The organism is Maribacter aurantiacus, from assembly GCF_005780245.1.
GTDB lineage: Bacteria > Bacteroidota > Bacteroidia > Flavobacteriales > Flavobacteriaceae > Maribacter > Maribacter flavus.
Genome location: NZ_VBUK01000001.1, coordinates 519,045 through 749,730, shown reverse-complemented (window position 1 = coordinate 749,730; position 230,686 = coordinate 519,045). Strand labels below are relative to the sequence as shown.

Here is a 230,686-nt window from a genome sequence, read left to right as displayed (position 1 = left end):
CGTCCTGGTCATCGTTTTTGTGTTGCTATCCAACCTAAACCTTGTTAAGAGCAAGTATGCCTGGCTTAGCGTTTTGGTTGCCTTACTCTGTTATGCCCCACATTTTTACTGGCTGTATGAAAATGATTTTGTCAGTATCAAATACCATCTTTATGAACGACCCAACGATGCCTATCAGTTCGAGAAATATACGCTGGGCTTCTTTGTAAACCTGATTGCACTGTTTGGGCTTACTTTCCCGCTTATTTATTATGCCTTATTAAAAACCAAGGGCAAGGACTTGTTCAATAGGGCGCTCTTGTTCTTGACATATGGCGTAATCCTGTTTTTCTTTATTTCCAGCTTCAACAGAAGGGTACAGACCCAATGGATCATTATTATCTGCATTCCCCTGGTGGTCATCGTATATAATTTCATGTTGGAACATAAACAGGTCCTCAAATGGATGGTTCGCTTGGGCATCATCAACGCTTTCCTGATTCTTTATTTACGAGCCGGACTCATTTACCAACCTTTACTTTTTGATTTCCATTACGAAAGTCATGGCAACAAGACCTGGGTCGATGGAATTCGCGAGGAGGTTGGGGAAATTCCCGTGGTTTTTGAGAATTCTTATCGTAACGCACCCATGTACGAATTTTATTCGGGAGGAATACCTACCTTCTCCCTGAACAATGTGATGTACCGGAAAAACCAATATTCCATTGATACCTCGGAAGAACGGGTACGGGGGAAAAAAGTGGCTTATCTTTCCAAATATATCAATGACAACACCTTTTCCTACACCAAGCCTGATGGCTGGGTTTATAAAGGCAAGTATATTTCGGATTTCGACTCCTACAGAAAACTTGAATGCACACTGAAGGAGGAAACTGTTTCCTTGGATGGTTCCGATTATCATCTACAGGTATTCAATCCCTACAATTTTGACATTGAACTGTCCAAACTTAAATTTTCTGTAGCCTATTTGAGTCCCTATAAAAATACCTTGGGCCTAAAACGGATTGCCCCGAAGCCCGTGGAGGAAAACCTGCCCTTCCTAACCAAAAAGGACACAACCCATTTTTTAGTGGAAATACCTCAGTACGATACCGAAAAAGTAGGTTATATTAGAATCGTGATTTCGGAAAACGGATTGTATCCGGGCTTGAATTCAAAACCAATTCCCGTAAATTAATGGAGCCAATTAACAGGTTTACCGAAAACTTAGACTGGATTACCCTCATTTTGTTTGGCAGTCTCCTGTTGGTCGCTATTGCCAAAAAAATATTCTATGCCAGATTTTTGAATTTTATCATTCTTCCCTTCAACAACAAGTACATCATCATGTACAACAAAAAGGAGAAGCTTTTCAATTGGTTCCATATACTACTCACCGTTTTCCAGATCATCAATATCTCGCTGTTCGCCTTTCTAGCATGGAAAAGTTATGCAAGTCCGGAAATATCCGTGTCCAATGTCACTTTTTTGGCGATCATTGGATTCCTTTTTCTTTTTGTGCTTATAAAGATGTTCCTACAACTGGGGAACGGTTTCATTTTTGGATCCTACGCTACCATTAATGAACTACTGTTCAAAAAAACGTCCTATTTGAATTACAGCAGTATTGTTCTTTTTCTGGCCAATATTTTTTTGACTTTTGTATTTATTAACTCGATTACCGTTGTTTTGGCAGCGTTTGGGCTCTTTCTGCTAATTAATATTATAGGCTGGGTTTCAGTGATTAGGATTCATCAAAAATACATTAGTTCCTACTTTTTCTATTTTATTTTGTACCTTTGCGCACTCGAAATTGCACCCCTAATCATATTGGGAAGCTTTCTAAAATAGTGTAACCTATGAAAGTAAAAACAATTTTGGTCTCTCAGCCCGAGCCAAAAATGGAAAATTCTCCCTATTCCAGGCTCATCGACAAGGAAAAAGTAAAGGTCGATTTTAGACCCTTTATTCATGTGGAAGGAGTAGATGCCAAAGGTGTCCGTCAACAGAAAATCGACCTAAAGGATTTCACCGCCATTATTCTTACAAGCAGGAATGCGGTAGACCATTTCTTTCGAATTGCGGAGGAGATGCGTTTCAAGGTGCCGGATACGATGAAATACTTTTGTCAGTCCGAGGCTGTGGCATACTATCTTCAGAAGTACGTGGTATATAGAAAAAGAAAGATTTATGTGGGCAAACGCTTGTTTTCCGATTTGTCCCCGATGATCAAAAAATACAAGGATGAAAAGTTCCTGTTACCATCCTCTGATGTTCTTAAACCCGAGGTTCCCGAGACCTTAAACGCGCTCGATATAAGCTGGAAACGGGGTATTTTCTACAAAACGGTCATAAGTGATCTATCCGATTTAAGGGATGTATATTATGATATTTTGGTATTCTTTAGTCCATCCGGTATTGAATCCCTGTTACATAACTTTCCGGATTTTAAGCAGAACGATACTAGAATAGCGGTTTTTGGTAATTCTACCGTAGAAGCTGCTACTGGTGCCGGACTTAGAATTGACATAAAGGCACCCACTCCAGAGACACCGTCCATGACCATGGCACTTCAAAAATATATTACGAACGCAAACAAATAAGAGTTGCTTCTGAATCTATAACAAAAAGGCCCTGCAAAATGCAGGGCCTTTTTTCATGTTTAATGGTGCTTCTAAAAAGCGTACCGTTGCGGTCCACCACGTCTAATTTCCTCATTGGCATATTTTTCAAACTTTTTAAAGTTTTCCCTAAAGGCATTGGAAAGCTTAAAGGCCGTGGTGTAATATTTTTCGTCATTGTTCCAAGTCGCCCTTGGACTCAACACACTGGTAGGCACTCCGGGGCATTCCCTAGGTTGTGCCACCCCAAAAACGGAATGAATGTGGTAGGTATCATAGGAGTACAACCCTAGATCGCCATTGAGTGCCGCACTGATCATGGCACGGGTGTACTTTAACTTCATACGGGTACCAACACCATAAGGGCCGCCGGTCCACCCCGTATTCACCAACCATACGGCCACCCCTGTCTCCTTCATTTTCTTGCTCAACATCTCCGCATATTTTGTGGGATGCAAGGGCATAAAAGGTGCTCCAAAACAGGCCGAAAAGGATGGTTGTGGCTCAACGACCCCGGCTTCCGTGCCGGCAACCTTGGCCGTATATCCAGAAATAAAATGATATGCGGCTTGAGCAGGGGTCAGTTTGGATATTGGAGGCAACACCCCAAAGGCATCGGCCGTTAAAAAGAAAATGTTCTTTACATTTTTCCCAATGGAAGGCTGCTGAATGTTATCTATATGGTAAATAGGATAACTTACCCGGGTATTTTGTGTTATGGAGGTATCCGCATAATCCACATTGCCGTCCTTGTCCAAAATCACATTTTCAAGAATAGCTCCAGGTTTTATGGCTTTGTAGATTTCGGGTTCCTGTTCTTGGGAAAGGTTGATGACCTTGGCATAACACCCTCCCTCAAAATTGAACACTGTATTTCTGCTGGTCCAGCCGTGCTCATCATCGCCGATCAATTTCCTATTGGGGTCTGTGGACAAGGTTGTCTTCCCGGTCCCTGACAACCCGAAGAATATCGCGGTATCCCCGTCTTCCCCCACATTGGAAGAACAATGCATGGGCAAGGTTTCCTTAAATACAGGCAATATAAAATTGAGCGCCGAAAAAATTCCTTTTTTTATCTCGCCGGTATAGCCTGTGCCACCAATTAGGGCGATTTTTTCAGTAAAGTTCAGTATGGCGAAATTGTGTTGCCTTGTTCCATCTTCTTCGGCATTGGCCATGAAGCCAGGTGCGTTTATAACCGTCCATTCCGGACTGAAATTCTCCAATTCCTCGTCGGTTGGCCGTAAAAACATATTATAGGCGAACATGTTGGACCAAGGGTATTCGTTTATGACCCTGATATTGAGTTTATACTCCGGGTCCGCACAGGCATAGCAGTCCCTCACGAAAAGTTCCTTTGTGTTCAAATAAGCAATAACCTTGTCATACAACGCCGTAAACTTTTCCGGTTCAAAGGGAATGTTTACCGAACCCCACCAGATTCTATCCTTGGTAATAGCATCTTTTACGATAAAACGGTCTTGTGGAGACCTACCCGTAAATTCCCCCGTATTGACGGCAAGGGTACCATTTTTGGTCTCCGCTCCCATGCCAAGGTCGATAGTAGCCTTCTGTAGTGCTTGAGGCGATTCCTGATAATGAAAATTATCATGGTCAATTCCATAATTCTTTAAAGATATCATCTTCGATTGGTAGGATGAACTATGCATAACTCGAAATTTTATTTCTCCAAAGCTATTAAATTTAACCTTGAAGCCCTTGGAAATCAAGAGGTATTCATGTATTTATCGGCAAGAAATATGAAATCTACGATGAATGATTGAATTTTCAACAAATAAACATCGGTTTAAACACTATTTAGTAAACAAATTGCAAATTACTAGGTACTAAAATATTAAATCGATAAAATAATATGGATTTACTGCCGATTACATAATTAAAAACGAGCGGCTTTCCAAAATGTATGAACCTAGATTAAGGATTTAAAATACTCATATACCCTTCTTTGAAGCAGGTCCTTGGCATTTTGCATATTGTATCCCAACGATTTGTTGGGGTCCCCAATTTCAATAACATCTTGAACGCCACTTGAAGTAAGCCTTTCTAGGGGAACGTCCAATTTGCCACAAACGGCCAGCACTGGAATATTGTAACTGTTGGCAAGTTCCATAACCCCTTGAATCAATTTTCCATGAAGGGTCTGATCGTCGATTTTGCCTTCACCGGTCACGATATAATCGAATTTTTGGGTATCCAACACTTCTTTTATACCGGATAGTTCCAAAATAAAAGTGATTCCACTGAGAAAATCGGCCTTAAAAAAGGCCTTGAGACCAAATCCGGTTCCCCCGGCAGCTCCTGAACCTGGTACTTCGGAAAAATCGGAACCAAATTGTCTTTCATATACTTCCGATAAATTTCGCAATCCTTTGTCCAACTCCGATATCATGGCAGCATTGGCACCTTTTTGGGCGGCGTATACAAATGCGGCCCCATCTTTTCCGAATAGCGGGTTTTTGACATCGTTGATGGCAAAGAATTGTATCCCTTTTATTTCCATATAATTATAGGATTGGGTAATCTTTTGAACCTCACTTAAATTCTTTCCAATGGGTTCCAGCGGATTGCCATTAGAATCCAAAAATTCAAATCCTAAGGCATTTGCAATGCCAATTCCCCCATCGTTGGTTGCACTGCCCCCCAAACCGACATATATTTTTTTGGCACCTTTTTTTATGGTGTCCGCAATTTGTTGGCCGCTGCCAAAGGTCGAGGTCAAGGAGGCGTTTCGCTCCGAAGGTTCCAGAAGTTCCATACCAGAGCTATTGGCCAGTTCTATGTAGGCCGATTTTGATTTCGCATCCAACAGATAGTACGAGGAAATTTCCCTACCCAAGGGATCCAAAGTTTTCATTGCTACCCTTTTGCAGTCCTTGTACATTGAAATGGCGTCCAAGAAACCATCGCCCCCATCCGATGCCTTTACAAAGTGAAAGGACGCATCGCTTAGGACTTGCTCCACTCCCGTTCTGAACGATCGGTATACCTCTTCGCTCGTCATGGAACCTTTAAATTTATCGGGGATGATCAGGAATCGCATACGTTTAAATACATGTTAACTATTTGATAATTAAATATTTATATTCATAGAGGTATTAAACTTGCCATGATAAATCCCTCGATGAGGGTTTCATTTTTTTAGACTTTCCGGAAATCCATTAATGACAATGTCCCACAGTTGGGGCAATAAAAAATAAACGAAAAGGCTCAGCACTATGATGGACATGATGTTCATAAAAAAGCCTTTTCGGACCATATCTGGAATCCGTAGGTAACCGGAACCAAAAACCACCGCATTGGGCGGGGTGGCAATGGGCAACATAAAGGCACAGGAGGCTGCCACGGCGGCACCCACCATTAACACGAACGGATGTACATCTATGGAAAGGGCCATGGGCGCCAAAACAGGCAACAGCATGGCCGTTGTGGCCAGATTGGAGGTAATCTCGGTCAGAAAATTTACCGCAGCGATCAATACCAGCACCAAAATGAAAATTGGTAAGCCGGACAAGGAGGTCATCTGCCCACCGATCCAAACGGCCAAACCACTTTCGTCAAAACCCTTGGCCAGTGCCATTCCACCTCCAAAAAGCAGAATGATTCCCCAAGGCATCGTAACGGCCTCGTCCCAATTTAGCAGCTGTTCCCCCTTTTTTTTGGCCGGAATCAGGAAAAGTAAAATGGCAAAAAAGATGGCGATGATGGTATCGTCCAGACCCGGTAACAGTTTCTGCAGCAGAAAGGAGCGTGTAATCCAACAAAAGGCCGTGGCCCCAAAGACGAGGGCTATCAATTTTTCCTCATACGTGATTTTCCCCAGGCCATTCTTAAGTCTTTTTATTTCTGCCCTTCCTCCGGGAAATTCGACTTGTTTGAAAGAAAAAGCAAAGCGCGTCAAATATTTCCAACAGATGAAAATCAGCACTACGGAAATTGGCAGTCCGAACATGAACCACTGCATGAAGGTAATTTCATAACCGTAGGTGTCCAGTACCACCCCTGCCAACACCAGATTGGGCGGGGTACCTATCAAGGTTGCCATACCACCAATGGAAGCACTGTAGGCAATTGCGAGCATCAGGGATTTTCCAAACAACAGGTTCTCGTCCTCCACCGTAGCCGGATTATCCTTTAATTGTTTGATAATGGCGAGCCCAATGGGCAGCATCATGACAGACGTTGCCGTATTGGAAATCCACATGGATAAAAAGGCCGTCGCCACCATAAATCCCAAAATAATTTTACGGATATCCGCACCTATCAAATGAATAATGTTCAGGGCGATGCGTTTGTGCAGGTTCCATTTTTCGATAGCAATGGCGATAACGAAACCGCCCATATAGAGAAACACGTATTTATGCCCAAAAGATCCTGAGGTAGCGGTAAGGTCCAAGCCGCCAGAAAGTGGGAAAAGCACGATGGGCAGAAGTGCGGTAATGGCAATGGGAATGGCTTCCGTAATCCACCAAATGGCAATCCAGGCCGTGGATGCCATAACGGCGTTCGCTTCCTTGGACAATCCCTCAGGATGAAAAAAACTAAGGATCAATATAAACGAAACGGGACCTAATATGAGTCCCAAAAGCTTTGTATTGTTCATAATCTATATGTCATTTTAGGGTCGATGTATAGATTTGAAATCCCAAAAATCCCCAAGCTGCCAACAAAAGTGTTCCGCCAATAGGCGTAATAAATCCAATGGTCGTAAAATCGAAGGCCGTAATACTGTTTATGGCCAACAAATAGATGGAGAAGGAAAAGAACACAACTCCAATAAGGGTCAGCCAATATGTTATTCTTTGAGCCTTTGGGGACAAACCTGGCAACAATCCTAAAATGAACAGAAAAAAGGCATGGTACATTTGGTAGCGGACACCCGTTTCAAAAGTAGTTACGGCATCCGGGGGAACCAATTTCTCCAATCCGTGGGCTCCAAAGGCGCCCAGGCCGACCGCTAAAAAACCAAAAATACATGCAGTAATCAATATTGTTTTCTTCATAACACCAAATCTACTGGAAATACATGATTTACGTTATAGTTTATTTAATTGTTGGACAGTCATTCAAAGTTGATAATATAACTTTATTGATACATATTCTTAAATATGTAACAAATTGATACCTTAGTAGCAACATTCAAACTTAAAAGTACGCAATAAGCATGGTGCGAAAAATTTTGATCATAGGGGCAGGCAAATCCACTTCCTTTTTGTTGGATTATTTATTGGAAAAATCGGATTCAGAAAATCTAAAAGTGACCATTGGCGACCTGGATACGGCTTCCATCCCAGAGCATATTAAATCGCACCCCAATTGCTCGGTTCGCACCTTGGATATCTTCAAGGAAGATGAAAGAACATTGGCCATACAGGAGTCGGATTTGGTCATTTCCATGTTACCGGCGCGCTTTCACATCAAAATTGCGGAGGACTGTCTAACGTACAAAAAGCATCTGGTAACCGCATCCTACATCAGCCCAGAACTTAAAAAACTGAACGAAAAAGTCACCGAAAGCGGTTTGGTCTTTATGAACGAAATAGGCCTTGATCCGGGCATTGACCACATGAGCGCTATGCAGGTCATTGACCGTATACGGGATAAAGGCGGAAAAATCCTATTGTTTGAATCGTTCTGCGGTGGACTTGTCGCGCCCGAATTCGATAACAACCTATGGAACTACAAGTTTACGTGGAACCCCAGAAACGTGGTGCTGGCCGGCCAAGGAGGTACGGCGAAGTTCATACAGGAGGGCACATACAAGTACATTCCCTACCATAAATTATTTAGACGTACAGAATTTTTTGAAGTAGAGGGATATGGCAAGTTTGAGGGCTATGCCAACAGGGACTCCCTAAATTATAGGGAAGCTTACGGTCTACAGAACGCGCTCACCATTTATAGGGGTACGATGCGCCGCGTTGGCTTTTCAAAGGCTTGGAACATTTTTGTGCAACTGGGGGCCACGGACGATACCTATACTATCGAGGATTCGGAAAATATGACCTATCGGGAATTTATCAATCTCTTTCTTCCCTACTCACCTACGGATTCTGTGGAACTGAAACTGAGGCATTATTTAAAAATAGATCAGGACGATAGTACTTGGGAAAAGCTTGTGGAACTGAACCTTTTCGATAAAACGAGGACTATTGGTATCCCTGATGCTACTCCGGCACAGGCTTTACAGAAAATTTTGGAAGACAAATGGACCTTGGGCGAAACCGAAAAGGATATGATCGTTATGTACCATAAGTTTGGATACAAATTGAACGGCGAAAAAAAACAAATCGATTCCAAATTGGTCGTGATTGGTGAAGATCGGGTGCATACCGCCATGGCCAAAACGGTAGGCTTGCCCGTAGCCATCGCCGCCTTAAAAATCCTGAACGGAAAAATCACCACGCCCGGAGTTCAAATGCCCATTTCCAAGGAAGTCTATCAACCCATCCTCAAGGAATTGGAGACCTTGGGTATCAATTTCAAGGAATACGAAGTTCCCTATTTGGGCTATAATCCCGATTCCGTAGCGAGTTAAACTCACATATTCATGGTGTTTACGTATTTTTGATTTCAATTTGAAATTGTAATCATGAAGCCCGATAACAAAAACACTAAGATTGACGGAATAGACAAGAAAATATTGCGCTTTTTAATGGAGGATGCCCGGAAACCGGTATTGGAAATCGCCCGAAGCATTGGTATTTCCGGTGCCGCCATTCATCAACGACTGCGCAAACTGGAAGCATCGGGATTATTGAAAGGCTCCAAGTTTATTATAAACCCAAGGGCCATGGGCTATACTACGATGGCCTATATCGGTATTTATTTGGACAAGGCCATGAGCAATCCCGCTGCGGTGAAACAATTGGAAAAAATCCCCGAAGTTTTGGAATGCCATTATACTACGGGCAACTGGTCCATCCTTATCAAAATTCTTTGCAAGGACAACGAACATTTGATGCATGTCCTCAACAAGGAAATCCAACAAATAGAAGGGGTTTCCAGAACGGAAACCTTCATATCGTTGGCACAGCAAATAGACCGACAGATTACCATATAAAACCCTCATCAAGGGATTGACTATCACAACCGAAACAATTTCATAAAAGGAAATGGTTCATAATCCAATGCCTGCCTAAAATTTGAACAAATAAAAAGCCTTCCCAATCTTGGAAAGGCTTTGAAAATTGTATCGAGAGAAGTTAATCCCTTCCTCCAAAAACCTGAAGTCCCCAGTATACCAAGGTGGCCAAGGAACCAATGGCCGCTACCAAATAGGTCCTAGCGGCCCATTTTAGGGCATCTTCAGAACCTGCATATTCTAACTGAGTCACCATATTCCTATTCTTGAGCCATGCCAAAGCGCGGTTACTGGCATCATATTCTACCGGTAGGGTGATAAAACTGAACAAAGTCGCCATTCCCATCATGATCAATCCGGCCACGGCAACCCAATATCCAAATCCTACTCCTGCAGCGGCACCTAGGGCCAATCCGCCAAAAACGACCCACGTGGACATTCCTGATGTTACACTGACTACTGGCACCAGTTTCGAGCGCATGGTCAACCACTCGTAGGCCTGTGCATGTTGTACAGCGTGGCCTACCTCATGCGCTGCAACCGCGGCTGCTGCGGCATTTCGCTGATTATACACACCTTCACTCAAGTTCACCGTTTTATTTTTTGGATTGTAATGGTCCGATAACATCCCAGGTGTGGAAACCACCTTAACATCGCGAATACCATGATCCGCCAACATTTTTTCGGCTATCTCGGCACCGCTCATGCCATTTTGTAAATGGACTTTAGAGTAATGTTTGAACTTACTTTTTAATCGGCTACTTACAAGCCAACTTACCAAGGCAATAGCACCGATCAATATATAATATCCCATCATAACGTTTCAATTTTTAGTTTCAATAAATATACATAAGATTCCCTTTTTTACGGGAATCGAATACTGAAAAGCAAAAACCCCGCCAAACCCGTAAATTAGTCGGTACGGGCTGTTGGGGTCTTCAAAAACTGACAATTTGTACGATTAGGCAAAGGCCTCCTTCCAACCAAAGGCCTCTATGATTTCTTCATACACCACCTTACCGGCCACAATGTTCAATCCCTTTGCCAAGGAAGCATCTTTTTTACATGCGGCTTCCCAACCCAAGTTTGCGAGTTTGAGCGCATATGGCAAAGTAACATTGGTCAATGCCATGGTAGAGGTATATGGAACTGCACCGGGCATATTCGCGACGGAATAGTGCACCACATCATCTATGATGTATACCGGGTCTTCATGAGTGGTAGGTCTTGTAGTTTCTACACATCCGCCTTGGTCTACGGCCACGTCCACTATTACGGTTCCGGGTCGCATGTCTTTCAACATGTCCCTAGTGATAAGGTTCGGAGCTTTTGCTCCTTTTAATAGCACCCCACCAATAATTAAGTCGTGGGTTTTTATATGCTTTCTGATATTAAACTCGTTTGAAAATTCGGTGACCACATGCGGTGGCATCACATCGTTCACGTAACGCAAACGCTTCATATTGATATCCAAAATGGTGACGTGTGCGCCCAGACCGGCTGCCATTTTAGCAGCTTGTATCCCAACGACACCCGCGCCTAGCACCAATACCCTACCCGGAGCAACCCCGGGAACGCCCCCCAATAGTACACCGCGACCTTTAACAGGTTTCTCCAAATATTTTGCCCCTTGCTGAATGGCCATTCTACCCGCCACTTCAGACATTGGGGTCAACAACGGCAATGTCCCATCTTCGTCCTCCACGGTTTCATAGGCGATGCAGATGGCTTTCTGACGGATCATGGCCTTGGTCAATGCTTCGCTCGATGCAAAATGGAAATAGGTGAACAAAATCTGTCCCTCTTGAATCAGTTCGTACTCTTCTTCTATGGGCTCCTTGACCTTGACGATCATTTCACTCATGGCATATACCTGTCCGATGGTATCCAAAATGACGGCCCCGGCCTGTTGATAATCCTTATTGAAAAAACCGCTTCCTTTCCCTGCACCGGACTGTACATACACGGTATGGTTGTTCTTTACCAATTCAAAAACGCCGGCCGGTGTCATCCCAACCCTGCTTTCGTTGTTCTTAATCTCTTTTGGAATACCCACAATCATACTAGTCTATTTTATAATTATGGGGTAAAGGTGCGATAATTTTAATTTTTACAGAACAATTATTCGATAAAAGGAGGGGTTATTTCGAATTAAATGCCATTTTAAACCATTCACCCCTAAAAATATATAGGGGTATGTTAAAAATAAATATAATAATAAAGAAAACACCCTCCCTCTTTAGTATACCTCTAAAGAAGGTGGGTGCCTTTAAAATTCGATATGCCTTTTAGTGCTAGGAGAAGCGGGAAACCCTTTTAACCAACAATGTTTACAATTTTTCCCGGAACTACGATGACCTTCTTTGGGGTTCTCCCTTGTAATTGTTGTTGGGTTTTTTCATGGGCCATTACGGTAGCTTCAATTTCCTCCTTGGTCATACCCATAGGAAGTTCCAACGTAAACCGCGTCTTCCCGTTAAAGGAAATGGGGTATTCCTTGCTACTTTCCACCAGATACTTTTCCTCGAATTTTGGGAACGGCGCTGTGGAAATGGACTCAATGTGGCCCAATTGCTCCCAAAGTTCCTCCGCGATATGTGGCGCATAGGGCGACACCAAAATGGCCAAAGGTTCCAAGATGGCCCTGGAATTGCATTTTTGCGCGGACAATTCGTTCACACAGATCATAAACGTGGATACCGATGTATTGAAACTGAAGTTCTCGATATCCTCCTCTACTTTTTTGATGGTCTTATGCAAGGTCTTGAAAGCCTCCCCAGACCCCTCCGAGGGAGGGGCGTCCGACACGTAGAATTCTCCGTTAGGACCAGAGTGATATAGCCTCCAAAGCTTTTTCAAGAAGGAATGTACACCTGTAATCCCTGCGGTATTCCAAGGTTTGGACTGCTCCAAGGGGCCCAGGAACATTTCGTACAACCGGAGACTGTCCGCCCCATATTCCGCACAAATGGCATCTGGATTGACGACATTATATTTGGATTTGGACATTTTTTCGATTTCTCGAGAAACAATTATGCCTCCATCAACCTCAGGAATTATGTTATATGCTTTAACAAATTTTAAAGCAATATCTAATTTGTCATATTCAATCTTATTATTAGCTTCATTAATGAATGATATATCCAAAGAAGCTTTTCTTATATTAAAGGGTAAACCACCAACTGGCATTATCATTTTATGCTGTTGACAAATACGTTCAATTTCCTTGATTAAAAAATTGAATTTATCACGCTCCTTTTCATCAAAATTTTTGAAAATCTCTTTCCTGTACTCGATGTTTTTAATATAATAATCTTGAATTTTCTTTGTGTTAGCTTTATAAAAATCTGATAACCCTTTACTTATAACAGTTTGATATTCATAACTCCCACATTGAGCTCCTTCTTTGTCATAAAACTTAAGTTCAATTATATCAACATACGCACTCGTCCCCGTAATCATCCCTTGATTGATCAGTTTTCTGGCAAACTCGTCCTTGGGTACTAAACCTTTATCGAACATAAACTTTTGCCAAAATCGGGAATAGAGCAAATGCCCGGTAGCATGTTCGCTACCGCCAATATATAGATCCACATCCTGCCAATAGTTGATGGCTTCTTGGGAGAAAATTTCTTCGCTGTTATGCGGGTCCATATAGCGGTTAAAGTACTGCGAACTCCCCGCCCAGCCTGGCATGGTGTTCAGTTCTAAAGCCCCTCCCATCCTCCCCAAAGGGGAGGAGTTATCAAATTCCTCTTTAGATACTACTTTTCCATCGTTGCCATACTGCAGCCAATGCCATTTTTTGGCATTTCCCAAGGGTGGTTCACCGGTTTCGGTGGGCAGGTATTTGTCCACCTCGGGCAATTCTAAGGGCAAGAATTTTTCATCCAGCATCTGGGGCATACCATCCGCATCATAATAGACCGGGAAGGGTTCGCCCCAATATCTTTGTCGACTGAAAACCGCATCTCGCAAACGATAATTCACCTTTCCTTTTCCCTGTCCTATTTTTTCAAGTTCAAAAATTGCGCGCTTTACCGCTTTTTTGTACGGCAACCCGTTCAAGAAATCGGAATTGGCGATTACCGTATTATCCTTATCCGCAAAGGCTTCTTCTGAAATATCCACCCCTTCGAATATATTGGGAATAGGAATATCAAAATGTTTCGCAAAATCGTAATCCCGCTGATCACCACAAGGAACGGACATCACCGCACCTGTTCCATAACCGGCCAACACATAATCCCCGATCCAAATGGGTACAGGTTCTTTGGTAAAAGGATGCTCCGCATAGGCACCCGTAAAGGCACCTGTGATGGTCTTAACATCCGCCATACGATCACGTTCGGATCGTTTCGACGTTGCCTCGATGTAGGCCTCAACCTCATCCTTTTGTTCAGGGGTAGTGATTTTGGACACCAGTTCATGCTCCGGTGCCAAAGTCATGAATGATACACCGAAAATGGTATCGGGACGAGTGGTGAAGACCTCAATGTAGAGTGCAGAATTATGAGTGTTGAGTGAGTTGTCTATTTTATCAACTTTTGATTTTGAACTTTGAACTTTGAACTTAACGGAAGCTCCCTCACTTCTTCCAATCCAATTGGTCTGGGAATCCTTTAGAGGCTGCGGCCAATCGATTTTGTCCAGCCCGTCCAGCAAACGTTGGGCATAAGCGGTGATGCGCATGCTCCATTGCGTCATTTTTTTTCGGATGACCGGATGGCCACCACGCTCGGAAACCCCGTTCACAATTTCATCATTGGCCAATACGGTTCCCAAAGCGGGACACCAGTTTACCTCACTTTCCGCAAGGTAGGTCAGCCTATATTTTAACAACATCGCCTGCTTATCCTTGGGGGAAAAGGAATTCCAATCCTCCGCGGAAAATATCGGGGTGTCGTCGTCACAAACGGCATGTACGCTTTTGTTACCTTCGGTTTCAAAAATTTTGGTCAGCGTCTCTATATCCTCGGCCTTATCGGCATCGGTATTGTACCAGGAATTGAACAGTTGAATGAAAATCCACTGGGTCCATTTATAATAGCTGGGGTCCGAAGTACGCACCTCCCGGCTCCAATCGAACGAAAAGCCTAATTGGTCCAACTGCCTCCTGTATGTCTTGATGTTCGCCTCTGTAGTAATGGCAGGATGTTGCCCAGTCTGAATAGCGTATTGCTCTGCCGGCAGACCAAAGGAGTCATATCCCTGCGGATGCAACACGTTGAACCCCTTATGCCTTTTATAACGGGCATAGATATCACTGGCGATATACCCTAACGGATGTCCCACATGTAGTCCTGCTCCTGAGGGATAGGGAAACATATCCAACACATAGAACTTCTCCTTGTCCGATACATTTTCGGCTTTAAAGGTTTGATTATCCTCCCAATATTTTTGCCATTTGGCCTCAATTTCGTTGAAATTGTAATTCATTCTTTCGATACTAATACAGAGGTCCAGCCAGATTATAGCCACATAACTATCACATTCCAGACCTTTATTTTGTTAGGCCACAAAAATAGACCTATTCGACGAAAGTTGAAAAGATATTGACGAATTACCCCTTTAACTTCATTGAACCAAAAAAGCGCTGCTTTCTTTTCCAAAAACGTACCTTTAGTACCGTGAATACCAAAAGTCCCAAATACTTTCTTTGTTTTGTCCTCTTTCTGGTTTTGGCGGCCGTGAAAGGAAGGGCGCAGTTAGGTTTTTGTACGGGCAGCTCTGGAGACCCCATTTTTACGGAGGATTTTGGTTCTGGTACGGTGGACGGACCTGAACTTCCGCCCGGGACCACTACCTATAATTTTACCACGGGAACGCCCAACGATGGCGACTATACCATTTCCAGCACTACCAATTATTTTGATTGGCAGAACGTACAGGACCACACTCCCGGAGACACCAATGGAAAGGCTTTTATCGTAAATGCCAGTTTTACGGCCGGAGAATTTTATCAGCGTGCCGTAACAGGTCTGTGTGAAAATACCACCTATGAATTTTCCTCTTGGCTCATAAATCTGCAGCGTACGGGTGGTTGCGACGGAAACAATATTCCCATCAACGTTCGCTATCAGATCTGGGACGAAACCGACACCAATCTTTTGGCCCAAGGGGATACTGGAAATATTCAGGCCATGACCACGGCAGCCTGGCAACAATTTGCCTTGGTATTCCAGACCCTGCCCGGGCAGACCTCCGTCATCCTCAAAATGCGGAACAATAGCAATGGTGGGTGCGGTAACGATCTCGCCATTGACGATATTGTCTTTAAATCCTGTGGCGATAGCGTAAGCGTGGCCACGGACCAAGCCGAGGATTTCATTGTAACCTGTGAAAATCAAGGTTCGGTATCTGCAATATTGGTGGCCAATCCTGATAATTCCATTTTTTCTACCCATGCCTATCAATGGCAGGAAAGTACGGATAATCAAGTTTGGACCGATGTACCCGGTGAGACCTCAAACACATTTACCACCCCACTGATAAATTCGACCCGTTTTTACCGCGTAAAAGTAGCGGAGGACCCGATCAACGTATCCAATGACCTTTGTAATGTGCTATCCGATGTTTTTGAAATCAATATCGTGCCCATACCGCCACCACCCACAAACAATGGCGACGTGTCCGTATGCGAGAATGAAACCGCCACTTTAATCGTGGATAGTGCTGATATTTATAGTGTAAATTGGTATGATGCCCCTACTGGGGGAAACCTACTTTTGGAAAACAACAGGGAGTTTTCCCCCACCGAAGCAGGCACCTACTATGCGGAGGCGAATTCGAGTGAAGTCGATTGTCCATCCGCTACCAGAACGGCAGTCACCCTGACCTTTAATCCTTTGCCCCAAGTTTTTGACAGCACTGAAACTTTTTGCGAGGGGGATACGGCCTTTTTATCGGCTGAAATTGACAATGTTAGTTATACCTGGAGTACAGGAGAGACTACACGCGATATTTCGGTTAACGCTCCCGGGGAGTATTCCGTGACCGTCACTGATAGCAATGGATGTTCCAGTACACGGACCATTACATTGAACCAAATTGATGCACCAAGATTGGATTCGATTACTTCCAACGGACGCTCCATCATCATTACGACCCAAAATTCAGGGGATTTCGAATACTCTTTGGATGGAAGTAGTTTTCAGGACAGCCCCGTTTTTGAGGCCGTTACGGGAGGGCCGTATACCATATCCATTAGGGACAAGACCAACTGTGGCATCGTCACAACCGATTATCTCCATATTGTTGTCCCCAATTTCTTTACACCGAACGGCGATACCTCCAATGACCTTTTAATTCCGGAAGGCATCGAGTCCTTTAACAATGTGGAGCTTTCCATCTATGATCGGTATGGGAAATTATTAAAATTTGGCAGTGGTACAAATGCCTCTTGGGATGGAAACTTCTTGGGCGCTCCCATGCCGGAATCGGATTATTGGTACCGGATAAAATTGGACACCTTGGTCCGTACCGGGCATTTCACCCTAAAGCGGTGAGTGTTCCTATTTTTTATGATTCAATTCACATTACTTTTCTATTTTTACATGCCGATACGTTACTATGAGCAAAGCATTTGAAAGATATCAAAGAAGGAAATTGATCTCGTCCTATTTCTCGGTCGTATTGAGTATCGCCTTGGTACTGTTTCTTTTGGGCATTTTGGGATTGCTGGTCCTAAATACCAAAAAAATGGCGGACCGATCCAAGGAGCAGATTACCATTTCCATTTTTTTAAAGGAAGATGCCAAGGATATGGAGGTGGAGCAATTGCAGAAAACATTGGCAATGTCTGAATATACGAAGTCGGCCACCTATGTATCCAAAGAAGAGGCCGCAGCCCAGCACAGCAAGGAAATAGGGGAGGATTTTGTGGATTACTTGGGCTACAATCCGCTTAAGAATTCCATAGACGTTAAATTGAATGCCGATTTTGTCACGGCCGAAAAGGTCGCGGAAATAGCCGCCACCCTGGAAGAGAAAAGTTATGTGGACGAGGTAAGCTACGATCGGGTATTGGTAAGTATGGTCGCCAAGAGTGTAGAAAAAATAGGATTTTGGATTTTGGTGGCTAGTGCCATTTTTACCGTAATCGCGGTATTATTGATCAACAGCTCCATACGGTTATCCATCTATTCCAAAAGGTTCATTATCAAAACCATGCAAATGGTAGGGGCCACAAAAAGCTTTATTCGAAAGCCCTTCCTATGGCAGAACATCAAATTGGGTATGTTGGGGGCGCTCCTTGCGCTTTTGGCCATTGCAGGGGTAATTTATTACGTGAACACCAATTTTCAGGACTTGGGACTTTTGGAAGACCCTATCATCCTGGTTATTCTCCTGGTTGGTGTGTTTCTTTTGGGAATTGTTATCTCCCTCCTCAGCACCTACTTTGCCACCCAGCGTTTCTTAAATCTCAGAACAGACGAATTATATTACTAAATTTGCCAAATGAGTAAGAAGGACAAAGTAAACCAGAACCCTAGACGGGAATTTATTTTTCAGAAAAAGAATTACCTTTTCATGTTCATTGGCGTTGCGTGTATCGCCTTGGGATTTATACTGATGAGTGGCGGTGGTAGTGATGACCCAAACGTTTTTAACCCGGAGATCTATAATTTTAGAAGAATCCGCCTGGCACCTACCTTGGTATTGATTGGCTTGGGAATAGAGGTCTACGCCATATTATTGAATCCTCACAAAAAGAAAGACTAAGTTGGATATTTTAGATGCAATCATACTCGGAATCGTTCAAGGTTTGACCGAGTTTCTTCCAGTTTCCTCTAGCGGACATTTAGAATTGGGCAAGGCAATTTTGGGCGACAATTCCGTTCCCGAGGAAAGTTTGCTGTTTACAGTGGTGCTGCACTTTGCCACGGCTTTGAGCACCATTGTGGTGTTTAGAAGGGACATTGGGGAAATCATTAGGGGACTATTTCAATTTTCATGGAACGAGGAAAGCCAATTCAGTGCCAAAATCATCGTTTCCATGATTCCCGCAGTTTTGGTGGGCCTGTTTTTTGAAGAACAGTTGGAGGCTTTTTTTGGGGGTAATGTTATGTTCGTTGGTATTATGTTGTTGATTACGGCCGTATTGCTCTATTTTGCCGATAAGGCGAAGGACACGGATAAAAAGGTAGGCTTTGGGAGTGCCTTTGTCATAGGAATTTCCCAGGCCATTGCCATGCTGCCCGGGATATCAAGGAGCGGGGCCACCATATCCACATCGGTACTTTTGGGCGTGGACAAATCAAAATCTGCCAGGTTTTCCTTTTTAATGGTGGTACCCCTGATATTCGGTAAAATCGCCAAGGACCTGTTGGGGGGCGAACTTACGTTTAACGGCGAAAACAATATGGCCATGGGAGCCGGATTCTTGGCCGCCTTTGTTGCAGGACTGGCCGCTTGTACCTGGATGATTCAACTGGTGAGAAAAAGCAAGCTTTCTTATTTTGCCATCTATTGTCTAATCGTGGGCCTAATTGCTATCATCTTCGGAATTGCAAACCCATAAACCTTAAATACAAAACCTTAATGGAGACCTTGACCAAGGAAGATTATTTGAACGGTCAGCTATTACTTATAGACAAGCCTTTGGGCTGGTCCTCATTTCAGGCGGTGAACAAGTTAAAATGGGCGATCCGGAAGAAATTCGGACTTAAAAAAATAAAGATTGGCCATGCCGGTACGCTAGACCCCTTGGCCACAGGACTACTTATTATCTGTACCGGAAAGTTCACCAAAAGAATTCCGGAGTACCAGGGTCAGACAAAGGAGTATACCGGCACTATTACCTTGGGCGGTACCACACCTTCCTACGATTTGGAAACGGAAATTGATGAAAAATTTGCCATAGACCATATTACGGAAGCGCAAATCATTAAAACAACTTCAGGGTTCATTGGGGAAATCGAGCAGGCGCCGCCTGTTTTTTCGGCCATAAAAAAAGGTGGTAAACGCTTGTATGAATACGCAAGGGAAGGAAAAGATGTCGCCATCAACAAAAGAAAAGTGCACATCCATTCCTTTGAAATAACGGAAGTTCGATTGCCTGAGGTCGACTTTAGAATCTCCTGCAGCAAAGGAACGTATATACGTTCCATAGCGCATGATTTTGGCAAGGCCTTGGGCTCTGGCGGGCATCTCTCCGGGTTGAGAAGAACCAAAATAGGCGATTTTAACGTAGATATATCCCAGGACCCATCGGATTTATCGGAACGGATTTTGCAGTAATCGTTATATCGATGAATTTTTAGTAAATTCCCGTTCGTCGATTTACTGAAATATTTTTGGGAAAAATCGGTTATATACACATGAATCTCAACAGACAACAACTCTCTTTTTTGATTACCCTGTTTTCTATGGGTATCGTTGTCTTGACATTGTACAATATCCATTTGGGCGGCCAAGAGGAAGATGATGACGACTACGTGGTTGAGATGGTATTGGAAGAACCTGAGGAACTTACAAAGGAGGAGGAAGAATTGCTGGAAGAACTTGCCAAGACCGAAGCCATAAAAAGTCATATGGCCTTCAATGAAACGGCCAAACCGAATGTTGGCAATCCGGAGCCTTTGCAAACTCTAGAGGAACTCATGGAGGAAAGGGCCATGGAAAATAATGGGGAACTGGCCGAAAACCTTATGTCTGACGGCGATTTTGTTGAGCGTGTTAAGGAACTCGCAAAGAAAAGAGAGGAAAAAAAGCAACTATTGGGTGAAAAAGAGGCAAAAAAAGAGGAATACACCAACTACCTCGCGAAAAGGCGTACGTCCATTTCCTTTTCCTTGATCGATAGAAACGGATACCGTTTACCCCCACCTATTTATACGTGTATTGAAGGCGGAAAAGTAGTGGTGAATATAGAAGTCAATAACCTTGGTCAAGTAACCGATGCCAGTTTTAACGAAAAAAGCTCCGGCACTTCAAACGGCTGCTTGGTAGACAATGCCATTGCCTATGCCTATAAGGCACAATTTAGCGTTTCCGATAAGCCAAGTCAGAAAGGCACGATCACGTATCTATTTCAAGGAAAGTAGGAGTAAAAGGTCCTCCAGTATACTCTGTCCCTTATCCTTATTGTACCATATCTGAAGCTGCTCCCTAAAGGCAGCGGTCAAAGTACCATGCTCCTTTTTAAAGGCCTCTACCAATTGGGTCGCGTTGGACGAACGGGGACCCCAGGTACCAAGAACCCTATTGGATTCAGGTTCAAGTTGTACGACTTTTGGAATGGACCATACACCATTGGTCAAAAATTGCCGCATAAGCTGCGGATGTTCGTCCCTTAAAATGATTTTAAGGGAAATGTTGGGATTGATTTTTGCAATCTTGTTCATAACGGGCAATGCGGGCGATGCGTCCCCGCACCAACTTTCCGTAAACACCAACCAATTTACCTTATTTGGGAAGGATTTCAAGAGGCTCACAGATTCCTCGGAAAATTTTAAGGTCTTATCCCATCGCTGCATGCGCTTTGCGTTCAACTTGGTATAGTTTATATAAGCCTCTGTAGCATCCTCTCCCGTAGATTTTCCCTCGCTTGCCAAGCTCTTCACCAACTGCGAATATTGATTATATGTAAAAGCGACTTCAAGTGCTTTGGCCAAAGATGTCTTTGTAAATACTTTCATCTGTATATTTTTATTGATTTTCATAGGTCAGATGCAATTATTCACATCGCTGTTTATTGTATTTCCAAAAGGTGTTCATGAATCTTTGATTTAGTTCATTATTTACTATTTGCTTTTCAGCGGTATTCATGAAACTTCGTTTTCGCCAATAATCACCCCGGTTGGTATCAAGACTTGTTATGGCTCATTTCATAGTATCTTAAATTCAAAATTGATTGGTTGGGAATATTTACCAAACCTTACATTTTATTCCGGACAAAAGAAAGGGCCGGTCTTTAAAGAAGAAACAAGACCGGCCCAAACTAACCAAACCAAACAAAACTCACATTCCCAAATAAGGATTAAAATTCTTTGGCAAATAAAGTGAGGTATCAAAACCAAGGTCTACCTCATCCTCATCCTCCATAAGTATTAACGAATCAATGTTCAATTCCATACCAAAATAAGGGTCGAAATCCGGGGACAGAAACAGGTAGGGGTCAAAACCAAGGTCTACCTCATAGTCCACCTCTATTAATGACGGTCCCTCGTTTATTAACAACTTGGGGGTGCTAAGGGCTCTACAATCCAATAGTTCGCATTCCTTGGAGACCTTGCTATGTATAGGTTCAACGTTTTGATCTAGCTCCTTGGCATGGACCGTTGAAAAAGTTACACACGAAATCAACAAAAAATAAAAATTATTCTTCATATATATTATTAATTAATACTGTGCAAAGATAGTGACAGCAAGAAGAATTTAAAATATTTACTATGTTAATTGGGTGTTAAACTTTCTTTTTTAATAGTATTACTATTATTTTATATTTCTCTTTTTGATCATGCCACCCCGTGTGTCGTTTATCTTGCTCATAACTACGAAGGCCTTTGGATCTATTTTGGATATTTCAATATTCAATTTCCGAATTTCCAACCGCGTAATTACCGTAAAAAGCACATCGTATTCGTTATGAGCGCCATTCTTTCCATATCCTCCCTTTGCGGGATAAATAGTCACTCCCCTTCCCAAAACATTGATGATCATATCCCGAAGCTGTTCGCTATGATCTGAAATTATGGTAACCCCTGTGTATTCCTCGATACCTTCTATTACAAAGTCCAAGGTTTTGGATGCCGCTAAATAGGTTAACATGGAGTACAGGGCGGACTCCACTGAAAGCAAATACGCTGCGGCCATAAAAACCAAAACATTGATGAGTATGATGATGTCCCCAATGGTCGTTCCCATCTTCCTACTCAAGTAGATGGCCAAGATTTCAGTTCCATCCAATACACCACCACCCCGAACGGAAAGTCCTATACCTGCGCCCAGAAAAAAACCACCGAAAACGGCTACCAAAAGTTTGTCTTGGGTAACTTCTGGGAAATCCAATGTTACCAAAACAAAAGCTAAACCAACAATGGCTATGGTGGTCTTAATCGTAAATTGTCTTCCTATGACCTTATATCCCAAAAAAATGAAAGGTATATTAACAAGAATGATCAGTACATACAAAGGTATTTCATAGACCTCAGCCAAGAGTAAGGAGATACCCGTTGCACCACCATCAATAAATTGATTTGGCAATAGGAAACTTTCCAATCCAAATGCGGCAGCGAGAATTCCGCCTAACAAAAAAAAGGCGTCCTTGACAAATTGCTTAAGATTTGGGCCTATATGTACATTTGATAATGCCATAAACGGGAAAATTAAAGATTCACGGGATTCACGGCCAAACTGTTGAAAAGCTTTGCCTTGGCCGTATAATATTTATTCTGGACTTCATTCTGTTTCAGTACCGCATCGATAAGTTTACTTTCCCTTGAATTTATTAGGAAAAGAGAGCTCTCACCAAAACTGAACTTTCGTTCTTCGGCCGTCAATAGACTTTGATAGTTTGTAACAATATCCAAAATCAAACGGTTTTGATCTTCAAATGAATCCAACTCATTATATATGGCTATTACCTTATTTTGTATGGCCACCTCTGCATTGTCATATTCCAACCGTGCATCCTGTAATTTGATTTTCGCCAATCGTAAATCGCCGCGTTCCTTTCTAAGGAATAAAGGCAACTGAAAGGTTACTCCTCCTTTGTAATAATCAGTCTGAAGTGAATTTGCCAATTCCGGAGTTTCCGTTAGCAGGTTATAATCTACATCAATGGTAGGCAGGAGTTTATTTGTTTTCAATCTTTTGTCCACAATGAGTCCATCGACCTTAAACCCCAGACTTTTCAATTTTGGGTGGTTTTCCAAGGAAAAACTGTCCAAGGGTTTGCCTAAAATTTCAAAAGTTTCATCGATTTCCAAGTCCAGATTGTCCTCTGGAATTACGTTGGACTGCAAATTCACAGGGATATTATCGCCCAACCAAAGGAAATTAGAAAGTTCCATAGATTTGTTCACCAAAGTAACCCGTGCCTGTTCCAGTTCCAAGGCCCTATTCTGTACCGCAATTTTCGCTTCTACCGTATCAATGGCGGCGATATCACCTGCAAGGGCACTCTTTTTTATTCCTGTAAAACGGATCTGGGCATTTTCCAAAAAATTCGAATATACTTGACTATCCCTATAGGCCTGTAACCATTTAAAGTAAGCCAAAGAAGCATCGAACAATATTTGGTTCACGAGCAAATCCCGGTCTGCTTTACTTTGTTCCCTGAAAAACTTGGCTTGTTTTAGGGTTGCCATACGTTCGTTTATCCAAGAACCACGTCCAAGTGATAGGGAGATACCAGCGCTATACAGTCCGTTTTCCGGTACGGATTCCTCGGGGTTTATAAACTCGCCCTCATTCTGCTCAAAATTACCCTTGAGTTCTATACCATACCATGTGGGTATCTTGAAGGTCGCGTTTAAACGGTCATAATACTCTGTACCCTTAAAATCCTTACGTTCGTAATCCACATCCAACTTGGGGTCAAAACCGCCCCTTGCCTTTAACAAGTTTGCCTGACCCGTACTTAAGGCAAGTTCCGCCTGCTTGGCAATAGGATGAAATCTTTTGACATATCCAAGATATTCGTTGAACTTAAGGACCAACGTATCGTTTTGCTGCCCATTTACCAAAAAACTACAGAAAAATAGTAGTATTAGGATAAAATACTTATTCATAGTTATTTTTTGACCGGTTCCGCTTTCGCCCCCTCCGGTTGGTAATAATTTGGAGGGAAGCCATTCAATTGTCTCCATAGTTCAAACCAAATAGGAACATCATCCAATAAGGCTATAGTATTGGCACCTGAACCCACTCTAAGATCTTTCGGCCATGGATGGTCCTCAGGATCTGGGGCCAACAAAATTCTGTATTTTCCATTTTCGCTGATGAACGTTTCAATGGCAACGACAACCCCTCCATAGGTACCGTAGGATACATTTGGCCATCCGCTGAAAATAATGACGGGCCATCCGTCAAATTCTATTCTTGCTTTCTCTCCTAGGTGCATCAATGGCAAATCTATGGGCTCTATAAAGGTTTCCACCGCCATATCATATTTTGCCGGCATAATGCCTACCAAACGATCTCCTTCTTTAAAGGTCTCTCCTATACCAGCTTGAATGGCCTTGTTTATAAATCCGCTTTGCGGTGCCCTAATATAATAGAGGTCGTTGCGGATGGAATAATTGGTAAACTCGTTCTCTAACTTGGTCACCTGTGCCTCAGAATCGAACTGACTGGACTGCGCAGTAAACTTATCGCTACGGGCCTTTGCAATCTTATCAGCATATTCTGCCTGTACCCTTGTAATTTCCACTTGGGCATTCAAAACTTCGTTTTTACTGGCCAACAACTTATTTTCCTGTGAGATCAGTTTCGCTTGGGTTTCCTGCAACTTCAATCTTTTTTCCTCTACATCGGTTACGGCCTTAAGGCCTTCAGACTCCAATTGGGTGGTACGGTCAAATTGTCTTTGTGCAATGGTGATGTTAGTCTTTGCAGCTTCCAAGTCAATACTATCGCTCTGTACTTTCAACCTTGCCTGAAGCAATTTGTTCTGTGCCTGTTCCAATTTCAAGGAGAGTTCCTTGTTCAAGGCACCTATCTGGGTTTCTAGTGCCTTCACTTTTTCCTGATATGAGGTGACAGACATTTCCTTTGCTTTGATCTGCATTCCGGTTCGCTCCACCAACCTTGGATCAAAATATTCGTTTTTTACTTCGGATATATGTAATATGGTATCCCCTTTTTCCACAAAGTCGCCCTCTCTTACAAACCACTTCTCTATACGCCCAGGAATTGGTGATTGTATGGTCTGAGGCCTTTGATCGGGTGTTAGGGTGGTCAAAAAACCCCTTCCGCGAACGTTCTGGGTCCATGGTAAAAAGAGCATGATAATAAAGATTACCGCTAGCACAATCAGAAAACGGTTGAAATGTTTATTGTACTTGTGTTGGCTGACCCTTTGCACAGCTTTGTAACCAGATAGGTCCACGCTTCTATTTAATACGGTTTTAGATATATTCAACATAGCGCTATTCGTTGTTTAAAATTTTACCATCGGCCAAATTGATTATACGGCCACACCTAGTTACCCATTTTGGGTCATCACTTACGACCATTAGACTCCATGGCCTATCCGGATGGGTGAGATAATCCATAATGCGATCCGCCTCTTCAGCATCGAATTGATCTAAGGGATCGCGAAGAACCAGTAGCTTGGGCCGTTTGACCAAACTTCTGGCCAACACAATTTTCTTGGCAACGGTATAGGAAATTTGCTTGCCTTCGGGAAAAATCATGGTATCCAGGCCATTGTCCATTTCCCTAACGATATGGCTAAGTCCCGTAACCTCCAAAGCCCATAAAATATCCTCCTTAGGTATGGTAGTATCATTAAAGGTTATATTGTTCAACAATGTACCTTCAAAAGGAGTCTCCAACTTTAAGGATTGCCCCACTTTTGACCTAAAGTGATTTAGGTTTTCTGCCTTTAGTCGTACACCATTTACAAAAATATTTCCTTTAGTTGGCTCTATGAGTCCGGAAACAAGATGTAAGACACTGGATTTTCCGGCGCCATTCGTACCTCTTATCAATATTCTGTCCTTTGGATTTATCTGAAGGGAAATACCATCCAAAATGGGCTTTTGCCTGTCCGGTACCGAGTAGGTAATAGTATCGAGCTCTACTTTAAAATCCTCTTGGTCCAGAAGTTCAAGGTCCTTCTGCTGAGGTTCTATTTCCATATCGACCACCTGTCCCAATTTTTCAAGAGCGGTCAACACATCATAAAAGGACTCGAGACCAACGATTAACTTTTCTACGGAACTAATAACCAGTAGGATTATAATTTCCGCAGCTACGAACTGGCCAATATTCATTTCCTGATTGAGTACCAAAAGTCCACCAATGATCAATAGTCCCCCAGTAACCAAAATTTTGAAACCTACCATTTGGATAAACTGAAGCACCAAAATTCTAAAGTGGTTTTCCCTTGCTTTTAGGTAACCTTCAGTCAGATAGTCGTTCTTTTCAAGGGCGTGACTTGTCTTCCCCGATAATTTAAAGCTTACGATACACCTGGCCACTTCCTGAATCCAATGGGCCACCTTGTACTTTTGTTTGGATTCCAGTAAACTTGTTTCAAGACCCTTTGTAATGGTGTACTTAAAGACCACATAGATCAAACCCAACAATAGAATTCCGTAGGCGATAAAAAACGGATGATAAAGACTTAACAGCAATAGACCGAAAATAATTTGAAGTAATGCTGTGGGAAAGTCAATCAATAATTTTGAAATTCCTTTTTGTATGTTCAGTGTATCGAAAAAACGGTTGGCCAGTTCCGGTGGATAAAAATTACGTAGTTCTGACATTTTTATCTTTGGAAAACGATAGGCAAATTCAAAGGAACTTCTAGTAAATATTTTTTGTTGGATATTTTCAATGATACGTATCTGCATCAATTGGAGCGCTCCTTGAAATGCCACGCCCAAGGTTACCAAAATCACGAGGATAATCCAGGAGGTAGTTACCTGTGCCCCCTGAATCAAATTGATTATGGCCTGTATTCCCAAAGGCAAGGTCAAACTGACCAAACCGGCAAAAATTGCATAATAAAATACTTGGCGGACATCCTTTTTGTCCAATTTTAGCATCCTTATTAAGCGTTGCCATGCGGTAATTATTTTTTTAGCCATTAGTGTGATTTAAAACGTTAAAGACTAGGTCGGTCAAATATTCTGTAGGTGTAACTTCATCACCACAATCCGTCATCGATGAAAAATGATCTTTTAAGAAGTGTTGGTGCAGGGCACCTCCTAATATGGTACTCGCCAAACTGGATGGGTACTTGTAGCTTGGATTGTACTGCTTTATCATTTCACTTAACCTTTTTGCCAATCTCTTATAGCTGGCAAAATAACCTTCCTTATCTTCCTCGTCCACCTCTTTGGTCAAGTAGGATTTTGAATACTCGTTAATGACGATTCTATTTAGAAGAACCTCATTGATATGGGAAAAATTGGAATCCTCCGTGATTTCCCTGGAGATCATATAAATGGCCTTGGTCAGTTTTTCGCCAGGCTTTGGAATGTTATGGGTAGCAAAAACAAGTTGGTATTCCATCCATCCCCAGTACCATGAAGTGAGATACAATAAAAGCTTGTGCTTGTTCTCAAAGTAGCGATAAATGGAACTCTCATTGGAACCTATTCTTTCGCCCAATTTTCTAAAATTGAATTTTTCGAATCCAAGCTCTCCCATCATAACGATACTCATCTTTACAATGGACTTCCCAAGCTCAGACGATTCCGGGTCTTTGACAAATAACTTATCGTTCACACGAATTTTTACACCTTGAAACAGCTCTTCCATTCCATAATTTTAATAGTTATTACTGGCGAATATAATAGCAATACTATCACAAAATAAAAGTTTAACTTTTTTTAACAGAAGTAATGCTTTTATGATAATTAGATCTTTTATTTTTGAAATAAGAAATAACAGGTGTTATTTTATGGATATGATAATTTGAAAAGTTTATAATTTCGAATTTCATATAGTTCATGGAAATTAAACTGTTTTAACAACCTAATTTGTGAACCTTAAATTGATTGTATTATGAAACATTTAGTATCATTTTTAACATTGTTTTTAGTGTCTTTTGGTGTTTTTGGACAAACCGAATCTGCCGACGTTAAGGTTGGGGATATTTTTACCATACAAAAAAGTACGAACCTACCTTTTGACCATATTCATTTTCCAAGGGCAAATTTCATCATAAAACGTGGTGGCGTTGCCAATTACAAAAGCCTGGATGATGTAAAGGTCAAAGTGGTAAAGGTAATGGAGGATGACATGGTCCAACTTACGGCCGTTGATGGCAAGAAATTCTTTAACTCCTATAAATTTGTAAAGGCCGATATGGCGAAAGCACTGGAAGCAGGAGAATTGGAATATCTTGATTTGAGAAGCAAAACCACCGTAGCGAACAATTAGTCCTGCTTTAAAGAAAGTAACATTTGTTTACTTCCCTTAAAATAAAAGGTAATAAAAACAAAAGTCCCGCCGCAAAAATACTTGTGGCGGGATTTTTTACTTTTGTCCCTCATGTATTTTTGATATGCACAGTGATAAAACAGAAGTAAAAAGGTGTGGGTGGTGCTTGGGAGATGCCTTATACGAGGCCTATCACGACACGGAATGGGGCGTTCCGGTTAAGGATGATGCCACCTTATTCGAGTTTCTCATATTAGAAACATTTCAAGCCGGCCTAAGTTGGATAACCGTTTTAAGGAAACGTGAAAATTTCAGGATTGCCCTGGACAATTTCGACTATAAAAAAATAGCCCGGTACGATCAAAATAAAATAAACGAACTTTTAGAAAATCAAGGTATCATAAGAAACAAACTGAAGGTATATGCCACTGTTTCCAATGCCCTTGCATTTATTAAAATACAAGAGGAATTTGGAAGTTTTAGTAATTATTATTGGGGGTTCGTAGCCAACAAACCCGTTAAAAACAAAGTCGAAAATTACAGGGAGGCCCCTGGGACGACTCCGCTTTCGGATACCATTAGCAAAGACCTCAAAAAAAGGGGCTTCAAATTCGTTGGAAGTACCGTGGTCTATGCCATGATGCAAGCTACTGGGATGGTCAACGACCACGAAAAAAGTTGTTTTAGATATGAAGAGCTATAGTTTACTTACATTATTGATTCTTATTGGATGTTTTGTGAACGCCCAAAATAAATATGAACGGGAATACCGGATCAGAAAAAGCCAATTTCCTTCAACGGCAATGGACCTTATCGATGACACGTTAGACGATGCTAAAAGAATCCGTTTCTACAGGGAAACGGACAGTACCAAAATTAGCTATGAGGCAAAGTTCAAAAAGGACAGGTTATGGTACAGTGTTGAATTTGATGAAGACGGAACCTTGGAGGATGTGGAAATACTTATCAAAGAAGTGGATATTCCATCGGACCCCTTGGAAAAAATATTGAAATATCTCGATAATTCCTTTACCAAATATCGTATCAAAAGAATTCAACAGCAATATCCTATTTCCAAAGAAGAGCCTACGGAGAAAACGATTCGGAATGCGTTTCAAAACCTGATCCTGCCCAGCATAAACTATGAATTCATCGTCGCGGGAAAAAAGGATAAGGAATACTTTGACTACGAGCTGCTTTTTGGGTCCGATGGTAGTTTTAAGAAAATGAGAAAGTCCCTACCTCCCAACTACGACCATGTCCTGTATTAAACGCATTTCCATACTACATGTTCTGATTGTTTTTATGGCCCCTTTCGTAAACTTGGCCCAGGACAACCTTACGGGCTATTGGAATCCACAGGTGGCCCTGAATTATGATGTAACGTCCAATTATTCCCACAACTTTTCAATTGAAAACCGGTCCTTTCTTTATAGGGACTCCAATGTTCAACTTACGGTCCGGCAAATGGACATCAACCATTTTTCCAATCTTAAAACAAGGGACAACCAAAGTGTTGGTTTTGGCATAAAATATAGAATCCGAAATTCCTTTGACAACAACGCAAACAATGAACTACGACTCACCCAACAGTTCAACGCCACCTTTAAAAATGGAAGTATTCGGTACGGAAACCGATTTAGATCTGAACAAAGGATTTCCAGTGATAATACAGTACATAGATTTCGGTATCGGTTTGCGGCCGATTTCCCTTTGATGGGGGAAAAACTGGATGTTGGCGAACCTTATCTGGTAATCTCTACAGAATCCCTTTTAAGCGTGGGCAGATCCATTACCCCGGAATATGACCAAAGGATAACGCCAAAATTGGGATGGGTGCTTACTCCAACGACCAAATTTCAGATAGGTGGGGAATATCGGGCCGAAAATTATACGACCAAAGTAGAAAACGTCCTGTTCTTTTTAACAGAACTTGTGCTAAGCCTTTAACTGTTCCATAAAGGATTCCCTAGAAATTTCCCTTGCCCCCAAACTTGCCAGGTGATCTGTGTACAATTGGCAATCTATAAGCTTGTAGCCCTTTTGCTGTAAATCCTGTGCTAGCCGGATAAAGGCGACCTTTGAAGCGTTCGAAACTTTACTGAACATACTCTCACCACAAAAAATATGGCCCAAATCTACCCCGTAAAGACCCCCTACCAGACTGCCCTCTTCCCATACCTCGTAGGATTTGGCAATTCCCCTTTCATGTAATTTGAGGTAGGCCGATTTCATTTCATGGGTGATCCACGTTCCGTTTTGCCCTTCCCGTACAATGGACGCGCAGTTTTCAACCACGCTTTCAAAACTGGTGTTTACGGTAACGCTAAAATTATCGGATTTAATAACCTTTCGCATGCTTTTTGAAATACGTATCTCTTCTGGGTAAAGCACCATTCTGGGGTCTGGGCTCCACCACAAAATCAGGGAATCCTCGTTGAACCAAGGAAAAATTCCACTGCTATAGGCGAGTAGCAATCTTTCCGGGGAAAGGTCACCGCCAACGGCCAATAAGCCTTCAGAATTTGCCTTCTCTACCGGTGGAAAATACAGTTCCTGGTCCAAAAAATAAATAGCATTTTGTCCTCGCTGCACTATAAATTCTTTTTTTTCAAATTACACAATAGCCCAAAAAAGCGAAAACTTGTTTAACCTTTTCAGGTCGAACAAGTTCCCGTATATCGAAGTAATTTTAAAAAATAGCTTTCGTAAATCTACTTAAAAAGGTAGATCGTCATGGTCCTCCTCGTTAAGACTGTCGGCAGGCTCAAAGGCTTCCATGGGCGGTACTGGAGGCATACCTTCCGGTTGGGAAGGTGTCAGGTTTTCAATTCTCCAGCCTTGAATGGAATTGAAATATTTGGTTTCGCCTTGGGGATTTGTCCATTCCCTACCTCTTAGATTGATACTGATCTTTACATCCTGTCCAACCTTGTAGTTGTTCAACAAATCACATTTGTCCTGTACAAACTCAACCATAAGATGTTGGGGATATTGCTCGTCTGTAGTGACTACAACTTCACGCTTTCTAAAACCGTTATTACCAAATGTTTGGGTATCCCCAATCATTTTTACCTTTCCTTCTATTTCCATCTTAATGCTCTTTTAATAAATAGAAATCAAAAATAAACAAAATGAACGGGGAATAAAACTGTAGGACAATCAATACACAACAAATAATCGCATTTTGGGTTATCTTTAGTAGTACAAAATTTCTGGATGAATTTTAGTCCTAAAAACAAGATGTCCAATATATTCCTTGTTGTTGGCTCCTTTATCGTTGTGAGCCTGATACTTTGGAATACCAATAGCTTTTTTAAGACCTTTAAGGAAGAGGAACGTCTAAAGATGGAGATTTGGGCCACGGCCCAATCAGAATTCCTACAATCTGCGGAGGATGTTGATTTGGGCAGCCTGCATTTAAAGGTTTTCCAAAACAATACATCAACGCCCATGATCCTTATCAATAAGGACAGCTCCATTAGAACGAACAATATACCCACGGAACTGGCCAAGGATTCCCTTTACATTTCGAAAAAACTAAGGCAGTTCCAGGACGAGAACGTACCCATTTCCATTGATCAGCAGGGCGAACATTTGGCCACGCTCTATTATGGAAATTCTGAAGTATTGAACAAATTGAAGTTTTATCCTATTGCCTTACTTCTCATCATTCTGCTATTTGGGGCGGTAATCTATTTCCTGTTCAAAACGAACAAGGCATCGGAACAGAACAAATTATGGGCGGGCATGGCGAAGGAAACTGCGCATCAAATAGGCACCCCACTTTCCTCCTTGCTGGGATGGAACGAACTTTTGAAAACCGAAAATATCAATCCGGACATCACCAAGGAAATTGAGAAGGATATTGCCCGATTGCAGACCATCACGGAACGGTTCTCAAAAATTGGCTCCCTTCCAAAACTGGATGCGAGCGACATTGTCGTTGAAACCAGGAATGCCTATGACTACCTTAAAAGGCGGAGTTCCAAGCTTATCCATTTTTCCTTCAACTCAAAAGTGGAGAATGCCCAGGTTTTATTGAACAGGTCGCTGTATAATTGGACCATTGAAAACTTGGTGAAGAATGGCATCGATGCGATGAAAGGCAAGGGAAGCATCGCCATAGAGATCGTTCCCAACGGAAAATATGTGAATATTCTCGTGGCCGATACCGGTCACGGAATCCCCAAAAGTAATTTTAATACTATTTTTAACCCCGGCGTGACCACAAAAAAACGAGGATGGGGCTTAGGGCTATCCCTCGTTAAACGAATCGTGGAGGAATATCATAACGGTAAGATAAAGGTACTCTCCTCTGGCAAAGAGGGAACCATCATGCAAATTACGCTTAAAGTACACCAATAGTCATGGCAAAGGAAAAACTGAAAGTAATCAAGGAAGCGGACTTGACCAATAACTGTCCGGAGTGTTTTAACCAGGACCTAAAGTTGACCTTTTATCAAAAACATACCTACGGACGTTTTTTCCACAAAACAACGAACGAAATAAGCAACCAGATTGTCTGCAGAAAATGTAGCTCGATGATCTATCCAGTTAAATGGACCGATGATATAGAGCGTCTGTTCGATTATTATCAAAAGACGGTCGTGCCCGAAAAGAAATCCACCAAACCCACCTTCCTATTTTTTATAATCCTTTTGCTGATGATCGCGATTGTGGGTATTGGGGTGTACTTCTTTTTGGGAGGAACAATCAAAGTTTAGCAGCGATCGCTTTGGCTACCTGCTTGAATTCCTCTTCCGATAGTTTCACCTTTTTTTGAAAGGTAGCGTCCTGCATGGTGTTCAAAGGAATCAAGTGCACATGTACGTGCGGTACTTCCAAGCCAATGACCGTTATCCCCACCCGTTTACATTCCACGGCCTTTTCAAGAGCCTTTCCAACCTTTCTAGAAAACGCCATAAGCCCCATATAGGTAGCCTCGTCCAAGTCCAGAATTTTGTCTACCTCCACCTTGGGGATGCATAAGGTATGGCCTGTTGCATTTGGGTTGATATCCAAAAATGCCAAGAAATTTTCATCCTCCGCAACTTTGTAGCATGGGATTTCTCCGTTGATGATTTTAGTGAATGGGGTTGCCATGGTTTTAATTCTTAAATAAAAGTATGATAGTTTAATTTAACTTTTAACGATGGCGCTATGATCTGTGGTCCTTTTTCAGGCTCATGCTTTTGGGCCATTGATCATAACGCGTGTTGGTCGTAGTTTTTTTTAATTTTATTTTCTCCTAAAATTAGGAATAAAAACTACGGATAGTTTGCCATAAGACAATGACAAGGTCTCTTTTCTTCAAGATTCCCGTTTTATATTGATGTATACATTGCGTGTATGATCAGTCTAAAACGGAACTAAAACTCCCCTAAATGAATGAAAATGAACAACAAAGAGTATAGTAACAAGTTACTATATTCCTATTTTAGGTGTAAGATACTTATTTTCTAATGTTCATAAAGGATACCAAAAGAACAGCATAGTATTTCCTTTGAGTCACTAAACTAGTTCTCCATACTGGTCCATAATAGCATATAGCAAAACAAAAATCCCACCATGGTTGCCATGGTGGGATTGGAATTTGATGATTCAAATTTACTATTCCCGCGTGATTTCAAGAATGTCAAATTTCATGGTGCCGTTGGGTACGGATATTTCCGCCACTTCGCCCACGCTTTTTCCCAACAACCCTTTTCCAATAGGCGAGTTCACGGAAATTTTCCCAGATTTTAGATCGGCCTCACTTTCCGCTACCAGTTTATATTTCATCTCCATACCGTTGGTCTGGTTCTTTAACTTTACGGTAGAGAGTACCAAAACTTTTGAGGTATCCAATTGGGATTCATCTATCAATCGGGCATTTGCCAAGGTCGCCTCCATTTTGGAAATCTTCATTTCCAGCAGTCCCTGGGCCTCCTTGGCGGCATCATACTCCGCGTTTTCGGACAAGTCTCCCTTATCTCGGGCATCCGCAATGGCCTGGGAAGCCTTGGGCCGCTCCACATCCCTCAAGTAATTCAATTCCTCCTTTAACTTTTTAAGTCCCTCAGCAGTGTAATATGATACGTTACTCATTAGTTCATCGTTTTATAAATAGCAAAATCCTCTATAACAGCCATATACCCATGACTTTTTTAGAGAGGATTTCCCACAAATATATATAATTTTGTACAAATTTAAGTATCGAATCCCCAAACATTCTTACAGCATGAAACGCGTATCCCTTCCTATTCTTTTTCTGTTTTTTCTGGCCTGCGACAACAACACCACAAACCGCAATCCCTATCTGCAGGAAATCAATTTTAGGTTCGATGCCAACCTTAACCTTCCCCTTTTCAACCCCTTGACGAATACGGGAAGTGCGGTCTTGGTAACACAGGATGGCGTGGGTACCCGTGGGGTTTTTATAATTAACGCCGGATTTAACCAGTTTCGAGCCTTTGAGGCCAGTTGTCCCAACCACGCGCCCAACGATTGTTCCACCATGACCTTGAACGGTCAGGTAGCGACCTGCTCCTGCGAGGACTATGAATACAGTCTTTTTACGGGACAGATGCTCAACAGACCGGACGATGGCAATCGCTACTATGACATGTTGGAATATAGAACGAGTTTTGGGGGCAATACTGTTTCCGTGACGAATTAAGCCTTTTTTACAAATAAGAAAGACCCCAAAGGTTTAAAAAACCTTTGGGGTCTTGATTTTCAAACTGTTTCCAAAATAAAAGTCAAGACCCTATTTGGAATAATAATCCATACTTTCTGTTTCATCCTTTTTTTGTGATGGCCCAACAACAAAATAAACTAGAGATCCTATAATTGGTAGGAATAATACTATTAGTACCCGTATCAACTTACTATTATTTTCCTTGAACTCACTCCTTAAAATATTTATTATTGCAATCAAGGGTAGAACAAAAGATGAAACAATTAATAAGAGTAAAAAAGTCTGCCAAATTCCCATGCTCATTTTGATTTTGTTTTAGATTATCCTAATAATTCACAATATAATTAATTTCGATACTAGGTCGACTTCTTAAAAATTAAGGGTTGCTCCCAATAAAAAATTGATACCCGCCTGTGGATAATATCCTGCTCCCTCTATGGTGGTAATCACTCCGGGATTTGAAAAATCATCATCGAAGGTAAAGAAATAACCATTTGATACAATATCCGCATCGAATAGGTTATTTACCAACCCCGAAAACACGATACTCTTCAAAAACCCATTGAACGGAATTTCGTACTGAAAATTCAGGTCGGTTTGGGTGTAGGCGTCCAATACGGAACTTTCGGCATCTATATTCCCCATATACTGTTTGCCCACATATTTGGACAACAAGGAAATTTGGAATGCTTCCGCCGGACTGTAGGTTATCAGGTTTCCGGCTATGATATCCGGGGAATAGGCGATATTGGTATTTCCCAAATTTTGCAACACTCCATCCCTCTGGAACACAAAATCCCTGTTTTTATTGGTACTCAACGTAAGGTTAGGTCTCCAGGTAAATGTATCGCCAAATCGCACTTGTGCATCAACTTCCAGTCCCAACCGATAGCTATCCCCCACATTGGCCCTTAAGGGGGCGCCCACATCATTGAGTTCCCCTGTAAGCACCAATTGGTCCTGATACTTCATGTAGTACAGGTTCGTGTTCACTTGAACATCTGGAGAAATGTAACGCCACCCCAATTCCCAATCGTCTAATTTTTCCGGTCTGGGGCTGCCATTTTCATAATCGTTCCGGTTGGGTTCCCGGTTGGCACGGGCATAGGAGAAGTAGAAATTGTTGTTTCTGTTCAAATCATAGGTAACCCCCGCTTTGGGATTGAAAAAGTTGAAGGTATCATCTACCAAACCCGTGTCCTCACCATTGGCCCGGTACCCTACCGCTCTGTACTGCAAATCTCCATAAAGTGACCAACGATCGTTCAGCTTATAATTTGCCTTGGAATAGATATTGAAATCGGATTTTTTAGAGGTATCGTCGTAATAGCGGTCCCTGTGCTCACTGTTGCTGGCAAACCTTGCCCAGATGATTTCGCCAAAGTGGTCTCCTTCGTAGTTGTTCCATCCGCCCCCAAAAATCAGGTTCAGGTTTTCCCTATCATACGTTGTGGAAAAAACGGTGCCGTAAAAATCATTGTCCAACCAACGTCGGCGGATCAGGTCAGTGGTGTTCACTTCTTCCCCGTTCACGTTGAGGGGTTCAAAACCGTAGGTTTCAAAAGCATCGTCCTCCCTAAACTGCTCAAAAAATCCCCTCCCCCGGGTATAATGCAGGGCGATGTTGGTACTCCAGGAATCGGACCATTGTTCGTTCCATAAAAGTTGGGCATGGTCCTGTTTGTAGTCGTCCACCTCGTTTTCATAGAATTGAATGCTGCCATTTTCATCGGTATAAATTCCTGACGGATTAAAGGTGCGGTCCGTCCGTAAGGTCTCCGCATCGATACCGTACCAAGCTTGGTAGGTGATTTCATGCCCCCCAAAAAGCAGGGCCTTGATCAGGGTAGTATCGTCCTTATAGGCCCCTTGTAAAAAATAGGAATCCAAATCAGACGAGGCCCTGTCGATATACCCATCGGAATTTATACGCGAAAGCCTCCCGGAAATTTCCACGATATCGTTTAGGAGACCCGTGCTGAATTTAATATTGCGCCGAAAGGTATTGAAACTGCCGTACGAGGAAGAAATTTGCGCATAGGCATCTTCGGAAAATCCATCGGTCAACAAATTGAGACTGGCACCAAAGGCTCCGGCCCCATTGGTAGAGGTTCCCACGCCTCGCTGTAACTGCAGACTCTCGGTAGAGGAGGCAAAATCGGGCATGTTCACCCAAAAGGTTCCCTGCGATTCCGCATCGTTGTAGGGAATTCCATTGATCGTTACATTTACCCGTGTGGCATCGCTACCGCGTACCCGAATACCGGTGTAGCCTACTCCGGCCCCTGCATCGGAAGTAGTAACCACCGAAGGCAAAAAGTTCATTAAAACAGGAATATCCTGACCCAAATTTCTGGGCTTGATTTCTTCCTTTGTCAAATTTGAAAAGGTCACGGGGGACTCCTTGGTAACACGTACCGCTGAGACAAAGACCTCGTCCAGTACTACTTTCTTCCCTTCAAGGGAATCCGTTTCCGTTGGTTGTTGTTGGGCGTAAGAGCCCATGGTTAGGCCCAAAAAGGCCAAGGTTGTGAACATAGAGTTTTTCATTCGTAAAAGTTTTACGAATAAAAGGGGCTATTATTCTAAATTAAACATGAATTTTTGTCCAACTAAGGACCTTGATAATCCTAATGTGGCGATTGCCATCCCTTGGCAGCATTACCTGCCCAGGTTCATTGGGTATAATCTCAGCTTCCTCCTTGTTAGGATTCGGCACCCCTTTGAGATGGGGCAAAAATACACTGCTTGATTTAATAAATCGATATAGGACGACAAAAAAATAACCCAATAAAAAAGGGAGCCGACTTACCAGCTCCCTTTACCACCATCAAGATCAATTCCAGGACCAAAACTAGGGTACAACAACCAAAACCTTATGAAAACTACCAAAACACAACTACCACAACTTGTAATAGCCCGTTTTTGTTGAATCGTCCTGAAACTTAATGGCCCCTTTACAGTTAACGGTTAGTGTTTGACTTTCGAGGGTTTTTAAATTTCTTTACATCTTATAGGACACAGTTTTAGCCCTGAGGTCACCTTACCAAAAAATAAAAAGTGAAACGTTTATTTTTGTTGTTTGAAAATCAATGATTTACGAAGTGTGTTTTTTTATTTTGTCAATAATCTTTGAAAAGAAAATCTTTAATACGCATTTAAAAAATAAAAAAGGCTGCCGTGGCAGCCTTTTATAAATCTATGAATACAGTATTCATCATCTCTTCTTATTGGTAATCCAATTCCCATAAGGATCAATATAGACCGTACGCCTGGTACCACTTTTCAATACCATGACCAACTTAAATATTCCTTTAGAATTTCTATAGGCCGCTCCCAACTTTGATGTTGGATATTCCTTTAAAATTTCTTCCACTACGGCGGGGGTCAACTCACTAGACGGAATTCTTTCATAATCGTCGTTTACCATTTCAATTTTTGAAACTTTTTCCATTTGGCAGGAATATGCATGGGCGCTCATTATCGTTGCAAAAACCACTATGCTAAATAAGATATACTTTTTCATTAGATATTTTTTGTTAATGATTCGTACTTACTTTTATTTACGGGGTCATTGCCGAGTTGGATGTTTGACTATAAAACTTTACTTTTTTTTAACGCAAAAAGAGGTTATACCCAGTATGTCTCAAAAAAACATGGGCATTATTCATTATGTTAAGACTTATGTTCTTTGAGATAAAAAAGTGCGTAACAAGTACACACTTTTTAAACTTACTTCTTGGTTATTTTAAGCTTGATGCGAATCCTTTAAAAGATCCAATACCGTCTTCACCGGGTTGAAGGTTACCAATGGAACTTCTACGAAAATGGTGTTCCAGTTCGCCATGGCTCCGTTCCATAAACCAGGAAGCTCCAAAGCCTTCAATTCCTTGCCATTCATGGTCTTACCGGTGATAAACCCCTGTTTGGCGTCCACAAAATCCAAGAGATTGTATTTGTTTCCTTTGAAGTCGCGAATACCACAGACCAAGTCCACCGGATTGAAGTGGGTCGAATTTTGTAGAATTTCCACTTGCTTTGGGTTATCCATATCGATTTGGGCAGATTCTATTATCTGTAATGAAACCTCACCATGGGCATTCTTTATCCAAAACGGACCGCCACCCGGTTCGCCTTCGTTTTTCACCATACCACAAATGCGGATGGGCCTATTGATTTTGGATTTTAAAACATGCGTCTTTTCCGTATTGGATAGACTATGGAAATCCATCGAAAATTTTACATTCAGTTCTTCGGATAAGAAAACCCTTATTATATCCAGTTCTTTTTTGGAGACACTTCCCTCATCTAGCATTTTAGCATATTCAAAAGCTTTTTTCTGGACTTTCAGCAAGACACCTGCCAAGGTCTTTTTGCTGTCCGCGACCGCTTTTGCATCCTGCATTACGGCCACGTTATCGATATTCTTTATGAAAATAACGTCGGCATCCTGTTCATTTAAATTCTCTATCAAGGCACCGTGCCCACCTGGTCTGAACAAAACGGTGCCATCCGGATTCCGAAAGGGTTCATTGTTCATATCTACGGCAATGGTATCCGTTGAAGGTTTCTGAAACGAATAATCCACGGTATAGTTTATCCCCGTTTCTTTGGAAACCCTTTCCCCAACCTGATCCAATTCTGTCTGGAACATTTCTTCATGCTGTTCGGATATCGTAAAGTGCAGTTTACTGCCACTAGAGGAACTTGCATACAGCGCACCTTCCTTTAGGTGTTCCTCAAAAGGTGTCGCCGTATTTTCTTCATATTTATGAAATGGCAATAATCCTTTGGGATAAAATCCATAATTCAACGCATCCTCGCCTAATAGTTCCTTTACGAACAAATAGACCTTTTCCCCTTCAGAATTAAAACTATTGGGAAGCCTGTCCATTACCTTTCTATAAAAGGGCATTTGTTCCAAACCTTCGGAAAGCTTTTTGATATCCTTGTCACCCGTCCTCTCCAGGTAATCCTCAAGGGATTCGTTGGCAGGGTTATAGCTATCCAAAAAAGAAAAAAGTGCCTTGAACATTCTGGAAGCCGCACCGGATGCAGGCACGAACTTAAGTATATCCAAGTGCTTAACTTTGGATTCGTAATGGTCGATTAACTCCCTTTCTTCCACCTCCGTAAAACGAAGAATCCCGTTACCAACAACGGCGGCACTTTGCAAATCCACAAAGGGAATTCCTTCCTTAAATGTGTTGATTTGGTCCTCCACTTTTTCCTTGGCAATCCCCTTGTTTGCCATTTGTTTCATATCCTGTTCCGATAGTGCTATCATTTTCTGCGTAAATTATCTATGAGTTCAACTGCACGCTTTAGGCGCTCTTTTTTATTCCCTTTTAAGATACTAAAATTGCGATGATACTTTTCCAACGTCGCCCTAAAATATTCGAACATTTGTTCCCTCTCGTTGGGTTTGTCCCTAAGGTCGTCCGCTTCCCAAGGTGTATCGATATAGGTCAGCAAATAAAGATCATAGGAATTCTCTAAAGCATACTTTTCCAAAATAGGGTCACAATCCCCAACGTAATAGGCCTCTGAATATACTTTGGTTTCCAAGAGATCGGTATCGCAAATAAGAATTTCCGTTGCTTTTTTGGTGAGTTCGTTTTCCAGGCGCATTTGACCTTCGGCAATGGGCAAGAGGTCTTCCGGTTCACAGGTTTTACGTTCGTTGTCCCATTTGTTCTGTAGGTACTCCCGCGCATATTCCGGCACCCAAACCGTATTATAATGTTTGGCCAATTGTTGGGACAAAGTCGTCTTTCCCGTGGATTCAGGCCCAAAAAGCACTACTTTTAGGATGCTTGAAGGTTGTTGTCTATACTTTTCTTCCATTCAAAATAGCCTTGGATAGCCAAGATGGTAAATATAAGATATTGCAAGGATAGCATTCCCCAACCCCTGTAGGCATAAAGTGGAACGGTAATGACATCCGCCAAAATCCAGAGCGTCCAATTCTCCAGTTTTTTAAGTGCCATATACCACATTCCAGTGAAGAAAATGCCCGAGGTGATAATATCGATATAGTTCGATGGACCCACCTCCACATCAAAAATTCGATATACGATATAGGTAACGACCATGGTCAGCAGAAAAAGTCCAAAACCGATGCTTTTTTCCCTTGCACTGGTCCTTGAAATCTGGACAATCTTTTTATCGTTCTTGGTCCTGGCCCAATTCCACCAACCGTAAACGCTCATGACCGAAAAATAGAAGTTCATCATCATATCACCCAGCAATCGGTCCCTATATAAAAGATACACAGTGAGGACCGTAGCGACCAAACCCGTTGGGTACACCCAAATATTTTCCTTCTTGGCGTACCAAACACTTAAAATGCCGGTTACGAAGACAATGGCTTCAATGACTATGATAAAGGTCTCCTTATCCCGGTAGGGCCCAAGGAAAAAATCAAAAATGGGGCTCATAGGCGCTTCTGTCGGACTTTACCAATTTCATGTACATCAAGCCCTTGTCCATGAGTTCAAAGGCAATTTTTACTTCGGTCTTCAGCACATCCATAACAGTTTCATAGGGTCCGAAAACCTGCGTACTTAAGGGATTTTCCAAAACGACCAGTCCGGAATTTCTAAGTTTTTTGATAAAATTGATGATATGTTCCTCAAAATCGTCCTGTAATGGGGAAAAAGTAAGTTCTACGGATATGTCCATATAAAATGTTTTTGGTAAAGATATTTGATTGTAGGTGCAAAAACTACCCCATTTACTTCTTAATGGCATATACAAGGGTAAAACCTTCGAACTCCAAAAAGTGTACGTCATAATGGGACACATCCCCATGGTAAAGGATTTCGGCCGTAGTTTGGTTTTGGTCAAAAGAGAAATCGGCCACATTGATATGATGCAAAAAACTGATGCCCTGTTGGCCGTAAATTTTGTAAAGGGATTCCTTGGCACCCCAAACAATGGTCAGTTTCCGAATTATAGCCTCGGTATTCGCCAAGGTCCTGTACTCCTCAAAAGGGGTAAACTTATGGGCTATCCGGAGAATTTTTTCCCTGTTCTTTTCTATATCGATCCCTACTTCCTCCGTTTTACTAATAATAATTGCCGTAAAATGGTGGGAGTGGGTGATGGAAATATAGTTCCCGTCTTTCAAATGGGGTTTTCCAAATTCGTTGTAATATAAATCGGTGTCCTCATAACCGTAAAGTGCCAATAAGTGCCTAATGCTTAAAAATGCCCTTCGATGCAATTCGGATTTCATGCCATTGAATCGAGTTTGACAATGGTCTGTCAATTGGATTCCAATCCATAGGTCATCTTCAGATTCGTCAACTTTCCAAACAGCGAAGAAACTATCCTTATTAACGGTTATGAACTTGTAAACCGGCATAAATTAATTGGTATTTTGTACTTTTGCAAGGCAATTAGGAGTTCAAGAGTTGCATATATAAAAATAAAAAGAATAAAAAAATGAGCACCACTACCATACCGTTTGTGCCTTTCAAAGTTAAAGATATAAGTTTAGCTTCTTGGGGAAGAAAAGAAATTGAATTGGCAGAGGCCGAAATGCCCGGTCTTATGTCCTTGCGTGAAGAATACAAAAATGTGCAACCTTTGAAAGGGGCGCGTATTGCAGGTTGTTTGCACATGACCATTCAAACGGCGGTATTGATAGAAACGCTCGTTGCTTTGGGAGCAGAGGTTACCTGGAGCTCCTGTAATATTTTTTCCACTCAGGATCAGGCGGCAGCAGCCATTGCCGAGGCCGGTATTCCCGTATATGCTTGGAAGGGAATGAACGAAAAGGAATTTGACTGGTGTATTGAACAGACCCTTTTCTTTGGGGAGGACAGAAAACCATTGAACATGATTTTGGACGATGGTGGGGACCTTACCAACATGGTATTGGACAGATTTCCCGAATTGGCCAGTGGTATCAAAGGCTTGTCCGAAGAAACTACGACCGGGGTACATCGCTTGTACGAGCGGGTTAAAAAGGGAACCTTGCCCATGCCTGCTATCAACGTGAACGATTCCGTAACCAAATCCAAGTTCGATAACAAATACGGCTGTAGGGAAAGTGCCGTGGATGCCATAAGAAGGGCCACGGATACCATGCTCGCCGGAAAAAGGGTGGTCGTAGCTGGTTATGGTGACGTAGGAAAAGGAACCGCTGCTTCTTTCAAAGGAGCCGGCTCTATCGTTACCGTTACGGAAATAGACCCTATTTGTGCGCTTCAAGCGTGTATGGACGGTTTTGAAGTGAAGAAATTGGAAACGGTGATTGGTACTGCCGATATCGTTATAACGACCACCGGAAACAAGGATATCATTAGAGGGGAGCATTTTAAGGCTATGAAGGATAAAGCCATCGTTTGTAACATTGGCCACTTTGACAACGAAATCGATATGGCATGGTTGAACAAAAACTATGGCGATACCAAGGACGAAATCAAGCCACAGGTGGATAAATACACCATCAATGGCAAGGATGTAATTGTTCTTGCGGAAGGAAGATTGGTAAACTTAGGATGTGCCACCGGCCACCCAAGTTTTGTAATGAGCAATTCCTTTACAAACCAGACCTTGGCGCAAATAGAACTTTGGAACAACAGTGAGAATTATGAAAACCAAGTGTATATGCTGCCCAAGCATTTGGACGAAAAAGTTGCGAAACTACATTTGGAACGCCTTGGTGCCGAATTAACGGAACTTAATGAAGAACAGGCCGAATATATTGGGGTTACGGTAGAAGGACCGTTCAAACCTGATTATTACAGATACTAAGCCGAATACTTTCAAAATAAAGCCCTTACCAAAAATAAGGGCTTTATTTTTTTATCCTAATGGTTTTTCTTTATTGGATTATCCGTTAAATTCACATTCCATAATCTAAAAGCCTCATAGCGGTGCTACGCAAAAAAAGAAGCTAATGAACAAAATTATTTTGGTTGCCTTGATAGTCTTTTGGTCCCTTCAAAATTCAAGGGCCCAGGAAGCAGTCTCCATCGACAAAAAATTTACAAAGGAAATTGAACGGCTTGCCAAGGATAAAAAGGTTGCGTCGGCATTCAAATTCATAGAGGAACAAAGGGAGCAGACCACTCAGGACCACATTGCCCTCACCGAAATTCTCGCAGCGCCTTTTAAGGAAGACAAAAGGGGTATCGCCTTTGCCAAACTACTCGAAGAAGCAGGGGTGGACAGTCTCTGGACGGACAAGGTGGGCAATGTCATCGGTCTTAGAAAAGGTACGAGCGGGGAATCTGGCTACGTGGGGATTGATGCCCACTTAGATGTTGTTTTCCCTGAAGGTACGGACGTTACCGTTAAAAAGTTTGGCGATACCTTAAAAGCACCGGGAATTGGGGATGATACAAGGGCTTTGGCAAATCTTATTTCCATGCTTAGGGGAATGAACAAAGCTGGAGTCAAAACTGATAAGGATATTCTTATTGTTGGCTCGGTGGGTGAGGAAGGATTGGGCGATCTCCGAGGCATGAAGTTCATATTCAACGAATCCGGCATGGACATTGATTCCTGGATTGCCATTGATGGGGGCAGTATGGGAAGGATCAGTAACGCAGGATTGGGCTCCAAACGATATAAACTACTTGTAAATGGAAAGGGCGGGCATTCATGGGGCGCTTTCGGACTTGCAAATCCACATCACGCCCTAGGCAAGGCCATCGATATTTTTTCAAAAGCGGCTTGGGAATATACTTCGGGAGATATCTCCAAGACGAGCTTCAATGTGGGTAGAATTGGTGGCGGGACTTCCGTCAACTCGATACCGTTTGAATCCTGGATGGAGGTGGACATGCGGGCCATCAGCCCAAAAAACTTGGATGAGATCGAAGAAATCTTTAAACAATCCGTAGAAAGGGCGATAAACGAATACAATTCCAGCGGTATACAGGGCGAAGTAACCTATGAGCTCATCAAGATTGGTGACAGGCCTTCGGGAGAACTGTCTGCTGATATCCCCTTGGTTCAAAGGAGCATGGCCGCTACCGAATATTTTGGGGGTACGCCCTCATTGGGCAGGGGCTCCACCAATATCAACATTCCCATTTCCAAGGGCATACCGGCCGTATGTATCGGCAGGGGCGGATCTGGAGGTGGGGCGCATTCCTTGCACGAATGGTATGTGAACGACGAGCCATCCGAAGAATCGATAAAACTGGCCCTCTTGATCACATTGGCGCAAGCAGGATTGGACAAATAATATAATTTTTATTTTATGACGATATATGTGGATATGGACGAAGTCATAGCAGATACATATGGCGCCCATATTGAGATTTATAATGAAGAATTCAATGCCATGCTCACCGAGGAGCATTGTATGGGTAGCGAAGTCTGGCATAAGGTTCCCGAAGCCCATCAGGACAGTGTACGGAACCATGCGCGACGCCGCGGTTTCTTCAGAAATTTAAAACCGATAGCCGACAGTAGGGAGGTCCTGAACGAACTGGCTAAAAAATATGAAGTATATATAGCCTCCGCGGCCATGCAATTTCCCAATTCACTGGAAGAGAAAAGCGATTGGTTGGATGAACATTTTCCTTTTATACCTTGGCAAAATAGAATCCTCTGTGGACATAAGCATATTTTAAAAGGCGATGTTCTGATCGATGACCGAAGTTATAACCTAACCCATTTTGCTGGTAGACCTTTGCTTTTCACATCACCCCATAACATCCATACCACGGGAATAGAACGGGTGAATTCTTGGAAAGAGGTGGCAGACAAATTACTGTAGAACAGCATAAAAAAACCCTCACAATGTGAGGGTTTTATTTTTTATAGAGAACTATTTCTTAAGCTTCAAACGGCTCAATGGAAACATAGGATTTCCCTCCTGCTTTTTTCTCGAATTTTACAAGTCCGTCAACACGGGCATGCAATGTATGATCTTTACCGGCATACACATTCTCACCTGGATTGTGTTTTGTACCTCGCTGTCTAACGATGATGTTACCGGCAATAGCAGCCTGGCCACCAAAAATCTTAACGCCCAAACGTTTCGATTCTGATTCCCTACCATTTTTTGAACTACCTACACCTTTTTTATGTGCCATAATTTTAAGGTTTTATATTGTTATACTTAGAAAATAAAGAATCAGGATTCTTTACCTCCGTCTAATTCATCTTGCCACTTCTTCAACTCATCCCATTTACCCTCAGCGGCCAATTTGGCTTGCGCTGGCCAAGTATCGGTTACGTGGTTACCACGAACGTCTGCGATGATTTTAGAAATTTTCTCCGGAGTGGATTTTGCCAGTTCTGCGAAGGTTGTGATGCCAGCGGCATTCAAGGTCTCTGCAATCTTAGGTCCAATTCCTTCTACCTTTTTAAGGTCATCGGTTGATGCTTTTGCTTTGGCGGCCTTTGGTTTTGATGCAACCGACTTGGCTACGGGAGTTTCCTGCTTAGCGGCTGGCTTCTCCTCTTTTTTGGCCGGTTCGGCTTTTTTAGCACCTTTGGCTACGATGGATTCGATTACAATCTCCGTAAGGGATTGTCTGTGACCATTTTTCTTTTTGTAGCCCTTACGTCTTTTCTTGTGAAAAACGATTACTTTATCACCTCTAAGGTGCTTAATGACTTTGGCCTCAACAGCGGCACCGTCTATAGCTGGGGCGCCAACGGTAACGTTCTTACCATCATCCAAAAGAAGTACATTATCAAAAGTTACCTTTTTACCTTCTTCTGTCTGTAAACGGTGAACGTACACTTTTTGGTCTTTCGCAACTTTAAATTGCTGCCCTGCCATCTCTACAATTGCGTACATATCGTTAAAAATGTATTGTTAAAACCTACTGGATTTTTTCCAAAGGCGGGTGCAAATATACTGCTTATTACGTAACCTACAAGGGTTTTTTAATGATTTTATCCCTTTCCTCGCTTTAGGTTATTGGAGGGTTTAAAAAGCTGCATAAAGGAAAGCGTAAGTACCAAGGAGGTAACAAAACCCATGGTGGCGACCACCAAAAAAACGATGGCCTCAAAATTTTCGTACTCCTTTGCCCATTTCGTGGAAAGCTCTTCCAAAAATCCAGGAGACAATTCTGTTGAATAAAAAGCAAAAAACAACGTAAAAATAAGTGTGGCGACCCCGCCCGTTACAAGCCCGGCAACAAAACCGGTACTATACCCAAAAGTCTCTGGACTCTTCACTTTCAGGTATTTAATGGTTTCGTAAACACCAAAGCCAGTTATTATCATATTAAACAGACTATAAAAAACATTGGTGTGTAGGCCCAAGAGCGCCAAAATCAAAAAATAGGCGATAAGACAGGCGCTAGTTACAATTCCGAATCTAATAGGGAGCGTATAATTTTTCATCTGTTTATTTTTCCACATAAGTTAATGAATCTTTATCTAAATCGTAACTCAAAACGATACTCTTTATGAAGATTAGCACAACATAAAACGTATTTTAGTGTAACAAACTCCAAAAATCCATACCAATGGTTTGGAAGAACACTAAACATTAAAAAAATGAAGAAAAAGCTATTTGCGGTTTGCACCCTTTTATTTTCATGCACATTATTGCTTGCCCAAGAAGTCCAATATGAGGAATATGACCTTGACAATGGCCTGCACGTCATCCTTCATAAGGACAATTCCGCGCCCGTGGTCACAACTTCGGTCATGTACCATGTTGGGGGAAAGGATCGTACCGAAGGTAGGACAGGTTTTGCCCACCTCTTTGAGCACCTGTTGTTTGAAGGTACCAAGAACATAGAAAAAGGAAAATGGTTTGAGATCGTATCCTCGAACGGAGGTACCAACAACGCGAACACTACGCAGGACAGAACCTATTATTACGAAGTTTTTCCATCCAACAATTTGGAACTGGGCCTTTGGTTGGAGTCGGAAAGAATGCTTCATCCCGTTATCAACCAGGATGGAGTGGATACGCAAATCGAAGTCGTAAAGGAGGAAAAGAGGCTACGGTATGATAACTCTCCTTATGGCCAATTGCTTCCGGTCTTAGGGGAAAACCTTTTTGAAAAGCACCCTTATAAAGACCCCAATATAGGGTATATGAAGGATTTGGAGGCCGCTACCTTGGAGGATGTTAAGGCATACAATGAAAAATACTACGTACCCAACAATGCAGTGCTGGTAATAGCGGGAGACATCGATATAGCGAAAACGAAAGGTCTGGTACAGGATTACTTTGGGCCGATTCCAAAAGGTGCCGATGTTTCCCGGAACTATCTCAAAGAAACCCCAATTACTACGGAAAGACGGGTGCAATTCTATGACCCTAATATACAGATACCCGCTGCCGGATTGGCCTACAGAACACCTGGATTCAAGGAACGGGATGCCTATGTTTTGGATATGATATCGACCTATTTAAGTGATGGTCCCACTTCCAAACTTTACAAAAAAATGGTGGACGATCAAAAACAGGCCTTGCAGGTGGGGGCTTTCAATATTCCACAGGAGGATTATAGCATGTATTTTGTCTTTGCCTTACCCGTTGGGGAGACGCCATTGGATACCTTGATTTCCGAGATGGATGAAGAAATTGCCAAGGTGCGCACAGTACCCATTTCAGAAAGAGATTACCAAAAACTTCAAAATAAGTTTGAAAATCAATATGTAAATTCAAACTCCAGTGTGGAGGGCATCGCCAGTTCCTTGGCCAGAAATTACATGCTCTATGGCGATACGGAATTGATCAATAAGGAAATCGAGATATATCGTTCCGTAACCCGAGATGAAATCATGGAAGTGGCCTCAAAGTATTTAAAGCCCAATCAACGCGTAATTATCGACTATTTACCTGAAGAAAAACCTTCAAACTAAAAAAATGAAAAAGCTATATACCCTATTATTCAGCATATTGGTGGCAACTGCCACACAGGCGCAAGTGGACAGATCCACGATGCCTAAACCCGGACCCGCCCCGGAGATAAACCTGGAAGAACCCCAAAGTTTTAGCCTAAACAATGGGTTAAAGGTAATGGTGGTTGAAAACCATAAGCTTCCAACGGTTTCTATTCAACTGACCATAGACAACCCGCCCATTTTGGAGGGTGATAAAGCTGGCGTGTCCAGTTTAACAGGTTCGTTGATGGGCCAAGGGTCAAAGAACATTCCCAAGGACGAATTCAATGAGGAGGTCGATTTTCTTGGGGCCCGACTTAGTTTTGGGGCACAAAGCGCCTTTGCCAGTTCACTTTCCAAGTATTTTCCAAGAATGATGGAGTTGATGGCCGATGCCGCCATAAACCCCAATTTCACTCAGGAGGAATTCGACAAGGAAAAGGACATTTTAATTACTGCATTAAAGGCCGAAGAAAAAGATGTTTCCGCAATCAGTGGAAGGGTTCAACGTGCACTTGCCTATGGAAAAGACCATCCTTACGGGGAATTTACGACCATTGAAACGGTCAACAATGTGAAGTTGGAGGATGTGAAAACCTTCTACCGGGATTATTTCGTACCGGCGAACGCCTACCTGGTGGTAGTGGGAGATATAAATTTTGATGAAGTGAAGGAATTGACCGAAAAGTATTTTACATCATGGACCAAAGCGGTTCCCCCATCGTTCACTTACAGCAAGCCTAAAGATGTTTACAATACACAGATCAGTTTTGTGGATATGCCAAACGCCGTACAATCTGAAATTACGGTTCAGAACATTTTAAACTTGAAGATGAAAGATCCCGATTATTTGCCGGCCTTACTAGCCAACCAAATATTGGGAGGCGGTGGTGAAGCCAGATTGTTCCTGAACCTACGTGAGGATAAAGGGTATACCTACGGATCTTATTCCGCCATAGGCGACGACAAATATGAACCATCCAGGTTTAGGGCCACGGCCAGTGTACGAAATGCCGTAACCGATAGCTCAGTTGTTGAGATTCTAAAGGAAATCGATAGGATCATAACCGAACCGGTATCGGAAAAAGAATTAAAAAACACCAAAGCCAAATATGCTGGTAGGTTCGTTATGGCGCTGGAGCAACCCCAGACCATTGCCAATTACGCCTTGAACATAGAAAAAGAAGGGCTGCCAAAGGATTTTTACAAGACCTATTTGGAAAGACTGGAAAAGATAACCGTTGAAGATGTCCAAAAAGCGGCACAAAAATATTTTAGCTCCTCGAATGCGCGCGTGGTTGTGACAGGGAAGGGAAGTGAGGTCTTGGAGAATCTTGAAAAAGTGGAGTTCAAAGGAAAAACTCTACCCGTCCTATTTTATTCAAAAACCGCGGAACGTACTGAAAAGCCAGATTACAATGCCGCATCTCCGGAAGGATTGACAGCGGAAACCGTGATTGAAAACTACCTAAAGGCCATAGGCGGTAAGGAAACTTTGGAAAGTGTATATTCCTATTCGATGACCGCAGAAGCGGAAATGCAGGGAATGAAACTGAATTTGGAACTAAAGAAAACATCCAAGGACCAGTTCATGCAGGATATCCAGATGATGGGGAACTCCCTGAGCAAGCAGGTTTTGGACGGTGATACCGGCTATATGGTGGCACAGGGACAGCGCAAGGATTTTTCCGAAGAAGAAATCACGAAAATCAAAGAAGAATCGGCACCCTTCCCGGAATTGAACTATTTGGCCGCCGGGGGCCTTACCTTGGAAGGAACCGATATGGTTGGTGATACAAAAGCTTACAAGGTAAAGATTACGGACAACAAGACCGTTTTTTACGACACTGAAACCGGACTAAAATTGCAGGAAGTAAATGTCATCGACATGCAAGGACAGACCATGCAACAGACCATGATGCTGGAGGATTATAGGGAAGTATCGGGCATCCTATTTCCGTACAAGCTCATACAAAGTATGGGTCCACAGAATATTGAGTTCATTGTATCGGAAATTAAGGTCAATGAAGGGGTTACCCCAGCTGATTTTGAGTAACCTTTCCAAATAATTAAAAAGCCCGCTCCAAAAAGGAGCGGGCTTTTATTATTTTAAATCTTATAACTGGAGTTTTAGTATCTATAGATAATAACTCTATTTGGTATCTTTGCAACTTAAATGACTTTTCGCTTTAATACGAATATCTTCATGAAAAAATATTTTATCCGAATCTTAAGTTGCTTCTTGCTTTTTATCTCATGCAAGGAAGAAAAAAAAGAAACTTTGCCTTCCCAAATGGAACAAGTTATGGCAATACATGACGAGGTTATGCCCAAAATGGGAAAATTGGGAAAACTGGTGGGTCAGTTAAAACCGATGGCGGATTCCTTAGGAACGGATTCTCCCCAGGCCAAGGCGATGCGCGATTTACAGGATGCCAACAAATCCATGATGGATTGGATGCAAGGTTTTGGAGACAGGTTCGAGCCCGAAGAAATCATGGATGGCAAGGAACTGAGCGAGGAAAAAAAGCAATGGTTGAAAGAGGAGGAAGAGAAGGTCAAGGAAGTGAAGGAAAAAATAAATTCCAGTATTGCCAATGCCGAAGCGCTTTTGGGCAACAATTAATCGACATTCTTCCACCAAACTCCACCATTGGAAGTAGGTTCCGCCAAATAAATGAATTCACCAATTTTAGGTGTAACAATCGGTAGATTTAATTCCTTTGCCTTATCGCTTACCCGTATGACAGGGTCGGTCCAAGGATGCATGGCCAATTTAAAGGCGCCCCAATGAATGGGCATGATTACCTTGGCCTTCACATCTACTCCTGCCTGGGCGGTTTCCTTAGGCATCATGTGGATTTCATGCCATAGTTTGTTATACTGTCCGCATTCCAACATGGCAAAGTCAAAAGGGCCATACTTCTCGCCAATTTCGGTAAAGTGGCCTCCATAACCGCTGTCGCCGCTAAAAAATACATTGGCACCATCGTTCTTGATTACCCACCCACTCCACAAGGTCTTGCCCCTATCTGAAAGGCCACGGCCAGAAAAGTGTTGCGCCGGAACGCATTTTATGGAAAAGCCTTCAAAGGAAGTTTCGCCCCACCAATCCATTTCCTTGATCCTATCTTCGGCTACACCCCATTCCACCAAATGTGCCCCTACCCCCAAGGGTGTAAAGAACATCTGTACCTTATCCTTCAATTTTAAGATAGATCCGTAATCCAGGTGGTCATAATGGTCATGGGACAAAACCACAAAATCAATTTGCGGCAGTTGTTCAATGGCTATGGGAAGTTCTTCGCTAAATCTTTTGCCTCCTAAAAGAGGATGGGGGGCAGGAACCGGTCCCAACATGGGGTCTATCAAAATATTCCTTCCATACGACTGATATAAAAAAGTGGAATGCCCAAACCACACCATCCTTGCAGGTCCTTTATAATTGGCCAGTTCCAAAGCGTCCAATGCGTTAATAGGAACGGCTCCCTTTGGCCTTGTATTTATTTGCGGGCCAAAAAAGCCTTTCAATCCCTTTACATAATCGCCAAATCCCATGGACATGGTAACACCGCCCAAGTTCTCAAAAACACCGTCCTTGTAGTGTTCCGATTTTGAAAATTGTTCCTTTTGCGAATCCGAAATGGTACCACCAAACTCCGGACTCAAATTTATGAAAAGTGCCCCCAAGACAACAAGTACAATGATGATGGAAAATATAGCAATGAACATTCGTTTCAGTATCCGCTTTAGTGTTCGCATTTAAAATGGCAACTGATTCAGATCTACATTACCGCCGGAGATAATAATGCCTACTTTTTTGTTTTGATAGTCCGACGGAATTTCTTGGCAATCCCTAATTAGGGCCGCCAATGTAACGGCACTTGAAGGTTCAACGATGATTTTCATTCGCTCCCAAACCAGGCGCATGGCCAGAACTATTTCCTCCTCCGTAACCCGAACGATTTTTGAAACATTTTCCTTGATTATCGGGAAGTTGATATCTCCCAAGGTGGTTCGTAAACCATCGGCGATGGTATTGACCGTCTCATTTCCCTCAATCTTTCCAGAAATCAAGGAACGGTATGCATCATCGGCCTCAAAGGGCTCGCCCCCCACAACCTTACAATCCTTTCCAAAATATTTGGCGGACAAGGAGCAACCGGCAATGAGGCCTCCCCCGCCTACGGGACAGAAAATAAAGTTCAAGTCGGGTTGCTCAGAAAGCAATTCGAGAGCAGCGGTTCCCTGTCCAATGATCACGTTCAGATCATTGGAAGGATGCAAAAACACCGCACCTGTTTCGGCAGCGATTTTATCGGCCATGGCCTGCCTGGCCTCAACGGTAGGTTCACATTCATAGATTTGTCCACCATAGGCAACAACCCCTTCCTTTTTAACTTTAGGTGCCGTAGTGGGCATCACAATATGTGCAGGAACCCCCAAACTCTTGGCGGCCAAGGAAACGGCCTGCGCAAAGTTGCCCGAAGAGTGGGTAACCACACCGTTCCTACGTTGAGCATCGCCCAGATTCAAAATGGCATTGGTAGCGCCCCTTATTTTGTAGGCCCCCGCCCTTTGAAAATTTTCACATTTGAAAAACACCTTACATCCCAAACGTTCATTGATCAAGGTCGATGTAAGCACGGGGGTATTATGTATGAAAGGGGCGATTCTTTTGTGGCAATCCTTTAGTATAGTCTTGTTCATCCCTTTATTGAATTACTTCCATTCCAAGGTTTCTATGATCCTTCGAATATCGTTCTGCAGATAAGCGGCCGCGGGCAATATGGAATCATAATTGGGTTTTACGTAAAAATAAACGGACCCCGTCAAAAAATGTTCCGTACTATCGGTCACAAAGAACTGAGATTGGGAGGCCGCGTTCCCCTGCACTTCGAACAAGGAACCATAAACTTGTTTATCGGGGTTTACATAGGGCTGCTCCACAATATTATCGGCCTTTACGGCGTGCTCGTAACTAAGTCGCTTGGCGTCAACGATCAGTTTTTCCAGGTTGCCATCTATCTTTTTATAACTTAAGAAAATAGCGCCCTTCATGTCTGGGTATTCCAATGAAAATGCGGTTTCCGATTCCAGATTGGGCGTTGCCAATTCATTGTAATCGAAGCTGAAATTTTCGGTTTCCAAGGGTGAAGAGGCTCCTTGAGGATATTCTAAACGCATTTGGGCCTTTGGCTTGGGTATGGGTTGGTCTTCACACGAGCCTAAAAAAACAATAAAGACAAAAAGGAGTACCATAATCTTATATCTCATGGGGCAGTGTCACTTTAATTTGTTTTAACCTCTTTTTATCAAAACTCTCCACAACAAATTTATAATCCTGAAAAACAACTTCCTCGCCTCTTTTTGGAAAACTTCCGGCCATTTCCAGAACAAAACCGGCGATGGTTTCAGATTCCCCTTTGTTTTCCTCAAAGATATCCTCATCAGATAATTTTATGACCCTGTAGAAATCTTTCAAGGTAGTTTTCCCCTCAAAAACATAATTGTAATCGTCCAATTTTGAGAAAACCAGGTCCTCATCATCAAATTCATCGCTAATATCCCCCACTATTTCTTCTATGATATCCTCCAAGGTAACGATACCGGAGGTACCCCCGTATTCATCTACCACCACGGCCAAATGGTTCTTTTTTGCCTGAAAATCGGCCAAAAGGTCATCCAATTTTTTGTTCTCAGGTACAAAATAAGGTTCTCGAATCAAGGTCATCCAATTAAAGGACTTTCTATCCAAGTAGGGCAAAAGGTCCTTAACATACAATACGCCCAGTACATTATCTATATTTTCCGAAAAAACGGGAATCCTAGAATAGCCGTTCTTTTTGATTTCCTCCAAAACTTCGGGAAACTTCATTTGATCGTTCAAGGCAAAAATGTCTATCCTGGGTCTCATGACCTGTTTGGTATCGGTATTTCCAAAAGTTACGATACCCTGTAAAATCTTTTGCTCCTCCTTGGTGGTATCGCCCTCTGAAGTAAGTTCCAATGCCTGGGATAGGTGATCTACACCAAAACTGGATTTCTCCTTTCCCAACTTATTGTATAAAAAAATTGTTCCGGAGCGCATGGGAAGGCTTAACGGGGAAAAAATAAAATCCAAGACACGCAGGGGATAGGCCATGAAGTTGGAGAAGCTCAATCGATTTCTATTTGCATAAACTTTTGGCAGTATCTCCCCAAACATTAGAATCATAAATGTGGCTACCACCACCTCCAGCAGAAACCTCACCGAAACGATATTGAAAAGCACCGCGTTTATTTCGGAAAAAAGGGTATCGCCTATCAAATTGAAGATCAAGACCACCCCAATATTGATGGCGTTGTTGGCAATAAGGATCGTGGCCAATAATTTCTTGGGACGTTCCAATAACCGAATAAGAATAGTGCTTTTTTCCGTTTTCTGGTCCTTTATTTCGTTTATTTCGGTAACCGAAAGTCCGAACATGGCCACTTCTGCCCCAGATATAAGCGCAGAACAGATCAGCAGTATGACCAACATGGCAATATTAAGCGCAAAGGCACTTTCCATCACCAGAAAATGCAAGGCCAGCGGTAAAGGGTCTGGGTCCACTTACTATTAATTAATTTCCAAATTAAAATGGTAAATCGTCTTCATCGTCCTGACTTAATGGTGCGGGAGATTTGGGCAGTGTCCTGTCGTCGTGCCCTTCCTGTTGCTGCTGGGAGGACTGTCCGGAACTATTAGCCATACTTTCCTGTTTTGTGGTCAAAAAGGTAAAGTCCTGAACATGGACTTCCGTCGTATATCTGGTATTACCATCTTCCCCCTGCCATTGGCGGTTCTTTAAACGTCCTTCAACATAGACTTTATCCCCTTTGCTCAAGTACTTTTCGCAAACTTCGGCGGCCTTGTTCCGTACTACGATATTGTGCCAATCCGTATTGGTGACGCGCTCGCCCGTCTGCTTATTGGTATAGGTCTCGTTGGTGGCCAAAGGAAAACGCCCAATGCATCCTCCGCCCTCAAAATAGTGCATCTTCACTTCGTCTCCCAAATGCCCGATCAGCATTACCTTATTTAATGTACCACTCATATTTTTTCACCTTTATATGTATGCAAACTGCCTGAAATTAAGGTCTCCCTTTGGAATAATCAGGTAGTTCGACTTGCTGATTCCCATACTACGGAAATCCATAGTTCAAAAGTACTAAAATTTAAATGTTTTCATGAATTCCGCTATCAATACGGGAACCGGATAATTTTCAAGATTGGATACGGGTATGGTATTGGTCCGAAAAAAGGGTCCTTCCAATATCCAAAACCTGGTATGCAAATGCTGGTGTGAAAGCTTGTGGACGATGGAATCCGAATTAAAAAGGCTGATTTCAGGTGGTCTTTTGAACTTTAGTACCTCGGAATGCCGAATTTCAATGTCTTCCAAACTGACTTCCCGTTCCGTTTCCAACAAGGGAAATTCCCAGAGATTTTGCCAAATACCCTTTCCTTTACGCTGTCTCAATTGTGTAAGGACCTCATCGTTTTTCCGATGCTCCAAGGGTACCAAATAGTTGAAAAAGCGCTTTTTGATTTTCGTCTTTCCAATTTTGACAGGCAAATCCTTTACGATGCCCATTTCCAAGGCCACACAACCACCGGCCAGAGGACAGGTAGAACAATTGGGGCTTTGGGGCGTACATTGGACCGCACCAAATTCCATGATGCCCTGGTTGTAATCCCTAATATTGGTAGGATGCAAGACCTCAAGGGCCAACTTTTTAAAGGATTTTATCCCTTCCGTGCTATTGATCGGTGTTTTCACACCAAAATATCTGGACAAAACCCGGTATACGTTTCCATCGACCACCGCCTGCGGTTCGTTAAAACAAATGGAGGAAATGGCGCTCGCAGTATAGTCCCCAACACCCTTTAGCTTTAGCAAACCGGCATAGGTTCTGGGGAAGGTCCCATTGAATTCCCCAACGACCATTTTTGCGGCTGCGTGCAGATTTCGGGCCCTGGAATAATAACCCAGTCCTTGCCAAAGTTTTAGGACCTGTTCCTCATCGGCTATGGCCAAATCTTCAACCTTGGGAAAGGCTTCGATAAACCTATGGTAATACGGAATGCCCTGGGCAACACGGGTCTGTTGCAAAATGATTTCCGACAACCAAATTTTATAAGGGTCCAAGGTATCGCGCCAGGGCAAATCGCGCTTGTTTTCAAGGTACCATGTCAAAATTTTATCGGAAAAAGACATTCGCAAAAATACTAAGCGGCAAAAGTATCAGTTTAAATACTTAAAATTAGATTATTAGAAAGAAAGATTGAATTTAATTTATATATTTGCAACCCGAAAAAAATACAGAAAATCTAATATTGTAAGATGACGAAAGCGGAAATTGTATCGAAGATCTCAGATAAACTGGGAATTGAAAAAGGAGATGTACAAGCGACAGTTGAATCCTTTATGGAAGAAGTAAAATCTTCTTTGGAGAGTGGAGATAACGTGTACCTAAGAGGTTTTGGAAGTTTTATCATCAAGACCAGGGCAGAGAAGACCGGAAGGAACATCTCTAAGAATACAACCATCAAAATCCCCGCCCACAACATTCCTGCATTTAAGCCGGCAAAGGTTTTTGTAGAAGGTGTAAAAAGCAACGTACAAGTAAAATAATAATCTAAAAGAAGAACTTTATGCCGAGCGGTAAGAAAAGAAAAAGACATAAGGTAGCTACCCACAAGCGTAAGAAGCGCAGAAGAGCTAACCGACACAAGAAAAAGTAGTTTTAGAAACTACTTTTTCGCTTTAATACCTACGTTCCTTGACATAGAGATTCCAAAGCGAGTCTCGGCAGATTTTATAAATCTGTTTCCAGCATTGTTTAATCCATCTATCCTATATTCTTTGGGATAGATACAAATACATTCAGGTGAATAGAGAATTAATCGTAAGATCTAGTTCCAATGCCGTTGATTTTGCCTTGCTAAAAGACGGAAAACTCACTGAGCTCCACAAGGAGGAAGACAATAACAATTTTTCGGTCGGGGATATATTCCTGGCCAAAATTCGTAAGCCCGTAACGGGCCTAAATGCAGCATTCGTTAATGTTGGCTACGAGAAAGACGCGTTCCTACATTACCATGATCTGGGACCACAACTGTCTTCCATGTTGAAGTTCGTTAAACAAGTGAGTACGGGAAAACTAAAGGATTATTCCTTAAAGAACTTTCCCTTCGAAAAAGATATTGACAAAGATGGCGTCATTACCGATGCCATAAAGGCCAATCAATCCCTTTTAGTTCAAATTGTAAAAGAACCCATTTCCACCAAAGGACCCAGAATAAGTTCCGAGCTTTCCATAGCAGGACGATATTTGGTCATGGTGCCCTTTTCAGATCGTGTCTCGGTATCGCAGAAAATTGCGAGCAAGGAGGAAAAAGACAGGTTGAAAAGGCTTGTGAAAAGTATAAAGCCAAAAGGCTTTGGGGTAATCATCAGAACGGTCGCAGAAGGCAAAAAAGTTGCGGAACTGGACAAAGACCTAGCAAATTTGCTGAACAAATGGTCAGCAATGTGCAAAAAATTATACAAGGCGCAGACGCCTTCAAAAGTATTAGTGGAGCTCAATAGGGCTTCCTCCATCCTTAGGGATGTCTTTAACGATAGCTTTACCGGAATTTATGTTGACGATTCCACATTATACGGAGAAATCAAGGACTATGTTGCCGAAATCGCCCCGGAAAAGGAATCCATAGTGAAACACTACAATACCAATGTCCCTATATTCGAAAAATTTGGAATAGACAGACAGATCAAGACTTCCTTTGGTCGTACCGCGACCATGAGCAAGGGTGCTTACCTTATCATTGAACATACCGAGGCGTTACATGTAATAGACGTCAATAGCGGTAACCGTTCCAACAAGGCCAAGAACCAAGAAGACACTGCGCTTGAGGTAAACCTTTTGGCCGCCTCAGAGATTGCAAGACAACTTCGCTTACGGGATATGGGCGGTATCATTGTAGTCGATTTTATCGATATGGTAAAATCCCAACATAGAAAGAAACTTTTTGACCATCTTAGGGATGAGATGAAGGACGACCGGGCAAAGCATAAGATTTTACCTCCCAGTAAATTTGGCCTCATACAGATTACAAGACAGCGTGTTAGGCCAGAAATGAACATTAAAACAACCGAAGAGAATCCAAACAAAAACGGACAGGAAATCGAAGCTCCCATCGTTTTGATAAACAAAATCAACGTGGATCTGGAGCGACTCTTAAAAGGACCTGCCAAGGACAATAACATAACCTTGAACATACATCCTTTCATTGCCGCTTACATCACAAAAGGATTCCCATCCATTCGTACCAAGTGGTTCTTGGAACACAAACGATGGATAAAAATTCAACCCAGGGATGCGTATACGTATCTCGAATACCGTTTTAAGAATAAGGACGGCAAAACAATATATTAAATAAGAAAAGCGACTTCCAAAAGGGGTCGCTTTTTTTGTTTTCAAAAGCAACCGGTTTATTAAACAATTGCTTTTAAAATGATTCCCTTTAGTAAGTATTTACATTTTCATATTTTTAACCCGGAATATGCATTAGGGGAGCGTAGTGAAGGTGAAAAGGGCAAAAAAATAAAGTGGTTTGGAAATTTTGGCATAGCACCGCTATGGTGAAATTGAAAATAGAGTGCAGCGTTTTATTTTGAAGCGATTTTTAGCTGTAACAGCTTTTCTAACGCATAATCCGGGTTTAATTCCAAACTCGTATCCATGACAAGAAAGCTCTTCCCATTATTGGTCGTTTCCTGTTTGCTAAGTTGTTCAAAAAATTTAAAGGAACCCAACATATTCTCCAACCTTACTGGATCAACGTTTATCGAAGGTAAAGAGGAATATTTAGGGTCCCCCTATGTAACTGCCGGAAACCGAGTCTATATGGTTGGGCACCAAGACGGTAGTTTTCCCCAATTAGGATGGCATATAAAAGACGAAATGGGTGGTATTTGGAACCACCCCATTAAATTGATGGACGGATTTGATGCCCGTATTTCTACTCCCAGTGGTAATTTCCCATTGAACAAGGCCATCAAATTTGAAAATTATCCCTTTGGCAACAAACACACCTTTATTTCAAAGGACTCTAGTATTCTTGTGGAACGTTTTCAATTTGTACCTGACGATATTCAAGGAATACAGATTTCGTACAAAATTAAAAACCAAGGTTCCGTTTTGACCAACTTGGATTTTGAGTTCATAGGGCATAGTGACCTTAGGCCAACCTGGTTGGGTGAACGCACCAATATGATTGATAATGCGGATAAATCCACCTATCTTGAAGATTTAGCTGCTTGGCAGGTTAAAGACACCTCCAATCCATGGTATGTACTATATGGATCAGACAAAACTCCGCAGTCGTATTCACAGTCAAATAGTGATTATGACGGAAAAGGTATTTCCAATCAATTGAAATATTCCATACAAATTGATGCACACGATGAGCGATACCTTAATTTCTACATTGCAGGTTCATACAAAGATCTACAAGACGCCAAGGACACATACGGCATATTAAAATCGAAAACAACCCAGCTTCTCCAAGAAAAAAAAGAACGATACGAGAGTCTTTCAAAAATGTCCAAACTTACCATCCCTGATAAGGATTTACAGGCCGCTTTTGAATGGCTGAAATACAATTGTGATTGGTTGGTGAGAACGGTACCAGAAATAGGTACGGGCATTACGGCAGGTATCCCAGACTACCCATGGTGGTTTGGTGTAGATAGTGAATATGCCTTAAAAGGTTATATGGCCATTGGACAAACAGATCCGGTATATAGCACTATTGAATTATTGGACAGTGTTTCAAAAGCTGTAAACGGAAATGGAAAAATTATTCATGAAATGTCTACAAACGGTTCGGTATTCAATGATGGAAACATTAATGAAACCCCACAATTTGCATCGTTAATTTGGGAGGTTTACAAGTGGAACGGGGATACATCCTTTTTGAAAAAGTATTTTCCGACCATAGAAAAAGGACTGGAATGGCTGATGCTAGAAAATGATGCTGACGGAAATTTATTTCCGGATGGATTTGGTATGATGGAAATACACGGTCTGGACAGTGAAATGATCGATGTAGCCTCATATACCCAAAGAGCCTTTGGGGATGCTTCTAAAATGGCATTGGAACTTGGTAAGGATAGTCTGGCTGTTATCTATGCTGAAAAGGCCCGTTTATTAAAAACTAAAATCAACGATGTTTTTTGGTCAGAAGCTTATGAATCCTATGCCGACTTTATTGGTACTGACCAACAATCCATTCACCTAATAGAGGATGCCATTATACGTGCTGACACTTTGGACAAACCTTGGGCGGTACAGGAACTTGAGAATACCAAAAAACAGATTCTACAAAATCCGTCCAATACTCCCAGAGCTTTTGTAGTACATCACAACTGGGTCGTGAATACACCTATGGAAATGAAAATAGCGGATAGTGCCAAAGCCATCAAAGCCCTAAATACCGCAGAAAAATTCGTTAACCCTTTTGGGGTGTTCGTAACGGGAATTGACCGTGACGCGTCTGCCGGGTCTGATGACGGTTCCTTTAAAGGAAGCAAAGTGTTTTCCTATACCGGGGCTGTAATGACCTTGCCCACTGGAGTGCAGGCAGTAGCTGAAAATAATTACGGCAGACCAGATAAGGCCCTAAATTACCTTAAAAGAATGACAAGGACCTTTAGTTATGCCCTGCCTGGTAGCATTTACGAGGTTTCACCAGATTATGGCATGATGACCCAGGCTTGGAACATTTACAGTTTTGCTGTTCCCATAGTCAATCAATTCTTTGGAATAAAACCTTTGGCCTCTGAAAAGAAAATCATAATTGAACCCAATATGCCCTCAACTTGGAATGACGCATCCTTGGAAAATGTTAATGTGGGCGAGAATGAAATTTCAATTTACTATAATAAGACCATTGATAATCTGGAATTAAGAATAAATCAAACGAAACCAGATTGGAAATTGGAGGTACTTTTACCTAAAACACCAGGTTTGGATTATGAAAATATGGAAGGATATAATTCCAAAAAATCTACAGAGACCAAAGCCCATTTTACTTTCATAAAAAAGCACGTAGCATTGAAGTTGTAAAGACTATTGGTTTTGATTACTTCCTATCGAGTTTCTTAATTGTACTACAAGTACCCGTATATGACAAAAAACAATAGAAGACAACAACAGGCGAAAGTTATCCGTATTTTCAGAAAAATACATCGTACCACTGGAGCCCTTCTATTCTTTTTTTTCCTATTTATATCCATTACCGGCCTTCTTTTAGGCTGGAAAAAAAATAGTAACGGACTCATTCTGGCAAAAACGGAAAAAGGCACCTCAACGGAACTAACGGATTGGCTTCCTTTGGAAACCCTAAAACAAAATGCCCAGAAAATATTTAGGGATTCAATTTCCACCGAACTTTCTCCTGAAATCGACAGGATCGATGTACGCCCGGATAAGGGTATCCTAAAATTCAAGTTTGTGGACAACTATTACGGAATCCAATTGGATGGTGCTACCGGAAACTTGTTAAAAATAGAAAGAAGGCGGTCCGACTTCATAGAACAGGTGCATGATGGTTCCATTTTGGACCGATACTTAGGAACATCGGACGGTCAAATCAAGCTTTTTTACACCACCGTTATGGGACTGGCACTGTTGGTATTTACCATAACGGGATTTTGGCTCTGGTACGGGCCCAAGAGAATGAAAAGAATAACAAAGAATTCCTGATGTCCAAAGAATCCTTCACCCTAGAGGAAGCTACCCGAAAATTGGAAGGATACTGCGCCTACCAAGAGCGATGCCATCAAGAGGTAGTAAATAAATTACAAGGCATGGGAATGATTCCTCTGGCCATTGATACCATTATATCTCACTTGATCAAGGAAAACTATTTGAACGAAGAACGATTCGCCAAAAGTTTTGCCAGGGGCAAGTTCAATATAAAAAAGTGGGGGAAAAAAAGAATCGTTGCGGAATTGAAGGTTCGGGACATTTCCAAATACAATATTCAATCTGCCCTAAATGAAATTGATGACAATCAGTATTTGAAAACTTTCGAAGCACTGGCCAAAAAAAGACTGGAACAAATCAAGGAAAAGGAGATACAGAAGAAAAAGAAAAAACTCGCCGATTATCTTTTATACCGTGGTTGGGAAAGCCATTTGGTCTACGAAAAGGTCAACGAGCTGGTTGGTTGATTCTTACGCCAGGCTCAGGCAAACAATTGGTTCCTCGTTTTTCGTTGTTCATTGTTAGTGGATAATCGTTATTTCTTAATTTTTGTAAGCTATCATAATCACAGCTTTTCTGTCCGGTCGAGCGGAATCGAGACCTCCTATTATACACCTTAGGTTTATCTACCTCTCGACTGCGCTCGAGGAGACATTGATTTATGATCTAAAAGGGATTTTCAAAATTGTTAATTGTTCTCAGGTACAAATTACCAATTTCTAACCTGTAACAACTCTCAATTTATTGGTCCTAGCAATGGCCCTTTCATTTTTCCGGTCTATCCATTTCTGCCCTTTAATTTTCCGCATCAACACATCAAAATGTCGCATGATAATGACATTGTAGAGCGCTTTCGCCAAATTTTTAGGGTTTCTGGCAATGGCCCTTAAACTCATGGAAAAACCGGGGGTAATGTATTTCATATAATGCCAATATCCTTCCGGCATATACAAAACCTCTCCATGCCTTAAGTTCGTCCTATAACCGTTTGCCTGTTTTAAGACCGGCCACCTGTCATAATCGGGGTTTGAAAAGTCGATACTCTCATGGGTTATCAAAGAGTGCGGAACTTTGTATAAATACTTGGTTTCCGATTGTGGAAAAAGGATACACTCCTTCTCCCCTTCAAAATGAAAGTGAAAAATATTTCCCAAGTCGATATCGTAATGCATGAAGGTATGTGAATCCGTGCCCCCAAAAAACAGCATGGGAAGCCCTTTCATGAGTTTGATGCCAAAATCCGGATAGGAGAAATCCTTCTGTAATTCAGGTACCTCCTTTAGAATATTCCAAAGAAATATCCGGTATTTTGTAGGCTTGGCCTTGAGCAAATCAATATATTCCGATAGCTGCATCTTGGCATGCGGCTCGTTAAAACCGTCCTTATGCTGTACGGGCCGATCATCGTACAGCGGCACGACCTTGTCTCCGGCAATACCCTTGATATAGTCCAAATTCCATTTTTCAAATGCAGGCCAATTCTCAATAAACCGCTCTATGACCACAGGTTTTTGCGGCTTGAAATAATGGGTTAGAAAGTCCTCCTTGGTAATGGTTTCTACCCTTGGAATTTCAGTTAACTTCAACGTAATTTGGGTTTTAGTAAACTACCTCAGGGCAAGCCCACGAGGCATTCTTAGAAAACGAACTTTTAATTTCTGGGCAAACCTAGGAGTATTAAATCCTTTGGCGGTGCCAATAAACCGCAAATTTAGGCAACACAAGCAAAATACGATATTAAAATTGTGATAATGTAGGACTAGTCCGTCATTTTCGCCTTTCGTTTTGCCTCTTCGTTTCGCTCTATTTTATGTCCGGGTCGGGACCATTTGGGTTTTTCGTTCAAGGGTTTAAATTGTGAATCTGAAGCTTCCACGGTAGTAGGCTGGGAAATCTTTGTGAACGGTTTTTGTGGGTTCAGTCCCAAAAGCCTGAACATGTCCATATCCTCGTTTACATCTGGGTTTGGTGTAGTTAACAGTTTGTCCCCTGCAAATATGGAATTGGCACCTGCAAAAAAACACATGGCCTGGCCCTCCCTACTCATCTGTGTGCGACCGGCGGAAAGTCTAACCTGGGTTTCGGGCATTACGATTCTCGTGGTAGCGACCATACGTATCATGTCCCAAATGGCAATAGGTTCTATATCTTCCATGGGGGTTCCTTCCACAGCGACCAAGGCATTGATGGGAACCGACTCCGGTTGCGGGTTCAAAGAGGCCAACGCGACCAACATTCCGGCCCTGTCCTCCAATTTTTCCCCCATCCCAATGATACCTCCGCTACAAACGGTCACATTACTCTTGCGAACATTTTCTATAGTGTCCAAGCGGTCCTGAAAAGCACGGGTTGAAATTACGTCCTTGTAATAATCCTCAGACGTGTCCAAGTTATGATTATAGGCATACAATCCCGCTTCCGCCAATCGCTTGGCCTGATTTTCCGTAAGCATGCCCAAGGTACAGCACACCTCCATATCCAGTTTATTGATGGTCCTGACCATTTCAAGGACTTGGTCAAATTCCGGTCCGTCCTTTACATTTCGCCATGCAGCGCCCATACAGACCCTGGAGCTTCCAGAAGCCTTGGCCCGCAACGCCTGGGCCTTTACCTGGGATACGGACATCAAATCATTGCCTTCTATATTGGTATGGTAGCGCGCGGCCTGGGGGCAGTATCCGCAGTCCTCCGGGCAACCTCCCGTTTTTATGGAAAGTAAGGTAGAAACTTGGACCGTATTGGGGTCGTGGTGCATCCTATGTACCGTAGCCGCCTCATATAAAAGTTCCATTAGTGGTCTATTGTAAATGGCTAAAATTTCCTCCTTGGTCCAATCATGTCTTACTTCGCTCATAAAATCATAGTTATATGTAGAATTCAAAAATAGCGGAATAAGTTCAGAAAATATAATTGGATTCTAAACTTTGGAAAGTAATATGCTTACCGCATTCCCCCCGAACCCTACGGCATTGACCAAAACCTTTTTTATCGATTTAGGTTTGGATTCACATTGGTGAAAAGGAACCGCAATAACCTTCTGATGTTGTAACATAAGTAGGGCCATTTCAATATTCAACATTCCGGATGCGCCAAAGGAGTGTCCTATTTTCCATTTATTGGTAGTCAAAAAAGGAAGATCGTTACAGAATACTTTTTGTATCGCGTTCATTTCCGATGCATCACCCTTTAGCGTGCCCGGTGCATGCATAACAATAACATCTACCTCTTCCTTGCGAGTATCCTTTAATGCCATTTCCATGGATTTTTGGAAGCATTTGGCATTGGTAGAAATGGATACGTTGTGTTCCAAAAGCTCCGTCGCATAGCCAATTCCCTCGATTACCGCCAAAGCCCCATCTGAAATACCCTTTTCCAAACAGGCCACGGAAGCTCCTTCTCCCAATACCATGCTATTCCTTTTTTTGTCCAAATCCAGCGCCCTACAAGGATAGCTTCGACTACGCTCAGCTACCAAGGAATTTTCAGAATCGACCGAAGAAGCATATATTTTTAAAGCTTTCATCTGTGCAATGGTAAAAGGCGTCAAAGGCGCCTCACTCCCGCCTACCAAAAACCGATTGGCCATACCGCCTTGCAACCAGGCTACGCCGTTCAACAGTGCATGCAGCGCTGTAGAACAGGTAATGGAGTGGGAAAATTCCGGGCCTTGGCTTCCCAGATCGTGGGCCACCCATGAGGAGATATTGCCCAAGGTAGTCGTAGGCGAAGCCAAGGAACTTATTTTACCGTGCTTCAAAAAATCTTCATGGTAATGCTCAAAGAGACCTGTAGCGCCACGGGAAGACCCGATATTGATTCCAAACTTTGAGGTTTCACCTATTTTGGACCATCCGGCAGATGCCACTGCCTTTCTTGATGCATAAAGGGCATACAAAACGCTTTTGTCCAAATGTTGGTACTTGGAATCCGAGTGTCGTAATTCCTCGATTTTTTGCGAAATAGTTTCGGGCAACCGACCTACCCAAGTGCTATTCCCTTCTAAATTCGCAAGAGTGAGCAAATGGTCATCGTTTTGATAGTTTCGCCAAACATCGTCCATGGTGTCGCCCAAGGGAGAAATGGAGGCTATTGCGGTTATGGATATTTTATCTGTCGGTAATCCCATGTTATAAGCTATCCAACAGTTCATAAATCACCTCATAAATCCGTTGCAATTGGTCATTGGTAATTACATAGGGAGGCAACACATAGATGGCATTCCCCAACGGCCTTAAAAGGACCCCACGGGCCATGAAAAAATTGTACAATCGGTCCCGTAGATTGCCATACCGTTCCGTTTCAAGATTTAAATCGATGGCCAAAATCACCCCTATGGAACGGGCATTACGTACGTTTGGATGGTTCTCAACCTTGGCAACGAAGGTTTTATGTGCCGATGCAATGTAGTTCCTGCGCTCCAAAATTTCTGAAGAATTCAGGAGTTGGAGTCCCGCAAGGGCAGCGGCACAACCCAGTGGATGGGCACTATACGTATGGGCATGGAAAAACCCTTTTGCAACCTCGTCGCTCAAAAAGGCATCGAACACTTTTTGGGTACAACTGGTAATGCTAAGGGGAAACATCCCGGCAGTGAGGGCCTTGCTTAGGCACAGGATATCGGGCTTATTATGTAGGTTATCCGAAGCAAAGTTTTTCCCGGTTTTGCCAAAACCCGTCATGACCTCATCGGCTATACATAAAACATCGTGTTCCTGACATTTTTCAATGAGCCTGTCCAAGCCTTCGGCAGAATGAAACTTCATGCCCGCAGCACCTTGGACCAAGGGTTCGAATACGAAGGCAGCACATTTCTCATTAGCAAGTATGGTCTCCAATTGCGCCATCACCTCCTCCATATTTTCCTTTTGGGGTACTGGAATCCGCTTTACCTTCAATAAAAAATCCTCAAAAGGACCGTTATAGGACGATAGCCCGGAAGCACTCATCGCCCCAAAGGTGTCGCCATGAAAACCGTCCTCGAAAGCGATCAGGGTGTCCCTTATGTCGTTCCGATTGTGATGGTACTGCAAGGCCATTTTTATGGCCGCCTCCACGGCCGTGGAGCCGTTATCGTTAAAAAATATCTTGGCCTGATTGCTGGGTAAAATGGCCATAAGTTTTTCGGAGAGTTTTACGGCAGGCTCATGCGTAAAGCCACTGAACATGACAAAGTCCAATTGGCTCATTTGTTCCGATATGGCCTTTGTAATATGTTTATTACCATGACCATACATGGCCGTATACCAGGAGGCAATACCATCAATATAAGAATTGCCCCTCTCGTCCCAAAACAAGGCACCCTCGGCCTTCACAATACCAATTCGAGCTACCGCCGTTTGGTGCTGTGTCAACGGATGCCAAAGGTATTTTTTATCCCGTTCCGATAGATTTTCCCCGTTCATAGAATTTAAGAATCCACAATTTATCTATCTTGCAAAGATGGGATGTAAACTACTACGGGGCAAGCCCACGAGGTAATTACATAAAACCAATGATAAATTTCTAGGTAAACCCAAGGGTATAATCCCCTGGGAGGAGCCAATAAAGTCAAATTGTTGATGAATCCAAGCATCCTAAAGGAATCCTTATTGGGCAATTCCCAGCTAAAAAGTAAAACCGTATTTCTTCTATTGACGGGGATTACATTTTTCATTCGGTTTCCTTTTTTCTTTAGGGATTATATAGATCGGGACGAAAGTACCTTTATTCTCTTGGGACAGTCCTGGGTAGACGGCTATTTACCCTACACACAACTTTGGGATTTAAAACCCCCTTTGACTTTTGCATTCTTTGCGTCTATTATCTTCCTATTTGGAAAAAGCTTTGTAGCCATAAGGATTCTAGGCGCGTTACTGGTTGCCACAACCGCATTTTTTACTTATAAAATCACTTCGAGAATGACCACTACTCAGGTAGCTCTATGGTGTGGGATATTTTGTATTGTATTACTTAGTCTTTTCGGAAGCTTACAAGGGGTAATGTCTGAACACCTATGTATGGCATTTTTTGTTCCTTCAATGTACCTGATTATATCGAAAAAAGGCCCCATATGGTTGCTACTGGCAGGTCTGCTTATGGGGATTGCGGTTATGGTGAAATTGAACATGGCCTACCCCGTACTTTTATTGGGCCTCTTTTTGGTCATAGAACTTTTCAATAAACAAAAAAAAAGCACCCTTTGGAACGTCTTGGCTTTTGGCACAGGCGTTTTACTTGTAATCCTTTTGACGATTCTCCCTTACTACATGAGCGGTCAATTGGAGGTTTGGTGGAAGTCCGTTATCTTGGCCCCCTTGGAGTACAGTGAAGCAAGAAGATTTTCACTCTTAAAATTGGCCCCGACCTTCATTGTAATCGGTGTTTTTCTCTTCTATTGTTGGAAGAATGCCATCATTTCGGTCAAGGACAGGACTGCACTAATCCTGTTCATGGCCATCTGCGGTGTACTTTTCTCCTTCTTTAAAGGAGGAAGAATCAATGGTCATTATCTGATTCAAATACACCCAATGCTGGTCATATTCCTCGGAATCTTCTTAAATCGTTTGTTCCTTCGAAACCGACTAAAAATATCCCGCAAACTCCTCTTCTTATTACTTTTGATACCGGCGGAAAGTTACATGGAATACGTAAATATCGTAAAGAACAAAATAGAGCGGGGCACATTTTTCAACGGTGAAGGGTTTACGGTTCCGAAATACATTTTGGAAAACAAACTGGAAACCGATACCATTTTTTTCCTAGGGTACCATATTGGGTATTGGAACCTTGGAGTTTTGCCCCCAACTTTGGCCGCCACACATCCCAGCAATATCTGTAGGGATGAACTTTATCCGTTCTTTGATAATCCGCGAAAAAATTCTTTGGAAGAACTCAAATATATCATGGAAGAAATCAAACCGAAAACCGTGGTGGTACGAAAGGGCCGACTTGTTTTTGACAGGGATGAATTGGAGGAGAATGAATATATAGACGCCTATTTGGCCAAACATTATACCGTAGCGACGACCGTTGAAAAGGCAGAGATACTTCAGAGAACAGTAAGCAGTGAGCAGTGAACAGTTTTCAGATAATGATAAACTTGGAGCAATGGAACAGTCAACAGTTAACAGTAACGAGTTTTCAGATACCAGAAAACAGGGAGCAATTAGCGTTCAGCCTTTAGCCTTTAGCCTTTAGCCTTTAGCCTTTAGCCTTTAGCCAAATTAGAAACTGATAACAAAAATGAATCAGTTGTCTGGTGAAAAAGTTAGTTAGTGGGATAGTGGGATAGTTGTTGAACTAGAACCATTAACGAACAACCAAAAACCATGAACAATCTTATAGGCTCTCCAAAATATGCCTGAACGCTCCGGCATAGCGCGCTACAACAGTTTTGTCCAGTCTGGGCTCCTCATCGATTCTACCGATCAAGGGAACACCTGTCTTATGAAGTATGATTCTTTCCGTTGGGGGATTTTCCTTTCCGTTAAACAATACGGAAACATCATAGCCCTTGTTCTGTAACCACCCAATGGTCAACAAGGTATGATTGATACTTCCCAAATAGTGTTTGGAAACCACCACGACCTTATATTCCGGCATAATGATGTCGAACATAGTATCCTCATCATTCAGGGGCACCAATAGGCCTCCGGCCCCTTCAATAACCAAATTGTTGTCCGTCTTGGGTTCGTTGATGTGGAAACGATCTATTTTCACCCCATCTATCTCAGCAGCGGCATGCGGACTCATGGCCGCTGTAAGCTCGTAGCTGCTTGGCAAAATACGTGTCTTGTCGTTCGATATTAGATTTTTTACCGTATCGCTATCCGTTTGGTCCAAATCACCGGACTGTATGGGCTTCCAATAATCGGCCATTAGGGCTTCGGTTATAATGGCCGAAGCAACTGTTTTACCCACTCCCGTAGAAATACCTGTAACGAAAATCTTTTGCATTCTTAATTAATTTGATCACTTCCCGCGCAAGCACAAGGGACATGTATTAGAAAATAACTTTTATTTTAAGTAAAGTCTTAAACCAACTCACCAATATAATCCCGATTATCGAGTTATCATGCCACAATTTAGGCACTTATATTTTCTTTTCTCAAAAAAAGGAAAAAGTTTATAAAAAATCCCCTTCCTGTTATAATATACTTCAGATTTTCTAGCCTTGCAATTGGGACAGGTTACCGGATTGCCAAAGTCATCCAAAGCATATGCCCTAACTTCATTATAAATTTCCAAGGCCCGCTCCTTGTCCTGGGCATAGACCAGCAGCTTTACCCCTCCAATGGCGTTGCTTATCAGGGGGTCGGAATTCAAGGTATTCTCATCCCTCAGAAAAACCGGGATGCCTTCTGATTCCAGTTTTCCCTTTATAATTTGCACATCGGCCACATATTCAAAAGAAGCAACATGATAAAATTTGTCCGTCATGCATCAAATATATTTTGACAATAATTGCAGCACCAAACCAATCTCTTCCTTAGAATTGAAACTATGAAGGCAAAATCGCAATCTTTCTTTCCCTTCGGGAACCGTAGGGGAAAGGATGGCCTTCACATCAAAACCGTCGTCCCTCAATTTTTTGGAAATCTTGCCGATTTTCTCATTGCCCGGAATAATTACGGATTGAATGGCCGAATCACTTCCGATTAGGTTACCGGACCACTTCTGTTTCTTTGCTTGACCCTTGAAATAGGAAATATTTTCAAAAAGCTGGTCGCGCTGCGCCCCTCCTTCAACAACAAGAAATTCATAGGAAGATAAAATACCTACAATATCATGTGGAGGCAACGCCGTAGTATAAATAAAGCTCCGTGAAAAATTTATGAGATAGTCCCTTAGGGCATTGCTGCCAAGTATAGCCGCACCATGGGTGCCCAAGGCTTTTCCAAACGTAACGATCCTTGCAAAGAGAGCCTTTTCCAATCCCAACTCCTGTACCAACCCAAGACCTTTTTTACCCATAACGCCAACGGCATGAGCCTCGTCCACGATCAAATGATATCCTTCCGAGGTACAAAAACTGGCCAATTGTTTTAGATCTGGAGAATCACCATCCATGGAGAATACGGATTCCGTGACCACATAAACATCGGAATCACCATTTTCGCAAATAGTATTTTTTATTTTCTCCTTTAAATCCGACAGGTCGTTATGCCCATATTTATAACTCTTGGCATGGCTCAGTTGTAATCCGTCTCGGATACTGGCGTGAATAAGTTCATCGTAAAAAACAAAGTCGCCCCGTTGTGGAACACATCCAAAAAAACCGATGTTGGCATCGTACCCCGAGTTAAACACCAGTGCATTTTCAACATTATGGGTCTGCGCCAATACGGATTCCAATTCCTGGAACAGGACATGGTTCCCGGTCAACAACCTGGAGCCTGTTGCGCCGTTCTCACTGATATTATACTTTAACAGTAACTGAAAAGTCTTGGAGAAAAGGCTTTCGCTCTTGGCGAAACCCAAGTAATCGTTGGAGGAAAAATCGACCATCCCGGCCGGAACGCCCAGCTGTCTTAATGAACCGTCATTCGCTCGCTCATGTAACTTGTTTTGAAGTTTTTGGGGAAGGTCTGTCATTCCATCGGATTTTACCGCAATCTATCAAAAATCCCATACAGAAAAATGAATTTTGGTGCTATTTTTTGTGGGAATATCCCTTGTTGCTTTAACCATTGATATTGATGTATTCCAATAATCATTTAGAGGTTTAATTGAACAAACCAATCGGTAAATCTGTATATTTAGCACTATCGTTTGTAATCCCTGTTTCATGAAATCTATCCGACTTTTACTTGCACTTTCATTCGTTATTTCCATTTCTAGGGCACAGACCAATCACTATACCATTTCTTTTGAGAACGCCGTGCACCATGAAGCCTTCATTACGGCCACTTTTCCAAACATCACTACAGATACCCTCGCGGTTCGTATGAGCAGGACATCCCCTGGCCGCTATGCCTTGCACGAATTTGCCAAGAATGTGTATGGATTTAAAGCGTATGACGGTAAAGGAAATTTGCTCAAAGTACATAGACCGGATCCCTATCAGTGGCAAGTTTATGGTCATGATGGCACCGTTAAAATCGAGTATCTATTATTCGCCAACCGTGGGGACGGTACGTATTCCCAAGTGGATGAAACCCATGCCCATTTGAATATTCCGGCCACGTTTATGTATGCTCCAAGCTTGGAGCTTCGGGACATTGAAGTAAGCTTTGTTATTAGAAAAAACTTGAATTGGAAGGTGGCCACACAGTTGCCCTTGGTGTCCGGTACAACCTATGCCGCGCCAAACTTACAGTATTTTATGGACAGCCCTGTGGAAATCAGCAATTTTGGTTTAAGGGAATTTCAGGTCGATGGGCAAACAATACAATTGGTGCTACACCATAATGGCACGGAGGAGGAGCTCAATACCTATTTTGAAAAAGTCAAGAAAGTAGTCCTTGCCGAGAAAGAAGTCTATGGGGAGTTGCCTGATTTCGATTACGGCCGATATACCTTTCTTGTCTGTTACATTCCAAATGCTTCGGGCGATGGCATGGAGCATCGAAATTCGACCATTCTAACCAGCACAAGAGGCTTGGCCAACGGTGGTATGGAAGGCAACATTGGAACCGTTTCCCACGAGTTTTTCCATGCTTGGAACGTGGAAAGGATTCGGCCCCGATCGCTGGAACCCTTTGACTTTGAAGAAGCGAATATGAGCGGGGCCCTTTGGTATGCCGAAGGTTTTACCAGCTATTACACGAATCTTATATTGTGCCGGGCCGGATTGATTTCGCCAAAGGAATATATAGAAGGTTTAACGGGAACCTTTAACTACGTTTGGAACTCGCCCGCCACCCATTTTTTTAATCCCATTGAAATGAGCTATCAGGCTCCGTTTGTGGATGCCGCTACTTCGGTGGATCCCGTAAATAGGGAAAACACGTTTATTTCCTATTACTCGTACGGAAGCGTTCTTGGATTGGCTTTAGATCTTTCACTTCGGGAGATAGGGCTGAACCTGGATGATTTTATGAAGCTTGTTTGGAATAAATATGGCAAGACACAAACACCGTATACAATTGAAGACCTACGGAATACATTAAACGAATATGCTGGAAAGGAGTTTGGGGAAACCTTTTTTGGTTCCTATATCCAAAAAAGTGAAATGCCGGATTACGAATCCCTTTTTAATGCGGTTGGGGTTGGCCTTACCACTAATCCCAATATCCCATATTTGGGTATTTCGGCACGATTGAACGGAGATGGAAATGGCGAGATTACCTCGAACCCCAAAATGGGCAGTCCCGCTTACGAAGCCGGTTTGGACAAAGGGGATGTCATTACGGCCATCAACGGGGAAAAATTCCCCGATGGGATGCAGTTCGATGCCTTTATATCACAGTTCAAGCCTGGAGACGTTCTAAAAGTCGATTTTGAACGATTCGGCCTTCCAAAAAGTACAAATGTAACCTTACGACCGAGTTCCATGTACACGATAGTTGTCAAGGAAGACGAAACACTTACCAAAAAGCAACGCAATACTAGAAAGGAGTGGTTGAAACTGCCATAAATGGATATAAATTACTGCCGTGCCACTGCGGACGAGGAACTGCAGGGCATATTATTGCTTCAAAAGAAAAATGCTTTGGATTCACTAACCGATGAGGAAAAGCAACAAGAGGGTTTTGTAACCGTCATCCATACGTTTGATTTGTTAAAGCGGATGAATGCGGATTGTCCACATATCATCGCAACGGTCAATGATGAAGTCATAGGTTACGCCTTATGCATGACACGGAAATTCGGTGCCGATATTCCGCTACTGGCCCCTATGTTCGAAACGACGGATATCCTCTTACCCGGAAAAAAGTATTTGGCCATGGGACAAATCTGTGTATCCAAAGAGTTTAGGGGTCAAGGAGTATTTAGGGGGTTATATTCCTTTTACAAACGAGAACTTGGGCAAGACTACGATGGCCTCCTTACCGAAGTGGCCACCAGCAACCAACGTTCCCTGAACGCCCATGTGAGTGTAGGCTTTGAAATTTTACAAACCCACGTATCCGAAGATATTTCCTGGGAATTGGTCTATTGGGATTGGAGGTGAATAAAGGGAATCCAGATGTTGCAAAAAAAAACAATTAGCCAGGTATCTTTCTAATCTTAAAGGCCTTCCGTCAAGATCTTCCTCTTATCATGCGGGTCAGTTGCATCCCAAAGATCCACTTTTAAAAATTTTGCGATTTCAACGCCCATATTTAATGCAACCTCATCATTATAGCTAAAATAGACACGTTTTCGGCCTCCTCTTTGTAACCATAAATTCACTTCATATCTTACAGGAGCCTTCCTATCAAAGTTGATGGAACGTGTTTTATGCGCTTTAAAAACAGAGATATAGTCAACAGGGGGCAATTCCTCCCATTTGCCAAATCCAAACCGACCTATATGCCAACGCGTTTGAAGCCTTTTGTTTGCTTTATCCAAAACTATGCTGGTACTTTTACTTAAAAGTACACCCATTCCGGCCATAACTATAGCCATGTACAAATTCCCTACCTGAAATTTTTGATAAACAAATCCAGGTCGTAACAAATTATGTCCCGTTATAAAAATACTTAGGAAAAAAATTAAAAGGCTAAAGGCCAAAGCACCCATGATCAATTGTAATACAGGTGGCCTGCCTTCACTTATTTCCAGTTTGTCCTTGTTAGTCAGAATTAAACAATTTAATATCGTAATATAAAAAAACCAACTCTTTCGAGTTGGTTTTTTTATTTCCAGTTCCCCTCCTTTGGAGGGGTTAGGGGAGGATTAATCCGCCAATACGATTACTTTATTGTCCTTAAGTTCCACGGTACCACTGGAAATCTCCAAAACCGTATTCCCATCTTGGTCCTTAGTGAACTTGGAAGCATAGTCCTCCTCTATATGCATAGTGCCCTTTACCTTCACTTTTCCCTCCTGTAAAAGGGATACAATAGGGGCGTGGTTCTGCAACATCTGAAACTCGCCGTTGATTCCCGGTACGGTTACGGATATTACTTCTCCGGAAAATAAAGTTGCTTCGGGCGATACTATTTCTAAATACATACTTCTCTAGTTCTAAGTTTTAAGTTAAAAGCTCAAGTATCAAAATCTATGAACCAAAAACTTTAAACTATTAACAATCTACGCTTCGGCAAGCATTTTTTCTCCTGCTTCAATAGCATCCTCGATAGTTCCCTTCAAGTTAAATGCCGATTCTGGCAAGTGGTCCAATTCACCATCCATAATCATATTGAAACCTTTGATAGCATCCTTTATATCTACCAAAACTCCTGGGATACCCGTAAACTGTTCCGCCACATGGAACGGCTGGGAAAGGAAACGCTGTACACGTCTGGCCCTACCTACGGCCAATTTATCCTCTTCGGACAATTCCTCCATACCCAAAATGGCGATGATATCCTGTAATTCCTTATAACGCTGTAACAACTCTTTAACACGTTGCGCACATGCATAATGATCCTTACCCAAAATTTCAGGTGTCAAAATCCTTGACGTAGAATCCAAGGGATCCACGGCAGGGTAGATACCCAACTCCGCAATTTTTCTGGAAAGTACGGTATTTGCATCCAAGTGTGCAAATGTCGTAGCAGGAGCGGGATCCGTTAAGTCATCCGCAGGTACGTATACCGCCTGAACAGAAGTAATGGAACCCCTTTTGGTTGAAGTAATACGTTCTTGCATAGCACCCATCTCGGTGGCCAAGGTTGGTTGGTAACCTACCGCTGAAGGCATACGACCTAACAGTGCAGATACCTCTGAACCTGCTTGTGTAAATCGGAAGATATTATCTACGAAAAACAATACATCTTTCCCTTGTCCTTCCCCTGAACCATCACGGAAATATTCGGCAATTGTCAACCCGGAAAGCGCCACACGTGCACGTGCTCCCGGTGGTTCGTTCATCTGCCCGAAAACGAAGGTTGCTTTGGAATCCTTCATGGCCTTCTTATCCACTTTGGACAAGTCCCATCCACCATCTTCCATGGAGTGCATGAAGTCCTCACCATATTTTATAATGCCTGATTCCAACATCTCCCGAAGCAAATCATTTCCTTCACGGGTTCTTTCACCAACTCCAGCGAACACGGAAAGTCCACCGTGTCCCTTTGCGATATTGTTTATCAATTCCTGGATCAAAACGGTTTTACCTACACCCGCACCTCCAAAAAGACCAATTTTTCCACCCTTTGCATAAGGTTCGATCAAGTCGATTACCTTAATACCCGTGAACAAAACCTCTGTAGAGGTTGAAAGATCCTCAAATTTTGGTGCTTCCCTGTGAATGGGAAGACCATTTTTTCCTTCTTTTGGCAAATTGCCCAAACCATCAATAGCATCTCCAATAACATTGAACAGACGTCCGTAAACATCGTCCCCAATGGGCATTTGAATCGCGGCTCCTGTTGCAACCACTTCAGTCCCCCTGCTAAGTCCATCGGTAGAATCCATGGAAATGGTCCTAACGGTGTTTTCCCCAACATGTGATTGAACTTCCAAAACCAATTTTGAATTGTCCTTATTGGTTATCTCCAAGGAATCGTAGATTTTAGGAAGATCTTCTCCCGACTGAAATTCTACATCCACCACGGGCCCAATGATTTGCGAAACTTTGCCTGTAACTTTTGACATTACTAATCTGTTTATATATTACTTAAAAAATGCTCTGATTTTCAGGCTGCAAAGATATGTCTTTCAATTTTAAACAAAAATTGTTTTTTTGGGTTTTTTACAAAACAAAAAAGATGCACTTAAATGCATCTTTTTGTTACATTTTTAAACCCAATACTTATTGAAGCGTAGGCGAAAAATTGGTAGGATACTCCCCAACATTTACCAAGTTTCCTGAATCCTCAAAGTTGGAACCATAGGTAGCATCAATGGCCTTCATAAACTCATTGGCGATCAAGGCATAGCCCCTGGCCGTTGGATGGATACCATCCAAGGAAAACGCGCCTCCAGTTACCAAACTTGCGGTCAAGGTATATTGCCCGCTCGTGATGCCTCCATTTGCCAGTTGGTTCAACAAAGCATTGGCATCCACGAATGCCAAGCCTGCCTGACTGGCCGCTGCCGATATAATCGCGTTAAAAGCGTCGGTCGCATTCGCAATTTCAGTCTGTTCCTCTGGAGTCAACACCCATTTATCCGCCAACGGCAAACTTATGCCCTCAACGGAGAACTGGCCGGCCAAAGTAGCCGATAGACCCTGGGCCACCAAGGCACCTGCCGCCTCCATGTTGACCGTTCCAATAACCGTACTGCTGGGCAGCACAAAAAGATCATCGGCAGTGGCCTGCCTCGCCTGTCCATAGGTAGTACCCAGCAGACCGGCAACCAGCGGAGCCGCCTGTGGAGGCAATCCAAACTGTTGTACGAAAACAGGGAACCCTGGATTGGCATTTAAAGCCCCCGTTATCTGGGCCGAAAAATCGGTAAGGCTTTCATCCCGTATTACCACGGCATTTGCCTCTGTTGTAGAGAAGCTTATAATCCTCTCCGTAGCGCCCAAAGCTGTAAAAATCTGATTTAAGGCACCAAAAATGGTGTTCAATGTCGGGATTTGGGCCGCGAAATCAGGGTTGGATGGATCCAATGGGTTGAACGGAACCGTAGTAAAATGAGGTATGCTCGTAACATCCGGAATATTGGCTACCACACCCTGAGCACCAGTAGCTGCCAATGTCTGGATCAAGGCGCCATAGGTGTTTGCAAAACCAACTCCTGGAGGGCCATCGATCGGAGTAATAGGGTTGGTACCATCACCTCCCGTAGTGGCGTAGCCAAGTACGTCATTGTTTCCAATCCATAAGGAAAAGAACGTTGGGGACTGACTTGCAGCCATTTCCAAAATACTGATATTTGGATTTGAACCGGTCATCCTCACGAAGTAAGGATTGGCAAGTCCAAGGGATACATTTCCCAAATTCCCATATCCAGGAGCCAACAAATGAAAACTTTTTGCCCCAGGCACACCCAGATTATTGAAAGGCCCGGTTGGGTTATTCAAAGCTATATCAGTCCCTACGGTAACAGGACCAATAACCGACTCCAGCGGCACGGGTCCCGCCCCACCAAAAACCAATCTGGGGGCCTGAATTCGATTACCCCCTGCGGCCAACCCTCCAAAGTTATCGCTGGTTAGGGGTTGTACAAAATCACCACCACCTACCATGGCAAACTTTTGGGATAGAATATTGGGTGTTGAGAAATTTTGGCCTGCTTGGAACAAGGCCCCATCCGTAAAACCGGCCGTTAAGGAATTACCCAATGAAATATAATTGGAAAAATTTGCCGAGCCTGCCGTAAGTTCCGGTTTGGCCTCTTCTATAACAATTGGGTCCAGATCTACATCCTCTGGGTCGTTACAATTGGTAAAGACCAATAAGAGAGAGGATAAAAATATATAGGTTATTTTTTTCATTTCTAAACGGAATTTAAATTTCATTTTTAGTTGTTGATTGTCCATGACAGATAATACATAGACCCGATAAATCCGGTTCCGAAGGCCGTAAAGTATTCATCGCCCAACAAGTTGTTACCACCAATCTTAAAGGTAGATTTTATGCTAGGTACAGTGTAATTGATCTGTGCATCCACCACATGGAATTCCGGAACGACCCCATTACCAAAAGTTGCTTCCCAATAGTAATCATCGCTGAACCTGTAGTTGACATTGAAACCAAAATTCTTGAACAGCTCTGCATTACCAAAAGAAGCCTTAAACTGATGTTCTGGCGTATTGAAGCCCACCTGAAAATCAGGATTGGCAACCCTGTCGAAATCCAACTTGGCATAAGTATAACTTCCGCTTAGGTCAAAATCACCCAATACTTTGGCGGTAAGTCCTAAAGACGCTCCATAGGAATTGATGTCCACATCTGAATTGGTATAGGCCTGATAGGTCTGAAAGTCACCATTGGAAATAGCGGCTACGGACAAAGCGCCATCACCTACGGTACCGTAATAAGGTGCAATCACATTTTCTGGTGCCAAGAAGTTACTGTAGCTATTGTAATAAGCACTAAAATCTATAACCAATTTTTTTACCTTGCCTCGATATCCTATTTCTACCGAGGTAACTTGTTCGGGCTGTACCACATCAGGATTGGCTATTTCCAAAACCGCAGGATTTCCAGTTTCGGACAATCTTATAACCGATTCCGCTGAATATGAATTTTCATAAGCGGCCCTACCCGTTTGGACGATACTTGATGGCTGGCCTAACAATTGTCCACCTCCACTTACTTCAAAAGTTCTTTGATACCTGTCCAAATTATCAGGTGCGGCACCCACCAAAATGGCTCTACCAGCATCCAAGCCAATAAAAAGGTCTTGGGTCGTTGGGTTTCTGAAACCTGTTTGGATAGAAGCCCTAATGTTATGGTCTCTATTTAAGGAATAACCCGCAGAAAACCTAGGCGAGAAAAATCCATCAAAGAATTCGTTCTTATCATATCGGACGGAGGCAGTCAATTTTAAGCTTTTTTCATTGGCCATTTCAATTTTCTTTTGAACTTGGGTGTACAAACCAAACTCCGAATAATCGATGGGGCCATCAGCGTCCGTATAAATAGTTCCAAAAGAATTTAAACTGTATTGCCTGTATGAACCACCGATTTGAACTTCTGCCCAGTCCCATAAATGACCAAAGTTATAGTTCGCATCTGAGTGATAGTACTTTGAGGCGTCCCTAAACTGAGAACCTCTGGAAAGATCAGGATTTCTTATTACTCGATCAAAGGCCGCTTGAAATTCTGGGGTACCGGGTAAATATCTCCCCGATTCCGCTTGGGCCCTCGCGGCGGCATGGGCCTGTTCCTCAGTAGCACCGGCCAATGTAGCCTGTACAAAAGTACCTGTGTACTCCCCAAACCACGTATTGTCATCCTTCCATGATCGGTTTATGTTGATTCCGGTAAAGACCATATCATAGGAATCTCCCGCCTTATCAGAAACTACATAACCCCTAAGGAAGAAGTTATCGTTTCTAAGTTCCAATTTGTGCTGCTCCTGGAAAAAGTTCGCAATATTATATCGGTTGGTACCTTGGTATATGGTATTTCCCGTGCCAATTTTTCCAACATAGGAAAGTTCCAGGTTGTTGCCCTCTATCGGTCTATAATAAAGTCCCCAATCAGATTTAATACTTCGGGCTGTATAGTTTGTCAAATCGCTTTCATTATATCCTGTACGGCTCACCTCCACGGAAGGCACCAAGGCGTTCGCCCCATTTGGAAGGATTCCCAATCCTTCCAAGGTTACGGCCACGTCCTTTATATCTGTAGAAACCTCATCCCCATATACGTTGATACCATCATAATTTAAGGCATCCCGTGTACGACCCGGCACAAACTTATCGACCGTACTGGTCGCCGCCCAGTCGGTACCGTCCAAATACCCAAAATTCCATTTAATGGCAAACTTATCGCTGAACTTATGGGCTGCACGGACACCAACATCCGTATAGGAGTTTGTCCCTGCGGCTTCCTGGGAAGTGACCCCTTGTTTAACGGAAACACTGATACCTTGATAATCAAAAGGACTTTTACTTCTCATAAAGAGAATCCCATTGAAAGCATTGGCTCCATATAAAGCCGATGCAGCTCCTGGCAATAGTTCCACACTTAACACATCGGTCTCTATCATACCCACCAAGTTTCCAATAGGAAAGTTCAAAGCGGGAGTAGAATTGTCCATTCCATCCACCAACTGCATAAAACGGGTGTTGGCGAATGTTGCAAATCCTCTTGTATTAACCGATTTAAAAGTTAAACTGTTGGTGTTTACATCAACACCCTTTAAATTTTCGAGCCCGCTGTAAAAATCTGCCGAGGCCGTATTTTTTATGGTTTCGATACCCATTCTTTCTACGGTTACCGGAGATTCAAAAATTCGTTCCGGGGTTCGGGAAGCGGAAATTACCACCTCGTCCAAGAACGTTTGTGCTTCGGAAAGAACTACCCGAAGCGTTTGATTATTGGAAGTAATGTTTTCGAGTCCATCGGTATAACCAATACTGGTAATACTTAACTGAAAGGGGGGCTCTTCTGATGTCTGCAATATAAAATTACCATCAAAATCGGTTGTAGTCCCGATTGCCTTGCCTACAATTACGATATTGGCACCCGGAATCGGTTCGCCGTTTTGGTCAACGACATTTCCATTGATCGTTGTTTGTGCATAGCCTGATGCCCCAAACAAAACCAATGCTAACAGTAGTATTGTTCTCATTCTTAATTTGAGTTAGAAATTTACGTGTGATGAAGATACAGATAATTTTATACCAAATATAAGAATTTGAAAAAAATTATGCATGCATAGTATTATTTTGACAATTTACGATGCCGCTTTTGATGATTTTAGTATTCCGCTAACAAAAAAAGGACGCAAAATTGCGTCCTTCAGATTGTATTTAAATCCATTTTACTCTACAGTAACCGACTTGGCCAAGTTTCTTGGTTGGTCTACATTACAACCTCGCATGACCGCGATATGGTATGAAAGTAATTGTAAGGGTATGGTAGTCAATAGAGGTGAAAGACTTTCCAAGGTTTCTGGAACCTCAATAACATGGTCCGCCAATTCCTTTACTTGCTCATCACCTTCGGTAACGATCGCTATGATTTTTCCCTTTCTGGATTTTATTTCCTGGATGTTACTGACCACTTTTTCATAATGTCCCTTTTTTGTTGCAATAACAAAAACAGGCATTTGTTCGTCTATCAAGGCAATAGGACCGTGCTTCATTTCTGCAGCAGGATAGCCTTCCGCGTGAATATAGCTGATTTCCTTAAGTTTCAAAGCACCTTCCAAGGCAACCGGAAAATTGTACCCCCTACCTAAATAAAGACAATTGGAAGAGTCCTTGTATACATCTGAAATAATCTCGATCAAAGGATTCGCCTCCAGTGCTTTTTCAACCTTATTAGGGATGGTCTCGAGCTCGGTAAGGAATTCGTGGAACTTTGTTTCCGAAAAAGTTCCTTTCTCCTTGGCCAGTTTTAGGGCCAACAAAGTCAATACCGTAATCTGGGTAGTAAAGGCTTTTGTGGATGCCACCCCGATTTCTGGACCGGCATGCGTATAGGCTCCGGCATCTGATTCGCGCGCTATGGAGGAACCTACCACGTTACATACCCCAAAAACAAAGGCTCCTTTCTCCTTGGCCAACTTTATGGCTGCCAAGGTATCTGCAGTTTCACCGGATTGGGAAATGGCAATTAACACATCCTTTTCCGTAATAACAGGATTTCGATATCTAAATTCCGAAGCGTACTCTACTTCAACTGGAATCCTGGCCAAATCCTCAAAAATATATTCTGCCACAAGACCGGCATGCCAAGAGGTACCGCAGGCTACAATGATGATTCTATTCGCATTCATGAACTTTTCCAAGTTCTGGTCGATTCCTGCCATGCGAATGATTCCTTGATCGGCCAAGAGTCTTCCCCTATATGTATCCTTTATGGCCCTGGGCTGTTCATATATTTCCTTCAACATAAAATGATCGTAGCCTCCTTTTTCAATTTCCTCCAAATTCATCTGAAGTTCCAAAATCCGTGGATAGGCAACGGCATCATTTTTGATCTTTCTAAGTTTTATCTCCTTACCAAGACGAACTATGGCCATCTCCTCGTCTTCCAAATAGACGGCATTATTGGTGAATTCGATAAAAGGGGATGCATCTGATGCTATAAAGAATTCATTCTCCCCTATTCCAATAGCTAAAGGGCTTCCCAATTTCGCAACTACGATTTCATCTGGCTTCCTTCTATCGAAAACTGCGATGGCATATGCCCCAACTACTTGGTTCAAAGCTATTTGGACGGCCTGACCCAATTTGACATCCTCTGTTTTCTTTACTTCCTCAATAAGATTTACCAAAACCTCTGTATCCGTATCCGAGGCAAAAGTATATCCCCTTTTGGTCAACTCCTTTTTAATGGATTCATAGTTCTCTATAATTCCATTGTGTATGATGACCAAATCACCGGAATTGGAGTAGTGTGGATGGGAATTCACGTCGTTGGGTACCCCATGCGTGGCCCATCTTGTATGACCGATACCTATAGAACCTTCTTGGGAAATACTGTTAGCCTTCTGCTTTAAATCCTCTACTTTTCCTTTCGTCTTTACCAAATTGATTTGACTGCCATCAAATAAGGCAATCCCAGCACTATCATATCCCCGATACTCCAAGCGCTGTAATCCTTTTATGATTATTGGGAAGGCATCCCTATGTCCAATGTAGCCGACTATTCCGCACATATTATATTATTAGTATTATAAAAGTAGTTCAAATTTAATCCAACGAACAAAAATTCAATAAGTTATCAGTTTATTGAACGAATAAATCCTTTAAAGTGTATACATTAAATGAAAAAAATCTGATAGGCTCTTATAAAGTACCTACTCCGTTCTAGTATAACTTATTTCCAACCTTAATCTTTTGTCATAATTTGGGTCGGATTCCGGGATATTACTCCCGAACAAAACAGTACCTAGGGGTGTTAGATTGGAGGTCACGGGAATATCCTCTTCAGTTCCATTTGCAAAAATAGCGTTTGTAACACTTGTAATTTGAATATTCGTAGTAAGTGTTAGACCCAAGGTACTATTCACAGAATCCCGTACGACAAGATTATTAATGTGGTCCGTGATTCTAACCGTATATTTTACCCCAAGGCCATTTTCCTCCACAAGGACCCCATCATAATTTGGGTATGTTGCAAGTGGATTTAGGGAACTTGGTAGTGGTTCTGTGTTCACATTGTACAAAGGACTATTGGTTTCTGAATTATACAAATAGAGACGGGGTGGTTCAGCAGGTTCAGCACCCATACCTGGATAACTCCTATCCACATAAAATACAAGATTGGCTTCGTTAATTATCCAATTGTTGGCCCGTATTTGCTCCAATATATTTTCGGCGTTGTCTGGCTCAAAAAGTTCTATTTCAGACGTGATACCTGCACCCCCCTTCAAGAATATTCTGGATGCATTCATGTTGGTATCAAAGGAATCTAAAACATCTTGTGGATAATTTTCGTTCACAAAAGTATTCACGGCATTTCCTGAAAAACCAGCTGCAGCAGTGCCCGTCAATAGGTTTAAGGTAAATGTGCCCTCACGTTCTTCCGCCTCGCCCAGTTCAGAGTCGTAAGCTAGATAAGAGTAGGTGATGGTAATATTGGCTTGTGTCAAGTCCAACAGCAACAGTGTTGGATCGCCAATCGATTCCAATAATGATAAATGGATACCTCTAATAAATTCCGAAAAATTCGACTGACTCAAAAGCTCAGGTTTACCTTCCATATCCAAAATGTTATCCTGAAAAAATTCGGTATCCAAAGACACGCGAATACCAGGGTCCAATTTCGTAAAGATTAAAGACTCATCCGTATCTTCCGTATCTTCATCATCCTCGCCAGGTATTAATATTTCCCTGTTATCTACAGTAATTTCTCCATCCATATCTGAGTCATACAATACGTCTGAAACGAAGGTTGGTACAAATTGTTGGCTAGAATAATATTGTTGCGCTTCTTGAAAATTGGTGTTGGGATCCAAATCCCTTAGAAAATAGGTAGAACGCTGAACTTTTAAACCTATGGTTACAGGTTTGATCACATCATCATAATTCTTTGCATTCACATAAATGCTGTCCAAATCTACCGTAGTGGGAAAATTATTTGCGAATATTTGGGAATCATCAGTGTCGTTGAGTCCATCCAAATCCAAATCCACACTTTGGTCATCCAAGGGATCTGTATTGGCCGTTCTTTCCTCAGCATTTGTGGCTCCATCACCATCACTATCATTCGTTGGATCCTCAGGAAGATCATCAAACTCATCGGCTACACCATCATTATCAGTGTCCCTTGAAATCGCCTTGGTTAAATACGGGATATAAAGGTAGACTTCCTTCACGGTTTCCTGTTCATTAATGGTAGTCGCCGAGTCGTCATTTTCAGCATCATCCTCGATTCTTTGGGAAAGCACCCCAAAAGTGGGGTTGGAGGTTGGTAAATTTAGCTGCGATGTAATGGTAGCAGTTGTTTTGCCATAAACGGGATCATTGTAGATTCCAAGTTGGTAAATCGGCAGCTTATTTGTTCTTACCGCTTCTATATTGCGGTTATATGCAAAGACATCATACACCTCTTTTCCTGTTGAAAATGGATTTTCACCTGTTACTCCTGCACCTATGGTAGTGAGGTCCTGTTCGCAGGAGAAAAATATCGTACATATTATGAAAACCCCAAATAATATGGGTAAAGACCGCTTATGAAAAATGTTCATTCAGATTATTTTAAAACTTCCGTTTTGTAAAAATTAGCGTATGCTTCCTCAAATTCTTGAATTGGAACATATTCTAACACAGGTTTTTCTTGATTGGAAATATGTGTTGTTAGGTCTTCTGGAATTTCTTCCGAGGCTAAAATAATGGCATCGGAATAATCGACGGCAACTTTTAACAAATTATTATAGGAGGGGCTTTCCAAGGAGGCGATTTCTTCCTCTGGAATTCCATCAAAAGCAATTCTCTTTATCATGTCCTTATCCAGCTCACCTTCAAAAGTCTTACCATAAACGGAGAGTACGATTTTACTATCCGCGAAAAGAGGCTCATCCGCATAATACTTTTTAAGATAAAGCGGCAACAAACTGGCCATCCATCCATGCACATGAATGATATCTGGAGACCAATTCAGTTTTTTAACAGTTTCCATCACTCCTTTTGCAAAAAATATGGCCCGCTGATCATTATCCGGAAACAACTCGCCCTTTTTATCGGCAAAGGTTGCCTTTCTTTTAAAATATTCCTCGTTATCTATGAAATACACCTGTATGCGCTCCCTAGGTATGGAAGCTACCTTAATTATCAATGGCATGTCCATATCGTTTATGACCAGGTTCATGCCGGACAATCTGATAACTTCGTGTAATTGATGCCTTCTTTCGTTAATGTTACCGTACCTGGGCATAAAAATCCTAATTTGGCCCCCGTTACTGTTTACCATTCTGGGTGCCTCATAGGACATATGTGAAACTTCATTTTCGGGGAGGTAAGGGACTAATTCAGAAGATACAAACAATACCTTTTTACCATTCATAAAAACTATATTTTATTTTTCACGGAAACGCAGGTGCAAAATTACAAAAAATATAGAGATTACCAGTATTTATAGTAAGTTTGCTCGCTAATCACGATTTCGCATGCGCCCTATCGAGACAAAAAAGGAACTTGATAAAATTTTAAATCGCACCCCTTCTTCAAACACATTGGGACTTGTTCCTACCATGGGTGCACTACATAAAGGTCATCTTGCCCTGGTCAAAAAGGCCGTACAGGAAAATGACCGGGTAGTAGTTAGTATTTTTGTCAACCCAACACAATTCAATAATAAGGAAGACCTTGTAAAATATCCCAAAGACCTCTCCAAGGACCTAGAACTTATAGAAAGTGTTGATCCGGATATTATCGTCTTTGCTCCATCGGTGGAAGAAATCTATGCGCAATCCGTTAGGCCTAAAAAATATGATTTCCAAGGATTGGACAACGTGATGGAAGGGGAATTTAGAGACGACCATTTTAATGGTGTGGGCACCATCGTGGAACAGTTGTTCAGTTTGATCCAACCAAACAATGCCTATTTTGGCGAGAAGGACTTTCAACAACTCCGCATCATTAAAAAACTCGTGGAAATACAGAAAATACCCGTGAATATTATCCCCTGTCCAATTGTAAGAGAAGACCACGGTTTGGCCATGAGTTCCAGAAATGAAAGGTTAAGCGAAAACATACGACTAAAGGCCGGGTTCATCTTTAAGACATTGCAAACTGCCAAGGAAAAATTTGGCACGAAAAGTGCTTTAAAAGTGAAGGAATGGGTAAAAAACCAGTTTCTTAAAGAGGAGGATTTTGAAATGGAATATTTTGAGATTGCCGATGTGGAAACACTGAGCCCGTTAAAAAGAAAAGTAAAGAATAAAAAATATAGGGCGTTTATTGCCGTTTATGCCGAAGATATAAGGCTAATTGACAATATAGCACTCAATTGACTAATTTTGTCCCATGCAAGTACAAGTAGTAAAGTCCAAGATTCATCGTGTAAAGGTAACCGGAGCCGACCTAAATTATATAGGGAGCATTACCATTGACGAAGACTTGATGGATGCTGCCAATATTATACAAGGAGAAAAAGTTCAGATCGTAAACAACGACAACGGGGAGCGTTTGGAAACCTACGTCATACCTGGACCCAGAAACAGTGGCGAAATTACTTTGAACGGAGCCGCGGCCAGAAAAGTAGCGGTTGGGGACGTCTTAATTCTGATTACCTATGCCTGGATGCCCTTAGAGGAAGCCAAAACCTTTAATCCTAGCCTTGTATTCCCGGATGAAAAGACCAACCTTTTAAAATAGGTTTGCCAGCACCATTTTCTACATTTTTCGTTCAAGTGTCATTTCAATGAAGAATACTTGCTTACTTTAGACGTCCATACCCAAACATTGTGAACCCATCCTTGAAAAAGACCCTTAAACTGATCGTGCCTATACTTATTGGGGTGTTTTTAGTACTGTATTGGTATTTAAAGACTTCACCGGAAAACAGGGAGCAGATTCTTTTTTACATCAAGGAAGCCGATGTTTTCTGGGTTTCCATTTCATTGCTTTTGGGTATCATAGGTCATGTTTCAAGGGCCATTCGATGGAACTATTTGTTGGAACCTTTGGGTTACAGACCAAAGTTGATCAACAATATTTTAATGATCTTCATGGCCTATCTGGCCAATTTAGGGGTGCCGCGCACCGGTGAAATTTTAAGGGCAACGGCCCTCACTACCTATGAAGGCGTTCCTTTTGAAAAAGGCTTTGGGACCATCGTTACGGAACGTGTTATCGATTTGATCATGCTGTTGATCGTGGTCATTATCACGCTCTTTTTACAGACCGATATTATCATCACCTTTTTTGAACAACGCGGATTCAATGCCAGCGGACTGATAATCCTGGGAATTGCAGGATTCGCGGCGGGCCTGATTTTCTTTTTGTTCATCAAAAAATCAAAAAACGCTATTGCCCAAAAAATCAAGACGTTTGTAAAAGGATTGTTGGACGGTGTCTTCAGCATTTTTAAAATGAGGAAAAAGTGGGCTTTCGTTTTTCATACTATCCTCATTTGGGCGTGCTATATTGGTATGATGTGGGTCATAAAATATACAGTGCCGGAAACCGCGCATCTGTCCCTTAATGAAATCATGGTCGCCTTTGTATTTGGAGCTTTCGCCATGGCTACCACAAATGGCGGTGTGGGACTTTTCCCCATATTGGTGAGCAAGGCCTTGGGGCTCTTTGGAATAAGCTCCGTATCCGGGGACGCCTTTGGGTGGATTATGTGGATCGCACAAACCCTCATGAACATTGTGTTCGGTGCAATATCTTTTATCCTATTACCGTTATTGAACAGAAATAAATAACCAAATCTTCTGTCCAATAACCTATTATGCGTCATTTTATTACTATTCTGACACTTCTATTGGTGTCTTTTGCCCAGGCCCAAACCACCCAAGAGATTTTTGAATCCTTCAAACTTCAGGAACGCAGGGATGTTCAATACTACTTTCCTCCAAACATGGATGAAAACAAGAAATATCCTTTAATTGTGGTCTTGGACGCCAATTACCTGTTTGATCAGGTAGTGGCCACCTCAAAATATTACAGTCGGTTTCACGGCATGCCAGAAAGTATCGTTGTTGGCGTAAACCAAAGTGAAAACGGCATCCGTTTGGAGGATTGTGCCTTTGATCCAGAAAACGGACTTCCCAGCGAAAAAGGAAAAAAATTCTATGAGTTCATAGGAATGGAGCTGATTCCCTATTTGGATTTAAATTACAGCACCGCGCCTTTTAAAATGATATTCGGGTACGATATTTCAGCAAACTTTCAGAATTATTGGCTTTTCAAGGACAACTCGGTCTTTGATGCCTATGTAAGCATCTCCCCTACCTTGGCCCCAGAAATGGAAAGCAGGGTGCCATCGCGTTTAAACACCTTTGATAAACAAATGTTCTATCAATTGATCGTTGAAGGCGAGCAAACTGACGATACTCAAAAAATTATGGCTTTGGATACCGGGATAAGGGCCTTGAACAAGGAAACCCTCCATTATTTCTTTGACAAATACGATAAAGCAGACCATATTTCCGTCGCTACCTACGGCATTGGAAAGGCCTTCGATAATGTATTTGGCATGTTCAAGCCGATAAGCCCAAAGGAATATAAAACCCAAATTTTGACTTCGGATGAACCCGTATACCAATATCTTGAAAACAAGTATCAGGGCATTGTGGATTTGTTCGGCTTTAGTAAGCCGGTGGAACTGAACGACATCATGGCCATCTATGCCGCCACCCGAAAGAAAGAAGATTTGGAATCCTTAAAATCGCTTTCGGAATTATGCAAAAAGGAATATCCGGATACCATGATGGGCTTTTATTTTGAAGGAGAATATTATGAGCAGATGGGAGAACCCAAAAAAGCATTGAAGACCTTTGAAAAGGCTTTTCAGATGGACGAAATCGATTTTTTAACTAAAGAAATGGCATTGGAAAAAATGGACGCATTAAAGGCGGATTTTGGTTTCTAACCTACACCAAACCCCGCAAACCCAAATATAAACTTAGATCCCAAATCTAACCTACATCCTACAATTATGTTTAAAGGCATCTTTAAATACTACGCCTGTGCTGGCGTGTATTTCACCTACTATGGCCTCAAAGGCGATAAATTATTGGCGTTGAGCATACTTTCCCTATTCTTGGCATGGGCCTCTTTTTTTATGGCCATCTGGGAATTCAAGAAAAATCGATCAGAAGAGGAATAAGAAATTTTCCTTTTTGAACTTCTTAGTACCTTTGGCGTAAATAAGAAACGCTACGAATGGCCAAAACTAAAACCGCTTTCTTTTGTCAGAATTGCGGTACGCAATATGCCAAATGGGTGGGACAGTGTTCCGCTTGCAAGGAATGGAATACGGTCGTTGAGGAAGTGGTTCAAAAAGAGGAGAAAACCAGCTGGAAACCTTCTCCTTCCGCTGCCAAACGTATTTCCAAACCCTTGTTGGTGCATGAAATAAGTGTTGAGAAAGAGCTGCGGCTCAACACGTTCGACCTAGAATTCAATAGGGTGCTTGGGGGTGGTCTCGTACCTGGAGCCTTGGTCCTTTTGGGCGGTGAACCCGGCGTTGGAAAAAGTACGCTACTTTTACAGATTGCGTTAAAACTACCTTATAAGACCTTATACGTTTCCGGTGAGGAAAGTCAGAAACAGATAAAGATGCGGGCAGACCGCATCCATCCCAATAGCGAAACCTGTTATATCCTCACGGAAACCAAGACCCAGAATATCTTTAAGCAAATTGAGGCTACGGAACCCGATATTGTGGTCATCGATTCCATTCAGACCTTGCATTCGGATTATATCGAGTCGGCCGCAGGGAGTATTTCCCAGATTAGGGAATGTACTGCGGAACTTATCAAATTTGCCAAGGAAACCAATACGCCCGTTATTTTGATCGGCCATATTACCAAGGACGGTTCCATTGCGGGACCCAAAATTTTGGAGCACATGGTTGATACGGTTTTGCAGTTTGAAGGGGACCGCAACTATGTATACCGAATCCTTCGTTCCTTAAAAAACCGTTTTGGTTCAACGGCAGAACTGGGCATCTATGAAATGCAGGGTAGCGGACTCCGGGAAGTGAACAACCCCTCCGAGGTTTTGGTCTCCAAAAACGATGAAAGCCTGAGCGGTACCGCCATTGCCTCCACGGTGGAAGGTATGCGTCCTTTGTTAATAGAAATCCAGGCCTTGGTAAGTACGGCAGTATACGGCACGCCCCAACGTTCCACCACCGGATATAACGCCAAACGCTTGAACATGCTCCTAGCGGTTTTGGAAAAAAGGGCCGGATTTAAACTGGGCGCCAAGGATGTTTTCTTGAATATAACGGGAGGAATCTCCGTAGACGATCCCGCCATTGACTTGGCGGTCATTGCCGCTATTTTATCCAGTAATGAGGACATTCCCATTGAAAAGGGTATTTGTTTTGCCGCGGAAGTGGGACTGGCCGGGGAAATCCGTCCTGTACAACGGGTGGAGCAGCGCATTTTGGAAGCCGAAAAACTGGGCTACACCACCATTGTCGTTTCCAAGAACAATAAAATTGGATTAAAAAACACCAAAATCAAGGTGCAGTTAGCGGCGAAGATTGAGGATGTGGTACGTAGTTTGTTTGGATGAGCGAAAAACAAGGTTTAGTTCAAAGGTGAAGAATCCTTTTACCAAATATAATTTAGATGTTCCAGTATTAGGTTATTTCTTTTCCAGCCTTCTGAATCCATAGTAAATCAGACCACAACAAATTAAAAGACCAAGTATAGCGGGTATAATAATGGATTTTCCAGATTCGCCAGCATTTTGAATACTCCACACCATTTTTCCGGTTGCCATAAGAACGACTACGCCAATACCCATTACTACACTTCGCTTCCAAAAAGCCATTCCTAATGCAATAAGGGAAATGGGAATGGTCAATGCCAGAAGCTGTTTGCTTACACTCCAATCACTATACAGATACTCTTTCTCAAATTCTAGAAAAGCAATCACATCTTCGCTTACAATTTCAGGTTTAGGGAACCAAAACATACTTGTGAACAGGGCAAAGATGGAAATCATCATACCTGTGAAGCTTTTCTTGTAGGCGAAATAGCAAAATGGAAGCAAAAATAGAGGCCGTAAATACCAACTCCATTGATTATGGTGTCGTTCAAAAACCCAATCAAAAAAGAACTTATTATTCATTGAAATTATAATAAAGGCGATAGTCAATATCAAAAAAACACTACCTATTATAAAATCTTTGCTTCTATCCCACATCTATTTTATAAAATGAATGCTAAAAGAAATTTGTGATATTCAATTCCTTTGTACAAAATTCTACCTCTTATCCCTCATAATCCTAGAAAGGGTCAATATGATAATTATGACCACGATGATCAAGGCCACTTGCCAAAAGCCTACTCTAAGAAATATTAATAAGTCTATCATTATGGTGCCGGGTTAGGATGTTCGTTATGAATTTTTTCGATGCCCTCCATGATTTCTGAAGTCAAGGTAATATCGATACTTCCAATATTTTCCTTCAACTGTTTCATACTGGTGGCGCCAATGATATTACTGGTCAGAAAGGGTCTGGTGTTCACGTAGGCCAGAGCCATTTGGGCCAAGGAAATATTGTGTTCCTGTGCCAGTTCATAATATTTCTGGGTAGCTTTTACCGCAGTATCGGAGCTGTATCTTTTGTAGTTGGGGAATAAGGCGATTCGGGAGCCTTCCGGTAATCTATTACCCAAATACTTTCCACTCAATACGCCAAAGCCCAAGGGGGAATAGGCCAAAAGGCCAATGTTCTCCCGCATGGAAATTTCGGCCAATCCAACTTCGAACAATCGGTTGAGCAAGCTATAGGGGTTTTGAATGGTAATCATTCTAGGTAATGAGGCGTGAACCTTGCTTTCCTCCAAAAAACGCATCGTACCCCAAGGCGTTTCATTGGAAATACCTACATGGCGTATTTTCCCCTCGCGCATCAAATCCCGTAGGGTTTCCAAAACTTGGTGGATATTGTCCTCCCAATAATCGGTTACCTGGTGGGTATAGCCCCGTTGACCAAAATAGTTCGTGTTTCTTTCCGGCCAGTGCAATTGGTATAGGTCTATATAATCCGTCTGGAGTCGTTTTAAACTTCCCTCCAAGGCTTCGATGATGGATGCACGGGTAAATCCGGTCGTTCTAATGAATTTGGTAAAATCGGCCTTGCCTGCAATCTTACTGGCCAAAACGACCTTGTCCCTATTACCGTTTTTCTTGAACCAGGTTCCAATGATTTTTTCGGTCAACGAATGTCTATCCGGATGTGCCGGAATAGGGTAGAGTTCGGCGGTATCAAAAAAGTTGATTCCCTGGTCAAGGGCATAATCCATTTGTTCATGCCCTTCGGCTTCGGTATTTTGGTTGCCCCAGGTCATGGTGCCTAGGCATATTTTACTGACTTCGATATCGGTATGGGGAAGGTGGGTGTATTTCATATTAAATGCGGCAGGTTATCGATTTAAAATCTTAAAATTACGAAATAGGAACGGTACTCGCCTTGAAGTTGTTTAAATCAAACGATAAGTTCCAGTAAAATAGGACAATGATCGCTGTGTTTGGCTTCGGATAAAATAACGGAACGTTCTAATTTTTGGGTTAGGGGTTCAGAAACCATACCGTAGTCCAAACGCCAACCCTTGTTGTTGTTTCGGGCATTGGCCCTATAGCTCCACCAGGTATAATTATCCGGTTGCTGATTGAAATGCCTAAAACTGTCCGTAAAACCGCTCTTGATAAAATTTCCGATCCATTCCCGTTCAACGGGCAAAAATCCCGATACGTTCTGGAGTCCCACAGGATTGTGTATATCGATGGCCTTGTGGCAAATGTTGTAATCCCCCAAAACAATAAAATTTGGATGTCTTTTTCGAAACTCGTCCGCAAACCTTTGAAAATCTGCCATATAGGTCAGTTTGTGTTCCAGACGGGCAAAGTTGGTACCCGATGGCAGGTACATGCTCATTACGGCAACATCCCCAAAATGGGCGGTGATATTTCGGCCCTCAAAATCCATATAGTCTATACCCGTACCGTAGACCACATCATCAGGCCTTTTTTTGGATAGGATGGCCACGCCACTGTATCCTTTTTTTTGGGCACTGAACCAATAATGATAGGGGTATCCGGCCGACTCAAAAAGCGATAAATCCAACTGCTCTTTGTTCGCCTTTGTTTCCTGGAGACAGACCACATCCGGGTCCACCGCTTTCAACCACGGTAAAAAATCCTTTCGCAATGCAGCCCTGATACCATTTACATTGTAGGAAACGATCTTCATCATAAGTGCCTTTGGGCCAAAAATAGAAAAGCCTACCCAATTATTCCCAAGTATGGCTACCTAAATCCTAACTTTGTCCTCTTTGGAACGACCTTTGATTACCACTCTAAGAATTAGAAACCATATGTCATGAGATATTTTTTATGCCTGATTATGAGTCTAGGTTTTACCAGCTCAATAATGGGACAGGCCTATCCAAGATTTGAAAATAATCACGAAATAAAATTCAATATCGGTCAATTTTTGGCCACCTCCACGGTTGAAGGTTTGTATGAATTTTTTTTTACCGAGGACACGAGTATTGGGGGAACCCTTTATTTTAATGGCGATGCGACCGATTACAACGGTAACTTTGGCATTGGCCCTAACCTTCGCGCTTATTTTGGCTATATACCCCGAAGCGGTTTTTTTGCCGAAGTATTTGGACTGTATTACACCGGTGAAAATGATGTGGATAGTACAACCTTGGGAGCTAGAAACAACGACTATGGCACTACCGCCATAGGTCTAGGAATAGGTAATAAGTGGGTCACCCGAAGCGACCGTTTTACCTTGGAAATCCATGGAGGTATGGGCCGAAATATAAACCCGGAAGTTTTTCAAAATGCATTTATGTTTAGGGGCGGACTCTCTATTGGTTTTAGATTTTAAGCCCAAATTATGCGTTAGGACTTCGTAATGAGGGTTCAAAATACAATAAACACAGATGTTTTCTTAAACAGCGTGTTTGAAGTAGTTTGAAGCCGTAATAGATTTTCTATTGCATATTTTGGGTTAAACCATAACTTCGCATTTTATGCGAAGATTGATGAAATACCTACCCCTCTTAGTTCTAGTATCCACACTATTTGTAAAGGCCCAAGACCCCATAAATAGGGATAGTATCACCCAACTGGAAGAAGTGATCCTTATAGATGCGTTGAAGAACAAAAAGGTAATCGGTATCACGCCATCGGAAGTAATATCGGCCAAAACCTTTCAAAATTATAGTCCAGTAGACATTGTATCCTCCATGAACCAAATCCCCGGGGTCTATGTACTTTCAGGTGCCTTGAACACCAACAGGATTACCATTAGGGGCATAGGGGCCAGAACGTTGTTCGGCACAGATAAACTCAGGCTTTACTACAACGAGATTCCCGTGACCAACGGAACGGGTTCGTCCACCATTGAGGCTTATGACCTGGAGAATTTGGGCCAAATAGAAGTAGTGAAAGGGCCTAAGGGAACGGAATTTGGGGCCAATCTTGGGGGTGCCATTATCCTCACACCAAAGGAAGCTTTGGGAAGGTCCACGAATTTTAGTAACAACTTTACCATAGGTTCCTTTAACCTTTTAAAAAATAATCTGGCCTTTAACCATTTCGATGGAAAACTACGTTTGAATCTGCAATACGGCCATTTGGAAACCGATGGATACCGCGAAAACAATAACTTTGAGCGCGACGGATTCCTGCTGAATACATCCTATCAACTGAACCCCAAAAACAAGCTCTCACTATTGGTGAACCATATCGACTACACGGCCCAAATACCCAGTTCCTTGGGAATTACGGCATTCAACGAAGACCCTACGCAGGCCACGTTTACCTGGAGGGCCTCCCGCGGTTTCGAAACGAACAATCAGACACTTTTGGGCGTATCCCTAAACCATGAATTTTCTACCCGTTTTCAGAACACCACCAGTTTCTTTTATAGTTATTTGGATAAGACCGAAGCGCGACCTTTTGGCATTTTGGAGGAAATCACCAATGGTTTTGGGTTCAGAACCCTGTTTTCAGGGAATCTAACCCTTTTTGAAAAAAATACCGATTTCACCTTTGGAGCGGAACTTTACAAGGATGAATATGATTGGGACGAGTTTGAAAATCTATATCCGGAAAACGATGGCAACGGCAGTTTAAAGGGCGCCCAGTTTGCCCGAAATAAGGAATTTAGGGGACAATGGAACCTTTTTACTTCCTTACAATATCCATTCACCGATGCATTCTCGGCGCAATTGGGTCTTAGCCTCAACAAAACGGACTTCGATTTACAGGACCTGTTCAATATTGGAAATGCAAACAATAGTGGAAGCAGGGATTTTGACCCTATCCTGCTACCTAGTCTAACCCTAAACTATTCCTTAGGCACTAATCAGGAATTGTATGCCAACATTAGTAGGGGCTTTACCAATCCTAGCCTTGAACGTACCTTGACCCCGGAAGGCATCATCAATCCCGATATCAAACAGGAAACCGGCACAAACTACGAAATTGGAACCAATCTTCTTTTTGATCAAAACCGACTGCGCATCAACCTGACCCTCTATCAAATGGATATCAATAATTTATTGATCAGGGAACAGGTTGGTGACGATCAATTTATTGAAAAAAATGCCGGATCGTCCAAGCACCAAGGCGTGGAGCTTGGAGTGGACTACTCGCTTTTTTCATCCACCTCGGTAGTTCTGGTAAATCCGTTTGTCAACTACAATCTAAACCACCATAGGTTCACGGATTTTGTGGACGGCGGCATTGACTATTCCGGTAACGAGTTGACCGGTGTGCCAAAACATCGGTTGACCATGGGCCTCCAAAATCGCATCTTTACCCATTTTTACCTCAACCTTATTTACCAACACGTAGGCAGTATTCCCTTAACGGATGCCAACGATGTGTATAGCGATGCCTTCAATTTGGTGAATTTCCGGGCCGGATATCGCAAAAAACTAACACCAAAATTCACCTTGGGCGTGGACTTTGGCATCAACAATGCATTCGATGTACTCTATGCACGTTCTGTGCTGATAAATACACAGGGATTTGGCGGTGCGGAACCTCGTTATTATTATCCGGGAGACGGCCGGAATTATTACGGCTCACTTAATGTGGCCTACGCACTTTAAGCCTCCATTTTTTGAAGCCAGGTACGCATATCCACGGCCTCGTGAATGATTCCTTTCAATGCTGCAATGGCCACGCGTTCCTGATCCATGGAATCCCTATGACGAATGGTAACCGTTTGGTCTTCCAAGGTCTGATGGTCCACAGTGATACAGAATGGGGTACCATTCGCATCCTGCCTTCTGTAGCGTCTGCCTACGGCATCCTTTTCATCGTATGTTACATTGAAATCCCATTTAAGCTCATCCAAGATTTGTTGCGCCACCTTCGGTAATCCATCCTTTTTTACCAACGGCAAAATAGCGGCTTTGGTAGGTGCCAGAACTGCCGGAAGTTTTAAAACGGTCCTAGAAGTACCGTTTTCCAATTCCTCCTCTTGAAGCGAATTGGAGAAGACCGCCAAGAACATTCGATCTAGACCAATGGACGTTTCCAGTACGTATGGAACATAGTTTCGATTGGTCTCATGGTCAAAGTACTGTAGTTTCTTTCCAGAGTATTTTTCATGGCTTCCCAAATCGAAATCGGTTCTGGAATGGATTCCCTCCAATTCCTTGAACCCGAAAGGGAAACGAAATTCAATATCCGCGGCCGCATCCGCGTAGTGTGCCAATTTTTCATGGTCATGGAACCTATAGTTGTCTTCGCCCATACCTAGGGAAAGGTGCCATTTCATTCGATGCTCCTTCCAATGCTCGTACCATTCCTGTTGTGTTCCTGGCTGGATAAAGAACTGCATTTCCATCTGTTCGAATTCCCGCATACGGAAGATGAACTGTCTTGCGACGATTTCGTTCCTGAAGGCCTTTCCGGTCTGTGCAATCCCAAACGGGATCTTCATCCTTCCGGCCTTTTGTACGTTCAAAAAGTTTACGAAAATACCCTGTGCCGTTTCTGGTCGCAAGTATAGGTCCATGGCATTTTCCGCACTGGCGCCCAGCTTGGTGCCGAACATGAGGTTGAACTGTTTTACATCGGTCCAATTCTTGGATCCAGACATGGGGCATGCAATATCCAGCTCCTCGATCAAGGCTTTAACATCGGCCAAATCTTCTTTCTCCAGGGACTTTGCCATTCGGCTTAAGATACTTTTCCCTTGTTCCAAATATTCGACTACCCTAGGGTTGGTCTCCAAAAATTTCTGTTTGTTGAAGTTTTCGCCAAAACGTTTTTCGGCCTTGGCGACCTCCTTTTCTATTTTGGCATCGATTTTACCTACGTAATCCTCAATGAGGACATCTGCCCGGTATCGTTTTTTGGAGTCCTTATTGTCTATCAACGGGTCATTAAAGGCATCTACGTGCCCAGAGGCCTTCCATGTAGTTGGGTGCATGAATATGGCGGCATCGATGCCCACAATATTCTCGTTCAATTGAACCATGGCCTTCCACCAATACTGACGTATATTGTTCTTAAGCTCTACACCGTTATGGCCATAGTCGTATACGGCGCTTAAACCATCATAAATTTCACTGGATTGGAATACATAACCGTATTCCTTTGCATGGGAAATTACCTTCTTAAAAATATCTTCTTGATTTGCCATGCGGCAAAAATAGAATATTAGCCAAAAAGAAGGGAATTTATTTTAATTGAAATTCTGAGGAGGTAATTAGTCGTTCGTCCTCAAAAACGTTCAATGTGTAGGTTCCTTCCTTTAAGGAGCCTTCCGGAACGGTTACGTAATCACAGATGGAGGTTTCTTCACCAAAGTATTGAAATTCAACCCTTTTACTGTAAACATTGCCGTTTACCGTAATCGTATTGGCATTGTCCTCTACAATCTGTTTGTTTGGATCCAAGAATTGGAGATAGATAACTTTCTCGGATCGGGCTACGTCCGGATCTGCCAACACGGTAACACAACCACGAAGTTTTTCAATGGTAGATGCCTTATTGGTACCAACGGGACGGGACCCCCTCAACCTGAAACCGCTACCTTCTGAATAGTCCATGTTTAGGTAGTTCTTGACCTTTAGCTGCTGATTGAGTTCCATGATCTTTCTTCGCTGTAGGGCCTCTGCCTCTGCCAGACTGTTGCTGTTCGCCTGTAAAAGCTCAATTTGCTTTCTGGCCTCGTCGTATTTGTCCGTCAACAGCAAATTGTTATACCTAAGAAAATTGTTCTTAAGCTTTAGACTATCGTTTTTGGCTTCCAGTCTTCGTAGTTCCGACTTAAATTCCCTAAGCCTGTCGATAGTAAAATTTAGCCTCCCTACTGAATCCTTAAGTTGTTGCACTTGGAACTTCGCATCTTGAAGTTCTATATCGTTCATTTCGTTCAACGCAGAAAGTCGGTCCAAGTCGGCCTTCATCAATGTAAGGTCCTTCACCAGAACATCCTTTTGTTGTTCCAGGAAACTTATTTCAGATTTGGATTGTGCATGACTGTAGTAAAAGGCAATTAGGATACCAATTATAACAGCGGCCATAGCGGCAAGTATTATTTTATAATTGAATTTAGTATCTTGATTGTCCATCCAATAAATGGGCATTTAGTAGGTTAAATAATGAAGCAAGAAATGTTTCTCGCCAAGCTGTCAAATATAGCAAATGATATAAACACCCTCCTATTCCCTCACGCATGTTTTGGATGTAATGACAGATTAATTAGAGGAGAGAAGCTATTGTGTACCGTTTGTCGACACCAATTGCCACTCACCGATTACACCTTTAACGAAGAAAATCCTGTAGATCGTATCTTTTATGGTAGAATTAACATAAAAAAAGCGAGTTCCTTCCTTCATTTTACAGATTATGGCATCGTAAAAAACCTTATTCATAACCTAAAATATAAAAATCAAGAGCACATTGGGGCGTTTTTGGGCGATTGGTACGGACAACTCCTAAAGGAAAACGACCACCTTCCAAAAATAGATTTTGTAATCCCTGTTCCCTTACACAGGAAAAGACTTAAAAAAAGAGGCTATAACCAAACGGCCCTATTCGCAAAACGATTGGCAGCACATATTAGATCTGAATATTTAGACAAAGTTCTGACCAAAACTGCAAACACAAGGACACAGACCAAGAAAAACAGATTGGCCAGATGGTACGACAATAAATCCCTTTACACCGTAACCGATACCGAAATTTTAAAGAACAAGACCATTTTATTGGTCGATGATGTGATTACCACAGGAGCTACCATGGAACTATGTGGTGAAGCGCTATTAAAAATAGAAGGTACCACCATATTTATAGCGAGCATTGCGGTCGTGGAGTAATATCTGGGGAATATATTGTTTCTTTGTCCTATAATTTTGTTCCATGTTCCGTAGAATCCTAGGTTACATATTCATTTTACTTTCAATTACGGCGTTCTACCAATGTGCAAGAAAAGGAACGCCCACAGGTGGGCCAAAAGATGTTACTCCCCCTGTTCTATTACGTGCCGTGCCTGAGAACATGAGTACCAACTTTGAAGGAAAAAAAATACGTCTCTATTTTGATGAGCTTGTAAAATTGGAGAAAGTACAGGAGCAATTGATTGTTTCACCTCCCTTAAAATATCAGCCATTGTTAAGCCCTCAGGGTGGTGCCAACAAATTTGTTGAAATTGTCATACAGGATACATTAAAGGAAAATACGACCTATACCATAAATTTTGGGCAAAGTATCGTAGACAATAACGAAGGAAATCCAAACCCATTCTTAACCTATGTTTTTTCTACGGGCGACTACATTGACTCCTTGGAACTACAAGGTGTTGTGAAGGACGCTTTCAACAAAGAGGCCGATGATTTTATCAGTGTAATGCTTTACAGTATCGATTCCAGTTATACAGATTCTACCGTTTACAAAAGACCTCCCAATTACATTACCAACACCTTGGACAGTACGATCATCTTTAATTTGAAAAACTTAAAGGAAGGAACCTATGCCCTTTTTGCGATAAAGGACCAGACCAAAAACAACGTTTTTGACCAGAATACGGATAAAATCGGGTTTATTAAGGATACCGTCCGGCTACCAACGGATTCCATTTACCTTCTAAATCTTTTTAGGGAAGTCCCGGACTACGGTATTGCCGTTCCTACTTATGCGGCAAAAAATAAAATCAGCTTTGGATATTACGGGGATGGGAAGGATATAGAACTGAATACCATTTCCCCTATTCCGGATACCGTGAAAACAAAAATCCTAAAAGAAAGGGATAAGGATACCCTGAACTTTTGGTTTACACCGTATGATATGGATTCCCTGTTGTTTACAGTGAAGAACGAGCGCCTAAAACTTATAGATACGTTTAAGGTGAAAAGTAGGAAGGTGGGCATTGATTCCCTTAAATTGACTCCCAGCCGTACGGGTACATTGAACTTTGGGGAACGCTTTTCACTACTGGCGAACACGCCCATAGAATCCTTAGACACTACAAAAATTGAGGTGTTCAAGCAGGATACTTTACAAGTAATCCACACCGCGGTCCTGGACTCTTTGGAAAATCAGGTTAATATTGAGTTCAAGGTGGATGCGAATGAAAAATATAAAGTTCAGATGATTCCTGGTGCTATTGTGGATTTTTTCGGTACAACAAACGATTCCATCAATTTTGTCCTGAACACCAAGAGTTATGCGGACTACGGAAACCTATCTGTTAATTTAACTGGTGAATCTATAGAATACCCAGTAATACTAGAACTGACCAACGAAAAAGGCGAGGTGCAAAGGACGCAGATTGCAACAGAACCTAAGGTTTTTGAATTTAATCATATAAGTCCCGGAAAATATTTGATCCGAGCCATTTTCGATACAAACAATAATGGACAATGGGATACGGGAAACTACCTCAAAAGAATTCAGCCAGAAAAGGTGTCCTATTACCCTACTACCATTGAGATGCGCGCCAACTGGATAGAGAACATTACTTTTACAATTCTTAATTAATTACTTATCAAATGAATAGAATTTTCTTTTTAATCCATTTTTTATTTACCATTGTCTCTACATGGTCGCAACCTAATTTAGTAAATGAAGAAGGAGGAACCTTTCAAACAGGAAATTTAGACGTTCCTTTTTTAAGAGTTTCTGAAATAAGCGGTAATAAGATTGTGGGTAGTATCTACATAAGTGAAGAATGGGAACAAGCTACCATTATAGATTTATCAAATAAAAAAAGAATAAAAATACTAGCGCGCTTTAATGTCTACCACGGTGAAATAGAAATTTTAAAGGATAAGGAAATTTCGGCGCTGTATCCTACAAAAGGAATAAAAGTTCAGTTAAATGGAAAGAATTTAGTCCCCCTTCACTTAGGAAAAAGAAATAAGCCAATTTTTGCTGAAATTCTTGCTCAAGGAAAATACAATCTTTATAAGGTTTTCGATATTAAGATTAACAAAGCGCCATCAGACGCCAAACTTTTAAATATTGAAAGTGTAGATAAAGTCGAAATAGTTCATCAATTCTATTTTAATAGAGAGGAAGGACAGGTGGCAGAACTACCCACAAACAAACGAACCATGAAATCAGAGTTGCCTTCCAGCATTATGGAAATTCTTAAAAAAGAAAAATTATCCGCTAGAAAAGAGGAAGACTTGATTAAGTTATTTTCAATACTTAACTCACAGTAGCCGGAACATATCCCTGTCCTGAAGGAATTTTAAATTGTCCCTGGTTTTGGATATGTGTCTTTTATCAATTGTCACTTGAAGAATTTCTTCCTTCTCCGAAAAAACCAATTGTTGACCAAGTGCATCATAGGCCGCTGAATGTCCAACATACTCCAATCCTTTTTCATCGCTACCTATCCTATTCACCCCTATACAATAGCTCATATTCTCAATAGCTCTTGCCTTTAACAAGGTATCCCAGGCTTCAATCCGCGGTTTGGGCCAATTCGCTACATACAATAGAACATCGTAATCCAACGTATTTCTACTCCAAACAGGAAACCTTAGATCGTAACAGATCATAAAGTTCAATTTGAAACCTTTATAGTTAATAATCAAATGTTGCTTACCTGCCTGATATTTTTCATTTTCTCCTGCCAATGTAAAGGTGTGTCGTTTATCATACTTCCAAACCTCACCCTTTGGGGTAACAAAAAAAAGTCGGTTATAATGAAGTCCGTTTTCAGTATAAACGATGCTACCTACAATGGCAGCCTTTGTTTTTTTGGCCATTTCCTTCATCCAATTTACCGTGATTCCTCCTTCTTCAACATCCAAATTTTCGGGTGACATGGTAAATCCGGTAGTAAACATTTCTGGAAGAACGATTAGATCCACCCCATTTATAGTATCCATCTTGGCAGCAAATGAATTCCTGTTCAAGGCAGGCTGCTCCCAAATAATGGGAGATTGTATTAGGGTAATCTTAAGTTCGTTTTTCATGTCGTATCAAGTCTTCACACTATACTTTAAGGAAGTTGCCCATTCAATTACCCTTGCAGTAAATCGATTAATTTAGGGTTGCCTTTTGTTTTCGCATGGTTCAATGCCGTATTACCTCTCTGATCCTTTGTACTTTGGTCGGCACCATTTTTAACTAAAAGCTTGGCAATCTCATATTTATCGAACATGGCTGCATAAACAAGAGCCGTGGCCCCCATGGTGTTCTGTACATCCAATTTTGCCCCGTTATCGATCAGAAGTTTGGCAATTTCCAAATATCCTTTAAAACAGACCCCCATTAATGGGGTGTTTCCGGCAGCATCCTGCGCATTAATATCCGCCCCGTAATCAAGTAACAATTTGGTTATTTCTAAACGGTCGTAATAGGTAGCCAATAACAGCGGAGTGGAGCCCCTTTCATCTTTGGAGCTAACAAGCCCTGGATTATCGTTTAAAGCATCTTGTACACCTTCCAAATTTCCGTTCCTGATATAATCGTAAATATTGTGTTCCATTAGTATGGTAAAAAATAGGGTTTTGTCAAAAAAAACTTTTTAATATATTAATTATAAACGCTGATTTAAAGCTCATATATTCAAATATCATATTAAAATTAACATGTCGCCTACTTTATTCTATAATCTAGGCTTATGATTTTTGTCAATTTAACTAAAAGCATTCAAAACCTGATTTTTATCCGTGAAGGTGTGGTTATAATTCTTAGTTTTACGCCAATTTTTAGAACAAAACAAACCATACTTTAATAAGGATAATTTTTCCCTGATATGGTTCCTTGGATTTTGAGTTTCGATTTTCATGAGTAGGATTGATAGCTGTTGTATAATTGATGATGATGAGTTTTTTGCCTTCAACACAAAAAAACTCATGAAGCAAATAGGGTTTTGTGAAAACGTTCTCTGGTATGCAGATGGACAGGAAGCCATAGATAGTCTTATTGGACTTTTGATTGAAAACATTCCACTTCCACAAATCATATTTTTAGACCTGAACATGCCCAACAAGGATGGATGGGCCTTTTTGGAAGAGTTTCAAAACATTCCCAAACACCAACGTGAAAATGTTAAGGTATATATTGTTAGCTCCTTTGTAAGCCCTGAGAATATGGCCAAGGTTCAAAAGTATTGTACGGTAGCATCCTATTTGGTAAAGCCTTTAACTGCAGATTCCTTAAATGAGGTTGCGTAAGTTAGCGTATTCCTGGCGAAAAATCCACTGGGGCCAATTGAGGAAGGTTAATCGTACCGGACTCTCCGGAATCATTGTATATCTCCCATTCTGAAAACTCATACAAAGGACTCCCTTGGGTTACTTCCAATCTTCTTTGGGCTCGACCATCTTCAAACTCATGATCCGTTCCCGTACCATCTTGGCCTATTACGCCAAAAATATCTATCACCGTTCCAAAGGGATCGACCAAGACGAGGTTGTCGTCCCCATTGGAATCCGCGGGTGAGTTGGTTCCCGCATCCACATCAGGTAAAAATCCATAAACTTGTTCAAAAACCAAAGGATTGGGCGATATCAATAACGTACTTTCCCCATCAATAACATGTCCCGTTAATTCCGTTGAGGAGCTCACCGTTTCACTATCATTGGTATACCGAAGGATTTGCCAACCTTTTAGGGATAATGGGGCCGTATCTGAATTGTATATTTCCACAAATCTGGCTTCCGGATCGTTATCCGGGTCCGCCAATTCCGAAAAGAAAATAGTGTTGGAAGTAAATTCGTCCACGAAATCCTCGCACCTTTCTTGGTCAAATTCAATATCGGTAAAATCCCTTATTACCAATTTAAAGTCATTTCCGTCCTTTACGAGGACACCGGTAATATTTCCACGACCCTCGGGAAGCAAAATGGATTGAAAATCGGCAAAACCACTATTCAACAAAATCAGCTCGTTATCCTCACAATCCACTAGTAAACGCTCCGTTTCGGCCTCCTTTTCGGCAAATAAGTTACCTAGTTCCGCTGCTGAAAACTCTAAATTTTGAAATTGTACCAACGTGCCTGCATTGTTATCCTGCAAATCCGGAATTGTTAGTACATCCGGTTGCAAAACGGCTCCTTCACCACAGGCTACAAAGACATGCTCAAAGATTTGGTTGTAAGGCAATCGCCCAACGGAAACATTCCCAAAGGAGGTAAATACTCCGCCAATTTTAAACTGATTTCTGGTACGTCCCAAGTACAATCCTTTCAGCTTGATCAAAATCTTGTTCCCAACCTCAAAAAATAGATGGGAATCCCGCATTTCTATTTCTATCTGAAGTCCATCGGTGGGGTTATTGGTGCTGTTCTGAAAATACAGTACGCTGAAAAAGTTGTTTTGGGCATCGGAAGAAATCACATATCCTTCCAGGATCCAATCCTCCTGGATTTGAAGCGTTTCGTCCTGATAGTATTCCTTAAGTTCCTCGATACTGATGTTCGCGACCAGATTTGATTCACAGGCAGGTTCCAGTACCTCAAAATCCTTGTTCTTTACACAGGCAAAAAGCATACCTACCATAAGTAAAAATATGGTCTTTACAATGAGCTGGTAGTATGTTTTAGAAAGATGTGTCATCAAAAACTTAGGGCTATGTTTAAAAAAAAGGTCCTTCCGTAGCCATACCAATATTTTGGGGCAAAAGAAGGGGTACCGCTCAAATTGTCCTGTCGTAACTGACCAAAGTTGCCATTGCGGCTTTGTTCATAGCCACCGGTTCTAAAAGTGGTATCGAACACATTGTTCACACTGGCGAAAACACCTAGGTACTTCCCGTTTTTCAACCACGATTTTCCTCCCACAAGATTCAAAAGATAAAAGTTGTCCAAGGATTTCTGTTCCAAAAGCGCGTCCACATTTTCTTCTGTTGCATCGGGAAAACGTTGCCCCGTCTCAGGGTTCAAAACAAAGCTATCCGTTCTCGTTATTGTGGAAATATTGGCATAGTTATTCGCAAGGTAATTGGCGGTGACACCTACCCACCAGTACTTGGGATCTCTATATTCCATACCGAAGGCAAAGGCCTGTTGTGGTCCCTGACCCAATTTATAGCCCTTTAGCTTTGCAGGCCCCAAATCCTGGAATCCCTGGACATTGATCAGTTCTTCCTCCGCCGATGCCGTGTCAAAATTAATGGTCACCAAAGGATCACTGGCATACACATATTTTCCGATGGAGGAAACCAATGACAATTTTACCGTTGAGGATACCTGGTATTCCAGCCCCAATTCCGTTCCAAGGTGCAATTTGTCCAAACCCGTCAATACCTCTTGGACAAAATCCGACCCAACACCGGAGTCGACAAAGAAAAAGTTGATATCGGTAGTGTTTTGAAATCGGGTGTAATAACCGGTTATACGACCCGTAAGATTGGGCAAACGAAGGAAATAGTTGATATCCAAAGTGGAAACGGTTTCCGTCCGCATGTTGGGTACCAAGGCATTGGACTCCCTTGGGTTCACGAAAACATTTTGAAGCAACGGTGCCCTTTTGATGAAAGCCCCTTGCATAGTGACCCAATGTCTTCCGGTTATCGCATGGGTAAGACCTCCTTTGACCCCAAAATTTGAAAAAGTTATGTTCCTGCTTGCGCCCAAAGAATTTTCCAGAAACCGTTCATTCTGAAATTTACCTGTTCTTTGATATGCTTTCCGATTGAATTGTCCGGCCAAAAAGAACTTCCACTTGTTCAAGTCGGCCGAAATCTGCGAATAGGCCCTAAGTTCATTAGCCTGAAATTCGTAATTATACCCAAAGAAATCCCCTTCCCTTTTTTCCAAATTGGAATCGATGTCATTTCTGGTATTGGAAAAAGGGTCGATATCCCTGTGAAATTCGGCCCCCAACAGATCATCCACTTCGGCGAAGTTTTTGGATTTTAAATATCGGTTCATGATACCAAAATCGACCTTTATGTTTGGGTCCCATTGGAAATTACCGTTCAAATTGGCCGTAAACTGGGCATCCGAAACCACATCGTCATAGAGTACATAAACAGCTTCGCCGCCCAGGGACGAGTTCGCATTGGCGCTGTATACGTTTTGCCAATCCAATTGCGGATCTTTTAGAAAACTATTCTTGGCCATTTCTGCACTAATGAAGTTCGCACCAATAGGACTGTTGACATAAAAGCTGGGCAGGTACCTGTAGTATGTTGGGTCTGGATTTGGGGCATTGTAATACCCCAGCCTGCTTCGTTTATGGGTTCCATTTTGGTAGACCAACCCAAGGGATAGGTCCAGTTTATTGGCATTATAAAAATAATTGAACAACACCATAGGTTCTGAAATGAAGCGTTCCCGAGAGTTCCTTATTTTACCATCCTGTAGCCCCCAATACGGATTGTATTTGTTACCCATCAAACTGAACACCTCTTCCGTAATGGCGGACGACCGGCCCCTTCTATTACTTGTAAATATGCCGGATAAGAGAAAACTGTGGTTGTCATCGAGCTCATATTCCAACTGACCGCTTAATGAATAAGCATCGTACAGGGTTCCGTCAATGAAGCCTTCTTTCGCCCATCTTCTGGAACCGGACAGTACATAGGCAAATCCATTTTCCTTCATTCCGGAATTATACGTCGCCATCAATCTTCCCGCGTAGGTTCTATTGGAGGCCGATGTTGAAATACGTGTTCCCGGTCGTAATCCGGAGGGTCTCAAATCGATATTGGTATTGCCCAAAATACCCCCAAAGGTATAGTCCGAAGCATCCAGCCCATTCGAGTATTCCTGGTTCCTGGTAATATCGTTCAGCCCGCCCCAATTATTCCACTGGGGGCGACCATCGAACAATTTGTTCATGGGGACACCGTTCAACAGCACCTCCCCTTCTTGGGCATCGTACCCTCGAACCCTAAAAAAAGCCTGACCAAAATCAAATGCGGCCCTACTTAGAAAAACATCCCGGGTTGCCTGCAAAAGTCCTAAAGTGTTTGATGTGGATTCATCGTCCAGCAGTTCTGCATCGGTAAGTGTGATCAGATTGTCCTGTTGTTCAACAGAAATATCCCTTTTTAGGAGTATGCTGCCAAGATTAAGCGACTTTCCGTCAAGCACAATTGGGATTCGTTTGGATTCGTAATCCTGAAAGGTAATTCTTAGAATATAATCGCCCATAAGGTCCGTCTCAAAGGCGAACTGTCCATCCACATTGGTCCTAACTTCTATGGATTTCCCCTCAATACGGATGCTTGCGCCTTCAATTGCCACATTGTTATAAGAAGTAAGGACGGTTCCGGATACGGAATAACTGGTTTGTCCGAAAACAGTATTCATAAAGACAAAAATCGGTATAAGAAATATGCCCTTGTACATTATGGTTGGTTAGTGCAAACCCTAATATATTTAAAAACAATTGCTTAACTCGATTTTTTATATAAAAACCATATATTTCGGTACTAATGACACCTTATTGAGGCATTTATTATAGTAACCTAAATACCTTACTTTGATATTTTTAAAACTTGATTGAATAAATTAGTAAGAAACTCATGAAGAAGGTCGGCTTACTTTTAACCCTCTTGTACACTTTGTTCAGCCTCGGACAAATGCAAAAGAATTATCAATTACGAACCATCGCCTTCTATAATCTTGAAAACCTGTTCGACACCATAAATGACAGTTTGGTGTATGACGATGATAGAACACCCACGGGAAAGGATAATTGGACCGAAGAGCGCTATTGGAAAAAGATTGAAAATCTTTCCAAGGTCATATCCGATATTGGTTCCGATAATAACCCATCGGGTCCCGATATACTTGGTGTCTGCGAGGCGGAAAATCGAAAGGTACTCGAGGATTTGATCAACCATCCAGCCCTTCAAAAAAAGCAATATGGAATAGTACATTTTGATTCCCCCGATGAACGCGGAATAGATGTAGGGCTTCTCTATACGAAGTCCTCTTTTATCCCTATATCCTTTGTAAGCAGGAGATTGCTTTTGAATAATGAAGAAGGCTTTAGGGACTATACCCGGGACCAATTGGTAGTAGAAGGGCTTTTGGACAATGAAAAAATCTATGTAATCGTAAACCATTGGCCCTCTAGAAGTGGCGGAGAACTTAGAAGCAGGCCTTATCGATTGAAGGCCGCTGAATTGAACAAGAGAATTATAGATTCTCTGCGATATTTGGATTCCAATGCAAAAATTGTAAGTATGGGAGATTTTAACGACGACCCTATAAGTCCCAGCTTTAAAAAAATATTGAAAGTAAAGGGGAAGGAGAAACAATTGGATTCAACGGGCCTCTTTGGGCCCATGGAAAATTTATTCAAAAAAGGCATCGGTTCGTTGGCCTATAGGGACAAATGGAACCTTTTTGATCAAATATACCTGACCGCCAACTTGCTCAACAACCCAAAAGGATACCGGTTTTGGAAGGCCGATGTTTTCAATCCACCTTACTTGATCGACCCAAAAGGAATCTACAAGGGCTATCCTTTACGTACCTACGCTGGCGGAAGTTATATTGGGGGATATAGTGACCATTTTCCTGTATATGTGCATTTGATACGGAAAGTCAAATAAATATGAGTTCAAAACTATAATTCCTTTATTTGTAGGTGGATGTAAATAGGACATTTAATGCCTCTATAAATGTAATCGAGAAATTCTTATAAAAACCGTAAGGCTCAAGTAGGTCTCGCATCTCGTCTCCGCTCGATGTGACAGCAAGACCTGAAATTTACCCAAAAATCATGAATGTAGAATAGATGACGATTCCTATAGTAAACTCAAGTTAAATAAGCATCCTAATAAAATCTATTAATCCAAAGGCGTCAATTCAATATTTTTCCATTTCACCTTGATACCCCCTCCATCGTGAATTTGAAGAAGAACGGAACCTTCCCCTTTACCAATTATTCGGTCCTTAAAGGAAACCATTTCCGTACCGTTGAGCCACGAGGTTATTTGTTTGCCATCTACCTTGATGGTCATGTGGTTCCAGTCTCCAAATTTTAAGGCCACATCCTTTTCAAGCTTTGGTTTCTTCAACCATTGCCTTCCATAGGACTCGTAAACACCACCCGTAAATTTGCCCGGTGGTGCGACCTCCACTTGCCAACCACTGACAGTAGTTCCTTCAACACTGGATCTGATAAAGACACCGCTGTTGCCATCGGCTTCCTGTTTAAAGTCCAGATCGAGAATGAAGTTTTTATATTCCTTTTCAGTGCCCAAATATCCATAGCCTGCATCCGGACCGCTTTCGCAAATCAAAAGCCCGTCTTCCACATACCATTTTTCGGTTCCAAAAACTTCCCAGCCATCCAAATTTTCACCGTTGAACAAGGAAATACTTTGGGCTTTAAGGAGACTGCCACAAAAAATCAATAAAACGATAGCCACTAATTTCTTCATGCCCCTAATTCTTAAAACCATTGACTCCATGGAATCCTACTTAAAATCAATATCAGACCTATTCCATAAAAAATGGCTATACTCTTGAACTTTTTATCGCCCTCAACAAATTTCTTGTGCCTGGACCATCCTATGGTTATGGCGGCAATGGCCAGTATGTTTATAAAGGGATGTTCAACGGCCAATAATCTAGCCGCGGAGGTTAGTCCGCCCATACCAAACTCCTGGATGGCGTTCAATCCGCTAGGGGATATAAAGTACAGAATAAGGCCTACCAATAATTGAATGTGGCAGATTATCAAAGTGAAGAGACTTAAGCGTAAATCTTTATTCATGGTGAAAACTCGTTTGCTAACTAATCCGCTTATGGTATTGACTACGGCAATTAATAAAATTGCCAACGCTACATAGGCCAGATAAGAATGCAGCATTTGAATGGTTTCGTACATACTGTTGGTTTAAATATATTTTAAAAATAGTGATTTTTGGGCATAAAAAACCCCGCATAAAGCGGGGTTTTAATTAACTTATTAAAGACTAGTTGAAAAGGTAACGGATTCCAACCTGAAGTCTCCATGTATCTCCCAAACTGGTGGAAGGTCTAAAACTTTCCCTAGGTAATTCTGAAGTTCCAGAAACGGTATTCAATCTATAAATAGGCTCATTGGAAGCATTTCTACCACGGTAGTTCAAAATGTTGTTTTGTAAAGCGAACTGAGGAACGCCCCAATCGGAATTGAACATATTGCCAATATTCAAAAAGTCCATTGACAATTGAATCTTGTTTTTATTGTCTTTGGTCAGATTTATATCTTCCGTGATTCTTAAATCATAACGATTAACCCATGGTAATTTAGCACCATTTCTTACGGCAACAGTTCCACGGTTTTCGCTTAAATATTCATCCTGTGCAATATAATTGTTCAATGCGTTAATTTGAGCTTGTTCTGTAATCAAAACTCCACCAGCCGTATATTCTTCAAAGTTCAACTCAGAAGCATCATTAGGAATGTAGATTAGCCTATTAGAGTTATCCCCAAAGTTGCCGGAGTAAGTATAACTATACCTTCCATTTTCACCACCTTGCCAAAATAATGCTATAGTAGTGTTATCTGTTTGATAATTCAAATTGGCAATAAAACGGTTGGGTTGGTCAAAAGAGGCAAACCCTAATCTTGGATTATTTCTATCTTCCTGAACGGTAGCCGTCCATAATGAACCAGCCTGTGAACCTCCCGAAGCATCCAAATCCCTAGCTCTTGAAGCGGTATACGCTATCATAGCATAAAAACCATTATCGAATTGCTTTTGAAGTTGCGCAGTAAACGAATAATAATCTGCCTTTTCATCTGCATTTGTCAACAAGAAAACATTACGGAAGTCATCATCGTTAGAGTACCCTCCATCCCAATAAGGACGTTGGTCGGGACCGGCTAGATTTCCATCAGGCTCCCTTAGTACAGGATTGTATACAATAGGTGTAGAAACATCCCTTGAATAAATGAAATCCAAGGTACCTGTGATTCCCCAAGGCAATTGATGGTCTACCCCAATGTTGGTACGCCATACCTGTGGCAACTTAAATTCACGGTCTGTCAAATTCAACTCGTTAGACAAAGTCTGTCCCGGGTTGGTAGGGTTTCCAAATGTTACATCTGGGTTGAAAACATAATTTGGTCCCAGAAAGTCGATCACTTCCTCTCCTTCAAAACCTAATCCTCCACGAACAACACCGGATCCATTTACCTGATTGCTCAACCATACGAAAGGTATACGGCCAGAGAAAATACCCGTTCCTCCACGCACCTGTGTCTTACCTTCACCGTTTACGTCCCAGTTGAAGCCGACTCTTGGAGACCATAGGGGCCTAACTTTAGGAAACTGACTTACATCTGGGGTGAACGTATTTCCATCTCCGTCCGTAAAGGTTTTGTTCAAATCGTCCAAAAGGGTGTTTCTTGGAATATCGGTGGCATAGAATGGAAAATCAACACGTAAACCACCTGTTAACTTGAAGTTGTCGTTCACTTGAAATTCATCCTGGAAATAAATACCAAACTGGCCAAAATTGGTCTCATCTACCGGTGGTGTTGTTGAACCGTCCAACGCAAAACTTTTAGCAAAGGCATCTGGATAGGCACCTGGGGTTTGATTGATAACCGTTTCTACGAAACTATCGTATGTAGTAAACCTGTAGAATCCATTGAAAACAGGGTTAAAGGCATTTTTAAATGTCATATACTCAAAGTTTGCACCTATAGTATAAGTATGGTCTCCTGAGTAGATTGAGAAGTTATTCGTTACGTTGAAGACATTGTTCTCTAAAAGATTACCAACGGTAAACAGCTCATTACCCAAGGCAGTGTAATACAATAAGTTGCCAGAAGGGTCTGGTTCCAAAACTTCGATAAACGGAAACGCCTGTCCTCCAGGAATTCCTCTTTTGGGGTCGCTGATGGCCGTGTAACCAATATTCAACTGATTGGACATGTTATCAGAAACTTTGGAATTCCATTCACCTACCAAAGATTCAACCAAACGATCGTTGGTATAATTGGCATTGGCAAAAGTAATTGCTTCTATACCAAAACGATCAGTGTTTCTATATCGAGTTGGCAAAAAGCGATTGGAGTTACCATTAATAGAAACATCTTCTGCAGAATTATATCTATTATAACGAAGTGAGAATTTATTATTTTGGTTCAAGTTATAATCCAACCGTGCATTAAACCTTGTTTGCTCTGAGGCAAATGGATAGTTTTCATAAGGTCCTGTTTCGTAACCATATAGGTTCTGCATGCTCTCACGAATGAAGTCCAATTCTGAAGCGGGAACTCTGGAAATAGTTAAACCATCAGGAGTTAATCCTCCTCTTGCCGCTTGTCTTGTAAAGCCCGGTACTGCTTCTTGTTCTTCTTCATAGCTTACAAAGAAAAAGAGTTTATCCTTTAAAATAGGACCTCCAAGACTGACCCCTTTTATATCATTTTGAGCGTCTCCTCTGTTAAGTTCTAGGTCTCGTAATTTATTACCCTGCATCTGATCATTTCTCAAATAATAATAAACCGAACCCTTAAATTCATTTGTACCTGATTTAGTAACAGCATTTACCGATGCGCCTGTAAAACCAGCTAATCGAACATCAAATGGAGCTAGATTTACCTGTACTTCCTCTATAGCGTCTAAAGAAATTGGGTTTGACCCAGCAAATTGACCTGAACCTAGCCCAAAGTTGTTGTTATAGATATTACCGTCGATCGTGTAATTATTGAAACGACTTGAGGTGCCCGCAAACGAGGTGCCGTTTGATTGTGGGGTAAGCCTTGTAAAATCATTGATACTTCTACTTATAGTTGGCAACGCATCAATCTTTTCCCTTGAAAGGTTTGTAGTTGGCCCTGTCCTATCCGGGTCAATGATCTCCCCTCTTTGAGAAGTTACGACTACCTCCTCTAGTTCAACACCTTCGGATAAGGTAACTTTTAAGTTATAACTTTGTCCCAAACCAAGGGTAATCCCTTCAAAAGTCTTATCCTGAAAACCAACATAGGTTACTTTTACTGTGTAAGGCCCCCCTACACGTATGTTTGGCAGGTAAAACCTTCCCTCTTCATTTGATATGGCACCATATACGGTTCCAGAAGGAGTATGGGTCGCAACGATGTTAGCACCAAATAATGACTCACCTGACTCATCTGAGACAGTACCTTGCATACTCGAGGTAGTTACCCCTTGTGAAAACGCAGTCACGGTCAATAGAAATGCCGCAATTGCAAAGTAGATTTTTTTCATTTTTCTAGTATTTGTTAGTTTTATTAACCGGTGCAAAAGTCTTGCATTTTTAGACTTCCAACGTTAAGACAACGTTAAATCACCTCTATAAACAGACATCAAAAAAAATAAAAAAATAGCTGATTATGAAGAAGTTACAAAGTAATATCTTTAAATATGATTTATGTAGGTTAACTCTTAAAATATTGCAATAATCGCAATGTGGAGCTATCGTGGGAGGTGATTCCATCACCCTCTATATCCTTTAAAATAGTACCGGCCAGTTGTTTTCCCAATTCAACACCCCACTGGTCGTAACTAAAGATATTCCAGATGATTCCCTGTACAAAGATCTTATGCTCGTATAAGGCAATCAAAGCACCCAGACTTTTTGGGGTCAATTTGTTTATTAAAATGGTATTCGTGGGCTTATTGCCTTCAAACACCTTGAATGGCGTCAATTGTTCAATTTCTTTTTCAGGCACTCCTTTATCCTTCAGTTCTGATATTGCTTCTTGAAGGGTCTTTCCATTCATCAAGGCTTCCGTTTGGGCAAAAAAATTGGCCATCAATTTATTATGGTGATCGGTATCTCCATATAAAGAATGCTTGAAGCCGATAAAATCGGTTGGTATCAATTTGGTCCCCTGATGGATCAACTGAAAGAAAGCATGCTGGGAATTTGTTCCCGGCTCCCCCCAGATGATGGTCCCCGTCTCATACCCGACGCGCTTTCCATTTCTTCCCACACTCTTACCATTGCTTTCCATAATTCCCTGTTGCAGATAGGCGGAGAATCTGCTTAAATACTGCGTATATGGAATTATGGCTTCTGTTTCTGCTTGATGGAAATTATTGTACCAAATACTTAAAAGTGCCATTATAACCGGTAAGTTTTCCCTGAATTCCGCTTCCCTGAAATGAACGTCCATTTCGTTGGCTCCAAGTAACATGGAATCAAAGTTTTGGTATCCAACCGCCAGGGCGATGGAAAGACCTACGGCGCTCCATAACGAGAATCTACCTCCAACCCAGTCCCACATAGGAAATACGTTCGCTTCTGAAATTCCAAATTCCGCAATTTTTTCGGTATTGGTAGAAACGGCGGCAAAATGTTTTGCAATATCCTCTTGGGTAGCGTGCTGCAAAAACCACTTCTTAATGGTAGTGGCGTTGCTTAATGTTTCCTGTGTGGTGAAGGTTTTGGAAACCACTACAAATAAGGTGGTTTCAGGATGTAAAGTTTTCAAAATTTCATGAACGTGATCTCCATCTACGTTGCTAACAAAATGTACGTTCAAGTGATTTTTATAGAATTTCAAGGCTTCGGTCACCATGGCTGGTCCTAGATCCGAACCTCCTATACCAATATTTACCACATCGGTAAAATTCTTTCCCGTGTAACCTTTACTGGTACCGTTTATTATGGACTCTGTAAATTCCTTGATATGTTGCTTCACTTCGAATACTTCGGGAACCACATTGACACCATCCACGTAGACAGCATCGGTTTTCTTGGCTCTCAAAGCTGTATGCAATACGGCCCTTCCTTCGGTTTGATTGATTTCGTCTCCGTTGAAATACTTGGCGATGGCGTCTTTTAATTCTACCTCATCTGCCAAATCCAAAAGCAACTGTAACGTTTCTGTAGTTATTCGATTCTTGGAAAAATCCAAGAGAAAATCGTTCCAGCGTACGCTTAATCGCTCAGCCCGACTTTCATCCCCACCGAACAGTTCCTTCATATGAAGGTTATTCGAAGTTTTATAATGTTCTTTTAGTTTGTTCCAAGCATTGGTGGTAGTTGGGTCAATGTTATTTAGTGCCATTTAGTTCATTAAGTGTTAACAAATCATCTTCTTCAATCCTCTCAGGGTAGACTATACAGTCCAGTTGTTCCTTTATAGGTTCTATATGGGCGAAATAATCCGGTCGTAAGGAATCGGCCAACGGTTCCGCCAATGGAAGTTCTTCCTGCAAGGGGTCCACTTGCCTCCCGTTTTTCCAGAAGCGATAGCAAACATGGGGGCCTCCGGTATTACCGGTCATGCCCACCCAGCCAATTACATCGCCCTGACGTACAAACTGACCCTTTTTCACGTTCTGATTTTTCATGTGAAGATATTGGGTCGAATAGGTCTCGTTATGCCTGATTTTCACATATTTCCCGTTACCGCCCCTCCTGGTGGATTCCGTTACGGTACCGTCAGCGGTGGCAAGGATGGGAGTTCCAATAGGTGCGGCATAATCGGTTCCCTTATGTGGCCTTACCTTATAACCATAGTAGCGAATTCTTCGTTTAAGATTGTATCTGGATGATAATCTCCCAAATTCAACGGGCATTTTAAGAAATGCCCTTCTAAGGTTATTTGCCTCATGGTCATAATAATCCAACTGATTTTTCAAGGTGTCGCCTTCATATGAAAAAGCATATAGAGGAATCCCATTGTGTTCAAAATAGGCAGCTACCAAGGGTTCTGAACCAGCGTATACGGTATCATTGATATATTTCTCCTTAAATATAATTTTGAACCTATCGTACTTTTGAAGCCTTGAAAAGTCAATCGTCCAAGCAAAGACATTCGCAAGGTTATGCGTAACGCTGTAATCGATACCTTGATCCAAAATAGCCTCGGACAAATTTGTCTCTATGATGCCCGAAACTTCCCTTTCTACATACTTGACCCTCTTCTTCCCTTTATACACTTGCACACTGTCCCTAAAGTCCACTACCGTATAATCAATGGGGTTGTTTTGGTATATGAAGACCTGTGCCTGCTCTGAAGTGTCCTTTGATTTCAGTATTAAATACGGTTTGCCAACACGTATCTTACGAACATCGAAGGTATCCCGAAATTTTTCCGAGATCGTTGCTATTTTAGGATACTCCACCTTATTTTTTAGCATCAGCTCCCCAAAACTATCACCGTATTTAATTGTATCCAAATGCACGTTAAATTCCTCGAAATTAAATCCGAACCTGGTGACAATTGGGTCTTCAACAGGACTGATTTTTAATTCATCATGGCTTACGACCACTTTTTCTTCTTGACATGCACCTAACAAAGCCAACGTAAATAATATGCCCCAATATTTTCGCATGAATCTATGTATTTATTTTATTGGGGTTGTAAATATGGTCGACCCATTGCTTGCCCCAGTCATTTAGTTCCTCTTCCGTATAGATATCCGGAAAGAATACGATTTTTTGAAAACTTGGCGGAAGGTAGTCCTTCCAATTGGTTCCGCCTGTAGCACTTATATCCCCTGATTCCTTTCCTAAATATCGATGGGCGGAGCCCATGTGCATCAACGGCCAATTTACATTGGCGTTTAGGTCCATCGTCTTTAAAGCCTCCAAAAGCTCCTTATTTTTTTTAACTTCTGAAGGCAAAGCTACGTATTTATGATATATGGTGTTGTTCAATAATTGCTTGGCCGTTCGCACCAATCTTGGTGTATATCTATATTCAAATTGTTTTAAGGTCAGTGTTTTTTCCCCCGTTGAAATGTCCGTTGCTCCTTTCTTCCAATAGATGTTTTCATAAAGCTCCTCAATGGAATTGTTGGAGGAAAATTGGTCCCGTTGCGACTCGTGTACCAAATTTTCAAGAGGCGTGGCGTAGATTTCTATCATCCTAAATTGGGCGGATTGAAAACCGCTTGCGGGCAAAAGGGCCATCCTGTACTGGAGGAACTGTTCCCGCTCCATACCTTTTATCATAATGCTGAAGGAGGATATGAGGGCGGTGTAATAACTATTGATGCGTCGAAGTCTTTCCACAAAAAAGTCAAGATTCTGCGATTTGTCGTCCACCAATTGCTTTTGCTCATGTAAAATGAGCTTAAAGTACAACTCGGTAATCTGATGGTACATGATGAAGATTTCCTCATCGGGGAAATGCGTTCGAGGCACTTGAAGACTCAGGAGGGTATCCAAGTGGATGTAGTCCCAATAAGTTAAATATCGCTGATATAATAATCCGTCCAAATAAGAGCTTAAATCCTGACCAGAGTCCCTATACTTTTCCTCAAGTTTTGAAATCTGGGATTTGACCCGCTCCTTATCGTCCATTCTTAACTAATCCATTATTATCTTAAATTGATGCTTAAGGCCATTATAGCCATCCAAATCCGCCTTAATGGCACCAACCGCTAAATCCGCTTTTATTCGTATTGGAATTCGATTATCGTCATTGGAAACCCAGAGCGATAAACTTTCCTGTTCTTTGAAGACCCTACCGGATTGCACCAAGGGCCTAAACTTGAGACATTCTACCTTTCCGTATTTGGTGTTGAGAATCTCCTTTCCCAGGTACTTCAACTTAAAATTGAAAATACCGTCATCATCGTACAACATTTTCAAGTCAATGGCCTCTCCTTGTACCAAGTCACTGGGATCATAATTATTCCTCAAATAATAAAATGCAGAAATTAAATCCTGTATGCTATCTTGGAGTTCAAAATTAAACTTTTTATTGTTTTTTTTGTCATTGAGGACCGCTTTGTCATTCACATGGTCAAAGTTGATTTCAACATCCTTTGTATAGCCACCTTCATTTATCTTTCTAATGAATCTGTAGGGCTTCCCATCCTTTCTATCAAAATAGCTTTCGTAGGTATCGTCAACTTTAAAAAACAGGCTTGCAAAACCGGTGGTCTCCCCATGACCTACAACATGATACACCGGCACGGAATCGATAATTGCATTCTTTACATGTAGTGTGGCATAACTGGCATTTAGAAAGCCGTAATGCATCCTAAACTTAAGCCACTCACCAGATTTAAAGGCAGATTGCTGTCCTTGCGCGAACATCTTGCCCATGCCCATACATAGAAGTATGACCAAAACCTTTTTCATATGATTACTTTTATGTAAAAATACTATACCGTTCCTCATAATTAATGTTCTTACAATAACTTAAACAAAATTTATTCCAAAGTATTGCACAAAAAAAGCCCAGTCTTGAAACTGGGCTTTTCCTAAATAACCAACCAAACTTTAAATTATGAAAAACCAATACTTAAAGTTGTAAGGGAACCACCCCTTACTGATGTAAAATTAAAACATCCTTTGCTTCTGGTATACGATTTAACTTACTTTAACTTTCAACTTAACAGTAATTCACATTTGAAAGCCTGATTTGTGAATCCCTTAAGAAAATAGAAGTTTGTATCGAAGAAATAGATTAAAACCAGTAGCCTATACTGAAGAAAAAATTGGAGTTTTTACCTTCTGGGGACCATGAGTAAAGCACTTGAATTGGCCCAATAAACGACTCCCAACCATATCCAATTCCATAGCCAGAAAAATCCGGGGATGAAAACCATTCCCCTGTTCTAAATAAATCATCTTCCACATTGGCGTAATTAGCGGAAAACAATAAATGATTTTTGGTATAGAACTCATAATCCAAACGTCCATAGGCCTTAACAAAACTATTGCCAGGGAGGCTTAAAAAATCATAGCCATAAAAAGGAACGAAATTGTTAATCAAATCCGTACCGAATCCTCCAAGAACAAAATCGAATGTGGTAACACCGGAAGTGCCCAATTTAAAACCTCCTTCTGTCTCAATGTTCATTGAAAGATTTTTAAAAATTGGGAAAGCTGCACCCATTCTTGCCTTGGAAATGGAAAAATCCTTGAAATTTTGATTAAAATCAGATGAAAGAATATAATAATGCATGTCCCCGTCAAAGTATAGACCCTTCGTTGGGAAATATCTGTCATCATAGGTGTCCAATTTTAAATTTCCAAAAACGCTAAAAAAGCTTCCGTTTTCAAAATAAAGACGATCATCAGATGCCGAACCTACAAGATTTTCCTCCACTCCTGAAAAAGGTTCAATGGTGCGAGTACTATATTTCAAATACTTATATTCCGCACCCAAGGTAAAGGCGAATTCCTCCCTAAGAACCGTTTGAATGTAGAGTTGATTGGTAAAGTCGGATACATCCAGGTTCAAGTTGTTTAGATTGGTACCAAAGGGAACCTCAAAATTTTGACGGATTAGGTCAAAATTTATGTCCTGGGAGAAGGCACTGAACCTTGAGTTCAGCCCAAAACTCCAATACGTTCCTTTATCCACATAATATTGAAAATTGTACCTCACATTGTCGCCAAGAATAAGATCAAAGGAGGCTACGTCATCCTGTAAGACCAAATTTTTTTTTGTAAAATTAATAATAGCTGCACTTTTATATAAATCGTCATAATGTGCTCCCAACCGAATGAAAGAAGTATTGGGCGTTTCATCCAATCGCAATATCAAATCCTCCCCGGTACCGTTCGAAACCAATTTATACCTATTGGTAGTAAAATTGCCCGTAGCGGTCAAGTTGCTAATTCCTTGCTGTAATTTTTTAAACGTGATGGGTTCTGCCAAATTAAATCGGAGCTTTCCTTTTACATAACCTCTTGTGTGTTGATTGTTACCGTTAATGATCAATCTATTGATGGTTATGGAGTCTCTCAATGTTTTATACTTTATAGGATCTTTATCAATTTTTGAGTTACTCCCAATCTCACTTAGGGCATTGAGCTTTTCACGTGCTGCAATCATACCTTTTTCAATGATTTCGGTAGCCTTGTCAAATTGAATTACTGAAAAAGCTGCAATATCCGGTCTTATATAAATGTCCGTTTTTTTAGACTTTTGCACCATGTCCCTCACAGTTCTGTAATTGTTAATCTGAGAAAGTATTTCAGTTGCGGACATTAGTGCGTCCCTCTTGGATAGGTCATGTTGTACGTCAATACCAATTATGATATCGGCACCCATATTCCTAACCTTGTCGATGGGATAATTGTTGACTACTCCACCATCTATTAGAATACGGTTGTCAATACTTGAGGGCTCGAATAAAGATGGCAGCGTTCCACTTGCCATAATCGCTTGGGGCAGGTATCCCGAATCCAAAACAACTTCCTCCCCGGTCTCAATATCGGTAGCTATGCATACAAAAGGAATAGGGAGTTTGTAAAAATCGTTTACGTCCTTCACATGATACAACAATCTAACGAGCTCGTTATAAATGTTTTGCCCACCTGAAAATGCGGTAGGTACGGTAATCTTGAAATTATCAAAGGGAAGCGTTAATGCGTATCGTTCAGAATCTTCCTTCTCGTAAAAGGTTTTTGCATTTCTAGGGAGGTTGTCCTGAATCAAATTTATGAAATCCGTCGCCCTGAAAATAGAATCCAATTGATCGGCCGTGTAGCCTGCTGCATACAAGGCTCCCACTATGGCCCCCATACTGGTTCCACCAACATAATCGATTTCTACGCCTGCTTCCTCAATTACCTTTAGTGCACCAATGTGTGCCATTCCCTTCGCACCTCCACCACTGAGTACCAGCCCCACCTTTGGTCTCTTAAGGTTATCCTGTTGGGAGTAACTTTGTAGTGATACCTGAAATAACAGAGAAAGTAGTATAATTCTCAGCATCCAGCTTTGCGATATTTCCAAATCAATGAAACGACCCATATATTTTTTGTGCTTTGGAAGTACCCACAACTTCGGCCAAATGATCCAAAGATGCTTCCTTTATTCGCTTAACGGACTTAAATTTTTTCAACAAGTCCCTTGCTGTTTTCTCTCCCACACCTTCAATATTTTCCAGTTCAGAATTGATGGCGCTCTTGCTTCTTTTATTTCTATGAAAAGTTATACCAAATCTATGGGCTTCGTTCCTTAAATGTTGGATAATCTTTAAACTTTCAGATTTTTTGTCCAGATAGAGTGGTATGGAGTCCCCAGGGAAATAAATTTCCTCGAGCCGCTTTGCAATTCCTACTATAGCTATTTTACCTCTGAGACCCAAAATGTCCAGACTTTTTAAAGCTGAAGAAAGTTGTCCCTTACCTCCGTCTATGATAATTAATTGTGGCAATGGTTCCTCCTCTTCCAAAAGCCTTTTATATCTTCTAAACACCACTTCCTCCATGGAAGCAAAATCGTCCGGTCCCGTAACGGTCTTGATATTAAAATGCCTATAGTCCTTCTTGCTGGGTTTGCCATCCTTAAAAACGACACATGCCGCAACGGGATTGGTACCCTGTATATTACTGTTGTCAAAACATTCGATATGCCTTGGTTCTTCGGACAATCTCAAGTCCTTTTTCATTTGGGCCATAATGCGATTTGTATGGCGATCCGGATCAATGATCTTGATTTGGTTGAAACGTTCCTGTCTATAAAACTTCGCATTACGTTCCGATAGTTCCAAAAGACGTTTCTTGTCTCCAAGCTTTGGAACGGATATGATCAAGGATTCATCCAGTTCCACGGGAAAAGGAAGATAGAGTTCCTTGGATTGCGAATTAAATCGTTGCCTTATTTCCACAATAGCCAATTGTAGCAATTCTTCATCGGACTCATCCAATTTCTTTTTGATTTCCATGGTGTGGGACCTTATGATCGAACCATGTGATAATTGTAAAAAATTCACATAGGCCATGGCGTTGTCGGCCACAATCGTAAACACATCCACATTGCTGATCTTAGGATTTACGATGGTCGATTTTACCTGATAGTTTTCCAACACTTCTATTTTATCCTTTATGCGCTGGGCCTCCTCATATCGCATCTCCGCTGCAAAGGTTTTCATTTGTCCCTTAAAATAATGAAGCGAAGATTTAAAATTTCCTTTGATTATTTCCTTTATGTCTGCAATTTGTCGGTCATATTCCTCAGAACTTTGAAGGCCTTCACAAGGGCCTTTACAATTGCCCAAATGATATTCCAAACAGACCTTGTACTTACCGCCCTTGATTTTTTCTTCGGATAGATCGTAGTTGCAGGTCCGTAATGGATACACACTTTTGATCAAGTCCAAAAGTGTCCTAACCGTCTTCATACTGGTGTAGGGACCGTAATATTCAGAACCGTCCTTTATGACCCTTCTGGTAGGAAACAGTCTCGGAAAACGCTCATTTTTTAAACACAACCAAGGGTAGGACTTATCATCCTTGAGCATTACATTATATCTGGGCTTGTATTCCTTTATTAAATTGTTCTCCAGCAAAAGTGCATCTGATTCTGTAGGAACCACAATGTGCTTGATCCTCTTTATTTTTTTAACAAGTACTCTGGTCTTTCCATATTCATGATTCTTGTTAAAATAAGAGGAGACCCGCTTTTTAAGATTTTTTGCCTTACCTACATACAGTATTTTATCTTCCTTGTCATAAAATTGATAAACGCCGGGGCCATTGGGCAGTGCACTTAATTGAACGTCAATGGGAATTTGGGACATAAAGCTTTGGTACGGGTTCTTATATCGTTGGATTTGAATTTACATGCTTTTCTTGAAACAACTTAAATTTTCTAATCATTTTAACGCATTTAAAGCAGAAAAATAGAACGGGTAAAGGCTAAACAGTTTTTAGAATGGTTCAATAAATTAATGTAGGATTCACACTAAAATGTGTTAAAGTACCCAATTTTTAATTTTCAACACAATTAATTGATTATCAGCATCTTAATCTCGTTATTAAATTATCTATATTCCCGTTTATGTTAATTTTCATATAAAAATGTGCTTTTTAACGATAAAATTGTGCTTTTCAAGGAGATTTAATGATTTTTTTACTTACATTTAAAACAATCAAAACCTCGAATACTTTTTGTTTAATATATGGAAAGCTACATAATAACACTTGGAACCTACCTCATACTAATGTTATTTTTCAAAGTTTTCTTTGCGGTCGCAGGAAAAGAATAATCATTGCCTAAGGTACATCAAATCATTTTTCAATCATGTTGAAGAAAGATTTGCGTCTAAAATATTCAGCTTTTAGAAAACAGCTTTCTCTAGAACAGATTGCGGCAAAAAGTCTTGATATATCAAATAAGGCTTTGGAACTTCCTATTTGGTCCAAAAAGTATTACCATATATTTCTTCCCATTACCTCAAAACAGGAAATTGATACGATTAATTTATTATCCATTCTTCAAGGCAAGGACAAGTATGTAATCGTACCAAAGGTTCAGCAGGATACCCTTGAGCATTATTTATTGACCGATTCTACCAAATTCAAGAACAATTCCTGGGGGGTACCGGAACCCGTCGACGGTATACAGATTGACCCAAATATGATCGATGTTGTTTTCATTCCACTATTGGCATTTGATACAATAGGTCATAGGGTTGGTTATGGCAAAGGATATTACGATACATTTTTAGCGAGCTGCAGACCTGATGTTTTAAAAGTTGGTCTCAGTTTTTTTGATGCGGAGGAATTGATTACAGACGTCTTCCCGGGAGACATTCCATTGGATTACTGTGTTACCCCACAAAAAAACTATTCCTTTGTTGGTTCCTGAGGTTGTTCAAAGGTTTCAGAAGTTTCCACGCCCACTTCATCGGTATTTTCCTCATCGTTCTTCCCAAAAGCCCTTTTGTTAAAAACCAATAAAATCCCTACACCTGTGCTTATGGCCGTATCGGCTATATTAAAAACGGGCTCAAAAAATCGAAAATTCTTACCTCCCACAAAGGGCATCCAATCCGGCCAAGTAGTATCCACCAATGGAAAATAGAGCATATCCACTACTTTACCATAAAATGCCTTCCCATAAGGCTCGTCCGAGAATAAAGTTGCAACGTGATTGTAACTGTCATCAAAGATAAGGCCATAAAAAACAGAGTCCAGGATATTCCCCAAGGCACCTGCGAATATAAGGGAAACGGCCACTATCAAAGTTTTGGATGATTGTTTCCTGACCACATCGTGCAACCAATAGCCAATGCCAAAAATGGCAAACAACCTAAAAATGGTCAATACCAATTTTCCAGTGGCATCAGAAATTGGGAGTACATCACTAAGCTTGGCACCCCAGGCCGCACCCTCGTTTTCGATAAATAGAATCTTGAACCAATTGAAAACATCCACTGATTCGCCCAAAACGAAGTGCGTTTTGATATATATCTTGCTCCATTGATCAATTAGGAGAATCACTACAATTAATAAAATGGACTTCTTTATGTTCATGATCTTGTTTGACCGGGCAAAAATAGAAATATTATTCGGTTTTGTTCAGTACGATATTCCCGGTTGTAGAATTTAAATAGTACTTATCATCTCCGTTTGGAATAGGATTTTTTAGATACGTACCATATTTGGTTTTCGCCATAATATTTCCACTGGTTGCATACACTATTATATTGCCACTTTGGGTCCTTACCTTGACTTCTCCGGAGACCTTATGAAGTTCGGAGGTTCCATCAGAAAGGGTAACATCCAGACGGGAGTAATCCCCAAATGCCACGATCCTAGCGCTCTTTCCGTACACCTCTACATCTTTGTAAGTGGGCACTTTAATCTTTAAGGCAATGGATACCACTTTGTGCGTGCTTAATTTGTCATTTGGATTTACAAAACTTGGTTGAAAACCGGCGCCAAGCACCAATGTATTTCCCTCTTCCGAAACATTCATTTGCAGGTCCTCGCTATATTCCCCATCCATTTGTGCATCCACTTCTACCGCTTTGCCCTCAACAGTTTCCAAAATGACCTCATAACAATTTTCGGCATTGACCTGGATAAGGTTGACGGATTCGCCCAACAAGACCTTATGCACCATCTTTTGTGCGAAACCTTGGGTTGCAATTATCAATAAGACGAACGGGAACAATTTCACAACGGACCATTAAAAAACGCCCCGAGAGGCGTTTTGATTATTTTTGCATATTCTTGGCTTCGATACTCAAGGTAGCATGCGGTACCAATTTCAAACGCTCTTTGTTGATGAGTTTCCCCGTTATCCGGCAAATGCCGTAGGTTTTATTCTCTATTCTAAGCAAGGCATTTTTTAAGTCCCTAATGAACTTTTCCTGCCGAATGGCCAATTGGGTATTCGCTTCCTTGCTCATGGTCTCGGAACCTTCCTCAAAGGCCTTAAAGGTTGGGGAAGTATCATCTGTACCATTATTCCCATCGTTCATATAAGAACTTTTAAGAAGTTCCAAATGACTTTTAGCTTTTTCTATTTTTTCCTCTATCAATTCCTTGAACTCCGCCAAATCCTTGTCCGAGTATCTTACTTTTAAATCTTCTGCCATCTCGTTAATGTTTTGCAATAAACAATTTAGTGTTCACTTCATCGAAGGCAATTTCAGTGCCATTCTCTAAATATTCCTCAAAATTCAATTCCGCTGTCAAAGTTTCCGCTTTGATATAATTTAGATTGCTGGTCACCGCCTGTTCTACCAGACCGTCCTTTTGCATCCTAATGTCAATTCTATCGGTGACTTCAAAACCAGATTCCTTTCTTAAATTTTGGATTCTGTTGACCAGTTCCCTTGCGATACCTTCTTTCTTTAGGTCCTCATTGATGGTGATATCCAGCGCAACCGTTGTCTTGCCGGATGTGGCCACCAACCAACCTTCAATATCCTGGGAACTTATCTCTACATCCTGAAACTGTAAAATAATACTTTTATTTTCTATTTGAAGGGATAATTCGCCTTCTTGCTCAATTTTTTGGATATCTGCCTGATTTAGAGCACTTATAGCATTCGCAATTTGCTTCATTTCCTTGCCGAACTTTGGCCCCAAAGTCTTGAAATTGGGTTTTATACGTTTGACCAGCACTCCAGATGCATCGTCCAAAAGTTCAATTTCCTTTACGTTTACTTCCGATTTTATCAGGTCCGATACGGCCAAAATATCTTTTCTATCCTGCTCGTCCAAAATAGGAATCATGATTTTTTGCAGCGGTTGCCGCACCTTTATCTTTTCCTTTTGCCGTATCGATAAAACCAAGGACGATATCGTTTGGGCCTTTTGCATCTTTTGTTCCAAGGCCGAATCGATCATATTCTTGACCGTCGTTGGGAAATCTGCCAAATGGACACTTTCAAAGGGTTCCAAATTGGTAGTGGCAATCAGGTCTTTGTACAGCCTGTCCATAAAGAACGGTGCCACGGGCGCGGAAAGTTTGGCTACCGTGACCAAACAGGTATAAAGTGTTTGATAGGCAGCGATCTTGTCCTTTTGGTAATCACCTTTCCAGAACCTTCTCCTGCACAGACGAACGTACCAATTGCTTAGGTTTTCCTGTACGAAATCCGAAATTGCCCTCGTAGCCTTGGTAGGTTCATAATCTGCATAGGCATCATCGACCAAAGCGATCAATGAATTGAGTTCTGATAAAATCCAACGGTCTATTTCCGGTCTCTCCTCCACGGGTATATTTTCCTCGGAAAAACTAAATGAATCGATATTTGCGTACAGCGCAAAGAAGGAATAGGTGTTGTAAAGTGTCCCGAAGAATTTTCGCTTCACTTCAACAATGCCCTCCGGATCAAATTTTAGGTTGTCCCATGGGTTCGCATTACTGATCATATACCAGCGTGTGGCATCTGCTCCATGCTCCTTCATCGTATCAAAGGGGTCTACGGCGTTGCCCAATCTTTTGGACATTTTTTTCCCTTCCTTGTCCAGCACAAGTCCGTTTGAAACCACATTTTTATAGGCCACGGAATCGAACACCATGGTACCTATGGCATGTAGCGTGTAAAACCATCCCCTCGTCTGGTCAACACCTTCCGCGATAAAATCGGCCGGAAAGGTCTTGCCCGTGTCGATGAGTTCCTTGTTCTCAAATGGATAATGCCACTGGGCATAGGGCATGGAACCACTATCGAACCAAACATCGATGAGGTCGCTTTCCCGCTTCATGGGTTTTCCGGACGGAGAAACCAAGGTTATCTGATCAACGATATTTTTATGCAGGTCTATTCTTTCATAGTTTGCTTCGGACATATCACCAACCACAAAGTCCTCAAAAATATCCTTCTCCATCACGCCGGCTTCCAAGGCCTTTTGCATTTCGGACTTCAATTCGGCAACGGAACCAATGATCAATTCTTCCTTTCCATCGCTTGTTCTCCATATGGGCAAGGGAATTCCCCAATACCGTGATCTGGACAAATTCCAATCATTAGCGTTGGCTAACCAATTTCCAAAACGTCCCTCACCAGTTGCCTTTGGTTTCCAATTGATAGATTGGTTCAGCTCGAACATCCTGTCCTTAATATCTGTAACCTTAATGAACCAGGAATCCAGCGGATAATATAAAATAGGCTTATCCGTACGCCAACAGTTTGGATAGCTGTGAACGTACTTTTCAACCTTGAAAGCCTTGTTTTCCTCTTTAAGTTTAATTGCAATTTCTACATCTACGGAACGCTCAGGGGCCTCTCCCTCCTCGTAGTATTCATTTTTCACGTACTTTCCGCCCAGTTCCTTCAATTCTGGTCTAAACTTCCCCTGTAAATCCACTAAGGGTACAGGATTGGCATTTTCGTCCAAAACCAACATAGGAGGTATTTCCGGCACGGCCTGCTTTGCCACGAAGGCATCATCCGAACCAAATGTAGGAGCGGTGTGTACGATTCCCGTACCGTCTTCCGTGGTAACGAAATCCCCGGATATAACCCGAAATGCATTTTCCGCATTTTCATAAGGCAGTACATAGGGCAATAATTGTTCGTACTTGATACCGACCAAATTTTCACCTTTTGTTTCCGATAAAATCTGATAGGGTATCTTTTTGTCTTCCGCTTTGTATGTCAATAAATCCGATGCTTCGGATACCTCAACATATTTTCCCGCAAATTGCTTTCCGACCAAATTCTTGGCCAAAACAACATACATGGGTTCAAAAGTATATTGATTGTAAGACCTTACCAATACATAATCGATCTTAGGGCCAACGGTCAAAGCCGTATTTGAAGGAAGTGTCCACGGGGTTGTTGTCCAAGCCAGGAAAAAAGCCTCTCCTGTACCTTCCAAAGGAGGGGCGACTCCAAATGCCTTGAAGATATCCTTTTCCGTTCCCCCTTTGGGGGTTAGGGGGCTTTTGAATTGGGCCGTTACTGTGGTATCCTTAACATCTTGGTACGTTCCCGGTTGGTTCAATTCATGGGAACTCAATCCCGTTCCCGCCTTAGGCGAATAGGGCTGTATGGTGTACCCCTTATAAATTAGTCCTTTATTGTATATCTGTTTCAACAACCACCAAACAGATTCCATGTATTTCGACTTGTAGGTAATGTAAGGGTCGTCCATATCCACCCAATACCCTACTTGTTCCGTCATGGCGTTCCAAACATCTGTATAGCGCATTACCGCCTTTTTACAAGCGGCGTTATATTCCTCCACCGATATTTTTACCCCAATATCTTCCTTGGTTATGCCAAGTTCCTTTTCCACACCCAATTCAATGGGCAGTCCGTGGGTATCCCAGCCAGCCTTTCGTTTCACCTGAAAGCCTTTCATGGTCTTGTACCTGGGAAAGATATCCTTGATGGTACGCGCCATGACATGGTGAATACCTGGCATTCCGTTGGCAGACGGCGGGCCTTCAAAAAAGACATAACTTTCCTTGCCCTCCCTAGAAGAAATACTTTTGTCAAAAATATTGGCCGTTTTCCAGTAGTCTAAAACTTCTTCTGCAACTTTGGGTAAGTCCAATCCCTTGTATTCTGCGAACTTCATACGAAATGCTTATGGTTCTGGGTTTTAAGCCTGCAAAATTAATTAATTTAGTTGGAACTGTTGTTCTACCAAACAATGAAATGGGTTAAATAAGAAAATCCCTGACTAGCGAAAACATGAGCTTTAATCCAAAATGAGCCTCGCTACGTATATAGCTATACAAACACTAAAAAATTAACACCATGAAAAAATTAGTAGTAAGCACGATTTTAGTTTTGGCCTTAAGCATGTCTTTTGTGTCCTGCAGGGAAACAGCCGAAAAAGCAAAAGATGCCGCTAGCCAAGCGGAAGAAGCCCTTGAAGAAACCGGAAATGATCTAAAAGAAGCTGGTGAAGACGCTATGGACAAAGCCAAGGAAGCAGGTGAAAGCATGAAAGAAGCTGGGGAAAAAGCTATTGATTCCGCCAAGGAAGCAGGAGAGAATGCCCTTGACTCCGCTAAGGAGGCTGGAGAAGAGGCTATGGACAAAGCCAAAAAAATTGGTGAGGACGTAAAGAACGCAACCAAGGAAGCGGCTGATAAAATTTCACAATAAAAAACCTGTACTTTCCTTAAATGGGAAACGTAGGAATTCTGAACAAAAAGGCCCGATTGACGGGTCTTTTTTATTTTAAAAGTGGTACCCAATTCCCAATATCAAATTACTTCCAGGTGCCACGATTCCAGAGGAATACGTTCTATACCGCTGATTTGTAATGTTCTCCAAGCTTAGGGTCGCGTTAAGATTGTTCGCAATTGCATATTGGGAGCGAAAGTTCAAGGTATACCAGGATGGTGAAAAAGGATCGCCGTTTTCGTCCTTGGCATAGATATAATCCTTGGACTGTTCCGATATGGCCAGGTCATCATTGGCCACCTCTCCATTATAGTTGAGGAAAAAGTCGGTCGAAATCCTTTCCCGCTTCCATTTAACATGAAAATCGCCAAAAGTGGGAGGGGCATGCCTTGCCGGAGAATCCGTTCCGTCCTCTTCTTCTTCTATCCCTTCGGTAATGGTAAAATTGGAAGCGAGGGACCAATGGTCCGTCAAATAGGCATCCAGACCAAACTCAAATCCATACACGTACGCTTTTGCGGCATTCTGGATGGCCTGCACATTGCTCAACTCTCCTCCATATTCAATTTGGGAAACACCATTAAAGGTAAAATCCCTTCGGACCAAGGCATCTACCAAGTACGTGTAAAAGGTGGCCCCTTTGAGTACAAGCTTATCCCCAAAGTTCTTTTGTATCCCCAACTCCAAATTATATGCGTATTCAGATTCCAAATCCGGATTTGGAACGACTACCGATCCTGGTTCCGAATCAAATATTTTTCCGATATCGTCTACATTGGGTGCCCTAAATCCTGTAGACCCGTTAAACGTAATTTGTAGGTTCTGTCTTGGAAACCAACTAAAACCCAAACTCCCGGTTAATGCGCCCGTACTTACATCGGCATTCTCAAAAGGAAAGGCGTAAAAGGTACGGTCAAACAATGCGTCTATCCAAACATGGCTATACCGTAAACCGGACATGATAATAAAATTGGGCTTGGCCTTGTATTCTCCGTTCAAATATCCCGCCAGACTTTTCCAGGTAGCTCCGTCCGGATATCTGGAAGCTGCCGATGCCCTTTCCCCGGTAGCGATATTGGTGTCCAAACCTGTTGATCCAACATTGTTAAAAATAAATTCCCCGCCGTAATACAGTTTGAAATTCCCGATTTTCTTGTTTTCAAAATCCAGATTTAGGTTCAGTGCATCCACTTTTTCCTTTGTGGTATTTAAAATGGAACCTCCAAAATCCCGATTGCTCCTACTTTCTTCAAAAAACTGGTAGGCTGCGGTCAATTTCAATCCATCGTACAATTTTCCGTTGCCCTTCTTTTTTAATTGCATATTTCCCATGAACCATTTTTGGGGGCCGTAATACCACTCGGCCGACCGTAACCCCAAGCCATCCCTTGAAGGTCTAATGAGCCGGTCATATCTGGAATAGTCCGATGTTTCTGAATAATGGATTCCCAGATTCAAGTCCCAGTTAACATGGGGTCTGAATAGGAATTTCTGCATAAAATTCCTTTGATCGTAACCCGTGGGAACTTGCTTTCTTGGATTGTTGTTTGGCACAAGTACATCTTCCCCATTTCGGGTCATGACAAAATTGTTTCTCAGGTAGGAATCGGGGCCATGGCTGCCCATGGTCAAATCCTGAAAACTATTATAGGAAAAACTCGTTAAGGAAGCCCATTTCTCCTTTCCTATGTTTACATCGGCGTGAACCGTATTTTCCATATTTGCCGAGGAAAATCGGTAGTTGGCATTCCCTGAAAATTCGGTCGTCTCCTTTTGGCTTAGCGTGGGCTGCTTGGTGTAGAAGTTCATAACCCCGCCTATTGCATCGCTTCCATAAATAACGGAACCCGGACCAAAGATAATTTCGGTATTTCGGATGTTGAAGGGGTCGATGGAGATGACATTCTGCAAATTGCCTCCCCTAAATATGGCATTGTTCATACGCACCCCGTCCACGGAAAGCACCAATCTGTTTGTGGCAAAACCCCTTATCATAGGGCTCCCCCCGCCCAGCTGACTTTTTTGCACAAAAACCTTTCCGCTACTTTGCAATAGATCCGCAGAGGTCTGTGGCGTATTCAAGGCAATGGTCTGGGCGTCTATGGATACAATTTTGTTGGGAACTTCCTTTTTTTGTTGTTCCCACTTGGAAACCGACATGACCACCTCATCCAAGCGTTCAGGTCTCATTTGTAAATAAATCTTATATCCATTCTTGACTATCTGGAGTCGGGTAACTTTTTTGGTTTCATAACTCAGATGTCGCAGGGTCAACCTATCTACCTTCAAAAAAGTGGCGAAATCGAAATTTCCGTCAAAATCCGTCACACTGATTATGGTCTTATCCGGATTGAAAACTGCCACGTTTGGTATAGGTTCGCGCGTATCGCCATCCAAAACGGTCACCTGTTGTGACCATCCTACATAGCAGTATAGAAAAAAAATAAGGGGTAAAAATCGCCTCATATTAACCAAAGACCTCATGAAGAACCGCCAATGACTTGGGTTTTCTAAAACCTTGTAAGTGCAACTCGTAATACAAAACCAAGGATTGGAGCAGTTCTTGCCTGTTGTTCTTTCTCATTTTTATCGTGTTAATTGCATCAAAATTTATGCCTAAAAATGATTTGAAAAATAAAAGATTTTCTCCCGATAAAATAGGGTTTAAGGATGTAGTAGCTACAAATTCGCCCTCCAGCAAATCAAAATAGGAAGCATCCATATTGTTCACATCTGGGTAAAACCCTAAGTATTTGGTCAGTAGGATCAAAAAGTAGAGATGAAAATTGGAGGTTTCCGTATGGATATCCAACCATTGCAAGGCCGCTTCCAAAAAATGGAAAAGTTCTGGGTTTGCCTCTTCCTCATGGATGCTATTGGCCAGCATTTCCGCCAAAAATAGCGCCATGGCATTTTTCACAATGTTGGTATGCAAATCTTGATAATGGTAATGCAGCCTCGCCTCCTTAACACTTTCCAAAGATCCCTTATTTCTGTGTGTGGCAACAAGCTCCAATTGTGTCAAGGGCTGAAACAGGGCCTTTTTTACCTTTCCTTTTTTAGTGGCCAATATTCCGCGAAGCAGGTACGATTTTAGACCATCGGACTCCGTAAAAATCCGTACGATCAAACTGGTATCCCCATATTTAATGGAAGTTAGAACGATGCCCTTGGTGGTTACCTGCATTCAAAAAGGTTTTTTACAAAGATATTCTTTACTGTGCTATGGAATCGTTGGCCCAATTTTTGGAATATTCCTGTAAAATAACGTTTCCAATATTTTGGGTATAGTGGTGCTTATCCAACCAATAACACGGACTCATTCGCATTAATTTGGCACCATAAGGTCTAAAAAGCTTAAAACCCTTGTTCTCCAAAGTTTTCAAAAGGTATTCGAACTGCATCCTTCTTTCGGTGGAGTTTACATAATTTTCAAAGGAGCTGGGATGTACCAAAAATGTCAACTGGATGCCCTTTTGCCCGCATAAGGATCTAATTTTTTCAAGGATTTCAATCTGTGAAGAAAAATCCAGCGGCTGTATGGGTGCTGCATGCGGGAAATCTACAAGTTCCAAGTTTTCATGGGAAATACAATCGGCTTCATAGGCATTGTGTGCGTAATAATTGCCATCGGTATATATATCATGCTCAATATACTTTTTACTCAGATCGGCCCCCAGAATTTTTTTGATGGAAATGGGCAAGAACAGAAACTCCCATTGGATTTTATCCTCTTGTAAGTTCACGAACTTACGAGAGGCGTCGTTCTCATGCGAGCTAGTTCTTTCATAAATAACCCCTTCGTCCATGCCTAAGATTATGTTATTTACTTGAACACCGTTTTCAAGCAGCAATACAAGGCTATTGTAGAATTCCTCTGGGGTTCCCAGGGAATAGGTCATATTGTACCATGAATCTTCTGAAGTATTCAATTGGTTCACATGAAGAACGCCTCCCTTGGAATTGGAAAATAAAAAGCTGTTGAACTTTTGAGGGTTTTGAAGGACAAAATTCGTTTTTAAACTATGCTCATTGGGACGTATAGCCCTGAATTCCCTTCTATTTCCAAAAATTCCATAGGGGTCAATAGTGTAATTATAGATGCTCGTGGCCGAGAAATACGTTAGCACCGTCAAACCAAAAAAAGCCGCCTTTTTGAGAAATGCCTTCATCTAAAACTGAAAATAAATGAATTGACTGGAACTTGTATTCAAACTGATCAGATATACCACGACCAGGATAACTATGACTTCTACGAGGCCGAGTATTTTTTTATTGACCGATTTTAAAAAGGGAAAATTGAGCCGCTCGTCCTTTCTAAAGATCCAATCCAAAAACAACAGGGAACCCACACTGTACAATCCGTTTTTATAGATAAGCGGAAAATCGAATTTTGTAAACATAAAGCTTATATATTCCAAAGCCGATGTCAAGGATGCACTGCGGAAAAAAACCCAGGCCAGTACCACCAAGAAAAATGTAAGTAAAACTTGACCCAGTTCCTTCAGTGTTGGAAACCAAGAATTTTCCGCGACGATGTCACTGGTATATGTTCTGTTTCGCCCCGAGATATAACTTGGCACGAACAGCAGGGCATGGACACCGCCCCACACCACAAAGGTCCAATTGGCACCATGCCATAAACCACTGACCAAGAATATAATAAATACGTTCCTCAGTGATTTTAATTTTCCTTTACGGGAACCGCCCAGGGGAATATAGAGGTAATCCCTAAACCAGGTGGATAGGGATATGTGCCATCTGCGCCAAAATTCCCCCACGTTCCGTGAAAAGTAGGGGAACTTGAAATTGGACATCAATTCGATACCGAACAATTTGGAAACCCCAATCGCGATGTCTGAATATCCACTAAAATCACAATAGATCTGAATGGCAAAATAAACCGCTCCCAACCAGAGAACACCGCCCCCAAAATCATGGTAATTTAGAAAGATATCGTCCACTTTGAGGGCCAAAACATCCGCAATTACCACCTTTTTCACCAAGCCCCATAGAATGAGCCGCAACCCCTGAATACCATTTTCATACGAAAAAGTCCTTTTTCCCAATATTTGTGGAAGCAAATTGGAGGCCCGTTCAATAGGTCCTGCAACCAACTGCGGAAAGAAGGAAACAAAGGCCGCGAAGGAAATGAAGTCCTTGGTAGGCACTAGTTTGTTTCTGTATACATCAATGGTGTAGGACATGGTCTGGAAGGTATAGAAGGAAATCCCTACAGGAAGTATGATGTTGAGCGACCATGTATTTTGTGTCTGATACCCCACACTGTTCAATAGTTGGATCCATGAATCCACAAAAAAATTGAAGTATTTAAAGAACGCCAATAGCCCAATATTAAAGGCCATACTAATCCCAAGTAAGACTTTTTTGCGGGAAGCCTTCGTTGTTCCATGAATCTGCAAGCCTACAAAATAATCAACGAGGGTAGATAAAATTATAAGGGACAGAAACCTATAGTCCCACCATCCATAAAAGATGTAGGAAGCCAACAGCAACAATATATTCTGATGCCTGATCTTTTTGTTGAAAACGAACCAATACAGCCCGAAAACAACAATCAGAAAAACCAAAAATTCAAAAGAATTGAATAACAAGCCCCTGTTTTTAAGGGTCAAAAATAGGTTAAAATATGATGCTACCTATCCAAACTGATTCTAAGCCATAACAAAAAAGGCCTATCCTAAAATTAGGATAGGCCTTTAAGTACAATATTGAATTCGTTTAAATAACCCCTTGGGCCAACATGGCATCCGCAACTTTCACGAACCCAGCGATATTGGCACCTTTTACATAATTGCAATAGCCATTTTCCTCCATACCGTATTCGATACAAGAGTCGTGTATATCAGACATAATGCCCTTCAAACGCTCATCGACCTCTTCGCGGGTCCAACTAATACGCAAGGAGTTTTGGGACATTTCGAGTCCGGAAGTGGCAACACCACCTGCATTGGAAGCCTTTCCTGGGGCAAAAAGGATTTTTGCATCGTGGAAGGCATGGACGGCATCGGCGGTACAGGGCATATTGGCCCCTTCGGCAACACATATACAACCGTTTTCCAAGAGTTTTTTGGCATCCTCTTTATTCAACTCGTTCTGGGTGGCACAGGGCAGGGCAATATCGCATTTAACGTCCCATGGGGTTTTACCATCGTGATATTTGGCATTAGGGTATTTCTTTACATACTCAGAAATACGTCCCCTTTTGTTGTTCTTTAGATCCATTACGAACTTCAGTTTGTCCGTATCGATTCCATCGGAATCATAGATGTAACCACCTGAATCCGATAGGGTTACGACCTTACCGCCCAATTGGATTACCTTTTCGGCAGCAAACTGGGCTACGTTACCAGATCCGGAAATCACCACCGTTTTGCCGTCAAGATTTTCGTTTTTGGTTTTCAACATGTTTTCGGCAAAATAAACCGTACCATAACCGGTAGCCTCAGGACGAATTTTGGAACCGCCCCATGAAAGTCCTTTCCCAGTCAATACCCCGGTAAACTCGTTCCTAATTTTCTTGTACATCCCAAACAAGTATCCAATTTCCCGGGCGCCAACGCCAATATCACCTGCCGGCACATCGGTATTAGGTCCAATATGTCTGTTAAGTTCCAACATAAAGGCATGGCAGAAACGCATTACCTCATCGTCAGATTTTCCCTTGGGGTCAAAATCGGATCCCCCTTTACCGCCCCCCATGGGAAGGGTGGTCAAACTATTTTTGAATACCTGCTCAAAAGCCAAAAATTTAAGGATACTGGCATTTACCGTTGGGTGAAAACGCAAACCGCCCTTGTACGGACCAATAGCGGAATTCATTTGAATCCTATATCCCCTATTTACATGGATTTCACCTTCATCGTCAACCCATGCCACCCTAAAGGAAACCAATCGTTCCGGTTCCACCATTCTCAAAAGAATGTTCTTTCCGTTGTAAATTTCCTGTTCGGCAATATAAGGTATAACGGTATCCGCTACTTCCTGAACGGCTTGGATGAATTCCGGTTCGTGCCCGTTTCGGGCCTTCACCTCATCCATGAATGCATCTATTTTTGCTTGTATTGAGCTCATTAATGTCGTTTTAAATTATTGAATTCAAAATATATCGGCAAAATTATGTTATTATTATAATTATAAACCTAAATATTTCATAATACGCTAAAAATTATGGTATTTACGACAAACATTTAATATCCCTGAAAAATAAATAGGGTTTCCCTACAAATACTACATTAAATGAGCGATTCATCCAAAGCTTGCGATAAATCCTCAATTAGGTCGTCAACATCCTCAATTCCAACACTCAGACGTATCAAAGCATCTGCTATACCAGCCTTATCGCGTTCCTGTTTGGACATACTTCCATGGCTCATGCTTGCGGGATGCCCTACCAAACTCTCCACGCCGCCCAAAGATTCCGCCAACGTGAATATTTTTAGCCTTTCCACAAATTGTAGGGTCACTTTATAATCACTTCCTTTTGGTACAAAGGATAGCATCCCACCAAAGTTCACCATCTGCTTTTTAGCGATGTCGTGATTGGGATGTTCCTCAAATCCGGGCCAATACACCGTATCTACCTTGGGATGCTTTCGCAGAAAATGTGCGATGGCCTCCGCATTCTCACAATGCCTTTGCATGCGGACATGTAAGGTCTTAATGCCCCGTAACACCAAAAAACTGTCCATGGGTCCGGATACGGCACCGCTGGCATTTTGGATAAAATACAATCTCTTGGCCAGTTCTTCGTCCTTTACCACCAAGGCCCCCAAAACCACATCACTATGGCCTCCCAAATATTTGGTGGCCGAGTGCATAACGATATCGGCACCAAGGTCCAAGGGCTTTTGCAGATAGGGCGTGGCAAAGGTGTTGTCAACCGCCAACAATAGTCCGTTTGCCGTTGCTAATTGGGAAACCGCTTCAATATCGATAATGTTCATTAAGGGATTTGTTGGTGTTTCCAACCAAATCATTTTTGTTCTCTCATTTATTTGATCCTGAACAAGGGAAACTTCTTCCATATCCATAAAATGAAAAACGATGCCATAATTTTCAAAAATTTTCTTGAACAGGCGATAACTGCCCCCATAAAGGTCGTTGGTGGAAATGACCTCGTCACCCGGATTTAATAACTTTAATACCGCATCGATCGCTGCCAAGCCACTGGCAAAGGCCAGTCCGTAATTTCCATTTTCTATACTGGCCATTGCGTTCTCCAAGGCCGTTCTGGTAGGGTTCGCACTTCTTGAATACTGAAATCCCCTGTGGTTACCTGGAGAAGTTTGGGCAAAGGTCGATGTTTGATAAATAGGCGGCATCACGGCACCATAGGCCTTATCGGGTTCTTGACCTCCATGAATCACCTTACTGTTGAATCTCATTTTATTGGCAGCCATTCTTATTATTATTCCTACAAATGTATCGTTATCTTTTTTGGATTACAATGAAGCTTTACATTTGTCGTAGTTAGAACTACAAGCATGAAATCCTCATAGAGGGAACTTTTATGTTAAACTACATACTTCTACCTAAGGAACTATTTAAAATCAAGCTATGAACCTACTATTAAACGCATGAAACGACTACTTTCCTTATTCCTATTTAGCCTGATATTCATGGGTTGTAAAAATGACAACAGCCTCGTTTTTGAACCTTCCAATTTTGGGAACGAGCCCTGCGCCAACTGTGCCTCGGTAAGCATTTCCATACCAAAGGCCATAGGCAACAAGAAATTAGACGAAACAATCAACACTGCCCTAAGGGAAGAAATTATTTTTATCCTAAAATATGACGATGCAGTGGATGCCAGTTCCATCGATATGGCGATAAAATCGTTCCAGAACGAGTTTGCCAAATTGAAGGAAAAGTTTCCCGAGGAGTCCACGCAATGGGAAGCGTCCATCAATGGGGAGGTAACCTTTGAAAATGAACGGATGTTGACCATCCGCTTAGATTATTACCTATTTACGGGTGGAGCCCATGGCTATGGCAGTATCCGCTTTTTGAACTTTGACAAAACAAAGGCAACGGAACTTAACAATGAGGAGCTTTTTAAGGACATATTGGATTTTGAAGGTTATGCCGAAGCTAAATTCCGGGAGCAAGAAGGTATTTCATCCACAGAATCCATTAACAGCACGGGTTTCATGTTCGAAGAGGATATGTTTTACCTACCCGAGAACATGGGCTTTACCAACGAAGGCCTACAATTGTTTTACGAACAATATGAAGTGGCCTCCTATGCGGATGGCCCCATTATATTGACCTTTCCCTTTGAGGAAATCCAAAAGTTCCTTACGCTACAGACATTTTAGGAACCTTTTTTCAATAGTCTTCTTTGGGTCATGATGGTCGCCATGTGCAAACCTTCATGAAACAGGTTAAAATTGATTGCATCCTGGAGGGTATCCAATTGAAAGCCGGCACTTGTGGTATATGGTTTGTACTCTTTGAACAAACCTTCTTCCAAATCCTGTTTGGTCCAAGTAATGGTGGAGATCAGAAAATCGGCAACAATCTTAATTTCCTCATCGGTCGCGGTCCCGTCCGGGGCGGTACCCTTCATAAATTTTTCTACAAGAGCATCTGGGACCCGCATTTGGAGTCCGCTGAACTTATATACCAATATCTGTTGCGTAACGACAACATGGGCGATGTTCCACCAGATGTTGTTTCTAAAGCCGTTGGGTATCTTCAACAAAACCGCTTTTGGGGTCTGTGTTAGAACCTGGTGCAAATGTTTTCTATTTTGTAAGGTAATCGCTAATTGACTTTGCAAATCGATTGTATTTAAATGATGCCTAAAAATAGCACATTTAATCAGATTTGGGTTTCTTTGTGTTTCAATTCTATACAAGATGGGAAAAAAAATATACCACCTAAGCACCTGTAATACCTGCCAAAAAATTCTGAAGGAACTTGAACCCTTGGATGGATTTGAACTCCAGGATATAAAGTCGGCACCTATTACCGAAGCACAACTGGAAGAAATGCATTCCCTATCCCATAGTTACGAAGCGCTGTTCAGTAAGAGGGCCATGCTCTTCAGGCAAAGAGGCCTGCACGAACAGGAACTTGGGGAAACGGATTTCAAAAACCTGATTTTGGACCATTACACCTTTCTAAAGAGACCTGTCATCGTTGTGGACAACGAAATTTTCATTGGCAACAGTAAAAAGACCGTAGAAACGGCCAAAGAAGCTATTCATTCGTGAGCCGAAGAACGCTGGCCCTATTTGCCGCATTGGGAGCCACCACCATTTACGCCCTCAACCACACCATTGCCAAAGGGGTTATGCCCAATTATGTGCAGCCCTTTGGGTTTATAATGCTTCGGGTGACCGGTGCGGCCGTATTGTTCTGGGTTTTCTCCGTACTGGGCCCTAAGGAAAAAATTGCGAAAAGGGATTGGGGCCGACTCGCAATCTGTTCCATTTTTGGAATGGTCATCAACATGTTGGCCTTTTTCAAGGGACTTCAGTTGTCCACGCCCATAAACAGTTCCGTTTTGGTGACCATCACCCCAATTATCGTTGTGATTCTGTCAGCCGTATGGATACAGGAAAAAATAACATGGCAAAAAGCGTGCGGTATCCTCATGGGTTTTGTAGGAGCTATTTTACTAATCTTAATGGGAGCTGAAAGTCGACAGGACGCCCCAAATATTCCGTTAGGAAATATCCTTTTAATCGTAAATGCCACTGCTTACGGTACGTATCTCATTCTAGTTAAAAAACTCATAGAAAAATACCATCCCTTAACTTTGATGAAATGGCTTTTTACCATTGCGGTTATTGTCAATTTCCCCATTACGTTTACCGAGGTGGCCGCCATAAAATGGTCTTCAATACCTCCGGAAATTTATGCATCAATTGCATTTGTTGTAATTGGCACCACTTTTTTAACTTATTTATTCAATGTTTTTGCGTTGACACAGTTAAAGGCATCATCTGTAAGTGCCTTTACCTACCTTCAACCTTTAATAGGTATTTTATTTGCCATAGGAACGGGAAAGGACAGCTTGAGCGCGATAAAAATGGCGGCCGCACTTCTTGTTCTTGCAGGAGTCTATCTAGCCAGTAGAAAACCAATTAGGGCCAAAGCCAAATTAAAATCGGAAAATTATTAAAGAACAGATAATCTACAACGCTCAAAGTGTTCTTGCATGAGTTCCGCAGCTTTGTTGGCATCCCTGTTATGCACGGCAGAGACTAAGTCCAAATGTTCCTGTAATATTTCCATAAGTGGACGCGTAAATCCTATAAGCTCCAAGGTAGGCCAGAAGTTAGATTGATTGAAGAGTTTTATTAACAAATCGTTACCACAATTTATTACGATAAGCTCATGGAATATTCGATAAATTTTATGGAAAACATAACCGTTCTGAGGTCCCTTTTCAAAAGGTACCATCAAGTTTCGTAAATCGTCTATCCTCGCCTGTGGCGCCCTCAATGTAAAGAGCTTAATTGCTTTTGTTTCCAACGCAATTCTACAATCCAAAATATCTATGATCTCTTTTGTACTAACTTCCCTGATCATAATTTTCTTGCTTGAATTGAGGGTGACAAATGACTCTTTGCAAAGTTTATTAACAGCCTCATTTAAGCAATCGATATTTGTATTTAAGAGTTGTGAAAGTTTGATTTGACAAATAGGTTCACCGGGAAGTATCCCTTTTGTTACAATTAGTTTACGGAACTTTGTGTAAACTATTTCGGAACACTTGACTGCCTGTTCTATCATTAGATAAATTATTAAATTAAATCCTACTAAAACAAACTGCCATTCCGGGGGAAGAATGTAGCTAAATTCTTAAAAGATAAATCTATAAATTTTTGGGAGTTTTGGAAAATTTACGGGTATCTTCCTTGGACAAAATTCGAAAGCCCTCGCCCTTTTCCACATTCTTGAAAGTAACTAGAAAATCCTCCGAAAGTCCCGTTAGCTTTCGAGTTTTTAAATCCATCCAGGCACCCATCATTTCACAATGAGCAAAGTTTTCCCCTTTATGGTTGTAAAAGTTGTGATGAAATTCAAAAAATTTGGCATCCTCGCTCATACCCATAATTTCCATAGACACTTTAATGGGCTTTCCAGGAAAGGCTTCCTTGAAGTAATAGATATGCTCGTAAAATACAACGGGTCCTATTTCATGTTTTGCCAAGGTGCTATGGTCAAAACCAATTTCCATCAAAAAGGCCATACGGGTGTGGCTCATATAATTTAGGTACGCCGAGTTTGCCAAATGTCGATTGGCATCCACATCGCTCCACCGTATCTCAAAATCTTTCAAGTACATTCCGAATCGTTTTTTGTTATGCATGCATAATACCTCATAAAAATACCATAGTTTTGGTTAAACAAACTAGATTCGTTCCGCTTTTTTACTTAAATTTTGAAATCAACAAAAAATATTATGGCATCAAAAGCACCTTTTATCCAAAACCTGTCCTTACCCGTAATCGCCGCCCCCATGTTCCTCATTTCCGGGCCACAACTGGTCATAGAATGTTGTAAAAATGGGATCGTTGGCACTTTTCCGGCATTGAACCAGCGTACTAGCGAAGGATTCGAAGCATGGTTGATAGAAATAAAATCAGCCTTACAGGAATATGAGGAAGAAACCGGAAAAAAAGCGGCTCCCTTTGGCGTAAACCTCATTGTCCATCAAACCAATCCAAGGTTGGAGGCAGATCTAAAACTATGTATCAAACATAAGGTACCATTGATCATTACCTCCTTGGGTGCGGTATCCCAGGTTGTGGATGCCATACACAGTTATGGCGGATTGGTATTTCACGATGTCATTAAAAAAAGACATGCCGAAAAGGCCGTGGAAGCAGGGGTGGACGGACTTATTTTAGTGGCGGCCGGGGCAGGGGGCCATGCGGGCACCATCAATCCTATGACCCTGGTATCGGAAATTAAAAAATTCTATACCAAAACCATTATCCTCTCCGGATGCATAAGTACCGGGAGGGATATTGCATCGGCCCTTCAAATGGGTGCGGATTTGGCCTACATGGGTACCCGATTTATCAATACCGAAGAAAGCAAGGCAACTCCAGAATATCGGGAAATGATCATAAATGCGGGCGCGAGCGATGTTATCTATACAGCGGCGATATCCGGTGTGCATGCCAATTTTTTAGGCGCAAGTCTAAAGGCAGCAGGGATTACCGAGGAAGATTTAAAAAAAGATACTAAAATAGACTTTGGGAAGGAATTGGATACAGAGGCCAAGGCCTGGAAAACCATTTGGTCCGCCGGTCAAGGGGTAGCCACGATCGAGGACACGCTACCCGTCTCCAAATTGGTGGCCAATTTAAAATCAGTATTCAAAAAGGCGATCGAGGAACAGATCAAAGTGTTGGAAATATTTCCGAAGTAATCAATATGCCCCTAATTTCTTCAAAGTATAATCCTCCATTACTGTTCAGGCACAGTCACTTTTCCACCATTTATAACGGACTTTTCAGAAAGGTAACGGGTTTAACCCAAGTCCGGGAACGGATCCTGCTTTCGGACGGTGATTTTTTGGATTTGGATTGGAGTTATGCCACCATCCCTTCAAAAAAGGTCTGTATCATTCTCCACGGTTTGGAAGGGGATGCCCAAAGGGCCTATGTGCAAGGTGCGGCCAAGATTTTAAGCGAGAACACTTTTGATGTCTGCGCCGTAAATCTCAGGGGGTGCAGCGGCGTACCCAACGAACGTTATCGCTCCTACCACTCCGGGGCCACGGAAGACCTCCAAGATGTTATTGACCATATTTTGAAGTTGGACGGGTTTGCACAAATATATCTTTACGGGTTTAGCCTGGGTGCTAACCTGCTTTTAAAATATTTGGGCGAAAATGACGATGTTCCAGAGGAAATTAAGGGCGCGGCGGCCATTTCGGTGCCTTGTCAATTGGCAGATTCGCTCGCACAATTGTTGCAGTTTAAAAATGTTTTGTATGCCAAGCGATTTAAAGGGAACCTCATCGAAAAATTAAAAATCAAGGAGGAATTATTTCCGGATAAAATTGCCAAAAGGGATATTAAGCGCGTAAAAACCCTGAAGGATTTTGACGATATTTATACCAGTAGAGCCCATGGATTTAAGGATGCCATGGATTATTACGCAAAATGTAGCTGTCTTCAATTTCTACCTTCCATTACCGTTAGCACTCTAATCGTGAATGCCGCCAACGACTCCTTTTTGGGCAAAGCCTGTTACCCAGTGAAAGAAGCGGAACATAATAAAAACATTCATTTTGAGATACCTAAATACGGGGGACATGTGGGTTTTTATGGGGACAGGAACATTACGTATACGGAACAGCGCTCCTTGGATTTTTTTAATACGTTAGTTTGATCGGGGCTTATTAAAAAACTCCCCTAACAAATAAAAATTCATATCTTAGTCCTTCCAACAATTATTAAGATTAAAATCATAAAAGAAATGCGAAAATTATTCACCTTATTGGCCCTTGGCGCCTTGGTAGTAAGCTGTGGCGAAAAGAAAGAAGAAAAGAAGGATGGTTTTGAAATGAACCGTACCAAGAAAGAGGAAATTAAGGCTACGGAAACCAGCGGTGGTGTCCCCGTGGATATGGACAACAAAGGTGTAGGCCCCATAACCAGTGTCGAGTTTGGCGATGAAATCGATGCCGACCTTGCCGCAGCGGGCGAGGAGAAATTCCAGGCCATTTGTACCGCTTGCCACATGGCGGAACAACGTATGATCGGTCCTGCCTTGAAAGGGGTGTATGAAAGAAGGAGTCCGGAGTGGGTAATGAACATGATCTTGAACCCAGATGGGATGCTCAAGGAAGATCCTATTGCCAAAGCATTATTGAAAGAGTACAACAACGCCATCATGCTGAACCAAAACCTTACGGAAGATGAGGCAAGGAGCGTAGCCGAATATCTTCGTACCTTATAATTATGGCTGAACCTATAAACAGAAACCCTTTCTAATTTTTGGAAAGGGTTTTTTTATTGGCTCTGCCAAAGGGTTTAATACATAGGGCTAATCTCGAAATTGAAAACTTGATTATAACGAAATCCTCCTGGGCTTGCCCCGTGAGGTAGTTATTTTGCCGATGCTTCACGTTCCGCAATCAGCGCATCCATTAGGTTTCTGACTTTTTTGCTGTTCCAGTTGGATGCTCCTTTTTCCTTGACAACAATTTTTCCCGTGTGGTCGATGATATAATTTGTAGGTATGGTCTTTTCATAAAGGTCCTTTGGAGGATTCAATTTGGAAACCACGGCAGGTACTGAAAAATTCCTCTTCTCCAAAAACAAATTTATTTTCTCCGGATGTTCATCCGAAATCATCAGAAAATCAATCTTGTCCCCATAATGCCCATACAAGGCATCGATACTGGGAAGTTCTGCGATACAGGGCGGGCACCAGGTTGCCCAATAACTTATAAACGTTATGTTTCCATCACCCACTTTAGTATTGACCGATTCACCTTGCAAATTTTCAACTTCATAGATAAAGGGTTCCAATTGTATTTGTTCCTTTTCAGAGGCTAGACTTGGTGAAAACAGTTCTACCTTTAACCTGTTGACCATGACCATTATGGGAATCCTTGTTTGGGGAATAATCAGCAATACAATGAACACGCCGAATAGTACATCACCAATTTTAATCGTCGGTTTTTTCAACTCTTCACTTTTTAAACGTACAGTCCCGATAATTAGACGAGGCCTTAAAAAGAAATTACACCTGTAACAAAAGTCGTGAAATCGTCACTAGTAAAGAAAGTATTAATTATGGGTTCCGCAAGTCAACCAATGTTAGTGATAAATGCCAACAGGGCACTGTTGAAAAAAAGACGAACCTTCAAGGACATCCGTGCGGAATATGAGAACCTGTCAAGTAAGACCGAGTTAAAATTCAAGGAGCTTACCCCATTTCAGCAGCAAGTGATAAAGAATAGGATACGAAATCAGGCTAAAAAAGATACTTTGTACAACCTTAAGGTAACAATCATCAGTATTCTGATAATACTTTCAATTATCGTATTTCTCTATGTAAAATTTATGATATAGTTGCTTGCTAGAATTTATCGGCCACTACCTTGTATGTGGGGTCTTCCATCACGTTCACATCGATGATTTCATCCGCATTTTTAAGCAGACGGATACAGTCCTTGCTCAAATGTCTTAAATGTACCTTCTTGCCTATCTTGGCATATCGCTCCGTAATCTTGTTCAAAGCCTCGATGCCCGACATATCGGCAACCCGACTTTCCCTAAAATCGATAATGACCTCGTCCGGGTCATTGGGCACATCGAACTTTTCGGCAAAAAGCGTCGTAGAACCAAAAAATAAGGGGCCGTATATTTCATAATGCTTCACCCCGTTGTCATCAACATATTTTCTGGCACGGATACGTTTGGCGTTCTCCCAAGAATAGGCCAATGCCGAAATTATAACTCCCAAGAGAACGGCCACGGCCAAATTGTGGGTGATTGCGGTAATCAAGGTAACCAGGACCATCACGACGACATCGGATTTTGGCATTTTCCCAAACGTTTTAAAACTGGCCCACTCAAACGTTCCGATCGCCACCATGAACATCAAGCCCACCAAAGCGGCCATGGGCAAACGCTCTATCAAACTGGAACCGAACATAATAAAAACCAACAACATAACGGCGGCGGTAATTCCTGATAATCGGGCCCTGGCCCCAGCCGAGGTATTTATCAAACTCTGTCCGATCATGGCACATCCTCCCATACCTGAAAGGAAACCGGACATAATATTGGCCGTTCCCTGCGCCACGCATTCCCTGTTTCCGCTACCACGGGTTTCCGTTATCTCATCGATGATGTTCAAGGTCAAAAGACTTTCGATCAGACCTACACCGGCAACAATGGCCGCATAGGGAACAATGATCTTGAATGTCTCCAGCGTAAAAGGTAACTGGGGAATGGAAAGCGGTGGAAAGCCTCCTTTGATACTCTCGCCTTCGGCCATGATATCCGCCACTTGCATGGTATCGATACCAAAACCTAATACTATGGCTGAAACTACTAAAATGGCCACCAAGGAAGATGGAACGGCCTTGGTCAATTTGGGAAGGCCCCAAATGATGAGCATCGTTAAAAGCGTCAAACCCAACATAATGTACATAGGACTTCCGCTCAGCAAATTACCTGTAGTCTTATCATAAAAATTGGGGAACTGGGCCATGAAAATTATTATGGCCAAGCCGTTCACGAAACCGAACATCACCGGGTGTGGTACCAATCGGATAAACTTACCCAATCTTAAAAGGCCGGCACCAATCTGTAAAACCCCGGCTAGGATAACGGTTGCAAAGACATAATTCAAAATGGTCTCTGGCTCGATTCCCGGAAAGTTGCGTTTCAGCTCCAAAATCAGCCCCACAAAAACAACGGCTACGGCTCCGGTAGCCCCAGAAATCATGCCCGGTCTACCACCAAGAATTGAGGTGACCAAGGCCAATACAAAGGCGGCGTAAAGTCCGGTCAAGGGAGAAAACCCCGGAATCAGTGCAAAAGCAATGGCCTCTGGCACCAAGGCCAAGGCCACTGTGAGTCCGGAGAGGATTTCCGTTTTATAATCTACCTTCTGCTTAAAATCGAACAAATTCAAATACTTTCGCACGTCTTTTTATTTTAAGGGCGCAAAAATACCATTATTTGCGGGATACCCTAGAAACCGAATGATTATTAACGATTTGGCAACCTACCAAGCCTTCAGTCCCAATAATTTTTCCCCTAGCGGCGTTAATTTGGCGGTTTCGTATTTGGTCTGTTCCCAGTTTCTGGGATCCCCGGGAAAGGCATAGCCTTCGGGGGCCACCCTATTTTTCCAAGAGTTTATCCTCCAATTTTTCAAGGCTTCGTTATCCTCCTCGGCAGGCATCATGGAAATATACTGAGCAATACGCACTTTATCCCCGGAACGATTGGGCCTGATTCCATGCGGTTCCGTGCTATTAAAGATCAAAAGGTCGCCCGCCTCCATTTTTACTTTCACGATTTTATCCTCGATCCCGGTTATGTCCGGTTGGAAACGGTCACGGTCCTCAGGTTGGGTCAGTTTCCAAGTGTCATAATTTCGGTATAACCAAGGAATGCATTGAAAACCGCCCATGTTTTCATCGGTTTGGTCAGCCAAAGCAAGGACGCCTTGCACATTTTGGGGCCTGGTCTCCGGGTCGTAATCCCAATGAATAAAACCTTTTTTGTGTTCTCCTTCGCGCTGCGGAAAATTAAGGTTGGCCCGATCTATGGTCACCCAAAGTTTTTCGGTACCCCAAACATCCACAAAGGCATCATAAACCCTTTGGGTCTGGCGGTTATCCCAAAGGTATTGGTGGTTATATACTTCAACCATGCCCGTTCCGGTAAGTTCCTTCATTTTCATTTCGGCCCGTGGAGGCGCATACCAGGTGCTTTTATCGTTGGGGTCCTTCTCATCGAACTCCCAGAGAAAAGCGGCCGTCCTCTGGGCCTGTTCCTTGGGAACGGCATTCTTAATGACTATATAGCCGTTGTGTATCCAGAACTTCCAATCTTCTTCAGATAAAACTCGTAAGGGTTTTCCGTTGGAGCGGTCGTTCAATTGTTGCTTGCTGCTGGTAGCGGTGGATGGATTCCCAGGGATATCCTGATGCGCCATGTTGCCCATGGCTACCTTTTCCTTAGACTGTTGCATATATTTTCTATTTAATTGATTGTTAATTACTGGGATAAAACTAGTGGGAATTAACTTTGGATACCACCGTAATATTGACGATGATTTGAACTATTTTAACTATAAAAAAGAATTAAAACTATTAGAATATCAATTTCGTTTATATTTAACACCCAATTGATGTGAAATGAAAGTCCAACTAGAAAGTATAAATCCCAATTCCAAGAGTCCGTTCCGGTTGTTGCACGATCCCAAACTGAGTCATCTCTTCTATTGGCATTTTCACCCGGAACTGGAACTAGTTTATATTGAAGGAGCCGATGCCAAGCGACATGTAGGCGACCATATTTCCAACTTTACCGGGAGCGACCTAGTGCTCATTGGTTCCAATATCCCCCATTTGAATTTTGACCATGGTGTTACAACATCGTACCAAAAAGAGGTACTTCATATAAAACCCAGTTTTAAGGAAAACGTATTGAACGACTACCCGGAGCTCAAACAATTGGACCGACTATTAGATCTTTCCCGTTATGGTGTAGCTTTCTCAGGAAAGACCAAGGAGGAAGTGGGCGGGCTTATGAAAACCCTTCATGAACAGGAACCCTTTGACTTTTTTATGTCCGTGATGCACATCTTGAAACGTCTTTCGCAGAGTACCGAATTTCAACTATTACATAAAACACCTTATGTTAACCCCTTCAAAAACAAGGAACAAAAACGGGTGCGAAAGATATATGCCCTTATTGACGAACGATATCAAGAAAAGATAACCTTGGAGGAGGTTGCCGATGTTTGCGGACTGACCAAACCTGCTTTTTGCCGTTATTTCAAAAAGACCACAGGAAGCACCTTTGTTTCCTTTTTGAACCAGTACCGCATCAGTCAGGCAAAACGATTGTTGTTGATGGGGAAAAATGTGGGCGAAGCCTGTTTTGAATGTGGCTTTGAAAGCCTCTCCTATTTTAACCGAAGCTTTAAGAAAATTACGGGCGAAAATCCATCGGTGTTTAAAAAGGGATATAATCTTGACAGCTGAATGACATATCTTAACTAATGGAAAAATAAATACTATGCTCACCGACATCCATCCAAAGCTCCCCATGCGGGACAAGTCCATAACGCGTGAATACTATATCGAAAAATTGGGTTTTGAAAATTTAGGTACTTCCAATTACCCAGATTATTTGATGTTGGTCAAGGACAACATTCAAATCCATTTCTTTCTTTTCAAGAATCTGAATCCTTTGGAAAACTACGGTCAGGTCTATTTAAGATGTAATAATATAGATGGGTTTTACCAATCGCTGTTGGACCAGAAAGTGGCCATCCATCCCAACGGAAAATTGAAGTTAAAACCATGGGGGCAAAAGGAGTTTTCCCTTTTGGATCCAGACAATAACCTGTTGACGTTTGGTGAGACCATTTGATTCTTTTAAACAACTGTTTTTCAGTAATTTAAAATTGAAACAAAAAATCCCAACGGATCAATTTTAAATCTACCTTCGCGCGAAAAATCGATGACCTTACCGCAAAAAGTGAGCTTGGTGGAAAATTTGTTCCACCAACTTGATCAGGAAACGGCTGCTTTTCAAAATACGACAGCAATCAGATGTCTTTCCGGTTGTGGCAGATGTTGCACATATCCTGATATTGAGGCCTCTCCCTTAGAATTTCTACCATGGGCATTCCACCTGTTTTTGACCGGCGAGGCCGATAAAATGTTACAAACCCTTCGAGAACTTCAAACAACCATATGTGTAAATTATAAACCACTTTCAATTATAGACCAAGGGCATTGTAAGACCTACCGATATCGTGGACTTATTTGTCGTCTGTTTGGCTATGGCGCCAATACGGACAAATATGGCAAACTGCGCCTTGCCACGTGCAAGGTCATCAAAGAAGGACAGGCCGAAAACTTTGCTTCGGCCTCCGAAAAAATAACACAAGGTTTGTCAGTTCCCATCTTTACGGAATACTACATGCAACTCAACCAAATAGATTTCCGTCTGGGTAATATTATAGTGCCTGTCAATAAAGCACTACGCCTGGCCTTGGAAGAAGTAATGCAATACTTTGCCTATAGACCCTTGCCATTGTCCGACAAAGAATGCGTATAAACGCAATAGAATTAATCTTTGCTTTTATGGAGGTAAGCATAAGGATAAATTTAATTTACCTTGTCTCTATATTAATCCGGACACCAATTTTTTCCTCTTTTTACTTGTGAACAACGTTGGAGTCCCCAAAAAGATTTAGAAATGAACATTTATAAAGCCATCAAGGACGACCATGATATCCAACGGGAATTATGCTCCAAAATACTCAAGACTTCGGGAGATTCTGAGGAAAGAAGGGATATCTGGGAGGAATTGAAGAAGGAATTGGAAGTACATGAAGTCGCGGAAGAGCGATATTTTTATTCTCCATTGATAGATTCCGATAAGATGCAGGAAGATGCCAGGCACGGCATGGCAGAACACCATGAAATGGACGAGCTCATTGAAGAACTGGACGATACCGATATGAGTTCCCCTCATTGGCTGGCCACCATGCAAAAGTTAGCGGATAAGGTAGAGCACCATTTAAAGGATGAAGAAGAGGATTTCTTCAAGAAAGCAAAGGACATATACTCCACAGAAGAATCGGAGTCCCTCGCCAAAAGTTATGGGGATACTGTATCCCAATATAGAAAATCTTGGCCCGAAGCCATACCGGGAAAATAGAAGGTTAGTTGTTGTTTGTATAGAAAAAACCGCCAGAGGTTTGAATCTTTCTGGCGGTTTTATACCATTTCTAGTTTAGGAATGAACCAAAATTTGCACTGTTAATTATTTCTGTGCCAAAGCCGTGGAAATTACAAATAGCCAGGGTTCTTTGCAATTTTCACAAAGAATGAAGGCATAGGGGAAATAAACAAGTAAATTGGCTCATTTTTAAATTGGAAATGGTATTTAACAACTAACCAACCTAAATCTATTTTGTTCGCTTCCTCACCACATCCATGGTAGGATTGGAGGTCTTTGTTCTTTTCTTGGCGACGGCACCTTTACCCGTCTTTAAATACTGCTGATAGCCCCTGCCCTTAAATTCATAAATGGTTCCGCTATCTGGATGGTATAATTCTATGGTGCCATCATTTATTACATAAAGCTCAAAATAATCGTTACCGATAAAATCATAATCCAGAGTCAGGGTCTTTAGGGAAGTATCGTTGGCAACGTCATATACCTGATAATTCCCTTCATAATCCCAGTGCAGACTGCCCAAGGCCGTTCCCGGTGCATCGGCCGATGAACGAAACATATTAGGTAGAAATTGAAGAAAGTTCTCATCATCAAAATCGTTCAGTTCACCCTCCACACTTGTATAGGATTTTTCCCAAGCATCGTATTCCTGTATTAAGTAATCGATGTTGTCATTAAATAACTGGTCATAATCAAAATTACGAATTTGATAACCTCTAAGTATGTAAGATGTATCTGTTACTGGGCTATAAAACTCTAAGGTACTACTGTTTACGGCATACACCTCCATCAGCCAAAGTCCGTCTACATCATGGTCTATTTCAACCACGCCCCTATAGGTGTCGTAAAAACCGACATCGATTCCAAATCCGTTTCCGGTCTTTCCAAGCCCTACGATATTGTTGTTGGCGTAAAAAGTACCGCGGTCAAAACTTACGGTAAAGGCACGCTGAAGAAAAGGTACTTCCCCGTTCCCTCGCGTTTGATTGATATCCACGTACCAAAGATCATAAGACTGTAAAACCTGATCCGTATTAAAGGCCGATTCTTCAATATAGGCATCCTCTACAATGACATCCGCATAACAGGAAACCAACAGGGTGGCCATAAATGTATATCCAAAAAGTAATTTTATCGTTCTCATAAGCTTGCCTTTTAATAATACCTTTAAGAAAACAAGCACCGTGCCAAATTGACAAACCCTTTGATATACAGGGTCAAAAGCCTATTTATAATTTGGTAAATTAGCGACGTTAAATTCAGGGTATGAAGAAAGATGTAAAATTTGCGGTATTGGGCGGGGGTAGTTGGGCAACGGCCATCGTAAAGATGCTGACCGCGAATCAGGAAATGGTGGGCTGGTATATGCGGAACTCCGATGCCATTGGCTACCTAAAAATCCAGAAACACAATCCTAACTATCTTACTTCCGTTGAGTTTAAGACGGAACAGTTGTTTTTGACCGATGACATCAATGAAATTGTAAGCTATGCCGATGTGCTCATTTTTGCCATTCCTTCCGCATTTTTGATGCAGGAATTGGAGAAAATTAGCAAGCCCTTAGTGGACAAAATCATTTTTTCCGCCATTAAAGGTATTGTTCCGGAAACCGGTAAAATCGTTGGGGAACATTTCCATGATTCCTATAACATTCCCTTTGATAACATAGGGGTCATTACCGGGCCCTGCCATGCGGAGGAGGTGGCTATGGAACGACTATCCTACTTGACCATTGCCTGTGCCGATGCCAAAAAGGCGAAGTTGGTGGCCAAAAACCTGTCCAGTAACTACATCAAGACAAAGATTACCAAGGATATTATTGGTACGGAGTATGCCGCCATGCTCAAGAACATTTATGCCATTGCGGCCGGAATTGCCCATGGATTGGGCTATGGTGATAACTTTCAAAGTGTGTTGATGAGCAATGCGATTCGGGAAATGAAGCGCTATACCAAACGGATCCACAACATAGATCGAAACATTAACCAATCCGCTTATCTTGGAGATCTATTGGTGACCGGATATTCCACCTTCAGTAGAAACCGAATGTTCGGGAATATGATCGGCAAGGGATATACCGTAAAAAGTGCCCAAATGGAGATGAGCATGGTAGCCGAAGGCTATTACGCCACTAAAAGCGCCTACCAAATAAAGAACGATTTCAAAAAGAAGGTAAAGACTCCCATCATAGATGCGGTGTACGAGGTGCTGTACGAAAACAAAAATGCCAAGAAAGTTTTTGCCGCCTTAACGGAGCAGTTGGATTAAAGGCCCCCTAGCCCTCAAATAGAAATATTCTTACGAAGTTTAATGGTCGTTAGTTTAAAGAAACTAGTGTTGAAAAATAGTAAGTGCTGTGGTCTTTTACTTTTCCATTAATGCTATCTCAATTTCCTTTTCCACAGCTTTTGAGGGTTCTTTAATATTCGAGTTGATTATTTTACCATTCTTTCCAATAAGAATGTATCTGGGGATTGATTTGATATTATAGTTGTTACCAAATTCGGTTCTCATACCATTTTCAATGAACAGATTTTGCGCAAAATTTTTATTTTCCTTTTTTAAAAACGATTTCCATTTTTCTCTTGATGTATCAACTGAAACAAGTAGAATCTCTACACCTTCGTTGTTTTTATATTTATTGGCAAGTTCTAGTACTTTATCCCTATGTTGGATACAGGGACCGCACCAAGTGGCCCAAGTATCAATGAAGATTACTTTCCCAATTGAACCTTTTAAATCGAATTGATTGCCGAATTTATCTTCAGCCTGAAATGGATAGGCCAACTCCCCATTTTGTGAAGCGAAAAAAGAAGAGGATGACTGCTCAATAAGATGGTAATAAATGTTGCTCTTTTCAGCATTTAATGTTTGGGTCAAAACCACCGAGTTAAATAATTTTTCATGCTTATCCCAATATGAAGGCATCTCAATTAATGCTTTGATATAAATAGCTTTTAAAAAGTCGGCCAAATCCTTATTCTCTGTTTTTTCCTCAATAAATTTTAAAAAATCGGTAGTACTCTCTATCCCTTCATGTGTTCTTAAATACTCTACTTCATATTTATATAGGTAAATATCTGGCAGTGATTTTAATGTTTCAGATACTTTTGGAATGTCATCTATAAAATCAAAAAAACTATTCTTGACATCCAAGCCTTTTGAAATTCTACCTAACCAAAACAAAAAGGAATAAATACGAGCGTCATTTTGAAAACGAAGAATATTTGCAATTTCTTCGCTGTATTCGTCTCTATATAGATTTATGACCCTCTCTCTTTTTTGTCTAAAGCTTTCAAATAGAATAGGAATCGAATCAGTATTTTTTTTGTTAAAAATGAAAGAGCTATTATCATTAATAAATTCCAGATTGCTCTTCCATAGAAAATTAACCAAGGAATCCGCTATATTATTTGTCTTTATTATGGTATCTGGTGAAATGTAAATATTCAAATCTTTGTTTTGAGCTAATACCGTAAGGTACTGGGAACTTTTATTTTTAGTATGGATACTTGCCACAGTAGGTAAGCCTAACTCAACTCTTCGTTTACCTTGGAAATCGTAAATTTTGGCTAAAGAATTATTAGTTGTTAATTCCGAAATGTAAAGTGTATCATAATCAACATATGAGTCAACGTTAATATCAAAGCCGGAATTCTTTTGATTACAGCCATAGAATACAAATAAGACTAAAATCAATAGAAAATATTTTGATTTCATTAAGTATTCTTTAATGGTTTGCAAAAACGACTATATAAAAACTCAATTTCTATTCAAAGAAAAATCCGAATGCTCTTTGATCTCGTTTTCCAAGTTCTCCTTCCAAGCTTTTAGTTGTGCATCGTCCGAACCAAAAATCTTTTTGAATTCCTTTAGCACCGAGTCCATATACAGGGTGATACTCTCTATGTCAAAATAGAGCCTTCCCGTACGTCTAATAAAGAAATCCATGGGGTTCAGGACCATTTCGTTATGGATGCCAAACTCCAACTCGGCCAAAATAAGCTTGGTAGGATTGTCCTTTTCCGATCGTTTTTCGTACCGCTCCAAAATGGATTCCGTTTGTTCCCCATAATTCGTTACCAAAAACCAGGCATCGTGTTTTGAAAAACCATCGGGCTTGATACGTTCATAGACAGAATCGATATACTTTTTTACATGTTTGTATTTCTTAAAGGTGTCGTTTCCACAGAGTGAAATCTTGTCCGTAAAACACTTTTTAATCTCCGTATCATCTTCGGATTTTAATTTCTCAACGACCCTGTCAACGACACGTTCTGCCATTTTACGGTAACCCGTGAGTTTTCCCCCAGCTATGCTTATAAGTCCGGTATCCGATACAAATATTTCATCCTTCCTGGAGAGTTCGGAGGCCGATTTCCCTTCCTCATGAATCAAAGGCCTAAGGCCTGCCCAAGAGGACACGATATCATCCAGTTCCAGATTAATGTCCGGGAACATATTATTCACTGCCGAAATAAGGTAGATGGCATCGGCAATATCCGTACGCACTTTGTCCTTGTTGTCATTATAATTGGTATCCGTAGTACCTACATACGTAATTTTACCTCGGGGGATAGCGAACATCATTCGGCCATCGGGGATATCAAAATAAACGGATTGCTTCACGGGCAATTTCTCGTAGGGAAATACCAAATGGACCCCTTTGGTCAGATGCAATTGCTTACCTTTTTTGGAATTGTTGAGCACCCTGAGGTCATCTACCCAAGGGCCCGCAGCGCTGATTACGTAGTTGGACTTGATTTCAAAATCCGTCCCGCTTACCTCATCCCGTACTTTTACACCGGCCACTTTCTCGTTTTTATACAGAAAATCGGTTACCGTAGCATAGTTCATTGCCCTCGCCCCGAACATAAGGCTGGTCTTGATATTTTCTATGGTGAGCCTGGCATCGTCCGTTCTATATTCGGCATAATAACCAGCCCCATTCAATATCTTTTTGGGCAAAAGGGGCTCCAATTTTAGGGCCTCCTTTTTTTCCAACATTTGCCGTTTGTCATCCCCACTTACTTGGGCCAAAATATCGTAGACCTTTAGTCCTATGGACGTCAACCACTTACCATAAGAGCCATTCTCGATCAAGGGCAAAAGCATCTTTTCCGGTAATACCAAATGGGGTGCCAATTTATGGACGATGGCACGTTCAGACCCCACTTCCTTGACCAGCCAAAAATCGAACTGTTTTAAATAGCGTAAACCCCCATGAATCAGTTTGGTTGATTTGCTACTGGTACCTGATGCGAAATCGTTTTTCTCCAACAGGGCCACCTTCAAACCCCTGGAGGCGGCATCCAAGGCTATACCGGCCCCGGTAATCCCTCCTCCGATAATTACCAAATCAAAAAATTCCGTTTTTAACCGTTCAATATATTTCTCACGGTTTAAATTGGAAAACTGTATATGCTGCATAACTTTCTTTCTTCCTTAAAGATACTATGTAAGGCACCCGTATGTACGGCCTTACTTCTTAATTTAATGATAAATTAACAGGCCTATTCCTCTTCCCAAGCCTTGGATCGATCCACGGCCTTTTTCCATTGGGCATATAATCGTCTTCTTTTTGCCCGATCAAATTGAGGTTTGAAGATTCTGTTCATGGGCCTACTCTCATCGATATCGGACTGGGACCAAAGTCCCACCTGAATGCCCGCAAGAAAGGCGGCACCCATAGCAGTGGACTCTATCACTTCGGGGCGATGTACCTCGGTATCCAAAATATCGGCCTGAAACTGCATCAGATAGTTGTTGGCGCAGGCACCACCATCCACCCGTAAGTTCTTCAACTGTAGATCTGAGTCGTCCTCCATGGCCTTTAAAATATCCTTTGTCTGATAGGCAAGTGACTCCAAGGTCGCTTTGGCCAAGTGGGCCTTGCCCGTATCCCTCGTAAGTCCGAAAATCGCACCACGGGCATACATGTCCCAATGAGGTGCTCCAAGGCCGGCAAAGGCCGGTACCACGTACACCGAACTTTCCCCTTCAACAGATTTGGCAAGTGCCTCGGTTTCCTTGGCATCGGATATCAATTCCAAACCGTCACGCAGCCATTGTATGGCAGCCCCTGCAATGAAAATACTCCCCTCCAACGCGTAGTTCACCTTACCGTCCAAACCATAGGCAATGGTGGTCAACAATCCATTTTTGGAAAATTGGGGTTCCTCGCCAGTGTTCATCAGCATAAAACAGCCAGTCCCATAGGTGTTTTTTGCGGTTCCCTTTTTAAAACATCCCTGTCCGAACAAGGCTGCCTGTTGGTCCCCGGCAATCCCCGCTATGGGGATTTTAACTCCGTCAATTTCAAAATCCCCAAAATGGAATGCCGAGGGTTTTACTTCAGGCAACATGCTTTTTGGAATATTCATGGCACTTAATAGCCGATCGTCCCATTGTAGATTTACAATATCATACAAGAGGGTTCTTGATGCGTTGGTATAGTCCGTGAAATGGTTTTTGGTCGTGGTCATATTCCAGACCAGCCAGGAGTCGATTGTGCCGAACAACAGATCACCATTTTCCGCTTTCTTTTTGGCACCTTCCACATTGTCCAAAATCCATTTGACCTTGGTGCCCGAAAAATAGGAATCGATGACCAAGCCCGTAGTTTTTCGTACATGTTCGGTAAGTCCTTCTTTTTTTAGATGTTCGCAAATACCTGCCGTTCTTTTGTCCTGCCAAACTATGGCATTGTAAACGGGTTTGCCGGTATTTTTGTCCCATACCACGGCAGTTTCACGTTGGTTGGTTATACCGATGGCCTTCACATCGCCCAAATCGACCTTATTATTGGAAATCAGCTCCTTTAAAACGCCCAACTGGGTTTCCAGAATTTCAATGGCATCGTGCTCCACCCAGCCCGATTTAGGAAAAATCTGTTTGAACTCTTTCTGAACCATCCCCTGGATCCTCCCTTGCTCATCTACCAACAACGCACGAGAACTCGTCGTTCCCTGATCTAACGATATTATATATACTCCCATAAAATCAATTGAATTTAATTATGGCCTCTACGGCATGTTTGGAGAAAGATACTAGGATTTGGCCAGTTTTCAAAGGAAGGTAAAAGAGCGGTTTCTTTCACTAGACGGATTTCTCCCAAGAATATTCGCGTTCCACCTTACAAATTCGAACCGTGTAGTTTTGGTACCAGTCTTTTATTCCTTTGGATTGAGCAAGTACGTGTTCAGAATTTTTTCTCCAATTGGTAATGGCCTCCAGACTTTCCCAGTAGCTAACGGTTATGCCAATTTCCTCCCTAGCACTCTCTATGCCCAAATATCCGGGTTGGGTCTTGGCCAGGTCTTCCATGGTTTTTGCCATTTCAGAATAACCATGATCCCCTTCCGTGCGGATGGAAGTAAAGATAACGGCGTAATAGCTGGGTTTTTTCACATGTCTTAAATGGGGTTAAAAGATTAATTTTAACCATTTACTGTTGTACAGGTATTTAACATAAAATAACAAATCCCTCGATGAGGGTTTCATTTAGTGGATAAATTCCTTCTCCAAAAAATAATCGACAATAGCTTCCTTCATCAAAACGGCCTGTTCCCCGGCTTTTAAGGGAGGAAGACTCTCCTTGATCTTGTAATGGGGCCATCCGTCGTCATCAAAAAAATCAAATTCGTAATATCCATAGGGCTCCAATAACCTGCAGATGGCGATATGCATCAAATCTAGTTTATCATCCTTCTTATACTTTCTGTGATATTGCCCCAGCTCCTGTACACCTACAAGGTAAATGATGGCATCCAGTTCCAATGGGTCTCCATCAGAAAATCTATTGGACAATTTCTGTACCAATAGTTCCCATCGTTCCTTCAACAAAGTGTCCCTGGCCATATTATTTTTTATAAGATTCCTCTTGTAAATCAAAGTCATAAAGGTACTAATCTAAAGTTTTATATTTGTTCAAATTGCTGAAATGAATTTTTTGGACATTGTATTGGGTCTATTGCTTTTATGGGGTCTTTGGAAAGGTCTCAGCAATGGACTTTTATTAGAGATTGCCGCTATTCTGGCCCTTATTGCCGGTATTTATGGAGCTATCCATTTTTCGTATATCGCAGGTGATTATTTATCCCAAAGGATGGACTGGGATGAAAAGTTCATCAATATCGCATCCTTGATCATCACCTTTATCATCATCGTGCTGGTCGTGCATGTGCTAGGAAAAATTCTGACTAAAATCGTCGATATAGCCATGTTGGGCATCTTGAATAAACTGGCAGGAGCCCTTTTTGGTATACTAAAAGTAGCCGTAATCTTAGGAGCGCTTCTGGTTTTCATAGAGCGACTTAACGGCAATTTTGAATTGCCTAGCCAAGAAATGAAGACCAATTCCGTTCTGTACGTCCCTTTAATAGAGATTGGTACCTTCCTTTTTGATAATGTACTGCAAAGTAACATGACTGAATAACTCCCCTTTATCGACCAAAAACAACATACTCCCGACCAAATACATTTTCTCCCAAATTCTAGGCATTTGGTCGAAAAACAGATAGATTTTAACATGACCGAAATCTATTTTATTTAATATTACATTGTTGATTTCCCCAATCAACACGAGAACAGAACCCCTATCTTACTTTCCTACAAAGCTATCCTGAACGGCCTGCTTACAAAGAGAACACTATATGAAAATGAGATTGCTATTAGCTATCCCAGTGATGTTTGTTTTGCTTTTTTCGTGTACGGCAGAGCCATTACAGGACGACACCATCATTGCAGTAGCTGAAAACAACGTAATCCTGGAACAGGAGGTTCTGGCCGTTGTCAACGACCATAGGGCCTCGTTGGGCCTTAACCAACTCGAGTTCAGCGAAATCGCCTACAAGTATGCGAACAAGCACACGGACTACATGATTTCAAAAGGAAGCTTAAGCCATGACAATTTTAGCGCCAGGGCATCCAGTATTAACTCTGAAATAACCGTAAAGATGGTCGCCGAAAATGTGGCCAAGGAATATGATACGGCCATGGAAGCATTTGAGGGATGGTATCAAAGTAGCAGCCATAAAAAAACTATGGAGGGCGAATTTAGCCATACGGCGGTCAGTGTTAAAAGGAATGCCGAAGGTGATTACTACTACACACAGCTTTTCTACCAGGAATAGCTGCCTTCCAAAATCCTATAAACACGATACATTGACCAGTAAAGGCTATGTATGATCGGCAAAAAGAACATGTAATTGGTCGATAATCGTCGATTCTTCAAACTTTGTCGTATAATCGAATTTGTTGTTCAGCATACAGAGAAAATAAGGTTTTAGGATTCCTTTGAGGATACCTTTGTCCCATGGAATACAAAACCCCCGGAATGAGAACAATAACAAAAATATGCTATGTATTGGTCCTTGTGGCATTTCAATCCTGTTCAAAAGACGCATATGTAGAAATGGAAGAACAAAGCAATTTAAGCATATCCGTCGCCTCAAATATTCAAACGGCACAGGAAAACGAGCTGTTTGATTTGGTGAACGAACACAGATTATCGCTAGGTCTCAACGAACTTCAGTTTGAAAGTGTTTCCTACTATTATGCCAAGGAGCACACAAGGTATATGATCGATAAAGGACAGACAAGCCATGCGCACTTTGGACAAAGGGCCAAGAGCATATCGGATAAAACGGGGGCAAGCGATGTTTCTGAAAATGTGGCCAAGGATTATGACTCGGTAATGGAAGCATTTGAGGCTTGGTTGGACAGCCCAAACCATAGAAAAAATTTGGAAGGGGATTACACCCATTCCGCTTTGAGTATCCTCCCTGACGAAGAAGGGGAGCTATACTTCACACAAATTTTTGTTAGATAAGGTTATTATTGATTTGATTTTGCCATGGAACCCTTGCACGTGCGAGGGTTTTTTTATGCCTACCACGATTAAGTAAGACACTTTTTTTACCTTTAGAAAAATAATGATCATGGGTATAAAACCTCCTTTTAACCTTAATCAATGGATCGAGGAAAATAGACAAAACTTAAAACCCCCGGTGGGCAATAAAAATCTTTACAAGGATGCAGGTGATTACATTGTCATGGTAGTGGCGGGCCCAAATGCCAGAAAGGATTACCACTACAATGAAACCGAGGAGCTTTTTTATCAGTTAGAAGGACATATTGAAGTCCATATACAGGAGGATGGTCAGAAAAAGACCATGAAACTAGGTCCTGGCGACATGTATCTACATCCGGCCAAGATTCCACATTCGCCTGTTAGGCTTGAAGATTCCATTGGACTTGTTATAGAACGAAAACGGGCGGATATGAACGTTGATGACGGTTTATTGTGGTTTTGTGATAATTGTAACCATAAACTCTATGAAGCCTATTTTACCTTGCATGACATAGAGAAAGACTTTTTGGCCCACTTTAAGCATTTCTATAGTTCCGAAGCGTTAAGAACCTGTGATAAGTGCGGTACCGTAATGCCCGTGGATGAACGATTTATGGCCAAGGAAGAGTAATGGTATTGGTTGCCCAAATAATCACCTTTCTAGTGGCGCTTTTGCACTGTTACTTTCTTTGGCTGGAAATGTTCGCTTGGACTACCAAGGCCAGAAACGTCTTCAGGAATTTTCCTTCGGATTTGTTCGAACCCACAAAAAGTATGGCGGCCAATCAGGGTTTGTACAATAGCTTCTTGGCCGCAGGCCTTTTTTGGTCCTTGGTCATTGCCTCTCCTATTTGGTCCGTCAATGTCGCTCTCTTCTTTTTGGCCTGTGTGCTAATCGCCGGGCTATATGGGGCCCTCACCGTTTCCAAAAAGATATTTTATGTTCAGGGACTTCCGGCCTTGTTGGGAATTATCGTATGGTGCCTGGTGAAGTTTGGTTTGTAAAGAGCAAACTATTCTTTGTACTTTTGTTTAAATATAACAATAGAGGTTAAAAAAGTTATAAATGTCAGAAATAGCGAAACAATTTGGTATAGACGATGCCCTAACTGCCCTAGGCATCAAAGAGATTAACAACGGCTCATCCACGGGTGTGGAAAATTTTGCTTCAGGAAGTGAAATAGCATCTTATTCACCCGTTGACGGGTCATTGATAGCCAAGGTTACTTCAACATCCAAAGAGGACTATGAAAAGGTCATGGAAAAGGCAACGGAGGCGTTTAAATTTTGGAGAAAAATGCCCGCACCGCAGCGTGGGGAAATTGTACGTCAATTTGGCAACAGACTTCGGGAATTGAAGGAGCCCCTTGGAAAACTGGTATCCTATGAAATGGGCAAGAGCTACCAAGAAGGCTTGGGTGAAGTTCAGGAGATGATAGACATCTGTGATTTTGCGGTGGGACTTTCCAGACAGCTTCACGGTCTTACAATGCATTCGGAAAGGCCTGGCCATAGAATGTACGAACAGTACCATGCGCTAGGGGTCGTAGGTATTATTTCGGCCTTCAATTTTCCTGTGGCAGTTTGGTCTTGGAACACGGCACTGGCGTGGGTATGTGGCGATGTGTGCGTATGGAAACCATCGGAAAAAACACCTTTATGCGGGATTGCCTGTCAGAATATTGCCGCTTCGGTCTTTAAGGAGAATAAGCTCCCAGAAGGTATTTCCTGTCTCATCAACGGGGATTATAAAGTGGGCGAGTTGATGACACAGGACCAAAGAATACCCTTGGTTTCGGCAACGGGGTCCATCCGAATGGGAAAAATAGTGGCACAAGCTGTCGCTGCCAGATTGGGTAAATCCCTCTTGGAATTGGGTGGAAACAATGCTATTATCGTAACACCCGATGCCGATATCAAGATGACGGTAATAGGGGCTGTTTTTGGGGCCGTAGGTACCGCCGGTCAGCGCTGTACCTCCACACGAAGACTGATTATCCATGAATCCATATATGACACCGTAAAAGATGCCTTGGTCTCCGCGTACAAACAATTGCGCATAGGCAACCCCTTGGATGAAAACAACCATGTAGGTCCACTTATCGATACGGATGCCGTGGCCCTTTATTCCAAAGCCTTGGACAAGGTGGTGCAAGAAGGTGGCAAGGTCATTGTGGAAGGTGGCGTTCTTGAAGGCAAAGGCTACGAAAGTGGTTGTTATGTAAGGCCGGCCATCGCAGAGGCGAAGAACGATTTTGAAATCGTGCAACATGAAACGTTCGCGCCCGTACTATATTTACTGAAATATAACGGGGATGTTGAAAACGCGATAGCACTACAGAATGGTGTCGTTCAAGGCCTTTCGTCGGCCATAATGACCAATAATTTACGGGAAGCGGAGAAATTCCTGTCCGTTGCAGGAAGTGATTGCGGTATCGCCAACGTAAATATTGGAACCTCCGGTGCCGAAATTGGTGGCGCCTTTGGTGGGGAAAAAGAAACTGGGGGCGGCAGGGAAAGCGGTTCCGATGCCTGGAAAATCTACATGAGAAGACAGACCAATACCATTAATTACACCACGGAACTACCGCTAGCCCAAGGCATAAAATTTGATTTGTAGATCATTCCACAACAATAAAGGCGGACTACGATTTTGAACAATTTTAGGCCGCTTTTTGGTTGGGGCCATTAGATGACCAACTGCCTTGAAGTATGGTCTGGATACCCAATATCACGAACATACACAGGATTTTTAGAACTTCAATCATTCCCTTTTTTAGCCTTTTCATGCGTTTAAAATAAGGTTAACAGCTTGATTTTTAAATACTTTCTTTAATAGAAGTATTTATCTTATCATTATCAATCCCTCGATGAGGGTTCATTTTTTTTATTTTATAGTTTTTCATAGGTCAATCTAATTCGCCCTACCGATGACTATAAGGACATCTTGGTCAGTATCAAGACTTGTTATGGCTCATTACATACTGCTCTCTTTATTCAATTCAAAATAATGGATTTAGCCAAGGATAGGAAGGAGCATTGTATGATTGGAATTATTTCATGTATGGTTTGATAGACCTACCCTATTTCACATAAAAAAGCCCCAAAACTGTTATAAGCATGGGGCCTTTTACTTAAACCAACTAACTCAAATATTGAAACTGACTATTACAATGCCAAAACCTTGTTGGGAGTAATAGCGACCATATTATTTGTACTTGTAAGTTCTTGAAAAAAGATTTTTGGTGAAAACCGATTTATACCAATGTATACCCCAAGTGTACAAATGGGAAAAATACCTGTGTAAATGGAAATCCGCTTATTGTTGATTACTAGGCATTAAGGATTAAAAAACCCATAAAAATTAAGATTTTTTTAATACATTGGTACCAAACACTAAACTATCATGAACTATGAGTAAAACGACAACCAACCTATTGTTGATGTTGATTACCATTATTGCCGGCACCTATTTCTATATTAATCATTGTAATGAATGTGGGACCACAGCAGTAGAGGAACCGCCTATTGAAACGGCTATTCCAAAAGAAGTGGCATCAACATCCTATCCTTTTGCCTTTAGCGACGGCAATTTTTCCTATGAAATCAACGACAATTACAATTTCAATGTTTCCTCACCAAGTATTTTGATGCCGTTGGCCAATGGGATTGGAACGGGAATTGGCCAGTTGCAGAATTATTTTTCTGAGAATACCGGTAAGGTCATCAATGTGATTGGCTATTATTCGAGTGAAGAGGAGAACAACACGGCATATCCTAATTTAGGCCTGGCCAGGGCGAATGCAGTTAAAAACCATTTGGTGGACCAAGGTATTCCATCAGTACATATCAATACCCAAAGTGAATTGAGGGGTGAAATGGTTCCCAAAGACGGCATTTATTATGGGCCTGTCGCCTATACTATAGACATCAAATCTGAGACGGCTGATGAAGAACTTTCGGCCTTATACGATAAAATCAATGCCGATCCCTTGATCCTCTATTTCAATACAGCCGAAGCCTCCATCAGCCTAGATGCGGAACAGCGTCAAAAAGTAGCCGATATTTCCAGGTACATCGATAAAGTACCCGAAGCCACCGTAAGCATTACCGGACATACCGATAATACCGGATTGGCCGCGACCAACATGAAACTTGGACTGGACCGGGCCAATTTTGCGAAAGACTATTTGATTGATAATGGCATATCGGCAGAAAAAATAAGGACCTTCTCCAAAGGACAAACGGAACCCATTGCCGATAATTCCACCGAAGAAGGAAAGGCCAAAAACCGAAGAACGGTAGTAACCCTAAACAAATAAACTAACTAACTAACTATTAATACTTTATAAAAATGAATTTTGAAACTATGAATATCTGGTGCTGGCTCATACCTTTGTTGGTAGGCGCAATCTGTGGAATATTGGGATACCTAATTGGGAAATCCGGAAATACAACTATAGATAATTCCGCTGAGATAAAAATCCTTGAGGATAAAAATGCCAAGCTAAGATCCGAACTCGACGCATGTAATAAAAAAGCTGCTTCGGCCACCAATTTAGGGGCCTCTGCCGCCTCCTTCGCTGCAGGTGCCGCGTTAGCTTCCATACCTTTTGATGCCGATGCTGCCAGAGCGATTTTTGGGAAACAGATCAAACAGGATGACCTCAAAGTGGTGGAAGGAATAGGGCCCAAAATTGAGGGCATGTTCAAGGACGCGGGCATTAAAACATGGAAGGCCCTCTCCGAAGCGTCCGTGGCGGATTGTCAAAAAGTATTGGACGGTGGCGGAAAACGCTATCAGGTACATGACCCGGCTTCTTGGCCCATGCAAGCTAAGATGTGCTATGAAGGTAAGTGGAAGGAGCTATTCAAGTGGCAGGAAGAGCATAAACATGGTAAATTATAATGACCAAACCAACCTAATGAAAAACCCCAACCGAATCGGTTGGGGTTTTTTAATTGGCACCGCCAAAGGGCTTAATACTCAGAGGCTTTCCTCGAAATTAAAATGTCGTTTCCTACGAATGACTCGTGGGCTTGCCCCTAGGTAGTTTACTTTTTATTATCCATTATAAAGCTCCATTTGCCTCTACCCACTTAAAGTGGTATTGGTCCTGAGGAAATTTCATGCGTTCCGCAATACGCTCCAAACGGGCAGGTAGGCTTATAAGATAGTCCCTTGCCTTTTCGGCCTCTTCATTTAGGGAACGAACCGATTCTAATTCCCAAAATGCGTTTAATTTTCTGAGGATATCCACGTAATCCTGGGCCGTATAAACACCCAAACGCTGGGCACAATTGGAAAAATTCTCGAACGCCGTACCAATAGTTCCGCCAGATTCCCTCAAAAAATGGGCGGGCATTACTATTTTTTTCTTCATCATATCGGCAAAAGCCAACATCATTCCAGAGGGGTCCTCACCAAAAATCGCTTTCACAAATTCCCTGTAGGCCAAATGGTGCCGCATCTCATCCCCTGCAATAATGGTACACATCTTTCCCAATAAGGCGTTTCCCTGCTTTTTAGCCATTTGCCCTACTCGCTTGTGGGAAATATTGGTGGCCAATTCCTGAAAGGATGTATACACAAAGTTCTTGTACGGATCCCTATCCGTCCCAATGTCAAAGCCATCGGTCAATAGATGCTGCGTGGTGATTTCTATTTCCCGCATATTTACCCTTCCGGATAAATACAAGTATTTATTCAATACATCGCCATGTCTATTTTCCTCTCCCGTCCATGCGCGCACCCATTTGGCCCAGCCATTGGTCTTAAAATCCCCATGTTGGTCAATGCCCACTACGTCCATCAACCAAGATTCATAGGTAGGCAGCGCTTCCTCCGTAATCGTATCTGCCACCATGGTTACCCAAAAGTCATATCCCAATTCCTTCGATTCCTCCCTAATCTCCTTGACTTTCTCCAAGAATCCTTCTTCTTCGGAATCAGGCAAAAAATCACTGGGTTGCCATATCTTTTCAATAGGAACTAGAAAAGTGTCCATAAAACCAGCGACTTTAGGCTCCAATGCCTGCATTACTTCCAATCGAATATTTTTCTCCGCCATGTTTTATTTTTTATCAAATTTCGTCAATAATATAATGATTTACCGTTAAAATCAAATTCATTTTCCGTTTCGACCCTTTTCGCCCGGATAATAGGTATGGACAGGATCGCTCTGCCAAAATTCCTTTGTATGGATATCCAGCGCTGTCAACGGTCCTTTGAAGGCGGCGCCTGTATCTATATTCCAAACATTTGCTCCATTCTGAGGTGTGGTCTTGCCCATTCTGGTCACAGGCGTATGACCGATATAAATTTCCTCATAATGAACGAGCCTTTGCGGGTAACGCTCGTGATTTTTGTCCAAATCAGGATTCAGGGAAAGGGCTAATTCCCATAGGGTCCGGTCCCAATAAAAAGATTTGGTAAAGTATTCATGGTCGATACCCTTTAAGTGGGTAAAGCCTGCATGAAGAAAAAGTTTGTTGTCCTCGTTTAAATGATAGTTCTCCAAACTTTCGTAGAACGAAATATGTGTTTTTTTGGTCCGGTCATCCGCTTTGGCATAAGACTCCGCAGTAGCCCTACCCCCGTGCATGAACCAGGTTGGGTTATCCCTTCCCTCCGTAAGCCATTCATAACAGAGTTCGTCATGATTTCCTCGGAGAAAAATGCAGTTATGTGTTTTTCTTAATTCTAATAAAAAATCAACGGTAGCGACGGCATCGCTCCACGCATCTATATAATCGCCCAAAAAAATCAAGGTGTCTTTCCGAGTGACCTTTGCCCTGACCAATAAATCCTTTAACGCCCTTAATCCAGAATGGATATCCCCAATAACGAGGGTTCTTTGTAATGTCATTTTGCAAAAATCGCAAATACTGCAATCAACACAAGGATAAAGAGCACTAAAAAGAAAATTTTCCAAAAGGAATACGGCCTGCTTCCACTCACCGTGCCGGTTTGCCCATTGATATAAAAATTGTACTCGGTACCTGAATAACGATATGAACTGATGTAAATAGGTAATAATACATGTTTGAAAGTTTCTTTCGAAAGCTTGATATCCGCATGGGCAATGCGTTGTGTATCCCCTCCAATATCCCTTCTAATCCAATTATAGGCGATGTTCTTGGCTTCTTGAAAGGATTGATGGTGTCCTTCCTTGAGGGATACCGAATATTTTTCGGTTACAAATCCCGATAAATACTTGCTATTGAAAACGACCAGGTCCTTCAAGTTCCAAAAGGCTACTTTTTGGGGAATATCCTTTCTTTTCCGTTGGGATGCATTGATCAGAATATCGTCCACAAAACCATTCACCGTACCCGAAGCATAGGTCCAGCGGGTCTTTCGTACCTGACGCGTCCGCTTTCCCTTATTGCTATTATAGGTCTGGGTCTCATAATAATAATCGCCCCGTTGACCTTGGTAGGAGGCATATAGGTTGGCATCAAAGGTCCAGTAAGGGACATATAATCCATGCAAGCCTTCCGGGTCGAGTGCCGCCCTTTTGAATTTGTTTGGTGCAAACCAAAGACTACCCACCCATGTCTTAAAGATACTTCGGGCCTTTTTTGCGTCCAGTTGAAAGGGAACCAAGGCTCCTGGCGTAATCCACCCCTCCACTTCAACATCCTCCCGGATCAAGGGTTCCCCGCAATAGACACAGTCAAGCGATTTATAATTTTCCTCTACATGCTGGTTGGCCCCACAATTTTTGCAATGAAGCAGTTCAATGGTTTCAGTGTAGGCATTTTCCCCAACAACTTTTAGGTAATGGGCCAATTCCAGTTCCTCAAAACTGCTTTTCGATTGTTCAATGAACTCCTCATAACCACAATATTCACAGGTAAGCTGGTGGGAACCCGGCTTAAATTTCAGTTCCGCACCACAGTTGGCGCATGCCTTTTTGAGTTCTGACTGCCGAATATCTTCCATAGAAATTGTTTCACTAAAACTTTTAAGTGAAACCTTTATTGAAGGGTTTATTAATACAATCAATATACCTCTATCAAGGTATATATCAATAATGAATCATTTGTTTGGAATTATATGGCAACAAGCATTTCCTGTTTTTCTACCATATTATGCCGATGGTAAAGGCGGTGGCGTGTTTCCTCCTAAAAACGATTTGAGCTCCTCTATTTCCTTTAACGAAGCCCAATTGTCCATGCCCTGCTTCCAAATAAGGGTGTCCTTATTGATAGTCCTACTAGCAAAAAGTTCCTTTAACCTGTCAAAGGTAACCGGCCCGGCCTGTTGCCCGTTTGCCGCATAATAATAGGTTGTTTGGGCAGGGATCGGTGGGGGTCCGGAAGGTGCCTGTTGTACCTGGCCTCCCATAGGCTGCCCCATGTTCTGACCCATCATGTTACCCATTTGTTGTGCCAATACAAAGCCCATTCCCATACCCATACCGGCACCGGCCGTTCCGCCTTCGTTCTTCGCTGCCGCTTCAATAGCCTTAGCGGCCTTGAACTGCGAAAGTTTGGCCATATCCAACTTATCCAATCGGCTGTATTCAAAAATTTCCTTTTTAAGTTCTTCCGGCATGGAAACATTCTCAATATAGAATCTTTCCAACTCAATTCCCACCCTATTGAATTCAGGCTGCATGACCTCTTGGCATGTTTCGGAAAGTTCGCTGGTATTCGCGGCATAGAGTTCTATGGGAAGATTGGCCTCACCAACTGTATCCGTAAAGCGGGTAACAATAAGGCTTTTTAGGTGTTCGTTCACCTCATAATTGGTAAAATTGCCATCGGTTCCCACAACGTCCACCACGAACTTGCCAGGGTCGTTAATTCGAAAACTATAGGTTCCAAAAGCCCTGATTTCAACCAGGCCAAAACGATCATCACTGAGCATGAAGGGATTTTTGGTGCCCCATTTTTCATCGGTGAACAATCGGGTATTTACAAAATATACCTCGGCCTTGAAAGGGCTATCAAAACCATATTTCCATCCTTTTAGGGTGGTCAAAATGGGAAGGTTTTTTGTATTCAGCGTATATGTGCCCGGGGTAAAGACATCGGCCAACTGGCCCTCGTTGACAAATACCGCTGTCTGGCCCTCCCTAACGATCAACTGGGCATTGTTCTTTATTTCATTCTGATAGCGTTCAAATCTATGGACAATGGTGTCGTTACCAGTATCCAACCATTCCACAATATCTATGAACTCATGGCTCAGTTTCTTTTTTATCTCATCGAATAGTCCCATTTTCTTAGGTTTTTAATTGCTGTAAAAAGGTAGGGATTAAATGGAATCCCCGCAAAAAATAGTATCCTTCTAACCAGTGATTCCCCAGAAAAAATCGGTTTTATTTGGAGAACAAACCTTCCATATTCAATTATTCACAACAAAATTTACTTGAAGCTATTTTTTCTGATTACCTTAGAAATCCAAATTTCCAAACCACGATGACGTTTTGTAATAGTAGCGGACGGGAATATTTGAAGTGCGAACTATGAAAAGGCCCTCGGTTAAAAGGAATTTAATGCTTTGTGCAATGAACGTCCATCAATACAATGAATAAATGAAGAAAGTATTTTGCATCGGTGAACTACTCATAGATTTTGTGGCCGAAAACCAAGGCAAAAACTTGTCGGTAGCCAAGGAATTTACAAAAAAGGCGGGCGGTGCCCCGGCCAATGTGGCCTGTGCCATAAGCAAGTTGGAAGGCAAAAGTGTGTTCGTAGGTTGTGTGGGGGATGATCCCTTTGGGGATTTTTTGTTAAACATCCTGGAAGAGAACAAAGTGGATACCTCCATGGCCCAGAAATCCGAAGTCTTTACCACCTTGGCCTTTGTATCCATCGATGAGGATGGTGAGCGCGATTTTGTTTTTAGCCGCGGTGCGGACAAGGAGTTGAAATACGACTCTTCCCTAAAAAAGGAATTCAAGAACAACATGGTCCATTTTGGGGCGGCTACGGCCATGCTGGGCGGTAATTTGGAAGAAGCCTATAGCCGCTATTTTTTTGATGCCCTTACCAAAGACTCCTTCATTAGTTTTGACCCCAATTACAGGGAAGACCTTTGGAAGAACAAAGAGGAGGCCTTTATTAAAAAATGCATGCCCTTTATACAAAAATCACATCTGGGGAAATTCAGTCTGGAAGAGGCACGGTTACTTACGGGGAAAAGGGAAATGGACGAAGCCTGCGCCTTTCTCCATGACACCGGAGTGGCCATCATTGTAGTGACCTTGGGCAAAGAAGGAACTTTGTTGAGCACCAAACACTTTCGAAAAACGATCCCAAGCATTGAGGTGACCCCTGTGGACACGACCGGAGCAGGGGATGCCTTTATAGGTTGTATGTTGAAACAGATTTCGGAACACGATAGTTTGGAGACCTTACTGGAAAGTGAGGAAGAACTTACCCAAATAGTGTCAAAGGCCAACAAGGCCGGTGCCATTACAACGACCAATTTTGGCGCGATCGAATCCCTACCAACCCAAAAACAATTAGATTTTTAGCATGAACCAGGCTGCCTTGCACCAATTATTGGCCTCCAAAAAGGTACTTGGAGAGGCCAAGAAAACAACCACCGAATTATTCCATCAAAGGTTCCATACCAATCTCACATATATTAAGGACTTATTTTTTTCGCTTTATCCAGCGTCTGATACCTCATATTTCTCGAAAAAGCTTCCCGAAAAATTGGAGCTGCTCTTTAAAGAACGCCCTGAAGCATTGAAAAAACAGGACTTGGAGCGATTGCAGGAGGGAAATTGGTACCAAAGCGAGAAACTCGTGGGCATGCAATTGTATGTGGATCGTTTTAGCAAGGACTTAAAGGGCTTACAGGACAGGTTGCCCTATTTCCAGGATTTGGGGGTGAACTTTCTCCATTTAATGCCCATTACAACGAGGCCCAATGGAGAGAACGATGGAGGCTATGCCGTAAATAGCTATCATGAAATAGACCCAAGATATGGTACCCGGGAAGACTTTATGGAACTTTCCCAAAAAGCCCGTGAAAAGAATATCTTCTTGATGTTGGACTTTGTGGTCAACCATACTTCGGATGAATTTGAATGGGCCAAGAAAGCCAAAAAGGGGCATAAAAAATACCAGGATTATTATTACACTTTTGACAACAGGTCTATTCCCGATGAGTACGAAAAAAACTTACCGGAAATCTTTCCGGAATCGGCTCCCGGTAACTTTACCTATATCCCGGAGATGGAAAAATGGGTAATGACCGTTTTCAATAAGTATCAATGGGACCTCAACTATAGAAACCCGGAAGTTTTTTTGGAAATGCTGGGGAATCTCATGGCCCTTGCGAACATGGGAGTGGATGTCATACGATTTGATGCCCTGGCCTTTTTATGGAAAAAACTGGGGACCATTTCCCAGAACCTGCCCGAAGCACACACCCTGATTTCACTCTTTAGAATGTGCCTACAGGTAATCGCTCCCGGAGTCATTCTTTTGGCAGAAGCCATTGTTGCACCGCGCAATATCCTAAAATACTTCGGTGAGAACCAGTTTGAAGGAAACGAGTGTGAAATAGCTTACAATGCTTCCTTAATGGCACTTTTATGGAACTCCATCGCAACCAAGAAAAGTTCCTTGATGATCCGTAGCCTAAATGGAGTACCCAATAAGCCCATTGATTGTACTTGGATCAATTACATCCGTTGCCATGATGATATTGGATTGGGCTATGACGACGATTTTGTACGTGAAATGGGTTGGGAACCGTTTCCCCACAAACAGTTTATCCTCAATTACTATTGTGGCAGGTTGGAGTGGTCGCCCGCAAAAGGCCTTATGTTCATGTATAACCCAAAAAATGGGGACGGGCGTATCACGGGAAGTGCCGCATCACTCTTGGGTCTGGAATCCGCCCTTGAACAAAAAAACGAAATAAGCGTCTCCTATGCCGTGGATAAAATTATAATGATGCATGGCATCATTTTGTCGTTTGGCGGCATTCCGCTGATTTATGCCGGAGACGAAATCGCGACCTTGAACGACTATTCGTTCCTGAAGGATGAAGATTTCAAAAACGATAGCCGATGGGTCAATAGACCTAAACAGGATTGGGAGGTCGTCAAAAAACTTGATACGTCCAATGGACCTGCCAGTATTGTTTACAAAACATTACGAAAAATGATCGCTATACGTAAGGACCAAGAAGTCTTTGCGGACCATAATAATACCGTCATCCATGACACCCCCAATCCTCACATTTTTGTTTTTGAACGAAAAGATGCAGGAAAATCGATTTGGGTATTTTCAAACTTTGACGAAGTTTCACAGTCCCTGGATGTTGCTTGGCTGCTTTCAAATGGTATTCTTACCGGGGAGGCATCTATAGACCTGCTTACAGGAAATCCAATGACCCTTAACGGGAACAAGGACTTTTATTTAAAGCCCTTTGGCCATTATTGGATAACGAACGTTTAATTAATTGTATTTCACCTTTCTCAGGATTCTCAAAGCCTCCTTTAAGGAAGTATACGTTTTTGGGTACTTGTTTTTTACCAAGTTCTTGGCCAGGTCCATTTGATCACGGGCTTCCTCAAAACCGTTCAAATAACAAATTAGGAAAGTATCGGCCAAATAATTAAGGTCTTCGTTTTCCATGGAATTCAGGGGCGTGTCGTTCTTGATCTTTGAAATCAGGGACTTGCTGCTGTTATAGACATGGAACAGGGTTTTTTTATCATATTGAGGCGGTTCGAACAATAATTTCGACTCGATTTTATAGGTGCCGTTATCATTAAAACGAATAACCACCTTTTCCAAGGGATAATATTTTTGTTTGGAACCCAATCCTAAATGCACATACTCCATGGTGGAGAATGAATTGTCGTCATAATCGATGGTTACTTCATCCAAATCTGAATAAAACAACTTTACCTGCTCGTTGATCAATTCGATATCCACCCTGTAATAATAGGTTTGGCCTTTTACCACTTTTGTATTTCCTGCCCAACAGACCACAAATTGCTCCTTAAAAACTTTATAGTCACTTTCCAGGTCCTTGTGCCGATTGTTCAAAAAATCGATGACCCCGTCCAAGGTGAGTTCTATGTTGTTTCTGGCATGTTGTTCTATGGTTTCAACGGTTTTGGAATTTATGTCCTTTAGTTCTACGCCATAGGCTTTGGGCAAACTTATGCTGCCCTCCCTAAAAAACACGGAACCCCCGAAATACTTCCATATATTCTTGCGCAGGGCACATACCTTCCCTATGGACCTGATGGTCACCAGACCAACAACCTTTCCCTCCTTTAAATGGGGAAAGGGAATGTTCTCATAGGAAATAATGGGCGGGTTTTCTAGGTAGGCGTTTACTAAGTTTTGAATCTTGCTATCATCGAAAAAATCTACCCCCACAATGGTGTTATCCTCATCCTCGACACCAACAACAATGAAAGAATTATTTTTTGGATTGCTGTTTGCCAAGGCGCAAACATGCTTCAGGAATTTGGCCTTTCCCTCCTTTTCCCCAATGGCAATAAAACGCTTTTTGTCGTAAAAACTATTTTCATCATTGTGGGCGAGCAAGTTTTTTACAAGTAGGCGTTTATTGATCATACCTGCTTATTGACTATGGTGGAAGATGCCTGGGCAGTAGGCATTACCACGAGATCTGCAATATTTACGTGATAGGGTCTTGTTACCACAAAGTGAATAATATCGGCGATGTCTTCAGGAGTTAAAGGCTGGAAACCTTTGTAGACATTGTGCGCACGTTCTTCGTCGCCCTTGAACCTAACATTGCTGAATTCGGTTTCTACTAGTCCGGGATTTACGGCTCCTACTCGAATACCGTATTGGTTCAAGTCGATGCGCATTCCCTGATTAATGGCATCTACCGCATGCTTGCTGGCACAATAGACATTTCCTTTGGGATACACTTCCTTACCGGCCGTAGAACCTATATTGATAATATGACCTTCTTTTCTCTCGATCATTTGCGGTAAAATGGCCTTGGAAACATAAAGGAGGCCCTTCACGTTGATATCCATCATGGCATCCCAATCGTCCAAAGAGCCTTCCTCGATGGGGTCCAGGCCATGGGCGTTCCCCGCGTTGTTGATTAGAATATCAATTTTTGAAAAAGCATCGGGCAGGGACGCTACCGCATTTTTCACGGATTCCTTATCCCTTACATCAAAACAGAGTGTGTGCACTTTCACCTTCCTCGAAAGTTCTTCCTGAAGGCTTTTTAGCCGATTATCGCGCCTTCCACAAAGGATCAGATTTATACCGTTATTCGCAAAATACGTTGCCGTTGCCTTTCCAATGCCACTGGTCGCCCCAGTAATAAATGCTGTTTTTCCCATTATATTTAATTTTATGCTACTTCACTGCCATTGCACGCTTCCATTAAAAGAAACCAATCCTCCAATTCCATTTGGATTTCCAAGGCCTTGATCGCCAGAGCAAGTCGGACTTCGTTGGCCGTTCCAACCACGGGGCGGATGCCGGCCGGATGTCGTAATACCCAGGCAAGCAACAATTGGTCTTCAGTGGCATTATATTTTGGCGCCAATTGGTCGATTATCTTTTGGATGCGATTGGTACGGTCAGATGATTTTCTGAAATACGTGCCCAACGGACTCCATGCCATGACCATACGGCCTTTAATGATACAATCATCAAGGGTGCCGTTATCCATAACATCGTTGCTGGTAAGGGAGCATTCCACTTGATTCCCTTCAACCTTCACTTTGGTTTCCAATAATTTTATTTGTGATGGGCTAAAATTGGAAACCCCAAATTGCTTGATTTTTCCCTCCTGTTTTAGTTTGGATATAGCAAGTGAAATCTCCTCCGGATCCATAAGGGGACTCGGTCTATGCAATAATAGCAGGTCCAGATACTCCGTGTTCAGTTTCTGTAAGGATTGCTCCACGGACCAAATGATATATTCACTGTCGTAATCATAGTGCTTTACCTTGTTGCTCCTGGATTCAACCTTGAACTGGATTCCGCATTTACTGATAAATTGAACGTTTTCCCTTTGTATGCCGCTTTTTGAAAAGGCCGCGCCAAAATCCGCCTCGGTGGTATAATCTCCATAGATATCCGCATGGTCAAATGTGGTTATACCAAGATCCACGCAATGGTTCATCAAGCATACCATTTCATCGGTTGTAAGTCTTTTCCCCCATTTGCCCCAGGTCATGGTACCGGCAATAATTTTGGAATATTCCGTAGTGCTGTTCATTAAGAAGTTAAATTAAAAAGAAATACCATAAATACTTCACAAAAATAGGGCCTTCTACCATTTTTTAACCAATCGTTAACAGCTACTCAACCAATTAATTTTCAATTTGCACAACTGTTAAATTTTTAGCTAAATTTCGCGAAATAGTATCTGATACATGGAAGAAAATACAACTGTAGACATAAGTGCGGTCAATGAGAAAATAGCACAGGAAAGCGCATTTATTGATTTACTTGTTCTTGAAATGAACAAAGTCATAGTTGGTCAGAAACACATGGTTGAGCGCCTGCTGATTGGCCTGTTGGGGCAGGGGCATATCCTTTTGGAAGGTGTTCCCGGTCTGGCAAAGACTTTGGCGATCAACACCTTGGCCAAGGCAGTAAAGGGAAGTTTCAGTAGGATCCAGTTTACCCCAGATCTACTTCCCGCAGACGTTGTGGGTACACTCATCTACAATATAAAAGAGAACGATTTCTCCATAAAAAAAGGTCCCATTTTTGCCAATTTTGTCTTGGCCGATGAAATCAACAGGGCTCCCGCAAAGGTACAATCCGCCCTATTGGAGGCCATGCAGGAAAAACAGGTGACCATAGGTGACGAAACCTTTATTCTGGACAAACCTTTTCTAGTTATGGCCACGCAAAACCCGGTTGAACAGGAAGGAACCTATCCCTTGCCCGAAGCACAGGTTGACCGTTTTATGCTGAAAACAGTTATCGACTACCCCAAAATGAACGAGGAACAGTTGATTATGCGCCAGAATCTTTTAGGTGGATTTGAAAGCGTAAAACCCGTGGTTTCCTTAAATCAGATCTTGAGTGCCCAAAAGGCCGTTAGGGAAGTATACATGGACGAAAAAATTGAAAAATACATTCTCGACATTATTTTCGCTACCCGTTACCCTGAAAAATATAACCTTGAAAAATTGAAGCCCCTTATCAGTTTTGGTGCCTCGCCCAGGGGAAGTATCAACTTAGGCGTAGCGGCAAAATGTTATGCCTTTATTAAACGCAGGGGCTATGTTGTTCCGGAAGATGTTAGGGCCGTAGTCCACGATGTTCTAAGGCATAGAATAGGCATTACCTATGAGGCAGAGGCCGAAAACATTACTTCTGAGGAAATCATCAACAAAATCGTAAACGAGATAGAAGTACCTTAAAAGTGGGCGGTTGGCAGATGCGGTTGGCAGTACACAATATTGTGTTCCCTACTGAATACTGCTTGCTGAAAACTGTTTACTAGACCAAATGGATACCAAGGAATTACTCAAAAAAGTACGTAAGATTGAAATCAAGACACGCCGTCTGTCCGACCATATTTTTGGTGGGGAATACCATTCTACGTTCAAGGGAAGGGGTATGACTTTTAGCGAGGTACGGCAGTATCAATTTGGGGACGATGTTAGAAGTATCGATTGGAACGTGACCGCGCGGTATAATGAGCCTTTTGTAAAGGTATTTGAGGAAGAACGGGAACTTACCATGATGCTCATGGTGGATGTGAGCGGTTCGGAATTTTTTGGCACCAAAAATCAGTTCAAAAACGAAATAGTTACGGAAATATCGGCCACATTGGCCTTTAGTGCCTTACAGAATAACGATAAAGTGGGGGTACTTTTATTTTCGGACCAAGTGGAACTTTTCATCCCACCAAAAAAGGGGAAGACCCATGTATTGCGAATCATACGGGAGCTATTAGAATTTACCCCTAAAAGCAACAGAACGGATATCGGCGAAGCCCTAAAATACCTTACCAATGTAATGAAGAAAAAGGCGATCGTTTTTGTATTGTCGGATTTTATTGCGGACGACTATGAGAAGACCTTAAAAATTACGGGCAACAAACATGACGTGACGGGAATACGGGTATATGACGAACGCGAGGAAGAAATTCCAAACCTAGGATTGGTCCAAATGATTGATGCGGAGACCGGTGCATTGCAATTGATCAATACCCAATCCAAGAAAGTGCGCAATTCCTATGCGGAATACTACAGGAATCGGGTCAATTATTTCAAGGAAACCTTTACAAAATCGGGTTGCGGGGTTTTGGATTGCAGGGTAGACGAAAGCTATGTAAAAAAGCTATTGGGCTATTTTAAAAGAAGAGGATAAAAAATGCGGATTATTTCAACCACACATTTTCCAGTAATGCGAATGGCAAGGTTCCTGGCGTTTGTGTGCCTTATTTTGTCCCTTTCAACCGTAAAGGCCCAAGAAAATCGGAATATCAGGACATCCGTAGACACTACGTATATTAAAATTGGGGAACAGGTCCAATGGAAGGTTTCCGTGGAAGTGGATTCTACCGATCAGGTAATCTTTCCGGAAGGTCAGACCTTTTCCCCGCTGGAAACAGTAGAGGCGTTCGCAACGGATACCACACGAAAAAACGACAGGCTTACCCTCCAAAAAATATATGCACTTACACAATTCGATTCCGGTTCCTATAAACTGCCCACCCAACGCATTGAAATCAATGGCATAGGCTATTTTACGGATAGCACAATGATCCATGTAGAAACGGTTCCGGTGGATACCATTGCCCAGAAGATGTACGACATTAAACCCCTCATCAATGTAGAGAAAAGTTATATGGGATGGTGGAAGTACGTGGTTATTGGGCTATTGGTACTATTGGTACTTGGCGGACTTTTTTATTGGTTCGTACTACGGAAAAAGCCTTTGACCCAAGAAGAAAAAGAAGCCTTGTTACCTCCCTACGACAGGGCGCTTTTGGAGTTGAAGCGACTTGAAAATTCCAAATACTTAATCCAGGATGAGTTCAAGGAATACTATTCGGAATTAACGACGATCGTTCGTGCCTATTTGGAAGAAGAGGCACATGTAGCCGCTCTGGAAAGTACTACGGGCCAGTTAATAGAACGCTTGGAACTCTTGAGCGATTCCGGGGAATTGCAGTTGGACAAGGATACCATCCAACAGTTTAGGAACATACTTCAGACGGCGGATCTGGTAAAGTTCGCCAGGACCAAACCTTCCACCTCCGTAGCGGAGCAGGACCGAAAATTGGTGGAGCAGATCGTGGTCAAAACCCACGAAGCCCTGCCTGAACCAACGGAAGAAGAATTGATGCAACAAGCGGAATATTTGGAGGAACTGGGCCGAAGAAAACAGAAAAGAAAGCTCATTATTGGACTTTCTACCTTGGCAGGAGTCATCGTTCTGGGAGTGTTGATTGCTGGGTTCAAATTCGGGTTTACCTATTTAAAGGATACGGTCCTTGGCCACCCCACCAAGGAATTATTGGAAGGGGAATGGATTTCCAGCTCCTATGGTTTTCCCCCTATTATTTTGGAAACCCCAAAAGTCTTGGTGCGGCAAGAAGTGAAACTGCCTCCGGAGGCAAAGGCCAACATTCAGGATATTCAGGCATTTTCATACCATAGCCCCATCGGACTTTTTACCGTGGGGACGACTTCCGTGACCATGAACCCAGAAATGGAAGCTCCCTTTGAGCAGACCATTGAACAGATCATTCAGGGTTTTGAAAGTCAAGGTACCAAGAACATTATTACAAAGCAGGAGGAGTTCACTACCATTAGCGGTGTAAAAGGTATCAAAGTATTTGGTAGCGGCGATTTTCCCGTCCCAAATTCCAAAGAATTGGTAAAGGGCGAGTACACCGTACTACTCTTTGGGGGCAAGGGATTCCAACAGAACGTAATCCTTACCTGGTTGGAAGATGACACCTACGCACAGGATATTGTGGATAGGATTCTTTCCACTGTAGAAGTTAAAACAGATGTTTAAATGTTAGATAATATATCATTTGCAAATCCGGAATTCTTTTGGCTTTTTTTAGCACTGCCATTGGCGTTGGTATGGTATATATTCAAACGTAAGGAAGAAACCGCAGCCCTCAAAATAGCCACGATCAAGAGTTTTCAGTACAAAAGTATTCTCCCAAAGTTAAAACCGGGGCTTTTTGTCCTAAGGCTTTTGGCCCTAAGTGCGATTATTATTGCCATGGCCAGGCCTCAAACGGAAGATATATCCACACGTACCAAAACTACAAGGGGTATCGACATTGTTATGGCCATAGACGTCTCTTCCAGTATGTTGGCACGGGACCTTAAACCAAATCGCCTATCCGCCCTTAAGGAAGTCGCTGCGGATTTTATCAAAAAAAGGCCCAATGACCGTATTGGTTTGGTGGCCTATGCGGGTGAAGGGTATACGAAAACACCCATTACCACGGACAAAAACATCGTGCTCAATGCACTGAACGAAATAACCTATGGGCAACTGGAGGATGGCACGGCCATTGGAATGGGTCTGGCCACATCCGTAAACAGGTTGAAGGAAAGCAAGGCAAAAAGTAAGATCATTATTCTACTGACCGACGGGGTGAACAATTCCGGGTTTATCGAACCTCAGACCGCGGCAGATCTTGCCATAGAGTTCGATATTAAAACCTACACTATTGGTCTGGGAACCAATGGGAATGCCCTATCCCCCATAGCATATAATGCCGATGGTTCCTTTAGGTATGGGATGCGACAAGTAGAAATCGATGAGGAGCTTTTGAAAAACATTGCCGAGGTTACGGGCGGAAAATATTTTAGGGCAACGGACAATGAGACCTTGGAAGAAATCTATGAGGAGATTAATAAACTGGAAAAAACGGATATTGAAGAATTCAAATATTACCGATACGAGGAGAAATTTAGACCTTGGGTATTGCTTGCAGGTGCCCTGTTACTTTTGGAATGGGTTTTGAGAAATACGGTATTTAGAAGCTTTATTTAGAAAATGATTCAGTTAGACGAAAAAATATATTTTTATCTATTGTTCATCATACCGGTGATCATAGTCATCTTTCTATTGCTTTTGATTTGGAAAAAAAGGACCCAAAAAAAGTTTGCGGATTCCAATTTATTAAAGCGATTGACGCCTAGCAGATCCTATTACAAGGGCACCTTAAAGCTTATATTCTTTCTTTTGGGACTTTCGGCCCTGATTATGGGACTCGTAAATCCCAAAATAGGCACCAAATTGGAAACCGTAAAGCGTGAAGGTGTGGACATCGTTTTTGCCGTGGACGTCTCAAAAAGTATGTTGGCGGAGGACATCGCACCAAACAGGTTGGAAAAAGCAAAACGACTGGTGTCGGAAATTATAAACCAATTGGCGAGTGACAGGATAGGAATAATAGCGTACGCCGGGCAGGCCTTTCCGCAATTGCCGATCACTACAGATTATGGGGCCGCCAAAATGTTCCTACAAAGCATGAACACGGATATGCTCACTTCGCAAGGAACGGCCATCAACGAGGCGATAGAATTGGCCACTACGTTCTACGATGACGAGGAACAGACCAACAGGGTCCTTTTCGTAATTTCGGATGGGGAAGACCATTCGGAAGATTCCACCATGAGTGCCGTTGAGGAGGCCGTAGATGAGGGAATCACCATCTATACCATAGGTGTGGGGTCTGAAAAGGGATCTGTCATCCCCATAAAAAGAAATGGCGTTATGGAATCCCTCAAGAAGGATGCGCAAGGCCTTGTGGTCATTACCAAACTGAACGAGGAAGTGTTGACCGAAATATCCAATGAGGGCAATGGCGCCTACATTGACGGTTCCAATACGGATGCCGCTGTAGAGTTCATCAAGGAAGAATTGCTGCAAATGGATAAAAAAGAGTTTGAGGCCAAACAATTTGCGGAATACAAGGACCAATTTCAATGGTTTCTGGGAGCTGGATTATTGTTCCTATTTTTGGAAATTTTTATCTTGGACCGCAAGACAAAATGGTTGAAGAAACTCAATTTGTTTAACGAAAAACATCCGGAATAAAATGGGAAAATTCATCTATACATTTTTGCTCCTTTTCATTTCCGTTTCCGTTTTTTCACAGGAAGAGGATGCAAAGGAAAAGGAGAGGGCCTTGAGGACCTCTACCAACCTAACATGGGATGGGAACAAGAACCTTTCCGAAAATAATTTTGTGCAGGCCGAAGTAGATTACAGACAGGCCATTGCCAAAAGCCCCGAAAATGTGGCCGCTCCTTATAATTTAGGAACTGCCTATTACAATAACGAAACCTATAGCGAAGCCTTTGGAAGGTTTAAGGAAGCAGGGGAGGTCGCCACATCGAAAAAGGATAAACACAAGGCATATCACAACATGGGGAATGTGTTCATGAAACGCAAGGATTACCCAAAAGCCGTGGAAGCCTATAAAGAAGCCCTTAGAAACGACCCTACGGACGATGAAACCCGATACAATCTTGCCCTGGCCAAGGAAATGCAAAAAAAAGAGGAAGAGGAAAACAAGGACAAGAACGACGAGAACAAGGACCAGAAGGACCAAGAGGACAAAAAGGACCAGGATCAAAATAAGGACGGGGACAATAAGGAGGACCAAAACCAGGACAACAAAGATCAGGGAGAAAATGGCAATGAGGGAGATAAGGGCGACGAAAAGAAGGATGAGAACAAAGAAGGTGATGGTGACCAAAAAGAGGAGCAGAACAAGAAACCAGAGCAAGGCGACCAACCCCAGGACCAACCGCAACGAAAACCTAACCAGCTCTCAAAGCAACAGGTAGAGAACCTTTTAAGGGCGATGCAAAACGCTGAAAAGCAGGTTCAGGAGAAAATAGATGCCAAAAAGGTAAAAGGTGCAAAAGTGAAGAACGAAAAAGACTGGTAGGCAAGAGTCCATGATCAAGAAGCTAATTATACTAATTCCTTTTTTCTTTCTCTCCTTTTTAGTGAAGGGGCAGGATGCCGACGCCGTTACCTTTGAAATACAGCTGAGCAAACCAAAATTGGGATTGAACGAGCGACTTCGTGTAGATTTTACCATGAACAAGGACGGGGACAATTTCAATCCCCCGGATTTTAATGGGTTCCGGGTCTTAATGGGCCCTTCCCAATCCATAAGTTCATCCTGGATTAATGGTGTAAGAAGCTATTCCAAAACCTATTCCTATACCTTGGCACCCACCGCCAAAGGAAAGTTTACTATTGAACAGGCGACCATCATTATTGCCGGTAAAACCTATAAATCCCTGCCTAAGGAAGTAGAAGTGACGGCCGCTGTGGACAAGCCCAGTGATCAGATGACCGCAGAGGATGTAGCCGATGAAAACCTGCATCTGGTGGCCGAGGTTTCCAAAACAAATCCCTACCTCAACGAAGCCATTAGTGTAGTGTACAAACTTTATGTAAGCCCAAACATCAGTGTTTCCAACTATCAGCCTCTGGATAATCCTACCTACAACAACTTTTGGAGTCAGGATATCAAAGTCTCCAGGCTAACAGCACAAAATGGTACCTATCAAGGTAAACCTTACCGATATGTTGTTCTAAAAAGAGTGGTGCTCTATCCGCAGAAAACAGGGAAATTGGAAATTGAACCCTTGTCCTTGGACGTCACCGTGGACGTTCCAACGAGTAGAAGGGACTTTTTTGGGGGCAGGATCTATTCCCAAACCAATAAAACCGTTTCGGCCGGCAACAGGGTAATAAACGTAAAAAGCCTTCCTACCACCAATCAACCGGTAAATTTCACCGGAGCTGTGGGTGAATTCGATTTTTCGGTCAATACAACAAAAACGGAACTTAATGCGACGGAATCCCTACAGGCCACCGTTGAAGTTAGCGGTAAGGGAAATTTAAAACTGTTCAAGCTTCCGGAACCAGAACTTCCTAGCTCCTTGGAAGTGTATGAACCAGAGTTTACCGAAGATGTACGTACGAACCTCAGCGGCATGCAGGGAAAAGTGAGCAATAGTTATACGATTGTCCCTTCTTTTAGGGGCAAGTATCCCATTCCTTCCATATCCTTTAGCTTTTTTAATCCGAAGACGGAACGATACGAGACCTTAAATTCGGACGAAATCATCATCAATGTACTTGAGGGGCCCAATAATAGTGGAAGCCTCTCCAACTCGGCCATTGGTCAAACGAACAAACAGCAGGTGGTGACTACGGGGAGCCAATTCAATTTTATAAAGCTTTCCCCCAATCTTACGAATATGGGAACCTCTTATTTCTTTGGGTCCACACGGTATTATTTATGGCTCCTTCTACCCTTACTGTTAATTCCCTTAGCGATAATCCTACGGAAGAAAAGGGATGCCATCGCGGAAGATGTAGTGGGAAATAAGATAAAGCGCGCCAATAAATTGGCCAGAAAATATCTTTCCGCAGCCCGAAAGGAACTTGGCAACAAAGATGCGTTCTATATAGCTTTGGAACGTGCCCTGCACAATTACCTGAAAGCCAAGCTAAAAATAGAAACCTCTGAATTCAGTAAGGATAAAATTTCCCAACTTTTGAACAAAAAGGGTATAGAGGAAACAACTATATACGAATTCATTGGACTGCTACAGAATTGTGAGGCGGCCAGATATAGCCCATTCTCCAATGTAGAAATGCAAAGGGACTACGACAAGGCAAGTGAGGTAATTTCTTTAATGGATAAACAATTGTAGGTATGATCAAAAAATTATCCATATTAATGCTACTAATGGGATTCCTTGGGAACTCACAAGGTACCAACTTGTTTGATCAGGCTACCGAAGCCTATAACAACGGTGAGTATGAAAAAGCTATTGAGGCGTACGATAAAATTTTGGAAAACAATCAGCACTCCGCAGCTTTGTATTATAACCTTGGGAACGCCTACTACAAGTTAAACCAAATACCGGAGAGTATTTATTATTATGAGAAATCGCTTTTGTTGAATCCGGACGACCAAGAAGTACGAACCAATCTGACCTATGCCCAGAATATGACCTTGGATGCCATAGAAACGCTGCCCCAGACCGGACTTTCGCGCATTTATAAGAGTATAACCACCAAGTTAACCTTTGACCAATGGGCCTACGCAAGTATTTTCTGCATGATTTTGTTCGTGCTCCTTTATATTGCCTTTTATTACAATCAATATTCCACTAGAAAAAGATTCGCCTTTATTGGAAGCTTAATCGCATTGTTCCTTTGTATCATATTCATCGTATTTGCTTCCGTGGAGTTCAGTTCCTATCAGTCGGATAATCCCGCCATTATTTTTGCCGATGAGGTGAACGTACGTTCGGAGCCCAATTCTTCTGGTGAGGATGTATTTACCTTGCACTCCGGCACCAAGGTAAACGTTCTGGACAGTCTCAACAACTACCGAAAAATCAGGCTGTCCGACGGCAAAACGGGTTGGATACCTGCCAGTGATCTTAAGGTCTTAAAGGATTTTTAAAATCAATTAAACCTGACATACAGGTATACCTTCAGTAGATATTCAGTATATTCGTCAAAACAGACCAATAAATTTGAAATCACTCGTAGTTTACTTTTTGTCATTTTCTTTATTGATTGCCATATTAGCACCGTCCATTGGCACATTGATGGAGCTATTTGATGGTGAACAGATTGTAATGGATTTTAATGAAGAAGAGGAAAATTATGAAACCACGATAGAGTTTGCCGAAAAGCATTTTGTAAACAACAACCTTCAAAATGATATGTCTTTTTTGGCATTTGGGAAATTACATTCTTTCTCCAAAGATGATACATGTTTAATCCTTTCCAATTTTAAAGAAGTATTCTTACCTCCTCCAAAAGTGTAAATTTTCTTTCCGTTAAATAACGATTTAAAAATTCACTTGACCACCTATTTGGTCTACTTTAAAAGATTTCAAAAAACATGTTCAAACATTTAAAAAGCGATATACCCGCGAGTATCGTGGTATTCTTTGTAGCACTTCCCCTTTGTTTGGGAATTGCCCTGGCAAGTGGCGCACCCTTATTCTCGGGCCTGATTGCGGGAATTATTGGCGGGATTGTAGTAGGCGCCCTAAGCGGTTCCAATATTGGCGTTAGCGGACCGGCGGCGGGTCTGGCGGCCATTGTATTAACGGCGATAGGAGCGCTCGGCGGATATCAGAACTTTTTGGTAGCCGTTGTCATTGGCGGTGTCATTCAATTGATTTTTGGGCTCTTGAAGGCCGGTATCATCGGATATTATTTTCCTTCATCCGTTATCAAGGGAATGTTGACGGGTATCGGTATCATCATCATCTTGAAACAAATACCGCATTTTTTTGGATATGACCCAGATCCTGAAGGGGATTGGGCATTTTTTCAAGTAGATGGTGAAAACACCTTTTCCGAAATTGTCAATACGATTAATAACATTAGTCCGGGTGCGACCCTTATCGCGATTATTGGATTGGCCATATTGATATTATGGGACCAGGTGTTGACCAAAAAATCCAAAATATTTCAATTGATTCAAGGACCATTGGTAGCCGTGGCCATAGGAATTATTTATTATGTACTTACAGCAGACCATGAAGTGTTTCGAATTTCAAAGGAACATTTGGTAAGTGTTCCGGTTCCAGAGGATGCGGCCTCTTTCCTCGGGCAATTTAGTTTTCCGAATTTTTCCGCGATTACAAATCCGCAAATTTGGGTAACCGGCTTTACTATAGCGTTGGTTGCCAGTTTGGAAACCTTACTTTGCGTAGAAGCTACGGATAAGCTGGATCCCCATAAAAATGTAACCCCAACAAACAGGGAGCTTTTGGCCCAAGGAACGGGCAATATTATTTCTGGGTTGATAGGGGGATTACCCATTACCCAAGTGATCGTGAGGAGTTCGGCCAATATACAATCGGGAGGCAGAACAAAACTTTCGGCTATCATTCACGGTTTCTTCCTCTTGTTCTCTATAATTCTCATTCCAAAAATCCTGAACATGATTCCGCTATCGGTACTTGCGGCCATCCTATTCATAGTAGGTTATAAATTGGCCAAACCGGCCCTGTTCAAAAAAATGTATAAATTGGGTTGGAAGCAATCCATACCCTTCTTTGTGACTGTCATTGGAATTATTTTTACTGACCTGTTAATCGGTATAGGCCTAGGTTTAGGAGTAGGCATCATTGTCATCCTTTTAAAAAGCTATCAAAATTCACACTTCCTCCATATAGAAGAACACCCAGAAGGAAAAAATAGTGTAAAAATGACCCTTGCAGAAGAGGTGACCTTTTTTAACAAAGGAGCTATTTTAAAAGAGTTAGACAACCTTACTGAAAATACCATGTTGGAAATCGATGTTTTGAAAACAAAGTATCTGGACAATGATATCGTAGAAATCCTTGAAGATTTCCAAACAAAGGCCAACGAGCGTAATATAAATATCAAACTTGTATCAGAGCGGGGAATTATAGAAAACCCGGCAAGTTTTATAGAATTTTTTAATAAAACAAAGAAAGAAAAAGCATGAAAGCGCATACCAAGGAAACACAAGCGACTATGACCCCACAAAAGTCATTGCAATTTTTAAAGGAAGGCAATCAGCGTTTTCAGAATAACCTAAAAGCGAACCGCAATCTTTTGGAGCAGGTCAACGATACCAGCGAAGGACAATTTCCCTTTGCTACGATTTTAAGCTGTATCGACTCCAGGGTGTCCGCAGAACTGGTCTTTGATCAAGGATTGGGAGATATTTTCAGTGTGAGAATCGCCGGAAATTTTGTAAACGAGGATATTTTGGGGAGTATGGAGTTCGCGTGCAAATTGGCTGGGACAAAGCTAATAGTCGTTTTGGGCCATACGAGTTGCGGTGCCATAAAAGGGGCTTGCGATCATGCCAGATTGGGGAACCTCACGGCTTTGATCAATAAGATAGAACCTGCAGTGGCTGCCGTTAAGGAACCCGTGGACGAAAGCAAAAGAAATTCCAAAAACCTGGAATTTGTGGATGCCGTAGCCGCAAAAAATGTCGAAATCACCATAGAAAATATCAGACAGCGTAGCAGGGTCCTCGCGGAAATGGAGGAACATGGCGAAATAATGATCGTAGGAGCCATGTACGATATATCCTCCGGATCCGTAGAATTTTACTAAAAAAAACAGCGCTTTTAAAGAAGGCCAAGACTAAAAATTAAAGGGCCGATACATATAAGAAAAGGTTATCTTTTCAAAGAACAATTGATTTCTATGGCCTCCAACTATTTAGACAGGATATTCGAGAACAATAAAAAGTGGATTCAGGACAAACTGTCCTTGCAGCCCAATTACTTCAATGAACTGGGCAAAGGCCAGAATCCTGAGTTTTTATATATAGGTTGTGCCGATAGCCGGGTTACCGCAGAGGAACTTATGGGGCTTAATCCCGGTGAAGTGTTCGTTCATAGGAATATTGCCAATATGGTCATTAACATAGACCTGAATACCATGTCCGTCGTGGAATATGCCGTAGAGCATCTCAAGGTAAGTCACCTTGTAGTCTGTGGTCATTACGCGTGTGGCGGCGTAAAAGCCGCTATGCAATCGGCCGATCTGGGCATACTAAATCCATGGTTGCGATGCATTCGAGATGTGTATAGAATCCATAAGGATGAACTGAACACCATAGAGGATGAAGAAAAAAAATACGACCGACTTGTAGAGCTGAATGTTCAGGAACAGTGTGTGAACCTTATAAAAACGGCGGTGGTACAAAAAGCATATAGGCAAAGGGAACTTACGGTGCACGGCTGGGTATTTAATGTACACTCCGGGGAACTCATTGACCTGAATATCGATTTTGAGGGGATTCTAAAGGAAATTATGGAAATATATCATTTGGATTGACTCCTTTCAATTTACCTTGGTTGCATATCTTAATCCCCAAAAACACATTCCACCTTTTTTAAAAGTTTTAAATTTGCGGCTTTAATCAAGCATTATGATTGATAAAATCAAGGAACAAATTGCAGAAGTATCCTCTTTCACCACTGACAATCTGGATGCCGTAGAGGCATTTAGAATAAAATATTTGGGCAAGAAAGGGGTCTTGAACGATTTTTTTGCAGAGTTCAAGAATGTTCCTAACGAGCAAAAAAAGGAATTTGGCCAAACCATCAACCAATTAAAACAGGCCGCTACGGAAAAGGTGGAGCTCTTGAAACAGGCCTTGGAGCAAAACGCATCCGAAGAAAAACTTTTTGGCGATCTTACGCGACCCGGTAACCCCACCGAATTGGGCGCAAGACATCCCATTTCCATTGTCAAGAACAAGATTATAGATATTTTTTCAAGAATAGGGTTCAATGTTTCGGAAGGACCTGAAATTGAGGATGATTGGCACAACTTTACGGCCCTCAACTTACCGGAGTATCATCCTGCACGCGATATGCAGGACACCTTTTTTGTGCAAACGAATCCGGATATCCTACTCAGGACACATACCTCCTCGGTTCAAGTGCGGTATATGGAAAACAACAAACCGCCCATTAGAACGATTTCCCCGGGAAGGGTTTATAGGAACGAGGCAATATCGGCGAGGTCCCATTGTTTTTTTCATCAGGTGGAAGGGCTATATATTGATAAGGATGTCTCGTTTGCCGATTTAAAACAGACGCTACAGTACTTCACCACGGAACTTTTTGGAAAGTCCAAGATTCGGTTACGCCCCTCCTATTTTCCATTTACCGAACCCAGTGCGGAAGTTGACGTTTATTGGGGGCTGGAAACCGAAACCGATTATAAAATGACCAAAGGTACCGGATGGTTGGAGATTATGGGCTGTGGGATGGTAGACCCAAACGTCCTTAAAAACTGCAATATTGACCCGGAAATCTATTCCGGCTTCGCCTTTGGTATGGGTATAGATAGGATTGCCCTTTTGCTGCATCAAATCAGTGACATACGTTTGTTGAGTGAAAACGATATTCGGTTTTTGGAACAATTCAAAAGTTCCCTTTAAGCATTGGATGTAAAATTCTTCGGATAAATAACGGATATTTTTGAAAAAAGACATCGAAATACCTATTGCCAAAGACGTGTATATTGCCCTTGTTTACGAGTGGAACGATGAATTCCTGTCCAAGGATTGGAACGCTTACATTATTAATAATAGGAAAACGCCCATTGAAATGGCCCTGATCGTTTCAAAGGGATATGACGAAAAGGTAAAAACCTCCACCATGCGGCATGCCATTGGGGTCGTAGCTGCCAAATCCTTTGAAAAAGTGGAGCTTGTACAGGAAGAAGTGCTGCGCCTTAACAATGAGTTTTTTGTTACCTATTATGCGGATAACAAGCTTTATGAAAAGAAGTTCCTCTTTGAAAAGGGTTCCGTCAACGAACAGAACCTTACCCATGTTCCTTTGATTGAAAAGGATGGGATATTCGCAAAATAGCCCTGTTTTTTGACCCATTAATTGTCATATTGATAGTTTTATGAGTCTATTATTATTCATGTAAAATTTTAACTGCCTGATTTTTACATTATTAAGATAGGATTTGGACCTGCCTAGTTTTAAATTAGTCTCTATAGCTAATTAAACCCTATAGAACTAATGGAAACAGGAAAATTAAATCGTAGAAACTGGCTAAAGACAGGATTGCTCACAGCGGGAGGCATTACGCTATTTCCCCACTTAGGTATTTCTGAAGTGCCTAAAACTTATATTCCTTTGGATGCCAAAGGCAACGCCCTATATAGTCCCTTTTTTAAGGAATTCATCCCCAAGGAATTTCCTGAAGAATCCAAACTTTTGGCAAAGCTGAACGCCAACGAAAATCCTTATGGGCCATCGCCAAAAGCGGTGGAAGCGCTCAAAAATGTAGCTACCAAAGGAAACCGATACGCCTGGCGGGAACTGTTCGACTTAATCGATAAAATCGCCGCGGAAGAAGGGGTAAGTCCAAAAAATATCATGATGGGACCTGGATCTTCAGATCTTCTGGAAAAAACGGGTATGGTGCTGTTCTTGAACGGAGGCAATGTCGTATCCGCGGACCCGTCGTATATGTCCTTGATGCAAGTGGCCCAAGCCACGGGTGCAAGTTGGAAGCCCGTTCCATTGAAAGATGACTGGTCGCACGATTTAAAGGCCATGGAAGAAGCCATCGACTCTGAAACGAAGCTTGTGTACATCTGCAACCCAAACAATCCTACCGGTAGTATTACGGATAGTACAGAATTGTTGGATTTCTGTTCCAGGGTTTCTGAAAAAGTACCTGTTTTCGTCGATGAGGCCTACTTGGCATTCCTGGAGGACGGCGCCAAACAAAGTATGGTCAGCCTCATAAACGAAGGAAAGGATGTAATCATCGCGAGGACCTTCTCAAAAATCCATGGCATGGCAGGGCTTCGGGTTGGTTATATCGTGGCACAGGAATCCACCTTGGAAAAAATTCAGAAAATCACCAGAGGCGGCATGGGAATATCCTATACATCCATCTTTGCCGCTCTAGCGAGTATGGACGACAAAGAGTTCCAAAATATGTCCCGAGAAAAAAATGCGGCGGCTAGGGAGTATGTATACAAAAGCCTAACAAAATTGGGCTATGACTACGTGCCTTCCCATACAAGTTTTATCATTTTCCCCATAGAGATGAACGGAAAACTATTCCTCGATAAGATGCTTGAAAAACAGGTAGGGGTCAGGGCCTTTGAATTTATGGGTAAAAATTGGTGCCGTGTGAGCATGGGCACCATGGACGAAATGAAAATATTTACGGCGGCGCTTACGGACGTATTAGCATAAAAACATGGATTATACTTTACAAAAGACGTTTACCTTTTTGTTATTTATTGGTATTGGTTTGCTCCTAAAGCTCAAATTTGGTTCCAAGGAGGAATTGACCGGTATCAAGAAAATAATTTTAAACCTTGCCTTGCCCGCTACTATTTTTATTGCCCTATTGGGTGTTCAAATTGACGCGGCGCTGCTTTCTTTGCCATTTTTGGCACTTGCCTTGAACATCCTATTGTTTTTGTTGTTCCCCTATCTTATGCCCCTTACCGGGATAAAGAGGGACACCCCGGAATACCGTACGGCAAGGTTGTTGGTTCCTTCCTTGGCACCAGGACTTTCCTGCTTTCCATTTGTTTTGGAATTTTTGGGTGAGGCCTATTTGGCAAAGGCGGCAATGGCAGACCTGGGCAATAAAGTCTTTGTACTGATAATCCTCTACTTGGTGGCCATGAATTGGTATTATTGCAAACGAGCGATTACAGACCAATCACGAGCTGCAAAATTGAAGTCTTTGACAATGGCAATGATCTCCGAACCCGTAAATATCTTTATAGTCATTGCCTTGATTTTGGTATTTTTTGGTTTTAAAATGGAGTCGTTGCCATTTTTCATTAGCGATACGTTGACCCGACTTAGCGTAATCATGACACCGTTGGTACTATTGTTTATAGGCTTGGCGGTGAAAATAAAAAAAGAGCAGATTTATAAGATTTTTTCGCTTCTGTTTTTAAGGGCCGGCTTTGTTGGCATCCTTTCCGGAGTATTTATTTTGATAGCCAAGGTAGAGGTTCAACAGGATATTTTGGTCCTGCTTTCATTTGGACTAAGTGCCTGTAGCTTTTGGCCCTTTTCGCACATTGCCGTAGTGGGTTCCCAAGAAATGGACATAAAAAAGAATCACAAAACTTTTAATGCCACTTTTGGCGTTAACATCCTGGCGTTATCCTTTCCTCTGTCCACGGTTTTAATCCTAGGGATTTTATCCAGTGGAAACCTTTTCTCAAATGGATATTCCGTGTTGGTTTTAGGCATGATTTTTTCCTTTGTAGGCGCTGTCCCCTATTTGGTAAAACAGCTATTCAAAACCAGAAAAAAGGTAGGTCAAAAAAAGGCCGATTGGGTTATATACAAAACCACTCGTACGGAAACGACTTAATTTTTTACGCAAAGAATACTTTAAACAACGTCCTATCGTAAGGGAAATCCTTTGGCCGCCCACCAAGGGTGCATTTCAATGACCAACCTCCCTGCCTTTACCATAGGGTCCATATTGGCCAGACTATCGGCCATTTCAAAGGTGGGTGTATTGTAAATGGTAATTCCCCTAATGTCCCCATCATCCCCAAATGGCCCGGAGATATCGGCATAACCCAGTTCGTACATTCGGCCTAAATGTGCCAAATGTAAGGACTGAAGACTATCCGTTTCTTCCTTTGTTTGGCTCCTGTTAGGTCCTGATTTTAAGAACGCTATAAAATATTGCTGCATCAACACGGTATCTTTGGTATCCTCATCTACATAATCGAAGATTTCATAGCCTTTATCCGTCAATTCCTTTTTTATTTCTGCGCTGGTTTTGGTTGGTTCTTCCAAGGCGCTATTCATTTCCGGCTGCTGTCTTGGATTTCCACAGGAACAGATGAACGTCAGTACCAATAATTTAAGAACATTCTTCATATTACCAGGTATTGAAAGGTTGTTTGCTTAATTGCGAATTGTAATATTTAATATCTCCGGTGACTTCCTCCCCCAACCAATGGGGCTTTTGGAATAGTTCACTTTCAGTGGTGAGTTCGATTTCTGCCAAAATAAGACCCTTGTTCTCCCCATCGAATACGTCGACTTCAAAATTGTGACCCTCAAAAGGCACTAAATACCTTGTCTTCTCCAAAACGCCCTTCTCACATAGTTGGAGCAACTTTTGGGCATCGATATGCGCTATTTCAGTCTCCCATTCAAAACGGGTGGTCCCGGTTTCGTTCGATTTTCCCTTAACCGTCAAAAAACCCTTCTCCTCTTTTATGCGTATCCTCACGGTCCTTTCAGGGTGTGTGTTCAAAAATCCCTGAACGATTTTGGTACTTGAAACCGCATTGTCCACAAAATGCATGGACTTGACCAAGAATTTACGTTCAATCTCAATCATGATTTGCGATTATTGTTATTTCATCCGAAGTAATTCTTCCGCTTGCTTCTTCCCCATTGGCCAATTTCAGCATACATATCGCTATTTCCTTGGGATGAATGGACCGATATTTTCTCAATGGCCCCACCATGAATACATTTAAAACCTTAAATAATTGCTTTGCCAACCACTCGCCAGGACGTCGTTCTTCCCGTGGTCCGGAAATTAAGGAAGGCTGTAAAATATAGGTCTTCGATATCCCCATTTTTAATACCGCTTCTTCCATTTCTCCCTTTACCCTGTTGTAGAAAATGGAACTATTCGCATCGGCACCCAAAGCTGAAATGACCAAAAGTTTTTCGATACCCTGTTTGCTGCACATTTGTGCGGCGGTAACAGGAATTCCAAAATCTATTTTATGGTACAGTTCCTTGTCCGGGGTTTTGGAATTTGTCGTTCCTATGCAACAAAATACCTCGTCTGCCTTAAATTTCGGTTTAAAACCTTCCAAGTTTAGGACATCCCCAATATGTTCCTCGATCTTATCCGATACAATATTTACACGATTTCTGGAGAACAGTTTTATTTTATCGTATCGGTCATCCTCCAGCAAAAGCTGTAAAAGTATACCGCCCGTAAGACCGGTAGCCCCAAGAATAATCGCTGTTTTTTTGTTTTGGTCCATCAAATTAAATATACCTTAATTTTACAGGATGTCCAATGAATTTCCTTTACGAAAAATTATCCACGTGGATATGGACGCATTTTATGCCTCCGTAGAACAGTTGGACAATCCCGATCTTAGGCAAAAGCCAGTAGCCGTAGGTGGCAATGAGCTGCGCGGCGTTGTTTCGGCGGCAAGCTATGAGGCCAGGAAATTTGGGGTACGCAGTGCCATGAGTGGTGTATTGGCCAAAAAAAAATGTCCGGACCTCATCTTCGTAAAACCTCGCTTTGACCGCTATAAGGAAATTTCCAAACAGATTCGGTCCATATTTTATGATTATACGGATTTGGTAGAGCCCTTATCGTTGGACGAAGCGTATCTGGATGTTACCGTGAACAAAAAAGGAAATCCTTCGGCCACGCTGATCGCCAAGGAAATTAGGGATAGAATCCTGCAGGAAACAGGGCTAAATGCATCCGCAGGTATTTCCATAAATAAGTTCATTGCCAAGGTGGCCAGTGATATAAACAAGCCAAACGGACAAAAAACGGTAAACCCGGAGGAGGTACAAACGTTCTTGGAAGAATTGGAAATACGGAAGTTTTATGGTGTTGGAAAGGTTACGGCCGAGAAGATGTACGGCCTTGGTATTTTTACCGGCAAGGACCTAAAAGGTAAATCGCTTGCCTTTTTGGAGGAACATTTTGGAAAGAGCGGGAGTTATTATTTCCATGTGGTACGGGGCATTCACAACAGCCCCGTGAAACCCCATAGAATTCCAAAATCCGTAGGTGCGGAACGTACCTTTAACGAAAATTTGAGCAGTGAAATATTTATGTTGGAACGCTTGGAACACATTGCCAGTGAACTGGAAAAACGACTTCAAAAATCCAAAATAGCGGGAAAAACGGTAACGTTGAAAATAAAATACAGCGATTTTACCTTAAACACCCGTAGTAAAACCTTACCTTATTTTATATCGGACAAAAAACTGATACTTGAGACGGCAAAAGAGTTGTTATACCAAGATAAACTACAAAACTCCGTACGGCTGTTGGGTATTTCATTGGCCAATTTAAATACGGAAAAGAAAGAACCTACGAAAGAAGACAAAGAATCGGTCTCGGTGCAACTCAAGTTTGAATTTTGAATAAAAAAAAGCCTGTTTTTAACAGGCTTAAAAAATACATTTTACACTGGATTAAAAATTGCAGGTTTCTATTTCCGTGACCCTTAAGGTATTTACCATCCCTTTTGCCTTAATGGGCATGGCCGCCAAACTTACCAGCATATCGCCAACTTCCAAATAGCCTTTTTTACAGGCAATTCCGTTAACATCCTCAATGGTCTGGTCCGTAGATACAAACTTATCATAATAGAACGCCTTTACGCCCCACAAAAGATTCAACTGCGTAAGGATTCTTTTATTGGAAGTGAATACCAGTATGTGTGCACTTGGTCTCCACGCCGATATCTGAAATGCCGTATAGCCACTATTGGTCAATGTGGAAATGGCCTTGGCCTTAATTTCATTGGCCATGAGAGCTGCGTGAAAACATATCGATTTTGTGATATATCTATTAGTCCTAACGTGTGGTGGCTCATGAGGGACCTTAATTAATTCCGATGATTCCACACTCCTAAGGATACTGGCCATTTTTTCGATTACCTGCACCGGATAGTTTCCAACGGAAGTTTCACCGGATAGCATTACGGCATCCGCACCATCCATGACCGAGTTGGCAACGTCGTTCACCTCTGCTCTGGTAGGGGTCAAACTGGTAATCATCGTCTCCATCATCTGGGTGGCAATAATTACGGGAATTCGTGCCTTTTTTGCCCTAAGGACCAATTTCTTTTGAATCAAAGGTACCTCTTGTGCCGGTACTTCAACACCTAAATCTCCCCTGGCAACCATTAAACCATCACAATACGCGACAATCTTATCAATATTCTCAACAGCCTCCGGCTTTTCTATTTTTGCAATTATTGGGATTTTATGAGCGGAGTGTTGCTTAATTATGTTCTGAAGGTCAATCAAATCCTGGCTGAATCTTACAAAGGATAATGCAATCCAATCCACTTCCAGAGAAATCGCAAATTCCGCATCCTTGATATCCTTTTTGGTAAGGGCCGGTAGGGAAATGTTCGTGTTTGGAAGGTTCACCCCTTTCTTGGACTTTAGAGGCCCTCCTTGAATCACTTTTGCCCTAACTTCAGATTCCCCGTTCGTTGATACGACCTCGAATATCAGCTTTCCGTCGTCCAAAAGGATACGTTCTCCGGGTTTTACGTCCCTAGGGAATTCCTTATAGTTCATGTATACCCTTTCTGCCGTACCTTCAAAGGGTTCGCCTGTTACGAAGGTAAGTTCGTCGCCAGGGCTTACAACAACTTCACCGGACATTACACCAACTCTAAGTTTAGGTCCTTGCAAATCGGCCAAAATAGCCGTATTGGTTTCCAACTCTTCATTGAGCTCACGTATAAGGTCTACCCGTTCCTTAACATCTTTATAGTCGGCATGGGAAAAATTTATCCTAAAGACATCTACTCCTGCCAGCATCATGCTTCTTAGCACATCTTTCTTACTGGTAGCAGGGCCTAGGGTTGCTACGATCTTTGTCTTCTTGTTGCTTGACATTATTAAAAAATTAAATTATTTCTAGATTTTAGTTTGTTTATATCTACCTCGTAGGCGGCCATTATCTTAGGAATGCCCAAAAGGGTTTTTGTTATTTTACTGCTATCCACTGTATCCTCATCTCCCTCTATTTTCAGGAAATAATCCACCTCTTTAAGCTCAGGGATCAAACGGGGAGTGGAATAGGTTGTTTCGTACTGAAACAGGTCATTGTTGGTTACCAACTCTTTTTTCGCGCTTTGATTGGAAACGAGCACCCAATACCTGTAATTTAACTCATCTTCCCAATCATAATACGGGAAGGACCTATTTTCCGATAAATCAAAATCCGCCTTGCCTCTTTTAAAATTCGAATTCAGTATACGGTTTAATCCGTAGGCAATGGCATAATCCTCCAAAGTGCTATGCAAAGCGACTAAAAGAAAGGATTCATCAAAAAAATCATCTTTTATTTTATACACTGCCGACATACACACTCAAAAACGGTAAATATAGAACTATTAAAGAATAAAGCCTAACGGCTAAATAAGTTTAAGATGTAGTTTTGGTTACGAAAACGTTAGCGTTTTGTTGTAATCCTAACGCTTTTATTTCATTCTATCCTGTAGTGCAAAAAATGCCCTTTTGGATGCTCTTTCCTCAGCTTTCTTTTTAGAGGTAGCCCTTGCCTTGGCCACTACATTATCATTTATGGAAAGCTTTACGGCAAAGTGTTTTAACGAATCGTTCCCAGTGTCCTCGTAAACATTAAAATTAAATGATTTTTTTTGCTTTTGGCACCACTCAATGATCAAACTTTTATAGCTTATGACCTTTCCCTCCAACTGTTCGATATCCACATACGGCTCTATGACCCTTGTATTTATGAACTTTTCACAGTATTTATAGCCCCTATCCAAGTAAATAGCGCCAATCAATGCCTCGAATACGTTTCCATGTATATTTTCCCCAAAATGCGATTTTGGAATCCTACTTTCTACATACTTGATCAGGTCCAAATCCTTTCCCAATTCGTTCAGGTGTTCCCTGCTTACTATCTTGGATCGCATTTTGGTCAGATACCCTTCATCACCTTCCGGAACTTCATTGTATAAATGTTTGGAGATAATGGTTCCCAGCATCGAATCCCCCAAAAACTCCAACCGTTCATAGTTCATTGGGTTCCCATTTTCATCCTTTTGGTTCATTGATCGGTGCAAAAAGGCCTTTTTATAATAAACCAAATGCTTGGGTTTAAATCCCAAAATCCTCTTTAGTCCTAAAAAAAAATCCCCATCCTGTTTAGAATGGGAATTGAATATATTTTTAGGAAAGGTCATAAAGGTCTTAGTCTATTTTTTTAAAGACAACACAAGCATTATGCCCCCCAAATCCAAAGGTGTTGCTCATGGCAACCCTAACATCCCTTTTTTGGGCCTTGTTGAGCGTTAGGTTTAGACTAGGATCTATATTTTCATCTATCGTTGTATGGTTGATAGTGGGCGGAACCATGCCATGCTCCATGGCCAGAATGGAGGCAATGGCCTCTATGGCACCCGCGGCTCCCAATAAATGCCCAGTCATGGACTTTGTAGAATTGATATTTATATTCTTGGCATGTTCCCCAAATACTTCCGATATGGCCTTCAACTCGGCGACATCCCCTAAGGGTGTAGAAGTACCATGGGTATTAATGGCATCCACTTCCTCGATGCCCATACCAGCATCGCGAAGGCAGTTTTCCATTACCTTAACCACACCGATACCATCTGGATGTGGAGCGGTCATGTGATAGGCATCACTGGATAGTCCCCCTCCTGCAACTTCGGCATATATTTTTGCCCCTCTTGCCTTGGCATGTTCATACTCTTCAAGTATCAATGCTCCTGCGCCTTCGCCTAAGACAAAACCGTCCCTAGTAGCATCGAATGGTCTAGAGGCCGTTTCCGGACTATCGTTTCGTGTAGAAAGCGCATGCATGGCACCAAAACCGCCCATACCTGCTATGGTTACAGCAGCCTCGCTACCTCCGGATACGATGACGTCACAATGGCCCAGACGTATATAATTCAATGCGTCAATCAAAGCATTCGCAGAGGAAGCACATGCGGAAACCGTTGTATAATTTGGGCCCATAAAACCATGTTTGATGGAGATATGTCCGGGAGCAATATCCGCGATCATTTTGGGAATAAAGAAAGGGTTAAACCTTGGTGTTCCGTCCCCTTGGGCAAAATTCATCACCTCATTTTGAAAGGTCTCCAAACCACCTATGCCGGCACCCCAAATGACCCCGGTGCGGAATTTGTCCAGTTTGTCCAGATCCAATCCGGAATCCTTTATGGCCTCATCCGAAGAAATAAGCGCATACTGTGCAAATCTGTCCAATTTACGTCCTTCCTTACGATCAAAATAATCCTCTGTATTGTAGTTTTTTAGTTCGCAGGCGAATTTTACCTTAAATTTTTCAGTGTCATAATATGTAATGGGCGCGGACCCACTTTTACCATTTACAAGACCGTTCCAATACTCCTCAATATTGTTACCGATTGGGGTAAGAGCACCCAATCCAGTAACGACAACTCGCTTTAATTGCATTGAACTTTTTTTTAGTTTAGAAATAAACTGAAGGTAAATTAAAAAAAATTATCCATGCGGAGCATTTACCACATGGATAATTTAAATTCTGTTTAAGAAATCATCAAATTACTTTGCTTCTTCTATATAGCTAATGGCTTGGCCAACTGTTGCGATGTTCTCAGCTTGATCATCAGGGATTTGAATATCGAATTCCTTTTCGAACTCCATAATCAACTCAACAGTATCCAATGAATCTGCCCCTAAATCGTTCGTAAAGCTAGCTTCTGATACCACCTCGTTTTCGTCAACTCCTAATTTATCAACAATGATAGCTTTAACTCTTGATGCAATGTCTGACATAATAATATTGGTTTTAAAAATTTAAATTGAAGGCAAAAATATAAAACTTTGGATTAATTACACTAATTGTCGTTAAAATGTAAGGTAATTTAAGAAAATAAAAATCATACTTCCTTATATAAAACCATAAATTTTTCTCCCGAAAACGATGTACCCTCTAACGTCATTTATGAACAAAACCTTGGTGCTTACTTTATTTCTGTTTTCTTTTGCTCTTAAATTCTGAGGATTCTTCGATCCTAACCTTAAAACAAGAACCATTGGACGTTAAAAAAATAGTACTATTTGCATCGGGTTCCGGATCCAATGTGGAAAACATTGTCCATTATTTTGGTAAGAATGATAACGTACAGATTGCGGCGGTATTCACAAATAAACGGAATGCCCAAGTATTGGAAAGGTGTGACCGACTGAACATAAACGCTATATACTTTAATAGACATGCCTTCCTTGGGGGTGATTTTGTGTTGAACATCCTTAAAGAGATCCAACCGGACCTAATCGTTCTTGCAGGGTTTCTTTGGAAGATACCCGTGAACATCGTTGATGCCTTTCCCAATAAAATCATAAACATCCACCCCGCCCTATTGCCCAAATACGGGGGTAAGGGCATGTATGGTATGAACGTACATAATGCGGTCAAGGAAAATAAGGAAACAGAAACCGGCATAACGATTCATTATGTAAATGCCCATTACGATGAAGGTGCGGTTATAAAACAAGTAAAAACCGTAATTTCTGAATATGATAGCCCAGAGGATATAGCGGAAAAGGTGCACCATTTGGAGTACGAACATTTTCCAAAGGTGATTGAAGAGATATTAAAAATACAAAACTGATTCAGATTTCCGCCTTCGCGGAAATGAAAAAACAGGTTTCCTATGGGTAAAAAACAAAAGTTCTACGTGGTTTGGAAGGGCAAACATCCCGGAATCTATGAGACTTGGGAAGATTGCAAGGCTGCCATCAATGGGGCAAAAGGGGCGGAATACAAATCATTTGAAACGTTTGACTTGGCAAAAAAAGCCTTCAACGGTAACTATGCCGATTTTAAGGGAAAGAAAAAAAGCGAAACAGAGCTGTCCCCGGCCGAATTTCTTAAAATAGGCCAGCCCAATTATCATTCCATTTCCGTGGATGCTGCATCCAGTGGAAATCCTGGAATCATGGAATACCAAGGTGTGGATACAAGAACCAAGAGGAAACTATTTAAACAAGGACCTTTTGAACAAGGAACCAATAATATTGGGGAGTTTTTGGCCATAGTTCATGGCCTGGCCTTTCTAAAGGAACGGAATAGTGACAGAATAATCTATACCGATTCCCGTACAGCGATGAGTTGGGTACGAAAGAAAAAATGCAACACAAATTTGTCCCAAAACCCTAAGAACAAAGCCTTGTTCGACCTGATACGAAGGGCGGAAAATTGGTTGAACACAAACTCCTACAAAACGCCCATTGTAAAATGGGAAACCAAGGCATGGGGCGAAATTCCTGCAGATTTTGGACGAAAGTAACTTTTGATAACTATTCAAAATTGTGCTTGCCTTTAAACTACAATTCACTTGGCAAATCCGTATATTTGCACTTCATTTTTAACTACGGTATGGGCAAGCTTTTAATAGTTGGTACGGTCGCATTCGATGCCATTGAAACACCTTTTGGCAAAACGGACAAAATTTTGGGAGGAGCCGCTACTTTTATTGGTCTTGCCGCTTCTCAATTCGACGTGGATGCTGCCATCGTTTCTGTAGTTGGGGAAGACTTTCCCAAGGAGTATCTGGACCTATTGGAAAAAAGGAACATAGACATTTCGGCTCTTGAGGTAGTCAAGGGAGGTAAAACGTTTTTTTGGAAAGGCAAGTACCACAACGACCTTAATTCTAGGGATACTTTGGTAACGGAACTCAATGTTTTGGCAGATTTCAATCCTATTGTCCCAGATGGTTTCAAAGACTCCGATGTGGTCATGCTGGGAAATCTACACCCAAATATCCAAATGGGTGTAATTAATCAGATGGAAAAACGACCAAAGCTCATCATTTTGGATACGATGAATTTTTGGATGGACCATACTTTGCCAGAATTGACCGAAGTAATCAAAAAAATAGATGTACTGACCATCAACGATGAGGAAGCAAGACAGCTGACCGGTGAATACTCCTTGGTCAAGGCTGCACAGAAAATCTTTGAAATGGGTCCGGATTATGTGGTCATTAAAAAAGGGGAACACGGAGCTTTGCTTTTTCATGAGGAACAAGTATTCTTTGCTCCGGCCTTGCCGCTCGAGGATGTTTTTGATCCCACGGGTGCGGGTGACACCTTTGCCGGAGGATTTTCGGGTTACTTGGCAGCATCGGAAGATGTTACCTTTGAAAATTTGAAAAAAGCCGTAATCCATGGTTCCAACTTAGCCTCCTTTTCCGTTGAAAAATTTGGTACGGAACGGATGTTGGACCTAGAAAGGGATGAAATAAATATTAGGTTACATCAATTTAAGGCACTTACACAGTTTGAAATTGAATTGCAATAACCCCACGCCCCTCTCTTGGGGTTTTTTTAATACTAAAACCAATGAGTGACGCTATTAAGCACGAGTGTGGCATCTCGGTCATAAGACTACTCAAGCCGCTTGAATATTATAAGGAAAAATATGGGTCGGCCTTTTATGGGGTAAACAAGATGTACCTCATGATGGAAAAGCAGCATAACCGTGGCCAGGATGGTGCGGGTTTTGCCAGCATAAAGTTGGACGTGGAAGCGGGTCAACGGTATATGAGTAGGGTGCGTTCCTGCCAACAACAACCTATCCAGGATATTTTTGCCCAAATCAACGAGCGTATCAACAAGGAGCTTAAGGAAAATCCGGAATACGAAAATGATGTCGCACTACAAAAAAAGAACATTCCATATATAGGGGAGCTATTATTGGGGCATGTTCGCTATGGCACTTTTGGAAAGAACAGTATAGAAAGTGTACATCCATTTTTGAGACAAAACAACTGGATGCATCGAAACCTCATCGTTGCCGGTAACTTTAACCTCACGAACGTACACGAACTTTTTAACAATTTGGTACAATTGGGCCAACATCCAAAGGAAATGGCGGACACGGTAACCGTTATGGAAAAGATAGGCCACTTTTTGGACGATGCCGTTGCCAAACTTTACAAACAAATAAAAAAGGAAGGTTTCAGCAAGCAGGAAGCGTCCCCTATCATAGCAGAAAGGCTAAAGGTTTCAAAAATATTAAAAAGGGCCGCCAAGAATTTTGACGGTGGTTTTGCCATGGCAGGTCTTCTGGGCCATGGAGATGCTTTTGTTCTAAGAGATCCCGCCGGAATTAGGCCAGCCTATTATTATAAGGACGATGAGATTGTGGTGGTTGCTTCGGAGAGACCGGCCATACAAACGGTCTTTAACGTTCCATTTGAAGAGGTTAAGGAATTGGAGCCGGGCAATGCCATTATCGTAAAAAAGAACGGCATCACAAGAATCAAACAAATCTTGGAACCAAGGGAAAGAAAGGCATGCTCCTTTGAACGCATTTACTTTTCCAGGGGAAGTGACAAGGAAATCTATCAGGAGCGAAAAATGTTGGGCAAACTGGTATTCCCCCAAATCCTCAAGGCCATAGACCACGACCTCAAGAATACCGTTTTTTCCTATATCCCAAATACGGCGGAAACTTCGTTCTTTGGAATGGTAAAAGAGGCCCAAAACTATCTAAATAAGAAAAAGGAAGAGCAAATTCTTGCCATCGGTGCAAAAATCACCAGTGAGGAGCTACATGAAATTCTTGAGGTAAGGCCCAGAATTGAGAAGGTTGCCATCAAGGATGCCAAACTTAGGACGTTCATAACCCAGGATGACAGTAGGGATGACTTGGTGGCCCATGTCTATGACATTTCCTATGGCTCCGTAAAAGAAGGGGACAACCTAGTGATTATAGACGACAGTATTGTGAGAGGTACTACTTTGAAGAAAAGTATCTTAAAGATTTTGGATAGGCTGTCTCCAAAGAAAATCATTGTTGTTTCTTCAGCCCCCCAAATTAGGTATCCTGACTGTTACGGAATCGATATGGCGAAACTTGAGGATTTTATAGCCTTTAGGGCGGCACTTGCTTTGCATGAGGAGAATAACACCATGCATATGATTAAGGAGGTCTATCAAAAATGTATTGACCAAGTGAAGTCAAAAGACAGGGATATCATAAATTATGTGAAAGAGATTTATGCCCCTTTTAGTGCCGAACAAATATCCCATAAGATTGGACAGCTATTAAGCCCGATTGATATAAAGGCCGAAGTTCAAATCATCTATCAAGGAATATCCGGTCTCCATGAAGCGTGTCCTAAAAATCTGGGAGATTGGTACTTTACTGGAAATTATCCTACACCTGGGGGAAACAGAGTCGTAAACAGGGCTTTCATCAATTTTTATGAGGGTAGAAATGAAAGAGCCTATTAAAAAAACAGAACCGTTTAACCTGAAACCTATGCGTTTCATCGACAAAATGTGCATTTCGTCGATGTAATAGTTTTTAGGGTAAGACTAAACTTAATTTTAAAATTGCCATAGCATAAGTAGGTTAAGTTCATGGTAAGATTTGGGGCAAAAAAGGTGGAGATTCTCCACCTTTTTTATTTTCTTCCGTTTACATACGTACAACTTTCCCTTACTGTAGGATAATAACACAGCTTAGGTATTTCAACTAAGGTTTACGCCGTTCAACCAATTCCTTTTATTTCTGCGTTTCTTGCTTATATCTTTGGAGAACCATAGCATAAGTAGGTTAAGTTCATGGTAAGATTTGGGGAAAAAAGGTGGAGCTTTGCTCCGCCTTTTTTATTTCATAAAATTGGAAGATCCATACCCCACAAGAAATCAGGCTCCTATAAAAAGAAAATAAATTTTTTTAACAATTCTTTTTTTATTTCCCACAATACCAGTAATTTAGTTTTGCCATAGCATAAGTAGGTTAAGTTTATGGTAAGATTTGGGACGAAAAGGGTGGAGGCTTCTCCGCCCTTTTCTATTATTGAAAGCATAAAAAAACCGCTTTGGAACTATTTCCATAGCGGTTTTTAAAGTTTTAATAAATTGAAAGGTACCTAGTTATTTATTCTTGGAATACAATTTTGAAACCTCGTCCCAATTTATGATGTTAAAAAACGCGTCAATGTACTCAGGGCGTTTGTTCTGATAGTTTAAATAATAGGCGTGTTCCCAAACATCCAAACCTAAGATTGGATATCCACCACAACCTACACCCGGCATTATTGGGTTGTCCTGATTGGGGGTCGAGCAGATTTCGAGCTTTCCACCTTTATGCACACAGAGCCAAGCCCAACCGGACCCAAACCTAGTTCCTGCGGCATCGCTGAATTTTTCCTTAAAGGTATCGAAGGAGCCAAAGGCATCGTCTATGGCCTTGGCCAAATCCCCGGATGGGGTTCCTCCACCCTTTGGGGACAGAATGGTCCAAAACAAAGCATGGTTGTAAAAACCTCCCCCATTATTTCGAACCGCCATGTTGTTCATATCCAAATTGGTCAAAATATCCTCAATAGATTTGCTGCTCAAATCGGTACCCTCAATGGCCGCATTAAGCTTGGAGGTATATCCGTTATGATGTTTTGTATGATGTATTTCCATTGTCCTAGCATCTATATGTGGTTCTAAAGCCTCATAAGCATAGGGCAAGTTCGGTAATTGAAAAGCCATAATTTTTTGTTTTTAGATTAATAATTGTAGTTCTTCAAAATTAAGGATTTTAACATTTATATTAACCCAATTATTTGTTAAGAACTGTGCCATAATCCTTATTTTGCAGGTAAAAATTAGGTGCAGGAAAGTACGTTCAAGATATATAACGCTTCGGCAGGTTCAGGCAAGACCTATGCTCTTTCAAAAGCCTACCTAAAAATAGTTCTTTCAAGTCCGTATAGTTTCAAAAGAATTCTAGCAATTACCTTCACCAACAAGGCGGTGAATGAAATGAAGTTCAGAATTCTGGATAGCCTCTATTCTTTTTCAAAAATCCATTCTTTGAAGGATTCGCCCCCGCTCTTTCTTGAACTTATGGATGCCCTACAATTGAGTGTTGAAGGTTTAGGGGATTTATGTAGACTCCGTTTAAAGGAAATTTTACATAACTACGCCTTTTTTGATATTTCAACCATAGACAAATTTACCCACAGGGTCATAAGAACCTTTGCACGAGACCTAAAACTACCGCAAAACTTTGAAGTGGTTTTGGATATGGACTTGCTATTATCTGAGGCCGTGGCAAGGGTCTTGGCAAAAGCAGGCGAAGACCAAGAGCTTACCAAAATCCTGATGGACTTTGCCATGGAAAAAATTGATGATGACAAAAGTTGGGATATAGGCTACGACCTACTAAAAATTGGCAAACTACTACAGGACGAAACGAATACATTCCATATACAAGGTTTTGGGAATAAGGGCCTATCTGATTTTTTAAGTTTACAAAAACATTTAAAATCACTCATAAGGCTAACGGAAAAGGATATCAATGATTTGGCCGAAGAAACACTTGCCTATATAGGCTCAAGTGGGGTTGAAGAATCAGATTTTCCCAGACAAACGCTTCCAAACCACTTTAGGAAGATTTTGGACGGTACCCAAAGTCCTTCCCTACTCTATAACAACAATCTTGAGGGTAATCTCGTGGAAGGCAAAATCCTAAAGGTAGGTGTTGAGAATCCATCGGAGGATTTTGCCCAAACTATCTTACGGAATTATTTGACCATCAAGGAGAAAATTTACCAGCGAGGATTTCTTTTCAATTTATACAGCAACCTGGTTCCCCTAACACTTTTGAATTCCATAGAAAACGAAATAAAGAATATACAAAGGGAAAAGGAACAGCTTTCCATTTCAGAATTCAACCGGATAATCTCCGAGGAAATAAAGAATCAACCCGCTCCGTTCATTTATGAACGGTTGGGCGAAAAGTACCGCCATTATTTTATAGACGAGTTTCAGGATACCTCAGAAATGCAATGGAACAACCTGGTTCCATTGATTGCCAACGCCTTGGAAGGAAAGGATGATCAGGGAAGGTCTGGGTCACTTTTCTTGGTAGGGGATGCTAAACAGGCGATTTACCGATGGCGTGGTGGTCACGCCGAGCAATTCTTGGATTTGGCTACCAAAAAAAACAATCCGTTCTCCATTACAGGAGAAACCCACCAACTACCAAGAAATTATAGGAGCCAGGACGAAATCATTAAATTCAACAATACATTTTTCCAGCATGTTGGTACGCTATTGGAAAATGATGTATACCGGGATTTTTTTATAGCTGGAAATAAGCAGGAATCCAACGATAATCCGGGAGGATATGTCAAAATAAGTTTCTTGCAGGAAGATGATGACACTGCCTATGCGGATAAGGTTATGGAAGCTATTGACCAATCCCTTCAAGCGGGATTCAACTATGGTGATATTTGTGTTTTGGTCCGAAAAAAGAAGCACGGGGTATTACTAACCGACTTCCTAATGTCCAAATCCGTTCCCGTAATTTCTTCGGATTCCCTTTTGGTGTCCAGCAGTCCAAAAGTTCAGTTCCTGGTTTCATTGGTCAAGTTCATGTTGATGACCGATGACCTTGAAAACAATTATTCGATTCTTGAATATTTATCCGATTCAAAAGAAGACACCCATGATTTCATCCATCTGCATTTGAACGACCTTTCGTTATATCTAACTACAGAACATAATTTTGATGTCGATATCCTTAGGGGCAGGTCGCTTATGGATTCCATGGAGCATGCCATAAAGGTTTTTGACCTGGTGCCAACTTCTGACGCACACCTGCTGGCATTTATGGATTTTGTCTTTGAGATGGAACAGAAACATGGCACGGATGCCCAAGCTTTCTTGAACAATTGGGAGGTCAAATCCAATTCGCTGAGCATCAGCACGCCAGAGGATTCCATGGCCGTGCAGGTTATGACCATCCACAAATCCAAGGGACTGGAGTTTCCTGTGGTCATTTTTCCGTATGCGAACACCAATATATTTGAGGAAATAGACCCAAAACTTTGGATTCCCGTAGATCGGGATGTTTTTATGGGTTTTGAAGAGCTGCTCATCAGCAAAAAACAGGAAATTAAAAATTATGGGAAACTAGGTGCCAAGCTTTTTGATGAAGAACATCAAAGAATACAATTGGATGCTTTTAACCTATTGTATGTGGTCCTTACAAGAGCGGTTAATTCCTTGTATGTCATAAGCTGTAAGGATTTGAGAAAGGATGGCAGTTATAAAACCGAGTATTTTTCAGGACTGTTCCTAAAGTATCTATCCGATTTGGGTATTTGGAAGGAGGACTTATTGGAATATGAATTCGGGGAGCTCTGGAAGACTAAAAAATTAAAAATTGGGCAAGGAAATAAATGGACGGTTCCCTACCTTTACACGTACAAAGATCGCGAAGCCTTTAAAATACATACCAAAGCAGGCATGCTTTGGGACACCGATAGGGAGATTGCATTGGAACAAGGAAACGTATACCATCACATTCTTGAAAATGTAATAACTACGGAAGATTTGGAACCTGCCTTGAAAAGTGCCTTGAACAAAGGAGTTCTTAGTGATTCCACATTTGAAAAGGTACGTGAAACCCTGATAAAATTGATACATCATCCCGTACTAGGCAAGTTTTACTCGGAAGGCTTTACCATTTATAATGAAAAGGAGCTACTCATTTCCAACGGTACCATTTTAATTCCGGATCGGGTTGTACTGAAAGGGAACTCGGTAGATATTATTGATTATAAAACAGGAAGAAAAAACAATAAATACAAGGAGCAATTGGAATCCTATTCCAAGGCTTACCAAGAGATGGGATATACCGTTCAAAATAAAATCATTGCTTATATTAACGAGGAGATAATTGTAGACTATATATAACATGTACGGAAAAATAAGAGAACATTTACAGGCAGAATTAAACCAGATAAGGGAAGATGGCCTTTTCAAAAAGGAACGGATCATCGTTTCCCCACAGGACGCGGTTATCAAAATTTCGACCGGGGAAGAGGTAATAAATTTTTGCGCCAATAATTATTTGGGGCTGTCCTCGCATCCAGACGTCATAAAGGCGGCCAAGGATACGTTGGACACACATGGTTTTGGAATGTCATCCGTGAGATTCATTTGCGGAACCCAGGACATTCATAAGGAATTGGAGCGTAAAATCGCTGAATTCTATGGTACAGAAGATACAATTTTATATGCCGCGGCTTTCGACGCCAATGGCGGGGTATTTGAACCGCTCCTAGGACCCGAAGATGCCATAATATCGGATTCCCTTAACCATGCCTCCATTATTGATGGGGTGCGATTGTGCAAAGCACAGCGGTACAAGTATGCCAATAGCGATATGGAAGATCTTGAAGAACAGCTCAAAAAGGCCAATGAAAATGGCGCCCGATTTAAAATCATTGTTACCGATGGTGTTTTTTCCATGGACGGCCTAGTAGCACCATTGGATAAAATTTGCGATCTGGCCGATGCCTATGATGCCATGGTCATGATAGACGAATGCCACGCCGCAGGTTTCATCGGTCCCAAGGGTATTGGAACCTTGGAAGAAAAAAATGTAATGGATAGAATCGATATTATCACCGGAACCTTGGGCAAGGCTTTGGGTGGAGCCATGGGCGGATACACCACCGGGAAAAAAGAGATCATAGAGATTTTAAGACAGCGTTCAAGGCCTTATCTTTTTTCAAATTCCTTGGCACCGGCCATTGTAGGCGCTTCCATTAAAGTCTTCGACATGTTGGCCAAGGATACCTCCTTGAGGGATAAACTCCAATCCAATACCGATTATTTCAAGAGCGGAATGAAAAAAGCGGGCTTTGACATTATTGACGGGGATTCCGCCATTGTTCCTGTCATGTTATATGATGCCAAGCTTTCACAGCAAATGGCCGAAAAACTTCTGGAAGAAGGTATTTACGTTATTGGCTTCTTTTATCCAGTGGTCCCTAGAGGAAAGGCACGAATAAGGGTGCAATTATCCGCAGCTCATGAAAAGGAACATCTGGATAAGGCAATCAATGCCTTTATCAAGGTAGGCAAGGCGCTGAATGTCGTTTAAATGCGCATTTTATACTATTAAATGAGTTAAAAAAACAAGAAATTGATTTTGTTAATAATATTTAACAACTTACATTTGCAGCTAATAAACACTTAAACTTAAAAATTTGAACATGAAACATCTTAGCAAATTATTAGTTGTTGTCCTACTTGTTGTAGGTTTTAACAACATACAAGCGCAAGACGAGAATAATCCTTGGCAAGTGCAATTCGGGGCAAACGCCATCGATGTATATCCAACTGGTGACGTTAGCTCTTTTGGTAATGAATTCTTTAATGTAAACGACCATTGGAACATTCTTCCTTCTATTTCTTACATAGGGGTGTCTAAAAGTATTGGTGATGGTTTTTCTATTGGAGCTAGAGGTTCCTTAAACAAAATCAGCAAATTAGGTGATGTAAGCGTTGATGATCTTTCTCACTATGCTATAGATGGTACAATAAAATATAATTTTACCAAAGAAACGGTTATCCAACCTTTTATTGAAGTTGGTGGTGGTTACACTTGGGTTGATGAGATTGGTGCCGGTACTGTGAATGGTGGTTTGGGACTTAATTTCTGGTTTACTGAAAACCTAGGCCTTACCTTGCAGTCTACTTACAAGCATGCCTTCGAGGATTATGGCGTTAAACATTTTCAACACTTAGCTGGTATCTCCGTTAAATTTGGTGGAACTGATACCGATGGCGATGGTGTGTACGACAAAGATGATGCCTGTCCAGAAGTTGCTGGTTTAGAAGCATTCAACGGTTGTCCGGATTCTGACGGTGACGGAATCGAGGATAGCAAAGATAGCTGCCCTAACGAAGCTGGTTCTAAAGAAATGAATGGATGTCCTGATGCTGACGGAGATGGTGTAGCCGATAAAGATGATGCTTGTCCTAACGAAGCAGGTTTAGCGTCTTTGGCTGGTTGTCCTGATGCTGACGGAGATGGTGTAGCCGATAAAGATGACGAGTGTCCTAACGAAGCTGGTCCATCTGAGAACAATGGATGTCCATGGCCAGATACAGACGGTGATAGTGTTCTTGACAAAGACGATCAGTGTCCAGAAGTGGCAGGTACTGTAGCAAACGCTGGATGTCCAGAAGTTACTGAAGAAGTACAAAAACAATTGAACGACTACGCTAGAACTATTTTGTTTGATACTGGTAAGTCTTCCATCAAAGCTGAGTCTACTTCTGTAATGGTTGATATAATTCAAATTTTGAACGAATACCCAACTGCTAAATTTACAGTTGAAGGTCACACTGACAGTGTTGGTAGTGCTAAATTGAACCAAAGTCTTTCTGAATCCAGAGCTCTTTCCGTAAAAGAATTCTTGGTTGACAAAGGAATTGAAGAGTTCAGATTATCGGCTGTTGGATATGGTGAGGACAAGCCAATCGCTACTAATAATACTGCTGCTGGTAGAGCTCAAAACAGAAGGGTTGAAATTAACTTAGTAAAATAAGTTATCCCATATAAACATTAAGTGTTTTAATACATGAAAAGCTCCGCATAATGCGGAGCTTTTTTATTTTTACATCTATGGTAAGCTTTTTGGAAGAAGTAATTGAAGAACTATGCAATGATCAGGTTGCAATAGAAAAATGCATCTATATACTTCCAAGCAAAAGAGCGGGTACCTTTCTAAAAAAAATAATATCTAGGAAGGTAGGCAAAACCATAATTTCGCCGGACATATTCAGTATAGAAGGATTCATTGAAAAAATAGCTAGTCTGTCCTATGCTTCTCAGACAGAACAACTTTTCGAATTATATAAGGCCTACTTAGAAGTTGGATCGTATGAAAAGGAAAGCTTCGAGTCCTATTTAAATTGGGCACAAACGTTATTACAAGATATTAATGAAATCGATAGGTATCTTATTGATACTTCGTCTCTCTTTTCTGGATTGGCGGCAATACAAGAGGTGAATCACTGGTCCCTTGATAAAGAGCAGACTTCCTTAATGAAAAGTTACCTGCATTTTTGGAATCAGCTTCATGGCATTTACAAAGCATTTAATTCGAACTTACTGGCCAAACAAATAGGGCATCAAGGGCTTGTATACCGAAAAGCTTCGGAGATGACTTCCCAATATGCCCAAAATGAAAAAAGACCACACATTTTTCTTGGCTTTAATGCCTTAAACACGGCCGAAAGTAGCATCATTCAGGAAATTCTAAATGACCCTAATTCCAAAATCTTCTGGGACCTTGACGAGTACTTTCTTAAGGACAAATTGCATGACGCCGGACATTTCATAAGAAAACATGTAACGGACTGGAAATATTTAAGTGCAAACCACCTCAGGGGCATTAGCAATCACTATCTGAAAAATAAAAAAATATCTGTAGTGGGAACGCCTAAGAACATAGCACAGACAAAACTTGTAGGGCAATTAGTAAATCAAATAGCAAGTGAAAATCCAGATCAATTAAAGAAGTCTGCAGTTGTTCTGGGTGATGAATCCCTCTTAAATCCACTACTGAATAGTATACCGGAATCCATCAGTGCCGTGAATATTACAATGGGACAAAAATTGGAGTTATCTGGGTTAGCCTCCTTTTTCCTGAACCTTATAGATTTTCACCTCTTAAGATCAAAAAAAGGTTGGTTCTACAAGGATTTCACTTCATTCCTAAACAACCCCTTTACCGCAATAGTTTTAGAAAAGTACAATATTAAAATAGGGGAATTGACCACTCATATCCATAAAAAAAATTGGATATACATTACTGAAAATGATTTCGCGAAATTCCCGAAAGTAGATGAACAAAAACTCTCAAAACTATTTTTCCAGTATGAATCCCCCACTCAATTTGTTCATCAATGCAACTTACTCATTCACGATTTCAAGTGGGTTTTTGGCAACAAGATCGACTATTTGGGATTGGAACAATTGTACAAATTACATACGCTGTTCAATCAAATAGTGGAACTGATACAGGAGTATGCCTACCTGAATTCATTAAAAAGTATAAAAAGTCTATTCAGGCAATTACTTGCCTCAGAAACCTTGGATTTTCAGGGTGACCCTTTAGATGGCCTTCAAATTATGGGGATGCTGGAGAGTAGAAATTTGGATTTTGAAACGGTAATCCTGACCTCCGTAAATGAAGGCATTCTTCCTTCGGGCAAATCCAATAATTCATTCATTCCCTTTGATCTGAAAATTGAATTCGGTCTGCCAACCTATAAGGAAAAGGATGCGGTATACACCTATCACTTTTATCGGTTATTGCAACGGGCTAAAAACGTTTATTTGTTATACAACACGGAACCCGATGTACTGGAAGGAGGTGAAAAAAGTAGGTTGATAACGCAAATACTAACGGATGGAAATAGACGGGATGTAATAGAAAAAATAGCATCTCCCAATATTGGGGAATTTACCGTACCACCAAAAATGGTCCATAAGACACCTAGCCTTATGGATTTATTGCAAAGTTATGCCCAAAAGGGATTTTCTCCCAGTTCATTAAGTAATTATATTAGAAATCCAATAGATTTTTATAAACAGAATCTATTAGGCATTCAGGATAATGAAGAGGTAGAAGAGAATATAGCTTCGAACACCATGGGTACCATCATCCACGACACGCTTGAAGAACTCTATACACCTTTCCTAGACAAAGAAATAGACCGCGAACAACTTATCAAGTCAAAGGATTCCATAGAATCCATCGTGCATAAAAACTTTCAGAAATCCTATATGGATGGCGCCTATGACAGTGGAAAAAATCTAATTGCCTATAATGTAGTGGTCCGGTATATAGAGAATTTCTTGGACCATGAAATTGAAGCGCTTGCATCGCACAGGATTAAAATTATAGGGTTGGAACGAAAACTATATCTGGAAATTATCCTTCCCAACTCCAACCAGAAAGTAGTACTCAAGGGAAAACTTGACAGAATAGATTTATGCGACGGCGTGACCCGTATTATAGACTACAAAACAGGAAAGGTAGAAAAGCGCCATATTGAGATAATCGATTGGCAAAATCTCATCGAATCCTATGACTGCGCCAAGGCATTTCAACTACTCTGTTATTCGTATATGTTTCTGGCCGAAAACCCCCTGGAGAATATACATGCGGGCATATACAGCATCAAAAATCTAAAGGACGGCCTGATGCTCTTTTACAAAAAATCATCTACCCGAGATTCAAAAAAGAATCCTAATATAGGCAAAGAGGTCATCCTTGAATTTGAAAAATTGTTGTTTCAATTGATAGAAGAAATCCTGAACCCTGATATCCCCTTTTTGGAAAAAGTAGTGTAATTTACTTTTTATCGGGCCGTGTAGGTCTTACCTCTATTTTGCTAGGCAATGTTCTTGGATGCATTTTCAAAAGGTCCAGAACCAATTGGCCTATATCCTCCGGTTGAATTTTCCAGGCATCGGAATCATCGGGAACATTATTATTAAAATGAGTTGCCACGGAGCCCGGCATAATAGTAGTTACTTTTATATCGTACTTTCGTAAATCCAGCATGGCAGCCTGGGTAAACCCGACTACACCAAATTTGGAAGCATTGTACCCAGCACCATTGGCAAAAAAATTGGTTCCCGCCAAACTGGCCAAGGTCATGTAGTATCCCTTTGACCTTTTCAATGCGTCAACGGAAGCTTTTAATGTATGAAAGACCCCATTCAAATTAGTGTCGATCATTTGGTGCCATTGTTCATCTGTCATTTCATCGATTGCGGCAAAATTTCCCACACCGGCATTTGCAAGTACAATATCTAGCTGTCCCCATTTTTCAAGGATGCCGTTAACGGCTTTTTGCTCATCGGCTATTTTGCATACATCAGAAACAATACCCAAAACCTTATCGCTCTTTAAGCTCTTTAGGCCCTGGTCCACACTGGCCTCCGATCTGCCACTAATGGCTACCCGCATACCGACATCCAACAACGTTTGGGCAACCCCCAAACCTATTCCCTTTGTACCTCCCGTAATATACGCTACTTTGTCCTTCAAATTCATAATAAAAAATTTTTACAAAGCTATCAATCAATTTGGGTTAAAGTAGCGGATATAGGTAAACATTTAACGATTTCGATTTATTATATTTAACGGTTTCAAAAAATTAATAGATGAACAAAATTGTACGTTGGTCAATTACCGCTGCGTTAGCGGGCTTTTTATTCGGGTTTGATACCGTAGTTATTTCAGGGGCCGATAAAAAATTACAGGCACTTTGGGATAGTTCCGATTCATTTCATGGATGGGTAGTAATTTCCAGTGCTCTTTGGGGTACTGTATTGGGTGCCATCTTCGCAGGTATTCCTACGGATAAATGGGGTAGAAAAAATACCCTTATTGCCATTGGATTATTATACAGTATTTCTGCCATTGGATCGGCCTTGGCCAATGACCCGATAACCTTTGCCTTCTTTAGGTTCATTGGTGGCGTGGGTGTGGGTATATCCACGATTGCCGCTCCCGCCTATATTTCAGAAATCTCTCCTGCGGATAAAAGGGGAAAACTTGTAGGCTTTTATCAGTTCAGTCTAGTATTTGGAATTCTGATCGCGTTTTTGTCGAACTTCCTTTTAAGTGGAATTGGAGATAATGATTGGCGATGGATGGTGGGCGTAGAGGCATTTCCAGCCATCATATATACATTATTTATCTTATCTGTGCCCAAAAGCCCACGGTGGTTATTGATCAACGGAAAACCCGAAGAGGCGGGCAAAATACTTCAGTTAATCAATCCAAATAGAAACGTGGACGAAATGATCCAAGAGATTCAAAAAAATAATGCAATGCCAGAAAGTCATGAACACATATTCATGAAAAAATATCGGTTTCCCTTGATCCTCGCTTTCCTTATCGCTTTTTTCAATCAGACTTCGGGAATCAACGCCTTCCTCTATTATGCACCTAGGATTTTTGAAGAGGCTGGACTTGGGGAAAGCACGGCACTTTTGAGCAGTGTGGGCATCGGGGTAACAAATATGGTTTTCACCTTAATAGGCATCAACTTGATCGACCGTTTGGGAAGAAGGCAATTAATGTATATAGGTTCTATTGGTTATATAATATCCCTCTCATTGGTAGCCTGTGCTTTCTTCTTCGGATGGGAAGGAATGGCGGTTCCTATCTTCCTGTTCATTTTTATTGCAGCGCATGCCATTGGCCAAGGAACCATTATTTGGGTATTTATATCGGAGATATTCCCCAACCACCTACGGGGGAGTGGTCAATCCTTTGGTTGTTCCGTACATTGGGTCTTGGCAGCAGCTATCCCCGCAGCGGTTCCATTTCTTTTCTCTAGTATAGGTGCCGGAATGGTATTTGCCTTCTTTGCCTTTATGATGGTTCTACAGCTTTTATTCGTAAAATTCATGATGCCCGAAACAAAAGGGATAACCTTGGAAGAATTGAGCAATATTCTTATTGGTAATAAATAAAAAGCGCAAAAAAAATACCAAGAAGGAAAAATCAGGGAAGTTTGAAACTTTATAAAAAGGAAAAATACAACGATCTTGGTCTGGACACCAAAGCTCCTTCAAGTGGTTACAGAGCCCTAAATAAGGATGGTTCGTTTAACGTTCATAAAGAAAATGTTTCCTTTTTTGAGGGAATGAATATTTTCCATTCGCTGGTTTCCATGTCATGGCTTCAATTTTTATTGGTTCTTGCCTTGGCGTATTTTACGATTAACTTAATTTTTGCCTCCCTATATTTATTAATAGGAACGGAGCACTTGACCGGAATTTATGGCACGACCAAATTGGACCAATTCATTGAAGCTTTCTTTTTTAGTGCCCAGACCATTACCACCTTGGGATATGGCCAAATAGCACCTTTAAACCTGGCCGCTAACATTGTCGCCGCCTCGGAATCGCTTTTGGGCCTGCTGCTGTTCGCCTTGGCCACCGGACTCATGTATGGAAGGTTTTCAAAACCCGTAGCCAGCATTAAATACAGTTCCATTGCCGTAATTGCTCCATATAAAGCGATAAATGGCTTTATGTTCCGGGTGGTGAATCCCAAAAAGAACCAATTATTGGAGGTAGAAGTGAACGTAAACCTTTCCTTAAAAAGATCGGATTCAGATTTACGCGATTTCTACTCCTTGGAACTAGAGCGTTCCAAGGTAGTCTTCTTTCCCACCATGTGGACCATTGTGCACCCTGTTTCCAGTGAAAGCCCGATTTATGGACTCAATCAACAAAACCTTATGGAAAAAGATGCCGAGTTCATTGTTGTCATAAAAGCTTTTGACGAGTCATTTTCACAATCCGTCTATTCTCGATCATCCTACAAGGCCAATGAAATAAAATGGGGAGCCAAGTTCACATATCTTGCCAAGAGGGATGATACAGGCCTATCCATTGATGTGGGAAGAATTGATGACACCTTTGAAATAGACCTGAACCAATAATCAGACTCCTAAAAACAAAAAAGCCACACTTTCGTGTGGCTCTGGTGGAGAATACCGGATTCGAACCGGTGGCCTCTTGCCTGCCAGGCAAGCGCTCTAGCCAACTGAGCTAATCCCCCATTTTGCGTGGCAAAGGAAATACTTTTTCAGAACGTATCAAAATCCATCCTAATCTTTCTTTGTACTCAATATCAATACAGGGATGGGGACTGAGAACTCAGATTTTAAAATAGTACTCTTCTCCCAAAGCTTTTTAAAGAAGCCCCGCTTTCTTCTAAAGACACACAATAGTTCCGGGTGTTTGGATTGAAAATGCTCCAATACGCCCAAATAGGTAGTCGCATTTTCAGTGATTGTCAACTGGGAGCTTATGTCCATCAAGGCCGTATTTATCTTTAAATCTTCATCTGAATATCCCGGGGTCTTCACCAATAATAAATTAACCTTGGATCGATGCTTTTCAGAAATGGTAATCAAGGGGTTTAAGATTCTTTTCCTTTTTAGGATACCAGATCTAAAGGCGACCAATATATTATGAAATGGCTTGTACTGGGTTCCTTTGGGTACGACTAAGGTTGGGATATTTGTCTGTTTTACGATTTTACCAGATGTTGGACCCAAATAGACTTCCTCCCGTATGTCATTGCTTCTAGGAGCTAGAATGATCAAATCTATACCAAGTTCCTTATCGATTTCCACAAGTCCATCTACCAATTCCCCATTATAAGAAGCAATTTTTATATCGATTTGTTTTGCATCGATCTGTGCGATTACTCCCTTTAAACGCTCCTTTCCACTTTCGGCAACTTTTTCCGAAACATTGGCCAAGGTTCCTGTTTTGGAAGTAACGTTAAAGACTTCCATTACATAAACCTGGGCACCAAAATCGGTTGCAAAGTCTACGGCATATTGTAAGGTTTCGCTGGCATCGGGAGATGTGCCAATGGGAACAAGGATATTCTTCATGGTGGTTTTGTTGTTAATTCCTCTAAATTTACAATTTTAATACATCGGATGGTGATTCAGCCTGCAAAGATATCGGAAATTCCAGAAATTCTATCCATGACAAGGGCCTGTAGAGTGCACATGGAATCCAAGAATATTTTTCAATGGACGACAGAATATCCATCCGAGGAAAAATTCCTTTCAGATATAGAAAGGCAGGAATTATATGTCCTGAAGAAAGAGGAACATATTATTGGGTGTATTGTCATCTCTACGCTCATGGACGAAGAATATAGGGAGGTCGCCTGGTTATCGCCCAATTCCAAAAACCTGTACGTTCATAGATTGGCGGTACATCCAGAGCATCAGGGAAAGGGTTATGCCCAACAACTGATGGACTTTGCAGAGAACTATGCCCGGGAAAACGATTTTAAATCTATCCGGTTGGACACTTTTAGTCGGAACAAAAGGAATCAGCGATTTTATGAGGCAAGGGGTTATAAAAAATTGGAGGATATTTACTTTCCAGAACAGAGTACCTACCCCTTTCATTGTTATGAACTTGTAGTGTAAAGCCATTTTGAAATCCACTGTCACCTTAAAAAGAATCAATAGCCTGGCCATACCGGCCACGGTTGCCGGAATTGCAGAACCCCTACTTTCCATTACCGATACGGCGATTGTGGGTAATATTCCCGTAGACGGGCTGGAATCACTTGCGGCGGCCGGAATCGTAGGATCCTTTTTATCCATGCTTATTTGGGTGTTGGGTCAGACCCGAAGTGCCATTTCGGCCATCATCTCCCAATACCTGGGAGCGGGAAAACTCGAAGAGGTAAAGACCTTGCCCGCACAGGCCATTTACTTAAATATAGCCCTGAGTGTGCTCATTTTGTTGTCCACCGTATTTGTAATCCGTGAGATTTTTGAGCTATTGAACGCCTCCGGTAAAATTCTGGAATATTGTATCAGTTACTACTCCATTCGGGTTTGGGGCTTTCCCCTTACCCTTTTCGTATTTGCCGTCATGGGTATTTTTAGAGGGCTGCAAAATACCTATTGGCCCATGGTCATCGCGATTACGGGAGCGGTACTCAACGTGATACTGGATTTTCTTTTGGTCTATGGGGTAGATGGAATTATTGCCCCCATGTATTTGGACGGAGCGGCATGGGCGAGCCTTATCGCACAATCCGTTATGGCCATTATGGCACTATGGCTCCTATGGAAAAAGACCGAAATAAGTCTCGTACTGAAATTTCCGATACATCCAGAATTGGGACGCTTGGTGATAATGAGCCTAAACCTTTTTGTAAGGGCCCTGGCATTGAACACCGCCCTTATTCTGGCGGTACGAGAGGCGACCGCCTTGGGCGATAAATTCATAGGTGCACATACCATTGCCATCAATCTTTGGCTTTTTTCGGCATTTTTTATCGATGGCTATGGAGCCGCTGGAAACATTATGGGGGGAAGGCTTTTGGGAGAAAAGAACTATGCCGATTTATGGCTTTTGGCAAAGAAAATTGTGAAATATGGAATCTATGTAAGCTTGGTCCTTATGGCGGTGTCCTTTCTGTTTTATAAACCGATAGGCCGACTCTTCTCCAACGAGGAGCTGGTTTTGAACGCTTTTTATGGCGTTTTTTACATCATCATCTTAGGATTGCCGATAAATACCATCGCCTTTGTTCTTGACGGAGTCTTTAAGGGTCTTGGCGAAATGAAATACCTGCGAAACACATTGCTCATCGCTACGTTTTTAGGATTTATACCAGTGCTTTTCTTAGGGAGGTATTTAGGTTGGGGGCTTGCGGGCATTTGGGTAGCGTTTACGCTGTGGATGTTGATACGGGGAGGTGCCTTGGTCCTTAAATTCCGAAGAAAGTTTCGACCCCTGTTACAAAACCATTAATTTTGATGAAAACCTTTTTGTTATGGGAACCGATAGGGAAAACGGCAGTCTTTACACCAGTATGAACGGCAATGTTGCGACCATTGAGTTTGGGCATCCCGCCAGTAATTCCTTCGTGGCGGTTTTGTTGGACCGGCTGGCCAAGGAATTTAACAAACTATCCGAAAACAAGGATGTACATGTGATCATTTTAAAGTCCGAAGGGGAAAAGGCCTTCTGTGCCGGGGCCTCCTTTAACGAATTGATGGCCGTATCCAAATTGGAAGAAGGCAAGGAGTTTTTCAGTGGGTTTGCCCATGTCATCAACGCCATGCGAACCTGTAAAAAAGTGATCGTAGGCCGCGTACAGGGAAAAACCGTGGGCGGGGGCGTTGGATTGGCCGCCGCCTGTGATTATGTATTTGCACATGAAAATGCCGCCATAAAACTATCGGAATTGAGTATTGGAATCGCGCCCTTGGTCATTGAACCGGCCGTGGAACGTAAAATAGGAACGGGCGGACTATCAGAGTTGTCACTGGCACCAACCGAGTGGAAATCGGCCTACTGGGCCCAGGAAAAGGGACTGTTTTCCAGGGTATTCGATTCCTTTTCAGAGATGGACAAGGAACTCGACTTTTTCACCCAAAAATTGGCCTCCTACAATCCAGATGGACTAACGGAATGGAAAAAGGTCTTGTGGAAGGGGACCGATCATTGGGGCCAATTATTGATTGAGCGTGCTGCCATTACAGGTACCTTGGTACTTTCAGATTTTACCCGAAATGCGCTTTCAAAATTCAAACAATAGGCAATATAACAAAGTTTATACCGTTGTTGTACGTAACAATTTAACTCCATGGAAATTCTGCAGTTTTTGAACGGGGATCTCATTTTTCCCATACTTGCCCTCTTTGTCGTAGTTGTGTATTTTGTGAACAGAATACGTACAAGGCGTAAGTTCAAACGCTAGCCCTAGCCATTCCTCAACTTCCAAAATTCAGAGGAAATATCAAATTAACAGGGATTAGATCCGCGGTTTTAACCAGACACTGGACATAATCAAGTTTGAACTTGTGCTTGATATTTGAGCTTGAACTTGTATTTGTACTTGATATTTGAGTTTGTATTTGAATTTGAAACTTGAACTTGATCTTATGAACGTGTCTTCAACCAGCCCGTGATACTCAATCGTTGGCGGTTGGCCGGTTTTACCTCGTGTTCAATTTTTTGGCTTTCAAATATGACCGTCCTACAGGGCATTGGAAAAACCCGCTTGGCATATTCCTTTCCATTTTCATCGTTTAGGTAAAGTAACAACTCTCCCCCGTGTTCGGGTAACCAATCGTTCTCGTTCAAATAACACACGACGGAAAGTCTGCGCCCGTCATCATTTTGAAAGGTATCCAAATGCCGTTTGTAAAACTTGCCTTCTGGATATACCGCATAATGAAATTCCTTTTTTAGGATTCCCAAAAAACAGGTCTTGTTGAGATAATCGGAAAGTTCGTTAATCCGATTAAAAAATACGGATTGTACGGAGTTAAGCTTGGCCTCGTCCATCCATAGAATGAAATCGCCCCGTATTTCGGTTTTAATGATTTCATTGGTACGGTTCCCTATCGCAGCTTTTTTAAAATAGTCCTCTTCATATTTGTGAAGCAGGTCGGCACGTAGTCCGTTGATGGTTTCCTCGGGAAAAAATGTATCCAGGATACTGTAACCGTCCCTAAGGATATCCTCGATCAATCGCTCAAAAAGCGGATTCACCTCAAAGTCAAGTTGTTCTACCAATCCGGCCATTTCGATTTTTTTAAAAAGCCGACAAATGTAATTCTAAATCAGATCGGTTTTACAAATTGAATACCTTTGTACAATCAATGAATTCTTATGGGAACTATTAGGATTACCAAACAGTTCAATTTTGAGACCGGTCACGCGCTGTATGGCTACGACGGCAAATGCCGAAACGTGCACGGCCATAGTTATAAACTTTCGGTTACCGTAATTGGAAAACCCATTACGGATACCTCCCATGTAAAACTGGGAATGGTCATTGATTTTGGCGACTTGAAAAAAATTGTCAAAGAGGAAATCGTGGACAAATTTGACCACGCCACGGTATTCAACAAAAATACGCCCCATGTGGATCTTGCCAAAGAGCTTACGGAAAGAGGACATAACGTAATTTTGGCGGACTATCAGCCTACGAGCGAAAATATGGTCATAGACTTTGCCAAAAAAATCAAGGCGAGACTTCCAAAAAACATTCAATTGTTTTCCTTAAAACTTCAGGAAACGGAAACCTCCTTTGCGGAATGGTATGCCAGTGACAATTAAGGCGTAAACATTTCCTATCTTTATCCACCATGACCACTATACATCTTCCCGAGGGCAAAAAGGTATACTTTGCAAGCGACAATCATTTAGGGGCGCCCAATGCGGCTTCGAGTTTTCCTAGGGAACTAAAATTCGTAAGGTGGTTGGATGAAATCAAAGCCGATGCGGGATCCATTTTTCTTTTGGGCGACCTCTTCGATTTTTGGTTCGAATATAAAACCGTAGTGCCCAGGGGGTTTACCAGAACCTTGGGAAAACTGGCCGAGCTATCCGATGCTGGAATTCCCATTTATTATTTTGTGGGCAACCATGACCTTTGGATGAACGGCTATTTTGAGGAAGAGCTCAATATACCCGTTTTTCACAAACCGCAACAATATCTCATAAACGACAGTTCCTTTTTTATCGGACACGGTGATGGCCTAGGCCCACATGACAAAGGGTACAAACGCATGAAAAAGGTTTTTACCAACCCTGTTGCCAAATGGTTCTTCAGATGGCTCCATCCTGATTTGGGCGTGAAGGTCGCGCAGTACTTTTCCGTCAAGAACAAATTGATATCGGGCGACGACGATGCCAAATTTTTAGGGGAAGATAAGGAATGGTTGGTACAGTATGCCAAACGTAAACTGGAGAATCAGCACTACGACCATTTTATATTTGGACATCGGCATTTACCTTTGGAAATCGACCTCAACGAAAATTCAAGGTATACCAATATTGGGGATTGGGTAACCTATTTTACCTATGCCGTTTTTGATGGGAAGAAACTAGAATTAAAAAAATACTCTTAACCTTTTTAAAAGGATCAACTTCATTCCTTTTCATGGTCCTCGATATCCTTGGAAAGGTCCAATCTTCTAAAGGATGGCCATGCCAGCGCTGTTAGCCCAACGGTTAGAATAGTCATACTTCCGCCAAAAATAACGGCCGTAACCGTTCCCATAAGTTTGGCGGTAACCCCACTTTCAAAAGCGCCCAATTCGTTGGAAGAGCCGACGAACATGGAGTTTACCGATGCAACCCTACCCCGCATATTGTCCGGTGTCTTTAATTGAAGGATGGTCTGGCGAATGATCATGGAAACTCCATCAACGGCACCGCTCACAAATAGTGCAATGACCGATAGCCAAAAATACGTGGACATGCCAAAAACGATGATACAGACCCCAAACCCAAAAACGGCCCAAAGCAGTTTTTTTCCCGCGTTTTTATGCAACGGGAAGCGGGTAGATCCCAACATGGTAATGGATGCACCTACGGCTGGGGCGGCCCTTAGAATCCCAAAACCTTCAGAACCTACGTGTAAAATATCCTGGGCAAAAACAGGTAAAAGGGCAACGGCCCCTCCAAAGAGTACCGCGATCATATCCAAGGTGAGGGCGCCCAAAATGGCCTTGGTATTGAATACAAACTTTAAACCCTCCTTTAAGCTTTGAAAGACCGGTTCCCCAATTTTGGGGTTCATGATTGGTTTTCGTGGTATTTGGAACAAGGTAATCAATGCCAATACCGAAAATCCAAAAATGACGCACATGGACCAATGTACCCCAATAAAACTAATGGAAAATCCTGCCAATGCAGGACCTAAAACCGAAGCCAATTGCCAGGTTGAGCTGCTCCATGTGGCCGCATTCGGATAAATTTTCTTCGGCACGATAAGCGCAATCAAGGAAAAAATCGTAGGTCCCAAAAAAGCCCGTACCAGACCTCCCAAAAAAACAAGGGCGTAGATTCCATACAAAATGGTCTTTGTTTCCCAAGTGTCTTCCAAACCGGGCCAACTCAACAAAAATAGACCGAAACTAATCACCGAAAAGCCCAAAATACATCTCACCAAAAGGTTCCGTTTTTCTTTCTGGTCCACGATATGTCCCGCAAAAAGGGCCATCCCCACGGCCGGGATGACCTCCATCAAACCAATGATTCCCAAGGACAATGGGTCCTTTGTTAAGGTATACACTTGCCATTCGATTACGATGAACTGCATGGACCAAGCAAAGACCATGGCAAAGCGCACCAATAAAAAAATATTGAATTCCCTAAATCGCAGGGCCGCGTACGGATCAATCTTTTTGGTCATGCATTCGCTATTTTATATCCCTGATTTTTAGCTGAAGACTGATGTTTCCCTGCCACTCATTTTCATCGATGGAGAATACGGCATCAAAGGGATTCCTACTGGTAACCCTGCCAAGTTTATTCCCAAGATTGAACCCAATGCCGTCAATCCTGTGGCTATCCTCCTGGGTAACTGATACCTTTAAATGGGCATCTTCCTGCCCTACGGTTCTGGCATAGCCCGTATCCACTAGATTTTGGGCCATAAAAACCGGAGCCATATTACCCGGTCCAAAAGGTGCGAATTGGCGGATAATCCGTAATAATTTTGGGGTAATGTCCTTAAGTTCGATTATGCAGTCGACCAGGATTTCAGGAGTTAAGAGGGCAGGATCTATGGTTTCCTTGACCACCTTTTCAAACTGCTCCTTGAATGCCTGATACTGTTCCTCCAATAAGGTGAGTCCGGCGGCATATTTATGGCCACCGAATTGCTCGATACAATCCGAACAACGTTCCAAGGCATTATACACATCGAAACCTTTAACGGATCGGGCGGAAGCCGCCAATTTATCCCCACTTTTGGTAAAGACAAGCGTTGGTCTATAATAGGTTTCCGTCAATCTGGAGGCCACGATACCAATAACACCCTTATGCCAGTGCTCTTGAAATACCACCGATGTGAATCGGTCCTCCTCCTTGTTGTCCTGAATCTGAAGAAGGGCTTCCTGGGTAATTTCCTGGTCCAATCCTTTTCTATCGGAATTATATTTCTCTATTTCCGATGCAAACCTCATAGCTTTGGAAATATCCGTTTCGGTGAGTAGGTTTACGGCATGTTGGCCGTGTTCCATTCTACCGGCGGCATTGATGCGGGGCGCGATGATAAACACAACATCGGTGATGGTCAGGGTCGATTTTTTAAGTTGTTGTATGATGGCCCTGAACCCGGCCCTAGGATTCTGGTTGATAACCTGTAGGCCAAAAAATGCCAAGATTCGATTCTCTCCGGTTATCGGAACAATATCGGCCCCAATGGCAGTGGCCACTAAATCAAGGTAGTACAACAAATCATCTATAGTTTCACCTCGTAGAGAACCTAAAGCCTGAACCAGCTTAAACCCCACACCACAACCGCAGAGTTCATCATAGGGATAGTTGCAATCCTCCCGTTTGGGGTCCAAGACGGCAACGGCAGCGGGCAAAACAGAATCCGGACGGTGGTGGTCGCAAATGATAAAATCGATTCTTTTTTTGGAAGCATATTCAACCTTCTCAATAGCCTTGATACCACAATCCAAGGCGATGATGAGGCTAAACCCATTGTCCTTGGCAAAGTCGATGCCCTTATAGGAAACCCCGTAACCCTCATCGTATCTATCGGGAATATAGGTGGCCACATTGGGGTAATACGAAAGTAAATAGGAAGATACTAGGGCTACGGCCGTGGTTCCATCTACATCGTAATCGCCATAAACCAGGATATTTTCATTTTCGGCTATGGCCTTTTCTATCCGGGCTACCGCCAAATCCATGTCCTTCATCAAAAAAGGATTGTGCAATTCCTCCAATTGTGGCCGAAAGAATTTTTTAGCCTCCTCAAAAGTTGAAATACCCCGCTGAAGCAATAAATGGGCCACTATTTTTTCCACACCCAAGGCATTGGCCAATCGCTCAATCTTAACTTGTTCCGGTCTAGGTTTTATCGTCCAGCGCATTTTCTAAAGCTCAAGTTCAAACTCAAATATCAAGTTCAAAGGGTATCTTGTCCTTGTTTTTTGTTCTTGATAATAGTAGCAATAATTCTTACAAGTTGTTCTACTTCGTTCAACAATTTATTTCGCATAGAGCTGTCCCCATAGTTCACCCGGTCCAAGATTTTTAAATTTACCCTGGATTCTTTTAATTCTTTTAGAGTAATCGAGACCTTGTTGATATAATCTTTATCTGAGTTTGCGCCCTGTGCTTCGCCAAAATTCAATGCAGAACTACCACCAGATCTCAACAGTTGGTTACCATAATAATGACCTGTCATATCTGAGGGCATATCTCTGCAGAAGAAAACGATATCCGCTGCAAAATTTACAAGTCTTTCTTCTAAATCAAATTTCCTCTCGGGATTCATCGCTATTCCTTTGAACTTGAACTTGACGCTTGAATTTGAATTTAACTATTGTGAAATATAGTTTTAATATCCAACTCGGCAAACCTTCTAAACATCTCCATTACCCCGCAATATTTCTCTACCGATAGATCTACGGCGCGTTGTAGCTTTTTTTCATCAAGGTTAGGGCCGTGAAAATGGTATTCAATAATGACCTTGTCATAGTATTTGGGATGTTCGTCCGTAAGGTTGGCGATGGTTTCGATATGAAAATCGGTTACTTCCAGTTTCATTTTTTTGATAAGCGCGGCAACATCCAAGCCCGAACATCCTGCCAATCCGGATAGCATCAACGCTTTGGGTCTTACCCCACTCCCATCGCCACCGTCTTCCTTGGCGATATCTATGCGTATCGTTTGCCCCGATGGATTATTGCTCTCAAAGGCCATGTTTCCCAACCATTTGGTGGTAATGTGATTTGTTGTACCCATAATTTTTTGTTTCTTGTGGACTACAAAAATACCATAATTAACCTCCAAAAAATAGCCTATGGCACTTGTAAATCCTTTGGACCCCAGCCACGACCCCGAAACAAAAAAATTGGCCGAATTCTTCAACGAGACTTTGGGCTTTTGCCCTAATTCCGTTTTGACCATGCAGCACCGTCCTGCCATTTCAAAAGCCTTCATAAACCTAAATAAAGCGGTGATGGCGAATGAAGGTAGGGTCACTTCCGCACTTAAGAGGATGATTGCCTGGGTCAGTAGTAATGCCACGGGCTGTCGCTACTGTCAGGCACATGCCATTCGAGCAGCAGAGCGATATGGGGCGGAACATGAACAATTGAAAAATATATGGGAATACAGAACCCACCCTGCCTTCTCCGATGCGGAACGGGCCGCTCTGGATTTTTCACTGCAAGCCTCCCAAGTACCCAACGCCGTGGATGCCGAAATAAAAGAACGACTTTATAAATACTGGAACGAAGGTGAAATTGTGGAAATGTTGGGAGTGATTTCCCTGTTTGGCTACCTCAACCGCTGGAACGACTCCATGGGAACCTCCATTGAGGATGGAGCGGTACAAAGTGCCGACCAATACTTGGGAAAACACGGTTGGGAGAAAGGGAAGCATGATGGCTCTCTGTATTAGTTAAAAGTTGATGGTTCATGGTTGTTGGTAAAAAAGTGATTTTTCTGTCACTTCGAGCGCAGTCGAGAAGTAATTTGTTTTTGAAACCTGCTCATTTACACCACAAAACTCCTAAATAACCAAATCGTCAACATCCCCCAAAAGGTACCCGTGGCCATACTCAAGATGGCCAAGACAATGGCATGGGGCATCCACTTGAGATTGTAAGCCGCAGTAACCGCCGGAGCCGTGGCAATACCGCCCACATTAGCCATACTGGCAATAGGTACCCAAGCCATATTCACGTTCAATGCTTTGGCGACCAAGACCATAAAAATAAAATGGCCCAAAAGCCAAACACATAAGAATCCGAAAAAAGGAAGGTTAAAACCTAGTGTGGCAATCTGTAATTTTAATCCCAAAACCGCCATCACCACGATAATTAAAATACCCCCTGACTTTAGGGCGAATCCAAAGTTCCATTTCGACAAAAAGTTACTCAAAGCCAACCCCAAAAACGAAAGTAGCACCACTTTTACAATGAAGCTGTCAATAAGGTAATTGCTTACAACCACTATGATAAGTAGCACCAAGGCACATAACCATGGGTTCCATTTGCTTCCCTTTTCCAAACGGATATCCTCAGGAATGGCAACATCCGATACCCGAAACCACTTATTTAATATTTCGCTCTTTTTGATGGTCTGGAACATCAAAATCGTCCAGACATTCACCAAAATATTGTCCATCACCAAAACC

Annotated in this window: 217 protein-coding genes and 1 tRNA gene (2 of these 218 only partly in view); 102 read left to right on the top strand and 116 right to left on the bottom strand. The window is 41.9% G+C overall.

Annotation, left to right across the window (positions count from 1 at the left end):
- The 3 genes in view from FEK29_RS03285 to FEK29_RS03275 are tightly spaced (at most 8 nt apart) and all read left to right on the top strand, a layout consistent with a single transcriptional unit that may run on beyond the window.
- Positions 1 to 1,177 carry the 3' portion of an ArnT family glycosyltransferase gene (locus FEK29_RS03285; RefSeq protein ID WP_138256956.1) on the top strand. The gene continues 494 nt to the left of window position 1, outside the view, so 1,177 of the gene's 1,671 nt are visible here — the last part of the coding sequence; its start codon lies beyond the left edge, outside the window; it ends in the stop codon at positions 1,175 to 1,177.
- Positions 1,177 to 1,830 carry a DUF4271 domain-containing protein gene (locus FEK29_RS03280; protein ID WP_138256955.1) on the top strand — a complete coding sequence of 218 codons (654 nt, stop codon included), beginning with the start codon at positions 1,177 to 1,179 and terminating at the stop codon, positions 1,828 to 1,830. The genes FEK29_RS03285 and FEK29_RS03280 overlap by 1 nt, the downstream gene beginning before the upstream one ends.
- Before the next feature lie 8 nt (positions 1,831 to 1,838).
- Positions 1,839 to 2,582 (top strand): uroporphyrinogen-III synthase, encoded by a 744-nt coding sequence (locus FEK29_RS03275; RefSeq protein WP_138256954.1) that lies wholly within the window; start codon positions 1,839 to 1,841, stop codon positions 2,580 to 2,582.
- 71 nt (positions 2,583 to 2,653) lie between these two features.
- Here FEK29_RS03275 and pckA read toward each other — a convergent pair whose 3' ends face one another.
- The 4 genes from pckA to FEK29_RS03255 all read right to left on the bottom strand — a co-directional run bounded on the left by pckA (position 2,654) and on the right by FEK29_RS03255 (position 7,621).
- Complete coding sequence (gene pckA, locus FEK29_RS03270) at positions 2,654 to 4,270, bottom strand: phosphoenolpyruvate carboxykinase (ATP) (RefSeq protein WP_138256953.1); 1,617 nt, start codon at positions 4,268 to 4,270, stop codon at positions 2,654 to 2,656.
- Positions 4,271 to 4,530: 260 nt separating this feature from the next.
- Positions 4,531 to 5,661 carry a glycerate kinase gene (locus tag FEK29_RS03265; RefSeq protein WP_138256952.1) on the bottom strand — a complete coding sequence of 377 codons (1,131 nt, stop codon included), beginning with the start codon at positions 5,659 to 5,661 and terminating at the stop codon, positions 4,531 to 4,533.
- A 90-nt stretch (positions 5,662 to 5,751) separates the two neighbouring features.
- Positions 5,752 to 7,221, bottom strand: a complete 1,470-nt coding sequence (locus FEK29_RS03260) for an SLC13 family permease (protein ID WP_138256951.1) — start codon at positions 7,219 to 7,221, stop codon at positions 5,752 to 5,754.
- Between the two features lie 10 nt (positions 7,222 to 7,231).
- A complete protein-coding gene (locus FEK29_RS03255) occupies positions 7,232 to 7,621 on the bottom strand; it encodes a DUF423 domain-containing protein (protein WP_138256950.1) in 390 nt (129 codons plus the stop codon).
- 161 nt (positions 7,622 to 7,782) lie between these two features.
- Between FEK29_RS03255 and FEK29_RS03250 the strand changes: the two genes are divergently transcribed.
- On the top strand, positions 7,783 to 9,156 hold the full coding sequence (locus tag FEK29_RS03250) for a saccharopine dehydrogenase family protein (RefSeq protein ID WP_138256949.1): 1,374 nt from the start codon (positions 7,783 to 7,785) through the stop codon (positions 9,154 to 9,156).
- Between the two features lie 54 nt (positions 9,157 to 9,210).
- Positions 9,211 to 9,681, top strand: coding sequence for an Lrp/AsnC ligand binding domain-containing protein (locus tag FEK29_RS03245; protein WP_138256948.1), 471 nt, complete (start codon positions 9,211 to 9,213; stop codon positions 9,679 to 9,681).
- A gap of 142 nt (positions 9,682 to 9,823) precedes the next feature.
- Here the strand turns inward: FEK29_RS03245 and FEK29_RS03240 are convergent, their stop codons facing one another.
- From FEK29_RS03240 to FEK29_RS03230, 3 genes are all read right to left on the bottom strand, one after another.
- On the bottom strand, positions 9,824 to 10,519 hold the full coding sequence (locus FEK29_RS03240; RefSeq protein ID WP_138256947.1) for a zinc metallopeptidase: 696 nt from the start codon (positions 10,517 to 10,519) through the stop codon (positions 9,824 to 9,826).
- Positions 10,520 to 10,663: 144 nt separating this feature from the next.
- Positions 10,664 to 11,764, bottom strand: coding sequence for an alanine dehydrogenase (gene ald, locus FEK29_RS03235; protein WP_138256946.1), 1,101 nt, complete (start codon positions 11,762 to 11,764; stop codon positions 10,664 to 10,666).
- 254 nt (positions 11,765 to 12,018) lie between these two features.
- Positions 12,019 to 15,141, bottom strand: coding sequence for a leucine--tRNA ligase (locus tag FEK29_RS03230; protein ID WP_138256945.1), 3,123 nt, complete (start codon positions 15,139 to 15,141; stop codon positions 12,019 to 12,021).
- A 191-nt stretch (positions 15,142 to 15,332) separates the two neighbouring features.
- Here FEK29_RS03230 and FEK29_RS03225 point away from each other — a divergent pair, with 191 nt between their 5' ends.
- From FEK29_RS03225 to FEK29_RS03200, 6 genes are all read left to right on the top strand, one after another.
- Complete coding sequence (locus FEK29_RS03225; RefSeq protein ID WP_138256944.1) at positions 15,333 to 17,210, top strand: T9SS type B sorting domain-containing protein; 1,878 nt, start codon at positions 15,333 to 15,335, stop codon at positions 17,208 to 17,210.
- A gap of 64 nt (positions 17,211 to 17,274) precedes the next feature.
- Positions 17,275 to 18,153 (top strand): cell division protein FtsX, encoded by an 879-nt coding sequence (locus tag FEK29_RS03220; protein ID WP_138256943.1) that lies wholly within the window; start codon positions 17,275 to 17,277, stop codon positions 18,151 to 18,153.
- A 9-nt stretch (positions 18,154 to 18,162) separates the two neighbouring features.
- The gene (locus FEK29_RS03215) at positions 18,163 to 18,426 is read left to right on the top strand and encodes a DUF3098 domain-containing protein (protein ID WP_138256942.1); all 264 of its coding nucleotides are present in this window, start codon (positions 18,163 to 18,165) and stop codon (positions 18,424 to 18,426) included.
- Position 18,427: 1 nt separating this feature from the next.
- Complete coding sequence (locus tag FEK29_RS03210) at positions 18,428 to 19,225, top strand: undecaprenyl-diphosphate phosphatase (RefSeq protein ID WP_138256941.1); 798 nt, start codon at positions 18,428 to 18,430, stop codon at positions 19,223 to 19,225.
- A gap of 20 nt (positions 19,226 to 19,245) precedes the next feature.
- Positions 19,246 to 19,944: a tRNA pseudouridine(55) synthase TruB gene (gene truB / locus FEK29_RS03205; protein WP_138256940.1), complete on the top strand. Its 699-nt coding sequence runs from the start codon at positions 19,246 to 19,248 to the stop codon at positions 19,942 to 19,944.
- Positions 19,945 to 20,024: 80 nt separating this feature from the next.
- Positions 20,025 to 20,750, top strand: a complete 726-nt coding sequence (locus FEK29_RS03200) for an energy transducer TonB family protein (RefSeq protein WP_138256939.1) — start codon at positions 20,025 to 20,027, stop codon at positions 20,748 to 20,750.
- Here FEK29_RS03200 and FEK29_RS03195 read toward each other — a convergent pair.
- The 7 genes from FEK29_RS03195 to FEK29_RS03165 form a co-directional block, all read right to left on the bottom strand.
- Positions 20,733 to 21,344: a thioredoxin family protein gene (locus FEK29_RS03195; RefSeq protein ID WP_138256938.1), complete on the bottom strand. Its 612-nt coding sequence runs from the start codon at positions 21,342 to 21,344 to the stop codon at positions 20,733 to 20,735. The two genes, FEK29_RS03200 and FEK29_RS03195, sit on opposite strands and share 18 nt — an antisense overlap.
- A gap of 322 nt (positions 21,345 to 21,666) precedes the next feature.
- Positions 21,667 to 22,035 carry a hypothetical protein gene (locus FEK29_RS03190; RefSeq protein ID WP_138256937.1) on the bottom strand — a complete coding sequence of 123 codons (369 nt, stop codon included), beginning with the start codon at positions 22,033 to 22,035 and terminating at the stop codon, positions 21,667 to 21,669.
- Between the two features lie 105 nt (positions 22,036 to 22,140).
- A complete protein-coding gene (locus FEK29_RS03185; RefSeq protein WP_138256936.1) occupies positions 22,141 to 23,022 on the bottom strand; it encodes a YitT family protein in 882 nt (293 codons plus the stop codon).
- A gap of 11 nt (positions 23,023 to 23,033) precedes the next feature.
- Positions 23,034 to 24,440: a TolC family protein gene (locus FEK29_RS03180; RefSeq protein ID WP_138256935.1), complete on the bottom strand. Its 1,407-nt coding sequence runs from the start codon at positions 24,438 to 24,440 to the stop codon at positions 23,034 to 23,036.
- A 2-nt stretch (positions 24,441 to 24,442) separates the two neighbouring features.
- Positions 24,443 to 25,795, bottom strand: coding sequence for an HlyD family secretion protein (locus FEK29_RS03175; RefSeq protein ID WP_138256934.1), 1,353 nt, complete (start codon positions 25,793 to 25,795; stop codon positions 24,443 to 24,445).
- 4 nt (positions 25,796 to 25,799) lie between these two features.
- Positions 25,800 to 27,467 carry a peptidase domain-containing ABC transporter gene (locus FEK29_RS03170; protein WP_138256933.1) on the bottom strand — a complete coding sequence of 556 codons (1,668 nt, stop codon included), beginning with the start codon at positions 27,465 to 27,467 and terminating at the stop codon, positions 25,800 to 25,802.
- A complete protein-coding gene (locus FEK29_RS03165) occupies positions 27,460 to 28,143 on the bottom strand; it encodes a TetR/AcrR family transcriptional regulator (RefSeq protein WP_138256932.1) in 684 nt (227 codons plus the stop codon). Before FEK29_RS03165 ends, FEK29_RS03170 begins: the two co-directional genes overlap by 8 nt.
- 246 nt (positions 28,144 to 28,389) lie before the next feature.
- Here FEK29_RS03165 and FEK29_RS03160 point away from each other — a divergent pair, with 246 nt between their 5' ends.
- The 4 genes from FEK29_RS03160 to FEK29_RS03145 all read left to right on the top strand — a co-directional run bounded on the left by FEK29_RS03160 (position 28,390) and on the right by FEK29_RS03145 (position 30,717).
- Complete coding sequence (locus FEK29_RS03160) at positions 28,390 to 28,767, top strand: hypothetical protein (protein ID WP_138256931.1); 378 nt, start codon at positions 28,390 to 28,392, stop codon at positions 28,765 to 28,767.
- Between the two features lie 124 nt (positions 28,768 to 28,891).
- Entirely contained in the window at positions 28,892 to 29,470 is a 579-nt protein-coding gene (locus FEK29_RS03155; RefSeq protein ID WP_138256930.1) for a DNA-3-methyladenine glycosylase I, read from the top strand.
- Positions 29,457 to 30,038: a PepSY-like domain-containing protein gene (locus FEK29_RS03150; protein ID WP_138256929.1), complete on the top strand. Its 582-nt coding sequence runs from the start codon at positions 29,457 to 29,459 to the stop codon at positions 30,036 to 30,038. The genes FEK29_RS03155 and FEK29_RS03150 overlap by 14 nt, the downstream gene beginning before the upstream one ends.
- The gene (locus FEK29_RS03145; protein ID WP_138256928.1) at positions 30,025 to 30,717 is read left to right on the top strand and encodes a DUF2490 domain-containing protein; all 693 of its coding nucleotides are present in this window, start codon (positions 30,025 to 30,027) and stop codon (positions 30,715 to 30,717) included. Before FEK29_RS03150 ends, FEK29_RS03145 begins: the two co-directional genes overlap by 14 nt.
- On the opposite strand, the gene aat is transcribed toward FEK29_RS03145, so the two are convergent.
- Together aat and FEK29_RS03135 are read right to left on the bottom strand one after the other, a co-directional pair.
- On the bottom strand, positions 30,706 to 31,341 hold the full coding sequence (gene aat, locus FEK29_RS03140; protein ID WP_138257338.1) for a leucyl/phenylalanyl-tRNA--protein transferase: 636 nt from the start codon (positions 31,339 to 31,341) through the stop codon (positions 30,706 to 30,708). The two genes, FEK29_RS03145 and aat, sit on opposite strands and share 12 nt — an antisense overlap.
- A gap of 144 nt (positions 31,342 to 31,485) precedes the next feature.
- The gene (locus FEK29_RS03135) at positions 31,486 to 31,860 is read right to left on the bottom strand and encodes a DUF3127 domain-containing protein (protein WP_138256927.1); all 375 of its coding nucleotides are present in this window, start codon (positions 31,858 to 31,860) and stop codon (positions 31,486 to 31,488) included.
- 126 nt (positions 31,861 to 31,986) lie between these two features.
- Here FEK29_RS03135 and FEK29_RS03130 point away from each other — a divergent pair, with 126 nt between their 5' ends.
- Positions 31,987 to 33,135, top strand: coding sequence for a sensor histidine kinase (locus tag FEK29_RS03130; protein WP_138256926.1), 1,149 nt, complete (start codon positions 31,987 to 31,989; stop codon positions 33,133 to 33,135).
- 2 nt (positions 33,136 to 33,137) lie between these two features.
- The gene (locus FEK29_RS03125) at positions 33,138 to 33,494 is read left to right on the top strand and encodes a hypothetical protein (RefSeq protein ID WP_138256925.1); all 357 of its coding nucleotides are present in this window, start codon (positions 33,138 to 33,140) and stop codon (positions 33,492 to 33,494) included.
- Here the strand turns inward: FEK29_RS03125 and FEK29_RS03120 are convergent.
- Together FEK29_RS03120 and greA are read right to left on the bottom strand one after the other, a co-directional pair.
- On the bottom strand, positions 33,484 to 33,873 hold the full coding sequence (locus FEK29_RS03120; protein ID WP_138256924.1) for an HIT family protein: 390 nt from the start codon (positions 33,871 to 33,873) through the stop codon (positions 33,484 to 33,486). The two genes, FEK29_RS03125 and FEK29_RS03120, sit on opposite strands and share 11 nt — an antisense overlap.
- Positions 33,874 to 34,380: 507 nt before the next feature.
- On the bottom strand, positions 34,381 to 34,857 hold the full coding sequence (greA, locus tag FEK29_RS03115; protein WP_138256923.1) for a transcription elongation factor GreA: 477 nt from the start codon (positions 34,855 to 34,857) through the stop codon (positions 34,381 to 34,383).
- Positions 34,858 to 34,990: 133 nt separating this feature from the next.
- Between greA and FEK29_RS03110 the strand changes: the two genes are divergently transcribed.
- On the top strand, positions 34,991 to 35,428 hold the full coding sequence (locus tag FEK29_RS03110) for a Rieske (2Fe-2S) protein (protein WP_162850205.1): 438 nt from the start codon (positions 34,991 to 34,993) through the stop codon (positions 35,426 to 35,428).
- Between the two features lie 90 nt (positions 35,429 to 35,518).
- Here the strand turns inward: FEK29_RS03110 and FEK29_RS18190 are convergent, their stop codons facing one another.
- From FEK29_RS18190 to FEK29_RS03070, 8 genes are all read right to left on the bottom strand, one after another.
- The gene (locus FEK29_RS18190; RefSeq protein WP_394347765.1) at positions 35,519 to 35,746 is read right to left on the bottom strand and encodes a PLDc N-terminal domain-containing protein; all 228 of its coding nucleotides are present in this window, start codon (positions 35,744 to 35,746) and stop codon (positions 35,519 to 35,521) included.
- A 72-nt stretch (positions 35,747 to 35,818) separates the two neighbouring features.
- A complete protein-coding gene (locus tag FEK29_RS03100) occupies positions 35,819 to 37,999 on the bottom strand; it encodes a TonB-dependent receptor (protein ID WP_138256921.1) in 2,181 nt (726 codons plus the stop codon).
- Between the two features lie 667 nt (positions 38,000 to 38,666).
- Complete coding sequence (locus FEK29_RS03095; protein ID WP_138256920.1) at positions 38,667 to 38,975, bottom strand: hypothetical protein; 309 nt, start codon at positions 38,973 to 38,975, stop codon at positions 38,667 to 38,669.
- A 222-nt stretch (positions 38,976 to 39,197) separates the two neighbouring features.
- Positions 39,198 to 40,736: a DUF4301 family protein gene (locus tag FEK29_RS03090; RefSeq protein ID WP_138256919.1), complete on the bottom strand. Its 1,539-nt coding sequence runs from the start codon at positions 40,734 to 40,736 to the stop codon at positions 39,198 to 39,200.
- On the bottom strand, positions 40,733 to 41,296 hold the full coding sequence (locus FEK29_RS03085) for an AAA family ATPase (protein ID WP_138256918.1): 564 nt from the start codon (positions 41,294 to 41,296) through the stop codon (positions 40,733 to 40,735). The genes FEK29_RS03090 and FEK29_RS03085 overlap by 4 nt, the downstream gene beginning before the upstream one ends.
- The gene (gene pnuC / locus FEK29_RS03080; RefSeq protein ID WP_138256917.1) at positions 41,257 to 41,889 is read right to left on the bottom strand and encodes a nicotinamide riboside transporter PnuC; all 633 of its coding nucleotides are present in this window, start codon (positions 41,887 to 41,889) and stop codon (positions 41,257 to 41,259) included. Before pnuC ends, FEK29_RS03085 begins: the two co-directional genes overlap by 40 nt.
- Positions 41,873 to 42,133 carry a hypothetical protein gene (locus tag FEK29_RS03075; protein ID WP_138256916.1) on the bottom strand — a complete coding sequence of 87 codons (261 nt, stop codon included), beginning with the start codon at positions 42,131 to 42,133 and terminating at the stop codon, positions 41,873 to 41,875. The genes pnuC and FEK29_RS03075 overlap by 17 nt, the downstream gene beginning before the upstream one ends.
- Positions 42,134 to 42,185: 52 nt before the next feature.
- Positions 42,186 to 42,818 (bottom strand): 4'-phosphopantetheinyl transferase family protein, encoded by a 633-nt coding sequence (locus FEK29_RS03070; RefSeq protein WP_138256915.1) that lies wholly within the window; start codon positions 42,816 to 42,818, stop codon positions 42,186 to 42,188.
- Between the two features lie 80 nt (positions 42,819 to 42,898).
- Between FEK29_RS03070 and ahcY the strand changes: the two genes are divergently transcribed.
- The 3 genes from ahcY to FEK29_RS03055 all read left to right on the top strand — a co-directional run bounded on the left by ahcY (position 42,899) and on the right by FEK29_RS03055 (position 46,193).
- Positions 42,899 to 44,215: an adenosylhomocysteinase gene (ahcY, locus tag FEK29_RS03065; RefSeq protein WP_138256914.1), complete on the top strand. Its 1,317-nt coding sequence runs from the start codon at positions 42,899 to 42,901 to the stop codon at positions 44,213 to 44,215.
- Between the two features lie 145 nt (positions 44,216 to 44,360).
- A complete protein-coding gene (locus tag FEK29_RS03060; RefSeq protein WP_138256913.1) occupies positions 44,361 to 45,656 on the top strand; it encodes a M20/M25/M40 family metallo-hydrolase in 1,296 nt (431 codons plus the stop codon).
- 15 nt (positions 45,657 to 45,671) lie between these two features.
- Positions 45,672 to 46,193 (top strand): 5' nucleotidase, NT5C type, encoded by a 522-nt coding sequence (locus tag FEK29_RS03055; RefSeq protein ID WP_138256912.1) that lies wholly within the window; start codon positions 45,672 to 45,674, stop codon positions 46,191 to 46,193.
- 58 nt (positions 46,194 to 46,251) lie between these two features.
- On the opposite strand, the gene rpmA is transcribed toward FEK29_RS03055, so the two are convergent.
- The 3 genes from rpmA to FEK29_RS03040 all read right to left on the bottom strand — a co-directional run bounded on the left by rpmA (position 46,252) and on the right by FEK29_RS03040 (position 47,779).
- A complete protein-coding gene (gene rpmA / locus FEK29_RS03050; protein ID WP_099544685.1) occupies positions 46,252 to 46,512 on the bottom strand; it encodes a 50S ribosomal protein L27 in 261 nt (86 codons plus the stop codon).
- A 41-nt stretch (positions 46,513 to 46,553) separates the two neighbouring features.
- Positions 46,554 to 47,225 carry a 50S ribosomal protein L21 gene (gene rplU, locus FEK29_RS03045; RefSeq protein WP_138256911.1) on the bottom strand — a complete coding sequence of 224 codons (672 nt, stop codon included), beginning with the start codon at positions 47,223 to 47,225 and terminating at the stop codon, positions 46,554 to 46,556.
- 98 nt (positions 47,226 to 47,323) lie between these two features.
- A complete protein-coding gene (locus FEK29_RS03040) occupies positions 47,324 to 47,779 on the bottom strand; it encodes a DUF4199 domain-containing protein (RefSeq protein ID WP_138256910.1) in 456 nt (151 codons plus the stop codon).
- A 156-nt stretch (positions 47,780 to 47,935) separates the two neighbouring features.
- Here FEK29_RS03040 and FEK29_RS03035 point away from each other — a divergent pair, with 156 nt between their 5' ends.
- The 3 genes from FEK29_RS03035 (at position 47,936) to FEK29_RS03025 (ending at position 51,905) form a co-directional block, all read left to right on the top strand.
- Positions 47,936 to 49,258 (top strand): M16 family metallopeptidase, encoded by a 1,323-nt coding sequence (locus tag FEK29_RS03035; RefSeq protein WP_138256909.1) that lies wholly within the window; start codon positions 47,936 to 47,938, stop codon positions 49,256 to 49,258.
- 4 nt (positions 49,259 to 49,262) lie between these two features.
- Positions 49,263 to 51,335 (top strand): M16 family metallopeptidase, encoded by a 2,073-nt coding sequence (locus tag FEK29_RS03030; protein ID WP_138256908.1) that lies wholly within the window; start codon positions 49,263 to 49,265, stop codon positions 51,333 to 51,335.
- Between the two features lie 249 nt (positions 51,336 to 51,584).
- Positions 51,585 to 51,905, top strand: coding sequence for a hypothetical protein (locus FEK29_RS03025; RefSeq protein ID WP_240042648.1), 321 nt, complete (start codon positions 51,585 to 51,587; stop codon positions 51,903 to 51,905).
- Here the strand turns inward: FEK29_RS03025 and FEK29_RS03020 are convergent.
- From FEK29_RS03020 to mutY, 6 genes are all read right to left on the bottom strand, one after another.
- Positions 51,902 to 53,041 carry an MBL fold metallo-hydrolase gene (locus FEK29_RS03020; RefSeq protein WP_240042647.1) on the bottom strand — a complete coding sequence of 380 codons (1,140 nt, stop codon included), beginning with the start codon at positions 53,039 to 53,041 and terminating at the stop codon, positions 51,902 to 51,904. The genes FEK29_RS03025 and FEK29_RS03020 overlap by 4 nt on opposite strands.
- Complete coding sequence (locus tag FEK29_RS03015; protein WP_138256906.1) at positions 53,042 to 53,989, bottom strand: pyridoxal-phosphate dependent enzyme; 948 nt, start codon at positions 53,987 to 53,989, stop codon at positions 53,042 to 53,044.
- Between the two features lie 12 nt (positions 53,990 to 54,001).
- Positions 54,002 to 54,556: a gliding motility lipoprotein GldD gene (gene gldD / locus FEK29_RS03010; RefSeq protein ID WP_138256905.1), complete on the bottom strand. Its 555-nt coding sequence runs from the start codon at positions 54,554 to 54,556 to the stop codon at positions 54,002 to 54,004.
- Positions 54,546 to 55,874 carry a gliding motility-associated protein GldE gene (locus tag FEK29_RS03005; protein WP_138256904.1) on the bottom strand — a complete coding sequence of 443 codons (1,329 nt, stop codon included), beginning with the start codon at positions 55,872 to 55,874 and terminating at the stop codon, positions 54,546 to 54,548. Before FEK29_RS03005 ends, gldD begins: the two co-directional genes overlap by 11 nt.
- Before the next feature lie 22 nt (positions 55,875 to 55,896).
- Entirely contained in the window at positions 55,897 to 56,358 is a 462-nt protein-coding gene (locus FEK29_RS03000; RefSeq protein ID WP_138256903.1) for a single-stranded DNA-binding protein, read from the bottom strand.
- A 114-nt stretch (positions 56,359 to 56,472) separates the two neighbouring features.
- Positions 56,473 to 57,522: an A/G-specific adenine glycosylase gene (gene mutY, locus FEK29_RS02995; RefSeq protein ID WP_138256902.1), complete on the bottom strand. Its 1,050-nt coding sequence runs from the start codon at positions 57,520 to 57,522 to the stop codon at positions 56,473 to 56,475.
- Positions 57,523 to 57,648: 126 nt separating this feature from the next.
- On the opposite strand from mutY, the gene FEK29_RS02990 reads away from it, so the two are divergent.
- The 5 genes from FEK29_RS02990 to FEK29_RS02970 all read left to right on the top strand — a co-directional run bounded on the left by FEK29_RS02990 (position 57,649) and on the right by FEK29_RS02970 (position 63,546).
- Positions 57,649 to 57,939: an HU family DNA-binding protein gene (locus FEK29_RS02990; protein ID WP_038236075.1), complete on the top strand. Its 291-nt coding sequence runs from the start codon at positions 57,649 to 57,651 to the stop codon at positions 57,937 to 57,939.
- A gap of 256 nt (positions 57,940 to 58,195) precedes the next feature.
- Complete coding sequence (locus tag FEK29_RS02985; protein WP_138256901.1) at positions 58,196 to 59,743, top strand: Rne/Rng family ribonuclease; 1,548 nt, start codon at positions 58,196 to 58,198, stop codon at positions 59,741 to 59,743.
- Between the two features lie 306 nt (positions 59,744 to 60,049).
- Positions 60,050 to 62,437, top strand: coding sequence for a glucosidase family protein (locus tag FEK29_RS02980; protein ID WP_138256900.1), 2,388 nt, complete (start codon positions 60,050 to 60,052; stop codon positions 62,435 to 62,437).
- 60 nt (positions 62,438 to 62,497) lie between these two features.
- Positions 62,498 to 63,076: a PepSY domain-containing protein gene (locus FEK29_RS02975; RefSeq protein ID WP_138256899.1), complete on the top strand. Its 579-nt coding sequence runs from the start codon at positions 62,498 to 62,500 to the stop codon at positions 63,074 to 63,076.
- Complete coding sequence (locus tag FEK29_RS02970; RefSeq protein ID WP_138256898.1) at positions 63,076 to 63,546, top strand: regulatory protein RecX; 471 nt, start codon at positions 63,076 to 63,078, stop codon at positions 63,544 to 63,546. The genes FEK29_RS02975 and FEK29_RS02970 overlap by 1 nt, the downstream gene beginning before the upstream one ends.
- A 252-nt stretch (positions 63,547 to 63,798) precedes the next feature.
- Here FEK29_RS02970 and FEK29_RS02965 read toward each other — a convergent pair whose 3' ends face one another.
- The 4 genes from FEK29_RS02965 to bioA all read right to left on the bottom strand — a co-directional run bounded on the left by FEK29_RS02965 (position 63,799) and on the right by bioA (position 68,481).
- The gene (locus tag FEK29_RS02965) at positions 63,799 to 64,665 is read right to left on the bottom strand and encodes a cupin-like domain-containing protein (protein WP_394347764.1); all 867 of its coding nucleotides are present in this window, start codon (positions 64,663 to 64,665) and stop codon (positions 63,799 to 63,801) included.
- Between the two features lie 173 nt (positions 64,666 to 64,838).
- Entirely contained in the window at positions 64,839 to 65,933 is a 1,095-nt protein-coding gene (gene bioB / locus FEK29_RS02960) for a biotin synthase BioB (RefSeq protein WP_138256896.1), read from the bottom strand.
- A 63-nt stretch (positions 65,934 to 65,996) separates the two neighbouring features.
- Positions 65,997 to 67,205 (bottom strand): beta-ketoacyl synthase N-terminal-like domain-containing protein, encoded by a 1,209-nt coding sequence (locus FEK29_RS02955; RefSeq protein ID WP_138256895.1) that lies wholly within the window; start codon positions 67,203 to 67,205, stop codon positions 65,997 to 65,999.
- 1 nt (position 67,206) lies between these two features.
- A complete protein-coding gene (gene bioA, locus FEK29_RS02950) occupies positions 67,207 to 68,481 on the bottom strand; it encodes an adenosylmethionine--8-amino-7-oxononanoate transaminase (RefSeq protein WP_138256894.1) in 1,275 nt (424 codons plus the stop codon).
- Positions 68,482 to 68,637: 156 nt separating this feature from the next.
- Here bioA and FEK29_RS02945 point away from each other — a divergent pair, with 156 nt between their 5' ends.
- The gene (locus FEK29_RS02945) at positions 68,638 to 70,134 is read left to right on the top strand and encodes an ArnT family glycosyltransferase (RefSeq protein WP_138256893.1); all 1,497 of its coding nucleotides are present in this window, start codon (positions 68,638 to 68,640) and stop codon (positions 70,132 to 70,134) included.
- A gap of 262 nt (positions 70,135 to 70,396) precedes the next feature.
- Here the strand turns inward: FEK29_RS02945 and bioD are convergent, their stop codons facing one another.
- The 3 genes from bioD to FEK29_RS02930 all read right to left on the bottom strand — a co-directional run bounded on the left by bioD (position 70,397) and on the right by FEK29_RS02930 (position 72,652).
- Positions 70,397 to 71,014, bottom strand: coding sequence for a dethiobiotin synthase (bioD, locus tag FEK29_RS02940; RefSeq protein ID WP_138256892.1), 618 nt, complete (start codon positions 71,012 to 71,014; stop codon positions 70,397 to 70,399).
- A 105-nt stretch (positions 71,015 to 71,119) separates the two neighbouring features.
- Entirely contained in the window at positions 71,120 to 71,497 is a 378-nt protein-coding gene (locus tag FEK29_RS02935; RefSeq protein WP_138256891.1) for a putative signal transducing protein, read from the bottom strand.
- 3 nt (positions 71,498 to 71,500) lie between these two features.
- A complete protein-coding gene (locus tag FEK29_RS02930) occupies positions 71,501 to 72,652 on the bottom strand; it encodes an aminotransferase class I/II-fold pyridoxal phosphate-dependent enzyme (protein ID WP_138256890.1) in 1,152 nt (383 codons plus the stop codon).
- A gap of 193 nt (positions 72,653 to 72,845) precedes the next feature.
- Here FEK29_RS02930 and FEK29_RS02925 point away from each other — a divergent pair, with 193 nt between their 5' ends.
- Positions 72,846 to 74,636: a M61 family metallopeptidase gene (locus tag FEK29_RS02925; RefSeq protein ID WP_138256889.1), complete on the top strand. Its 1,791-nt coding sequence runs from the start codon at positions 72,846 to 72,848 to the stop codon at positions 74,634 to 74,636.
- Complete coding sequence (locus FEK29_RS02920) at positions 74,637 to 75,173, top strand: GNAT family N-acetyltransferase (protein ID WP_138256888.1); 537 nt, start codon at positions 74,637 to 74,639, stop codon at positions 75,171 to 75,173.
- 56 nt (positions 75,174 to 75,229) lie between these two features.
- On the opposite strand, the gene FEK29_RS02915 is transcribed toward FEK29_RS02920, so the two are convergent.
- The 8 genes from FEK29_RS02915 to FEK29_RS02880 all read right to left on the bottom strand — a co-directional run bounded on the left by FEK29_RS02915 (position 75,230) and on the right by FEK29_RS02880 (position 87,234).
- On the bottom strand, positions 75,230 to 75,724 hold the full coding sequence (locus FEK29_RS02915) for a hypothetical protein (protein ID WP_138256887.1): 495 nt from the start codon (positions 75,722 to 75,724) through the stop codon (positions 75,230 to 75,232).
- Between the two features lie 156 nt (positions 75,725 to 75,880).
- The gene (locus tag FEK29_RS02910) at positions 75,881 to 76,159 is read right to left on the bottom strand and encodes a F0F1 ATP synthase subunit epsilon (protein ID WP_138256886.1); all 279 of its coding nucleotides are present in this window, start codon (positions 76,157 to 76,159) and stop codon (positions 75,881 to 75,883) included.
- A 78-nt stretch (positions 76,160 to 76,237) separates the two neighbouring features.
- On the bottom strand, positions 76,238 to 77,746 hold the full coding sequence (gene atpD, locus FEK29_RS02905) for a F0F1 ATP synthase subunit beta (protein ID WP_138256885.1): 1,509 nt from the start codon (positions 77,744 to 77,746) through the stop codon (positions 76,238 to 76,240).
- Positions 77,747 to 77,903: 157 nt separating this feature from the next.
- The gene (locus tag FEK29_RS02900) at positions 77,904 to 79,538 is read right to left on the bottom strand and encodes an SGNH/GDSL hydrolase family protein (RefSeq protein WP_138256884.1); all 1,635 of its coding nucleotides are present in this window, start codon (positions 79,536 to 79,538) and stop codon (positions 77,904 to 77,906) included.
- 26 nt (positions 79,539 to 79,564) lie between these two features.
- A complete protein-coding gene (locus FEK29_RS02895) occupies positions 79,565 to 82,348 on the bottom strand; it encodes a TonB-dependent receptor (RefSeq protein ID WP_138256883.1) in 2,784 nt (927 codons plus the stop codon).
- 192 nt (positions 82,349 to 82,540) lie between these two features.
- Positions 82,541 to 84,385 carry a glutamine--fructose-6-phosphate transaminase (isomerizing) gene (gene glmS, locus FEK29_RS02890; RefSeq protein ID WP_138256882.1) on the bottom strand — a complete coding sequence of 615 codons (1,845 nt, stop codon included), beginning with the start codon at positions 84,383 to 84,385 and terminating at the stop codon, positions 82,541 to 82,543.
- 141 nt (positions 84,386 to 84,526) lie between these two features.
- Entirely contained in the window at positions 84,527 to 86,419 is a 1,893-nt protein-coding gene (locus tag FEK29_RS02885; RefSeq protein ID WP_138256881.1) for a DUF4270 family protein, read from the bottom strand.
- 5 nt (positions 86,420 to 86,424) lie between these two features.
- A complete protein-coding gene (locus tag FEK29_RS02880; protein ID WP_138256880.1) occupies positions 86,425 to 87,234 on the bottom strand; it encodes a glycogen/starch synthase in 810 nt (269 codons plus the stop codon).
- A gap of 103 nt (positions 87,235 to 87,337) precedes the next feature.
- Between FEK29_RS02880 and panC the strand changes: the two genes are divergently transcribed.
- The 6 genes from panC (at position 87,338) to radA (ending at position 92,426) form a co-directional block, all read left to right on the top strand.
- Positions 87,338 to 88,183, top strand: coding sequence for a pantoate--beta-alanine ligase (gene panC / locus FEK29_RS02875; RefSeq protein ID WP_138256879.1), 846 nt, complete (start codon positions 87,338 to 87,340; stop codon positions 88,181 to 88,183).
- Between the two features lie 13 nt (positions 88,184 to 88,196).
- Complete coding sequence (panD, locus tag FEK29_RS02870; protein WP_099545342.1) at positions 88,197 to 88,547, top strand: aspartate 1-decarboxylase; 351 nt, start codon at positions 88,197 to 88,199, stop codon at positions 88,545 to 88,547.
- An 89-nt stretch (positions 88,548 to 88,636) separates the two neighbouring features.
- Entirely contained in the window at positions 88,637 to 89,602 is a 966-nt protein-coding gene (locus FEK29_RS02865; protein WP_138256878.1) for a lysylphosphatidylglycerol synthase transmembrane domain-containing protein, read from the top strand.
- Positions 89,603 to 89,628: 26 nt separating this feature from the next.
- On the top strand, positions 89,629 to 90,771 hold the full coding sequence (locus FEK29_RS02860) for an alpha/beta hydrolase (RefSeq protein WP_138256877.1): 1,143 nt from the start codon (positions 89,629 to 89,631) through the stop codon (positions 90,769 to 90,771).
- A 66-nt stretch (positions 90,772 to 90,837) separates the two neighbouring features.
- A complete protein-coding gene (locus FEK29_RS17870) occupies positions 90,838 to 91,008 on the top strand; it encodes a hypothetical protein (protein ID WP_161595304.1) in 171 nt (56 codons plus the stop codon).
- Between the two features lie 56 nt (positions 91,009 to 91,064).
- Positions 91,065 to 92,426 carry a DNA repair protein RadA gene (gene radA, locus FEK29_RS02855; protein WP_138256876.1) on the top strand — a complete coding sequence of 454 codons (1,362 nt, stop codon included), beginning with the start codon at positions 91,065 to 91,067 and terminating at the stop codon, positions 92,424 to 92,426.
- Between the two features lie 72 nt (positions 92,427 to 92,498).
- Here radA and FEK29_RS18090 read toward each other — a convergent pair whose 3' ends face one another.
- From FEK29_RS18090 to FEK29_RS02840, 3 genes are all read right to left on the bottom strand, one after another.
- Positions 92,499 to 92,864, bottom strand: a complete 366-nt coding sequence (locus tag FEK29_RS18090) for a hypothetical protein (protein WP_205123385.1) — start codon at positions 92,862 to 92,864, stop codon at positions 92,499 to 92,501.
- Between the two features lie 368 nt (positions 92,865 to 93,232).
- Positions 93,233 to 94,273 carry an NADP(H)-dependent aldo-keto reductase gene (locus FEK29_RS02845; RefSeq protein WP_138256874.1) on the bottom strand — a complete coding sequence of 347 codons (1,041 nt, stop codon included), beginning with the start codon at positions 94,271 to 94,273 and terminating at the stop codon, positions 93,233 to 93,235.
- A gap of 77 nt (positions 94,274 to 94,350) precedes the next feature.
- On the bottom strand, positions 94,351 to 95,115 hold the full coding sequence (locus tag FEK29_RS02840) for an exodeoxyribonuclease III (RefSeq protein WP_138257335.1): 765 nt from the start codon (positions 95,113 to 95,115) through the stop codon (positions 94,351 to 94,353).
- 129 nt (positions 95,116 to 95,244) lie between these two features.
- Between FEK29_RS02840 and FEK29_RS02835 the strand changes: the two genes are divergently transcribed.
- A complete protein-coding gene (locus FEK29_RS02835) occupies positions 95,245 to 95,766 on the top strand; it encodes a hypothetical protein (RefSeq protein WP_240042646.1) in 522 nt (173 codons plus the stop codon).
- 157 nt (positions 95,767 to 95,923) lie between these two features.
- Positions 95,924 to 98,002, top strand: a complete 2,079-nt coding sequence (locus FEK29_RS02830) for a TonB-dependent receptor family protein (protein ID WP_138257333.1) — start codon at positions 95,924 to 95,926, stop codon at positions 98,000 to 98,002.
- Here FEK29_RS02830 and FEK29_RS02825 read toward each other — a convergent pair.
- Positions 97,999 to 99,546: a glycine--tRNA ligase gene (locus FEK29_RS02825; RefSeq protein WP_138256873.1), complete on the bottom strand. Its 1,548-nt coding sequence runs from the start codon at positions 99,544 to 99,546 to the stop codon at positions 97,999 to 98,001. The genes FEK29_RS02830 and FEK29_RS02825 overlap by 4 nt on opposite strands.
- Before the next feature lie 37 nt (positions 99,547 to 99,583).
- Entirely contained in the window at positions 99,584 to 100,495 is a 912-nt protein-coding gene (locus FEK29_RS02820) for a hypothetical protein (protein ID WP_317129161.1), read from the bottom strand.
- Positions 100,496 to 100,510: 15 nt separating this feature from the next.
- On the opposite strand from FEK29_RS02820, the gene FEK29_RS02815 reads away from it, so the two are divergent.
- Genes FEK29_RS02815 through FEK29_RS02805 form a run of 3 tightly spaced genes read left to right on the top strand, consistent with a single transcriptional unit; the run spans position 100,511 to position 103,573 of the window.
- Positions 100,511 to 101,227 (top strand): ComF family protein, encoded by a 717-nt coding sequence (locus tag FEK29_RS02815; RefSeq protein WP_240042645.1) that lies wholly within the window; start codon positions 100,511 to 100,513, stop codon positions 101,225 to 101,227.
- 43 nt (positions 101,228 to 101,270) lie between these two features.
- The gene (locus tag FEK29_RS02810) at positions 101,271 to 102,887 is read left to right on the top strand and encodes an Ig-like domain-containing protein (RefSeq protein WP_138256872.1); all 1,617 of its coding nucleotides are present in this window, start codon (positions 101,271 to 101,273) and stop codon (positions 102,885 to 102,887) included.
- 11 nt (positions 102,888 to 102,898) lie between these two features.
- Entirely contained in the window at positions 102,899 to 103,573 is a 675-nt protein-coding gene (locus FEK29_RS02805; RefSeq protein WP_138256871.1) for a hypothetical protein, read from the top strand.
- On the opposite strand, the gene FEK29_RS02800 is transcribed toward FEK29_RS02805, so the two are convergent.
- Positions 103,565 to 104,335 (bottom strand): amidohydrolase, encoded by a 771-nt coding sequence (locus FEK29_RS02800; RefSeq protein WP_138256870.1) that lies wholly within the window; start codon positions 104,333 to 104,335, stop codon positions 103,565 to 103,567. The genes FEK29_RS02805 and FEK29_RS02800 overlap by 9 nt on opposite strands.
- A gap of 47 nt (positions 104,336 to 104,382) precedes the next feature.
- Positions 104,383 to 104,850: an ankyrin repeat domain-containing protein gene (locus FEK29_RS02795; protein WP_138256869.1), complete on the bottom strand. Its 468-nt coding sequence runs from the start codon at positions 104,848 to 104,850 to the stop codon at positions 104,383 to 104,385.
- A gap of 301 nt (positions 104,851 to 105,151) precedes the next feature.
- Between FEK29_RS02795 and FEK29_RS02790 the strand changes: the two genes are divergently transcribed.
- A complete protein-coding gene (locus tag FEK29_RS02790) occupies positions 105,152 to 105,541 on the top strand; it encodes a response regulator (RefSeq protein ID WP_138256868.1) in 390 nt (129 codons plus the stop codon).
- Position 105,542: 1 nt separating this feature from the next.
- On the opposite strand, the gene FEK29_RS02785 is transcribed toward FEK29_RS02790, so the two are convergent.
- Together FEK29_RS02785 and FEK29_RS02780 are read right to left on the bottom strand one after the other, a co-directional pair.
- Positions 105,543 to 106,925, bottom strand: coding sequence for a DUF5689 domain-containing protein (locus FEK29_RS02785; RefSeq protein WP_138257330.1), 1,383 nt, complete (start codon positions 106,923 to 106,925; stop codon positions 105,543 to 105,545).
- Positions 106,925 to 109,627 (bottom strand): carboxypeptidase-like regulatory domain-containing protein, encoded by a 2,703-nt coding sequence (locus tag FEK29_RS02780; RefSeq protein ID WP_138256867.1) that lies wholly within the window; start codon positions 109,625 to 109,627, stop codon positions 106,925 to 106,927. The genes FEK29_RS02785 and FEK29_RS02780 overlap by 1 nt, the downstream gene beginning before the upstream one ends.
- A gap of 272 nt (positions 109,628 to 109,899) precedes the next feature.
- Between FEK29_RS02780 and FEK29_RS02775 the strand changes: the two genes are divergently transcribed.
- Entirely contained in the window at positions 109,900 to 110,880 is a 981-nt protein-coding gene (locus FEK29_RS02775; RefSeq protein ID WP_317129160.1) for an endonuclease/exonuclease/phosphatase family protein, read from the top strand.
- A gap of 237 nt (positions 110,881 to 111,117) precedes the next feature.
- Here the strand turns inward: FEK29_RS02775 and FEK29_RS02770 are convergent, their stop codons facing one another.
- From FEK29_RS02770 to uvrC, 9 genes are all read right to left on the bottom strand, one after another.
- On the bottom strand, positions 111,118 to 111,714 hold the full coding sequence (locus tag FEK29_RS02770) for a 3-keto-disaccharide hydrolase (protein WP_138256865.1): 597 nt from the start codon (positions 111,712 to 111,714) through the stop codon (positions 111,118 to 111,120).
- Between the two features lie 11 nt (positions 111,715 to 111,725).
- Positions 111,726 to 112,163 carry a hypothetical protein gene (locus FEK29_RS02765; RefSeq protein ID WP_138256864.1) on the bottom strand — a complete coding sequence of 146 codons (438 nt, stop codon included), beginning with the start codon at positions 112,161 to 112,163 and terminating at the stop codon, positions 111,726 to 111,728.
- 88 nt (positions 112,164 to 112,251) lie between these two features.
- Entirely contained in the window at positions 112,252 to 115,506 is a 3,255-nt protein-coding gene (locus tag FEK29_RS02760; protein ID WP_138256863.1) for a TonB-dependent receptor, read from the bottom strand.
- Between the two features lie 170 nt (positions 115,507 to 115,676).
- Entirely contained in the window at positions 115,677 to 117,314 is a 1,638-nt protein-coding gene (gene pgi, locus FEK29_RS02755; protein WP_138256862.1) for a glucose-6-phosphate isomerase, read from the bottom strand.
- Entirely contained in the window at positions 117,301 to 118,587 is a 1,287-nt protein-coding gene (locus tag FEK29_RS02750; RefSeq protein ID WP_138256861.1) for a peptidoglycan DD-metalloendopeptidase family protein, read from the bottom strand. Before FEK29_RS02750 ends, pgi begins: the two co-directional genes overlap by 14 nt.
- Positions 118,588 to 118,591: 4 nt before the next feature.
- The gene (locus FEK29_RS02745; protein ID WP_138256860.1) at positions 118,592 to 119,560 is read right to left on the bottom strand and encodes a tryptophan 2,3-dioxygenase family protein; all 969 of its coding nucleotides are present in this window, start codon (positions 119,558 to 119,560) and stop codon (positions 118,592 to 118,594) included.
- Between the two features lie 6 nt (positions 119,561 to 119,566).
- On the bottom strand, positions 119,567 to 120,346 hold the full coding sequence (locus FEK29_RS02740; protein WP_138256859.1) for a DUF3108 domain-containing protein: 780 nt from the start codon (positions 120,344 to 120,346) through the stop codon (positions 119,567 to 119,569).
- Between the two features lie 328 nt (positions 120,347 to 120,674).
- Positions 120,675 to 122,975: a patatin-like phospholipase family protein gene (locus FEK29_RS02735; protein WP_240042643.1), complete on the bottom strand. Its 2,301-nt coding sequence runs from the start codon at positions 122,973 to 122,975 to the stop codon at positions 120,675 to 120,677.
- Complete coding sequence (uvrC, locus tag FEK29_RS02730) at positions 122,959 to 124,746, bottom strand: excinuclease ABC subunit UvrC (protein WP_138256858.1); 1,788 nt, start codon at positions 124,744 to 124,746, stop codon at positions 122,959 to 122,961. Before uvrC ends, FEK29_RS02735 begins: the two co-directional genes overlap by 17 nt.
- A 503-nt stretch (positions 124,747 to 125,249) precedes the next feature.
- Between uvrC and FEK29_RS02725 the strand changes: the two genes are divergently transcribed.
- Positions 125,250 to 125,816 carry a 5-formyltetrahydrofolate cyclo-ligase gene (locus FEK29_RS02725; RefSeq protein WP_138256857.1) on the top strand — a complete coding sequence of 189 codons (567 nt, stop codon included), beginning with the start codon at positions 125,250 to 125,252 and terminating at the stop codon, positions 125,814 to 125,816.
- Here the strand turns inward: FEK29_RS02725 and FEK29_RS02720 are convergent.
- Genes FEK29_RS02720 through ileS form a run of 4 tightly spaced genes read right to left on the bottom strand, consistent with a single transcriptional unit; the run spans position 125,795 to position 130,996 of the window.
- Positions 125,795 to 126,484, bottom strand: a complete 690-nt coding sequence (locus tag FEK29_RS02720) for a lipoprotein signal peptidase (protein ID WP_138256856.1) — start codon at positions 126,482 to 126,484, stop codon at positions 125,795 to 125,797. The two genes, FEK29_RS02725 and FEK29_RS02720, sit on opposite strands and share 22 nt — an antisense overlap.
- A gap of 31 nt (positions 126,485 to 126,515) precedes the next feature.
- Positions 126,516 to 127,133 (bottom strand): hypothetical protein, encoded by a 618-nt coding sequence (locus FEK29_RS02715; RefSeq protein WP_138256855.1) that lies wholly within the window; start codon positions 127,131 to 127,133, stop codon positions 126,516 to 126,518.
- A gap of 37 nt (positions 127,134 to 127,170) precedes the next feature.
- Positions 127,171 to 127,554, bottom strand: coding sequence for a TraR/DksA family transcriptional regulator (locus tag FEK29_RS02710; protein WP_099544332.1), 384 nt, complete (start codon positions 127,552 to 127,554; stop codon positions 127,171 to 127,173).
- Between the two features lie 4 nt (positions 127,555 to 127,558).
- Complete coding sequence (gene ileS, locus FEK29_RS02705) at positions 127,559 to 130,996, bottom strand: isoleucine--tRNA ligase (protein ID WP_138256854.1); 3,438 nt, start codon at positions 130,994 to 130,996, stop codon at positions 127,559 to 127,561.
- 182 nt (positions 130,997 to 131,178) lie between these two features.
- On the opposite strand from ileS, the gene FEK29_RS02700 reads away from it, so the two are divergent.
- Positions 131,179 to 131,532 (top strand): DUF4175 domain-containing protein, encoded by a 354-nt coding sequence (locus tag FEK29_RS02700; protein ID WP_138256853.1) that lies wholly within the window; start codon positions 131,179 to 131,181, stop codon positions 131,530 to 131,532.
- Positions 131,533 to 131,607: 75 nt separating this feature from the next.
- Here the strand turns inward: FEK29_RS02700 and FEK29_RS02695 are convergent, their stop codons facing one another.
- The 6 genes from FEK29_RS02695 to FEK29_RS02670 form a co-directional block, all read right to left on the bottom strand.
- On the bottom strand, positions 131,608 to 134,019 hold the full coding sequence (locus tag FEK29_RS02695; RefSeq protein ID WP_138256852.1) for a TonB-dependent receptor: 2,412 nt from the start codon (positions 134,017 to 134,019) through the stop codon (positions 131,608 to 131,610).
- A gap of 1 nt (position 134,020) precedes the next feature.
- Positions 134,021 to 134,740: a DNA repair protein RecO gene (gene recO, locus FEK29_RS02690; protein WP_138256851.1), complete on the bottom strand. Its 720-nt coding sequence runs from the start codon at positions 134,738 to 134,740 to the stop codon at positions 134,021 to 134,023.
- A gap of 28 nt (positions 134,741 to 134,768) precedes the next feature.
- A complete protein-coding gene (locus tag FEK29_RS02685) occupies positions 134,769 to 135,725 on the bottom strand; it encodes a hypothetical protein (RefSeq protein ID WP_138256850.1) in 957 nt (318 codons plus the stop codon).
- Complete coding sequence (locus tag FEK29_RS02680) at positions 135,726 to 136,919, bottom strand: MBOAT family O-acyltransferase (RefSeq protein ID WP_317129159.1); 1,194 nt, start codon at positions 136,917 to 136,919, stop codon at positions 135,726 to 135,728.
- A gap of 376 nt (positions 136,920 to 137,295) precedes the next feature.
- The gene (gene gdhA, locus FEK29_RS02675; RefSeq protein WP_138257328.1) at positions 137,296 to 138,639 is read right to left on the bottom strand and encodes an NADP-specific glutamate dehydrogenase; all 1,344 of its coding nucleotides are present in this window, start codon (positions 138,637 to 138,639) and stop codon (positions 137,296 to 137,298) included.
- A gap of 170 nt (positions 138,640 to 138,809) precedes the next feature.
- On the bottom strand, positions 138,810 to 139,976 hold the full coding sequence (locus FEK29_RS02670) for a cystathionine gamma-synthase (protein ID WP_240042642.1): 1,167 nt from the start codon (positions 139,974 to 139,976) through the stop codon (positions 138,810 to 138,812).
- A gap of 177 nt (positions 139,977 to 140,153) precedes the next feature.
- Here FEK29_RS02670 and FEK29_RS02665 point away from each other — a divergent pair, with 177 nt between their 5' ends.
- Positions 140,154 to 140,894, top strand: coding sequence for a DUF3298 and DUF4163 domain-containing protein (locus FEK29_RS02665; RefSeq protein WP_138256847.1), 741 nt, complete (start codon positions 140,154 to 140,156; stop codon positions 140,892 to 140,894).
- Here the strand turns inward: FEK29_RS02665 and FEK29_RS02660 are convergent.
- A complete protein-coding gene (locus tag FEK29_RS02660) occupies positions 140,891 to 141,358 on the bottom strand; it encodes a DinB family protein (protein WP_138256846.1) in 468 nt (155 codons plus the stop codon). The genes FEK29_RS02665 and FEK29_RS02660 overlap by 4 nt on opposite strands.
- A gap of 79 nt (positions 141,359 to 141,437) precedes the next feature.
- On the opposite strand from FEK29_RS02660, the gene FEK29_RS02655 reads away from it, so the two are divergent.
- Positions 141,438 to 141,794 (top strand): arsenate reductase family protein, encoded by a 357-nt coding sequence (locus tag FEK29_RS02655; RefSeq protein WP_138256845.1) that lies wholly within the window; start codon positions 141,438 to 141,440, stop codon positions 141,792 to 141,794.
- Positions 141,791 to 142,708: a DMT family transporter gene (locus FEK29_RS02650; RefSeq protein WP_138256844.1), complete on the top strand. Its 918-nt coding sequence runs from the start codon at positions 141,791 to 141,793 to the stop codon at positions 142,706 to 142,708. The genes FEK29_RS02655 and FEK29_RS02650 overlap by 4 nt, the downstream gene beginning before the upstream one ends.
- On the opposite strand, the gene FEK29_RS02645 is transcribed toward FEK29_RS02650, so the two are convergent.
- Both FEK29_RS02645 and FEK29_RS02640 read right to left on the bottom strand, forming a co-directional pair.
- On the bottom strand, positions 142,705 to 143,118 hold the full coding sequence (locus tag FEK29_RS02645) for a GntR family transcriptional regulator (protein WP_161595303.1): 414 nt from the start codon (positions 143,116 to 143,118) through the stop codon (positions 142,705 to 142,707). The two genes, FEK29_RS02650 and FEK29_RS02645, sit on opposite strands and share 4 nt — an antisense overlap.
- 286 nt (positions 143,119 to 143,404) lie before the next feature.
- Positions 143,405 to 143,878, bottom strand: coding sequence for an acyl-CoA thioesterase (locus FEK29_RS02640; protein ID WP_138256842.1), 474 nt, complete (start codon positions 143,876 to 143,878; stop codon positions 143,405 to 143,407).
- A gap of 117 nt (positions 143,879 to 143,995) precedes the next feature.
- On the opposite strand from FEK29_RS02640, the gene FEK29_RS02635 reads away from it, so the two are divergent.
- From FEK29_RS02635 to FEK29_RS02625, 3 genes are all read left to right on the top strand, one after another.
- Positions 143,996 to 144,970, top strand: coding sequence for an NAD(P)H-dependent flavin oxidoreductase (locus tag FEK29_RS02635; protein ID WP_138256841.1), 975 nt, complete (start codon positions 143,996 to 143,998; stop codon positions 144,968 to 144,970).
- Positions 144,971 to 144,975: 5 nt separating this feature from the next.
- Entirely contained in the window at positions 144,976 to 145,938 is a 963-nt protein-coding gene (locus FEK29_RS02630) for a YheT family hydrolase (protein ID WP_138256840.1), read from the top strand.
- Between the two features lie 87 nt (positions 145,939 to 146,025).
- Positions 146,026 to 146,508 carry a c-type cytochrome gene (locus FEK29_RS02625; RefSeq protein WP_138256839.1) on the top strand — a complete coding sequence of 161 codons (483 nt, stop codon included), beginning with the start codon at positions 146,026 to 146,028 and terminating at the stop codon, positions 146,506 to 146,508.
- 149 nt (positions 146,509 to 146,657) lie between these two features.
- On the opposite strand, the gene FEK29_RS02620 is transcribed toward FEK29_RS02625, so the two are convergent.
- Positions 146,658 to 147,242, bottom strand: a complete 585-nt coding sequence (locus FEK29_RS02620) for a TlpA family protein disulfide reductase (protein ID WP_138256838.1) — start codon at positions 147,240 to 147,242, stop codon at positions 146,658 to 146,660.
- Positions 147,243 to 147,401: 159 nt separating this feature from the next.
- Here FEK29_RS02620 and FEK29_RS02615 point away from each other — a divergent pair, with 159 nt between their 5' ends.
- On the top strand, positions 147,402 to 147,629 hold the full coding sequence (locus FEK29_RS02615) for a hypothetical protein (protein WP_138256837.1): 228 nt from the start codon (positions 147,402 to 147,404) through the stop codon (positions 147,627 to 147,629).
- A 7-nt stretch (positions 147,630 to 147,636) separates the two neighbouring features.
- On the opposite strand, the gene FEK29_RS02610 is transcribed toward FEK29_RS02615, so the two are convergent.
- Both FEK29_RS02610 and FEK29_RS02605 read right to left on the bottom strand, forming a co-directional pair.
- On the bottom strand, positions 147,637 to 149,214 hold the full coding sequence (locus FEK29_RS02610; protein ID WP_138256836.1) for a SulP family inorganic anion transporter: 1,578 nt from the start codon (positions 149,212 to 149,214) through the stop codon (positions 147,637 to 147,639).
- Positions 149,215 to 149,295: 81 nt separating this feature from the next.
- Complete coding sequence (locus FEK29_RS02605; RefSeq protein WP_138256835.1) at positions 149,296 to 150,270, bottom strand: phytanoyl-CoA dioxygenase family protein; 975 nt, start codon at positions 150,268 to 150,270, stop codon at positions 149,296 to 149,298.
- Between the two features lie 166 nt (positions 150,271 to 150,436).
- Between FEK29_RS02605 and FEK29_RS02600 the strand changes: the two genes are divergently transcribed.
- From FEK29_RS02600 to FEK29_RS02585, 4 genes are all read left to right on the top strand, one after another.
- Complete coding sequence (locus FEK29_RS02600) at positions 150,437 to 151,288, top strand: AraC family transcriptional regulator (RefSeq protein WP_138256834.1); 852 nt, start codon at positions 150,437 to 150,439, stop codon at positions 151,286 to 151,288.
- A gap of 34 nt (positions 151,289 to 151,322) precedes the next feature.
- Positions 151,323 to 151,679: a bleomycin resistance protein gene (locus FEK29_RS02595; protein WP_138256833.1), complete on the top strand. Its 357-nt coding sequence runs from the start codon at positions 151,323 to 151,325 to the stop codon at positions 151,677 to 151,679.
- A gap of 90 nt (positions 151,680 to 151,769) precedes the next feature.
- Positions 151,770 to 152,372, top strand: a complete 603-nt coding sequence (locus tag FEK29_RS02590; RefSeq protein WP_138256832.1) for a YkgJ family cysteine cluster protein — start codon at positions 151,770 to 151,772, stop codon at positions 152,370 to 152,372.
- A 141-nt stretch (positions 152,373 to 152,513) separates the two neighbouring features.
- Positions 152,514 to 152,978 carry a hemerythrin domain-containing protein gene (locus FEK29_RS02585; RefSeq protein WP_138256831.1) on the top strand — a complete coding sequence of 155 codons (465 nt, stop codon included), beginning with the start codon at positions 152,514 to 152,516 and terminating at the stop codon, positions 152,976 to 152,978.
- A gap of 250 nt (positions 152,979 to 153,228) precedes the next feature.
- Here the strand turns inward: FEK29_RS02585 and FEK29_RS02580 are convergent, their stop codons facing one another.
- Positions 153,229 to 154,143 carry a nicotinic acid mononucleotide adenyltransferase gene (locus FEK29_RS02580; RefSeq protein WP_138256830.1) on the bottom strand — a complete coding sequence of 305 codons (915 nt, stop codon included), beginning with the start codon at positions 154,141 to 154,143 and terminating at the stop codon, positions 153,229 to 153,231.
- Between the two features lie 122 nt (positions 154,144 to 154,265).
- Here FEK29_RS02580 and FEK29_RS02575 point away from each other — a divergent pair, with 122 nt between their 5' ends.
- Positions 154,266 to 155,267, top strand: coding sequence for an NAD(P)H-dependent glycerol-3-phosphate dehydrogenase (locus tag FEK29_RS02575; protein ID WP_138256829.1), 1,002 nt, complete (start codon positions 154,266 to 154,268; stop codon positions 155,265 to 155,267).
- Between the two features lie 96 nt (positions 155,268 to 155,363).
- On the opposite strand, the gene FEK29_RS02570 is transcribed toward FEK29_RS02575, so the two are convergent.
- The 5 genes from FEK29_RS02570 to FEK29_RS02550 form a co-directional block, all read right to left on the bottom strand.
- Positions 155,364 to 156,719 (bottom strand): TlpA family protein disulfide reductase, encoded by a 1,356-nt coding sequence (locus FEK29_RS02570; protein ID WP_138256828.1) that lies wholly within the window; start codon positions 156,717 to 156,719, stop codon positions 155,364 to 155,366.
- A gap of 42 nt (positions 156,720 to 156,761) precedes the next feature.
- Entirely contained in the window at positions 156,762 to 158,429 is a 1,668-nt protein-coding gene (locus FEK29_RS02565; protein ID WP_138256827.1) for a glycerol-3-phosphate dehydrogenase/oxidase, read from the bottom strand.
- An 83-nt stretch (positions 158,430 to 158,512) separates the two neighbouring features.
- Entirely contained in the window at positions 158,513 to 159,997 is a 1,485-nt protein-coding gene (gene glpK, locus FEK29_RS02560; protein ID WP_138256826.1) for a glycerol kinase GlpK, read from the bottom strand.
- Positions 159,998 to 160,097: 100 nt separating this feature from the next.
- Complete coding sequence (locus tag FEK29_RS02555) at positions 160,098 to 160,409, bottom strand: antibiotic biosynthesis monooxygenase family protein (protein ID WP_138256825.1); 312 nt, start codon at positions 160,407 to 160,409, stop codon at positions 160,098 to 160,100.
- 93 nt (positions 160,410 to 160,502) lie between these two features.
- Positions 160,503 to 160,859 carry a hypothetical protein gene (locus FEK29_RS02550; RefSeq protein WP_138256824.1) on the bottom strand — a complete coding sequence of 119 codons (357 nt, stop codon included), beginning with the start codon at positions 160,857 to 160,859 and terminating at the stop codon, positions 160,503 to 160,505.
- An 82-nt stretch (positions 160,860 to 160,941) separates the two neighbouring features.
- Between FEK29_RS02550 and FEK29_RS02545 the strand changes: the two genes are divergently transcribed.
- The 6 genes from FEK29_RS02545 (at position 160,942) to amaB (ending at position 165,472) form a co-directional block, all read left to right on the top strand.
- Positions 160,942 to 161,436: a CvpA family protein gene (locus FEK29_RS02545; RefSeq protein ID WP_138256823.1), complete on the top strand. Its 495-nt coding sequence runs from the start codon at positions 160,942 to 160,944 to the stop codon at positions 161,434 to 161,436.
- 223 nt (positions 161,437 to 161,659) lie between these two features.
- Positions 161,660 to 162,133 (top strand): CAP domain-containing protein, encoded by a 474-nt coding sequence (locus tag FEK29_RS02540; protein WP_240042641.1) that lies wholly within the window; start codon positions 161,660 to 161,662, stop codon positions 162,131 to 162,133.
- Between the two features lie 203 nt (positions 162,134 to 162,336).
- Positions 162,337 to 162,831, top strand: coding sequence for a CAP domain-containing protein (locus FEK29_RS02535; RefSeq protein WP_161595302.1), 495 nt, complete (start codon positions 162,337 to 162,339; stop codon positions 162,829 to 162,831).
- Positions 162,832 to 162,940: 109 nt separating this feature from the next.
- On the top strand, positions 162,941 to 163,483 hold the full coding sequence (locus FEK29_RS02530; RefSeq protein ID WP_138256820.1) for a 3-hydroxyanthranilate 3,4-dioxygenase: 543 nt from the start codon (positions 162,941 to 162,943) through the stop codon (positions 163,481 to 163,483).
- A complete protein-coding gene (locus tag FEK29_RS02525; RefSeq protein WP_138256819.1) occupies positions 163,483 to 163,857 on the top strand; it encodes a DUF1304 domain-containing protein in 375 nt (124 codons plus the stop codon). Before FEK29_RS02530 ends, FEK29_RS02525 begins: the two co-directional genes overlap by 1 nt.
- A gap of 61 nt (positions 163,858 to 163,918) precedes the next feature.
- Complete coding sequence (gene amaB, locus FEK29_RS02520) at positions 163,919 to 165,472, top strand: L-piperidine-6-carboxylate dehydrogenase (RefSeq protein ID WP_138256818.1); 1,554 nt, start codon at positions 163,919 to 163,921, stop codon at positions 165,470 to 165,472.
- Between the two features lie 43 nt (positions 165,473 to 165,515).
- On the opposite strand, the gene FEK29_RS18150 is transcribed toward amaB, so the two are convergent.
- Positions 165,516 to 165,641, bottom strand: a complete 126-nt coding sequence (locus FEK29_RS18150) for a hypothetical protein (RefSeq protein ID WP_262710121.1) — start codon at positions 165,639 to 165,641, stop codon at positions 165,516 to 165,518.
- Between the two features lie 624 nt (positions 165,642 to 166,265).
- On the opposite strand from FEK29_RS18150, the gene FEK29_RS02515 reads away from it, so the two are divergent.
- Together FEK29_RS02515 and FEK29_RS02510 are read left to right on the top strand one after the other, a co-directional pair.
- Positions 166,266 to 167,174, top strand: a complete 909-nt coding sequence (locus FEK29_RS02515; protein WP_138256817.1) for an OmpA family protein — start codon at positions 166,266 to 166,268, stop codon at positions 167,172 to 167,174.
- A 32-nt stretch (positions 167,175 to 167,206) separates the two neighbouring features.
- Positions 167,207 to 167,761: a hypothetical protein gene (locus tag FEK29_RS02510; protein WP_138256816.1), complete on the top strand. Its 555-nt coding sequence runs from the start codon at positions 167,207 to 167,209 to the stop codon at positions 167,759 to 167,761.
- Positions 167,762 to 167,924: 163 nt separating this feature from the next.
- Here FEK29_RS02510 and FEK29_RS02505 read toward each other — a convergent pair whose 3' ends face one another.
- The 4 genes from FEK29_RS02505 to FEK29_RS02490 all read right to left on the bottom strand — a co-directional run bounded on the left by FEK29_RS02505 (position 167,925) and on the right by FEK29_RS02490 (position 172,084).
- Complete coding sequence (locus FEK29_RS02505; RefSeq protein WP_138256815.1) at positions 167,925 to 168,923, bottom strand: acyl-ACP desaturase; 999 nt, start codon at positions 168,921 to 168,923, stop codon at positions 167,925 to 167,927.
- 57 nt (positions 168,924 to 168,980) lie between these two features.
- On the bottom strand, positions 168,981 to 169,721 hold the full coding sequence (locus FEK29_RS02500; RefSeq protein ID WP_138256814.1) for a metallophosphoesterase: 741 nt from the start codon (positions 169,719 to 169,721) through the stop codon (positions 168,981 to 168,983).
- Positions 169,718 to 170,800 carry a DNA helicase PriA gene (locus tag FEK29_RS02495; RefSeq protein WP_138256813.1) on the bottom strand — a complete coding sequence of 361 codons (1,083 nt, stop codon included), beginning with the start codon at positions 170,798 to 170,800 and terminating at the stop codon, positions 169,718 to 169,720. Before FEK29_RS02495 ends, FEK29_RS02500 begins: the two co-directional genes overlap by 4 nt.
- A 147-nt stretch (positions 170,801 to 170,947) precedes the next feature.
- Positions 170,948 to 172,084, bottom strand: coding sequence for an SPFH domain-containing protein (locus FEK29_RS02490; RefSeq protein ID WP_138256812.1), 1,137 nt, complete (start codon positions 172,082 to 172,084; stop codon positions 170,948 to 170,950).
- Between the two features lie 316 nt (positions 172,085 to 172,400).
- Here FEK29_RS02490 and FEK29_RS02485 point away from each other — a divergent pair, with 316 nt between their 5' ends.
- Positions 172,401 to 173,345: a carbohydrate kinase family protein gene (locus tag FEK29_RS02485; protein WP_138256811.1), complete on the top strand. Its 945-nt coding sequence runs from the start codon at positions 172,401 to 172,403 to the stop codon at positions 173,343 to 173,345.
- Position 173,346: 1 nt separating this feature from the next.
- Positions 173,347 to 175,287 (top strand): alpha-amylase family protein, encoded by a 1,941-nt coding sequence (locus tag FEK29_RS02480; RefSeq protein WP_138256810.1) that lies wholly within the window; start codon positions 173,347 to 173,349, stop codon positions 175,285 to 175,287.
- Here the strand turns inward: FEK29_RS02480 and FEK29_RS02475 are convergent, their stop codons facing one another.
- From FEK29_RS02475 to FEK29_RS02465, 3 genes are read right to left on the bottom strand one after another with little or no spacing between them, the layout of a single operon-like run.
- The gene (locus FEK29_RS02475; protein ID WP_138256809.1) at positions 175,288 to 176,424 is read right to left on the bottom strand and encodes an ATP-binding protein; all 1,137 of its coding nucleotides are present in this window, start codon (positions 176,422 to 176,424) and stop codon (positions 175,288 to 175,290) included.
- Positions 176,421 to 177,176: an SDR family NAD(P)-dependent oxidoreductase gene (locus tag FEK29_RS02470; RefSeq protein WP_138256808.1), complete on the bottom strand. Its 756-nt coding sequence runs from the start codon at positions 177,174 to 177,176 to the stop codon at positions 176,421 to 176,423. Before FEK29_RS02470 ends, FEK29_RS02475 begins: the two co-directional genes overlap by 4 nt.
- Positions 177,177 to 177,187: 11 nt before the next feature.
- Positions 177,188 to 178,063: an aldo/keto reductase gene (locus tag FEK29_RS02465; protein WP_138256807.1), complete on the bottom strand. Its 876-nt coding sequence runs from the start codon at positions 178,061 to 178,063 to the stop codon at positions 177,188 to 177,190.
- Between the two features lie 157 nt (positions 178,064 to 178,220).
- On the opposite strand from FEK29_RS02465, the gene FEK29_RS02460 reads away from it, so the two are divergent.
- From FEK29_RS02460 to FEK29_RS02385, 16 genes are all read left to right on the top strand, one after another.
- Positions 178,221 to 179,222, top strand: coding sequence for an AAA family ATPase (locus FEK29_RS02460; protein WP_138256806.1), 1,002 nt, complete (start codon positions 178,221 to 178,223; stop codon positions 179,220 to 179,222).
- A gap of 88 nt (positions 179,223 to 179,310) precedes the next feature.
- On the top strand, positions 179,311 to 180,177 hold the full coding sequence (locus tag FEK29_RS02455) for a DUF58 domain-containing protein (RefSeq protein ID WP_138256805.1): 867 nt from the start codon (positions 179,311 to 179,313) through the stop codon (positions 180,175 to 180,177).
- A gap of 3 nt (positions 180,178 to 180,180) precedes the next feature.
- Complete coding sequence (locus FEK29_RS02450; RefSeq protein ID WP_138256804.1) at positions 180,181 to 181,836, top strand: hypothetical protein; 1,656 nt, start codon at positions 180,181 to 180,183, stop codon at positions 181,834 to 181,836.
- Positions 181,837 to 182,835 (top strand): vWA domain-containing protein, encoded by a 999-nt coding sequence (locus FEK29_RS02445; RefSeq protein WP_138256803.1) that lies wholly within the window; start codon positions 181,837 to 181,839, stop codon positions 182,833 to 182,835.
- A 3-nt stretch (positions 182,836 to 182,838) separates the two neighbouring features.
- Positions 182,839 to 183,885 carry a VWA domain-containing protein gene (locus tag FEK29_RS02440; RefSeq protein WP_138256802.1) on the top strand — a complete coding sequence of 349 codons (1,047 nt, stop codon included), beginning with the start codon at positions 182,839 to 182,841 and terminating at the stop codon, positions 183,883 to 183,885.
- 1 nt (position 183,886) lies between these two features.
- Entirely contained in the window at positions 183,887 to 184,744 is an 858-nt protein-coding gene (locus FEK29_RS02435) for a tetratricopeptide repeat protein (RefSeq protein ID WP_138256801.1), read from the top strand.
- A gap of 10 nt (positions 184,745 to 184,754) precedes the next feature.
- Positions 184,755 to 186,533, top strand: a complete 1,779-nt coding sequence (locus FEK29_RS02430) for a BatD family protein (protein WP_138256800.1) — start codon at positions 184,755 to 184,757, stop codon at positions 186,531 to 186,533.
- 2 nt (positions 186,534 to 186,535) lie between these two features.
- Positions 186,536 to 187,294 (top strand): tetratricopeptide repeat protein, encoded by a 759-nt coding sequence (locus FEK29_RS02425; protein ID WP_138256799.1) that lies wholly within the window; start codon positions 186,536 to 186,538, stop codon positions 187,292 to 187,294.
- A gap of 73 nt (positions 187,295 to 187,367) precedes the next feature.
- The gene (locus tag FEK29_RS02420; protein WP_138256798.1) at positions 187,368 to 187,664 is read left to right on the top strand and encodes a hypothetical protein; all 297 of its coding nucleotides are present in this window, start codon (positions 187,368 to 187,370) and stop codon (positions 187,662 to 187,664) included.
- Positions 187,665 to 187,741: 77 nt separating this feature from the next.
- Positions 187,742 to 189,325 (top strand): SulP family inorganic anion transporter, encoded by a 1,584-nt coding sequence (locus FEK29_RS02415; protein WP_138256797.1) that lies wholly within the window; start codon positions 187,742 to 187,744, stop codon positions 189,323 to 189,325.
- Positions 189,322 to 189,948 carry a carbonic anhydrase family protein gene (locus FEK29_RS02410; protein WP_138256796.1) on the top strand — a complete coding sequence of 209 codons (627 nt, stop codon included), beginning with the start codon at positions 189,322 to 189,324 and terminating at the stop codon, positions 189,946 to 189,948. The genes FEK29_RS02415 and FEK29_RS02410 overlap by 4 nt, the downstream gene beginning before the upstream one ends.
- A 93-nt stretch (positions 189,949 to 190,041) precedes the next feature.
- Positions 190,042 to 190,677, top strand: coding sequence for a carbonic anhydrase (locus FEK29_RS02405; protein ID WP_138256795.1), 636 nt, complete (start codon positions 190,042 to 190,044; stop codon positions 190,675 to 190,677).
- Between the two features lie 94 nt (positions 190,678 to 190,771).
- Positions 190,772 to 191,791 (top strand): phenylalanine--tRNA ligase subunit alpha, encoded by a 1,020-nt coding sequence (gene pheS / locus FEK29_RS02400; RefSeq protein WP_138256794.1) that lies wholly within the window; start codon positions 190,772 to 190,774, stop codon positions 191,789 to 191,791.
- 40 nt (positions 191,792 to 191,831) lie between these two features.
- The gene (locus FEK29_RS02395; RefSeq protein WP_138256793.1) at positions 191,832 to 192,227 is read left to right on the top strand and encodes a hypothetical protein; all 396 of its coding nucleotides are present in this window, start codon (positions 191,832 to 191,834) and stop codon (positions 192,225 to 192,227) included.
- A gap of 159 nt (positions 192,228 to 192,386) precedes the next feature.
- Positions 192,387 to 193,580: a pyridoxal phosphate-dependent aminotransferase gene (locus tag FEK29_RS02390; RefSeq protein WP_138256792.1), complete on the top strand. Its 1,194-nt coding sequence runs from the start codon at positions 192,387 to 192,389 to the stop codon at positions 193,578 to 193,580.
- A 4-nt stretch (positions 193,581 to 193,584) separates the two neighbouring features.
- Complete coding sequence (locus tag FEK29_RS02385; RefSeq protein ID WP_138256791.1) at positions 193,585 to 194,727, top strand: AEC family transporter; 1,143 nt, start codon at positions 193,585 to 193,587, stop codon at positions 194,725 to 194,727.
- Between the two features lie 32 nt (positions 194,728 to 194,759).
- Here the strand turns inward: FEK29_RS02385 and FEK29_RS02380 are convergent, their stop codons facing one another.
- The 3 genes from FEK29_RS02380 to FEK29_RS02370 are packed head-to-tail and all read right to left on the bottom strand — an operon-like array spanning position 194,760 to position 196,381.
- Positions 194,760 to 195,248, bottom strand: coding sequence for a YciI family protein (locus FEK29_RS02380; RefSeq protein WP_138256790.1), 489 nt, complete (start codon positions 195,246 to 195,248; stop codon positions 194,760 to 194,762).
- A 1-nt stretch (position 195,249) separates the two neighbouring features.
- Positions 195,250 to 195,717 (bottom strand): CYTH domain-containing protein, encoded by a 468-nt coding sequence (locus tag FEK29_RS02375; RefSeq protein ID WP_138256789.1) that lies wholly within the window; start codon positions 195,715 to 195,717, stop codon positions 195,250 to 195,252.
- Positions 195,710 to 196,381 (bottom strand): NAD(P)H-binding protein, encoded by a 672-nt coding sequence (locus FEK29_RS02370; RefSeq protein ID WP_138256788.1) that lies wholly within the window; start codon positions 196,379 to 196,381, stop codon positions 195,710 to 195,712. Before FEK29_RS02370 ends, FEK29_RS02375 begins: the two co-directional genes overlap by 8 nt.
- A gap of 28 nt (positions 196,382 to 196,409) precedes the next feature.
- Between FEK29_RS02370 and dinB the strand changes: the two genes are divergently transcribed.
- A complete protein-coding gene (gene dinB, locus FEK29_RS02365) occupies positions 196,410 to 197,513 on the top strand; it encodes a DNA polymerase IV (protein WP_138256787.1) in 1,104 nt (367 codons plus the stop codon).
- Between the two features lie 51 nt (positions 197,514 to 197,564).
- Here the strand turns inward: dinB and pyk are convergent, their stop codons facing one another.
- From pyk to FEK29_RS02340, 5 genes are all read right to left on the bottom strand, one after another.
- Entirely contained in the window at positions 197,565 to 199,007 is a 1,443-nt protein-coding gene (pyk, locus tag FEK29_RS02360; protein ID WP_138256786.1) for a pyruvate kinase, read from the bottom strand.
- Between the two features lie 2 nt (positions 199,008 to 199,009).
- The gene (locus tag FEK29_RS02355) at positions 199,010 to 199,477 is read right to left on the bottom strand and encodes an IPExxxVDY family protein (RefSeq protein WP_138256785.1); all 468 of its coding nucleotides are present in this window, start codon (positions 199,475 to 199,477) and stop codon (positions 199,010 to 199,012) included.
- Between the two features lie 117 nt (positions 199,478 to 199,594).
- Positions 199,595 to 200,326, bottom strand: coding sequence for a ribonuclease III (gene rnc / locus FEK29_RS02350; RefSeq protein ID WP_138256784.1), 732 nt, complete (start codon positions 200,324 to 200,326; stop codon positions 199,595 to 199,597).
- Positions 200,327 to 200,333: 7 nt separating this feature from the next.
- Positions 200,334 to 201,584 carry a beta-ketoacyl-ACP synthase II gene (gene fabF / locus FEK29_RS02345; protein WP_138256783.1) on the bottom strand — a complete coding sequence of 417 codons (1,251 nt, stop codon included), beginning with the start codon at positions 201,582 to 201,584 and terminating at the stop codon, positions 200,334 to 200,336.
- A 108-nt stretch (positions 201,585 to 201,692) separates the two neighbouring features.
- On the bottom strand, positions 201,693 to 201,926 hold the full coding sequence (locus FEK29_RS02340) for an acyl carrier protein (RefSeq protein WP_047247024.1): 234 nt from the start codon (positions 201,924 to 201,926) through the stop codon (positions 201,693 to 201,695).
- Between the two features lie 260 nt (positions 201,927 to 202,186).
- Between FEK29_RS02340 and purN the strand changes: the two genes are divergently transcribed.
- From purN to FEK29_RS02320, 4 genes are all read left to right on the top strand, one after another.
- A complete protein-coding gene (purN, locus tag FEK29_RS02335; protein WP_138256782.1) occupies positions 202,187 to 202,765 on the top strand; it encodes a phosphoribosylglycinamide formyltransferase in 579 nt (192 codons plus the stop codon).
- A gap of 42 nt (positions 202,766 to 202,807) precedes the next feature.
- Positions 202,808 to 203,443, top strand: a complete 636-nt coding sequence (locus FEK29_RS02330; protein WP_138256781.1) for a ribonuclease H1 domain-containing protein — start codon at positions 202,808 to 202,810, stop codon at positions 203,441 to 203,443.
- An 89-nt stretch (positions 203,444 to 203,532) separates the two neighbouring features.
- Positions 203,533 to 204,459: a PfkB family carbohydrate kinase gene (locus FEK29_RS02325; protein WP_138256780.1), complete on the top strand. Its 927-nt coding sequence runs from the start codon at positions 203,533 to 203,535 to the stop codon at positions 204,457 to 204,459.
- Between the two features lie 41 nt (positions 204,460 to 204,500).
- A complete protein-coding gene (locus tag FEK29_RS02320) occupies positions 204,501 to 206,399 on the top strand; it encodes an amidophosphoribosyltransferase (protein WP_138256779.1) in 1,899 nt (632 codons plus the stop codon).
- A gap of 648 nt (positions 206,400 to 207,047) precedes the next feature.
- Here FEK29_RS02320 and FEK29_RS02315 read toward each other — a convergent pair.
- Positions 207,048 to 207,656: a superoxide dismutase gene (locus tag FEK29_RS02315; protein WP_138256778.1), complete on the bottom strand. Its 609-nt coding sequence runs from the start codon at positions 207,654 to 207,656 to the stop codon at positions 207,048 to 207,050.
- 120 nt (positions 207,657 to 207,776) lie between these two features.
- On the opposite strand from FEK29_RS02315, the gene FEK29_RS02310 reads away from it, so the two are divergent.
- The 4 genes from FEK29_RS02310 (at position 207,777) to FEK29_RS02295 (ending at position 216,336) form a co-directional block, all read left to right on the top strand.
- The gene (locus FEK29_RS02310) at positions 207,777 to 210,872 is read left to right on the top strand and encodes a UvrD-helicase domain-containing protein (RefSeq protein ID WP_138256777.1); all 3,096 of its coding nucleotides are present in this window, start codon (positions 207,777 to 207,779) and stop codon (positions 210,870 to 210,872) included.
- A gap of 1 nt (position 210,873) precedes the next feature.
- A complete protein-coding gene (gene kbl / locus FEK29_RS02305; RefSeq protein ID WP_138256776.1) occupies positions 210,874 to 212,067 on the top strand; it encodes a glycine C-acetyltransferase in 1,194 nt (397 codons plus the stop codon).
- Positions 212,068 to 212,179: 112 nt separating this feature from the next.
- Positions 212,180 to 213,520, top strand: coding sequence for an OmpA family protein (locus FEK29_RS02300; protein WP_138256775.1), 1,341 nt, complete (start codon positions 212,180 to 212,182; stop codon positions 213,518 to 213,520).
- A 50-nt stretch (positions 213,521 to 213,570) separates the two neighbouring features.
- Positions 213,571 to 216,336: a PD-(D/E)XK nuclease family protein gene (locus FEK29_RS02295; RefSeq protein ID WP_240042640.1), complete on the top strand. Its 2,766-nt coding sequence runs from the start codon at positions 213,571 to 213,573 to the stop codon at positions 216,334 to 216,336.
- A gap of 1 nt (position 216,337) precedes the next feature.
- On the opposite strand, the gene FEK29_RS02290 is transcribed toward FEK29_RS02295, so the two are convergent.
- Positions 216,338 to 217,045: an SDR family oxidoreductase gene (locus tag FEK29_RS02290; protein ID WP_138256774.1), complete on the bottom strand. Its 708-nt coding sequence runs from the start codon at positions 217,043 to 217,045 to the stop codon at positions 216,338 to 216,340.
- Between the two features lie 110 nt (positions 217,046 to 217,155).
- On the opposite strand from FEK29_RS02290, the gene FEK29_RS02285 reads away from it, so the two are divergent.
- Positions 217,156 to 218,475: a sugar porter family MFS transporter gene (locus FEK29_RS02285; RefSeq protein ID WP_138256773.1), complete on the top strand. Its 1,320-nt coding sequence runs from the start codon at positions 217,156 to 217,158 to the stop codon at positions 218,473 to 218,475.
- 41 nt (positions 218,476 to 218,516) lie between these two features.
- Positions 218,517 to 219,452 (top strand): ion channel, encoded by a 936-nt coding sequence (locus FEK29_RS02280; protein WP_138256772.1) that lies wholly within the window; start codon positions 218,517 to 218,519, stop codon positions 219,450 to 219,452.
- A gap of 42 nt (positions 219,453 to 219,494) precedes the next feature.
- Here FEK29_RS02280 and FEK29_RS02275 read toward each other — a convergent pair.
- Positions 219,495 to 219,571, bottom strand: a tRNA-Ala gene (locus FEK29_RS02275).
- Between the two features lie 49 nt (positions 219,572 to 219,620).
- Positions 219,621 to 220,418 (bottom strand): universal stress protein, encoded by a 798-nt coding sequence (locus FEK29_RS02270; protein WP_138256771.1) that lies wholly within the window; start codon positions 220,416 to 220,418, stop codon positions 219,621 to 219,623.
- A 51-nt stretch (positions 220,419 to 220,469) separates the two neighbouring features.
- On the opposite strand from FEK29_RS02270, the gene FEK29_RS02265 reads away from it, so the two are divergent.
- From FEK29_RS02265 to FEK29_RS02255, 3 genes are read left to right on the top strand one after another with little or no spacing between them, the layout of a single operon-like run.
- A complete protein-coding gene (locus FEK29_RS02265; RefSeq protein WP_138257326.1) occupies positions 220,470 to 220,970 on the top strand; it encodes a GNAT family N-acetyltransferase in 501 nt (166 codons plus the stop codon).
- A gap of 7 nt (positions 220,971 to 220,977) precedes the next feature.
- Positions 220,978 to 222,312, top strand: coding sequence for an MATE family efflux transporter (locus FEK29_RS02260; RefSeq protein ID WP_138256770.1), 1,335 nt, complete (start codon positions 220,978 to 220,980; stop codon positions 222,310 to 222,312).
- A gap of 22 nt (positions 222,313 to 222,334) precedes the next feature.
- On the top strand, positions 222,335 to 223,102 hold the full coding sequence (locus FEK29_RS02255) for an enoyl-CoA hydratase/isomerase family protein (protein WP_138256769.1): 768 nt from the start codon (positions 222,335 to 222,337) through the stop codon (positions 223,100 to 223,102).
- A 344-nt stretch (positions 223,103 to 223,446) separates the two neighbouring features.
- Here the strand turns inward: FEK29_RS02255 and FEK29_RS02250 are convergent, their stop codons facing one another.
- A complete protein-coding gene (locus tag FEK29_RS02250; protein WP_138256768.1) occupies positions 223,447 to 224,094 on the bottom strand; it encodes a 2OG-Fe(II) oxygenase in 648 nt (215 codons plus the stop codon).
- An 87-nt stretch (positions 224,095 to 224,181) separates the two neighbouring features.
- Here FEK29_RS02250 and FEK29_RS02245 point away from each other — a divergent pair, with 87 nt between their 5' ends.
- Positions 224,182 to 224,631, top strand: a complete 450-nt coding sequence (locus tag FEK29_RS02245; protein WP_138256767.1) for a 6-pyruvoyl trahydropterin synthase family protein — start codon at positions 224,182 to 224,184, stop codon at positions 224,629 to 224,631.
- A 29-nt stretch (positions 224,632 to 224,660) separates the two neighbouring features.
- Positions 224,661 to 225,425 (top strand): UDP-2,3-diacylglucosamine diphosphatase, encoded by a 765-nt coding sequence (locus tag FEK29_RS02240; protein ID WP_138256766.1) that lies wholly within the window; start codon positions 224,661 to 224,663, stop codon positions 225,423 to 225,425.
- Positions 225,426 to 225,445: 20 nt separating this feature from the next.
- Here FEK29_RS02240 and FEK29_RS02235 read toward each other — a convergent pair whose 3' ends face one another.
- From FEK29_RS02235 to FEK29_RS02220, 4 genes are read right to left on the bottom strand one after another with little or no spacing between them, the layout of a single operon-like run.
- Positions 225,446 to 226,714 carry an MFS transporter gene (locus tag FEK29_RS02235; RefSeq protein WP_138256765.1) on the bottom strand — a complete coding sequence of 423 codons (1,269 nt, stop codon included), beginning with the start codon at positions 226,712 to 226,714 and terminating at the stop codon, positions 225,446 to 225,448.
- Between the two features lie 7 nt (positions 226,715 to 226,721).
- A complete protein-coding gene (gene recJ / locus FEK29_RS02230) occupies positions 226,722 to 228,410 on the bottom strand; it encodes a single-stranded-DNA-specific exonuclease RecJ (protein WP_138256764.1) in 1,689 nt (562 codons plus the stop codon).
- A gap of 35 nt (positions 228,411 to 228,445) precedes the next feature.
- A complete protein-coding gene (locus FEK29_RS02225) occupies positions 228,446 to 228,817 on the bottom strand; it encodes a four helix bundle protein (RefSeq protein ID WP_138256763.1) in 372 nt (123 codons plus the stop codon).
- A gap of 41 nt (positions 228,818 to 228,858) precedes the next feature.
- Complete coding sequence (locus FEK29_RS02220) at positions 228,859 to 229,287, bottom strand: OsmC family protein (protein ID WP_138256762.1); 429 nt, start codon at positions 229,285 to 229,287, stop codon at positions 228,859 to 228,861.
- A gap of 58 nt (positions 229,288 to 229,345) precedes the next feature.
- Here FEK29_RS02220 and FEK29_RS02215 point away from each other — a divergent pair, with 58 nt between their 5' ends.
- Entirely contained in the window at positions 229,346 to 229,948 is a 603-nt protein-coding gene (locus FEK29_RS02215) for a carboxymuconolactone decarboxylase family protein (protein ID WP_138256761.1), read from the top strand.
- 95 nt (positions 229,949 to 230,043) lie between these two features.
- Here the strand turns inward: FEK29_RS02215 and FEK29_RS02210 are convergent, their stop codons facing one another.
- Positions 230,044 to 230,686 carry the 3' portion of a DUF819 family protein gene (locus FEK29_RS02210; RefSeq protein ID WP_138256760.1) on the bottom strand. 485 nt of this gene lie beyond the right edge of the window, so the window shows 643 of its 1,128 coding nt (coding positions 486–1,128); its start codon lies off the right edge, out of view — the gene reads right to left on this strand; it ends in the stop codon at positions 230,044 to 230,046.

What these genes read in the sequence shown, in the direction of transcription:
- FEK29_RS03280 (WP_138256955.1), top strand. Translation starts at nt 1,177, where the DNA reads ATGGAGCCAATTAACAGGTTTACCGAAAACTTAGACTGGATTACCCTC.
- FEK29_RS02820 (WP_317129161.1), bottom strand. Translation starts at nt 100,495, where the DNA reads ATGCCCATTTATTGGATGGACAATCAAGATACTAAATTCAATTATAAA.
- FEK29_RS02595 (WP_138256833.1), top strand. Translation starts at nt 151,323, where the DNA reads ATGCTCACCGACATCCATCCAAAGCTCCCCATGCGGGACAAGTCCATA.
- FEK29_RS03100 (WP_138256921.1), bottom strand. Translation starts at nt 37,999, where the DNA reads ATGAAAAACTCTATGTTCACAACCTTGGCCTTTTTGGGCCTAACCATG.
- FEK29_RS03185 (WP_138256936.1), bottom strand. Translation starts at nt 23,022, where the DNA reads ATGGCATTATCAAATGTACATATAGGCCCAAATCTTAAGCAATTTGTC.
- FEK29_RS03275 (WP_138256954.1), top strand. Translation starts at nt 1,839, where the DNA reads ATGAAAGTAAAAACAATTTTGGTCTCTCAGCCCGAGCCAAAAATGGAA.
- FEK29_RS03135 (WP_138256927.1), bottom strand. Translation starts at nt 31,860, where the DNA reads ATGGAAATAGAAGGAAAGGTAAAAATGATTGGGGATACCCAAACATTT.
- FEK29_RS02780 (WP_138256867.1), bottom strand. Translation starts at nt 109,627, where the DNA reads ATGAATACTGTTTTCGGACAAACCAGTTATTCCGTATCCGGAACCGTC.
- FEK29_RS02880 (WP_138256880.1), bottom strand. Translation starts at nt 87,234, where the DNA reads ATGAATGGTAAAAAGGTATTGTTTGTATCTTCTGAATTAGTCCCTTAC.
- FEK29_RS02225 (WP_138256763.1), bottom strand. Translation starts at nt 228,817, where the DNA reads ATGAATCCCGAGAGGAAATTTGATTTAGAAGAAAGACTTGTAAATTTT.
- FEK29_RS02430 (WP_138256800.1), top strand. Translation starts at nt 184,755, where the DNA reads ATGATCAAGAAGCTAATTATACTAATTCCTTTTTTCTTTCTCTCCTTT.
- FEK29_RS02455 (WP_138256805.1), top strand. Translation starts at nt 179,311, where the DNA reads ATGGATACCAAGGAATTACTCAAAAAAGTACGTAAGATTGAAATCAAG.
- FEK29_RS03130 (WP_138256926.1), top strand. Translation starts at nt 31,987, where the DNA reads ATGAATTTTAGTCCTAAAAACAAGATGTCCAATATATTCCTTGTTGTT.
- FEK29_RS03260 (WP_138256951.1), bottom strand. Translation starts at nt 7,221, where the DNA reads ATGAACAATACAAAGCTTTTGGGACTCATATTAGGTCCCGTTTCGTTT.
- FEK29_RS02510 (WP_138256816.1), top strand. Translation starts at nt 167,207, where the DNA reads ATGAATTTTGAAACTATGAATATCTGGTGCTGGCTCATACCTTTGTTG.
- FEK29_RS03170 (WP_138256933.1), bottom strand. Translation starts at nt 27,467, where the DNA reads ATGGCTAAAAAAATAATTACCGCATGGCAACGCTTAATAAGGATGCTA.
- FEK29_RS02825 (WP_138256873.1), bottom strand. Translation starts at nt 99,546, where the DNA reads ATGGCAAATCAAGAAGATATTTTTAAGAAGGTAATTTCCCATGCAAAG.
- FEK29_RS02590 (WP_138256832.1), top strand. Translation starts at nt 151,770, where the DNA reads ATGACCTTACCGCAAAAAGTGAGCTTGGTGGAAAATTTGTTCCACCAA.
- FEK29_RS18150 (WP_262710121.1), bottom strand. Translation starts at nt 165,641, where the DNA reads ATGAAAAGGCTAAAAAAGGGAATGATTGAAGTTCTAAAAATCCTGTGT.
- recJ (WP_138256764.1), bottom strand. Translation starts at nt 228,410, where the DNA reads ATGCGCTGGACGATAAAACCTAGACCGGAACAAGTTAAGATTGAGCGA.
- FEK29_RS03085 (WP_138256918.1), bottom strand. Translation starts at nt 41,296, where the DNA reads ATGGAAGAAAAGTATAGACAACAACCTTCAAGCATCCTAAAAGTAGTG.
- FEK29_RS02785 (WP_138257330.1), bottom strand. Translation starts at nt 106,925, where the DNA reads ATGACACATCTTTCTAAAACATACTACCAGCTCATTGTAAAGACCATA.
- FEK29_RS02640 (WP_138256842.1), bottom strand. Translation starts at nt 143,878, where the DNA reads ATGTACTTGAAAGATTTTGAGATACGGTGGAGCGATGTGGATGCCAAT.
- FEK29_RS02745 (WP_138256860.1), bottom strand. Translation starts at nt 119,560, where the DNA reads ATGGACGATAAGGAGCGGGTCAAATCCCAGATTTCAAAACTTGAGGAA.
- FEK29_RS02475 (WP_138256809.1), bottom strand. Translation starts at nt 176,424, where the DNA reads ATGATCAATAAACGCCTACTTGTAAAAAACTTGCTCGCCCACAATGAT.
- pckA (WP_138256953.1), bottom strand. Translation starts at nt 4,270, where the DNA reads ATGCATAGTTCATCCTACCAATCGAAGATGATATCTTTAAAGAATTAT.
- FEK29_RS02695 (WP_138256852.1), bottom strand. Translation starts at nt 134,019, where the DNA reads ATGAGGCGATTTTTACCCCTTATTTTTTTTCTATACTGCTATGTAGGA.
- pyk (WP_138256786.1), bottom strand. Translation starts at nt 199,007, where the DNA reads ATGTCAAGCAACAAGAAGACAAAGATCGTAGCAACCCTAGGCCCTGCT.
- FEK29_RS03155 (WP_138256930.1), top strand. Translation starts at nt 28,892, where the DNA reads ATGCACAGTGATAAAACAGAAGTAAAAAGGTGTGGGTGGTGCTTGGGA.
- FEK29_RS03040 (WP_138256910.1), bottom strand. Translation starts at nt 47,779, where the DNA reads ATGAAAAATTATACGCTCCCTATTAGATTCGGAATTGTAACTAGCGCC.
- FEK29_RS02545 (WP_138256823.1), top strand. Translation starts at nt 160,942, where the DNA reads ATGAATTTTTTGGACATTGTATTGGGTCTATTGCTTTTATGGGGTCTT.
- FEK29_RS03020 (WP_240042647.1), bottom strand. Translation starts at nt 53,041, where the DNA reads ATGCGAACACTAAAGCGGATACTGAAACGAATGTTCATTGCTATATTT.
- FEK29_RS02235 (WP_138256765.1), bottom strand. Translation starts at nt 226,714, where the DNA reads ATGACCAAAAAGATTGATCCGTACGCGGCCCTGCGATTTAGGGAATTC.
- recO (WP_138256851.1), bottom strand. Translation starts at nt 134,740, where the DNA reads ATGCAGGTAACCACCAAGGGCATCGTTCTAACTTCCATTAAATATGGG.
- FEK29_RS03035 (WP_138256909.1), top strand. Translation starts at nt 47,936, where the DNA reads ATGAAGAAAAAGCTATTTGCGGTTTGCACCCTTTTATTTTCATGCACA.
- FEK29_RS02910 (WP_138256886.1), bottom strand. Translation starts at nt 76,159, where the DNA reads ATGTATTTAGAAATAGTATCGCCCGAAGCAACTTTATTTTCCGGAGAA.
- FEK29_RS02945 (WP_138256893.1), top strand. Translation starts at nt 68,638, where the DNA reads ATGAATCCAAGCATCCTAAAGGAATCCTTATTGGGCAATTCCCAGCTA.
- FEK29_RS02495 (WP_138256813.1), bottom strand. Translation starts at nt 170,800, where the DNA reads ATGGAAGATATTCGGCAGTCAGAACTCAAAAAGGCATGCGCCAACTGT.
- FEK29_RS02240 (WP_138256766.1), top strand. Translation starts at nt 224,661, where the DNA reads ATGACCACTATACATCTTCCCGAGGGCAAAAAGGTATACTTTGCAAGC.
- truB (WP_138256940.1), top strand. Translation starts at nt 19,246, where the DNA reads ATGGAGACCTTGACCAAGGAAGATTATTTGAACGGTCAGCTATTACTT.
- FEK29_RS03015 (WP_138256906.1), bottom strand. Translation starts at nt 53,989, where the DNA reads ATGAACAAGACTATACTAAAGGATTGCCACAAAAGAATCGCCCCTTTC.
- FEK29_RS02625 (WP_138256839.1), top strand. Translation starts at nt 146,026, where the DNA reads ATGCGAAAATTATTCACCTTATTGGCCCTTGGCGCCTTGGTAGTAAGC.
- panD (WP_099545342.1), top strand. Translation starts at nt 88,197, where the DNA reads ATGCAAGTACAAGTAGTAAAGTCCAAGATTCATCGTGTAAAGGTAACC.
- FEK29_RS02810 (WP_138256872.1), top strand. Translation starts at nt 101,271, where the DNA reads ATGTTCCGTAGAATCCTAGGTTACATATTCATTTTACTTTCAATTACG.
- FEK29_RS03055 (WP_138256912.1), top strand. Translation starts at nt 45,672, where the DNA reads ATGACGATATATGTGGATATGGACGAAGTCATAGCAGATACATATGGC.
- ileS (WP_138256854.1), bottom strand. Translation starts at nt 130,996, where the DNA reads ATGAAGTTCGCAGAATACAAGGGATTGGACTTACCCAAAGTTGCAGAA.
- FEK29_RS18190 (WP_394347765.1), bottom strand. Translation starts at nt 35,746, where the DNA reads ATGGGAATTTGGCAGACTTTTTTACTCTTATTAATTGTTTCATCTTTT.
- FEK29_RS03230 (WP_138256945.1), bottom strand. Translation starts at nt 15,141, where the DNA reads ATGAATTACAATTTCAACGAAATTGAGGCCAAATGGCAAAAATATTGG.
- FEK29_RS03150 (WP_138256929.1), top strand. Translation starts at nt 29,457, where the DNA reads ATGAAGAGCTATAGTTTACTTACATTATTGATTCTTATTGGATGTTTT.
- FEK29_RS02740 (WP_138256859.1), bottom strand. Translation starts at nt 120,346, where the DNA reads ATGAAAAAGGTTTTGGTCATACTTCTATGTATGGGCATGGGCAAGATG.
- atpD (WP_138256885.1), bottom strand. Translation starts at nt 77,746, where the DNA reads ATGTCAAAAGTTACAGGCAAAGTTTCGCAAATCATTGGGCCCGTGGTG.
- FEK29_RS02525 (WP_138256819.1), top strand. Translation starts at nt 163,483, where the DNA reads ATGGTATTGGTTGCCCAAATAATCACCTTTCTAGTGGCGCTTTTGCAC.
- kbl (WP_138256776.1), top strand. Translation starts at nt 210,874, where the DNA reads ATGTACGGAAAAATAAGAGAACATTTACAGGCAGAATTAAACCAGATA.
- FEK29_RS02580 (WP_138256830.1), bottom strand. Translation starts at nt 154,143, where the DNA reads ATGAGAACGATAAAATTACTTTTTGGATATACATTTATGGCCACCCTG.
- pnuC (WP_138256917.1), bottom strand. Translation starts at nt 41,889, where the DNA reads ATGAGCCCCATTTTTGATTTTTTCCTTGGGCCCTACCGGGATAAGGAG.
- FEK29_RS02315 (WP_138256778.1), bottom strand. Translation starts at nt 207,656, where the DNA reads ATGGCTTTTCAATTACCGAACTTGCCCTATGCTTATGAGGCTTTAGAA.
- FEK29_RS03125 (WP_138256925.1), top strand. Translation starts at nt 33,138, where the DNA reads ATGGCAAAGGAAAAACTGAAAGTAATCAAGGAAGCGGACTTGACCAAT.
- mutY (WP_138256902.1), bottom strand. Translation starts at nt 57,522, where the DNA reads ATGTCTTTTTCCGATAAAATTTTGACATGGTACCTTGAAAACAAGCGC.
- FEK29_RS02655 (WP_138256845.1), top strand. Translation starts at nt 141,438, where the DNA reads ATGGGAAAAAAAATATACCACCTAAGCACCTGTAATACCTGCCAAAAA.
- FEK29_RS03240 (WP_138256947.1), bottom strand. Translation starts at nt 10,519, where the DNA reads ATGATGGGATATTATATATTGATCGGTGCTATTGCCTTGGTAAGTTGG.
- FEK29_RS02840 (WP_138257335.1), bottom strand. Translation starts at nt 95,115, where the DNA reads ATGAAGATCGTTTCCTACAATGTAAATGGTATCAGGGCTGCATTGCGA.
- FEK29_RS02245 (WP_138256767.1), top strand. Translation starts at nt 224,182, where the DNA reads ATGGGAACTATTAGGATTACCAAACAGTTCAATTTTGAGACCGGTCAC.
- glmS (WP_138256882.1), bottom strand. Translation starts at nt 84,385, where the DNA reads ATGTGCGGAATAGTCGGCTACATTGGACATAGGGATGCCTTCCCAATA.
- FEK29_RS02415 (WP_138256797.1), top strand. Translation starts at nt 187,742, where the DNA reads ATGTTCAAACATTTAAAAAGCGATATACCCGCGAGTATCGTGGTATTC.
- FEK29_RS02570 (WP_138256828.1), bottom strand. Translation starts at nt 156,719, where the DNA reads ATGAAATCAAAATATTTTCTATTGATTTTAGTCTTATTTGTATTCTAT.
- FEK29_RS03265 (WP_138256952.1), bottom strand. Translation starts at nt 5,661, where the DNA reads ATGCGATTCCTGATCATCCCCGATAAATTTAAAGGTTCCATGACGAGC.
- FEK29_RS02405 (WP_138256795.1), top strand. Translation starts at nt 190,042, where the DNA reads ATGGCCTCCAACTATTTAGACAGGATATTCGAGAACAATAAAAAGTGG.
- FEK29_RS02480 (WP_138256810.1), top strand. Translation starts at nt 173,347, where the DNA reads ATGAACCAGGCTGCCTTGCACCAATTATTGGCCTCCAAAAAGGTACTT.
- FEK29_RS02290 (WP_138256774.1), bottom strand. Translation starts at nt 217,045, where the DNA reads ATGAATTTGAAGGACAAAGTAGCGTATATTACGGGAGGTACAAAGGGA.
- pheS (WP_138256794.1), top strand. Translation starts at nt 190,772, where the DNA reads ATGATTGATAAAATCAAGGAACAAATTGCAGAAGTATCCTCTTTCACC.
- FEK29_RS03120 (WP_138256924.1), bottom strand. Translation starts at nt 33,873, where the DNA reads ATGGCAACCCCATTCACTAAAATCATCAACGGAGAAATCCCATGCTAC.
- FEK29_RS02330 (WP_138256781.1), top strand. Translation starts at nt 202,808, where the DNA reads ATGGGTAAAAAACAAAAGTTCTACGTGGTTTGGAAGGGCAAACATCCC.
- FEK29_RS02750 (WP_138256861.1), bottom strand. Translation starts at nt 118,587, where the DNA reads ATGCGAAAATATTGGGGCATATTATTTACGTTGGCTTTGTTAGGTGCA.
- FEK29_RS02500 (WP_138256814.1), bottom strand. Translation starts at nt 169,721, where the DNA reads ATGACATTACAAAGAACCCTCGTTATTGGGGATATCCATTCTGGATTA.
- FEK29_RS02990 (WP_038236075.1), top strand. Translation starts at nt 57,649, where the DNA reads ATGACGAAAGCGGAAATTGTATCGAAGATCTCAGATAAACTGGGAATT.
- FEK29_RS02805 (WP_138256871.1), top strand. Translation starts at nt 102,899, where the DNA reads ATGAATAGAATTTTCTTTTTAATCCATTTTTTATTTACCATTGTCTCT.
- FEK29_RS03165 (WP_138256932.1), bottom strand. Translation starts at nt 28,143, where the DNA reads ATGGAAGAGCTGTTTCAAGGTGTAAAAATTCGTGTGAACGATAAGTTA.
- FEK29_RS02375 (WP_138256789.1), bottom strand. Translation starts at nt 195,717, where the DNA reads ATGATTGAGATTGAACGTAAATTCTTGGTCAAGTCCATGCATTTTGTG.
- FEK29_RS02830 (WP_138257333.1), top strand. Translation starts at nt 95,924, where the DNA reads ATGAAATACCTACCCCTCTTAGTTCTAGTATCCACACTATTTGTAAAG.
- FEK29_RS02515 (WP_138256817.1), top strand. Translation starts at nt 166,266, where the DNA reads ATGAGTAAAACGACAACCAACCTATTGTTGATGTTGATTACCATTATT.
- FEK29_RS02440 (WP_138256802.1), top strand. Translation starts at nt 182,839, where the DNA reads ATGATTCAGTTAGACGAAAAAATATATTTTTATCTATTGTTCATCATA.
- FEK29_RS02530 (WP_138256820.1), top strand. Translation starts at nt 162,941, where the DNA reads ATGGGTATAAAACCTCCTTTTAACCTTAATCAATGGATCGAGGAAAAT.
- FEK29_RS02645 (WP_161595303.1), bottom strand. Translation starts at nt 143,118, where the DNA reads ATGATCAGGGAAGTTAGTACAAAAGAGATCATAGATATTTTGGATTGT.
- FEK29_RS03250 (WP_138256949.1), top strand. Translation starts at nt 7,783, where the DNA reads ATGGTGCGAAAAATTTTGATCATAGGGGCAGGCAAATCCACTTCCTTT.
- FEK29_RS02390 (WP_138256792.1), top strand. Translation starts at nt 192,387, where the DNA reads ATGGAAACAGGAAAATTAAATCGTAGAAACTGGCTAAAGACAGGATTG.
- FEK29_RS02900 (WP_138256884.1), bottom strand. Translation starts at nt 79,538, where the DNA reads ATGAAAAAAATAACCTATATATTTTTATCCTCTCTCTTATTGGTCTTT.
- FEK29_RS02285 (WP_138256773.1), top strand. Translation starts at nt 217,156, where the DNA reads ATGAACAAAATTGTACGTTGGTCAATTACCGCTGCGTTAGCGGGCTTT.
- bioA (WP_138256894.1), bottom strand. Translation starts at nt 68,481, where the DNA reads ATGAACGGGGAAAATCTATCGGAACGGGATAAAAAATACCTTTGGCAT.
- fabF (WP_138256783.1), bottom strand. Translation starts at nt 201,584, where the DNA reads ATGCAATTAAAGCGAGTTGTCGTTACTGGATTGGGTGCTCTTACCCCA.
- FEK29_RS02925 (WP_138256889.1), top strand. Translation starts at nt 72,846, where the DNA reads ATGAAATCTATCCGACTTTTACTTGCACTTTCATTCGTTATTTCCATT.
- FEK29_RS02450 (WP_138256804.1), top strand. Translation starts at nt 180,181, where the DNA reads ATGCGGATTATTTCAACCACACATTTTCCAGTAATGCGAATGGCAAGG.
- FEK29_RS03145 (WP_138256928.1), top strand. Translation starts at nt 30,025, where the DNA reads ATGTCCTGTATTAAACGCATTTCCATACTACATGTTCTGATTGTTTTT.
- FEK29_RS02410 (WP_138256796.1), top strand. Translation starts at nt 189,322, where the DNA reads ATGAAAGCGCATACCAAGGAAACACAAGCGACTATGACCCCACAAAAG.
- FEK29_RS03200 (WP_138256939.1), top strand. Translation starts at nt 20,025, where the DNA reads ATGAATCTCAACAGACAACAACTCTCTTTTTTGATTACCCTGTTTTCT.
- FEK29_RS17870 (WP_161595304.1), top strand. Translation starts at nt 90,838, where the DNA reads ATGTTTAAAGGCATCTTTAAATACTACGCCTGTGCTGGCGTGTATTTC.
- FEK29_RS02630 (WP_138256840.1), top strand. Translation starts at nt 144,976, where the DNA reads ATGCCCCTAATTTCTTCAAAGTATAATCCTCCATTACTGTTCAGGCAC.
- FEK29_RS02770 (WP_138256865.1), bottom strand. Translation starts at nt 111,714, where the DNA reads ATGAAGAAATTAGTGGCTATCGTTTTATTGATTTTTTGTGGCAGTCTC.
- FEK29_RS02535 (WP_161595302.1), top strand. Translation starts at nt 162,337, where the DNA reads ATGAGAACAATAACAAAAATATGCTATGTATTGGTCCTTGTGGCATTT.
- FEK29_RS02270 (WP_138256771.1), bottom strand. Translation starts at nt 220,418, where the DNA reads ATGAAGAATATCCTTGTTCCCATTGGCACATCTCCCGATGCCAGCGAA.
- FEK29_RS02550 (WP_138256824.1), bottom strand. Translation starts at nt 160,859, where the DNA reads ATGGCCAGGGACACTTTGTTGAAGGAACGATGGGAACTATTGGTACAG.
- FEK29_RS02670 (WP_240042642.1), bottom strand. Translation starts at nt 139,976, where the DNA reads ATGGCTGCCAATAAAATGAGATTCAACAGTAAGGTGATTCATGGAGGT.
- dinB (WP_138256787.1), top strand. Translation starts at nt 196,410, where the DNA reads ATGTCCAATGAATTTCCTTTACGAAAAATTATCCACGTGGATATGGAC.
- FEK29_RS03180 (WP_138256935.1), bottom strand. Translation starts at nt 24,440, where the DNA reads ATGAATAAGTATTTTATCCTAATACTACTATTTTTCTGTAGTTTTTTG.
- FEK29_RS03255 (WP_138256950.1), bottom strand. Translation starts at nt 7,621, where the DNA reads ATGAAGAAAACAATATTGATTACTGCATGTATTTTTGGTTTTTTAGCG.
- FEK29_RS03175 (WP_138256934.1), bottom strand. Translation starts at nt 25,795, where the DNA reads ATGTTGAATATATCTAAAACCGTATTAAATAGAAGCGTGGACCTATCT.
- FEK29_RS02575 (WP_138256829.1), top strand. Translation starts at nt 154,266, where the DNA reads ATGAAGAAAGATGTAAAATTTGCGGTATTGGGCGGGGGTAGTTGGGCA.
- rplU (WP_138256911.1), bottom strand. Translation starts at nt 47,225, where the DNA reads ATGTACGCAATTGTAGAGATGGCAGGGCAGCAATTTAAAGTTGCGAAA.
- FEK29_RS02860 (WP_138256877.1), top strand. Translation starts at nt 89,629, where the DNA reads ATGCGTCATTTTATTACTATTCTGACACTTCTATTGGTGTCTTTTGCC.
- FEK29_RS02795 (WP_138256869.1), bottom strand. Translation starts at nt 104,850, where the DNA reads ATGGAACACAATATTTACGATTATATCAGGAACGGAAATTTGGAAGGT.
- FEK29_RS02605 (WP_138256835.1), bottom strand. Translation starts at nt 150,270, where the DNA reads ATGCAACAGTCTAAGGAAAAGGTAGCCATGGGCAACATGGCGCATCAG.
- FEK29_RS02460 (WP_138256806.1), top strand. Translation starts at nt 178,221, where the DNA reads ATGGAAGAAAATACAACTGTAGACATAAGTGCGGTCAATGAGAAAATA.
- FEK29_RS02320 (WP_138256779.1), top strand. Translation starts at nt 204,501, where the DNA reads ATGAGTGACGCTATTAAGCACGAGTGTGGCATCTCGGTCATAAGACTA.
- FEK29_RS02700 (WP_138256853.1), top strand. Translation starts at nt 131,179, where the DNA reads ATGAAAAAATTAGTAGTAAGCACGATTTTAGTTTTGGCCTTAAGCATG.
- rnc (WP_138256784.1), bottom strand. Translation starts at nt 200,326, where the DNA reads ATGACCTTTCCTAAAAATATATTCAATTCCCATTCTAAACAGGATGGG.
- FEK29_RS03215 (WP_138256942.1), top strand. Translation starts at nt 18,163, where the DNA reads ATGAGTAAGAAGGACAAAGTAAACCAGAACCCTAGACGGGAATTTATT.
- FEK29_RS02975 (WP_138256899.1), top strand. Translation starts at nt 62,498, where the DNA reads ATGACAAAAAACAATAGAAGACAACAACAGGCGAAAGTTATCCGTATT.
- FEK29_RS02920 (WP_138256888.1), top strand. Translation starts at nt 74,637, where the DNA reads ATGGATATAAATTACTGCCGTGCCACTGCGGACGAGGAACTGCAGGGC.
- pgi (WP_138256862.1), bottom strand. Translation starts at nt 117,314, where the DNA reads ATGGCACTAAATAACATTGACCCAACTACCACCAATGCTTGGAACAAA.
- FEK29_RS02425 (WP_138256799.1), top strand. Translation starts at nt 186,536, where the DNA reads ATGATCAAAAAATTATCCATATTAATGCTACTAATGGGATTCCTTGGG.
- FEK29_RS03030 (WP_138256908.1), top strand. Translation starts at nt 49,263, where the DNA reads ATGAAAAAGCTATATACCCTATTATTCAGCATATTGGTGGCAACTGCC.
- FEK29_RS03190 (WP_138256937.1), bottom strand. Translation starts at nt 22,035, where the DNA reads ATGAAGAATAATTTTTATTTTTTGTTGATTTCGTGTGTAACTTTTTCA.
- FEK29_RS02565 (WP_138256827.1), bottom strand. Translation starts at nt 158,429, where the DNA reads ATGCAGCATATACAGTTTTCCAATTTAAACCGTGAGAAATATATTGAA.
- FEK29_RS03000 (WP_138256903.1), bottom strand. Translation starts at nt 56,358, where the DNA reads ATGAGTGGTACATTAAATAAGGTAATGCTGATCGGGCATTTGGGAGAC.
- FEK29_RS02300 (WP_138256775.1), top strand. Translation starts at nt 212,180, where the DNA reads ATGAAACATCTTAGCAAATTATTAGTTGTTGTCCTACTTGTTGTAGGT.
- gldD (WP_138256905.1), bottom strand. Translation starts at nt 54,556, where the DNA reads ATGAGATATAAGATTATGGTACTCCTTTTTGTCTTTATTGTTTTTTTA.
- FEK29_RS03075 (WP_138256916.1), bottom strand. Translation starts at nt 42,133, where the DNA reads ATGGACATATCCGTAGAACTTACTTTTTCCCCATTACAGGACGATTTT.
- FEK29_RS02220 (WP_138256762.1), bottom strand. Translation starts at nt 229,287, where the DNA reads ATGGGTACAACAAATCACATTACCACCAAATGGTTGGGAAACATGGCC.
- FEK29_RS02600 (WP_138256834.1), top strand. Translation starts at nt 150,437, where the DNA reads ATGAAAGTCCAACTAGAAAGTATAAATCCCAATTCCAAGAGTCCGTTC.
- FEK29_RS03245 (WP_138256948.1), top strand. Translation starts at nt 9,211, where the DNA reads ATGAAGCCCGATAACAAAAACACTAAGATTGACGGAATAGACAAGAAA.
- FEK29_RS02930 (WP_138256890.1), bottom strand. Translation starts at nt 72,652, where the DNA reads ATGACAGACCTTCCCCAAAAACTTCAAAACAAGTTACATGAGCGAGCG.
- FEK29_RS02445 (WP_138256803.1), top strand. Translation starts at nt 181,837, where the DNA reads ATGTTAGATAATATATCATTTGCAAATCCGGAATTCTTTTGGCTTTTT.
- FEK29_RS02540 (WP_240042641.1), top strand. Translation starts at nt 161,660, where the DNA reads ATGAGATTGCTATTAGCTATCCCAGTGATGTTTGTTTTGCTTTTTTCG.
- FEK29_RS18090 (WP_205123385.1), bottom strand. Translation starts at nt 92,864, where the DNA reads ATGATGATTTCCATCTTTGCCCTGTTCACAAGTATGTTTTGGTTCCCT.
- bioD (WP_138256892.1), bottom strand. Translation starts at nt 71,014, where the DNA reads ATGCAAAAGATTTTCGTTACAGGTATTTCTACGGGAGTGGGTAAAACA.
- FEK29_RS02255 (WP_138256769.1), top strand. Translation starts at nt 222,335, where the DNA reads ATGGGAACCGATAGGGAAAACGGCAGTCTTTACACCAGTATGAACGGC.
- ald (WP_138256946.1), bottom strand. Translation starts at nt 11,764, where the DNA reads ATGATTGTGGGTATTCCAAAAGAGATTAAGAACAACGAAAGCAGGGTT.
- FEK29_RS02760 (WP_138256863.1), bottom strand. Translation starts at nt 115,506, where the DNA reads ATGAAAAAAATCTACTTTGCAATTGCGGCATTTCTATTGACCGTGACT.
- FEK29_RS02380 (WP_138256790.1), bottom strand. Translation starts at nt 195,248, where the DNA reads ATGAAGAATGTTCTTAAATTATTGGTACTGACGTTCATCTGTTCCTGT.
- FEK29_RS02720 (WP_138256856.1), bottom strand. Translation starts at nt 126,484, where the DNA reads ATGAACATAAAGAAGTCCATTTTATTAATTGTAGTGATTCTCCTAATT.
- FEK29_RS02340 (WP_047247024.1), bottom strand. Translation starts at nt 201,926, where the DNA reads ATGTCAGACATTGCATCAAGAGTTAAAGCTATCATTGTTGATAAATTA.
- FEK29_RS02775 (WP_317129160.1), top strand. Translation starts at nt 109,900, where the DNA reads ATGCAAAAGAATTATCAATTACGAACCATCGCCTTCTATAATCTTGAA.
- greA (WP_138256923.1), bottom strand. Translation starts at nt 34,857, where the DNA reads ATGAGTAACGTATCATATTACACTGCTGAGGGACTTAAAAAGTTAAAG.
- radA (WP_138256876.1), top strand. Translation starts at nt 91,065, where the DNA reads ATGGCCAAAACTAAAACCGCTTTCTTTTGTCAGAATTGCGGTACGCAA.
- FEK29_RS03160 (WP_138256931.1), top strand. Translation starts at nt 28,390, where the DNA reads ATGAAACATTTAGTATCATTTTTAACATTGTTTTTAGTGTCTTTTGGT.
- FEK29_RS02385 (WP_138256791.1), top strand. Translation starts at nt 193,585, where the DNA reads ATGGATTATACTTTACAAAAGACGTTTACCTTTTTGTTATTTATTGGT.
- FEK29_RS02955 (WP_138256895.1), bottom strand. Translation starts at nt 67,205, where the DNA reads ATGGGATTACCGACAGATAAAATATCCATAACCGCAATAGCCTCCATT.
- FEK29_RS03110 (WP_162850205.1), top strand. Translation starts at nt 34,991, where the DNA reads ATGAAACGCGTATCCCTTCCTATTCTTTTTCTGTTTTTTCTGGCCTGC.
- FEK29_RS02490 (WP_138256812.1), bottom strand. Translation starts at nt 172,084, where the DNA reads ATGGGACTATTCGATGAGATAAAAAAGAAACTGAGCCATGAGTTCATA.
- FEK29_RS03195 (WP_138256938.1), bottom strand. Translation starts at nt 21,344, where the DNA reads ATGAAAGTATTTACAAAGACATCTTTGGCCAAAGCACTTGAAGTCGCT.
- glpK (WP_138256826.1), bottom strand. Translation starts at nt 159,997, where the DNA reads ATGGGAGTATATATAATATCGTTAGATCAGGGAACGACGAGTTCTCGT.
- FEK29_RS02370 (WP_138256788.1), bottom strand. Translation starts at nt 196,381, where the DNA reads ATGGACCAAAACAAAAAAACAGCGATTATTCTTGGGGCTACCGGTCTT.
- FEK29_RS03070 (WP_138256915.1), bottom strand. Translation starts at nt 42,818, where the DNA reads ATGCCGGTTTACAAGTTCATAACCGTTAATAAGGATAGTTTCTTCGCT.
- panC (WP_138256879.1), top strand. Translation starts at nt 87,338, where the DNA reads ATGCGCCCTATCGAGACAAAAAAGGAACTTGATAAAATTTTAAATCGC.
- amaB (WP_138256818.1), top strand. Translation starts at nt 163,919, where the DNA reads ATGTCAGAAATAGCGAAACAATTTGGTATAGACGATGCCCTAACTGCC.
- FEK29_RS02885 (WP_138256881.1), bottom strand. Translation starts at nt 86,419, where the DNA reads ATGAACATTTTTCATAAGCGGTCTTTACCCATATTATTTGGGGTTTTC.
- rpmA (WP_099544685.1), bottom strand. Translation starts at nt 46,512, where the DNA reads ATGGCACATAAAAAAGGTGTAGGTAGTTCAAAAAATGGTAGGGAATCA.
- FEK29_RS02250 (WP_138256768.1), bottom strand. Translation starts at nt 224,094, where the DNA reads ATGGCCGGATTGGTAGAACAACTTGACTTTGAGGTGAATCCGCTTTTT.
- FEK29_RS02935 (WP_138256891.1), bottom strand. Translation starts at nt 71,497, where the DNA reads ATGACGGACAAATTTTATCATGTTGCTTCTTTTGAATATGTGGCCGAT.
- FEK29_RS02505 (WP_138256815.1), bottom strand. Translation starts at nt 168,923, where the DNA reads ATGGCGGAGAAAAATATTCGATTGGAAGTAATGCAGGCATTGGAGCCT.
- FEK29_RS02710 (WP_099544332.1), bottom strand. Translation starts at nt 127,554, where the DNA reads ATGGCAGAAGATTTAAAAGTAAGATACTCGGACAAGGATTTGGCGGAG.
- FEK29_RS02835 (WP_240042646.1), top strand. Translation starts at nt 95,245, where the DNA reads ATGAGATATTTTTTATGCCTGATTATGAGTCTAGGTTTTACCAGCTCA.
- FEK29_RS02485 (WP_138256811.1), top strand. Translation starts at nt 172,401, where the DNA reads ATGAAGAAAGTATTTTGCATCGGTGAACTACTCATAGATTTTGTGGCC.
- FEK29_RS02465 (WP_138256807.1), bottom strand. Translation starts at nt 178,063, where the DNA reads ATGAACAGCACTACGGAATATTCCAAAATTATTGCCGGTACCATGACC.
- FEK29_RS02215 (WP_138256761.1), top strand. Translation starts at nt 229,346, where the DNA reads ATGGCACTTGTAAATCCTTTGGACCCCAGCCACGACCCCGAAACAAAA.
- FEK29_RS02970 (WP_138256898.1), top strand. Translation starts at nt 63,076, where the DNA reads ATGTCCAAAGAATCCTTCACCCTAGAGGAAGCTACCCGAAAATTGGAA.
- FEK29_RS02635 (WP_138256841.1), top strand. Translation starts at nt 143,996, where the DNA reads ATGGCATCAAAAGCACCTTTTATCCAAAACCTGTCCTTACCCGTAATC.
- FEK29_RS02790 (WP_138256868.1), top strand. Translation starts at nt 105,152, where the DNA reads ATGAGTAGGATTGATAGCTGTTGTATAATTGATGATGATGAGTTTTTT.
- ahcY (WP_138256914.1), top strand. Translation starts at nt 42,899, where the DNA reads ATGAGCACCACTACCATACCGTTTGTGCCTTTCAAAGTTAAAGATATA.
- FEK29_RS02725 (WP_138256857.1), top strand. Translation starts at nt 125,250, where the DNA reads ATGTTGAAGAAAGATTTGCGTCTAAAATATTCAGCTTTTAGAAAACAG.
- FEK29_RS03060 (WP_138256913.1), top strand. Translation starts at nt 44,361, where the DNA reads ATGAACAAAATTATTTTGGTTGCCTTGATAGTCTTTTGGTCCCTTCAA.
- FEK29_RS02585 (WP_138256831.1), top strand. Translation starts at nt 152,514, where the DNA reads ATGAACATTTATAAAGCCATCAAGGACGACCATGATATCCAACGGGAA.
- FEK29_RS02470 (WP_138256808.1), bottom strand. Translation starts at nt 177,176, where the DNA reads ATGGGAAAAACAGCATTTATTACTGGGGCGACCAGTGGCATTGGAAAG.
- FEK29_RS02435 (WP_138256801.1), top strand. Translation starts at nt 183,887, where the DNA reads ATGGGAAAATTCATCTATACATTTTTGCTCCTTTTCATTTCCGTTTCC.
- FEK29_RS02680 (WP_317129159.1), bottom strand. Translation starts at nt 136,919, where the DNA reads ATGGCCTTTAATATTGGGCTATTGGCGTTCTTTAAATACTTCAATTTT.
- uvrC (WP_138256858.1), bottom strand. Translation starts at nt 124,746, where the DNA reads ATGTCCCAAATTCCCATTGACGTTCAATTAAGTGCACTGCCCAATGGC.
- FEK29_RS02735 (WP_240042643.1), bottom strand. Translation starts at nt 122,975, where the DNA reads ATGGGTCGTTTCATTGATTTGGAAATATCGCAAAGCTGGATGCTGAGA.
- FEK29_RS03220 (WP_138256943.1), top strand. Translation starts at nt 17,275, where the DNA reads ATGAGCAAAGCATTTGAAAGATATCAAAGAAGGAAATTGATCTCGTCC.
- FEK29_RS02295 (WP_240042640.1), top strand. Translation starts at nt 213,571, where the DNA reads ATGCGGAGCTTTTTTATTTTTACATCTATGGTAAGCTTTTTGGAAGAA.
- FEK29_RS02355 (WP_138256785.1), bottom strand. Translation starts at nt 199,477, where the DNA reads ATGTCGGCAGTGTATAAAATAAAAGATGATTTTTTTGATGAATCCTTT.
- FEK29_RS02845 (WP_138256874.1), bottom strand. Translation starts at nt 94,273, where the DNA reads ATGAAATACACCCACCTTCCCCATACCGATATCGAAGTCAGTAAAATA.
- FEK29_RS02915 (WP_138256887.1), bottom strand. Translation starts at nt 75,724, where the DNA reads ATGGGTGCTTTGGCCTTTAGCCTTTTAATTTTTTTCCTAAGTATTTTT.
- FEK29_RS03025 (WP_240042648.1), top strand. Translation starts at nt 51,585, where the DNA reads ATGGCAATACATGACGAGGTTATGCCCAAAATGGGAAAATTGGGAAAA.
- FEK29_RS03090 (WP_138256919.1), bottom strand. Translation starts at nt 40,736, where the DNA reads ATGATAGCACTATCGGAACAGGATATGAAACAAATGGCAAACAAGGGG.
- FEK29_RS02685 (WP_138256850.1), bottom strand. Translation starts at nt 135,725, where the DNA reads ATGAAGGCATTTCTCAAAAAGGCGGCTTTTTTTGGTTTGACGGTGCTA.
- FEK29_RS02325 (WP_138256780.1), top strand. Translation starts at nt 203,533, where the DNA reads ATGGGCAAGCTTTTAATAGTTGGTACGGTCGCATTCGATGCCATTGAA.
- FEK29_RS02980 (WP_138256900.1), top strand. Translation starts at nt 60,050, where the DNA reads ATGACAAGAAAGCTCTTCCCATTATTGGTCGTTTCCTGTTTGCTAAGT.
- bioB (WP_138256896.1), bottom strand. Translation starts at nt 65,933, where the DNA reads ATGAGCGAAGTAAGACATGATTGGACCAAGGAGGAAATTTTAGCCATT.
- FEK29_RS02800 (WP_138256870.1), bottom strand. Translation starts at nt 104,335, where the DNA reads ATGAAAAACGAACTTAAGATTACCCTAATACAATCTCCCATTATTTGG.
- FEK29_RS02765 (WP_138256864.1), bottom strand. Translation starts at nt 112,163, where the DNA reads ATGTACGAAACCATTCAAATGCTGCATTCTTATCTGGCCTATGTAGCG.
- FEK29_RS02665 (WP_138256847.1), top strand. Translation starts at nt 140,154, where the DNA reads ATGAAACGACTACTTTCCTTATTCCTATTTAGCCTGATATTCATGGGT.
- FEK29_RS02815 (WP_240042645.1), top strand. Translation starts at nt 100,511, where the DNA reads ATGAAGCAAGAAATGTTTCTCGCCAAGCTGTCAAATATAGCAAATGAT.
- FEK29_RS02895 (WP_138256883.1), bottom strand. Translation starts at nt 82,348, where the DNA reads ATGAGAACAATACTACTGTTAGCATTGGTTTTGTTTGGGGCATCAGGC.
- FEK29_RS03095 (WP_138256920.1), bottom strand. Translation starts at nt 38,975, where the DNA reads ATGAAAAAGTATATCTTATTTAGCATAGTGGTTTTTGCAACGATAATG.